This window comes from Hoylesella nanceiensis DSM 19126 = JCM 15639 (genome assembly GCF_000379965.1).
Classification (GTDB): domain Bacteria; phylum Bacteroidota; class Bacteroidia; order Bacteroidales; family Bacteroidaceae; genus Prevotella; species Prevotella nanceiensis.
Map to the genome: position 1 here is coordinate 1 of NZ_KB904334.1, position 166,902 is coordinate 166,902.

120 protein-coding genes, 2 tRNA genes and 1 rRNA gene are annotated in these 166,902 nt (G+C 38.6%); 59 read left to right on the forward strand and 64 right to left on the reverse strand.

Translation table 11 applies throughout. The features are described 5' to 3' along the window. The 4 genes from A3GM_RS11725 to A3GM_RS0109790 form a co-directional block, all read left to right on the forward strand. A partial coding sequence (locus A3GM_RS11725) for a hypothetical protein (RefSeq protein ID WP_044124966.1) occupies positions 1 to 248 on the forward strand: 248 nt, incomplete at its 5' end. Between the two features lie 312 nt (positions 249 to 560). Next, complete coding sequence (locus A3GM_RS0109780) at positions 561 to 3,785, forward strand: SusC/RagA family TonB-linked outer membrane protein (RefSeq protein WP_018363189.1); 3,225 nt, start codon at positions 561 to 563, stop codon at positions 3,783 to 3,785. Positions 3,786 to 3,813: 28 nt separating this feature from the next. After that, positions 3,814 to 5,274, forward strand: a complete 1,461-nt coding sequence (locus A3GM_RS0109785; RefSeq protein ID WP_018363190.1) for a RagB/SusD family nutrient uptake outer membrane protein — start codon at positions 3,814 to 3,816, stop codon at positions 5,272 to 5,274. 76 nt (positions 5,275 to 5,350) lie between these two features. Continuing rightward, complete coding sequence (locus tag A3GM_RS0109790; RefSeq protein WP_018363191.1) at positions 5,351 to 6,571, forward strand: hypothetical protein; 1,221 nt, start codon at positions 5,351 to 5,353, stop codon at positions 6,569 to 6,571. 182 nt (positions 6,572 to 6,753) lie between these two features. Here A3GM_RS0109790 and A3GM_RS0109795 read toward each other — a convergent pair whose 3' ends face one another. Together A3GM_RS0109795 and A3GM_RS0109800 are read right to left on the reverse strand one after the other, a co-directional pair. Continuing rightward, positions 6,754 to 8,298, reverse strand: coding sequence for a DUF438 domain-containing protein (locus A3GM_RS0109795; RefSeq protein WP_018363192.1), 1,545 nt, complete (start codon positions 8,296 to 8,298; stop codon positions 6,754 to 6,756). A gap of 363 nt (positions 8,299 to 8,661) precedes the next feature. Further along, positions 8,662 to 9,822 (reverse strand): sensor histidine kinase, encoded by a 1,161-nt coding sequence (locus tag A3GM_RS0109800; RefSeq protein ID WP_018363193.1) that lies wholly within the window; start codon positions 9,820 to 9,822, stop codon positions 8,662 to 8,664. Positions 9,823 to 10,010: 188 nt separating this feature from the next. Here A3GM_RS0109800 and A3GM_RS0109805 point away from each other — a divergent pair, with 188 nt between their 5' ends. Further along, positions 10,011 to 11,768: a GNAT family N-acetyltransferase gene (locus tag A3GM_RS0109805; protein ID WP_018363194.1), complete on the forward strand. Its 1,758-nt coding sequence runs from the start codon at positions 10,011 to 10,013 to the stop codon at positions 11,766 to 11,768. 197 nt (positions 11,769 to 11,965) lie between these two features. Here the strand turns inward: A3GM_RS0109805 and A3GM_RS0109810 are convergent, their stop codons facing one another. Both A3GM_RS0109810 and A3GM_RS11695 read right to left on the reverse strand, forming a co-directional pair. Next, positions 11,966 to 14,011 carry a hypothetical protein gene (locus A3GM_RS0109810; RefSeq protein WP_018363195.1) on the reverse strand — a complete coding sequence of 682 codons (2,046 nt, stop codon included), beginning with the start codon at positions 14,009 to 14,011 and terminating at the stop codon, positions 11,966 to 11,968. Positions 14,012 to 14,053: 42 nt separating this feature from the next. Then, positions 14,054 to 14,218 carry a hypothetical protein gene (locus A3GM_RS11695; protein WP_018363196.1) on the reverse strand — a complete coding sequence of 55 codons (165 nt, stop codon included), beginning with the start codon at positions 14,216 to 14,218 and terminating at the stop codon, positions 14,054 to 14,056. A gap of 360 nt (positions 14,219 to 14,578) precedes the next feature. Here A3GM_RS11695 and A3GM_RS0109820 point away from each other — a divergent pair, with 360 nt between their 5' ends. Continuing rightward, complete coding sequence (locus A3GM_RS0109820) at positions 14,579 to 14,827, forward strand: hypothetical protein (RefSeq protein WP_018363197.1); 249 nt, start codon at positions 14,579 to 14,581, stop codon at positions 14,825 to 14,827. Positions 14,828 to 15,045: 218 nt separating this feature from the next. Here A3GM_RS0109820 and A3GM_RS0109825 read toward each other — a convergent pair whose 3' ends face one another. Beyond that, on the reverse strand, positions 15,046 to 17,091 hold the full coding sequence (locus A3GM_RS0109825; protein WP_018363198.1) for a hypothetical protein: 2,046 nt from the start codon (positions 17,089 to 17,091) through the stop codon (positions 15,046 to 15,048). A 42-nt stretch (positions 17,092 to 17,133) separates the two neighbouring features. Further along, positions 17,134 to 17,298, reverse strand: a complete 165-nt coding sequence (locus tag A3GM_RS11700) for a hypothetical protein (protein ID WP_018363199.1) — start codon at positions 17,296 to 17,298, stop codon at positions 17,134 to 17,136. 647 nt (positions 17,299 to 17,945) lie between these two features. Here A3GM_RS11700 and A3GM_RS0109835 point away from each other — a divergent pair. Continuing rightward, positions 17,946 to 19,745, forward strand: a complete 1,800-nt coding sequence (locus A3GM_RS0109835) for a T9SS type A sorting domain-containing protein (RefSeq protein ID WP_018363200.1) — start codon at positions 17,946 to 17,948, stop codon at positions 19,743 to 19,745. Between the two features lie 564 nt (positions 19,746 to 20,309). Here the strand turns inward: A3GM_RS0109835 and bglX are convergent. The 9 genes from bglX to A3GM_RS0109880 form a co-directional block, all read right to left on the reverse strand. Next, positions 20,310 to 22,580, reverse strand: a complete 2,271-nt coding sequence (gene bglX, locus A3GM_RS0109840) for a beta-glucosidase BglX (protein WP_018363201.1) — start codon at positions 22,578 to 22,580, stop codon at positions 20,310 to 20,312. A 15-nt stretch (positions 22,581 to 22,595) separates the two neighbouring features. Continuing rightward, positions 22,596 to 24,665 (reverse strand): cadherin repeat domain-containing protein, encoded by a 2,070-nt coding sequence (locus A3GM_RS0109845; protein ID WP_018363202.1) that lies wholly within the window; start codon positions 24,663 to 24,665, stop codon positions 22,596 to 22,598. A gap of 22 nt (positions 24,666 to 24,687) precedes the next feature. Further along, positions 24,688 to 27,363, reverse strand: coding sequence for a RagB/SusD family nutrient uptake outer membrane protein (locus A3GM_RS11295; protein WP_018363203.1), 2,676 nt, complete (start codon positions 27,361 to 27,363; stop codon positions 24,688 to 24,690). A 22-nt stretch (positions 27,364 to 27,385) separates the two neighbouring features. Then, positions 27,386 to 30,202, reverse strand: a complete 2,817-nt coding sequence (locus A3GM_RS0109855; protein ID WP_018363204.1) for a SusC/RagA family TonB-linked outer membrane protein — start codon at positions 30,200 to 30,202, stop codon at positions 27,386 to 27,388. A 21-nt stretch (positions 30,203 to 30,223) separates the two neighbouring features. Further along, complete coding sequence (locus tag A3GM_RS0109860; protein ID WP_018363205.1) at positions 30,224 to 31,981, reverse strand: RagB/SusD family nutrient uptake outer membrane protein; 1,758 nt, start codon at positions 31,979 to 31,981, stop codon at positions 30,224 to 30,226. Between the two features lie 4 nt (positions 31,982 to 31,985). Further along, the gene (locus A3GM_RS0109865) at positions 31,986 to 35,426 is read right to left on the reverse strand and encodes a TonB-dependent receptor (RefSeq protein ID WP_018363206.1); all 3,441 of its coding nucleotides are present in this window, start codon (positions 35,424 to 35,426) and stop codon (positions 31,986 to 31,988) included. 78 nt (positions 35,427 to 35,504) lie between these two features. Next, positions 35,505 to 36,461, reverse strand: coding sequence for a FecR family protein (locus A3GM_RS0109870; protein WP_018363207.1), 957 nt, complete (start codon positions 36,459 to 36,461; stop codon positions 35,505 to 35,507). Positions 36,462 to 36,484: 23 nt separating this feature from the next. Further along, positions 36,485 to 37,066, reverse strand: a complete 582-nt coding sequence (locus tag A3GM_RS11230) for a sigma-70 family RNA polymerase sigma factor (RefSeq protein ID WP_018363208.1) — start codon at positions 37,064 to 37,066, stop codon at positions 36,485 to 36,487. Between the two features lie 57 nt (positions 37,067 to 37,123). Then, positions 37,124 to 38,281, reverse strand: a complete 1,158-nt coding sequence (locus A3GM_RS0109880) for a purple acid phosphatase family protein (RefSeq protein WP_025830092.1) — start codon at positions 38,279 to 38,281, stop codon at positions 37,124 to 37,126. A 333-nt stretch (positions 38,282 to 38,614) separates the two neighbouring features. Between A3GM_RS0109880 and A3GM_RS0109885 the strand changes: the two genes are divergently transcribed. The 19 genes from A3GM_RS0109885 (at position 38,615) to A3GM_RS11235 (ending at position 59,671) form a co-directional block, all read left to right on the forward strand. Next, entirely contained in the window at positions 38,615 to 39,445 is an 831-nt protein-coding gene (locus A3GM_RS0109885; RefSeq protein WP_025830091.1) for a hypothetical protein, read from the forward strand. 205 nt (positions 39,446 to 39,650) lie between these two features. Further along, a complete protein-coding gene (locus A3GM_RS0109890; RefSeq protein ID WP_018363211.1) occupies positions 39,651 to 40,064 on the forward strand; it encodes a PH domain-containing protein in 414 nt (137 codons plus the stop codon). Next, complete coding sequence (gene dacB, locus A3GM_RS0109895; protein WP_018363212.1) at positions 40,054 to 41,322, forward strand: D-alanyl-D-alanine carboxypeptidase/D-alanyl-D-alanine endopeptidase; 1,269 nt, start codon at positions 40,054 to 40,056, stop codon at positions 41,320 to 41,322. The genes A3GM_RS0109890 and dacB overlap by 11 nt, the downstream gene beginning before the upstream one ends. A gap of 48 nt (positions 41,323 to 41,370) precedes the next feature. Beyond that, positions 41,371 to 42,543 (forward strand): mechanosensitive ion channel family protein, encoded by a 1,173-nt coding sequence (locus tag A3GM_RS0109900; protein WP_018363213.1) that lies wholly within the window; start codon positions 41,371 to 41,373, stop codon positions 42,541 to 42,543. Positions 42,544 to 42,869: 326 nt separating this feature from the next. Beyond that, the gene (locus A3GM_RS0109905; RefSeq protein ID WP_026216188.1) at positions 42,870 to 43,709 is read left to right on the forward strand and encodes a MotA/TolQ/ExbB proton channel family protein; all 840 of its coding nucleotides are present in this window, start codon (positions 42,870 to 42,872) and stop codon (positions 43,707 to 43,709) included. Beyond that, on the forward strand, positions 43,696 to 44,199 hold the full coding sequence (locus A3GM_RS0109910) for a hypothetical protein (RefSeq protein WP_018363215.1): 504 nt from the start codon (positions 43,696 to 43,698) through the stop codon (positions 44,197 to 44,199). The genes A3GM_RS0109905 and A3GM_RS0109910 overlap by 14 nt, the downstream gene beginning before the upstream one ends. Then, positions 44,200 to 44,730, forward strand: a complete 531-nt coding sequence (locus A3GM_RS0109915; protein ID WP_018363216.1) for an ExbD/TolR family protein — start codon at positions 44,200 to 44,202, stop codon at positions 44,728 to 44,730. Beyond that, positions 44,727 to 45,194, forward strand: coding sequence for an ExbD/TolR family protein (locus A3GM_RS0109920; protein ID WP_018363217.1), 468 nt, complete (start codon positions 44,727 to 44,729; stop codon positions 45,192 to 45,194). The genes A3GM_RS0109915 and A3GM_RS0109920 overlap by 4 nt, the downstream gene beginning before the upstream one ends. 292 nt (positions 45,195 to 45,486) lie before the next feature. Further along, complete coding sequence (locus A3GM_RS0109925) at positions 45,487 to 45,984, forward strand: Lrp/AsnC family transcriptional regulator (RefSeq protein WP_018363218.1); 498 nt, start codon at positions 45,487 to 45,489, stop codon at positions 45,982 to 45,984. 515 nt (positions 45,985 to 46,499) lie between these two features. Then, the gene (gene gdhA, locus A3GM_RS0109930; protein WP_018363219.1) at positions 46,500 to 47,837 is read left to right on the forward strand and encodes an NADP-specific glutamate dehydrogenase; all 1,338 of its coding nucleotides are present in this window, start codon (positions 46,500 to 46,502) and stop codon (positions 47,835 to 47,837) included. A 53-nt stretch (positions 47,838 to 47,890) separates the two neighbouring features. Next, complete coding sequence (locus tag A3GM_RS0109935; protein ID WP_018363220.1) at positions 47,891 to 48,505, forward strand: septal ring lytic transglycosylase RlpA family protein; 615 nt, start codon at positions 47,891 to 47,893, stop codon at positions 48,503 to 48,505. A gap of 26 nt (positions 48,506 to 48,531) precedes the next feature. Further along, entirely contained in the window at positions 48,532 to 49,464 is a 933-nt protein-coding gene (locus tag A3GM_RS0109940) for an endonuclease/exonuclease/phosphatase family protein (protein WP_018363221.1), read from the forward strand. A gap of 264 nt (positions 49,465 to 49,728) precedes the next feature. Beyond that, positions 49,729 to 51,627, forward strand: coding sequence for a 1-deoxy-D-xylulose-5-phosphate synthase (gene dxs, locus A3GM_RS0109945; RefSeq protein WP_018363222.1), 1,899 nt, complete (start codon positions 49,729 to 49,731; stop codon positions 51,625 to 51,627). Between the two features lies 1 nt (position 51,628). Beyond that, a complete protein-coding gene (trkA, locus tag A3GM_RS0109950; RefSeq protein ID WP_018363223.1) occupies positions 51,629 to 52,969 on the forward strand; it encodes a Trk system potassium transporter TrkA in 1,341 nt (446 codons plus the stop codon). 7 nt (positions 52,970 to 52,976) lie between these two features. Further along, positions 52,977 to 54,434 (forward strand): TrkH family potassium uptake protein, encoded by a 1,458-nt coding sequence (locus A3GM_RS0109955; protein WP_018363224.1) that lies wholly within the window; start codon positions 52,977 to 52,979, stop codon positions 54,432 to 54,434. Positions 54,435 to 54,590: 156 nt separating this feature from the next. Next, positions 54,591 to 56,660, forward strand: coding sequence for a TonB-dependent receptor plug domain-containing protein (locus A3GM_RS0109960; protein WP_018363225.1), 2,070 nt, complete (start codon positions 54,591 to 54,593; stop codon positions 56,658 to 56,660). After that, the gene (locus A3GM_RS0109965) at positions 56,657 to 57,316 is read left to right on the forward strand and encodes a YiiX/YebB-like N1pC/P60 family cysteine hydrolase (protein WP_018363226.1); all 660 of its coding nucleotides are present in this window, start codon (positions 56,657 to 56,659) and stop codon (positions 57,314 to 57,316) included. The genes A3GM_RS0109960 and A3GM_RS0109965 overlap by 4 nt, the downstream gene beginning before the upstream one ends. A gap of 907 nt (positions 57,317 to 58,223) precedes the next feature. Beyond that, positions 58,224 to 58,817, forward strand: a complete 594-nt coding sequence (locus tag A3GM_RS0109970; protein ID WP_018363227.1) for a hypothetical protein — start codon at positions 58,224 to 58,226, stop codon at positions 58,815 to 58,817. A 2-nt stretch (positions 58,818 to 58,819) separates the two neighbouring features. Beyond that, a complete protein-coding gene (locus tag A3GM_RS11235) occupies positions 58,820 to 59,671 on the forward strand; it encodes a hypothetical protein (protein WP_018363228.1) in 852 nt (283 codons plus the stop codon). Between the two features lie 519 nt (positions 59,672 to 60,190). Here A3GM_RS11235 and der read toward each other — a convergent pair. The 5 genes from der to A3GM_RS0110000 form a co-directional block, all read right to left on the reverse strand. Then, entirely contained in the window at positions 60,191 to 61,504 is a 1,314-nt protein-coding gene (gene der / locus A3GM_RS0109980; RefSeq protein WP_018363229.1) for a ribosome biogenesis GTPase Der, read from the reverse strand. Positions 61,505 to 61,531: 27 nt separating this feature from the next. Then, positions 61,532 to 62,413 (reverse strand): GTPase Era, encoded by an 882-nt coding sequence (gene era / locus A3GM_RS0109985; RefSeq protein WP_009228927.1) that lies wholly within the window; start codon positions 62,411 to 62,413, stop codon positions 61,532 to 61,534. A 106-nt stretch (positions 62,414 to 62,519) separates the two neighbouring features. Beyond that, a complete protein-coding gene (locus tag A3GM_RS0109990) occupies positions 62,520 to 63,533 on the reverse strand; it encodes a beta-ketoacyl-ACP synthase III (RefSeq protein ID WP_018363230.1) in 1,014 nt (337 codons plus the stop codon). Beyond that, positions 63,533 to 63,718 (reverse strand): 50S ribosomal protein L32, encoded by a 186-nt coding sequence (gene rpmF, locus A3GM_RS0109995; protein ID WP_009228925.1) that lies wholly within the window; start codon positions 63,716 to 63,718, stop codon positions 63,533 to 63,535. Before rpmF ends, A3GM_RS0109990 begins: the two co-directional genes overlap by 1 nt. A gap of 18 nt (positions 63,719 to 63,736) precedes the next feature. After that, positions 63,737 to 64,261, reverse strand: a complete 525-nt coding sequence (locus tag A3GM_RS0110000; protein WP_018363231.1) for a YceD family protein — start codon at positions 64,259 to 64,261, stop codon at positions 63,737 to 63,739. A 327-nt stretch (positions 64,262 to 64,588) separates the two neighbouring features. Here A3GM_RS0110000 and A3GM_RS0110005 point away from each other — a divergent pair, with 327 nt between their 5' ends. After that, a complete protein-coding gene (locus A3GM_RS0110005; protein ID WP_018363232.1) occupies positions 64,589 to 65,551 on the forward strand; it encodes a type I phosphomannose isomerase catalytic subunit in 963 nt (320 codons plus the stop codon). 514 nt (positions 65,552 to 66,065) lie between these two features. Here A3GM_RS0110005 and A3GM_RS0110015 read toward each other — a convergent pair. The 5 genes from A3GM_RS0110015 to A3GM_RS0110035 form a co-directional block, all read right to left on the reverse strand. Beyond that, positions 66,066 to 68,144, reverse strand: a complete 2,079-nt coding sequence (locus A3GM_RS0110015; protein ID WP_018363234.1) for a glycoside hydrolase family 20 protein — start codon at positions 68,142 to 68,144, stop codon at positions 66,066 to 66,068. Between the two features lie 15 nt (positions 68,145 to 68,159). Then, positions 68,160 to 68,837 carry a leucyl/phenylalanyl-tRNA--protein transferase gene (aat, locus tag A3GM_RS0110020; protein ID WP_018363235.1) on the reverse strand — a complete coding sequence of 226 codons (678 nt, stop codon included), beginning with the start codon at positions 68,835 to 68,837 and terminating at the stop codon, positions 68,160 to 68,162. 16 nt (positions 68,838 to 68,853) lie between these two features. Then, on the reverse strand, positions 68,854 to 71,214 hold the full coding sequence (locus tag A3GM_RS0110025) for an AAA family ATPase (RefSeq protein ID WP_018363236.1): 2,361 nt from the start codon (positions 71,212 to 71,214) through the stop codon (positions 68,854 to 68,856). A 127-nt stretch (positions 71,215 to 71,341) separates the two neighbouring features. Next, positions 71,342 to 71,647: an ATP-dependent Clp protease adaptor ClpS gene (locus A3GM_RS0110030; protein WP_018363237.1), complete on the reverse strand. Its 306-nt coding sequence runs from the start codon at positions 71,645 to 71,647 to the stop codon at positions 71,342 to 71,344. 92 nt (positions 71,648 to 71,739) lie between these two features. Next, complete coding sequence (locus A3GM_RS0110035; RefSeq protein ID WP_018363238.1) at positions 71,740 to 72,057, reverse strand: DUF6722 family protein; 318 nt, start codon at positions 72,055 to 72,057, stop codon at positions 71,740 to 71,742. 642 nt (positions 72,058 to 72,699) lie between these two features. On the opposite strand from A3GM_RS0110035, the gene A3GM_RS0110040 reads away from it, so the two are divergent. From A3GM_RS0110040 to A3GM_RS0110060, 5 genes are all read left to right on the forward strand, one after another. Continuing rightward, positions 72,700 to 73,122, forward strand: coding sequence for a DUF805 domain-containing protein (locus tag A3GM_RS0110040; protein WP_018363240.1), 423 nt, complete (start codon positions 72,700 to 72,702; stop codon positions 73,120 to 73,122). Positions 73,123 to 73,314: 192 nt separating this feature from the next. Further along, on the forward strand, positions 73,315 to 73,737 hold the full coding sequence (locus A3GM_RS0110045; protein ID WP_018363241.1) for a DUF805 domain-containing protein: 423 nt from the start codon (positions 73,315 to 73,317) through the stop codon (positions 73,735 to 73,737). Positions 73,738 to 73,879: 142 nt separating this feature from the next. Then, positions 73,880 to 74,281 carry a BamJ family beta-barrel-assembly machinery protein gene (locus A3GM_RS0110050; RefSeq protein ID WP_018363242.1) on the forward strand — a complete coding sequence of 134 codons (402 nt, stop codon included), beginning with the start codon at positions 73,880 to 73,882 and terminating at the stop codon, positions 74,279 to 74,281. A gap of 95 nt (positions 74,282 to 74,376) precedes the next feature. Beyond that, positions 74,377 to 74,814, forward strand: coding sequence for an outer membrane protein (locus A3GM_RS0110055; protein ID WP_238299357.1), 438 nt, complete (start codon positions 74,377 to 74,379; stop codon positions 74,812 to 74,814). 506 nt (positions 74,815 to 75,320) lie between these two features. Then, positions 75,321 to 75,797, forward strand: a complete 477-nt coding sequence (locus tag A3GM_RS0110060; protein WP_018363244.1) for an outer membrane beta-barrel protein — start codon at positions 75,321 to 75,323, stop codon at positions 75,795 to 75,797. An 89-nt stretch (positions 75,798 to 75,886) separates the two neighbouring features. Here A3GM_RS0110060 and A3GM_RS0110065 read toward each other — a convergent pair whose 3' ends face one another. The 24 genes from A3GM_RS0110065 to A3GM_RS0110185 all read right to left on the reverse strand — a co-directional run bounded on the left by A3GM_RS0110065 (position 75,887) and on the right by A3GM_RS0110185 (position 114,533). Further along, the gene (locus A3GM_RS0110065; protein WP_018363245.1) at positions 75,887 to 76,879 is read right to left on the reverse strand and encodes a DUF4435 domain-containing protein; all 993 of its coding nucleotides are present in this window, start codon (positions 76,877 to 76,879) and stop codon (positions 75,887 to 75,889) included. An 11-nt stretch (positions 76,880 to 76,890) separates the two neighbouring features. Then, complete coding sequence (locus tag A3GM_RS0110070; RefSeq protein ID WP_422723608.1) at positions 76,891 to 77,706, reverse strand: AAA family ATPase; 816 nt, start codon at positions 77,704 to 77,706, stop codon at positions 76,891 to 76,893. Between the two features lie 170 nt (positions 77,707 to 77,876). After that, on the reverse strand, positions 77,877 to 85,445 hold the full coding sequence (gene sov / locus A3GM_RS0110075; RefSeq protein WP_018363247.1) for a T9SS outer membrane translocon Sov/SprA: 7,569 nt from the start codon (positions 85,443 to 85,445) through the stop codon (positions 77,877 to 77,879). Continuing rightward, positions 85,442 to 86,056 (reverse strand): Holliday junction branch migration protein RuvA, encoded by a 615-nt coding sequence (gene ruvA, locus A3GM_RS0110080; protein ID WP_018363248.1) that lies wholly within the window; start codon positions 86,054 to 86,056, stop codon positions 85,442 to 85,444. The genes sov and ruvA overlap by 4 nt, the downstream gene beginning before the upstream one ends. 313 nt (positions 86,057 to 86,369) lie before the next feature. Further along, positions 86,370 to 87,437 (reverse strand): chorismate mutase, encoded by a 1,068-nt coding sequence (locus A3GM_RS0110085; RefSeq protein WP_018363249.1) that lies wholly within the window; start codon positions 87,435 to 87,437, stop codon positions 86,370 to 86,372. A gap of 135 nt (positions 87,438 to 87,572) precedes the next feature. Next, on the reverse strand, positions 87,573 to 88,964 hold the full coding sequence (gene hemG, locus A3GM_RS0110090) for a protoporphyrinogen oxidase (RefSeq protein WP_018363250.1): 1,392 nt from the start codon (positions 88,962 to 88,964) through the stop codon (positions 87,573 to 87,575). Continuing rightward, a complete protein-coding gene (hemN, locus tag A3GM_RS0110095; RefSeq protein ID WP_018363251.1) occupies positions 88,965 to 90,335 on the reverse strand; it encodes an oxygen-independent coproporphyrinogen III oxidase in 1,371 nt (456 codons plus the stop codon). It lies immediately after the preceding gene. Continuing rightward, positions 90,316 to 91,563: an MFS transporter gene (locus tag A3GM_RS0110100; RefSeq protein WP_025830080.1), complete on the reverse strand. Its 1,248-nt coding sequence runs from the start codon at positions 91,561 to 91,563 to the stop codon at positions 90,316 to 90,318. Before A3GM_RS0110100 ends, hemN begins: the two co-directional genes overlap by 20 nt. Positions 91,564 to 91,570: 7 nt before the next feature. Then, positions 91,571 to 93,637, reverse strand: coding sequence for a TonB-dependent receptor (locus A3GM_RS0110105; protein WP_018363253.1), 2,067 nt, complete (start codon positions 93,635 to 93,637; stop codon positions 91,571 to 91,573). 147 nt (positions 93,638 to 93,784) lie between these two features. Continuing rightward, a complete protein-coding gene (locus tag A3GM_RS0110110; RefSeq protein ID WP_018363254.1) occupies positions 93,785 to 94,795 on the reverse strand; it encodes a beta-carotene 15,15'-monooxygenase in 1,011 nt (336 codons plus the stop codon). Then, the gene (locus tag A3GM_RS0110115) at positions 94,782 to 96,629 is read right to left on the reverse strand and encodes a peptidase U32 family protein (RefSeq protein ID WP_018363255.1); all 1,848 of its coding nucleotides are present in this window, start codon (positions 96,627 to 96,629) and stop codon (positions 94,782 to 94,784) included. Before A3GM_RS0110115 ends, A3GM_RS0110110 begins: the two co-directional genes overlap by 14 nt. Before the next feature lie 577 nt (positions 96,630 to 97,206). Continuing rightward, positions 97,207 to 99,246 carry a M13 family metallopeptidase gene (locus A3GM_RS0110125; protein WP_025830079.1) on the reverse strand — a complete coding sequence of 680 codons (2,040 nt, stop codon included), beginning with the start codon at positions 99,244 to 99,246 and terminating at the stop codon, positions 97,207 to 97,209. Positions 99,247 to 99,367: 121 nt separating this feature from the next. Then, entirely contained in the window at positions 99,368 to 101,302 is a 1,935-nt protein-coding gene (locus A3GM_RS0110130; RefSeq protein WP_018363257.1) for an ABC-F family ATP-binding cassette domain-containing protein, read from the reverse strand. Between the two features lie 566 nt (positions 101,303 to 101,868). Then, the gene (gene rplT / locus A3GM_RS0110135) at positions 101,869 to 102,213 is read right to left on the reverse strand and encodes a 50S ribosomal protein L20 (protein ID WP_009228897.1); all 345 of its coding nucleotides are present in this window, start codon (positions 102,211 to 102,213) and stop codon (positions 101,869 to 101,871) included. Between the two features lie 37 nt (positions 102,214 to 102,250). Beyond that, the gene (rpmI, locus tag A3GM_RS0110140; protein ID WP_009228896.1) at positions 102,251 to 102,448 is read right to left on the reverse strand and encodes a 50S ribosomal protein L35; all 198 of its coding nucleotides are present in this window, start codon (positions 102,446 to 102,448) and stop codon (positions 102,251 to 102,253) included. A gap of 80 nt (positions 102,449 to 102,528) precedes the next feature. Next, the gene (infC, locus tag A3GM_RS0110145) at positions 102,529 to 103,221 is read right to left on the reverse strand and encodes a translation initiation factor IF-3 (protein ID WP_018363258.1); all 693 of its coding nucleotides are present in this window, start codon (positions 103,219 to 103,221) and stop codon (positions 102,529 to 102,531) included. 174 nt (positions 103,222 to 103,395) lie between these two features. Further along, a complete protein-coding gene (thrS, locus tag A3GM_RS0110150; RefSeq protein WP_018363259.1) occupies positions 103,396 to 105,360 on the reverse strand; it encodes a threonine--tRNA ligase in 1,965 nt (654 codons plus the stop codon). Between the two features lie 397 nt (positions 105,361 to 105,757). Then, complete coding sequence (locus A3GM_RS0110155) at positions 105,758 to 106,615, reverse strand: enoyl-ACP reductase FabI (RefSeq protein ID WP_018363260.1); 858 nt, start codon at positions 106,613 to 106,615, stop codon at positions 105,758 to 105,760. 346 nt (positions 106,616 to 106,961) lie between these two features. Further along, positions 106,962 to 108,194 carry a hypothetical protein gene (locus A3GM_RS0110160; protein ID WP_018363261.1) on the reverse strand — a complete coding sequence of 411 codons (1,233 nt, stop codon included), beginning with the start codon at positions 108,192 to 108,194 and terminating at the stop codon, positions 106,962 to 106,964. Between the two features lie 100 nt (positions 108,195 to 108,294). Continuing rightward, on the reverse strand, positions 108,295 to 110,643 hold the full coding sequence (locus A3GM_RS0110165; RefSeq protein WP_018363262.1) for a TonB-dependent receptor: 2,349 nt from the start codon (positions 110,641 to 110,643) through the stop codon (positions 108,295 to 108,297). A gap of 263 nt (positions 110,644 to 110,906) precedes the next feature. Then, positions 110,907 to 112,886 (reverse strand): tetratricopeptide repeat protein, encoded by a 1,980-nt coding sequence (locus A3GM_RS0110170; RefSeq protein WP_018363263.1) that lies wholly within the window; start codon positions 112,884 to 112,886, stop codon positions 110,907 to 110,909. A gap of 11 nt (positions 112,887 to 112,897) precedes the next feature. Then, a complete protein-coding gene (gene def, locus A3GM_RS0110175; protein ID WP_018363264.1) occupies positions 112,898 to 113,461 on the reverse strand; it encodes a peptide deformylase in 564 nt (187 codons plus the stop codon). Between the two features lie 21 nt (positions 113,462 to 113,482). After that, a complete protein-coding gene (gene ruvX, locus A3GM_RS0110180) occupies positions 113,483 to 113,896 on the reverse strand; it encodes a Holliday junction resolvase RuvX (protein WP_018363265.1) in 414 nt (137 codons plus the stop codon). A 148-nt stretch (positions 113,897 to 114,044) separates the two neighbouring features. Further along, positions 114,045 to 114,533 carry an SPOR domain-containing protein gene (locus A3GM_RS0110185; protein WP_018363266.1) on the reverse strand — a complete coding sequence of 163 codons (489 nt, stop codon included), beginning with the start codon at positions 114,531 to 114,533 and terminating at the stop codon, positions 114,045 to 114,047. Between the two features lie 229 nt (positions 114,534 to 114,762). Between A3GM_RS0110185 and A3GM_RS0110190 the strand changes: the two genes are divergently transcribed. The 3 genes from A3GM_RS0110190 to A3GM_RS0110200 are packed head-to-tail and all read left to right on the forward strand — an operon-like array spanning position 114,763 to position 115,604. Beyond that, complete coding sequence (locus A3GM_RS0110190; RefSeq protein ID WP_018363267.1) at positions 114,763 to 114,984, forward strand: YtxH domain-containing protein; 222 nt, start codon at positions 114,763 to 114,765, stop codon at positions 114,982 to 114,984. A 7-nt stretch (positions 114,985 to 114,991) separates the two neighbouring features. Then, positions 114,992 to 115,342, forward strand: a complete 351-nt coding sequence (locus tag A3GM_RS0110195; protein WP_018363268.1) for a phage holin family protein — start codon at positions 114,992 to 114,994, stop codon at positions 115,340 to 115,342. Between the two features lie 19 nt (positions 115,343 to 115,361). Next, positions 115,362 to 115,604 (forward strand): hypothetical protein, encoded by a 243-nt coding sequence (locus A3GM_RS0110200; protein ID WP_018363269.1) that lies wholly within the window; start codon positions 115,362 to 115,364, stop codon positions 115,602 to 115,604. A gap of 443 nt (positions 115,605 to 116,047) precedes the next feature. Here the strand turns inward: A3GM_RS0110200 and A3GM_RS0110205 are convergent, their stop codons facing one another. The 8 genes from A3GM_RS0110205 to A3GM_RS0110245 form a co-directional block, all read right to left on the reverse strand. Beyond that, a complete protein-coding gene (locus A3GM_RS0110205; protein ID WP_018363270.1) occupies positions 116,048 to 116,308 on the reverse strand; it encodes a SemiSWEET family transporter in 261 nt (86 codons plus the stop codon). 273 nt (positions 116,309 to 116,581) lie between these two features. Further along, entirely contained in the window at positions 116,582 to 117,607 is a 1,026-nt protein-coding gene (locus A3GM_RS0110210) for a hypothetical protein (protein ID WP_018363271.1), read from the reverse strand. Further along, entirely contained in the window at positions 117,607 to 118,977 is a 1,371-nt protein-coding gene (locus A3GM_RS0110215) for an MBOAT family O-acyltransferase (RefSeq protein WP_018363272.1), read from the reverse strand. Before A3GM_RS0110215 ends, A3GM_RS0110210 begins: the two co-directional genes overlap by 1 nt. A gap of 244 nt (positions 118,978 to 119,221) precedes the next feature. After that, a complete protein-coding gene (locus A3GM_RS0110220; protein WP_009228871.1) occupies positions 119,222 to 119,464 on the reverse strand; it encodes an acyl carrier protein in 243 nt (80 codons plus the stop codon). Positions 119,465 to 119,533: 69 nt separating this feature from the next. Continuing rightward, positions 119,534 to 121,027, reverse strand: a complete 1,494-nt coding sequence (locus A3GM_RS0110230) for an amino acid adenylation domain-containing protein (protein ID WP_018363273.1) — start codon at positions 121,025 to 121,027, stop codon at positions 119,534 to 119,536. 206 nt (positions 121,028 to 121,233) lie between these two features. Continuing rightward, positions 121,234 to 122,259: a hypothetical protein gene (locus tag A3GM_RS0110235; RefSeq protein WP_018363274.1), complete on the reverse strand. Its 1,026-nt coding sequence runs from the start codon at positions 122,257 to 122,259 to the stop codon at positions 121,234 to 121,236. A gap of 138 nt (positions 122,260 to 122,397) precedes the next feature. Then, the gene (locus A3GM_RS0110240) at positions 122,398 to 123,783 is read right to left on the reverse strand and encodes an MATE family efflux transporter (RefSeq protein WP_018363275.1); all 1,386 of its coding nucleotides are present in this window, start codon (positions 123,781 to 123,783) and stop codon (positions 122,398 to 122,400) included. 1,194 nt (positions 123,784 to 124,977) lie between these two features. Further along, the gene (locus A3GM_RS0110245; protein ID WP_018363276.1) at positions 124,978 to 125,631 is read right to left on the reverse strand and encodes a BamJ family beta-barrel-assembly machinery protein; all 654 of its coding nucleotides are present in this window, start codon (positions 125,629 to 125,631) and stop codon (positions 124,978 to 124,980) included. Positions 125,632 to 126,003: 372 nt separating this feature from the next. Between A3GM_RS0110245 and A3GM_RS0110250 the strand changes: the two genes are divergently transcribed. Next, entirely contained in the window at positions 126,004 to 127,050 is a 1,047-nt protein-coding gene (locus tag A3GM_RS0110250; protein WP_018363277.1) for a YeiH family protein, read from the forward strand. Between the two features lie 311 nt (positions 127,051 to 127,361). On the opposite strand, the gene A3GM_RS0110255 is transcribed toward A3GM_RS0110250, so the two are convergent. Beyond that, the gene (locus A3GM_RS0110255) at positions 127,362 to 128,903 is read right to left on the reverse strand and encodes a glycine--tRNA ligase (RefSeq protein WP_018363278.1); all 1,542 of its coding nucleotides are present in this window, start codon (positions 128,901 to 128,903) and stop codon (positions 127,362 to 127,364) included. Between the two features lie 106 nt (positions 128,904 to 129,009). Between A3GM_RS0110255 and A3GM_RS0110260 the strand changes: the two genes are divergently transcribed. The 4 genes from A3GM_RS0110260 to A3GM_RS0110275 all read left to right on the forward strand — a co-directional run bounded on the left by A3GM_RS0110260 (position 129,010) and on the right by A3GM_RS0110275 (position 133,707). Next, positions 129,010 to 131,730 carry a DNA gyrase/topoisomerase IV subunit A gene (locus tag A3GM_RS0110260; RefSeq protein ID WP_018363279.1) on the forward strand — a complete coding sequence of 907 codons (2,721 nt, stop codon included), beginning with the start codon at positions 129,010 to 129,012 and terminating at the stop codon, positions 131,728 to 131,730. Further along, positions 131,708 to 132,553, forward strand: coding sequence for a DUF3316 domain-containing protein (locus tag A3GM_RS0110265; RefSeq protein ID WP_018363280.1), 846 nt, complete (start codon positions 131,708 to 131,710; stop codon positions 132,551 to 132,553). Before A3GM_RS0110260 ends, A3GM_RS0110265 begins: the two co-directional genes overlap by 23 nt. Then, the gene (locus tag A3GM_RS0110270) at positions 132,550 to 133,569 is read left to right on the forward strand and encodes a S41 family peptidase (RefSeq protein ID WP_018363281.1); all 1,020 of its coding nucleotides are present in this window, start codon (positions 132,550 to 132,552) and stop codon (positions 133,567 to 133,569) included. The genes A3GM_RS0110265 and A3GM_RS0110270 overlap by 4 nt, the downstream gene beginning before the upstream one ends. A gap of 56 nt (positions 133,570 to 133,625) precedes the next feature. Continuing rightward, positions 133,626 to 133,707 (forward strand) — tRNA-Leu (locus tag A3GM_RS0110275). A gap of 326 nt (positions 133,708 to 134,033) precedes the next feature. On the opposite strand, the gene A3GM_RS0110280 is transcribed toward A3GM_RS0110275, so the two are convergent. Further along, complete coding sequence (locus A3GM_RS0110280) at positions 134,034 to 134,693, reverse strand: NAD(P)-dependent oxidoreductase (protein WP_018363282.1); 660 nt, start codon at positions 134,691 to 134,693, stop codon at positions 134,034 to 134,036. Between the two features lie 235 nt (positions 134,694 to 134,928). On the opposite strand from A3GM_RS0110280, the gene A3GM_RS0110285 reads away from it, so the two are divergent. After that, entirely contained in the window at positions 134,929 to 135,300 is a 372-nt protein-coding gene (locus A3GM_RS0110285) for a winged helix-turn-helix transcriptional regulator (protein ID WP_018363283.1), read from the forward strand. Positions 135,301 to 136,010: 710 nt separating this feature from the next. Next, positions 136,011 to 137,006 carry a 2-hydroxyacid dehydrogenase gene (locus A3GM_RS0110290; protein ID WP_018363285.1) on the forward strand — a complete coding sequence of 332 codons (996 nt, stop codon included), beginning with the start codon at positions 136,011 to 136,013 and terminating at the stop codon, positions 137,004 to 137,006. Positions 137,007 to 137,612: 606 nt separating this feature from the next. On the opposite strand, the gene A3GM_RS0110300 is transcribed toward A3GM_RS0110290, so the two are convergent. Beyond that, a complete protein-coding gene (locus tag A3GM_RS0110300) occupies positions 137,613 to 138,620 on the reverse strand; it encodes an aspartate-semialdehyde dehydrogenase (RefSeq protein ID WP_018363287.1) in 1,008 nt (335 codons plus the stop codon). A gap of 120 nt (positions 138,621 to 138,740) precedes the next feature. Between A3GM_RS0110300 and A3GM_RS0110305 the strand changes: the two genes are divergently transcribed. The 5 genes from A3GM_RS0110305 to A3GM_RS0110325 all read left to right on the forward strand — a co-directional run bounded on the left by A3GM_RS0110305 (position 138,741) and on the right by A3GM_RS0110325 (position 145,048). Further along, the gene (locus A3GM_RS0110305; protein WP_018363288.1) at positions 138,741 to 140,876 is read left to right on the forward strand and encodes a cation:proton antiporter domain-containing protein; all 2,136 of its coding nucleotides are present in this window, start codon (positions 138,741 to 138,743) and stop codon (positions 140,874 to 140,876) included. Positions 140,877 to 140,892: 16 nt separating this feature from the next. After that, entirely contained in the window at positions 140,893 to 141,597 is a 705-nt protein-coding gene (locus A3GM_RS0110310) for an ABC transporter ATP-binding protein (protein ID WP_018363289.1), read from the forward strand. Beyond that, positions 141,584 to 142,420, forward strand: coding sequence for a CvfB family protein (locus A3GM_RS0110315; RefSeq protein ID WP_018363290.1), 837 nt, complete (start codon positions 141,584 to 141,586; stop codon positions 142,418 to 142,420). Before A3GM_RS0110310 ends, A3GM_RS0110315 begins: the two co-directional genes overlap by 14 nt. A gap of 2 nt (positions 142,421 to 142,422) precedes the next feature. Further along, positions 142,423 to 143,373, forward strand: coding sequence for a hypothetical protein (locus A3GM_RS0110320; protein ID WP_018363291.1), 951 nt, complete (start codon positions 142,423 to 142,425; stop codon positions 143,371 to 143,373). 262 nt (positions 143,374 to 143,635) lie between these two features. Continuing rightward, positions 143,636 to 145,048 (forward strand): aspartate ammonia-lyase, encoded by a 1,413-nt coding sequence (locus A3GM_RS0110325; protein ID WP_025830067.1) that lies wholly within the window; start codon positions 143,636 to 143,638, stop codon positions 145,046 to 145,048. Between the two features lie 287 nt (positions 145,049 to 145,335). On the opposite strand, the gene A3GM_RS0110330 is transcribed toward A3GM_RS0110325, so the two are convergent. After that, complete coding sequence (locus A3GM_RS0110330; RefSeq protein ID WP_018363293.1) at positions 145,336 to 146,562, reverse strand: uracil-xanthine permease family protein; 1,227 nt, start codon at positions 146,560 to 146,562, stop codon at positions 145,336 to 145,338. Between the two features lie 118 nt (positions 146,563 to 146,680). On the opposite strand from A3GM_RS0110330, the gene A3GM_RS11245 reads away from it, so the two are divergent. From A3GM_RS11245 to asnS, 9 genes are all read left to right on the forward strand, one after another. Beyond that, positions 146,681 to 147,838 (forward strand): lactonase family protein, encoded by a 1,158-nt coding sequence (locus A3GM_RS11245; RefSeq protein WP_018363294.1) that lies wholly within the window; start codon positions 146,681 to 146,683, stop codon positions 147,836 to 147,838. A gap of 67 nt (positions 147,839 to 147,905) precedes the next feature. After that, positions 147,906 to 148,679: a tRNA threonylcarbamoyladenosine dehydratase gene (locus A3GM_RS0110340; protein ID WP_018363295.1), complete on the forward strand. Its 774-nt coding sequence runs from the start codon at positions 147,906 to 147,908 to the stop codon at positions 148,677 to 148,679. 32 nt (positions 148,680 to 148,711) lie between these two features. Next, positions 148,712 to 149,929 (forward strand): L-serine ammonia-lyase, encoded by a 1,218-nt coding sequence (locus tag A3GM_RS0110345; protein WP_018363296.1) that lies wholly within the window; start codon positions 148,712 to 148,714, stop codon positions 149,927 to 149,929. Between the two features lie 440 nt (positions 149,930 to 150,369). Then, positions 150,370 to 150,444 (forward strand) — tRNA-Val (locus A3GM_RS0110350). A 333-nt stretch (positions 150,445 to 150,777) separates the two neighbouring features. After that, the gene (locus A3GM_RS0110355; RefSeq protein WP_018363297.1) at positions 150,778 to 154,047 is read left to right on the forward strand and encodes a SusC/RagA family TonB-linked outer membrane protein; all 3,270 of its coding nucleotides are present in this window, start codon (positions 150,778 to 150,780) and stop codon (positions 154,045 to 154,047) included. Between the two features lie 41 nt (positions 154,048 to 154,088). After that, positions 154,089 to 155,723 (forward strand): RagB/SusD family nutrient uptake outer membrane protein, encoded by a 1,635-nt coding sequence (locus tag A3GM_RS0110360; protein ID WP_018363298.1) that lies wholly within the window; start codon positions 154,089 to 154,091, stop codon positions 155,721 to 155,723. Between the two features lie 499 nt (positions 155,724 to 156,222). After that, positions 156,223 to 157,569, forward strand: a complete 1,347-nt coding sequence (purB, locus tag A3GM_RS0110365; RefSeq protein ID WP_018363299.1) for an adenylosuccinate lyase — start codon at positions 156,223 to 156,225, stop codon at positions 157,567 to 157,569. Positions 157,570 to 157,646: 77 nt separating this feature from the next. Further along, on the forward strand, positions 157,647 to 159,086 hold the full coding sequence (locus A3GM_RS0110370; RefSeq protein WP_018363300.1) for a pseudouridine synthase: 1,440 nt from the start codon (positions 157,647 to 157,649) through the stop codon (positions 159,084 to 159,086). Positions 159,087 to 159,297: 211 nt separating this feature from the next. Further along, on the forward strand, positions 159,298 to 160,701 hold the full coding sequence (asnS, locus tag A3GM_RS0110375; RefSeq protein WP_018363301.1) for an asparagine--tRNA ligase: 1,404 nt from the start codon (positions 159,298 to 159,300) through the stop codon (positions 160,699 to 160,701). A gap of 561 nt (positions 160,702 to 161,262) precedes the next feature. Here asnS and A3GM_RS0110380 read toward each other — a convergent pair. Next, positions 161,263 to 163,023, reverse strand: a complete 1,761-nt coding sequence (locus A3GM_RS0110380) for a hypothetical protein (protein WP_154648149.1) — start codon at positions 163,021 to 163,023, stop codon at positions 161,263 to 161,265. Between the two features lie 23 nt (positions 163,024 to 163,046). After that, entirely contained in the window at positions 163,047 to 163,223 is a 177-nt protein-coding gene (locus tag A3GM_RS11705; RefSeq protein ID WP_018363303.1) for a hypothetical protein, read from the reverse strand. A gap of 660 nt (positions 163,224 to 163,883) precedes the next feature. Between A3GM_RS11705 and A3GM_RS0110390 the strand changes: the two genes are divergently transcribed. The 3 genes from A3GM_RS0110390 (at position 163,884) to A3GM_RS0110400 (ending at position 165,597) form a co-directional block, all read left to right on the forward strand. Next, entirely contained in the window at positions 163,884 to 164,081 is a 198-nt protein-coding gene (locus A3GM_RS0110390) for a hypothetical protein (protein WP_018363304.1), read from the forward strand. 334 nt (positions 164,082 to 164,415) lie between these two features. Then, the gene (locus A3GM_RS0110395) at positions 164,416 to 164,895 is read left to right on the forward strand and encodes a hypothetical protein (RefSeq protein WP_018363305.1); all 480 of its coding nucleotides are present in this window, start codon (positions 164,416 to 164,418) and stop codon (positions 164,893 to 164,895) included. A 24-nt stretch (positions 164,896 to 164,919) separates the two neighbouring features. Then, on the forward strand, positions 164,920 to 165,597 hold the full coding sequence (locus tag A3GM_RS0110400) for a hypothetical protein (protein WP_018363306.1): 678 nt from the start codon (positions 164,920 to 164,922) through the stop codon (positions 165,595 to 165,597). 1,052 nt (positions 165,598 to 166,649) lie between these two features. Here the strand turns inward: A3GM_RS0110400 and rrf are convergent. Further along, positions 166,650 to 166,762, reverse strand: a 5S ribosomal RNA gene (gene rrf, locus A3GM_RS0110405). Positions 166,763 to 166,902: the final 140 nt, after the last annotated feature.

Here is a 166,902-nt window from a genome sequence, read left to right on the forward strand (position 1 = left end):
GAGATAACTCTCGAAAGCGGATGCAAAAGTACAACTTTTTAAAACACAATCCAAATAATTCAAAAAGAAAATTCAAAAAAAAACAACTTTTTTACTCCAAAAATGGGAAAATCAACCACAAGAACAATTTCACCTATTTATATTATATAGGGACAAAAGAAAAAGAACACCCACAACACAAGATTTATAAAAAAATACAAATTGCAAACCAACTCTTTCCTATTCCTCTCCATTCAGAAACCACCTAAACACCGACAGAGCTACCTTCACTCCGCAAAAGCTATGCAATTAGGAGGCAAAAGCAATCCTTTTACAACCCAAAAGCATTGCAATTACACTGCAAAAATAATGCTATTACCAAACACCTAAAAACAATCAATTTAAAAATAAAATAAGAAAATAGATTAAGAATTATTATTTTTATGTATATTTGCAAAATAAACACAAACAAAACCATTTACACAAATACAATGAAAACGTAGGCATTCGTGCTTCTTCTTTTCATTTTTTCAAAGAAACTTATAACAATACCTTATAAACAAAACAAACTATTCAATGTTATGAAGATGTATACTACACCATTTTCTTCATCTCTTCACCATCGAGTTGCACAGCTTTTTATTGCTTCGGCCATAATAAGTACTGCACCAATGCCCTTCTTAACACAGAAGACTTATGCGCAAACAACTGCACAAAGCGTGTCGGGATCAGTGATTGACAAGAATAATGAGACTCTTGTTGGAGCCATTATTAAAGTTCTCCCCAACGGAGATATGACCCAAACAGATGCTAAAGGCCGATTCGAATTAAAGAATTTGCCTGCCAATGCCAAGCTACAAGTGTCTTATTTGGGTATGAAGACAACCACAGTGAGCGTTGATGGAAAGAAAGAGCTAACCATTTTGCTCGAGAATTCAGACAACAATATTGGCGAAGTCGTTGTTACTGGTTATCAAGATGTTCGTCGTCCTCGCATGACGGGTTCTGTTTCGGTAATTAAAAGTAGTGATATTGCCAAAATGGACGTGCGCTCTATGGACCAAGTTCTAAGAGGAACGATGTCTGGAGTTGCGACAACTTACAATGGAAGACCAGGCTCTGACGCTTCAATACGTATTCGTGGAGCCAACTCTATCACTGGAAGTACAGAGCCAATATGGATTGTAGACGGCATGCCTCTTAATGGAATTGCACCAAGTGTCAGCAATAGTAACGACTTACAACGCTTAGTTACCCAAACAGGTATTGGCGATATTGCACCAAGTGACATTGAATCTATCACCGTTTTGAAAGACGCTGCAGCCACAGCTATATATGGAGCACGAGCTGCAAACGGCGTTATTGTGGTGAAAACCAAAAATGGTAGAGAAGGAAAGGCCACATATAATGCCTCATTATATTATGGTATAACAGAACGTCCCTACTCTAATATTCGCATGATGAATAGCGAAGAGAAGATCAGATTCGAAAGAGAAATGTTCTTAGATGGAGAATATGACTCGGTAGGACGTGTCGCTTATCTTCTTAATCTTGTGAAAAATGGAGCAATTACACAAGAAGAAGCCGACAAAGAAATTAGCTTATTACGCTCACGAAACACCAATTGGTTTAAAGAACTCTATCGCCCTGCTAACACTCAACAAGTGAATTTAAGCTTATCGGGTGGTTCAAAACGCACACAATACTATAATTCGTTCACCTTTTTAAATCAAAACGGAACCGAGCTAACCAATAATTATAAGCGTATAACCTTTAATAGTAAGCTATATCATCACTTTTCTGATAAGCTAACGCTACAAACTATTTTGGCAGCAACGTATCGCAACGACCGTAGCACCGCATCGGTTATATCACCCATGCGCTATGCTTACCAAGCCAACCCTTATGAAGATCCCAATGGTTACGATAAGAGTTACGACATAAGGGTTAGCCGTTTGCACCCAGGACTTCGTTGGGAAACGCTTAATATGAAACGTGAGATGTTAGAAAACCAAAATACTTCACGCTATTTAGGTCTTTCATTAAACGTTAAACTACAATGGATTACACCACTTGAAGGACTTATCTACACCTCTCAAGCATCGGTATCGGTGTCTAACACCTCGTCAAGAAGAGAAGAAGGCGAAGGCACTTACACCAATATGCGTAATAACTGGGAAGCAACTTATGTGCAAGGAAACGAAATTCCTGCAGCTAATGTCTTAGGTTCTCTACGTGAAGGACAATATAACACTGATGCCTATACCTGGAGAAACATGCTTTCTTATAACAAAACATTAGGCAATGACCACAGTTTAGAGGTGATGGCAGGACAAGAAATCACATCAAATGTGAATTATAGTTCTTACAATTATTCTCCTCAATACGATAAGGTGCACCGCATTGTGGGCTTCCCACAAGTGCCACAAGGCACCGATATGTCTCGTTTCCCCTTCTCTTGGTTAGGCGGAACAGGCAAATACGAGTCTAAAATGTCTTCGTTCTTTGCCAATGCCACTTATTCTTATGCTGATAAATATGTCTTAAATGCATCTGCACGCTACGATGGTTCAGACATTATTGGTAACCAAAACCAGTTTACTCCATTATGGAATGTGTCTGGACGTTGGAATATTTACAAAGAACCATTTATGAAATGGGACTTTATTAACTTTTTATCAGTGCGTGTAGGCTATGGTTACACTGGTAGTATAGACCATAATGCGCTTCCATTTGTCACTATGAAGCTAACAGAAACACGCCCCTATGCTGGCTTAGTGGTACCAACATCGTATAAAAATGCCAACCCTAACATTAAATGGCAAACGAAAAAGGATTTTAATATTGGTTTAGAATCAAGCTTATGGGATAATAGAATAACATTTAATGTGAACTATTATAATAATAAGGTGGTAGACTTGCTCGATAATAAGTCGCTTCCTTACTCTTCAGGTATTCACTCTATCAAACAAAATGTTGCCAACTTGGTGAACCGTGGTTGGGAGTTTGACTTAGGATTTACACCTATTAGAACCAAAGATTTTGAATGGGCGCTTCGTGGAAACGTGAGCTTTAATAAGAATATTATTACCAAAACATTCTATCAAGAGTTTAAACAGGTACCACAAAAGAGTTCTCTCTTATCTGAAAACGACAATGTGTACATTCAAGGTTATTCAGTTGGAGCATGGTTAGGATACGACTTTGCAGGCATAGATCCTAAAACTGGACACACATTGGCTTATGCTGAAGATGGAACAAAGGTAGACATGGATATGTTTAACAATAGAACTTTGGCGCTTAAACGTCCACCTATGCACTATTTAGGAGAAGGTAATCCTACCACAACGGGTGGTTTTGCTACTGAATTTAGATACAAGCAATGGGAACTAAATGCTCAGTTTGAATTCCAAACAGGACATCTTATACCAACAATCTCTAGCACAATGAATCACAATTACAACTATTCTGGCAACCGATACATCGCTGATCAATATCGTTGGAGAGCAGTTGGTGATGTGGCAGAGCGTCCTTATTTGGGTATAAACAACACCGCATACGACCAATATCGCTTTAATACTTCATTAGAAAAAGGCGACTATCTTCGTTGTACTTACACCAGTTTAGGCTATCGTTTAACAGAAGAGTTATGCAAAAAGCTATCTGTTCGCAGTGCTCGTATTGCCATTACAGCAAGTAATCTCTTTACCCTTACAAACTTTAAGGGTATCGACCCTGCATCAATGGGTACACTTAGCTACCCTTCTACCCGCACTTATAGCATCACACTGAATGTAGGTTTCTAATAAATGGTTTATTTAATATCCTAAAAATATGAAGAACAATATTTTAAAATATAAGCTACAAGCATGTGCATTACTTGTTTGTGTGCTCACATTCTTTGGCAGTTGTAAAGATTATCTCTATGTAGAACCAACCAATCAACTAACGTTGAACAGCTTTACTGATGTGAAACGTCTGTTAGGAGGTAGCTTAAGAAACTATCAAGAAGGCAATGATTATCTCTCAGGAGTGCCTAATGTGGTCACTTTCTACGATGAATATCTTATTACTTACTTCTATTCAGACGATTGTAATACAGATAAATATCTTGATACTTGGATGGGACAAAACAATAAAGGCGACTTTAATAAATCGCAAACTTGGAAACATCCTGATATTCATGAAAACATTTGGAGTACCTATTACAAAGCTATTGGATTCTATAACCTTATATTGGCTGAGCTTAAGAAGCACAATACAAGTAATAAAGCTGAGTCTGAATGCGTGGAAGGAGAAGCAAGAGTTACAAGAGCTTATTGTTTCTTCCACTTAGTTCAATTGTTTGCGCCTTACACAGACAACCAACTTGGCTTGCCATTAAATACCGAACCCGACAAAGTAGGCTCTTATGATAGTAGAAGACAAACGCAAAAAGAGAACTATGCGTTTATTATTTCAGAGTTAGAGACCGCTCTTAACTTCAATGCAACACCAGAACCAGATTACAATATCTTCTATAATAAAACATTTATAAAAGGTCTTTTAGCACAAGTTTATTTGTATAAAGCTGGTTCAGGAGCTAAAGAAGATAACGATTATGCTAAGGCTTCTCAATATGCAAAAGAGGTATTGGCAAGCGGAATTACCTTTAATGATATTAAAACAACCCCTGCAACATCAGACGAATTTGGCGTTTTAACATCTAAAAAGTTTGCTCCTTTAATGTTCTTATATAGCGATGGTCAGAAATTACAAGACATTGTAGGAAATAAGAACTATGAGTTAGCTCAATATCCAGCCGACGATTTGTATGCACTCTACACCGATAACGACCTTCGTAAAAAAGAGTTTTTTGCTGATGATAAAGGCATTATAAAGTTTGATTGCGATTTTCCATGGTCGTATATACGCTTTATTTTATGCTCAGGTGCTGAGATGAAGCTCATAGCAGCAGAGGCAGAAGCACGCCAAGGACATGATGATGCAGCCTTAAAAGAGCTAAAAGAGTTTGCTGCTACTCGTTATACAAACTATGTAGAGCCTGCTCGTGCTAATTTATTACAAAGCATTTTAGACGAAAGACGTAAGGAGTTCTGTTTTGAACCTTTTATTCGTTGGTGCGACATGCGTCGTATAGGAGTAGAAATGAGCAGAAAACCTCGCAACAAACAAGAAGAACCCGAGGCTTATAAGCTTACAAAAGACGACTTTAGATACACCATGCCCATCCCTAAAAAGGCTGAGTTAAAAGATAACGATATTGCTCAAAACCCTGGATGGAATAATTTTTAAACCTCACCTATCTTACATTTTTATGATAGAAAGACAACTAAAATAAAATGTAAATGGTTTTATAAAATATAGAAATATGACAAATAACACGTTTATTTCTGCGCTTTTGCGCTATAAACTTCAATGGCTAAGCGCCAGTTTGGTAGCTCTTGTTTCATTGTTTTCAAGCTGTAATAGAGAAGAAACTTTCCTTGAGCCAACAAGAATTGGTGAAGATAAGATTACACGCTTCGAAATTTATCCCAATGCATTAACCTTAAATGCCGATGGAACCAGTAAACTTAAATTCTTAGTAAAATGTTTTTATAAGGTAGACTCAACAGAAGTGCAAATGTTAGACGACCGAGTGCCTGTAGACAAGATAGTGATTACAAGCTCAGACGGTAAAAGTTTCAATATAAATGAGGCTTTTACAAGTACTGCTAAAACAGATTCTGTGAGCTTTACAGCTACTTGTAACAACTTAAAGTCACCCAAAGTGTCGGTAGCTCTACGCCAACCACAAAACTTAAACCTAACTCCTTTGCGAATTCCAGTGGTGTTTATATCGCTATATAACGAGAAAACCAAGCTTCAAATGGAGTCTGTCACACCTAATCTCTTAAAAAAGATGGTTGAACATGCTAACCAAGCATTCTCAGGAGTGAACAGTCAAGCACCCAATGGCTGTGATGCTAAAATGACATTCTACATGAAAGAATATAAAACCATCAAGCTATCAGACGAAGAGCATGAGGAGATTACAGCGTATATTCAAAAGAATTTACTTGCAGGAGCAGACAAAGTGATTTACGTTTGGTTAATGAATGCAGTGCCATATTGGAAGATGAACGAATCAAAAGTGCACCCAGAATACACATTTGGCGACCCTTCTGACATTAAAGGAATTGACTTTGAGAAGATAACATCATTGGAAGACATCACCAATTTAGAGCCTCAAGAAGTGGGAATACCTATGACTTTTGCAGATGTTTTTCAACAAGGTACAGGCTATGCAGTGAGAGATTTTGAACGTATGTTAGGTAGATTTTATGGATTATTGCCCACAGGTGTCAACCCAGATATATACAAAAGCCAAAAAGATGTTGACTATTGTCCTGATACTTACTCGTTCTTTAAAGATGATGGAAGCATAGAAAAGAAGTCTTTACCTTTATATAAGAACGGTCCAAGCTACTTCTTTAACTCATATAACATCATGGATCACCATTCAACAAACACTTCTGTGAGCGTAGATCAAGTGAAACGCATTCGACAAGTGATTAAAGATTGTCCATATCGTCAACAACACGACTAATAAATAGAAGGTTGAAGCCAGTCGAAAACATCGACTTGACCTTCCTATACAAAATAAAAGAAGTGATTGATACAATGTTATCAATCACTTCTTTTTTAGCTTTAGGCAAATGAGTGAGTGGCTATTTGCTTTATATATAAAAGATGTAGCCCTCGCCCATCATCATTTCACGAAAGAAATACTTACTTTTCTAATTCGCTTTTAATGATTTCTTTGATGCCTTGTATAAGTCTTTCTTGCGGAATACCACTCTTTTCGCTCATCATTTTCACGTCTGCACGAGCTGCAATAATCTTTCCTAAAGGACTATTTAACATGCGGAATTGTGATGAAATTTCAGTTAATCTCTTCTTTAAGAAAGGATATTGTTTTAAAAGCATTTTGAGTTTGGTATCTCCATCAATAGCTATTTCAGCACCATCAGCAACAGTTTGTTCCTCAGAGTCGTGTTCTTCTTCCTTAACCTCTTCTTTTGGAGCCTCGTTTGCCCATGTTAAAAGGGTTTGACTACCTTCCATTGCACGAATATGAGTGCAGTCTTGCATCATTTCCAACACACCTCTGAAACGTCCTTGCTCATCTCTTACAGCCACATAAACGATGTATAAGAACAAACCTGGCTTGTTAATCCAAAACTCTGCCTTACTTTGTTCACCGCTTCTAAGCTTGTCTATCACCTCACGAACAATGTGTGCGCTTTTCTTTGGGTGACAATTCATCACCTCACGGCCTATCACATTCTTGCTACGAGGGAAGATTCTGTGATCGGTATCACTATAAAAACAAACCAATTCGTTTTCGTCTACATACGAAATATCGATAGGAAGATGCTTGTATATCAAGTTGATTTGTTCAAGAGTCAACTTTCCTGTGGTTACATTTAGCTTCTCTTCGCCACCCACACTATATCCATATTTGTTCAACAAAGCCTGCAAGTCTTGTGCAAATCCGTCTACTTGCTGGTTCGAAGTAGTGTTGGTTTCTTGCTTAGGAGTGTGCTCTACGGTGAAGAAAGCAAAGCCAATCTCTTGATCACCCGATTTCATATCCTCAAATTCAGCCTCATTTATCAAAGCCATTGATGTGGGATATAAAATCACTTCCTCTTTATGCATCAAGTCACGACCATAGCTTAGCAATTCTTCTTGCTTAGCAATGAATGCTTCTTCCTTGCCTTCTTCGAGCAAATGTTCCGACTCTCTGATGATATCTCTCACAAAATCGTCGAAGGTCCACATCACCGTTGTAGGACGTGTAAAGCCCTTTTGCTCTAAAACAGGATACAACTGGTTTTGCTTGCGCTTAAAGTGTGTGGGATATTGACTAATCTTTTCGTATAGTTCTAACCATTGATTTTTAATCATTGGATATTGAACAAGGTCTTCAACAGCCAACAACAGCTTGCGCATCTCATCGTTTTCACGATAATATTGTGCTATTGGGTGGTCTGAAGGCAATTCAGGACGAGAGTAATCCATAAACTCATCGAGCAGTTCGAGGGTCTTTTTCATGTTCACTCTAATACATTCGTGGTCGTCTTCTTCCACCATTGTTTGTTCAATTAGGGCAATATGAAAAGGTTTAATCTTTCCAACTTGCTCTCTAAACATATCTTTTGCTTGTTCAAGAGTAAGCTTTCCTGTTTCGTATAATTCTTCTATTTCAAGAATTTTGTCGAGTTTGTCTTGCTCAATTTGTGGCAAGTTGGCTTTCATTTTATTTTCCATTTGTATCTTGTTTTATTCTATTTGTAACTGTTCTGGGCGACATTTGCAATGCCGTTTCATTCTTATTGTTTACAAATGTACGAATATCCTCTAAGTCATTCAGTAACAAATGTGACTTTTCAGGATTAAATAGTGTTAATAATCAATATTCTTTTGAATGAGAAAGAGCACACATTCAAAAAAGAGAGGAAAAGAATTTGGTTTGAAGATAGACTTGAATGGATGTTTAATTGCACTGCTTTTAGGGTGAAAAAGCAGGTATTTTAGGCTGTAAAAGCATTGACTTTGCAAATCAAAAGCATAGCTATTGCAATGCAAGTCGACACACCTCTCCTACCCTTCTCACTACCAATGGCTTACGATTTAACTCAAAAGCTCTATTCTAAAGGTTGTTCCTACCCCTTGTTCAGATTGTTTTACAAAGATATGTCCTTTGTGATATTGCTCTATAATGCGCTTTGCAAGCGACAAACCAAGTCCCCAACCACGCTTTTTAGTAGTGAAACCAGGTCGAAAAACATTGGCAATATCTGCCTTGCGAATACCCTTTCCCGTGTCAGAAACATCTACTACAACGCCGTGTTTCATATTCATCACCTCGATAGTGATGGCTCCTTTACTGCCAATTGCATCGATAGCGTTCTTACAAAGATTCTCTATCACCCACTCAATCAACAACATATTGATGCGTGCCACAGCGGGTTCGGCACTCAACTTCGTTTCTATTGCAATGCCACTCGATGCTCGTTTACCAATATAAGTCGCCACTTTCAACACAATATCGTTCATATTGCATGGCTCAAAAGTAGGTTGTGAGCCTATTTTCGAGAACCTATCGGCAATAAGTTGAAGGCGTTTCACATCTTCGCCCATATCTGTTATAAATGGATCGTCGGGATATTGCTCTTTAAGTATCTCGTTCCAAGCCATCAAACTCGATATAGGTGTGCCCAATTGGTGTGCTGTTTCTTTCGACAAACCAACCCACAAGCGGTTTTGTTCTGCCTTTTTGCTCCATAAAAGGGCTAAAAGTGCCAGTGTAATAAAGAGCACCACAACGGTAAGTTGTATGTAGGGATAAATGGTTAGACGCTTTATTAAGAGCGAATCGTCGTAACACACTTCTATAAAATCATGAGGATTATCGCTCATCTGCAACTTAATGGCACGCCCTTTGCGCTTCAATTGGTACGCAAGAGCAAGGGCTTGACTATTGACATCTGCCGACTTAGTGGCGGTGAAATTGATGTTTCGAATGGCTTGCACGCTGTCTTTGGCATCTATCACCACAACAGGTATGGTGTTATTGCCATTCACTACCTTCAAAACAAGAGCCAAATCGGTGTTCTCGTCGGCTGTGTTCAGCGAATGAATGGCCTCTGCCCACACTTCCATTTTGTTACGTTCTTCTTGCGAAAGTGCTTCGGTTATGGTATGAGAAACCCACAATGAGCCTATAGCAATGACGATTGCTATAACAAAAAACATAATTTTTATATAGTGAGTTCTACGTGTCCATTTCATTATATCATATAAACGCAAAAACAATAGTTTTTATTATAAATCTTACTCAACATTCAACAACTGAGCAATTATTTTGCCTTTATCTTAACATTCGACAACAATTGAAACACTCTTTTATGCTCTTTTCAACGCAAAGACAACAAAGAATGCTTATTTTTGTAGTTCATTCAACGATAAAACATAATTAAATGATTAAATTTCAAGATGTAACTATTGCAGATAAAGACACCATTCAATCGTTTACTTTGCATGGTGAACTGCAAAATTGCGACCTTTCTATCGCCAACATCATCAGCTGGCGCTTCCTATACAACACACAATGGGCAATAGTTAACAACTATTTGGTATTCCGATTCTACGTCAATCAACATCTAGCATATATGCTTCCTGTTCCTCGTCCCACTGAAAACGAAGACGGAAAACTATCTGTTAAGCCTTGCGATGCATGCTCTATCGAGGTGATTAAGGCTTTAAAAGAAGATGCAAATGCATTGGGTCACCCCTTTCTTATGCTGGGTGTGTGCAACTGTATGGTTGATGTTATAGAGCAGTTTATGCCTAACACGTTTGAAATGAAACCGAATAGAGACTATGCCGACTATATTTATACCCGTGAAAAGTTGGCTCTTTTGTCGGGAAAAAAGCTGCACGGAAAGCGCAACCACATCAATAAATTCAAGTTATTATACCCTCATTACGAATATAAGCCATTGACAAAAGACCTTATTCCTGAGTGTTTAAAGTTGGAAGAGAAATGGCGTGAGGCATCGATTAACGATGGTTCGAACTCCGAACTGCTTGCAAGTGAGTTGCGTTCGATGACTCGTGCGTTTGAATTTTGGGACGAACTGGGGTTAATTGGCGGTACACTTTGGGTGGATAATAACCTCATTGCCTTTACATACGGCTGTCCTATCAATCATACAACATTCGATGTGTGTGTTGAAAAGGCCGATGTGTCGTACGAAGGGGCGTTTACTATGATTAATAATGAGTTTGTTCGCCATCTTCCTGAGCAGTATTTCTATATCAATCGTGAAGAAGATATGGGCGAAGAAGGACTTAGAAACGCTAAACTTTCATACAAACCCGATATCATTCTCGAAAAGAATACGGTGATGGAGCATCATCCTTTTGTGGCAAAAGACGAGGAAGAGCACGTTAAAAACGAAACAAAAGAATTGTGGAAAGAGGTGTTTAACGACAAAGAAGCATTTGTTGAGATGTATTTCAACAGAGTGATTAGTCACGAAAACAACTACACCATTCAAATAAATAAAAAGGTGGTGGGTGCTTTGCAAGCTGTTCCTTATCAGCTAAAGTGGCACCATCAAACTGCCCAAACGGTGTATATAAGCGGTGTTAGTACATCACCTTCGATGCGAAACCTCAACATTGGCAACAACATCATGCACCAAGCGCATTTCAATAGCTATCATAAAGGAGCGGTGTTCGCTGTTCTTATCCCCGCAGAAGAGTGGTTATACACTTGGTATGCTAAGTGCGGATATGTTGAAAAGATTGATTGTGTGGCTTTGCCTTTCGACATTTTAAATGCAAGTGTCACCGAACTGAATGCTTGGCAACAGCAACAAAGCACCATATTGCTACACAACGATGAGCAATGGGACATCGCAAAAGAAGATGTTCGCATTGATGGTAGCGACTATTCGGCTAAAGATAAAGAGGCTAAGGGAATGATTAGGGTGATTAATGCACACGAGGCTTTAAAGCTATATGCAAGTATCTACCCTGAAGAAGAGAAGGTGTTGCATATCAAAGGCGATAGAGATATTCCTTCGAACAATGCTTATTACATTGTAAAAGACGGTAAGACTATTAAAACTGATGAGCCTTTTAGCAACGCAACAACCATCAAGATAGATGAGTTGGCTAACATTCTGTTCAGCAACGACAAGCCTATTATGACAATGATGCTTAACTAATGGTTTTCAACTACTTTGAAATGGCTTTTCAAAAGCAATGTTATTGCACTATAAAAGCATTGACTTTACACCGCAAAAGCATTGAGATTGGAGAGCAATAAGATTGAGTTGATTTTCCAATTGAATATACATTACGAAAAAAGAGGTAACCTATTACAAGTTACCTCTTTTATTTTTATGTCTAAACCAACTATCAATTAGTTCTTAACAACGTATGTTGCACCAACATTTGTGCCTGCATAATTTGCTTTTTCAGGATCTCTTGAGTCGGCAATTACTGGGTCTAAGACAGGCTGTTGAGCTGCTGAATAATAAACAGTCATGCTTTGTAAGATGCCAGGATTAGCCTTTTGACTTTGTTGTCCTGCATAAATTTTGGTTAAAGCTGTTAGCTTTGTGATATCCAAAGTGCTGAGACGACAGTGAGAAATGTCAAGATTTTTGAGCGAAGTGTTATCTCCTAATATCAATTCTTCAAGTGGACTTAATGATGTATCCAGTATAGCTAACTTTTTATTTGCGCTTATATCGACCTTAGTTACCTTTGTATGATATAAATTTAAGTTGATTAATTCTGGATTACCAGATATATCTAAGCTAGAAATTAATGTGTTAGATAACTGCAAATCTGTTAGGTTTGCACCCGAAGAAGCTAAACCTTTAAGTTCTTTTGTCTTTGCACTTGCAAGGCTAATTGCCTTCAACTTGGTTTGATTACTAAAGTCTAATGACTCTAATTGAGAACGAGAAGCAAGGAATTCTACAATTTCTTTATTCTCACTTAAGTTGGGGAATGACTTTAATGAATAATTTGAAGTAGCACTAACATAGAGCAATTTTGGCGAACCTTCAGTCTTAATGTATTCAACTTTACCACTATAGAAAGTCTCAATAGTTTTCAATTCGGGTAGATTACTTGCATCAAGTCCTTGCAACTTAGCATTGTGATGAACCGAAATCATTTCGAGTTTGCTATTACCTTTCACAGTAACTTCTGTCAAATTATCCATATATGTGGCTGCAAACAGAGTAAGTTTATCAAGTCCAGTCACGTCTACTGAAGTTACTTTAGGGCTTCTTTGTACAAGAATTCTATCAATTAATTGAGGATATTTAGAGAAGTCTAACTTGCCTTCAAGATTCTTATTATTAGCGAAATTTACGCCTGTTACATTGCGATAGTATTGTAACTCATCGATAGATGTTAACTTATCGATGTTATTTGCAACAAGAACTCCCTTGTAAGAAAGAATCTTTTCGAGGTTATCTGCAACATAAATATCAAGGTTTCCATCTGCCCCTCTCTCCAAACCAGTTACTCTTTGGCTAACAGCTTCAATCAAACCTTGATTCTTTAAGATAAAAGATTTAGCCTTACTTTCATTAATTGTAATCAAACCTAAGTCCTTTACTTCACCACGTTTGATAGCAACTGCAGAGCGAACTTTATATTGTACGGCCTTACCATTGTTTAAAACGAAAGCTAAAGTCAAGCCTTGTTCAAGTGTAGTAGCAGGTAATGCTACATAATAAGCAGTTTGTTCTGCAAATAAACCCGATTCAGGTTTGTATGTAACAACAGGAGATCCTGATACAACTTTATTCTTTAATGTTGATATTGCCTTGTTACTATCGAATGTAACTGTCGACTCAAAGCTTCCAGAAAGAGGCTCTTGATTAATTGAAAGCAATGTTACTTGCTTTACATTTGCAGATCCTTTGAATGTAAACTTAAGCAATCCACCTAAATTATAAGCCTTAAAGGTTTCTTCTGGCTTTGGAATTAGAGCCACAGATGGGTTGGCTTTGGGATCAAAGGTATTGGCAATAGCTGTTTGCTTGTTTGAAAGTGTATAGCTAAATACCGCTTGTGTTGTTGATCTATATGCGATTTTACCTGTTGCTTGATATGGATAAATTGCGTAATATGGTGTTGGTTTATCGGCAGCCTGACCATAAAAACGAGCTACATTACCGTTCATTGAGGTCTTGAATGGCTGTGTTGCGTCTTGATTAGAGCCATAATAACCAATACCAATAACGTCGTTTGCTGTCCAAACCACGCTACTCCCATCAGAAGAAAGCGCTGTTCTTGTTGCAGCTTCACCATTCTTGCTAAAGAACGACATATTAACTAATTTCTCATTGCTTGTGCTTTTCTCGATAGCCTCATCGTCTTTAGAACAAGAAGCCACACCGAACGCTACGCATCCGCATAATAAAAAAGGTATTATTTTTTTCATTTGTGTCTACTTTTTGTTTACTGTTTTAAAATAATTACTTAATTAAAATGGTGAATCATCATCTGTTCCATCATCTACAACCAATGAAGGATCAGTACTTGGAGTGAACCCTTCATGAGAATTTGCACCCACACTATTCACCATAAAACATGTTCCTGCTTCAATCTTTATTTCTAAAGTACAGGGTTTTACATAATTTTTCTTCATATTTTTTATTATTATCCTATATTAAAATAAAACGCAAATAATCATGCTCGCAGTTATTTATTTAATCTTTAAAAAGATTCTATTTATTCTAATTATAACATTTTGCAATTATTACAGTCTAAATACAACTTTGAAATTAGTTAATTATATCACGCTTAATATATTTCTTCTACCTATATCTTATTCCATATATTTCAAAGAATATTATAAATTTCTTTGCAAAGTTACAATATCAGAACTAAATAAATACAAAAAAAAATAAAAAACTCTATATTAATTATTTTTTATACATTTTCCCTTTATTAACAACTAACATTAACTTCTATTATTTAAAATATTTCTTATAAAGAGGCTAAGGGAATGATTAGGGTGATTAATGCACACGAGGCCTTGAAGCTATATGCAAGTATCTACCCTGAAGAAGAGAAGGTGTTGCACATCAAAGGCGATAGAGATATTCCTTCGAACAATGCTTATTACATCGTAAAAGACGGTAAGGCTATTAAAACTGATGAGCCTTTTAGCAACGCAACAACCATCAAAATAGACGAGTTGGCTAACATATTGTTCAGCAACGACAAGCCTATTATGACAATGATGCTTAACTAATGGTTTTCAACTACTTTGAAACGACTTTCCAAAAGCAATGATATTGCATTGTAAAAGCATTGAGTTTGCAAGGCAAAAGTATTGAGATTGCACACCAATAAGATTGAGTTTAGAAAGCAAAAGATTGAGTTGATTTTACAATCGAATATACATTACGAAAAAAGAGGTAACCTATTACAAGTTACCTCTTTTATTTTTATGTCTAAACCAACTATCAATTAGTTCTTAACAACGTATGTTGCGTCAGCATTTGTCTCTGCATAATTAACCTTACTTGGATCTTTTGAGCCTGCAATCACTGGATCTAAGACAGTCTTTTGAGCTGCTGTATAATAAACAGTCATGCTTTGTAAAATACCAGGATTAGCCTTTTGAGATTGTCTTCCAGCATAAACTTTCTTCAAACCTGTTAGCTTTGTGATATCTAAAGTACTCAATCTGTCGTGTGAGATATCAAGATATTCAAGTGCAGTGTTATCTCCTAATACCAATTCTTCAAGTGGATTGAAAGGAATTCTCAAACGCTTTAGCTTTTTATTTGCAGTTACATCAAGCTTAGTTATTTTCGAATTATACAATTCAAGCTCTAATAATTCTGTATTATTAGATACATCTAAACTAGATAATTGAGTGTTAGATAACTGCAAATTCTTTAGATTTGTACCTGAAGCAGCTAAGCCTTTAAGCTCTTTTATCTTTGCGCTTAAGAGGTTAACGCTACGCAAGTTTGGTTGATTACTAAAGTCTAACGACTCTAGAGGTGTGTAAGGAGCAACAAAATCAACAAGCTGTGTGTTCTCATTTAGTCCTGGTATAGACGACAAAGAACCGCTAGAAGTAGCATTAATTGATGTCAACTTGGGCGAACCTGCGGTTTTTATGGTTGTTACACTCTTACTATAATAGGTCTCAACAAGACGCAATTCAGGTAGATCTCGTACATCAACCGCTTGCAAAGCCTCATTATGATGAAGTGAAACATTTTGAAGTTTGCTATTACCTTTAATAGTAACATCGGTCATATTCTTCATATATGTTGCCGAGAAAGCAGTGATTTTATCAAGTCCAGTCACATCTATTGAGGTTACAAGAGGACTGTTTTGTACGATGATATTACCAACTAATTGAGGGTATTTAGAGAAATCTAACTTACCAGCAAGATTCTTATTCTTATCTAATGTGATTCCTGTTACATTGCGATAGTATTGTAACTCATCTATAGAAGTCAAGTTATCTTGATTTGATATACCTAGATGTCCTTTGTAAGAAAGAATCTTTTCGAGGTTGTCTGCGCTGTAAACATCAAGGTTTCCGTTTGCATCTCTCACCAAACCACTTACACTTTTAGCAACAGCATCAATCAAACCTTGGTTCTTTAAGATAAAGTCTTTAGCCTTACTTTCATTAATTGTAATCAAACCTAAGTCCTTTACTTCACCACGTTTGATATCAACTGCAGAGCGAACTTTATATTGTACGGCCTTACCATTGTTTAAAACGAAAGCTAAAGTCAAGCCTTGTTCAAGTGTAGTTGCAGGTAATGCTACATAATAAGCAGTTTGTTCTGCAAATAAACCCGATTCAGGTTTGTATGTAATAACAGGAGATCCTGATACAACTTTATTGCTTAATGTTGATATTGCCTTGTTATTATCGAATGTAACTGTCGACTCAAAGCTTCCAGAAAGAGGTTCTTGATTAATTGAAAGCAATGTAACTTGCTTCACATTTGCAGATCCTTTGAATGTAAACTTAAGCAATCCACCTAAATTATAAGCCTTAAAGGTGTCTTCAGCCTTTGGAATTAGAGCTACAGATGGGTTCGCTTTGGGATCAAATGTATTGGCAATAGCTGTTTGTTTGTTTGAAAGTGTATAGCTAAATACCGCTTGTGTTGTTGATTTATATTCAATCTTGCCTGTTGCTTGATATGGATATATAGCGTAATATGGTGTTGTTTTATCGGCAGCTTGACCATAAAAACGAGCAACATTACCATTCATTGATGTCTTGAAAGGCTGTGTTGTATTTCTAATAGAGCCTTGAAAGCCAATACCAATAACGTCATTTGCAGTCCAAACCACACTACTTCCATCAGAAGAAAGCGCTGTTCTGGTCACAGCTTCATCATTCTTGCTAAAGAACGACATATTAACTAATTTCTCATTGCTTGTGCTTTTCTCGATAGCTTCATCGTCTTTAGAACAAGAAGCTACACCGAACGCTACGCATCCGCATAATAAAAAGGGTATTATTTTTTTCATTTGTGTCTACTTTTTGTTTACTGTTTTAATATAATTATCCAATTAGAATGGCGAATCATCATCGGTTCCGTCATCTATAACCAATGAAGGATCAGTACTAGGTGTGAACCCTTCGTGAGAATTTGCACCCACACTATTCACCATAAAACATGTTCCTGCTTCAATCTTTACTTCTGAAGTACAGGGTTTTACATAGCTTTTCTTCATAATCTTTTGGTATTAATCTATTTTAAAATATAGCGTAAAGGATCAAGCCCAATCGCTTATTGCGCTTTAAAGGGCTGTGTTTTTATTTCAACTATGTTTTATTGAATTGTTTTTATCCTGAGTTCAATTCAAAAAAGCTTAGTGGTTTATGTTATTTTTAATCTGCTTCTCCTACTTATAGTTTATTCTTAAACTCTAATTACGCTTTTAAATCGACTGCAAAATTACAGCATTAGCACCCAATAAATGCAAAACTGAAAAAGATTTTACTATAAAGTAGTATATTTTTAACATATATCATTTTATTAATACATTTACAACTAACTTATATCATTTCAACTATTTACAGAGATTACACTATCAAATGAAAGATTATTGAATAAAAGATGCATATAAATTCAATAAAAGAAAGAGAACAAAAGAAATTGAAACAAATATCAAAATTTATGTTTAGAAATAGAGAAAAATAAATATATTTGCAAACAAATAGAAACTTTTATAACAAGAAGGGACGTCTTTAATATCGTTATTTATATGATAATAGTTGATGAACTTTGATGTAATAAAAAGCAAAGAGAGAGTGATTGATTCGCTATTGCATTTCTATTTCCAATTCATTTACTAACAAATACAAATTGTTTTTGCTTATGAAGAAAAGACTTTTACCCTTTTTGGTAGGTTCCCTACTAACATTTTCACCCGTTGTTGCAACGCCAACACAAAACCAAACATTGCCTCTTACAGAGCAAGACGCTAACGAAAAAGGCTCATTAGTGATCACTCACGACCCTATTAAGCGTGTAGAAGGATTCGTGCGAGCATCTACTTTGGTCACCACGCTACACATTAAGGCAACCAATATCACATCAGAAGTGACCTTAGAGCTTACTGGTGCAGATAAAACCAATTTCACATTAGGGAAGACAAAGCTAGATGCTGGCACTTGGGAACAAGACGTTAAGGTGAGTTACGACCCCATAAAGGTAAAAAGTCACAAAGCAACTATCATTGTAGATTGCCCTTCTTTGCCCGAAGCATCAACTACAATTGCTATTGAAGGCATTGCAGTTGATAAGAACAATCCCCCAACATTCGCTGTAACCCCACAGACTTTAGAAACATTTACATGCGAAGAGAAGAAGACTGTTACCCAAACTATCAATATAACATCGCAGAATTTGGCTGAAAACATACAGGTTTATCCAACCCAAAAGCATGTTTTCAAGGTGAGCAGTGCATCTGTTTACCGCAATCTTCCAGGCAGAGTGGTAGTTACTTTCGCTCCTCTTAAAGCAGGAGAGTACAAAGATACGCTTGTACTTCACACTTATGGCGGACAAGATGTACGCATTCCGCTTGTGGGAAGAGCCACTGCTGCATCGCAAGTTGTGGAGAAAGAGGGTACTGAATTGGTGTTAGACACTTCTAATCCACTTCGTGTTTTGAACGAAACATTTAGCAATCAACCTAAAAACAAGCCACTTACATTGACTGGTTGGGTGAACAATGCCACCAAAGGAACAAGAGCTTGGTGGGGATTTAAAACCCTAAGTTACGACAAAACACCTGATGAAGAGGTGGCAAAGGTAACTGGTTTCGACTCAAAAGTGGAATATGGATCAGAAACTCCTTGCGAAATGCTTCTTGTTACACCTGCTCTCGACTTTAAAAACGCCGCTTCTAAAATCTTTACTATCCGTTTAAGAGGCGACCTTTTACAAGATAATATGACCGACACACTAAGAGTTTATTATATAGAAAAAGACGGAGACAAGATCTATAAGTTACCTATTGAGGGCTTTAAGATACCTAATACAAAGGACGAATCGGGCGAATGGAAAGAATACCACATCGACTTTACCGACCAACCTCTTGCTGATGTGTTCTTCATTGGATTTGGTTTTGTAGGCACAAGAGGTGCAACCAGTTCTGCAACTTATTTCATCGACGACATATCTTTTGGTAGAACAGACCTTCCTGTCATAACTCCTTCGGCTCAAAAGCTCGAACTTACCACTCCATTAGGTGAGCAAAAGAACTTTACCGAGGTTCAAGTTACAACCAAAAACACTAAAGAACCCGTTAAACTAACATTGTCGGGACGCCATAAAAGCAAGTTCAAATTGTCTGAAAAAGAACTTCCAAAAGAAGGTGGTTCATTCTATGTGGCTTTCAAATCTAATGTAAATGGTGCGCATTTTGCAACTGTTAAACTCACATCTCGTGGTGCTGCCGACCAATATATCGAACTTGTTGCACTCAATGGCAATGTAACTGCTATTTCAGACGTGCCTACTCTCGATTCTGAGGCTGTGGTTTACGACCTCAATGGCAACGTGGTGACTACCACAAATACCAGCAACCTCGATGAATTAAAGGCACAACTTCAACGTGGAATTTATATTATAAAGACCAAAGACGCTACCTTTAAAGTAAGAGTCAACTAAACAATTCAAATTAAATAGAAGATTTTTTCTTCACATATCCGAATCTCTAAGGTACCAATAGGTGAAAGACTTTACGGCTTTTAAGCTGTAAAGTCTTTTTTCTTTGTCTGCCAGTCGCTCCTTTATTCAACGTTCTTACCATCCAATTTCGATGCTAAAGAAACCACATGCAATGAGGCTCCAACACAAGCGTAGAATCATCACGTTACAATGGCTATGCTTTTGCATTGAAAAAGCATAGCTTTTAGCTCCTAAAAGCTATGACATTGCGAGCTAAAAAGAATGCTTTTAAAAGAGAAAGAAAAAAGAGCCGCCGAGCATAAGCCCAACAACTCTTTCTTCCTATAATAGTTTCATGATACAGATTTCTTATTATTAATGAGAGACTACTATGCAAATTTAAGAATTAGCAGTTCTTTTGTCTTTCAAAGATCATGCACTTGTCATTCAATGCACGTCTTAATAAGAGCAAAAAAGCCCGATAAAAGATTGCAAAAGATGAACGATTTTGGGAACATTGTGCCACATTGCGTTCTTTTATCGGGAAAACAAAAAACCTAAAAATTATTCAATTGCTTTGTTTAATCGCACAGAGCAGGTTTGAAGATCTTCGCTGTTAGGACCTGTCATGATTGTAAATTCGCCTGGCTCTACCACATATTTCATGTCGTTGGTATAGAAACCAAGGTCTTTTGCATTCACGTCAAGTTCCACTTCAACGCTCTGTTTCTTTGCAATAAACACCTTTTTAAATGCCTTAAGCTCTTTCACAGGACGCACCATTGATGCTACTTTGTCGGCAACATATAGCTGAACGATCTCTTCTCCGTCAACATCTCCTGTGTTTGTAACACGCACTTTCACCTTAAGGTTACCTTTGCTGTCGAATGTAGGAGCACATTTTGGAGCGTCATACTTATAGGTTGTGTAGCTAAGTCCGAAGCCAAAGGGAAAGAGATTGGCATTCTTTAGGTCGATATGACGCACAGTTGAGCTATGTTCCATATCGCCTGGACGACCCGAACGCTTGTAATTATAGTAGTTAGGAATTTGTCCTTCGTGTTGAGGGAACGATGTTGTGAGCTTCGCAGAAGGGTTATAATCACCCGTTAAGACATCTGCAAGCGCATTACCTGTTTGTGTTCCAAGGAACCAACTTTCTATAATTGCATTCGAATACTTCATTACATTGGTAAGAACAAGTGGACGACCGTTCATCAATACCACCACAACAGGTTTTCCTGTTGCAGCCAAACGCTCGAGCAATTGCTCTTGAACTCCTGGCAAGTTAAGCTTCGCTCTACTGCGAGACTCACCACTCATAAGTGCCTTTTCGCCCATAACAGCAATGATCACATCGCTTTCTTGAGCCACTTTCACAGCCTCATCGAAGCCAGAAGTGTCTTCGCCTGCAAAGTCACAACCCTTAGCATAGTTTACAACCACTTTGTCGTTCCATTTATTTTTCAATCCTTGTTGAACCGAAACAACATCGTTGGGCAATCCAAAAGCTTTCCAAGAACCAAGTAGTTCTGCCTGATTAGCAGCCAAAGGACCTACAAGAGCCACTTTTTTTACGTTGCTCTTCAAAGGCAAGATGTTATCTTTATTTTGAAGAAGAACAATTGAACGCTGTGCAGCTTTGCGTGCTAATGCCATCACGTTGTCTGACATTATTTCTTTTTTCTCACGTGATTCGTCGCAGAAACGATAAGGGTCTGTAAACAAACCAAGTTTGTATTTCACTGCAAGAATGCGATAAACCGATTCGTTAATCACATCCATCGACATCTGTTTGTCTTTCACAGCTTCTTTTAAATATTTGTTATAGACACCATCTGTCATGTTCATATCCACACCAGCATTAAGTGCTAACACAGCAGCTCCTTTATCATTATCAACCACTCCTTGTGTAGTGAGCTGTTGAACTCCATTCCAGTCGCTCACAACAAAACCCTTAAAGTTCCATTGTTTGCGAAGGATATCGGTTAAAAGCCATTTGCTTCCATGAGCAGGAAGGCCGTTTACATCGTTAAAAGCCGCCATAAATGTTTGCACACCAGCATCTACACAGGCTTTGTAAGGAGGCAAATAAACCTCGGCAAGTGTAGAGTTCGACATATCAACGGGTGCATAATCACGTCCAGCTTGTGGTGCTCCGTAGGCTGCAAAGTGCTTAGCACAAGCCAAAACAGAATTGGGTTGCCACAAGTTCCATTGAAAACCCTTTACACGTTGTTGTGCTATTACGCAACCAAGATAGGTATCTTCGCCCGCACCTTCAACCACTCTACCCCATCGAGGGTCTCTTGCTATATCCACCATTGGCGCAAATGTCCAGTGAATACCAGAGGCAGAAGCTTCGATAGATGCAGCTTTTGCGGTTTCATACATCAAATCTAAGTCCCAAGAACATGCCTCAGCAAGAGGTGTTGGGAAGATGGTTCGATAGCCATGAATAACGTCGTATGCAAAAAGAATAGGTATTTTCAAACGAGAAACACTCATATTCTTCTCTTGAATCTTTTTGATTTTTTGCACACCACCAATATTCAAGATAGAGCCTACCGCTCCTTTTGATAGCAAAGAGTCTGACAATGCTTCGCTTTGTGGACCCGTTAAGAGGTCGTGTCCCACATATTGTGAGAGCTGACCAATCTTCTCTTCTAAAGTCATTCGACTCATCAAAGATTTGATAAAACGGTCCATTTCTTTTTTATTCGATGTCGTTTGCACAACAGATGAGCTGGGCACAGCGTATTGCTGCGCCATTGTTGTGCCCGAACTCATCAAAAAGAGAGGTAATATATAATAAAGATATTTCTTCTTAAACATTATCTTCAGTTCTTATTATTTTGTTGTTATTGTTGCTTTTAAAGTATCGAAATTGATATTGATTGTTGTGCCAGACTTCCAAGAGTAATCCTTATTTGGTTCAGGATCACCATGCTTACGATAGTAGATCTCTCCTGTTTCAGGATTAATAGCCATTTCGTGCTTCCAGAAAGAGAAGTCGGGTTTGCCCAAAGTGCTGAAGAATGGAATGACAGGGTTAAGTCTTAAACGACCATTTGCAGGTAGAGTACCAGTCATTGAGCGTTTGTCTGCACTCAAAGTAAATGCCCATTCTTTTTCTTCCCACTTGTTAACAGCAGCTCCAATAGCATATAATTCGAGTGGTTGTATGCACACTGTTCTTGTATTCAAATCAACATACACCATATATATACCATCATCTGGAATAATAGCCTTATTGTTCTTCACCTCAAAGCCAACTGCATGGTCTAATGAAACGAACTCACCACGACCAAATACTTTTTCTGTTGAGAAGCGAAGAGCTTCGCCCTTTTCAAAGTAATGGATATAATACCAGCGGTATTTCTCACTGAATGAACGTTGGAAACCTTGTACATTTTGAGAACCCCAGTTCATATTTCCTAAACGAGAAGATATCAAATAAACCGCAGATGGAGTGTTTGGCACATCTTTATCGTTAAGAGTTACATCTAAATGTCCTTTATTGTTTTCTACATCTACACTTACCTTGACGCCTTTTACCACAGGAACTGGCTCGAAGCCCTTATCGTTTAAGCCTTTGTAAACGATCTTATCATTATAGATATTGAAGGTCATTGAGTTCCAATCTCTATCGTTAAAACGTGAAGTTGCATAGAGTTGTAATGCGCCTTCGGCTGTTGTTGTGGTAGAGAATACATTACCCTTAGATGTAAGAGCAACCTCGCTTCCTCCAAAGCACTCGCCTATTCCACTGATAGAAGGTTGTTCTAATGCAATAACCTTTCTGTGTAAGTCTACGTAAAGGAGATAAGTTCCGCTCTTTTCTACAGTATAAACACCATTACCTGCAGAGGTTAAGCCTACAACATTATCGAGAGCTGCAAAAGTTTCTGTGCCTTGTTGGGTCTTAGTTAAAGAAATCTTTTGTTGAGCTTGTAGAGTTACAAAACGCCAGAAAGAGCCGTTTCCTAACGAACCAACAGGGGCAAGTTCTAATGAATGAGAAGAAGTAGCAGAGCCATTGCCACTCACTTGCGCAAACAATGTATGTGTGTAGTTGGTTGGTTCTGGTTCAATCAACTCTTCACCTTCAATCTTTCCTGAGAAACGTCCATCTAAAATGCTATATTGAACGCTCATAATATAATTACCTTTATGTGCTAAACGCAAGGCAATGTCTGAAGTTGAGGTCAACGATTGATATTCGTTTGTAAGTAGATTGGTTTTCAATGTTCCGCCCATACCAGTGAGTTGAGCATTGAGTTGATAGTTTTCTGTGTCTGACAAACGAATGGTTTGCAATGAATCGGCTACAATTGAGAACATATACTCTGTTGCTTGGAAAGCTTGTTTGTCGGTACTTGTGCTCCAAGTAACAACGTGTGTGAGTTTATCATACGACATATTATCGAATGACAACTCCTTTGCTCCGCTTTCGTTCAATGCAAAAGAGCTCTTAATTTGAAGCTGATAAGGAATGACGGTGATTTCATTTAGAGGCTTGTTATAAACCACTTTATAGAAACCATCACGACTAACGGTGATGTCTGCACCACCTTCTACAAGTTTAGAAGTTGCAGTTTTTCCATTAGCAGCAGCGAAATTGTCTTTCACTCCGTATTTCTTTGCCTTGCCATTTGCATCGACAACAGAAAGAGAGAAACCGCCTTCTTGAGTTAACCACGCATCGATTTGTAAAAGAGTGCTATCTTTTAACTCTTGAAGTTTTGCCTTAGGAACCTCATAAGTGAACTCAGTTGAAGAGCCTTTAATATAAAGTCCTTCCTTAATATTTGTCTCTTCGGCAAATCCAATATTGTTTTCTACACAACCTTGAACAAGGAATAACCCCATCATGAGGCAGAAGGTTGCACATATTTTATATAAACTATATTTTTTCATGTTGATGTTTTATCTATCAATATTACCAACCTGGGTTTTGTTTCCAGTCATTATATTTTAAGAATTCGCTATTAGGAATAGGATACCAATACATCTTTGGCATAAAGACACGATGTTCAATAACCTTTGGAGAGTAAACAAATGCAGCTCCAGGAACGGCTGGTGTCACCACTTTCTTCAATGGTTCGTTGGTTCGAGTGTACACTCTTACCCAGTCGATGTCCATCTTTAGCTCTCTTAAAGAAGGGTCTCTATCTTCAGGATAGCCCACTCCTATTCTATCAGGAGCACCTATTTGACCTGTGATTGCAAAGTCCCAAGCTTTCTTTTCTAATCCTTGTTTAAATGTTTCGATAACAAACTTGTTGTATCTATCACCATGATCACGAGTCTTAAACGTATTGGTTTCTTGTCCATCGAATAAGAATGTGATGATAGCATGCTTCTTTGGTTCTGCTGGATCTGGCTCTATTTGCACACCATAAGTGTGGAAGTCGTTGCCAGGGTTAAAGTTCAAAGAGTGATGTCTGCCGAAACCATTAGCGTTAACTACCAACGAATTGGTTTGATTATCGTGAATGTGAACTGTTTGACTCACCTTGTATTTTTGAGGATAGTTCTCGAATTCTTTCACAAAGAACTCTTGAATATCTAACTCACATACATCATATCCAAGATGATGTCTTAACCATGAGCTCATCCATACACCATAGTTCCAGGGGATTTTAGCACGGATTTCAATTCTACTATATAAAGGATAGTATTTAGCTTCATTGCCATACTTGCTAGTTTCACGGCTGATTAGACCACCAGACCACCATGGTTCTTTCTTAGAAGCATCTTTATGTGCGCTCTTTGGTGGGTTTCCGTTGCGTGTTGCAGTGATTCTTGCAAAGCTTAAACCATTCTCTTTAACCATAGACACTTGTTCTTCACGATAGGTTTGCACCATTCCTTGTTGCTGACCGTATTGTGCGTTCTTTGTACGAGAATCACCTAAGACACCCCAATAGTGGTGATCTATGCTTGAAGCATTGAACTCGTCGCCATCATAATAATACCAACCTGCTGGAATTTCACTTGCAGGAATAGTTTCAGTTGTTGTACTTCCTGTTGTAGATGAACTGCCACTGCCTCCTGTTTGGGTTGCAGTGATGTCTAAACCTTGTAGATCTGAGCCTAAAGTTTTAGAACCAATCTTCCATCTACGCACGTCCCATGCTCTGTGTTCTTCGAACGCAAGCTCTACTCTTCTTTCTCTTCTGATTGCCTCTCTCATTGCTTCTTGAGACAAACCAGCAGCTAAAGCAGGTTGATGAGCACGTTGACGAACAGCGTTTAGATAAGTAAGAATGTCTGCATGACCAGGATTATACTCGTTAAGAGCTTCGGCATAGTTTAGATACATCTCTGCTAATCTAAAGATTGGCCATGTGTGTCCCAATCCATTTGAAGCGGTTAAGACATTCACATCTTCGTTTAAATACTTGCGAAGGTAATATCCTGTCTTGGTTCCATTGGGCTTATTCACCCCGTCTTTACTATCTGTTGCGGTTTCAACCTTTGCGTTTTTCAAGTTAGAACCATTGTAGAAAAGAGTTGCATTCAATCGTTCGTCACGATCTTTGTATGGCTCTGCAGCCTGTTGAGCATTCGCCCAGCTAAACAATGAGCCGTCTTTCATCTCGTAAGCGTCAACAAGATTCTGTGAAGGATTAATGCCTCCTTGACCTCCGAAGCTTACAGGAAAGTTTCTTTTCTCTAGGTCTGCGCTGTTATTATAACGCTTAGCGAAAATCATTTCACTACTCTTGAAGTTGTTCTTAAATAGACTTGAGTAGCTTGGATGTAAGCTATATTGAGTGATGTCGATAACAGCTTTTGCAGCCTTTGCAGCCTTTTCCCACTTAGCAGGAGAGCTTGGAAGATTGCTTTCGTCTGTGTTTTGCCATTGAACATATAGCGGACTTGCTGCATATAACAACAAACGGCTCTTCAATGCCAATGCAGCTCCCTTGGTTGCGTGACCCAATGCGCTCTCATCTCTCCATGGAGTTAATTCCAAATCTTTAGCAGCTGCATCACACTCGTTAGCAATTGCGTTAACACAATCGTCCATACTTGGGCGTTTAACATCGCTATGATTAGCCTCTAAAGCCAATACTGACGAAACATAAGGAGTAGGACCAAAACGCTTTAGCAACTCAAAGTGGAAATAAGCACGCAAGAAACGAGCCTCAGCCTTCCACACTTTCAAATCCTTTAAGCGGTTTTCATACTCTGTTGTGTTATTTGGATCGAGCTTATACTTATCCAAATTCACTTTGTCTACATTGTCAATAAACTCAGAAGCAAGGCGAATTCCAGTGTAACATCTATTCCAAATGTCATCTGGATTATTGTTATCTGTCCATGAACCAATGTTGAACAACTGAATATTTGAACCATCAATGCGATGTTCTGCATCATCAGTTGCAGCGTCGAACATACCTCCTTCAGAGAATCTCATAAAGCCATCGGGAATGAGTTCATAAACACTCACTAAATTCTTTGCAGTTAGTTCGTATGAAGAGAAAGTCTTTTCCTTGCTTACATACGAGTCGGTTTCTCTATTTAAGAAGTCACTACATGACGAGAAAGCTAATCCTAATACAAGAACTTTAGATATAATAAAATAATTTCGATAGTGTTTTTTCATCATCTTTACCTTTCATTTAAGTTTATAATGATACTTTTAATCCTACGTTTACAGTCTTTGTAATAGGATAATTATTCATTGTATTCATCTCAGCATCAAACAAACCATTGAGCTTACTGATTGTAAACAAGTTGGTTGCATTGACGTATAGGTACATATTCTTTATCTTCATCTTATTGAGGAAAGGCGAAGTTAAAGTGTAACCTAATTGAACATGGCGCAATCTTAGATAAGCACCGCTACGTTGCCAATATGTAGATGAACGATAATTGTTCGAAAATATTGTTGACGATAGGCGTGGATAAGATGCGTTAGGATTGCTCTCTGTCCATGAATCCATTGCAAGAGTTGAAGCAGAAGAGTTGTCTTGGAACGAATAGATACCTGTTCCTGCAAGTGTCAATGTTCTGTTTGCCACTCCATAAGCCAATGCTTCGAAGTCGAAGTTATTCCACTTGAAACCAAAACGCAATGAATACATCCACTCAGGAACTGTTGAATAGCCTGCAGCTGTAATGTCTTTATCATCGATAACGTTGTCGTTATTGAGGTCTTTGTATCGAATATCACCGGGACGAACTTGACCAAACTGAGGAATTGCACTGCCAGTAGCAAGGTTTCCTGCGTTATCAAAGTCGTTAGTGCCATACAATCCTTGAGCGATAAGAGTGTAAGGAGTGTCTATTGCGTGTCCTTTTCTGTAAAGATAAGGATATGCTTTAGCCTCTTCGCCCATGTTTACGATCTCGTTTTTAGCATAACTCAACATACCATTCACAAAGTAATTCACCTTTTTATTGATGTTTCCATGGTATGAAAGGTTCAATTCAAAGCCGTGATTCTTCACCTCACCAACATTAATATAAGGTACTAAGCTACCGAATGATGCTCCAACAATTCCAGGAACAGAGCTATATGATTGAGTAAGAATACCGCTTTGACGTTCTGAGAACAAATCGAATGTGATGTCAAAGTTCTTCCACAAGGTTGCATCAACACCTAAGTTAAAGATATGTTTGTGCTCCCATGTAGCGTCTTTGTTTGCCAACATCAAGGCTCTAAAGCCTGAACTGTTGTTAGAGTTCACACCGAATAGGTAGCCACCATTGCTCTTATACACTGCATCGAACAAGTGTCTGCCTTGTGTTTGGTCGTTTCCAACCATACCATAAGATGCTCTTAGCTTCAAGAAGTCTACTGTGTTACATTGCTTTAGGAATGCTTCGTTAGACAAAATCCAACCTAAAGACAATGAAGGGAACAAGCCAAAACGTTTTGATTCATAGAAGTTATCACTTCCCATGTACGATGTTGAGAGTGTAGCAAAATAGGTTTTACGATAGCCATACTCTACATTTGCTCCATAGTTGATGTACTTTCTGTCGTAACGCACACCATATTCTTTATAAATATCAGATAAAGCGAAGAGCAAAGCCTTTACATCGTGCATGCCAAACGATTGCTTATAGTTTAATTGTCCACGTAAGTTGAAACGTGTAGCATCTGTTTTAAAGCCTTCTTCTGCTGTTAATGGCGAATCAACTCCAAAGGGAGTGTAAGCATAAACGGTCATATTGTTAGCATCAACTCCTGTTTGCGACAATGCATAACGTGCATAAGTGCGAGTTTTAGGCGATGTTTCTATAAGCGTATTGTAATATCCTGCAGCCACAGAAGCGTCTAAACCTGGGAGCAGTTTGTTTAAATCATACTTTAATTGAAGAATGATTTGCAAACGTCTACTGTTCTCTTTGTTGAGTCCTTGCTTCAATAAATCACCCACAGGGTTGGTAAATACGGCATTACCTCCCATTGTTCCATTGGGGTTATAGATAGGGAATGCAACCGAAGGAATGCGTCTTGTGAGTGCTAATAACGAATAAGCATCATACGAACCGCCTGGAGTTGTATGCTCACCGATATTTCCTCCAGCATATAAAGCAGCTGATAATTGCTTACTTATATTGATATCAATGTTTGTTCTGAAGTTAAATCGAGTGAGAGAAGTATTGGCATTTTCTTTACCTTTCCTATCAACTCCATTGTATAAACCTCCATTACTCAATAGACCAAGGGTGACATAATATCTCAAAACATCATTTCCACCTCTAAAAGTCATATCTCCTCTGGTTAAAGGAGCAGTGTTCTTTAGAACAGCTTTTTGCCAATTTACATTAGGATAAAGGTATGGATTGGTGCCCATCTTTATCTCGTTTAATTGGTCTTGAGAATATTTTGGTGCCAAACCATCATTCACCAAGGCTTGATTATACAAGTTAGCATAATCCACTCCGTCTAAAACTGGAGACAACTGAGTTGGAGTTTGAATACCTGTTTGTAAACGAATTTCAACCGAAGAGCCTGCAGTTCTACCCTTCTTTGTTTCGATTAGTATCACACCATTAGCCGCTCTACCTCCATAAAGAGCTAATGCTGCAGCGTCTTTCAACACAGTTACGGTCTCGATTTCATTCGCAGACACCATATCTAAAGAGCTTTCAAATCCGTCTACTATAACTAATGCTGTCTGTTGTTGTGCATAAGAGCTTCTTCCTCTTACATAAACATTAGATAAAGAGAAATCATTTCCTGGCTCTCCGCTATTTTGTTGTACCATTAATCCAGGTAATAATCCTTGAAGAACATTACCAACAGATGGAATACTGATATCATTTATCACCTCACCTTTGATGATTGACTTTGCAACGGTTGAGCTATTGACATGCAAAGAATCTCGATTTGTGATATAAGTCTTTATATCTTTGCTTGTAGACCCATACAAATAAGCATTTCCGCTATGAGCCATTAACAAGCTAAAAAGTATTACTTTATATTTCATAATCTAACTTATCTTTTCTAATTACCAACCTGGGTTCTGCTTTAAATACCCTTTATCAATTTCGATTTGCTTAATAGGATGTAGATAAGAGCGTCTACTCCAAGAACGACGTTCGAACACATAAGGTACATAATGCGCCTTATTAGGTTGTCCTACGATTGGACTTAGCTTCAAGCCATACATCTTTCCTTGCATCACTCCTTCGTTTTCAGCAATCATCCAACGACGGATATCCCAGAAACGGTGGTCTTCATAAGCAAGTTCTACAGCTCTTTCATTACGCAATTTTTGTCTGAATTCGTCCTTAGTTAAAGCATTATCAAAAGCAGGCATACCGCTTCTTGCACGAACAAGATTTACTGCTTGGAACGCTTCTGCAGGTGGATTATCGTAATATTCGTTAAGTGCTTCTGCATAATTCAAATACAACTCTGCCACTCTAAACACAATCCAGTCGATGTTTACTGTGTTTAATGGAGGTGTAACCTTTAGAGTTCGAGGCACCCATTTACGCACTAAGTGCTTTGTTTTATCGTTAGCTACACTGTGAGCACCGCCTGGGAAGAAGTTTAAAACACCCACTTCGTCATTCCAAAGTGCACCATGTGCTGCAATAGTTTGCTTGAATCGAGGGTCAAGAGATTCGTATATATCTAACAAGTCATCTCCTCCGTTATCTTTCCACGCTGCCTTTTGACCTGTCTTTGTTTCATAATACTTCACAAAGTTAAAGGTTGCGAATAGTCCACCATCAGACCAACTCTGGTTATTTGCCCAAGATGGCAAGTCAGCTGCTAATGGTTTCTCGCTCACTTTGAAGTTACGATACTTCTTATTAGCAAGAATGATCTCGCAGTTATCAGGCAAAGTCCACATCTGCTCATAGTTGGTTTCAGGGTTACCTTCATCATATAAAGCATAGAAACCACTTGCTTTCACTGCATCGATAGCATCTTTTGCTGCGTCTGCAGCCTTCTTCCATCTTTCTTTATCTTCAGAAGCGTATCCAATAAGATTGTTATCTGCACCTAAAGAGAGATATGGATGATTTGTATTAAACAAAGGACTTGCTGCATAAAGCAATACTCTTGCCTTTAAACTCAATGCTGCTACTCTATTAGCACGACCCTTTTTGGTTGCGTCTGTATAATAGTTTGGAAGCAACTTAGCCGCTCTATCGCAGTCTGCCACAATTGAATCTACACAATCAGCGAATGTGTTTCGAGGCAAAGTAGTAACATCGCTGGCATTTAAACGACGACGAACGATGGGCAATCCACCATATCTATACACGCCTTCCCAAAACACTAATGCTCTCATAAAATAAGCTTCACCAGTTGCTCGGGTATTAAATTCAGGGTCACCTTGGTCTAATGGCACCTCATGAAGACGCTCTAACAAGATGTTACACTTACGCAATGTCTCCCATCTCATAGTGTGATGTGGGTCTTCATCCCAGTCAATACTATTGTTATTGTGGTTATCTTTGTTCCAAGAGGAATTTCCTTTACCCCACTCTGCACCTTCTTCAGCCTCATCACATGCAGAAGCTAAGGTAGAAGAAGCAGCCAACTTACGGTCGGCATCACTACTATTCATAGAGAAACCCAAAGGCATACCTTCGGCATACACGCCAGTTAGGTAGCTTTCTGTTAGGGTTCTATCTGCAAAAACCTTGTTTTCATCAAGCTCTGCAGATGGTGGTGTCTCTAAATAATCACTACACGAGGTGAGTAGAGCACCACAAACAAGTATATAGATTAAATTCTTTCTTTTCATAAAATCAGAAATTCACGTTAATACCAAGGTTATAAACTCTTTGCAAAGGATAGGTATTGATTTCCACGTTTCCACCTTTTGAAGGTGCTTCAGGGTCGAGGTCAATCACCTTTGTCAATGTCAATAGGTTCGAACCGCTTATATATAGGCGAACACTTTCTAAGCCTAAGCTCTTCACAAATGCCTTTTTAAAGGTATAACCTACTTCAACATTCTTCAAACGAAGATACTTTGCATCTCTAATCCACAAGTCAGATTCACGATAGTTGTGGTCTGTTTCTCTGTTAGGATTAAGTGAAAGACGTGGGAAAGTGATCTTGTCGTTAGCTGCATAACGTTCTGGTGTCCAGCGTTCTTTAATCAACTCCTTAGCACTTTCTTCGCCTTTGATAAATGGCCACAATGAACGTCCAAAGTATTTAATAGACACATTGTCTGCACCTTGCCACAAAGCAGAGAAGTCCCAGTTGTTCCAATTGAATCCAAAAGAGAAACCATACACGATTTCTGGAATGGGTGAATAACCAATTGGCACCATATCATAGTTGTCAATCTCACCATCTTTGTTCACGTCTACATATTTAACGTCTCCTGGTTGAAGCTTGTTTCCGCTCCAAGCACTACGTGGACGGCTCAAAGAATTGATTTCTTCCCATGAGTTATAGAATCCATCTGTTAGCAAACCAAAGAACTGATCTTTGCGTCTTCCTGTTTCTAACTGATATTTGTAGCGTTTATTCACCTCGTCTCTATAAAGGATTTTGTTACGAGCAAACGAGTAGTTGAAACGCACCCAATAGTTAAATTTGTTGATTCTGTTGCGATAGTTAACATCTAATTCCCAACCTTTGTTCTCCATTTCTCCCAAGTTATAAGCAGGAAGGTTTGCACCTATAATCATAGGTTGTGTTGAACGGTTGGCAAGAATGTTGTTTCTCTTTTCTTTAAACACATCGAACGAAACAGTAAGATGGTTCTTTAAGAGGTTAGCTTCGAATCCGAAGTTCATTTTTCGTGCCTTTTCCCATGTTAGATTGGGGTTTCCTATCTTGTTCTCGATAATCATTCGAGAAGTAGAATACGACGAAGCGTCACCGAAGTGATATTTATAAAAATCTTTATCAGGCGCATATCCGTAAGAAGAAGGCATGTAAAGGAAACGTTCGCCACCAATTTGATCGTTACCAACTTCACCGTATGAACCTCTAAGTTTTAAGAAAACAACCCAATCATTCTTTGGAAAGAAGGGCTCTTCGCTCACTACCCAACCCATAGAAAAGGCAGGGAAGAAACCAAAGCGTTTTCCTTTTGCAAAGTTCTCAGTACCGTTATAACCCATATTGATTTCGGCTAAGTAACGTGAATCGTAAGCGTATGTAATACGGCTCACTAAACCTTGATAGGCATTAGGTACGTTAAACTTCAATGCAGGCGAATAATATTTACTTTGATTGTATAGCAACAATCCTGTAACATGGTGTTTGCCAAATTGTTGATCGTAGTTTAATGCAGCCTCAAAGTAAACCTTTTTGTTCTTATTCCAGCTGTGTCCAGTGTCCCAAACAGTCTCTTCTATTTGTGGAATCAACAAAACATTGTTAGGATCTTGTTGATCTCGGCGTGCAACATAGAAAGGATAGCTCTTATAGAACTTCTTTCTGCTATAGTAATAGCTGTCGTAAGCAATGCTTGCATGCACCTTTAAGCCTTTCAAAAGAATACGAGAAAGGTCGTAGGTGAGCTTAAAAGTAGAGTTCAAATTGTTTCTACTATCTTTAGAAAAACCATTACTTAGAAGTGATTGCCATGGGTTGGTAGCTCCTAATCCATCTTGAATCTTAACAATTTTGCCATCGATCATACCTGGAGAGCTAAGTGGATTGGCAAACGAAATCGCCTTCCAAATATCGCTATTACCAGTACCTGGAGTCACAACATCTTCTATTTGCACTGCTAATTGTGCCGATGCTGTAAAATCATCAGTGATAGTAAAGTCGAGATTTGAACGGAAGTTATAACGTGTGTTACGTGAGTTTACATCGTGGTCTTTATCGATTTTTGTATGTTTAAACATACCTTGTTGATCGAAGTAACCTGCAGAAATAAAGTACTTTACACGTTCTGTACCTCCACTAATATTAAAGTTGTGTTGTGTTCTAAAAGAAGTTTTCTTCAAAAAATCTGAAGTCCAATCCATATTAGGGTGCAACACAGGGTCGAATCCGTTTTTATACAATTCGATATCCTTATCTGTGAATCTTGGTTTGAAGGTTGCTCCAGAAGCATAAGCATCGTTCTTTTGCGCTTCGTTGTATAGAGTTGCATAGTCGGCACTATTCAAATAATGTGGAAGTGCTGTGGGTTGTTGCAACGATACGTTTGCCGAATAGCTTAAAGAAGGTTTGCTTTTGCTACCTTTACGAGTGGTAATAAGCACCACACCATTTGCTCCTCGCACACCATAGATGGCAGTTGCAGAAGCATCTTTCAAGATATTAACAGATTCTATTTCGTTAGGATCGATACCATTGAAGTTTGGTCGCTCCACACCATCAATCATAACAAGAGGCTCGGTGTTGTCTGTAAAGGTACTAACACCACGCACTAACAAGCTCGAAGCATCTTCACCAGGCGCTCCACTACGTTGAACTGCCACCAAACCAGGCATTCTTCCCACCAACATGTTACTGACATTGGCTTGTGGAGTTTGCACCAATTCTTTGGTAGACATGGTTGAAATAGCAGCAGTTACGCTCTCTTTCTTTTGCTTACCATATCCCACAACAACGATTTCGTCCAACTTTTGAGCGTTGTCTTCACGCAAAACAACATGAAGTTTTTGCTTTCCTTTTGAAGAAATTTCTTGAGGTTGATAACCAATATAAGATACTAAAAGAATATCTTCGGGCGCAACCTCGATATTAAAAGCACCGTCGATGTTGGTAACGGTACCTACATTGCGATTTTTTACATAAACGGTTGCACCAATAATGGGCTCGCCTTTTTCGTCGACCACACTACCAGTGATAGGCTGCATCACTCCTTTTTTATCGTCTTTTGTAAGACTTTTAGAAGCAGGTGTTTGCTTATCTTGCTTCTTTACGATTGATATCACCTTGCCATTTACACTGTGTGTTAATCCTAAAGGCTCTAAAACCTGTTGCAACACTTGTATCAATGCCTGTCCATTAGACGACACATTTACTTTTGTTGCTGGGTTTAATACCGAGTTTCTATACACAAAAGTGTAGTTTGTTTGACTCTCGATTTGTTTAAAGAACTCACTAAAGGTGTTGTTCTTTACACTTACATTCACCTTTTCTGTTTGTGCATTACCTACCATTGGGGCAAGAAAACCAAGCGCAACAAGATAGGTGCGTGGCTTTAACAAATAACACAAGTGCCTTTTATCAGGCAATAATCGTTTCTGTTTTTCTAACGTCATGAGGTTATTTTGAATTTAATTTTATTTTAAGAATTATTTAAATGGATATACTTCCAAATGTTGTTCGTTGTTGTTTTTCTATTTGATATATACTTGTTTTTCTTTGATTGAATAATTAAAGTTATATAATCGGCTCAAAGCATCTAACATTTCAGTGATGCCAGTCTGCTTAAATGTTCCTGTAATTTTATCGTTCATTGGTATATTTCGTTGGAAGTGGAACTCTACTCCATAAGCATTCGAAACATCTTCGAACACCTCTTTAAGTGGAGTGTCTTTGAAAACGAGGGTTCCATTGCGCCAACCTGCATCGCAAAGTAGGTCTGCCTCTTGCCAACTCAATTTGCTTTCCACCTTATTATATATAGTCTTCTGACCTGGAACTAAATGACATTCGTTCTTTAAGTGAGGCGAAGTGAGTTTTACGCTGCCACTGAAAAGTGCTGTTTCGATGGCTTTTTCAGACACTTTAAGGTTGAATTGTGTTCCTAATACCTCTACATCCATATCTTTCATCGATACAACAAAGGGACAAAGAGGATTTTTGGCTACATTGAAATACACCTCACCTGAATCGAGTTTGATGTGGCGTTCTACACCAGGAATAATCGAATAGCGAAACGCTGTACCACCATTGACTTCCAAGTGAGTACCATCTGGCAAAGTAAAAGCAGCCTTATTACCCTTCAATATGCGTACACTTGTGTAGTAATTGCTATGCTTTTGCAATCTATTTTCATAGCTTTTAAAAAGCGAAGCCAATCCAACAAAAAGACAAAGGAAACAAGCTGCAGACAAAATCCATGTTCTGCGCTTTCTCATTCTGATGGTTCTTTCAATCTGTTGATACAACAATTCACGCTCTTCGGCTGTCATCTTCTCAACAGAATGGGTGCTTTCGTTCTCTTCTAACACTTCCCATAGAACTTCGTCCGAGATGTTTTGCATCTCGTTTTTCAATCTCTTCAATTCCGAAGTGCTTAGTTTTCCTGCAAAATAGTTGCTAAATAGTTGTTTTAACTCTTCGTTTGTCATTGATATATGGCACCTTAAAGGGTTTAAAATTCATATAAGAAAGAAAGTAACCAGCAAATAAAACCACCTTTGGTGAGTTCTTTTCTCAACACTTTCAATACTGTTGTAAGATAGTTTTTCACTGTTTGTGGAGACAAACTGAGGTTTTGTGATATTTCTTTTATCGTCATTCCCTTGTCTCTACTCATTTTATATATCTCGCAAGCACGTGATGGTAGTTTGGTTTTACTGCTCTCTACATACTGCAATACATCTTTATATAGAATGTCGCTGTCGGCTGTTTTATTCTCGTTTATTGCTCCATAAAGAGAAACATATTGATCGATTGTGATTTCTTTGACCTCTTTTCTGAACATATCTATAATGAGATGATGGGCAATAGTGAAGAGATATGCCTGCAAATTAGCTTCTGGATTTAAGGCGTTTCGGTTATCCCAAAACTTCAAAAATGTGTCTTGTACAATGTCTTGAGCCAGCTCTGGGTTCTTAACTTTTTTCAAAACAAAGGCATATAACGAGTCAACTTGCTCGTTATACACCTCTTTAAACAAATCATACGAATTATTAAAAGGAACTACATTATTGTCTTGTTTTGCACGAAACATGGTATTATTTAAACCAATTAAAACTCCGCACAAACATAAGTTCAATGCCCATTATTTCTATTTCAACTTAAAGCTAAAATGTTTTATATTCTTTTTGTTGAGTTCTGAATACTCCACTTCCATTCTATCTTTCTTCACTTCGCATAACAAATAGCTCATATTGCTATTCACTAACACTGGGAAGTGAATGTCGTTGGTTGCTTCTTGGAACTCATATCGGTGTAAGTGACCCGACAACATCACCGAAGCTTGCATATTGTTAAGCGTTGGAACCATTGTTTCTTTAAGATGATAGTATCCATGCCAAGAGCCAAATGCTGGTGGGATGTGTGAGAACACGATCAAAGGATATTTCTTATGGCGTTCTTCTTTAGCCAAGTTCTTTAGCCAAAGAGCTTCTCTTTCTCTATATTCGTCGAATGCTGCGATGTCACTATACTCCATATCGGTGTCGGGTTTGTCTTCTCCTGAATCTAAAAACAAGAAGTCTATGCCCGCAATATGTTGCAAACGATAATATTCATTGGTCTTTGTTGGGAAGTAATCTATCACATGATCGGCAAAAGATCCACGTGTTTCGTGGTTTCCACGATTAAATAATATGGGGATTTTTGTAGCGAACATAGAAACACAAGTATCGATATAAGCTCGCAAAACATTGTTAGGATCGCCCACCATGTTCGACATATCGCCATTTAAAAGCACAAAGTCTAACTTCGAAAAGTCTACATCTTTGCACAAATCTTTCATAAAAGCAGCTCGCTCATGAATATCATTTAAAACCAAGAAGCGCACGTCTCTGCGTTCAACAGGATAGGTTTTAAACTTATAAGGCTCTTTTTTATACACGATAGAAGCAGCAGTTTCGCCGTATGTAACCCAGTCACTCCAAGTCCAAGTGCGCATCTCTTTTGTGAAGATACGATAGCGATAAGGAGTATTTGGACGAAGATTCATCACCTTAACGCAATGTAATGTGTCGCTAACATTCTTCCTTCCACGAACGGTATCGAATACTTTTCGACGTTCTTTTCCATAAAAATGCATGCCATCTTCTTCTGCAATTTCCACCCAAGACATACCTGGTTTATCTGTAACCCACATAATTGTGACTGAAACTGAGTCCATATCGCAAATGTATGGGCCATGAGTTATCTTTATTGCAAAAGCATTCTGCATGCAAAAAAGCATGAAAAGGAATAGTATTTTTCTCATTGGTATAATGTATTGTTTAGTTTGTTGATTCATAATCGTTTATTGCACAGAAGACAATAGGACACAAAGCCCGTTTTAATCTCCGTTTATAAATAATACGCAAAAGTACTAAATTAGTACTATAAAAAAGTTATTTTTTATGTTAATATCCCACTTTCCCCTCTAACACCCCCTCAAACGCTATCAACTTTTTTAGGGATTTCCCTATATTATTTAAGGATTTCCCACCTAACTTTTTACTTTTTATTGTATAACTTTGCGGCATTAAATCATTAAAACGATAGGAATAACAGCCCCTAAGGTTGTTTCTTAATATAGAAAGGAACAAGAATTATGAAAAGATTAGTTATGAGTGTTGCAACTGCAGCATTACTTTTAAGTAGTTGTGGCGGTGCTCAAGGCACAGGAATGTATATTGGTGCTAACATGGGAGGAATGTTAGGAAGTGCTGTTGGCGGACTATTTGGCGGCATGAATGGTAGCAACATCGGTACAATTATAGGCGTTGCAGGTGGCGCAGCCGCTGGAGGTGCAATCGCAAAGAATAAAGCTGATCGTGCACAACAACGTCCATTCGATTCTTCTTACGAAGGAGTTGATGGCCTATACTCTAACTTCAATGGTTCAGATGTAGCCCTTTCATCAGACAACTCACTATCTTCTAATCTTGTAAATGCTTCATATAGCAACAATGATGATAGAATATATCCATTCGGAAGCACACAAGTTGCACAACCACAAGATTACAATACCACTCAAACTGTAACTGTTGGACAACTCGAAAGAAAAGCTCAACCACAGAATGAGCGTACAAGAGACATCGTAGAATTGCGCAATCCTCGTTTCCAAGACGATAATAATGATAATATATTGGTGAGAAATGAGATGGCAAAAGTTACATTTGAGATATTCAATAACGGTACAGAACCTTTATATAATGTAGACCCAATTGTTGAAGAAACAACAGGAAACAAGCACGTTTACATTTCTCCTACTTTGTCGGTACAACGCATCGACCCAGGAAAAGGTATCCGTTACACAGCTCTTGTCACAACAGACAAGTGGTTAAAGAATGGCAACATCACTCTAAAAGTATATGCACGACAAGGCGCACGCACTATCACTGCAATACAAGAGTTCAACATTCCTACTCGAAAGAAATAAGGAATAATAGCATAGCAGGTTGTTTTTGAAATGTTATAACAGAATACTTTGTATTCAATAAGGAGTTGAGAGTAATCTATTCTCAACTCCTTTCTTTTTTAATAATAAGTTATAAATAGCATGCTTTCTATTTTTTTTGTAACTTTGCACCCATTGTTTTGTAGCTAATAACTATTTGTTGGCGACACAATAAAATAAATATCTCATGAACAGAACATTTCAACAACAATTTAATTGGCAAGCCAAAATAGCCATTTTTCTAACAAGTGGATTCGCTTTTTATATGTTTTGGCAACAGAAAGCCCTTGTAGGAACGTTGTTTGCACTATTCACTCTCTTTATAATAAACTACATTATCAATAGCAGTTATACATTTAAAGCAATTGATAATCAACAGTTCTTAGAGATCAACCACGGACGTTTCTATCGCAAGAAAACTGTTTCTCTTGCACAAATCAACAACATATCGACCCATAAGATATGCTTTGGGCTCATCACTTCGCTCATTATTGAAACAGAAAACAAACAATATATTGGAATACAACCACAACAACCAGAATTATTTATCAATGAGTTTTATAAACGAAAGAATGCAAACAATAAAAATGATGACGAATAATAGTCGCCTCTACTCTGTCATTTTTATTTTATTCTTACTACCTCTTCATATCTTTGCCCAGATTGATAACGAGGTAAAAGACCAAAATGTAGAGACTTCGGAGCTTGATTCTGTATCGGCATCTACCATCTTTGAGGATAGCACGGCATTGCCTTGGCCACTCAATAAGCAAGAACAATTGCAGACACTACTTAACAACAAGATGTTTAAAACATCGCAAGTGGGATTGATGGTATATGATATTACAGCCGACTCAACAATCTTTCAATTCAATGAAAAGCAACTTTTGCGTCCAGCTTCAACCATGAAGCTCATCACTGCCATTGCTGCTTTAGACAAACTTGGCGGTGGTCATCAGTTTAAAACTTCGTTATGGAAAACGGGAAACATCGAAGACAGGGTGCTAAAAGGCAATGTTTATTGTGTAGGAGGATTCGATCCGATGTTTAACAACGATGATATGCACGCCTTTGTCAATGGTCTTAAAGAGTTAGAAATTGACACTATTGCGGGCTATATCTTTACAGACACATCGATGAAAGATGGAGATAAATGGGGAGAAGGCTGGTGTTGGGACGATGATAATCCCACGCTTACACCTTTATTGATAAGTGGTAAAGACCGATTTATGGAGCGTTTGATGCACCTTTTGCAAGAAGCTGGCATCACAGTAACGATGGGTTGGACCTCAGGCACAAAGCCTTACGAAGCCGTTCAGATTGAAAGTAGATTCCACACCATCGACCAAGTACTCATGAAGATGATGAAAGATAGTAACAATCTCTATGCCGAAGCTATGTTTTATCAATTGGCAAGCAGTGCAGGAAGGCGTCCTTCGTCGGCAAAAGATGCACGAACAGTGATTAAACAGCTAATCACTAAGTTGCAAAAAGACCCCAATAAATACAAAATTGCCGATGGTTCAGGACTATCTTTATATAATTATGTAAGTGCTGAACTTGAGGTTGAGTTCTTAAAGTATGCTTATAACAACAAAAACATATTCAGACATCTCGACCCTTCGCTTCCTTCTGCTGGCGTAGATGGCACTTTAAAGAAGAGAATGCAAGGCCAATACACTCGAAGTAACGTGCATGCTAAAACAGGAACACTCACTGGAATTAGTTCACTTGCTGGCTATTGCACTGCCTCAAACGGCCATTTCTTGTGCTTTGCCATCATCAATCAGGGATTAATTCACAACTCAAATGGACGTGCTTTTCAAAATAAAGTGTGCGAAATTCTATGCGCTCCGTAAATAAATATATAGTAATTATTTTTTCAACTCAATAAAAACCAAAGCAATATGAACGAAATTAAAAACTTAGTAGAACAGCTCATTGAGCTAACAGGCATTCATGGTGCAAGTGTTGTACCCATTCGTTATGCCCTATTCTTTATCATTGCGATATTCTTATCGTGGTTTTCTGGCTGGGCAGGATGGTACATTATTCGCCCTATTATACAAAAGATAAGTTCTAAAACGCCTACAGAATGGGACACTCTATTATTTAATGACACTGTTCTTCGCACGTTTTGCAAGCTCATTCCTGCTGTTGTTATCTGGAAATTGTTGCCTTTGGTGGTATTTCAACACGCCACTTTAAAAGACATAGTGGCTCGACTAACAGCTGTATATATATGTGTAATGGTGGTAAAATTATTGCTTGCCATCATCAAATCGGTTGAAACAAAGAAGACAAAGAAAGGCTCTAAAATGCAACTTTATGCCAAATCGTTCTTGGGAGTCGTTCGTATTGTCATATTCTTCTTGGCTGGAATTGTTATCATTGCTACCTTATTTAATAAGAACCCCTTAACGCTTCTTGCAGGATTGGGTGCTACTTCTGCCGTATTGATGTTGGTATTTCAAGACACCATACAAGGTCTTGTGGCTGGAATTCGCCTCAACAGCAACGAAATGGTACGCATTGGCGATTGGATTACCGTTCCTGGTACACCCGCAGATGGTATTGTTGAGGACGTAACTTTAACCACAGTAAAGGTTAGAAACTTTGATAATACAACCGCAACTGTCACTCCTATGGCTTTAGTTAACGGCTCTTTCCAAAACTGGAGAAGTATGGCTGCAGGCTCAGGACGCCGTGTTACACGACAAGTTTATTTCGATTTTAAAAGCATTGGCTTTGTTTCTGACGAGCAAAAGCAAGCTCTTATCTCGAAAGAACTATTCACTGAAGACGAACTAAAAGGCAATCACATCAACATTGCACTCTATCGTCAATACATCGAACGTTATCTTTCAAGCAGAAAGGACATTATTCCTGAAATGGGTTTATTGGTAAGAGAAGTAGAAGCCACACAATCTGGTTTGCCTTTGTGCTTCGTTTTCTTCATAAAGAACGATCCTGCAGTGCACTACGAGCACACTTTGGCAGAGATAGTGGAATGGTGTTATGCTATGGCTAACGAGTTTAAGTTAACCATTTATCAACAATTCCCCAACCAAAACGCATAAAGGTTCAACCCCTCTATAACTTAATAAAGACGCAGGTTCAACGAGCTTGCGTCTTTATTTTTATCTCACCTCTTTATAATAGCTATGCTTTTACACTGCAATAGCAATGCTTTTAGAGTGCAAACTCAATGCTTTTACATGCCGAAAGCTATCAAATTGTTTTGCAAGAAATAGCTCAACGCACAACGAAAGAATTTTTCTTATATTTTGATGTTTGAAATAAAAACTCTAATTTTGCGTTTAATATTTGCATTGAAGTATAACATTTAAGTAAAAAGAAGCACCCGTCCTACATACAAGGGCAGTTGCTTTTTTACATAAGTAAGATGAAGAAATATTTATTACAACTATTGATGATGATGCAATTGCTGGTGATGTGCTCACTAAATGCAATGGCACAAAAAGGCGATTCGGCAGTCAACACCCCCCAACAACCTGCCCCAACAGCACAAGTGGTAGACACTACGTTGGTGAAAGGACTCGAATCGATGGAAGACGACGACGCTATCAGTCAACCACAAACAGGTTTTCACAACGCACTTAAAACAAAGTTCATTGAGGGAAACGCTGGGTTTATGTCGTTGGTGGCATTGGCTTTGGTCTTAGGACTTGCCTTTTGCATTGAAAGAATCATTTTCCTCACTTTGTCAGAAATCAATGCAAAGAAGTTTATGGAAGAGCTTTCGGAAAACATTAGCTCTAAAAATTTAGATAAAGCGTTGCAACAATGTGATGCAACAAGAGGTCCTGTGGCTGCTATTTGCAAGGAAGGCGTTATGCGAATAGATCAACCTATCGAAGAAATAGAACGTTCTATCGTTTCGTATGGATCCGTGCAAACGGCCTATTTTGAGCGTGGTTGCTCGTGGATTCGCTTGTTTATTGCTATGGCTCCATCGTTAGGTTTCCTCGGAACTGTTATCGGAATGGTACTTGCTTTCGACCAAATACAAACCGCAGGCGATATAAGTCCAACCATTGTTGCATCTGGAATGAAGGTAGCTCTTATCACAACCATCTTCGGAATCATTGTAGCTTTGATCCTACAGTTATTCTATAACTACATCATCTCAAAGATAGACCACCTCACTTCGCAAATGGAAGAGTCGGTAATGACCCTTCTCGACGCTATAATGCAATATAAAACAAAGCATGAAAAAGAATAAATTGAAGATAAAAGACAACAAGCGATTAGCCAATATCAGTCTAAGAGTACTTTGTTTACTCACTTTGGTGATATTCTCGCTATTCTTTTTAGTTGGATACGATATGCCATCGCTAACTAAAGAGGGAATGGTTGAGCCTCTACTCACCAACACTCTCCTTGTCTTTACTTATATCGTTCTTTTCTTATCCATTGCTATTGCGGTATGGTCGCTCATCAAAGAGTTTTTACTTGGGGCACAACTGCCCAGCATTCAGAATGGAATTAAGGTGAAACTCATTCGAAATACCACCTTCATCAGCGTCCCTACTCTACTTATTCTATTCTTCTTATTAGGTTCTTCATCACCTTTGAAAGTGAATGGAATAGCTTTTAACAACGCATTTTGGTTGAAAGCAAGTGACATGTTCATTTCTGTTTCTATTTTGTTGCTACTTATTGGCATTGTTTGTGCAACATGGGGAACAATTAAAAGCTATAGAAGAGCATAAATGTTATTTAGAAGAAAGAAACAAGAAGTACCCGAACTGAACACTGTTTCAACAGCAGACATCTCGTTTATGCTGTTGATATTCTTTCTTGTAACTACCTCGATGAACCTCGATAAGGGCTTAAAAGGCAGAATACCACCTAAAGAAAAGAAGGAAAAACAAGAGCAAACGGAGGTGAACAAAACCTCGTTTATGTCGATAGAGCTATTGCCCAACAACCAAATAACACTAGAAGGCAAACCCATTGGTCTTGATTCTATCTCGTCGGTAGCCTCTCGTTTCATCTTGAAACACGCCAAAAAGCACGTCATATATATCCATTCGCACCCCGAAAGCAACTATAATAGCTACTTTAAACTACAAAATGCACTTGCTTTGGCTTATCAAAAAGCTCGCAACGAATTGTGTTTAAAGCGTTATAATTGCGAGTATGAATTGGCAGATGCAGGCGAACGTGAAGCAATTGCGCACGACTTGCCTCAACGAATTGTTGAAAATGCGTATGAAAACGACAAAGGAGGTGAGCAATGAGCATGTTTAAAAAGAAACAACACGATGTGCCTCAATTGAACACAGCATCGCTTCCCGACCTCATTTTCTCTGTGTTATTCTTCTTTATGATTGTAACACACATGCGAACAGACAACTCTAAGGTGCGCTATTCGCTGCCCAAAGGAATGTCGTTGGCGAACTTACACGAGAAGAAAGCATTATGCTCTATTTCAATTGGTAAGCTTTTAACGCCCAATGTGCCCCCTAACGAACAGCCAACTGTTATTGAAGTGAATGGCAAACCCGTTGCAAAAGAGCAATTGACAGAGGCTATTAAGGAGGCAAGAAAGCTGTTGAAGCAAGGCGACAAAAATCTTTTCACCGTATTAATAAAGGCAGATGAGCGCACGCCTATGCACGAAATTATGTTCATTAAAAAGGCTCTTCAAGAGGCAAAGGTCGACAATGTGTTTTATGTTGGGCAGTCAATGCGCCGCCAATAACCATCAACTACGACACAAGTTCAACTAAACCAAGCGGAAAAGTTGATGTAAAGAATTAAAAATAAATAAATTATCAGAGAGATAAAAAGACTAAAAAATATCATTAAATACACTTTATTTACCATCAAAACATTTTAAATACGCAAGAGATAACATGTAAGTGAAATGTTACTTTTTGATAGATATATGTTGAAAAAAGAACAAAAAAGTGCGTAATTATAACAAGAAAGCATTAAAAAGTTGGCAGTTTCTTTCTTTTATGTTATCTTTGCATCATTAAAAACACATAAATATGGGACATCATAGTTTAGATCATTTAGATAAAAAGATTCTTCAAATGGTGGCAGAAGATGCACGCATACCTTTCTTAGAGGTTGCTCGTGAGTGCAATGTAAGTGGTGCAGCCATCCATCAACGCATACAAAAGCTTATTAACTTGGGCGTTATCAAGGGTTCACAATTCATTATTGACCCTGAAAAGATTGGTTATGAGACCTGTGCTTTCATTGGTCTTAACTTAAAAGATCCAAGCGATTTCCGTACCGTTGTTGAGGGGTTGAAGAAGATTCCTGAAGTGGTTGAATGCCACTTTACATCTGGTGAGTTCGATATGTTTATTAAAATCTACGCATTTAACAATAAACATATGATGGATATCATTCACAATAAGATTCAACCTCTTAACCTAAGAGGAACTCACTCACTTATTTCTTATCACGCAGAAATAAACAGACAGCTTCCAAAAGAAGATATTCAAATTCCTCAAGGAAAGAAAAGTACAATCGAATAATGAACAATACTGAATGCTGTAGTGAAACAAAAACACTACAGCATTTTTGTTTTTATACTGCAAAGGCAGTTCAATTTCGGTATAAAAGCAAAAGAACAAGTCGCCAAAAGCATTGATATTTCTATATAAAAACAATGCTATTCGCTCGCAAAATCACTCCTATTTCAATATAATAGCAGTGCTTTATTCTCTAAAATAGGCATTTCTTCTCCCCCAAAGCCCCCAACAGCTCTATAAAAGCATAGAGTTTTTCGCTTAAAACATCTTTTTTCCCTCGAAAGACTATCCTATCTATCTTTTCAAAGCACTACTTTCAAATTGTAAGCAGTCTATTTTGAACAAGAAATATCTATTTTTTCGGTCTCAAAATGACAAAAAATTACATTCTTTTTTGCTGTTTGCGGTAACAAAAAGCTAAAAAAAATAAGAGCAATAAAAATTATATTTTTATTTTGGTGGTTATATAAATAACTCTTATCTTTGTCATAATTGTTAACCTTAAAAATATTAAGCCTATGAATGTAGATGAAGTATTGAGTCGTTTGGAACAAAAATATCCAGGCGAAAAAGAGTATCTACAAGCAGTAAAAGAAGTACTTGTATCTATCGAAGAAGTGTATAACGCTCATCCAGAGTTCGAAAAAGCGAAACTTATTGAACGACTGGTAGAGCCTGAAAGAATTATTACTTTCAGAGTACCGTGGGTAGACGACAAAGGAGAAGTGCATGTTAACACAGGCTACAGAGTGCAATTTAACAGCGCAATTGGCCCCTATAAAGGCGGACTTCGCTTCCATGCATCTGTAACACCGTCTATTTTGAAGTTCTTAGGGTTTGAACAAACCTTCAAGAATGCATTAACAACACTCCCAATGGGAGGCGGAAAAGGTGGCTCAGACTTCTCTCCTCGAGGCAAGAGCGATGCCGAAATAATGCGTTTCTGCCATGCTTTTATGTCGGAACTATACCATTATATCGGAGTTGACGAAGATGTTCCAGCTGGCGATATCGGTGTAGGAACACGTGAAATAGGCTATCTCTTTGGTATGTATAAAAAGCTAAAACATCAATGGGGAGGCGTTTTAACTGGTAAAGGTATTGAATGGGGTGGCTCAAAGATACGCCCTGAAGCTACAGGTTATGGCGCATTATACTTCGTGAATGAGATGTTGCAAACCAAAGGAATTGATATTGCAGGTAAAATAATAACAACAAGCGGTTTTGGTAACGTTACATGGGGCGTGATTAAGAAAGCAACTGAACTGGGAGCAAAGGTCGTTACGATTAGTGGTCCTGATGGTTTTATCTACGATCCCAATGGTATCAGCGGCGAAAAGATAGATTATCTATTAGAACTACGTTCTTCGGGCAATGACATTTGCAGTCCTTATGCCGACGAATTCGAAGGAGCACAGTTCTTTAAAGGCGAGAAACCATGGCGTATCCCTTGCGACATTGCATTGACATGCGCTACCCAAAACGAGCTAAATGAACACGATGCAGAACTTCTTTTACAACACAAACCATTGTGTGTAGCCGAAGTTTCAAATATGGGATGCACAGCCGAAGCTGTTGATCTCTTCTTAAAAGCTAACCAATTGTTTGCACCTGGTAAGGCAGTTAATGCTGGAGGTGTGGCAACATCGGGCTTAGAAATAACCCAAAACAACCTTCGTTTGCCTTGGAGTGAAAAAGAAGTGGATGAAAAACTACATTACATCATGCACTCTATTCACGAACAATGCGTTAAATATGGCACTGAAGCAAATGGCTATATCAATTATGTGAAGGGTGCAAACGTTGCTGGATTTATGAAAGTTGCTAACGCCATGATGGCGCAAGGCATAGTGTAGAATGAAAAACAAGTATAGTGCAAATAAACAAAAGAAACGTAATCATAATATGTATGATAATGCTTTGCCACCTGTGTTACGCACAACAACAGCGTGGCAAAGCTACCTTTTACTCTAAAAGGGCTACAGGTGCTCGCACTGCCAGTGGTGAGTTACTTCATCACGACAGTTTAACTTGTGCGCACCGAACCTATCCTTTTGGGTCGAAATTGCGTGTCATTAACCCCGCAAATGGTAAAGAAGTGGTGGTTAGGGTTACAGATAGAGGACCATTTGCACGTGGACGTATCATAGACTTATCATGGGGTGCTGCCAATATGTTAGATATCCTTTCAAAAGGGGTAGCTACTGTTATTGTGGAGCCTATCGAAATTGGCAAAATTCCATATCGTCCTAAAGATAAAATCGATCTTCCTGAAATTGATTTCGATGTATCTGATGCTGGATATAGCTTCATTCAACAATGGAATACGGAAACACCTAAAAAGGTAGAGGCGGCTTCTAAGCAGACAACGAAGGAGAAAACAACTCCTACAAAAACTAAAACAACAAATAAAGAAGAACACAACTCTACCCCAACAACAGACAAAGGTAAAGAAGAGAACAACAAACCTAAGTCGAACAAGTGGAGCAATGTGTTTGAAAAACTTAAGTTTTGGGACAACTAATAAGAAAACGAAATAGAACAAGAACAATGAAAAATCTTACTAAAAAACTAGCCCTATGCCTACTTTTCATCTCCATAGGGACTATTACTTATGCACAATCGTTATTTGTTGGTAGCTATAACATAAGATACAAAAACAACCATGACGCTAAAGCGGGATTCGTTTGGCAAAAGAGATGCCAGGTTATTTGCGACCAATTGAAATTTGAAAATCCTGATATCTTTGGTGCTCAGGAGGTATTGGTAGAGCAATTGCACGATATGTTGGAACAACTTCCCACCTATAATTATATAGGCGTGGGTAGAGACGACGGCAAAGAGGCTGGCGAATACGCTGCTATTTTCTATAATAAAAACGAGATTGAGAAACTAAAAGATGGCCATTTCTGGCTCGCAGAGAATCCTAAAAAGCCTAAATTGGGTTGGGACGCTGCTTGTATTCGTATCTGCACATGGGGCAAATTCAAGCAAAAAGCAACGGGATTTACGTTCTATTTCTTTAATCTTCACACCGACCATGTTGGCGTTATCGCACGTCGTGAGGCCGCAAAGTTGGTAATTAAAAAGATAAAAGAAATCGCAGGAGCCAAGTCTCCCGTTATTCTTACGGGTGACTTTAATGTCGATCAAAAAGATGAGACATACGACTTATTTGTTAATTCGGGCTTATTGAACGACTCATACACCATCGCTCAAAACAGATTTGCAGAGAATGGAACATTCAATGACTTTGATTCTGATACCAAAACGGATAGTAGAATCGACCATATTTTCTTGACCAAATCCTTTGAAGTTCAACGTTATGGAGTGCTCACCAATAGCTATTGGACAGAAGATACGGAATCGGAAGCAAGAAAAGGAAAAGATGCTCCACAACAAATCAACCTAAAACGATTTACAAGAAGAAATCCTTCAGACCATTATCCTGTATTTGCAAAGATCAAATGGGTGAAGAAATAAAAAGATGAGGCGTTTCAATCGAGAATATATAAAAGTATTGAAACGCCTCAATAAATATATCTCTTATTGAAGATATACACCTAAAAACACTTCTTTTATTTTGCTTTCAAGTAAAATTAAATTACCTTTGCAGATGCTAGTGTTGGCTCTTTAAGTACAATGTACTACTGCATTGAAACATTATAATAAAGTATGTGCATTCCATAACCTTTATGAGCATAAAACAGTTAGCTAGTTTTTAGATGGCGTTTATACAACATTGTGATGATTGAGAACGAAAATTTAAGATTATTAGACAAGATAACATTTCCTAAAGATTTGAGACAATTAAGTATTGAACAATTGCCTCAAGTGTGTAAGGAATTACGAGAAACCATAATAAATGAGCTCTCTGTTAATCCAGGACATCTCGCTTCGTCGTTAGGAACGGTAGAACTTACGGTGGCTTTACATTATGTTTTTGCCACACCTACTGACAGATTAGTGTGGGATGTGGGTCATCAAGCCTATGGACATAAGATACTTACAGGTAGAAAAGAGATCTTTTCGACTAATCGTAAGCTTAACGGAGTGCGCCCATTCCCATCTCCTTCTGAAAGCGAATACGACACTTTTGCATGCGGACATGCTTCGAACTCGATCTCAGCAGCATTAGGAATGGCTGTTGCAGCTAAGCGTTTGAACAAGAAAAATCAACATACTGTGGCTATTATTGGCGACGGATCTATGAGTGGCGGATTGGCTTTTGAAGGCTTGAACAACGTGTCTTCTACTCCAAATGACATGTTAATCATCTTAAATGATAACAACATGAGCATTGATAGAAGTGTTGGTGGAATGGAAAAGTATTTATTACAGCTCGATACTAACGAGACTTATAATAAAATAAGGTTCAAAGCTTCGCAATGGTTACATTCAAAAGGCTATCTAACAGATAAGCGCCGACAAATGATTATACGACTAAATAATGCTATTAAATCGGCATTAAGTAGTCAACAAAATGTCTTTGAAGGCATGAATATACGCTATTTTGGTCCCTTTGAAGGTCACGATGTAATTGAACTTGTTCATATGTTACGTCGCTTAAAAGACATGAAAGGTCCCAAGATGCTACACCTTCACACCATAAAAGGTAAGGGATATGCTCCTGCAGAAGAGCAAGCTACGGTGTGGCATGCACCTGGTAAGTTCGATCCTGCAACGGGAACGAGAATCGTTAGCGATGAAAGCAACACCCCACCACGTTATCAAGATGTCTTTGGAGAAACTCTTTTGGAACTTGCAAAGATGAATGATAAGATCGTAGGAGTGACTCCTGCGATGCCAACTGGTTGCTCTATGAATATCATGATGGGTGAAATGCCCGACCGAACATTCGACGTTGGAATTGCAGAAGGACACGCTGTGACTTTCTCTGCGGGTATGGCTAAAGACGGATTGATACCTTTCTGTAACATATATAGCGCCTTTGCGCAACGTGCTTACGATAATATTATTCACGACACAGCCCTTTTAAGTCTTCCTGTTATATTCTGTTTCGACCGTGCAGGCTTAGTAGGTGAAGACGGACCAACGCATCATGGCGTGTTTGATCTTGCGGCTTTACAACCTGTACCCAATCTTATTATCTCTTCTCCAATGGACGAATGTGAGCTAAGAAGATTGATGTACACTGCTCAACTGCCTAATCATGGTCCATTTGTGATACGCTATCCTCGTGGAAAGGGAACGCTCGTTGATTGGCGTTGCGCCCTTGAAGCTGTAGAAATAGGTAAAGGACGTTGTTTAACTGAGGGCGAAGACGTTGCCGTTATCACCTTAGGTCCATTAGGAAACGACGTTCAACAGATTATAAAGGAATTGAGTTCTGAAGGCAATAACATTAGTGTTGCCCATTACGACCTACGCTTTTTAAAGCCACTCGATGAGCAATTGCTGCACGAAGTGGGTAAAAAGTTCAAGCGAATTATCACCATTGAAGACGCAGTTAAAGATGGTGGAATGGGCAGTAGCATCACTTGTTGGATGAAAGACCATAACTACCATCCTACAATTGTAAGAATGGGAGTGCCCGATAGTTTCATAGAACATGGAACAGTTGATGAATTACGCAAGATTGCAGGATATGATAAGGCTGCAATAAAACAAGAAATTTTAGGTTAATATGAAGATTATCATTGTTGGAGTTTATGCCATTGGTACCCACTTGGCAGAGTTATTATCTCGTAATAACGAAGAAGTCGTATTAATAGACAATAATCCAGACAACCTTGTTCGTCTAGATAGAGACTTCGATTTACTTACTATTTGTGCAGAACCAACCAGCATTAAGGCCCTAAAAGATGCGGGTGCAGAACATGCCGACTTGCTTATTGCGGTTACTCCACAAGAAACTGTCAATATAAATATATGCGTATTGGCAAAGAACTTGGGGACAAAACGAACCGTTGCAAAGATAGATAGTTTAGAATATCTTAACGAAGGCATGGATAAATTCTTCAAACAAGTGGGCGTCGACTCACTTATTTATCCTGAAATGCTTGCTGCAAAGGACATTATATCAGGCCTAAAGATGAGTTGGGTGCGTCAACGTTGGGACATTCACAATGGTGCTTTGGTGATGCTTAGTATCAAATTGCGAGAAGGTTGCACCATATTGAATCAACCACTCAAAAGCATTAGCGAGCATAAAGAGCCTTATCACATTGTAGCCATACGTCGTGGAGATGAGACTATCGTTCCTGGTGGAGACGATGAACTAAAACTTTATGACCTTGTTTACTTCATGACCACCAAAAATTATATTCCCTATATTCGCAAAGTTGTAGGTAAAGAAGACTACGACGATGTGAAAAACGTTATGATTATGGGCGGAGGTAACACCTCAGTGCGTGTTGCTTCGACCCTACCAAGCTATATGTCGGCTAAAATTATCGAGTTAGACGAAGCGAGATGCGAAGAACTTAACGAGCTACTCGATAGCGACACGATGGTAATTAATGGCGACGGAAGAGACATTGGCTTGTTAAAAGAAGAAGGAATACGCAACACTCAAGCCTTTGTTGCAGTAACTCCCAATGTCGAAACCAATATTCTTGCTTGCTTAACTGCTAAAAGACTCGGTGTAAGAAAGACCGTTGCGCTGGTGGATAACATTGATTATATCAGTATGGCAGAGAGCCTTGACATCGGAACAATTGTGAATAAGAAGACCATTGCGGCAAGTGAAATCTACCAAATGATGCTCGATCCCAATGCGAACAACATGAGATTCATCATGACTTCGAATGCAGACATCGCAGAATTCAAGGTTCAAGAAGGTTCAAAAATCACCAAAAAGAAAGTCTACGAGCTTGGTTTACCAACCGGATTAACCTTAGGTGGACTTGTAAGAAACGGCGAAGGTATGCTTATTAGCGGTGGAACTCAGATTGAAGCAGGCGACATTGTGATGGTATTCTGTCACGATTTACGAATAACAAAGATAGAAAGATACTTTAATTAAGATTGAGATGATTAATTGGAAGATTATATTTAAGATTCTAGGTTCATTATTATTTATCGAAACAGCCCTACTCCTTAGTAGCGTTGCCGTATCGCTTTTCTATCATGAATTCGATTCTTTAGCTTTTATTGTATCCTCATTAATTACTCTTTTCTTTGCTTTCTTTTTCCGTTCATTAGGAAATGAAGCAGAAAATAGCATGTCGAGACGTGACGCTTACTTAGTTGTTACACTCTCGTGGACCATCTTTAGTATCTTTGGTTCATTACCTTTTATGATAACAGGAGCCATACCTCATTTCACCGATGCTTTTTTTGAAACGATATCGGGCTTCACAACCACAGGAGCAACTATCATAGACGATGTTGAATCCTTACCTCATGGATTACTTTTTTGGCGTTCAATGACCCATTGGATAGGTGGATTAGGAATTGTATTCTTTACCATTGCCCTTCTTCCATCACTTGTTGGCGGTTCAGTTAAGATCTTCTCAGCTGAAGCAACGGGCCCTATTCAGTCAAAGTTACACCCCCGTTTAAGTACAAGTTCTAAATGGATTTGGAGCGTTTACCTCATTCTCACTATTGCATGTGTCCTTAGTTTCAAGCTATGTGGAATGGGATTATTCGACAGTATCAATTATTCTATGGCCATTGCAGCCACAGGAGGCTTCTCAACTCACAACAGTAGTATTCTTTATTTCCACTCTTCTACGATAGAATACCTTTCTATTTTCTTCTGTTTTGTGTCAGGAGTCAACTTCACTTTATTGTATATGGCAGTAGCGAAGCTACGTTTTAAGGCCTTATTCCGCAATGCAGAGTTCATATTCTATTGCTCAATTATCTTAGGCTTCACCGCTTTCATCATGTTCGAGCTAATTTATCGCAACGGATATGAGTTAGAAAAGGCATTCAGAAGTAGTCTTTTCCAAGTTGTTTCTTTCATCACCACCACAGGACTCTTTAGCGATGACGCAGGTAAATGGCCCCATGTCACTTGGGTAGTCTTAGCAATGTGTATGTTCTTCGGCTCTTGTTCAGGTAGTACAAGTGGAGGTTTAAAATGTGTTCGAGGCGTATTGATTCTCAAAATTATATCTAATCAGTTCAAACAGATCTTGCATCCCAATGCCGTTTTACCGCTAAAGATCGACGGAACAAATATCGAAGTTCGTAAACGTGTCACCCTATTGGCTTTCCTTGCCGTTTACTTGATATTGGCAGTGATAGCTGCTTTCGTGATGATTGCAGCGGGAGTAGACAACACCAACGCCATTACCATTGCATTAAGTTGTATGAGTAATGTTGGACCAACATTGGGTATCGAAATAGGTCCTACGATGTCGTGGAGCATTTTGCCCGACTTCGCCAAGTGGATTTGCTCTGCTTTGATGCTGATAGGACGTTTAGAGATATTTACCGTGCTTGTTATTCTTACTCCAGAGTTTTGGAAGAAGACCTAAAAGCAAGCCCTAACCATTTGTTTTAGCTACTTTTGTTCATCGCAGTTCTTATTTTTTGCCCGCAATTCTTCATTAACATTCGTTGGCAGATAGAATAAAAACAGCTAACTTTGCACTGCTTTTGCAATAGTGCAAGGCACAATTATAAAACAAAGTATGTATAAAACAATTTTCAACAAGCGCAATAGCATCTTGTTTAAGCGTTTCTCAAACAAGGGCTATTCTCTTTTTTCTGTGCTTAGAAAAGAGGTTCTTATCGGTACTTTAAGCGTTGCTACACTCACAAACGCTAAGGCTCAAAGCATTAGTGTGAATGAAGCAAAGACCGATTCTACTGTTCTTGGGAAGGAAAAAGAGGTTGATCTCAGTGAAGTTCTTATCACTGCGTCACGTGCTCCGCTGACAGTTGCTCAGCAATCGAGAATGGTTAAGGTGCTTGGTAGCGAAGAAATTCGTGCCATCGCAGCACAAAGTGTTAACGACTTATTGAAACATGTTATTGCAATTGATGTGCGACAACGTGGTGCAATAGGTGCTCAAACGGATATAAGTCTACGTGGTGGAACCTTCGAACAAGTGGCAATACTTGTGAATGGCATTAATATTGGCGACCCACAAACAGGACATAATGCTTTTGATATACCCGTTGACATGAGCCAAATAGAACGAATTGAGGTGTTAGAAGGCCCTGCAGGCAGAGTTTACGGAACCTCTTCGCTATTAGGAGCCATTAACATCATCACCAAACTAACCAAAGACAACAACGTAAGAGCATTTGCCAAAGCCGGCTCTTATGGTTTCTTTTCAGGCGGAGCAGCACTCAATCTTTCTCAATCTCACTTCACCAACGCACTATCGGCAAGTTACACCCGAAGCGATGGCTATTCGGTTAGCTCTAAAGGTCATCACAACATGGATTTTGAAGGAGGCAAAGCTTTTTATCAAGGCAGATATAACACCGATTTATTGCAATTGAACTGGCATGCAGGATTAAGTAGTAAAGGCTGGGGTTCGAATCTTTTTTATGGCGCATCAGACGATCAATACGAACACACCTTTAAAACATTCACCGCTTTGCAGGCTGACACTAAAAAGGGATTCATGAAACTTCATGGTGCAATATATTGGAATAGAAACGAAGATAGATATGAATGGCATCGTGGAAACGAAAACCCTGTGCCCTTTAACTATGCTCGTTCGAATGTTTATGGCACCAACATCAATACTTATTTCGACTGGACTGCAGGCAAAACTGCTATCGGCTTAGACCTCAGACAAGAAGACCTTGTGAGCACAACACTTGGCGAATTGATGGCGAAAGCAAAACACATTTCGGGCACCAACAGAGATTATACTAAGGAGTTTAATAGAACAAACGTTTCGATTTTCTTCGAACACAACTTAATTCTCGATAAGTTCAGTGCTTCATTGGGCATTATCAGCTCGTATAACTCGTGGATTAAAGGCGGAATGAGAGTATATCCTGGTATCGACATCGCCTACCAATTGCTCCCTACCCTAAAGGTCTACGCCTCTTATAACTCATCACTTCGCTTGCCAACAGCCACCGAATTGTTTTATAAATACAAGGGATTTGAGCCCAACAAATATCTAAAACCTGAAGAACTTTCGGCTTTTGAATTAGGAGTAAAGCACCAAACACCTGTATTAACAGCATCGGCAAAGGTGTATTTCAATCATCTTCGCAATCAAATAGACTGGATTGGCTCTACAGATGCAACAGGAAACTTTGTTTGGAAGAGTGTTAACTTTGGTAAGATCAATAGCGTTGGAACAGAATTAGCGCTCGATTTGCGCTTGCAACAGCTATGGCCTACCCAAAAGATAATGAAAAACTTCTCGATCGCTTATGCACATATTCATCAAAATTCGCACAAAGATGCAGGATTACAAAGTCGCTATGTGCTCGAATATCTTCGCAATAAGCTGTCGGCAAGTTTAGCTTTATCGCCTTTGAAAGATCTTAATACCACCATAATGTATCGTTATCTCGACCGCACAGGCAGCGTGGTAATCTCGCCAACTCAAACCGAAAAATATCGTCCTTATGGTGTTTTCGATTGCCGTGTGTCACTTGATAAACCTCGATATAGCTGCTTTGTTGAAGCCAACAACCTCTTCAACAAGAAGTATTACGACTATGGTAGAATTCCACAACCTGGCTTTTGGATTATGGCAGGAGCCTCTTTCAATATCAACTTATGATGAAGTATCTATTAGTGGCTCTCCTCTCGTGTTTCGTGTGCATTGCATGCGACAAGCAAGAGGAAGAAAGAATGACCGATGTTACTACAACATCTGCGTTGAAAGAGGGCGATCTTTTATTTTGCGTGCAACAAAATAAGAATGCCATTAGCGAGGTAACACAGGGTTTTAATGGTGAGAATATTCCTCACGTGGCTATCTTTCACAACGATTCTACGGGTAGTTTTGCACTCGAAGCCTCTTTTATGGGCGTGAAATTAACTCCTATCGATAAGTTTAAAAAGTGGCTTAAGTTGAACAAAGTGCCTTATGTTTTGGTAGGACGACTAAAGAATCGTGACAATATTGAGGCGTCGGTGCAAAACGCTATGAAGTATATCGGAAAGCGTTATGACTTTAAGTTCGATTCGACCGACGACGAGATTTACTGCAGTGAGCTTATTCAACTATGTTATAAGGACAAAGCTGACAACCTGATTTTTAAGCCTATCCCCATGAGTTTCCATGATAGTACGGGCGTTGTGACCGACTATTGGAAGAAATATTATGCTCGTTGGAAGATGGAAGTGCCCGAAGGAGCACCAGGAAGCAATCCTGGTAACTTGTCGATGAGCGACCAACTCAACATTGTTCATCGTTGGTTCTACGACAACTAACGCTTCGTTCTTCTGCAACGAAATACTGAAAATCAATTGATTTGAGCTTTTCGAGCAGAAAACCCCACAAGGTTTGGCGCAGATAATGCCACTGCACCAAACCTTTTTCTTCGCTCTTTCTCAACATCTCTCCCCTCTTTCTTACCGCAATACAACACCATCACTCCCTAAAAGCTATGACTTTGCCGTGCAAAAAGAATGCTTTTATCGTGCAATTGCACTACTATTATGGTGCAAAAACTATGCTTTTACCGAATAAGAATCTGCCACATAGTTATCGGCATATCATTACAAGAAAAAGAGAGTTGTTGTATGTATAAGCCATATATTTAGTAAACGAACAAGAGAGCATAGCTATCAAAAGATAACAGTAATGCACAAGCGCATAAACAACTAACACATTTAATATTATTACCTATCGCTATAGCCTCTAACAGGGGTACACTTTTATGAGCAATAGATATAACGAAAGTGCCAAAAGAAATAAACAAGGAGAAAGATTTCCATCACATAGGAGAGGAAAAAGAGTAAGGGAAAAGCAAAATTCACAAGAGAACAAATAAAATTGAAAAGAGGTTTTCTAAGTATTTTTATGATGATACTACCTATACAACATTATCATAGAATACTTAAAATTAAACCAAGTTAAACATTTAGCTTGATTTTTTATTCAGAAATGATTGTTTTTCAAAAGAAAATATTATCTTTACAAATAGAGGACAAACGTTTTTACTTGACTGAGTTTTTCACATACTACATATTCTGTTAATGATATTTCTAAACCTAGTGTACTGGGATATAATAGTATCTTTCAGAAATTCTAACAATTCGTATATTCAAACCTGTCTATATCTCGTTTTCCGAAGTACAAATACTTTGAAGAAATAGAAACTATAACATAATAAATATGCTACAAAACATCCCAAAGATATTATTCACATTAACTGTAACTGCTCCAACTTTTTTGTCTTTAGCGCTTACTGGTATCGTTAAAGATCATGAAAAATACTTTAGCGAATGGAAGGTATTATGGGGTAACCATATTTGCCCCAACAGTTTTGATTGGTGGGCAATCAATTTAAGCCTATTTTTTATGTTCCTATGCACAATATTACTTGCAGCTTATCTTAACAAAAAATATGAACGTTCAGAGGAAGGCCTAACAATAACAGTCACCTCTTATTCAAATCTGTCACAAAATAGCGGAGAACAGATTCTGTCATCAGCCATACCATGGCTTACTATATCTACAGATAACCTTGATTTTAAGATTTTGTTTTTTTGCATAATATTACAGTGTTGCTTTATAGCAATTAGTAGTTATAATAATAACAATTATAATATTATCTGTTCAATGTTGGGCTATCGCCACTATGAAGTCCATACAAAGGAAAATACATACATATTACTCTCTAAAAAATGTATTAAAAACAAGACGGAAATAACACGATATTCTGACATAACCGATTACATGGGATTAATTATTAAAAATAAAGAATAGATATGAGCCAATTTTACGCTTTAATGTCAGACAACACTGTGAAGTATATTTCACTCAATGAGGATGTGGTTAATGATATTAGAGATATTTTTATCAGTGGTGCAGCGAGTTTGAAAACTGCGGAAATGGAAGAAGATGAATTTAATGGAGATATAATGGCAAGAAAAGGAGAAAACATTACTTATGTAAATTTCTTCTTGCCAGACGACTTCAGTAGAATACCTGACAATCAAGCAGATATGTCTGAATATAATATAGAGGAAGATATTCCTAAAAGTATTTTCTGGTATGAAGAAGGGAGATACCTTTTTCAAGTATTTAACAAAAGAAACATATTAAAGCGTAAAACTGTCTTGAAAGTTGAATACGGGAATTCTTTTGCAAAAATGCAAGAAAGGGCGTTTGTAATTGAAGAAAAGGTTAATGCCATATATGAAAATGGTAAGCTTTATTTTGAGAGTTATACAAGTGCAAATCAGATTTTTCCTTTATTAGATTTTGTGAAGGAGGCTACTGATGGAGAAATTGAATCTTTCGGAAAAAACAAAAACTTAAAAGCTAATGCTGGCCGTATTAAAAAGATTGCAAATGTTAAGACCAGAAGACTAATCAAAGTATTATCATCTACAACAAATGTCTCAACATTTATAGGTAAATCCCTTCGGACAAAAAAAAATCTCTTAAAGAAATATGGTATAAAAGCCCAGATTAATAATGCGGGAAAACTTATCCTTCCTACTCATAATGTATCAGAACTTAATAGAACATTAGAATTTCTAAATGAAGACATTTTTAGAGGAGTAATAACAAATAGCTTATATCGCTCTAACTCTAAAAAGAAAGACACCAGATAAAATTATATAAGGAAAGCCTATGGCATTAGTAATCAGAAAGCAAATAAAGAATTAATTGAGTATATTCTAGCCTAGAGCCTTTATCTCTCCTTTTCAAAGAATTCGCTTTACAGAAAAATAAATGTATTTTGCTAAAAGAATATGGCGCAATCTACCTGGGTACTAATAAAAGACTCTCTTTATTTTTGACAAATTAGGCTATATAAAATTATCTTAAGGTGCAAAAATTATGCTTTTCATTCTCCTCTCCCACTCTCTTTATAATCCTTTACTTGTCAATCAATTACAAGAAGACGGCAAATCAAGTTTAAATATATGGGAATAAAAAAATGGACTTCATTTTATTGAAGTCCATTTCATATCTTTTCAAAGTTGATTCACATAAGAACTGAGAATCAATCTCTTTTCAAATCAAATTGTTCATCATTCGTTTTTATACGCTTTCCGCTCTACACTGCAACCAAAAGGCTGCGGTTATGGAGCGTGTTTGGCGTGAAATGATGCCGAAAAGAACGGCGATTACTTTTGACGAATGAATATGTTGATGGGCGAACCCGTCATTGTCCAATTGTCTCTTATCTTGTTTTCCAAGAATCGTTTGTATGGCTCTTTGATGTATTGAGGCAAGTTTGCATAGAAAACAAACGATGGAATTTGAGTGTTTGGCAATTGAGTGCAATACTTAATCTTGATGTATTTTCCCTTAACCGATGGTGGTGGGAATGCCTCTATCAATGGAAGCATTACCTCATTCAACTTCGATGTGCCCACATGAGCTTTTCTGTTGAGATAAACTTGCTTAGCTGTTTCGAGCACTTTGAAGATACGTTGCTTGGTGAGTGCAGACGCAAAGATAATGGGGAAGTCGGTGAATGGAGCCATTCTCTTGCGAATTGCGGTCTCGAATGTAGTGATCACCTTTTGGTCTTTATCGGGAACAAGGTCCCATTTGTTAACCACTACCACCAAAGACTTATTGTTTCGCTGAATTAACTGGAAGATATTCATGTCTTGAGTCTCAATACCTCTTGTTGCATCGAGCATCAAAATACAAACATCTGAGTTTTCTATGGCTCTGATACTACGCATAACAGAGTAGAATTCGAGGTCTTCTGTAACCTTATTCTTACGTCTAATTCCTGCAGTATCAACGAGATAGAAGTCGAAACCGAACTTATCAAAGCGTGTATAGATACTGTCTCGGGTTGTACCAGCAATCTCAGTAACGATGTTTCTGTCTTCTCCCATGAAGGCATTGATGATACTACTCTTACCAGCATTAGGTCTTCCTACCACTGCAAAGCGTGGAATTCCATCTTCAAGACTTTCATCTACTTCTGCTTTAAGGTTGTTAATCACCTCGTCGAGCAAGTCACCTGTACCGCTACCAGTTGATGAACTGATGCAGAAAGGCTCGCCTAAACCAAGTGAATAGAATTCTGCAGCATCGTATTGTTGCTCGTTCTTGTCCACTTTATTAACAACTAAGATGATGGGTACTTTCGACTTGCGAAGAATTTGCGCAACATCTTCGTCCCAATCGGTAAGTCCTGTTTGCACATCAACAACAAATAACACAAGATTTGCTTCCTCTGTAGCAATAAGAACTTGTCTTCTTATAGCGTCTTCGAATATATCTTCAGAGTTAACAACCCATCCACCAGTATCTACAATGGAGAACTCTTTACCATTCCAATCCACCTTTCCATACTGTCTATCACGTGTTGTTCCCGCTGTATCGCTAACAATAGCACTGCGAGTTTTGGTTAATCGGTTGAACAATGTAGACTTTCCTACATTTGGACGTCCAACAATTGCTACTAAATTTGCCATATTATAATGTTTTATTGTGGAGCTTTCTTACTCCGGGTTATAGCCAAAACTATCTAACTCTTTTTGAGAACTGCGCCAGTCTTTATCCACTTTAACGAATATCTCTAAGTATATCTTCTTTCCAAAGAAACGCTCTAATGACTTTCTTGCTTCGCTACTAACTTTCTTTAGCGCAACACCTTGGTGCCCAATGATAATCCCTTTCTGGCTATTTCGTTCTACATAGATTATAACTCTAATGCGAATGAGCTTAGAATCTTCTTTAAATTCTTCCACACGAACCTCTACTGAATAGGGAATTTCTTTGTCATAAAAAAGCAAAATCTTTTCTCTTATGATTTCACTAACAAAGAAACGGGCTGGTTTATCTGTTAATTGGTCTTTATCAAAGAATGGAGGTGAGTCGGGAAGTAAATCCTTTATTCTGTTTAATAGAATGTCTACACCAAACTTATTGAGTGCTGAAAGGGGCAAAATCTCTGCCTTTGGAAGTAGAGAATGCCATTTTTCAACCAACGAACCCAAGGTCTTTTGGTCGGACATGTCTATCTTATTAATAAGTAGAATGATGGGAATATCAAGATGTTGTACCTTTTCTAAGAACTCGATGTTCTTCTCTGGGTTCTCAATCACATCGGTTACATATAATAATATGTCAGCATCTGTGAGCGCAGACTCTGAAAATGCCAACATACTTTCTTGCAAACGATAGTTTGGTTTGAGTACTCCTGGGGTGTCAGAAAATACGATTTGCATATCTTCTGTATTGACAATACCCATAATTCTGTGACGAGTTGTCTGAGCTTTGAATGTTGCTATAGAGATCTTCTCGCCTACTAAGAGGTTCATTAAGGTACTCTTACCAACATTGGGATTGCCAACAATATTAACAAAACCTGCTTTATGCATTCTACTTTGATTTATATTTCAAGAATAAAGAAATTCGTATGAACAAAAAAACGCATACACTTTATTATAAAGGATGCGTTTCTTATTCTATTTATGATTATTAATATCACTTTGAAGCCACAGCATTTCCATCGTAAGCCCACTTAAAGTAAGATGCTCCATGAACGAATCCTGCACCGAATGCGGTGAAGATAATGTTGTCACCTTTCTTTAGTTTGCTTTCAAAATCCCATAAAGCTAATGGAATGGTTGCTGCACTTGTGTTACCATAGTGTTCTATGTTTACTGCAACTTTGTCGAGAGAAAGCTCTGCACGCTTAGCTACTGCTTCAATAATACGTAGGTTTGCCTCGTGAGGAACAACCCAATTGATATCATCAGTAGTGAGATTATTGCGTTTAAGCACTTCCATCACATCGTTACTCATGTCTGTTACAGCGCAACGGAACACGGGTCTACCGTCTTGGAACAAATAATGTAGACGGTGATCAACAGTGAATCTAGATGTGGGGCATACACTTCCGCCTGCCTTTAGATGAAGGAAAGGAAGACCTTTACCATCTGTTCTAAAGTAGAAGTCTTGCATACCATAGTCTTCTTCAGATGCTTCTACAAGCACACCAGCAGCTCCATCACCAAAAAGAACGCATGTTTGACGATCTGTATAGTCTACGATTGAAGACATTTTATCTGCGCCAATCACGATAACTTTTTTGCATCTACCACTTTCAACCATAGTACATGCTTGGCTAAGAGCATACATAAAGCCACAACAAGCAGCTTCAAGGTCGTATGCAAACGCATTAGTTAAGCCGAGCTTTCCTAATACAATAGATGCAGTTGATGGAAACTTATAGTCAGGAGTTGTTGTTGCAACGATAAGAGCGTCAATTTCTTGAGGATCAGTTCCTGTCTTTTGAAGAATTTGTTTAGCTGCTTTACGAGCCAAATAACTTGTTCCCAAGCCTTCTTCTTTTAGAATTCGGCGTTCTTTTATGCCCACACGAGCCATAATCCACTCATCACTTGTGTCGACCATTCTTGACAACTCCTCGTTAGTAAGGATATAGTCAGGAACGTAACCGCCAACACCTGTGATGACAGCATTAATTTTTCCCATTATTCAGCGGTTTCCTTAACGATAGCAATCTTACCTCTATAGGTTCCACATGATGGACAAACTGTGTGGTAAACATAGTAAGAACCACAAGTTGAGCATACTGCAAGTGTTGGTGCTACTGCACCATCATGAGTTCTTCTTTTACGTGTACGAGTCTTAGACTGTCTTCTTTTAGGATGTGCCATTTTGTTTTAATGTTTAATTTATTTGTTTTTTAATTCGTTCAATTTACTCCAACGTGGGTCAATAGCAGCTTCTTCATCCCGTCCACTACTTCGGGTGGTGGAGTGTTCTTGCAACATCTTGATCATAGCAGGATTACATTTACCAGGTGCGTGCACATGCTTGATTGGAATGTTTAGCTGTATAAACTCATAAATGAACCACGAAAGATCGAGAAAAGGATCATCTTCTGCAACGATAACGAGTTCATCTTCTTCGGAGTATTCATGTCCAAAGCGGACTAATAGCTTTGCTTCTGTATCGATAGGTTGTGACATATCGTCTAAGCATTTATCGCAAGACACCACCACTTCTCCTTTGATTTTGAAGCTGAGTTCAAAGTAACTAGATGTACGATGTATTGTAACTTCGGCATCTAGGTTGCCTCCTTTCACATCAAGAGTATCGAGAGTTTCAAAGAAACCATCGTTGATTGTGTAGCTACGAACGGTGTTTCCGTCACTAAGAGCTTTGAGGTCGATATTAAACTCTTTTAAACTAATCATTTGGCTGCAAAGGTACAAATATTTTCTGATATGAAAATCATTTAGCAAAAAAAATATCATCGTTAGTCCTTTACTGAATGTTAAAGTTACAATTATTTACTACTTTAGGTGCATTTTTCATGTTTTTACGGAATTCCGGCGCCTTTCTATTTATAAATATGTTACATTCAAAGACCTAAAACAAGCTAAAGCACTGCCCAACATCTAATTAATTATATTTTCTTTGTCAGTCTCATAAAAATGTAGTACTTTTGATTTCAGTATTTAAAGATAACGAAATATAACTCTATAAAATAACAATAAAACAAATTTAAACATATACATTTTATGCAACCAATAAAATTTAATCCCCTACTTGTTCAAACCTTATGGGGTGGAGAAAAGATTATTCCATTTAAACACCTCAACAGCGACCTCACACAAGTGGGCGAAAGCTGGGAAATTTCGGGTGTAAAAGGAAACGAAACCATTGTTTCTGAGGGAGAATTCAAAGGCAAAAAGCTAAATGAACTCGTAGACGAATTAAAGGGAAAACTTGTAGGAGAAGCTAACTATAAGCGTTTTGGTAACGACTTCCCACTACTCATTAAGTTCATCGATGCACGTCAAGAACTTTCTATTCAAGTGCACCCAACAGACGAATTAGCACAAAAGCGTGGCAAACTTCGTGGTAAGACTGAAATGTGGTACATCATGGATAGCGACGAAAATGCTAAGCTTCGTGCAGGAATGAAAGAAAAAATCACTCCTGAACAATACAAACAAATGGTGGAAAACGACACCATCACTGAAGCTATTGCAGAATACAAGGTGAAAGAAGGCGATTGTTTCTTCTTGCCAGCAGGCCGTATTCACAGCATTGGAACAGGCTGTTTCTTGGCAGAAATTCAACAAACTTCAGACGTAACCTACCGCATCTACGACTTCAAGCGTAAGGATAAAGATGGCAACTATCGTGAGTTACACACCGAAGAAGCTGCAGAATGTATCGATTACAATGTAGAACCAAACTACAGAACCGAGTATACTCCAGTGAAAAACGAAGGCGTTGCACTTGTAGAATGTCCTTATTTCACAACTGCCGTATATGATCTTAACGAGCCAATGACTTTAGATTATTCTGAACTCGACAGCTTCGTTATCCTCATTGGTTTGAAAGGTAGCGGCGAAATAACCGACAACGAGGGTAACACCACTACTCTTTGCGAGGGCGAAACTATTCTTATCCCTGCAACAACAAGCGAAGTTAAGGTAACAGGAAATATTAAGTTCCTCGAAACATACGTATAAATCAAACCATACGAACCTAATAATACAAAGCCACTTTTAAATCTTTTTTAAGAGTGTGCTTTGTATCTTACTTTTAAAACAAATAAGGATAACCCCATAATATAATTAGGTGTAATTATTTTTAGGACAATTATTTTTGAACGCTTACAAACTACTTTACATACATTTTCTCACTAAATTAAATATGAAAAGAAAAAACTCAACCTACATTCAACCACTTTGCGAAGTGTACCAACTACTCAACGAGGTGGATTTACTTACGCAATCCCCCAACAGAAACAAACCCAAACCCAAAAGCCTCCAACACTTCGTATAGATGAGAGTAAAGAGATTACAGACGAAAGCAAAATTTTCTAAGCTCTCACTTTATTCGTAAACGGAATTTCAAAGATGGTATTTTAGATTTTAAAACGCCATTTTCATATACCCAAAGTACATAAAAGAAAGACTCTCCATTTGCCACAATGCAAACGAAGAGTCTTTCTTTTTCTTATAATAGTATGCCTTTAAAGACCTACTTTTTATTGATTACAATTTCATCTGTAAACACCCAGCAGTCTTGTTTTGCCACTTTTGCTACATATTTAATATATCTTGCCTTAGCATTTCCAGTCCATTCATAATTCTTAATGAAATACTTTTCATTACTTGGAGCAATGGCCTCATCACTCAATAGCTGATAGTTCACATTGTCGTTCGAAGTATAAATGGTGATATTTGAAGGCATGTGCACCCATGGTTCCAAGAATTGCATAAACTCTGCACTGATGTTTCTAATCACAGTTTCTTTACCCATGTCGATAATCACCTCCATTCTTCCTTCGCTACTAAAGCCTTGCCAGCAGCCGTCGGTATAGCTCCAAGTACCTCGTTTGCCATCAACTAAGGTCGATTCTCCCACTCCATTATACTTACTTGCGGGCTTTGTTACATAAATCACCTTCTTTCCAATAGCCTCATGTTGAATAGGTTCAACCGACTCGATACGTGGTTTGTCTGCTTGCTCTACGTTATAAGGATTAAAGTTCTTGCTCTTCATATAATGAGTAGAAGAAATCACTCTGTTTTTAAAGTTGTCAAACGATGGTTTATTGCGTGTCCAACCCGTTTCAGCGATAGCAAGTAGACGAGGATAAGTCATATATTCTAAGTGAGAAGGCTCGCTCACGAACTCTGTCCACAAGTTACCTTGAATACCATCGATAAACTCTTCGGTCTTAGTTCCTTTGATACTATCGGGCACTGGGTCGTATTCATACACCTTATTTAATGGCACATAGCCTCCCATTGCTTGAGGTTCAGTGGTAGGATTGTCTTGATAATAATCCAAATAGCAATAGTTTACAGGAGTCATCACCACATGATGACCCGATTTTGCAGCTCTTAATCCTGCCTCATAGCCACGCCACGACATCACAGAAGCATTGGCGGCAAGACCGCCTTCCATAATTTCGTCCCAGCCGATAAAGGCTCTTCCCTTGCTATTAAGATATTTCCCCATGCGTGATATCATATAGCTTTGCAACTCATGGGTAGTCTTCAACCCTTCGTCCTTCATTCTCTTTTGACATTTAGGACATGTTTTCCACTGCTCTTGCACCGCTTCGTCGCCACCAATATGAATGTAGTGAGATGGGAATATCTCTAAAATCTCGTCTAACACCTTTGTTAAGAAAGTAAAGGTAGCCTCGTTTCCAACACAAAGATCAGCACAAGTATAAGGTTTACCTGTGCAACCTAATTCAGGATAAGCATAAGTCACCTCTTCACTATGGCCTGGCATCTCTATTTCGGGCAACACAACGATGTGCTTTTTCGCTGCATAAGCCACAATATCTCTTAGCTCTTGCTTAGTGTAAAAGCCTCCATAAGCACCAGGAGCATTACTTTCGCAGAAAGTTCTCTCACCACCTATCCACCATTTGTTCCAGTCTGACGATGTGCGATAAGCTGTTTTTTGAGTCAATAGTGGGTAGCTATCCACCTGAATACGCCAACCTGCACCATCAACCATGTGCAAATGAAGACGGTTGAGCTTGAAATGTGCCATCATATCGATTTGCTTTTTGATAAAAGCAGGAGTCCAATAGTGACGTGAGCAGTCGATCATATAACCACGCCAGTTAAATCTTGGCTCGTCAACCACCTTGCAACCTTGTAGCGTGTTAGGAGCTTTTTGAAGTCCAACAAGTGTTTGAAGCGCATAAAAAGCACCTGCTTCAGTAGGCGAAACGATAAAAACTCCGTCTTTATTTACATTTAATTGATATGATTGGAATGTTTTGTTAGAAGCAATTTGCTCCACATCACGCTCTGTGCCTGTAACCTTGATGTTAATAACATTGCGTTTCTTACCTGCACTTCCTTGTTTTTTCACTTGTGGAAACAATTCTTTCACAGCGTCAGCAATGCGTGTTCGTGCCTCACCTTTAAGGTTTGTAGCAACAACAGTGTTGCCATTCAACACAAACTGCTCGTTATTGGTTTGCAACGATTGTGGTTGTGGCAACACGTTATGTGCCTTAATAGGCTGTGCGAACATTAAAAATGCCCCTAAAAAGAGGTGTAATAAAGATCTAAAGTTTACTTTCATATCATCTATTTTTATTTATTCTAAGGATTCGTTGTCATCGATATGCGGAACAGAAACACCCAACAATTCTGTATATTCGTCATAATCTATATAGCGTCCGCCCATCGATTTGAGGTGAGGAGTTTCGAATTGGCAATCTATTATGCTTCCTCCCATCTGCTTAACAAACTTCGCAAGCGCAATAAGAGCCAACTTACTGGCATTGGGAACGAGCGAAAACATACTCTCTCCAAATACATCTCCATCGAGAACCACGCCATATAAGCCCCCTACCAACTTCTCTCCGTCCCACACTTCAACGCTCATTGCAAAACCTTCTTTGTGCAGTTCAGTATAAGCTTTAATAATATCAGGACCCAACCATGCTCCCTTTTCGTGAATTCTCAATTCACTACAATGTCGAATAACATCTTCGAAAGCTGTGTTTAAGGTTATTTTATAGCGGTTGTCTCTAATCACTTTGCGCATAGAATGAGAAATATGTATCTCATCAGGAAATATAACAAAGCGCTTTAAGGGGCAATACCACATTATTTCAGGACGCTCTCTAAACCCATACCACGGAAAAATTCCATAGCTATAAGCCAATATTAGTCGATCGATAGATAGGTCACCGCCCACCGCAAACAATCCATCTGGCTCACCATAGCGTGGATTTGGAAATTCTATCTCTTCGTTTAAACGGAATATCATCGCAACTCAAAGCTGTTTATTTAGAGGTTTTTACGCCTTTTGTAGAAGACTTTTTTACAACAATAGCCAACTCGTTGTTTTCTAATGTCACTGTTGCCAAACCGCCTTTTTGTAGCTTTCCAAACAATATCTCACGGGTTAATAAAGGCTTTAGTGCACGAGTAATCACTCTATCGAACTCTCTTGCGCCATATTTCTTGGTCATTCCCTTCTTCAAAAGCCATTCTTGAGCCTCTGAATCGAGTTGAAGATCTATTTTCTTTGCCTTTAGTTTCAAAGCCAAAGCTGCCACTTTCTTATGTAAGATGCGTTCTGCCATAGGCTTATCCATATCATTAAACACCACAATAGACGACAACCGATTGATAAACTCGGGCTTAAACGCTTTCTTCACCTGTGTTAACATGGCTTGACCCGAAGTAACATTGCCCGCAAATCCCACGTTGGCTTGGTGGGCATATTGCGCTCCAATATTACTGGTTAATATCAAAACAACGTTACGGAAGTCGGCTTTATTGCCTTTATTGTCGGTTAATCGTGCATAATCCATCACCTGCAAGAGAATGTTATAGATGTCGCTATGCGCCTTTTCTACCTCGTCTAACAACAAAACACAATTGGGAGTCTTGCGAATAGCGTCTGTTAATAGACCGCCATCTTCATACCCTACATATCCAGAAGGGGCACCAATGAGTTTCGCAACGGAATGTTTTTCGGCATATTCGCTCATATCAAAGCGCACCAACTCAACGCCCATCTCATGCGCAAGCACCCTTGCCACCTCTGTTTTTCCCACTCCTGTAGGTCCAACAAACAGCAAACTTGCCAATGGTTTGTCGTCATCTATCAAGCCTGCCTTGGCAGTATGCACTGCTTCTACCACCTTTTCAACAGCCTCATCTTGCCCATAAACCATACTTAGTATGCGTTCTTTCAGGTCAATAAGACTATCGTTATTGTTGTCTTTCAATGCTTTGGCGTCTATCTTACACACCTTTGCCATAATTTCGTCTATCAATGGCTTAGTAACGGCAAGGGCCTTATCGTCTTTTGACATTCCTTTTGCCAATTTTGCACCCGCCTCATCAAGCAAATCGATGGCTTTATCGGGTAAGAATCTGTTAGAGATGTGTTTGTGAGAATTCTCTACTATATATCTAATGATGTCTTTACTATACGACACATTGTGGTAGTTGGCATAGCCTTTCTTGATTCCTTCGAGAATATCCACAGCCTCTTCAACAGTGGGTTCTTTGATATCTATCTGTTGAAAGCGACGCACCAAACTCTTGTTCTTTGCCAAATAGCGGTTAAACTCTTCGTAAGTTGTGGCACCAACAATGCGTATTGAGCCTTCAGCAAGATAGGGTTTAAGTATGTTTGAGGCATCTAACGAGCTGTCATCTATCGCTCCTGTGCCCACAATTGTATGTATTTCGTCTATATAAAGAATACTATTTTCGTTTTTAGCAATACCCGAAAGCACCTTTTTAAAACGCTCTTCAAACTCGCCTCTATAATGAGTTCCAGCAATCATATCTGCCATATCAATTTGATATACCTTGCTGTTTAAAAGGCGAAGAGGCACCTTCTTCTCTTCAATTCTACGCACCAACCCCATGATAAGGGCTGTTTTTCCAACACCAGGTTCACCTATATGCAGTGCATTGTTCTTGTCTTTACGACACAACACCTCTATTGTTCGCTCTAATTCTTCAGTTCTTCCAACTAAAGGATTGCGTTTCTTTACCATATCATTGAGGCACACTACATAGTTTTCCCATTTGTCGTTGGCCTCTTGTTCACGCTCTGCAAAGGGGTTATCCATATCCTCTTCGAAGCTACCTGAGGCGTAAGCGTCATTCTCGTCCCAATCTATTGGGTCGCTATCATCGTCGTTTTCTTCAAATTGAAGAAAGTGTTGGTGTTTCAGTTTACTATAAAAATCTTGAAGAGAGATATTTAACGATTGGTCGAAAAAGTACAAAGCATAAGAGTCTTTCAGCGACATGAAGTTGCGAAAGAGAACAAGATAAAAATCTATTACATTGCCATTTTCCACCAATTCTTCTGCCGTTCCAATCAACCACGTCTTTGTTTGCATTGAAATAGCAAGGTGTTCGAGGTCGATTTTCTTTATTTTTTCGAGCGAATTTAAATATTCTTTGGTTTGTGTTTTTAGGCTTTTTAGGTCGACATATTCTCTTAGTTCGGGATAAATCAACAGCAAATGCTCTACAAACTCCACCACTAAATGCTCTGGAAGCACATATTCGTGTTTCAAGGCCACCGCCTTTTCGGCTCCAATAGCAGCGAGTTTCGATACCCCGAGGTCTACATTTCCTGTAAATAAAACATTCTCTTGTTCAGTTGCCATACTCTTATTAGCTTGTTTTTAACACCCACATTCTTTTTAACATCACATCAAACAAAAGGCAATTCACAGTGTTTTATGTTTCAACAGCTGTTCTTTGCCACTTTGTTTTGCAGGCTTTTGCCTTTGTTTACTTGTCTATTAGGCATTTAATGACCAACGGGAAGCCCGAATACGCAATCATTTCTTTTGCCTGTTGCATTTTTGTTTGAGCCACATCATAGCTATAAACGCCCACAAGGGCACTGCCTTTTTGGTGAATAGTCATCATCAGCTCATAGGCAACGGCTTTGCTTTTATTAAAAACATGCATCAATAAATGAACCACAAAATCCATTGTTGTAACCTCGTCGTTATACATCAGGATTTTATATTTACGTGGTTCGGATATCTTTTGGTTGACTTTATCTTTTACCTTTTCGTTTACTTTTGCCATAATAGCGTTTTTCTCTTTATTCGATCAACATGCCCAAAGCATAGAAGGCTTCACCTTTCGATCACCAACAGCGGTGACCTTTGTATTGAATACTAATCTACTGTTATTTCGTTGGGCACATGCTCGGTGTAGGTAGCACGTTTTTTGTTGCGTTGTTGGTTGGGTTTGTTACCCTCAGGCTTGTTCTTTTTCTCTCTGTTGTTATTTCTCTTTTGCTGATTGTCGAATCGTTTTGGGCGATTATCTTTTTGCAAAGAGCAGCCAATAACAAACATAACGATGCTTAGTAAGCATAAAACCACCAAGCAAACTACTGATGTATTGCTAAATCCTGCACATGCTATTATTAATGAACCTGCTGCAACTAACTTTGCAACATCTATCAACCATTTTCCAAATTCTTTTTTCATTGTTCTATGTTTATCTGTTTTTACTATCTTGCCAATATCCTAAAAGAACATATTGGCTTATCTATTTCATTTCTCGACTATTATCTTATGAGTTGTTTTTCATCATTTTCTCTTTGCCGACACATCGAATAAAGGATAATAGTCGTATTGTTTTGCAAATATACATTATTTATTTTATATAATAGTAGTTCGTTTACAATAAAACACTTTTTCTGCGATTGTTTGGCATTGCTAACTTGTTTATTTTTAGAAAGATAGCCAACTGCAAAGCGAAAGTTATGACTTTACCTGCCAAAAGCATTGTTTTTAGATGTCAATTGCATTGCTTTTGCTCAGTAATATCAATGCTTTTAAAGCGAAAAGAAAAGGACTTGATTTTCTGTTATAATACTATCCCTTTTCAACTGCAATTGAACTGTTTGAAAAAGCATTATATTTATTTTAAAGGAGAATTGAAAAAAGAATATAAAAAAAATAAGGTTATCGATTGAATTGTTTTACTTTTTTTGTTACCTTTGTGCGACAAATAATCTTTTTTACAACGATGTGCAGAAGCTTTAACCTGCCTTTGTGAACGATTTGTAATGAGATTGAACCTTTAGAACTTTAAACACAATTATTAATTAATAAAAAATTACTATTATGACATTTACAGAATCAATTCAAACTTGTTTTAAAAAGTGGCGCACAGTAAAAGGAACTGCATCAAGAAGTGAATACTGGTTTTTCAATTTATTTATTGCTTTAATTGCAATTCCATTGTTTATTCTTTTCTTTGTAACTGCAGGAAACACAGGAGATCATAGCAGTGGAACAGCAGGTTTACTAGTTCTTGGAGTATTAATCGTATTCTATATTTGCATATTACCAGCTTCTATATGTGCAACAGTACGCCGATTACACGACATTGGCAAGCCAGGTACTTACTATTTCGTGAGCTTTATCCCTTATGTTGGTAGCGCAATTCTACTTTATTTCTTAGTTCAACCAACAAAAGAAGACAGCCCTTACAGAGAAGACAAAGTGAACTTACTTGACGAATGGAACAAGGAAGCTGAACTATAATATAACAACCACCTTTTATTTACCACAAAATAAAAGGTGGTTTTGCTTTATATCACTATCGAACTGCAATAAAGAACAAATTCCAACAAATAGACTTTCAAAACAAAAGACAATGATTGAGCAAATCACTTGCTATGAGGTAGAGGTTCTGTATCTTTGTTTTTCGCTATAAACATATCAAAAAATAAGATAATGACATTCTTCGAATCTATTCAAACTTGTTTCAAAAAGTCGTTCATTACAACAGGAACAGCATCGAGAAGTGAATACTTCTACTTCGCCGCATTTGTCTATTTAATGACCAATTCATTATTGCTTCTTTTCCTATTAACTATTATTGCCAACTTAGATGCCCTTCTTGAAAAGGAAGGAATATTGCTTTTAAGTCTATTAGTCTTGTTTTCTATCAGCGTATTGCCTGCTTCTATCAGTGTAACCATACGTCGATTGCACGACATGGGCAAGTCGGGTGCTAACTTTTTCATTGGCTTTATCCCTTTAATAGGGCCATTTATTCTGCTCTATTACTTAGTTCAACCAACCAAAGAAGACAGTTTTTACAGAGAAGAAAGAGCCAACCTACTTGATAATTGGCACAGAGAAGCAGAACAATAACAGAGTAACTACCTTTTATTTAACGATGAACAAGAGGTGTTTTTGCATTATACAGCTATCGAACTGCAATAAAACCACAAGAATGTGCGTTATTAATGAAAACGAAATAAGCTTGATTTGAGCAGCGAAAACAATTATAACAATGGCAAATAAAAAAGAATATGCAGCTAAAAACCTTGCTTGGTTAGAAGAAAAAAGCAAGGAAGAGGGTGTTAAACCACTTGCAAAAGGCATTTATTATAAGGTTATTAAGAGCGCAGAAAAAAGCGATAAGCACCCCACTCCACGCAACATTATCACCGCACATTATTCGGGTTACACCATTAATGGAAAGAAATTCGACAGCAGTAGAGGCGGTGCTCCATTGGCAATGCGCCTTAGTGACTTGATCGAAGGCTGGATAATTGCTCTTGGACACATGTCGGTTGGCGACCGATGGGAGATCTATTTGCCTGCCAACTGTGGTTATGGACGTTTCTCTCAGCCTGGTATTCCTGCCCATTCTACCCTTATTTTCGACATTGAACTATTGGGAATTATGTAGAAAGACATTGTTTCTTTCACTCAACACCCTATAAAACACCTCCTATTGAGGTGAAAACAAAGGAGATATAACTTAAAGATTTAAATATAACAATTATGAGAAAATTTCTTTTAATGGCGCTTTTCGCCATCACAAGTAGTCTTGCTTTTGGACAAGAGTTGGGCGTTCAGGCTGTGTATGGCACCGACTTAGATCAGTTTGGATTAGGTATTAAAGGCAGAACAATGCTCGATAAACGAGTAAGAGGAGCGGCTTCGTTCGACTATCTCTTTGCTAACGACGACCATTGGGCATGGAACATCAATGCAGATGTGCACTACTTGTTTCCACAACGCAGTAAGTTTACCCTCTATCCTCTTGCTGGTTTAACCTTTTATCATGCACGTGGATACAGCAAATTGGGCCTTAACTTAGGCGGAGGAGTTGATTATTCGCTCAACAATAAAGTGAAATTGAATTTTGAACCCAAGTTCCAATTACTCGGACATTATAACCAAGTGGTTCTAAGTTTTGGTGTATTGTTTAAGATTTAACATCAAATCAAAATATAAAGACAATATCATTCAAATCTAAAAGCAGTGCTATTGATTTATAAAAGCACTGAGTTTACCTGCTAAAAGCATTGCTATTGCACCCCAAAAGCAATGCTTTTTTATATCCCCTTGTTGCTATTGATTTTAAAAGGGCAAAGACTTCACCTGAAAGAACACCTCACTTTGCTCCCTTTTTCGCTTATATATAATAAGATATAAATTGCAAATACGATGCATCAACATAATAAACCTAAAGCTTTATACATATATTAACAATGTGAATATTCTTTATAAAAAGTATTTATTTATACAAAATATAGTGGTAAAACATTGCATGTAAAACATAAAGATGTATCTTTGTGACGAATTTAGGCGAAATATTGAAGAAGACGAACTATGCAATGACATATTTTTTATTCAATATTAGCAATAGGATAATACAAAAAAATCAACTTTAAGAAACTATATTTTATATATAAATTCTTTTAACCCTAAAAAAAAAAACAATGAAGAAAATTATTTTCATGGCGTTTTTCGCATTAGTTAGCACTTTTGCAAGCGCACAAGAACTTGGAGTTCACGGTTTATTTAGAACAGATTCTGGTAACTTTGGTGTTGGTGTTCAAGGCCGTTACAACTTCACTAAAGAAATTAGAGGAGCTGCTTCTTTCAACTATTACTTCAAAAGTAACAACGTTTCTGCATGGGATATCAACGCAAATGCACAATATCTATTCCCATTAAAGAAAGGTTTCACTATTTATCCATTTGCAGGTTTAAGCTACCTTCACTCTTCATACAGCTATGATTTAGAGTATGTTGGTATTAAGAGCCAAGGTGCTGGCAAGCTAGGTCTTAACCTTGGTGGTGGTCTTGACTATCAATTAAACGACAAAGTTAAGCTTAATGTTGAACCAAGATTCCAACTTATAAGCGGTTTCAACGAACTAGTTCTTAACGTAGGTGTTGTTTATAACCTATAATTAAGTAGACTACATACAATAAGTAGATATAAAAAATCCTTAGAACAACATGAGTTCTAAGGATTTTTCTTTTTATATTACACCTTGATTTATATCTTTAATATTCGCCTAACATCATCGTTTATCTTTTGATAAATATCGCTTTGCATAAAGCCCGTATGCCTTTTTAAAAGCAATTGTACGTCTTCTACACTGTGTTTGTAGCCCGACAGCTCATTATTGTATTGCACATCGTGCACAGCTCGACGCATAATCTCTCGTTCTCGCTCTGTTCTTAGTTTGGCACACACCTGCTTTAACAATGGCAACACGATATTATCTAAAAGGAAATGACCTTGTATATATAAATAGGTGTTATGGCTTTGCACTCCAATTTGTCGCAATTCTTGTTTCAACTCCTCATATTCTTTTAGCGCATAGGGCAGATGTCGTTGCAAACGTTCTACCTTTTTATTCACTCTAAGCTCTAATTGTTCGAGGCTCTTCGACACGTTTCGCAAGTCGATGGAACCCAAATCAATGATAGAAAGCAGGTCGCTCATCGAAAAGTCTTTATACTTTAGCTTTCTATAATGCCATATATTCCAAACAAACAGAGGATAAATAATTTTTGAATAGCTTTCTAAAAATTGCTCAAATTGAAACGAATTTCGGTCGTTTAGGGTAGCCATTACGCACAAACGATGCAACGATGGGGCATAACATTGTAGGTTTTCGATGGCATAAGCATAGGTGTGCAACACAAAAGCATTGTTTACCACTGTTTTAGACGTTGGAGTTGCACCTTGAAGAAGATAGTCGTAGTCGGCATCTACACAGGCAATCATGTGCTCACCCATATTCTCTTGCAACAAATTAGCCAACACTCGCTTCTTACCTTTGGTTAAATTCTGATGCGAAGGCAACATCACTTCAAAATAACGCTTATCGTTTTCATAAGCATCAAGAATGTTTCTCCAAAACGAAACATCATCATAACTCTCTACATAAGCCACAATTCGTTGCCTATGCGTTTTGCCTTTCAAAGCATTTAGCGCATTGAAATAGTTGCTATTGACATTATTTAAAAGGGTTCTTGCCATGCTTCGAAGAGTTATTTCACGATGTCGTTCACCTCAGTTACACAATCAATCCAACCATTCATGATAACTGCTGGTGAGTGAGTGGTGAGGATAATCTGCACATTGGGATTGAGTTGCAAAATAAGTTGAATGAGTTGTTGTTGCCAATCTACATGTAAGCTGGCCTCAGGTTCGTCCATTAAAAGCACAAAAGGCTCATTATTCTCTACCAAAACGGTAAGTAGAATAATCAAAATCTGCTTTTCTCCACTCGATAAACAATGCACATCTAACTGACGATTGCCCATCTTAAAGAGTACTTCATTTGCCGTTCTGATGATGGTTTTACCTGTGTCTGCAAACAAGTTGTCGATGATGTTTTGGAAAAGTGTTTTGGGTTGTGCCAGCTGTTGCGCCTCTTCTGCGGCTGTTGCAGAGCCACTTTGCAACACTTCTATCATCTTATTGCCTATGTTTACCTGATAGTTGAGGTATTGTCTTTGTAGCTCATAGAGCTGTTTATCAAGCTCACTCACCCACAATCCTGTGTTACGCAATAGCTCATCTGCATGCGGAAGGGGTTTATCGAACGACCTTATCACTCCAAAACGAATGTTATTTGCATCGTTTGGAACTACCTTTAGACTTACACCTTGATGCTGTAGAGAACCTGTTTTATTGAAGTTTGAAATGCACTTAATAAGCTTATTAAGAATGGTTGTTTTGCCAACACCATTTATTCCACTTAATATATTCACATGTTCATTAAGGTTCCACACAATATGTTTATTGTTGTCCCACAACGAATCGATTTCTATTTGAGTGATATAGTTTACTGGTGTCATAATTGTTTTATGTTTAGAAGGTTAAAACTATATAGCTGTCGTGTTACAAATATAACAAGAAATAAATAAAGAATGCCTTTTTGTGGCATTCTTTTTCTATCGAATTACATTTTATTGGGGGGATTTCTGCTTTCTAAAAAAGCCTCATCGTCTGCCAATTACAGCACAAGCGATTAGCGAGTGAGCGAGAACTTCATGCTCAAACCAAAGTCTTGCGTTGTAGTTGGATAGCTATTGTTCGACAAGAGTGGAACATTGGTTTGTCGATCGTAGTAGAAACTCATCGTAATGAGGCGTGAGAAGGTGTAATCTGCCATGAAACTGAGTTTGAAAGCGGTGTTACCCATGCTCGCATTACTTGTCTTTGACATGATATCTCTACTGATTGCGGCTTGCTTTCGATAACTAACATCTAATCGAAGATTGAGGTTATTGTTTACGCCCGATGTGGTTTTAGAACCCGAACTATTTGCATTAGCAGTGTTTTTGCTCTTCGATTTGGTTCTTTTTCGTGTGGGTGCGCCCCAGCCAAAGGGCTTAAAATCATTGATACGATAACCCATTCCCAATACCCAGTCGTTGCTTGTTGCCTCGTTAATCTGCACACTTGTGGTGCTTAAGCTAAGCACTCGGGTGGTACGATACTCTAAACGGGTGGTTAAGTTGTTGTTAAATGTAACATCAACTCCTAACAATGGCGAGAACGACTCATTGATACTCACCATCGATACATTATATCTACTACTTGGAACAGGCGCATTTGTGGTGGCATCTGTAATGAAACCAAGTCCATTCATGTACTCTTGATAAGTGCTAAACGAGCTGTATGAGCCTATAGCAAACAAGCTCTTATAGCTGTGATTGATGTTAACACTCTTGAAAACATCTCTAAACCAAGGCAATTGAGATAAGCCACTGTAACGCAATGTCCAGTTGGGTAGCAACTGAGAAAGCGTTGGGAAGATCTTTAAAGAGCCTCTTCCGCTACTTGTATAGCTTGAAAGAAAGGCTGGAATAAGCACATCTGCGCTGTATTTGTTTACACTTCCATTGGTAGGATTAAAGGCTTGACCTGCATATATTGTTCCTGTTGGATAGATACTACCTACATATTGCGCCTCTACTCTATCACGGAAGGCATCTAACGAGTTGCAGAATCGATCGAAAGAAGCACTATAATAGCCATTTGAAGCATTTCCACTGCCATCGAATGCCGACTTAATAGCGAGCGTTGTCATGGTGAATGAGCCGCTTTCGGTTGTGGGTCTGCCTGCATACATATATTGAATGCTCTTCGTTTTGTTGGTCAATCGAGTTGCATGCAAATCTATCTTTAAATTCTTTATAGGCTCTAATGTGGCTCTAATTTGTAGATCTTCGGTGCTATTAGTGGTGGCAGGCGTTGCTATAGAGTCGTTCACTACCAACCAATTGTTGCGCAATGCCTTATCAATATACGAGTCGTCGATGGTTCCAAAGGCGAAATCAAGACCTGGAGACATCACTCCTATATTGCGAGTTTGACCAAATGCGGCTCCAATAGTAGGTCGGAAGCCTGGCAATGCCATTCCATATTGACTGCGATAGCTTATTCCAACGTTGCGAACCATCATCAACAAACGAGCCAAACTTTGTGTTGTTTTATACCAACCCTTATTGTCTAAAGGCTCTTTAGGGGTGATGGTGATCTTTAACTTCTGTGCACTATCTACCTTATTGGTGATCTTTAAGCCATTAGAGCCAATCTTTCTATATTTCAACTTAAATAGCTTTCCATTCTCTGTGCGTGCTACTACCATTAAACGTTTGGTGTTTTTGCTGTGCATCACCTGTATGGTTGTGTCGGGAAGCAATGTTATTTCTTGCTCAAAACTATGTTGATTTTTAGGAAGATTGCGTTTTTGTTCCTCAATCTTCGCATCTTTTTTATCTTTAACCAGCTTCTTATCGTCGACCTTCTTCTTTCGTTCTACAGGGCGATTCGCCATCTTATTGAATCTATCATTTGCCTTTTTCAAGAACGGAATGTTGTTATATAGACGCTCCATGTTAAAGGTTCCATTGATATTTAGCACCCTTGTGTTGACAATTGTGTTACCAAGAAAAGCCCCATTTGTGGTCTCACTGCCCCTAGTCCAATTGTAAGTGGCGTTGTAAGTGATATCACTATTCACCCAATTAAATGCAGGTATGAGCTGAAGAGGAAGCTGATAAGACAGAGTAAACGACTGATTGTAACTCAAAGGCTTTCCAAATTTCTTGATACTTGTCCACACTGAGTCCTTCCAAGCATGATAACGATCGGGATAAAGGTCCTTATTCACAGGCGTGTAGGGCTCTTCTATCTCCGAGTTAGTGGCACTTTGGAAGTTCATATGAATGTTTTGGGTAAGATCCCAGCGCACTGCAAAGTCTCTATTCCATAGGAATTGGCGGTTAAAAGTGAGCGGAAGGCCTGTAGTTGATAAGGTTTCCATGTCTCTTTCCTGCAGTTCATAGTAGTTTCTAACCATCTCTGAGCCGAAAGAAACGCTTTGTGGTAACCAATTAAGGCCAAATCTGCGGAGCAAGTCGAGCCATTTTGAACGATTCTTCATATTCTTGAATGGTTCAAAAGGCGTATAAACGGGAGTCCAATTATAGTTCATTGCGCCTCGCCAGTTATCTTCTTTCTCGTAAACAGTGGTGTGTCCTGTTGTATATCGATGTGAATGACTATACGAAAAGGTGAAGTTTGCAGGGTCATAAGGCATTGGATGTCTCTTATTTTGAATGCCCACACGCACATTAGACAATGAGAAATTGGTGTTAACTGTCTTCGTTACAGCTATACTTTCAATCGAATCACGCTCTACTTTATTCTTAGTAGCTTCTAAACTCTCATTTAATAGAAGATCAGTGTCGAGCGGATTGTACTTAGGACGGGTCTCTTCATGGGTAACTGAGTAATAAAGAGGAGCCGATACCTTTGCTTTTTCAGGGAAGAACTTACCTAACTCAACGCTAGTTGTAATGCTATAGTTCTTGTAATTGTCCTTTGCTCGCTGGTTAACTCCCTCTTCTAAGCCACCAAATCCTTCAGAAACGTAACGACCTTGCATATTCACTGTTCCCAAATCAGATAGCTGTAGGTTCAAATTTCCTTGCGCAGCCCAACCTCCATTGTTGTTATAATCACGCAAACGGAGCTCATTTACCCACACTTCTCCACTCTTAACGGCCCCCGCTTTGTTGCGAACTCCGATAATAAGGGTCTTCACTTCGCCTAAAGAAGGATTGCCCATAATAGTGAGTTTGTTATTAGGTCTATCGCTATCGTATGTTGAATAGGCTTGATTATACGACGCTCTGCCCTCTGATTTGGCGATATTGCGCTCTTTTTTCAAGTTCGTTAAAGCAGATAACGATATATCTAACATGTTTTCTTCAGGCCAAACGATACGTGAATCGTTGGTTGAATTACTGCTATATTTGCCCTTTGGAGTGAGTTTCAAAGGTATTTCGTATTCATAGTAGTTACTTTTATAATCGCTTCCTAAGCGTACAAACAATGCAAGTTGATTGTCTTCGAGCGAAGTTACATTGTTTTCGAATGCATTAGCATGTGCAAATAGCTGCAAACGCTTATATTGTCGAATGTCTACAAACACGTTCTTATAAACCGCTTTCGATTCATTTGGACTCAAGTTGTTCACCACAATATCCAAAGCTTGCTCGTTATTCTCTACCAATTGTGGCTGAGTTGGGTCGTTTCCACGACGTATTCCAGGTGGAAGAATATAGTTTACAGGCTCTTTATCGTTGTTTTCTTCGATGCTAACAGCACTTACATTCATTCTACCAGAGCCCGCAACATTATCCAAGTTCTGCTCATATACACGCCAATCTCCACGCACAAGGTTGAGATTTCCCATGCGAATAACGATAGGTTTCTTGAAATTGGTGAGGAACATACGCATAAATCGAATACTTGTGAAATCGTTTATTGCGCCAACTCGACGTTCAAACTCACGCACTGGAATACGGAATTGATACCAAGTAACATGCTCTTCTTGTCCATTTTGGAGCTTTGGTGATGCTTCTCGCTTGTCTACGATGAAGTTTCGACCCACAATCATATCCGAAGGACGCAAAGATATGCGGTATTGGTAATACTTTTCATACTCATTCAAGGTGTAGTCTTGATTGATATCCTCAACATCTGGAGTCGTTTTGTATGAAGTATCATAGCTTTCATTGCGTGAATCAGAGTCTGGAGAGTTTCCTTGTGGGTTGTTAATGCGCTTATATCGATACAAAATAGGAGCCTGAATACGGTCAAAGTCCGATCCTCTAAAATAGTGATAGTTATCGTTTGCGGGGTCATTTTGTATCGAATCGTACACCTCTGGTGTGACAATAGAACGCACCCCGTTAAGGAATGATTGGTAAGAAGAGAATGATTGCTCCTCTTTATCAGTCAAACCATTGTATCCAACGTCTTGAAGTGCTCTCGAACCACTGCTTGTTGCGAATGCATAAGTTGTAGTTGCTTGGTTCGGAATCTTTCCCCATTGAGTCGTAGTAAAGCTATTTGAGCCATCAACAGGCATACCACTTTCATAGAATTTCTTACCATCTCGTAAGATATCTTCGCTTATTTCACCGAGGTTGATATAGAAGTCGCCACCATAGTCTGATGCGTTTGCTTGCTTATTGCTATACAAGAAGGGGTCAAGCATCCAAAATTCAACATACTCAATGTTTGCAGTTTCAAAGTCACTGGTATCCAATCGACGCATCATACCAGCCCAACGGCGTTCGGGTTGCTTTAGAGTTCCGTCGCTATTAAGGTCGGTAGTAAAGTTATAAGGACCACGTTCGTTGGGATAATAAGCAATGTTTAGAATCGGTAAGGTAGACAAAGAGCCGCTATAACTATTCTGATTGCGATTAGGGAACAACTCTCTTGCATATACCTCACGCACATAGTGGTTTGAAAGTTGATTCAAGTCGCCTTTAATATGTGCAGGAGTTAGCGAACTACTACGACGAGTAAAGAGCGGATCGATGTTATACCATGCCATTAAAGAGCGGTTATAACCACTTGCAAGAGTTGTTCTATCTGCCTGTTCGGGTAGAGTTGAGGGAACAGAAGATATGACCCAAGACGATGGAGAGCTAATATCTATAGTGCTTTTAGTATTTTCAAAGTCATCAAGATACGAAGCATTGTCTTGCGTATTGTGGCTTTGTCCTGCTATTAACTGGGCAAATTCGCCTTTAAAAGAGATATAAGAAGGTTGTGTAAGACGCACAAATGGTAACTTATCGAGCATATTTGTAAGCCATTGACTTTCCTTTTTCCAAGTGATATTCACGCCCCATAAAGTGTTATTTAAAGGCTCTGAGCCCATATTCACTTTGGTTGTGAGTGCTTGTTCCGATAGATGTTGCAGCGTTCCGCTTAGTTGAAAGTCTTTAGAGAAGTTGTATTCCCAATTCAAACCAAACATAGTTTTGCGCTGTTGAGCAAAGTCTGTGTTGCTTTCTAACGACACATTCACCGCTGTTCCCGCATCTAATATACTCTGATTCAATATCGTTACCTCTCCAGAATTATAGTCAACGCTATAATCAGTGCCTTCTCTTAGGGTAATACCGCCTGCAGTTACCACCACAGAACCTTGTGGAACGTTGAATGCTCCCAAGCTAATTACGTTAGCATTGGTGCCTCGATATTGTCCCATAAGCATAAACTTATCTTTCTCGGCTATTTGTTTTGCCACCGTTTTTGTAGAATCATACAACTCAGTAAAGGCGTATTTCTGAGCCTTTGCCGTACTAACTCCCTTTGCAACAAGATACTTATACAAATAATCTCCAAAGGGTTCGGCAACGGGGAAGAACACTCTTCCGTTGCTAACTGTGAATCCTTCTACAAAATCGAAGTAGCCATTGGGGTGCGGACGATTGTTATTATCCAAGCGATCTGCACCTAAGAGGCGAATAAGAGGAGTGCTTTTCACCTGCTGTTCAGGGATATATGTAAGATAAACACCAGTGGTGTCGCTTTGATATTTCACGTCTAATTTAAACTTATCACGCTCGATGCTCGATGCAATAGCATAGACGTTTTTCATCATCAAACGCCAGTTTCCTTGCGAAGGGTTATTGTCTGTGTTCTTCAAAGACTTCACAAACAAAGCCTTACTCGTATCAGTTGTAACGTCACTTGCAAACTCTCCCACCTGATAAGTAACGCCTCCGTAGGTGTACTCGTATGCAACTGCCAACACTTGGTCGGTAGTTAGATTGGTTTTCAATGAGATATAGCCCAGAGCAGTATTAACTTCATACTCGCTCGAGTTCAATAATCGTGCGCTTTCGAGCTTTTCATAGTCGTTACCTGCAATGAAATTAGGAATACCTTCCAACACAGTTGTGGTTTGATTGATGTCTCTTGCCGCTGAATAAGTAGACACCATGGCTCCATATTCGGTGTTAGCGTTGTTCGAAGGCACCGCCATTGCAGTGGTGGTCCATATACTATTGCTCACACTTTGGTTCTCTCCAAGGTCGGTAAGGGCAATAATATCACGGGTGTTGTTGGTGTTTCCTTGTCTGTTTGTTACCCAAACCTCTACTCTATTGATTTTTATTCCAGTTAAAAGGTTAGGCAACGAGCGCATACCCTCATCGTACTTGTCGTGGAAATACTTTGAAAGGAAGAAGTGTTTGTTCTCTTCATAGTTGGCAGCATCTATCTCAAAGGGAGTTAATTGCACTCCTCCTCTCGATGAAACGCTTTTAGTTGTCGACTTCTTTTGCGACGCAACCATCTGAAGTTTAAGCTTTCCGAATTGCATGTCGGTACGAATACCAAACAATGAGCTGGCTCCTTTAATCAAAGAAGAATTGGCTGGGAACGACACATTACCTGCTTCTACCAACTTAATGATTTCATCTTCCTTACCATCATACTTGAGTTTGAGGTTTTGAGCGTCGAAATCAAAGGTCGCATCGGTATTGTAATTGAGGTTAAGATTGACTTTATCGCCCACCTTACCATTGACATTTAGATTGATTTTCTCTTCAAAATCGAACTTAGTTGTTTTTCTATTACGAATGGGAAGAGATGGGTTTTCGATGTTTTTAAAGGTTGCTCCAAACTTCACTTCAGTCGAACCTTGAGTCTTTATCACCACTCCTCCAGGACCAAAGATCTTCTCTGCGGGTCCAAGATCAAAGTGCATGTTGGTGAAATCGAACTTTTCCTTACCCTTTTGTTGGTAAATTTCGTCGTTTTTCTTACGGAAAAAGTCCGCCATTACCTTCTTTTCGCTCCATTTCATATATTCGTCACCGCTCATCATGATAGGAGCTGTGATATAAGATCCACCCATCTTAGAACCAATGACATAGCGATCGATCGTGTCGTTGTATGTAATAGTGGGTTTAACGTTGGCAGGTGCGTTCAAGTCCATAGCGTTTTTAGATAAGTCTTGTTCGCTTAATGGAGTTGTTTTCTGTATTTTCCAACGAGAATGAAGTAGAGAATCGGGTATGGTATCATCGTTTGCAATAATGGGTTGCGCCTTTATTGCATTGGGTTTCGACTGCTTTGGTGTGCTTGTTTCAGTCTTTTTCTGTGGTTTTTGTGTGCGAGGTCGTTGAGCTAAAGGCATAGATACAGCATAAGCAGCTATACTCAAAACGAGCATAGCCACAACTGTTATCGAAGAATACCTTAGTTTTCTCATTTAATTTGTTTAAGAGCTAGCTTAACAACTTGCTCTACTGGCAATGTAGGTTCGTTCTTTAATATCTCTGAAACCACTTTAGCTGAGGGCGCAGGAGAGAATCCTAACATCGTTAAAGCACCCACAGCTTCGTCTTTCACGGCTGAATCTATGGTCGTATTCGAGTCGTTTCCGACCTTAAACTCGGTGGCAATACCACTCGATAGTATTTTATCTTTCAGGTCAACAATAATGCGTTGGGCTGTTTTTAAGCCAATTCCCTTCACGCTTTTCAACATTCTTTCGTCGCCACTGGCTATCACGTTACACAATTCGGCAGGTGAGATAGACGACAAAATCATGCGAGCAGTGTTGGCACCAACGCCAGAAACAGTGATAAGAAGACGATAAAGCTCTCGTTCTTGCTTTGTAGCAAAGCCATAAAGGGTGTAAGAATCGTCTCTACCCCCTGTAACTAAAGCTTCGTGAACATAAAGTTTCACCTCCTCTTTACCTTGTATTGCGCTATATGTTGTTAACGAAATATTTAAAGCATAGCCCACACCTGCGGTCTCAATAACGGCTAAAGCGGGTGTGATTTCTGCTAAATCTCCTTTGATATATTCAATCATAAAACTCAGAAAAAATGTATATACACTATCTATAACGGGCTTTTTCGGGCTTTATTGCATATAAATATGGTGTAAAACGAAGTTTTATGCCTTCTTTTTACAATTTTCTTTCCCGATAAGAAATTTGTAATTATAGAAATATTAACAAGAGAATAGCTTTTAATTGTTAATATATTTCAAAATAAAAGCATTGCTTTTTACTTGTAAAAGGAATGCTTTTAATAAGCAAAAGCATCACTATTGGAGTGCAATAGCAATGCTTTTACAAGGCAACTCGATAATGTGCCTAAAATAAAGGGATTGAGAATGATTTTTATAACATCTGCTGTTCGATACTTTCTTCGTGCACAGCTTCGAATATTTTGGTAACAAATTCGTCGTTAAGTCCCATTGCTTTGCCCTGAGCACATCTGTTATCGAGCAGTTCTTTATATCTAAGTGTCTGCAAAACAGTCATCTTCTTCTCTTTCTTATACTTACCAATCTGCCTCGAAATGCCCATTCGCTCTGCCAACAAGTGCAACAACTGCTTATCTAACTCGTCTATTTGGGTGCGCAACAAATGAATATCTTCAGTGATGTCGAAATTGTTTCGCAACACCAAACCATTGATAATATCTTGCAATTGACAGGGAGTCACCTGCTGAGCAGCATCACTCCATGCCTCAGTTGGGTTGCAATGGCTTTCAATCATCAATCCATCGAAACCTAAATCGAGGGCTTGTTGCGAAAGAGGGGCTATGAGATTGCGCTTGCCACCTATGTGACTTGGGTCGCAAATAATGGGCAATTGGGGTATTCTTCTACGCAACTCAATAGGAATTTGCCACATAGGCAGGTTGCGATAGGTTTGACTTTGATAGCTCGAAAAGCCTCTGTGAACAGCCGCTAAGTGCTTTATTCCTGCACGATTAAAACGCTCTAAGGCTCCAATCCATAGCTCTATGTCGGGGTTAATGGGGTTTTTCACCAATAAACAAATGTCTTTATTGCCTTCGAGTGCATCGGCTATCGCTTGCACTGCAAATGGGTTCGTGGTGGTTCTTGCTCCAATCCACAATATATCGACCTCGTATTTCAAAGCCTGTTCCACATGTTCTGGGGTGGCAACTTCTACTGCTGTGAGCATACCTGTTTGCCTTTTAGCCTCTAATATCCAAGGAAGTGCTTTGCAACCATTGCCCTCAAAGCCTCCAGGTTTGGTGCGGGGTTTCCACACTCCTGCACGAAACACACGGCAACCCATTTGCTTTAGCTCGTAAGCTGTGTGCAAAACTTGTTCTAAAGTCTCTGCACTACATGGCCCAGCAATAAGAGTTGGAAGCTCTGTTTCGCTTAAAAAAGGTAATGGAAGTATATCTAATTCGGTGTTTTTACTCATTCTTCTATATAAATCTGTCTTTCTTTTGCAAAAGTATTACTTTTCAATTATCTATCCAAACGAATGAATGCTTTTTTAAAAGCAATGCTATTGCAAGAGAAGGACGAAAAAAGGTGAACTTGAAAGAGTTCAAATTCACCCTAAAATACTTTGTGCTACCAGTGTACCTTGTTTGATTCTGTCGGCTATTCCGATGCCATCTCGAAGGTTTCCAGCCACAATTAAGCCTTTATATCGTTGTTCAACGGCTTGCACAGCCTTTATTCTTTCTTCTGTATTTGCCCAATATTGAGGTATAGCTCGTTGATGTTTCGAAATCTTTATCGCTTCTATTTCTACATCGTTGGGCACTTTTAGCATACGATGCAAAGCGTCTTTCACAAGCGAAACGATCTCTTCATCGCTCTTATTCACCATGTCTTGGTCTTTCATTCCACCTAAGAAAAACGACAAAGTGGTGCTATTTTGGGGCGCACGGTTATCGAAACATGCCGAAGTGAACAACACTCCGAGTAGCTTTTGTTGCTCTATTGTGGGCACTAAGCCTCCAAATGCATTCAAAGTGTGGGTGTTTACATATTTAATTCCAACGCCTACCTGAACCACTGGGGCATAAGTTAAGTTGCTAAGTGCCTGCTTCTCTGCCTCTGTTACAAAGGGAAGGACTTGCGGAAGGGCATAAGCTCCACAGGTTGTAATGACCTTATTGGCTCTCACTACGCACTCATTGCCTTGCAAATTGGTATAAGTCACTGAATAAGAGCCATCTTCTTGGGGCGAGACACTAAGGTTATTGGCTCCAAGAACAATATTTTTCTCATCAATATTCTTGGCTAAAGCCTTGATAATTTGCTCCATTCCGTGGTTGGGAGAGAACACATCTTTAGTGGCAAGACGCTCTCTTTCGGTCTTTTTCTCTTTGGATTTCTTGATCGCTCCACGTATAAAACTGCCATAGTTTTGCTCTAATTGATAGAGTTTTGGCAAGGCATAGCGAGTGATTAGCTTTGTAGGATCACCTGCATAGATGCCTGCAATAAATGGATCTACAGCGTAGTTGTAATACGAATTGCCCAGTCTTCGCTTCACCATGTCGGCTACTGACTCGTTAGGATCACTACCTTTTGCTCTGAAAGGTTCGCCTAAGATACGCAACTTGTCGTAAGTTGTAAACAAAGGCGTTGTTATTGCAGTTAAAAGAGAGGTGGGAAGGGCTGTAAAACTGTCTTTTTTCCAAACCAATCGACGTTTTGCCGAACTGCGAGCAATATCCACTTGGCAATCGGCTACAATGCTATTGAACAGCTCTACCGCCTCTGGAGAAGACAAAACACCTGTATTTGGTCCGCTTTCAAACAAGTAACCATTAACGTTAAAGGTACGAATTTGACCGCCAAAACGCTCTTCTTTCTCAAGAACTTCAACGTCTTTTCCCCCTTTCTTCAGCCAATAAGCAGTGGTTAAGCCTGTTATTCCAGCCCCAATCACAACAATATCTTTCGTATATTCTTTTCGTTCTGTATTCATTTAAATAGGCTTTGAATATTGTTTATTGTTGTTTTTCATCAACGGATCGAGCAAAGCTACAACGTTTCTAACGAATGGTGAGCCACTTGTTGTCATGCTTATACCCTGCTCTGTCATGGTTATTAAGCCATCGTTCGCCATCTCTTGCAATTTGGCTACATCGTAGTTGAGAGTGGCTTGTNTGCTTTCTACCGACAAATTCAATTCTTTTGAAAGCTTGTTCCACTCTATCTCATTGTTACACATCATGGTTTCGATCACTTCTCTCACCACTTGTTCTTGCGAAGAGAGGATATATCCTCGTTCAATATCTAATTTGTTGTCGTTCAATATCGAATCGATATACTTTGTAATATTGCGTCCATTTTGCGCATAAGCATTGCCAAGCTGACTGATTCCCGTTACTCCAAAGGCGTAAACCTGTCCTGTTGTGCGCAAAGTGCAATAACCTTGGAAGTTACGATGTAGCTGTTTAGAATCTAAAGCCACGCTTAGTTCGTCGTTAGGTCTTACAAAATGGTCCATACCTATACTTCTATAACCTGCCGAATGCAATACGTTAATGGCACGAGTCATCATCTCTTGCTTTACATCTGCAGTGGGTAAGCCAATCTTTTCGAGTATCAATTGACGCGTATGTACCCATGGAACGTGCCCATAACTAAAGGTTACGAGGCGGTCGGGCTGCATTTCTACTGCCTTTTGTATTGTTTTTTCGAAGCTTTCAGGGGTTTGTAAGGGCAAACCAAACAAGAAATCCATATTGATTGTGGCTTGATGTGCTCTTAAAATAGAAAGTATTTCGGGTACAGGAATAAGCGAAGGAAGTCGGTTTACGGCTTTTAATACATCGTTATTGAAGTCTTGTATGCCCAAACTATAACGTGTAAAACCACATTCGCACAATGCATTCCAATCGCTTTCAGTGAGATATCCTGGGTGACATTCAATGGCAATCTCGGGCTTTTCGATAGTGGGCATCAGCGATAACATGTGCTCATTCAACTCTTTGATATAGTGAATGGGCAGTGATGTAGGACTTCCTCCACCATAATGAATCTGAGATATGCGTCTATTGGCTTTGTCGATGTGAGCCGCAACGATATCTATTTCACGATGTAAAGCCTCAACATACTTATCAACTTGCTGTTCTTTGGCCATCGCATACGAGTTACATCCACAATAATGGCATAGATGATTGCAATAAGGAATGTGCAAATAAAAAGACACATGGTTTCTACTTGCATCGTTAGAAGCATCTACTGCCGAGAGATACTCAGTGTCGTTGAGTTCTTTAAAGTAGTTAGCTGGCGGATAACTCGTATATCTTGGTACGGGAATATTATATTTATTAATTACTTGTTCGTTCATTGTTGGTCTCCTTTTGTTTGAAAACTGAGAGAATATAAACAAGAGATGCTAACGCAATAGCAATCTCTATAGCAAAGAAAAGACGGTAACCATAGTGCTGAGCAATGGCTCCTGAGACTACAGCCATCATCATTCCGCTAAGGTGTGTGATAACAGTTTGAATGGTAAAGTCGGTTCCTTCTCTGCCAGGTCGAACCCTTTCCATCGACGAAACATACACCACTATGGTGCACATGCCGTAAGTTGCCCACAAAAGAGCAACGCCAATGCAAACCCGAAGCGTTGTGATAGCGTCGGAAAGCATTAAGAAAAAGTAGAGAGTGGTGATGAGAATAACGCTCGCAAAGGCGATTCTGGCTTTGAATACGCCATATTTTCGCACGAAAAAGCCTGCTCCCCACGATGCAAAAAAGGCTACTCCAGTTCCTAATATGCCACTAATCAAGCCTATTTCCTTCATGTTATAGCCGTGATCTACAAGGAATGAGCGCAAAAGAGATAAGGTTCCGAAGATTCCTGCATAGTATATTACAAGGAAAATGATTTGCTTCCAAATGCCTTTCTGAGTGAAAAACCAAATGAAATCGGCTTTCTTAGCCTTTGTTTCTTTGGGCTTTTCGTTGATAGTAAGATGCTTATTAAACAGCAAGGGCAATAATGCAATGAGCACAAAGATGGCTAAAAAGGGTAAAACTGTTTGCCAACCATAACGATGTAGCGCCATTAATAGCACCCCACCGCCTAGCAATGCACCTCCAAAACTACCCATAGATTGCATGCTATTCACCATACTTTTATCGCTTTTCTTAAATGTTAGCACCGCTAAAGCATCGGTCGCAACGTCTTGAGTGCCTGATGTCACCAATGAAAGAACCACTAAAAAGATGATAAAATAAATGTCGGTTGAAACGTGTAAGAATCCTATTGTAAGCAAAAGAGCTGCATATACCAATTCAGAAACAATGATGGTGCGTTTATAATCGTTTACAGTTACACAGCGTCTGTCAACCATTGGCGCCCAAAGAAACTTGATAATCCAAGGCAATTTCACTAATTGCAAGAGCCCAATAGTGGTTAATGAGAAGTTATTCTCACGCATTAAGACTTGCAAAGCCGTTGAAAGAAAGCTCGAAGGAACGGCTTGTGCGATGTACAAACAAAAGAAAGTACAAAGCGTAAAGACGCTCCCTTTATGTCGATTGATATATTCTGGTTGGATTGAATTCATCTATTCATTAGAATTTCACAAGCAAAGAAGTCCCGAAATAAGCTGGTTTTCCAATCTGAGCATAGTCTGCAGACGACTTAAAACAATAGGTATTATAATGCGTATCGGTGATGTTTTTACCCCAACACTCCCATGTAAAGATTCCACTTGTTATGCTTATCTTAGCGTTAAGCAATGCATAAAAGTTCTGAGCAACCTCATTATCCTCTGCCCAATATATCTTTCCGAGTCCTGTTAAGCCTGCAGTTAGCACTATTTTGTCGATAAATGAGGCGCAAGAAGGATATAAAGTGTAACTTGCCGAGCATGATAATGTGTTGCGAGGAACCATTGGAAGCATGTTACCCGAATAGCTTAATGTTGCCGATTTTTGATATTCTATGAACTTTGCATAGGTATATCCATACGAAAGAGCAATGCTTAAGTTCTTCAAAGGCGAGCTATTCAAAGCCAATTCAAATCCTTTACTGCTCGAATGGCCTGCATTATGAATAACATTTCCAACGCCTGGAACTGTTTGATTCACTTGTTGTTGACGCCAATCGATATAATATAGCGCAGCTTCGGCATAGAGCTTATCTTTCAAGAGATGCACCTTCCCGCCTAATTCGTAATTCCAATTGTATTCAGGACCAAAGCTTGTTTCTTCTTCTTTTTGGAAAGTTTGATTGAAACCACCAGCCTTATAGCCTCGAGTTACAGAGAAATAGTACGAATTATTATTGCGTTCGTCTTGATATTGCAAGGCAAATTTAGGCGTTATCTGATTGAAATGCAATGAACTATTAACGTTCTTCACCTCTGTGCGTGCCCCATCTGTACTCAATTGATAGGTCTCTCGCAAGTATTTAAGGGTCGAATTTTCATAATCCCAACGCAATCCTGCAATGAAACTAAAGCCTGAAAACAACTTAATGGTTGATTGATGATAGATCGCAAGTGCATTAACAGGAATGCGATAGTGCGTTGGAAAGGCATTATCCTTGGTGATATATTGCGTTTCTACCGTGTTATTGATGTGCTGGGTCATTGCAAAAGCACCCCAAAGCCATTGATATCGTGAGCTATTATTCGACTTTAACATGAATTCTTGGCTTAACATTGTTTGCTTTAGTCGGTTCTTTACAAAGTAAGTGTCGTTTGAAGTAAAGTCTTGGTCTATGCCTTGTCGATCTCGTATATATTGGAATGCAGTCTGACTACTAAAACTTACGTTCTCACCTGCATAGCTAATGTTGAGTCCAGAGGTTGAAAGTAGACGACGATAGCTGCTATATCGATTGTAATTAACAGGTTCTGTTTCACCAGTTAGGCGGTTGTATTTACCATAAGGATATCCTCCTTGATTCGAATAGTCGAGCATTGAGTTGACACGAAGAAACCACTTATTATCCAATAGCCACACCAAAGCAACACGACCATAAGCGTCTTTCAATTGATCGGCATATTCATTGGTGAACATATTGCGATGAAAGCCATCGTTATAGTGATATCCTCCTGCCACAGAATAGCCCACTTTAGCGCCTAACTTGTTATAGTGTGAGAATTGAAATAGGGCATCATTGTGACTACCATAACCCAATTTAAATTGTGTTCCCTGATATGTTAGGGGCGAAACAGTAGTTACGTTGATAATACCTCCAATGGCATTGCGACCATAAAGGGTGCCTTGTGGACCACGAAACACCGTTACTGAGGCGATATTCGACATGTCTACATCAAATGAAGAATTCTCAAAATGAGGTATTCCATCAACATAAAAGCCTACAGCAGAGCCCTTTGTCTTCGCTCCAACACCACGAATATAAACAGGAGTGTTTTGCTTTGAGCCATATTCGGGCATGTAAAAGTTAGGCACTACGGCTGTTAATTCAGTGATACTTTGTAGCTCGTGGCGATTGATAAAGCCACTATCCACTACTGAAACAGAGTTGGTTGCAAGATTTTCTTTACTCTTTTTAAATTCAACAACAGTGACTTCACTAAGTCCTACAGTCTTAAAAACAGTTGAATCCGCATCATTGGGCACAGCTGTTCCTAAGAAACTTGTTAATAATAAAATGGAGTTAAGCATATAAATGTATTCTATTTCGTATAATATGGGCACAAAGTTACGAAAATATCACACTTTATGAAATCCTATTTTATGAGGATATTACTGATAACAAGTGATTTAAATGAAAAATAAATGTTATAAAATGAAGAGTTTTTGTATCCTGATTTACTCCTCATTTAAGGCTCCACAATGCTTACAACGTCTGCTTTTTTCGAGTGGCATACCGCAGTTTCCACACACAAACTTTATTCTTGGCATCTTAATATATCGTTTTATTGCCCAATAAACATATACAATAAGAAGTGGATAACCTATGTAATATAAGGTAGAAACGCTGAAAATGATGTAGTTAACAGCACATACTGCTGCCAAACCGCATAAATACAACACCGCATCTCCTAAGGGTAGAAGATGGCGAACATCGTCTATTGCAGCCAAACCAATTAATAATATGGCCCAAACCGATAGCAAAAAGAGGTTTAAAGGCAATGGTACTGAAAATGGATTGAGCGTTGGATGGAAGTAGAAATGATGCCAAACCTGAGGCGCAAAGAGCTGAATTGAGGCGTAAAAGGTGGCCGATGTAGCTACTAAAAGCACCAATAAGGTGGGATAAATCGAGTTAATATCTCGAAGATGCACAATAGGCAAACTCGCACTCAACAGTTTTCGCATGATGTAATACACCGAAATGAGCACAATGATCACTAAGAACACCAAGAGATGTATATCTGAAAAGGTAGATATAAATAGTGAAATAGGGTCGTCGGGCACTACATTTGGAAGTAGTTTACTCTCGTGTATCCAGCCAAAAGTCTGCTGGTCTCGAGCCACTTGCACCCATACAGAATCGATACTATCGGCAGACATAATGCGAATGTCAGCCACAACCAAATGGTCGTTCTTATAAACTACCAGCGAATCTTCTTGCAAATGCGATAGAGTTTCTTCGGGTTGCTGCTTAGAAAGTACCAAAGAGTCGGCTTTCACCACAAAGTTATAGTTCGAACTATAATGATGTGTGGCTTTGAAATGAGAGCTATCGTTTTGACCTACACTATCTAATAGGTTCTCATTGATATTCTTTGTGTTCTGATGATAGCACGAACTACAAAGCAACACCAATAAAAACAATAGCAAAGACGCCTTATTTGATATGTTTCTAAGTACTTGCATAGATGTTCATTTGACATTGTGAGCAATCGAATTGCAGTCTAAATTTACGTCCGTCGGATAGCTTTAAATACAAAGGTTCTTTCCATTTAGGAGCCACTCCACCATGAATTACACAGTGACCCAATGAATATCGAATACAATGTTTGCACTGCATCAACAACGATTGGGGTACATTTTTGTCGCCTTTCACCTCAAATGCCTCTTCAGGATCTTGCAACCCCTGTTCTTTATAGAAGGCTTTTGCCAAGCTGTTGGCAATATTATAGGTATAAGGAAAGGCCTTATATTCTTTTTGCCATTGCAGATTTACACCGCAACCACTTGCTTCTGCTTTTTCTCTTAATCGTCTATTGTCGTGTGGTTGGAATTGTTCGAGAGCCTCACGACGCATATCTGCGAGCAAACTCGAAGGAACAAAGAGGCTTTGCGCTTCGTGTTCGATATCGATTTTACCTGCTTCGAAGATGGTGTTACCCAATTTCGATAATTGCTTTACAATATTGTCGTATTGATTTTGGCGTGCCGCTTCGTGCTGAAAGTCACGCTCCACTCTTGCAGTGTCATAGCCTTCTGCCTGCAAGGTGAGTGCAAAGCCACTTGGAGTGGTGGCAAACTGCATGGTAAGAGCAATCTTTCGCACTGCTGTGGGCTTCGACAATACCTTTTCAAAGGCCTCATCGTTGTTTCTAAAAAGATAGACACCCGCTTTTAAGTCACGTGGCATTTTAAATGGAAAGAGCTTATTTCCTTCTACTCTATTCACTCTAAAGCCCTCTAACTTGTTGTCGTCGTTCATAAAACACAAACCATCTCCATTGGCAAACGATGCTACTCCTGCCACTACAAAATAGTTGTTGCGCACGTCTTTCACCTTTCCCACGGGTTCACCAATGGCTTTTGGAGTGTCGAACGAAGCGATTTTGTTTTCTCGTTGATGCAAGAAATAGGTGGTAAAACCTCGATTAAAGGTTTTATTGAGATTGGGGTCGAAGCTGTGTTTCACTGCTCCCAACGATGCACGGCAATATTTTTCAGGGTGAGCCGCAATCACTTTATCTAACTTTTTGCGATAAGCCGAAACAACATTCTTAACGTATGACACGTCTTTTAGTCGTCCTTCTATTTTGAACGATGTTGCTCCTGCATCGGCAAGTTGTTCTAATTCGTTAATACGACACATGTCTTTAAGCGACAAAAGGTGTCGTTGATGTTCTATTTCTCTATCGTCTGAGTCGACAAGATCGAAGCTCATACGGCAGAATTGAGCACATTCACCTCTGTTTGCACTACGTCCAAAGCTGTGTTGAGATACATAACACACTCCAGAATAGCTCACACAAAGTGCTCCATGCACAAATACTTCTAACTCAACATCGGGCTCTTCTTTGTGAATGGCTTTGATAGCGTCGAGCGAAAGCTCACGAGCCAACACCACACGAGCAAAACCTAAGGACTTAAGCCACGACACTTTGTCGGCCGTTCTATTGTCGGTTTGGGTAGAAGCATGTAGCTCAATGGGCGGAATATCCATCTTTAACACGCCCATATCTTGCACAATTAGAGCGTCTACACCTGCTTCATAGAGCTGGGTGATGAGCTTTTGACAATAATCTATCTCGTGTTCATACACAATAACATTAAGTGTTACATACACTTTCACGTCGAACTGCTTAGCATATTGGCACAATTGGGCAATGTCTTCAATTGAGTTTCCTGCTGCCGAACGTGCTCCTAACTGCTCTGCACCTATGTAAATGGCATCTGCCCCATGCTCAATGGCGGCAATACCTGTTTCTAAATTCTTTGCAGGGGCAAGCAATTCTAATGGTCGCATATCAATGTTTTTGTCTTAATTTGTTATTTGTTTTGTGTTGAAAGAAAACGAGTTGGATTGTACCAATACGTTTGTGTTATCAAGAAAAGACATCTTTTCTTTGTTTTTTACCTCAAGATGGTGATTTTCTAATATGCAAACTTACGAAAAAAAACTGACATTTCTCGATTTGCAACGCTAATCTTATTTAACAGCAACATTTCACCTCGTTTCTAAAAGCTATGCTTTTCACTTGTAATTACATTGACTTTTATGCATAATTGCAATGCTTTTAAAGGGCAATAGCATTGCTTTTCCGAGCTAACCGCAAAGTACTTACCTTTCGATTCGATTTCATTTGATTGTAAAAAGAATTAAGATACGAAAGCAGATGGGCGATGTCGGGTGGAAAGAAGTGGGTAAATGGTTCTCATTTATAAGGAGAATAGAGAAAAGGCGATGGGCTTTTGGTATCTAATTAGGTTGTCGGTCGCTCTTTTCTAAGCAGAGATGATAGCATAAAAAAGCAGAAGTTCTTCGCCAGCCACATAGCCAGTGAAGAACTTCTTGTATGATTTGAGTTGAAATTAGGGGCGATTTACCACAATTTTAAACGTTTGTTTTCAGGCAAGAAAAGCGCATCTCCTTCTTTAACTCCAAAGGCTTTATACCAAGCATTGATGTGAGGAAGAGCACCATTAACACGCCATTGACCAAGAGAATGAGGGTCGCTCTTTGTTCTACTGCGTATTTCTTTCTCTGTAATGTTACCTGCCCACACACCAGAATAAGCGATAAAGAAACGTTGTTCGGGTGTTAAGCCATCGATAATAGGTAGCTTTTCTTTCTTATTTACATTTTCGAAAGCAGCGAAAGCCACTTCAAGACCACCGTGATCGGCAAGGTTTTCGCCAAGAGTGAAGCGTCCGTTAGCATTCAAGTCGGGCAACACTTTGATGTTAGAGAAGAAGTTTGCATACTCAGTTGCACGTGCATCGAAGTTCTTTGCATCGTCTGCAGTCCACCAATCGCTCATGTTTCCGTTCTTATCATAGTGTCTTCCTTGATCATCAAAGCCGTGAGTCATCTCGTGACCAATCACTACTCCGATCGCACCATAGTTGAAAGCGTCGTCTGCTTTGGGGTCAAAGAAAGGTCTTTGAAGGATACCTGCAGGGAAACATATCTCGTTTGTGGTTGGATTATAGTATGCATTTACAGTTTGAGGAGTCATCAACCACTCGTCTTTATCAACAGGTTTGCCAGCCTTTTCTTCTATTGTTTTGTTGTTCCAGTAGAGCACACATTGCATTACATTATCGTAATATGACTCTGATGGCTTAATGCTTAGACCCGACATGTCTTTCCATTTGTTAGGATAACCAATCTTAACATAGAACGAATTCAATTTATCTAAAGCCGCTTCTTTAGTCTTTGCGGTCATCCAATCTTGATCTTTAATGCGTTCAGCCAATGCAATTTGGAGGTTCTTCACCAACTCTTCCATACGAGTTTTAGATGAAGCGGGGAAGAAACGCTCGCAATATATACGTCCAAGAGCCTCTCCCATTACCGATTCTACTTGTGAAGTAGCACGCTTCCACAATGGGAAATTTTCTTTTTTACCACGCATTGTCTTGCCAAAGAAGTCGAAGTGTTCTGCTTCTACTGCGCTACTCAAATAACCTGTCGAGCTATTGATAACACTCCACTGCATATATGCTTTGCGATCTGCAAGGTTCCATGTTGTAACCAATTTGTTCAAGCCAGCGAAGAAGGCTGGTTGTCCGACAACAAGAGTTTGGAAATAAGCTGATTTTATACCTTCTGCATTGAGCAAAGCCTCAACAGGTAGGTTTGGATATTTAGCCTTAAACTGAGCAAAAGTCATCTTATTGTAGTTAGCTTCTACATCTCTTAGCTCGGTACTACTCTTTGAAAACTTAGCAAGAGCGGTTTCGAAACGAAGCACAGCCTCGCCTTTTGCCTTTGCTTGAGCAGCATTAAAGCCAAAAAGTTGGAACATTTTAATAAGATGTTTCTTGTAAGCTTCACGAATATCTACTGTTGCTTTGTCGGTATCAAGATAGTATTCCTTTTGTCCAAGGGTAAGTCCTCCTTGATAAAGATAAAGTATATTCATCGAAGCATTGCGCTCATCGGCATTAAAACTTGCACCAAAAGGCACGCCAAAAGAGAACGCTGCATATTGCATTTGTAGCTTTATGAAGTCGGGAACGCTCTTCAATGCATCAATTTTCTTTAACAATGGAGTTACAGGAGCAACACCTTCTTTATCTCTGCGTGTTGAGTCCATTGCCAATTTGTAGAAGTCGCTCAACTTTCTTTCAATGCTTCCTTCGGGATAAGTATTCTTAAGTAGGTCGCTCAAGATGCCATTGATACGCTTATTGTTATCTTCTTGAAGCTGATCGAAGCTACCATAACGAGAATAAGCAGCAGGCAATGGATTCTTTTTTTGCCATCCACCAGTTGCATATTGATAAAAATCGGTTGCAGGATTTGCAGTTAAATCCATGTTAGTTAGGTCGATCCCAGATTCTAACTGCGTTTGTGCCATACCGACAACAGATGATGAAGCGATCATCATAGCTGCAATTAATCTTTTTGTTTTCATACTTTTCTAATTTAATGAACCTGCCTTTGTGGGGCAATGTCGTATTGTTTTGTTTTTATTTTTCGGTATATTGAATAAGGAGTAAGCATATTTCTGCGAATGAGATACCCACTCTTTCTGTCTAATCGATATTGATTTGCTCTTTTTCTTCAGACAACTCGAGCCATTTTTCGTTGGCTTTTTCGAGCTGAGCCGTGATGTTTGTATATTCGTTTATCAAGCCCATGTCTGACGCATGTTCGGGTTTTAAAAGTATTTCTTCGAGCTCTTTCACCCGTGTTTCGTATTTTTCTATATCTTTTTCGGTTTCTTTTATTGCCTTTTCGATTCGGTTTAACTGCTTTTGCAGCTCCTTTCTTTCTGCATAATTCAGTTTGTTTTCGGTCTTTTCAACAGGCTCGGGCTCGGGTGATGACACATTTTTACTGAGTTCGAGCATTGTTAGTGAATCGATTTTCTTCGATTGTAAGAAGTCGTAAATACCGCCTAAATGCTCTCTCACCTTTCCTTCTCCAAACTCATAAACCTTCTCTACCAACCCATCGAGAAACTCTCTATCGTGCGAAACGATGATGGCTGTGCCGTCGAAGGCCTTTATTGCCTCTTTAAGAACTTCTTTTGAGACGAGGTCGAGGTGGTTAGTTGGCTCATCGAGTATCAGCAAATTCACTGGTTCGAGCAAAAGTTTAATCATTGCCAAACGTGTTCTTTCTCCTCCACTAAGCACCTTTACTTTCTTATCAGACGCCTCACCGCCAAACATAAAGGCACCAAGAATGTCGTTAATGCGCAAGCGAATGTCGCCTTTTGCCACGTTGTCGATGGCTTCGAACACCGATAGCGATTCGTCTAAGAGCTGTGCTTGGTTCTGAGCAAAATAGCCTATTTGAACGTTATGACCCACTTTCAGCTCGCCATCGAATGGTATTTCGTTCATAATACACTTCACCAATGTAGATTTTCCCTCTCCATTCTTACCCACGAAAGCTACTTTTTCGCCTCGTTTGATGGTGAGATTGACGTTACTAAAGACGGTATGTGCGCCATAATTCTTTTGCACTTCGTTGCAAATAACGGGATAGTCGCCACTGCGAAGGCATGGGGGGAACTTTAAACGAAGGGCAGATGTGTCTACCTCATCTATCTCAATGGGTACGATCTTTTCGAGTTGTTTGATGCGACTCTGTACCTGTACGGCCTTAGTTGCTTTGTAGCGGAACTTCTCGATGAAGTCTTTTATGTCGGCAATCTCTTTCTGTTGGTTCTCATAAGCTCGCAACTGCTGCTCTCTTCGCTCTGCTCTTAACACGAGATATTCGTCGTATTTCACCTTATAGTCTACTGTTCTTCCACACGAAATCTCGAGGGTTCGATTGGTAACGTTATTGATAAACGCTCTATCGTGGCTCACTAATACAAGTGCTTTGGCTGATTGCACGAGGAATTGTTCGAGCCATTGGATACTTTCTATATCGAGGTGGTTGGTGGGTTCGTCGAGTAATAAGACGTCGGGGCGTTGCAATAAGATCTTTGCAAGCTCGATACGCATACGCCAACCACCACTAAATTCGGACGTGGGACGTTCGAAATCGGTCTTATTAAAGCCCAATCCAAGAAGTGTTCTTTCTAATTCTGCCTCGTAATTGTCTGCTCCGAGCAACATAAAACGATCGTGTTCGTGAGAGAATTTCTCTACTAATTCCATGTAACTCTCACTCTCGTAGTCGGTTCTTTCTGCCAACTCACGCTCCATTTTGGTTACACGCTCTTTCTGTTTCAACACATCTGCAAAGGCCTTGCGGGTTTCTTCACGAAGAGTTGTGTCGTCGGTAAGATGCATCACCTGTGGAAGATAGCCAATGGTTGTGTCGTTTGGCACGGCAACAACACCTGCGTCGGGTTTCTGAATACCGCAAAGTATCTTCAACATTGTTGACTTTCCTGCTCCATTCTTTCCCACTAATGCAATTCGGTCTTTGTCATTCACAACGAAACTCACATCTTGAAACAATGGCTTTGCGCTAAACTCAACCTTTAATCCTTCTACAGATATCATTCTTTTATTTACTATTTACGTATTATTGAAACTGCATACAAAGTTAGAAAGAAACATTCTAATCACAAAACAATAAGGCAAATAGATTACAATAAGTAAGACTTCGGGGATTATATATTTATTTTTTTAAGATTTGAAGATGAACTTTGTTTTCATAGGGTGATGCGTGGGCGGTGCAAATGCTATGTTTTTGCTGGGTAAAAGCTATAGAATTGGAGGGTAAAAGCAATGCGATTGTAAGCTAAAAGCAGTGCTTTTTCTGTTAGGGGAATAAGGGATTGAAAGAAAAGGGCAATTTACTTGTAATGACAAGGCTATGCGCCTGCCATGAAAGAGATTCTTTGTAGCTTTGTTATTATACTGAAAGTGTTTCGTAAAAGAGGTAAGGGTGGTTGTTGAGCAAGTAAAGTTTGCTATTTATAGATAGAAAAAGGTTAGGCAATACCAATTAAAACATGCGGAAAGGCACATCGCTTTGGAGGGCATAAACAAAAAAGACACCTCATAAAATGAAGTGTCTTTTATTATTTTCTCGCTAACAATGTAACTTGAAAGCGTTAGTGTCTTTACTTAACTTTATCAACAATTGCTTTGAAAGCCTCTGGATTGTTAACCGCTAAGTCAGCAAGAACTTTACGATTAATTTCGATTCCAGCTTTGTGTAAAGCACCCATTAGAGTTGAATAAGTCATATTCTCTAGACGAGCAGCAGCGTTGATACGTTGTATCCACAATGAACGGAAGTTACGTTTCTTGTTTCTACGGTCACGATAAGCATAAGTTAAACCTTTTTCCCAGGTGTTCTTTGCTACTGTCCAAACATTCTTTCTTGCACCAAAATAACCTTTAGTAAGCTTTAAGATTCTAGTTCTTCTTGCTTTAGATGCAACATGATTTACTGATCTTGGCATAGTTTTCTTTCTTTAAATGTGATTACTAAAAAGTTAATTAACGAAGACGTAACAAGTCTTTAACTTGCTTTATGTCTGAACTATCTACTACTGTTTGATGTGTAAGATTTCTCTTTTGCTTCTTAGTCTTCTTTGTTAAGATGTGACGATGATAAGCACGACGTCTTTTAATCTTACCTGTTCCGGTGAACTTAAATCTCTTTTTAGCTCCCGAGTTAGTTTTAACTTTTGGCATTTTTTTATTATTTAATGAATTAATATATTACAGTGGCAACGCATATACCGGGCGTTACGCACCTAGTTGTTTAATTTCTCTTATTCAGATTCTTCGCTTGCAAGTTTCTTTAGAGCGCTGTCTCCGCCTTTTGCGTTAGCGAATAAACCTCCATTTGTAGCGATTTCGTTTTCTTTTTGCTCTTTAGCTGCAGCATTTGCTTCAGCTTCTCGACGTTCACGATCCATCTTTTGTTGGCTCTTTTTCACTACTCCTGCTTTCTTAGGAGTGAGATATAAGAACATCTTTTTACCGTCTAACTTTGGTAGTTGTTCTACTTTTGCATACTCTTCTAGGTCGTTTGCAAAGCGAAGTAACAACACTTCTCCTTGTTCTTTAAATAAGATTGAACGTCCACGGAAGAACACATAAGCACGAACTTTATTGCCTCCGTTAAGGAATTCCTTAGCATGTTTAAGCTTAAATTGATAATCGTGCTCGTCGGTTTGAGGTCCAAAGCGAATTTCTTTGATATCAACTTTAGCTTGTTTTTGCTTCATTTCCTTTTGATGTTTCTTCTGTTGATAAAGAAACTTTGAATAGTCTATGATGCGACAAACTGGCGGTTGGGCATTAGGAGATATCTCAACAAGATCTACTCCCTGCTGTCTTGCAAGTTCTAACGCTTGACGTGTGGGCATAACTTCAGCGCCACCGTCGCTTACAATACGTACTTCCCTAGCGCGAATTTGCTCATTCACGCGGTACTGATTGGTCATTTTGTCATTCTTCATTCAACTATTTTATAATGAGCGAGTGCAAAGTTAACTCTTTTATTCTTATTGTCCAAATTTTTATATGGATATTATCATAAGAAACATAGATATCTCTTTGAGAATGAGTTCTTAGTAACTCTCCCCTTCTTTTATTATAATAAGGTAGAGATATGTATGTTTCTTTACTTATTTTTAGTCTTGTGGGTGGATATTTGTTGCCTCTAACATTTCTGCAACCTCAGCATTTACTCTGTCAACAAATTCTTGTTGAGTCATAGTCGCTTGTTCTCCACCACCTTGTTTACGCATAGAAACAAGACCTTCTGCAGATTCTTTTTCTCCAACAATCACCATGTAAGGAACTCGTTTCAACTCGTTATCACGAATCTTTCTACCGATTTTCTCATTTCTATCGTCGATTGTTGCACGCACTCCGTTATTATCAAAGAACCTAGCTACCTCACGAGCATAGTCGTTATACTTCTCAGATATAGGCAAGATAGCCACTTGATCTGGTGTTAACCATAGCGGGAAGTGACCTGCAGTGTGCTCAATTAATACCGCAGTGAAACGTTCTAATGAACCAAAAGGAGCACGGTGAATCATCACAGGAGTCTTCTTTTGATTATCTTCGTCGGTATATTCGAGCTTGAAGCGTTGTGGAAGGTTGTAATCTACTTGGATTGTACCCAACTGCCAACGACGTCCAATAGCATCTTTAATCATAAAGTCTAGCTTAGGACCATAGAAAGCAGCCTCTCCTAGTTCAGTTTTAGCTGTCAAACCCTTTTCTTTACAAGCGTCGATAATAGCTTGTTCTGCTTCGTGCCATGCCTCATCGCTTCCAATATACTTTTCTTTATTATTTGGATCACGTAGAGAAATCTGTGCTTCAAAGTTCTTAAAGTCGAATATTTTAAGCACTGCTTGAATGATATCCATTACTCTTAAGAACTCATTCTTCACCTGATCAGGACGACAGAAGATGTGAGCATCGTCTTGAGTAAACGCTCTTACACGTGTTAAACCATGCAACTCACCACTCTTTTCGTAACGATATACGTTTCCAAACTCAGAAATTCTCAAAGGAAGATCTTTGTAAGAACGTGGTTTCCATGCGAATACTTCACAGTGATGAGGGCAGTTCATTGGTTTAAGCATGTATTCTTCGCCTTCTTCTGGAGTTGTGATTGGGCGGAAAGCATCTTTACTATAGTGTGCATAGTGACCAGATGTTACATATAAGTTCTTTCCTCCTAATACAGGACACATCACCTCTTGATATCCAAAACGTTTTTGGATCTTACGCAACATATCTTGAAGTCTCAAACGAAGTTCAGTTCCTTTAGGCAACCAAATAGGCATACCCTTACCCACTCTGTCTGAGAACATAAAGAGTTCCATCTCTTTTCCAATCTTCCTATGGTCTCTTTTCTTAGCCTCTTCGATCATTAAAAGATATTCATCGAGCATCTTTTTCTTTGGAAAAGTGATACCATAGATACGTGTCATTTGGTCTTTCTCTGCATCACCACGCCAGAAAGCACCTGCAACACTTGTTAGTTTGATGGCTTTAATAGCTCCTGTAGACATAAGGTGTGGACCTCTACACAAGTCGGTAAACGCACCTTGAGTGTATGTAGAGATTGTTCCGTCCTCTAAGTCTAAGTCGATATGTTCGCATTTATATTCTTGTCCGTCAGCTGCAAATTCTTTTAAAGCATCAGCCTTAGATATGTCTTTACGCACGATTGGCTCGTTTTTCTTAGCCAATTCACGCATTTTATCTTCGATTTTTGGTAAGTCATTTTCGCTAATAGAAACGCCATCTTTTGTCATTACGTCATAGAAGAAACCGTTTTCAATAGCTGGACCGAATCCGAATTGAATACCAGGATAAAGCTCTTGCAATGCTTCTGCCAACAAGTGAGCCGATGAGTGCCAGAATGTTTTCTTGCCTTCAGGGTCATCGAACTTATAAAGCGCAATAGTAGCATCGCTGTTTATAGGCATATTTAACTCGGTTGTTTCGCCGTTAACCCCGCAAGATACAACGTCACGAGCGAGAGCTGGCGATATGCTCTCTGCGATTTGAAGACCAGTTACGCCTGCTTCGTATTCACGAACTGAGCCGTCTGGGAATGTAATTTTAACCATAACAAATTAGTTTTTATATTTTATTGAATGCAAAAGTAGTATATTCTTTTGATAAATCGTCATGTTTTTACACATTAATATATCGATTTTTTCTATCAACCCACTCCCTTTTTCCGCACATTCTTCACTTTCCTACAAATTAAACCTAAAGGTACTACCCCCAAATGACCTATATAACTATATGAAAAAACAAAAAGAGAAACCCAAAACATAGGCATACCAAAGCCAAGAACGAAAACCTCACATTCTCTATTCTCCTTCTCTTAAACAAAGAAATCACGCTTATATGTTTCACTTTTCTACATTTACAAAAAATAAACTCCACTACAGAATAACCATAGTGGAGTTTATTTTATGCTATTGATACCATTCAATAGACTTAAAAAAGAAGAGGTGATTATCCATAAATCACTTTTCCGTTTTCGTCTTCGAATGGAGTTAAGTCTTTACTATATTGATTCATAGCACGCAAGCTCATACCCATGTTAGAGAAACCACCATCATGGAAGAGTGTTTGCATAGTAACTTTGCGAGTTAGGTCGCTGAATAGAGTTACACAATAGTCTGCACAATCATCAGCAGATGCGTTTCCTAATGGTGACATCTTATCTGCGAAGTCCATCATGTCGTCGATATCCTTAATACCTTTACCAGCTGTTGTTGGAGTTGGTGATTGAGAAATGGTATTAATACGAACATTTTTCTCACGACCATATATATAACCAAAGCTTCTTCCAATGCTTTCTAACAAGCTTTTAGCATCTGCCATGTCGTTATAACCAAAGAATGTACGATGAGAAGCTACATAAGTTAATGCAACAACCGAACCATATTCTGCAATTGCATCAAGCTTTTTAGCTGCTTGTAGCATCTTATGAAATGATATAGCAGAGATATCAAGTGTTTTGTTGAGCCAATTATAATCTAAATCGTCATAAGTTCTACGTTTACGAACGTTAGGACTCATACCGATTGAGTGCAAAACGAAGTCTATTTTACCACCCAATAATTCTTGTGCTTTGGTAAAAACATTTTCTAGATCTTCAAAGTTTGTTGCATCTGCAGCAATTACTGGAGCGTTAAGTTTCTTAGCAAGCTCGTCTACTTCACCCATTCTAAGTGCCATTTCTGTATTACTTAGTGCTATGGTTGCTCCTTCTTCTACGCATCTTTCTGCTACTTTCCATGCTATTGACATATCGTTCAATGCACCGAAAATAATTCCACGTTTACCTTTTAATAAATTGTATGCCATATTTTTGTATGATAAATAATGATGCAAAAGTACTACTTTTATTGCTCACTCGCAAGAAAAATGTGCTAAAACGATATAACTCAGCCTCATTACCACTATCATTCCGATTGCATATCTCACTCATTATCAAGGCTAAAAGATTTTAATTTTAAGCATTATAGAGCTTAGTTTTACAAAATAGTAAACTCTTTTACATTAAACAAAGTGAGTTCAACAAATTATGGTTATTCCCTAAAAGCATGTAAGTCAATTTGCACTTACTACCCTTTTCAATTGCACTAACAAAAAAGTTCTGCCCCAAAGTTTTCACTTTAAGAGCAGAACCCATTCTGATTATTTTTTAAGATTAATCTTTCGTAAAGAAGATAGAGCTTGGATTGCCCACAGTTTTAATAACTGGTCCCCATGCTTTGCGTGTTGTTGTATTGAAATAGTAGAAGCCTGTAGAGGTAGCATTACCACAACCATACACAACAAGGTCTTTATATTTACCAATTGCGATACTATGTGGATTTGAAATGGGCAAGTCTTTGATAAGTGTTAGCGTGCGATTATATAGATCAACTTCAACAGGACAAGCGATAATTGCGCTATAAGGATTTGCTAAAGCTTTTGGATCTAGAGCGCTAACACTGATGTATGTATAAGCTTTTCCATTGCCTGCATATTGCATTGCAGCAACATAATCACCTTTTTTATCTAGTCCTGCAATATTAGTTTCATCTAAACGAATTTTATAAGTCGCATCTATTTCGGTCTCACCTTTCTTAATTCTACCGAAACCTGCATGGAATTCTGGAATAAATCCAAATGAACCTAGACAAGAGAAATAGATGTCTCCTTTCTCATCTACAAATAGTGTTCCGTTTGTAATGGGGCGAGTTGGGAACGACATTCCAATAGTTTCGTTCTTAATAAGCTTCTCTGCCTTGTGTGTTTTAGCATCAATCAGTGCAAATTCTACGCTATTTTTATGAGGCATCCAATTGGCATCAAACTGCGAAAGCGCCACAAACACTTTGCCATCTCGTTGTACCATGCACGAAGGACCAACACGAAGGCCATCTTGTGCATAGCTATTGAGGTCTATTTCGCCACGCATTTGCATCTTATTGAAATTAAATACGAGCAATTTTCCTAAGTTTTGGCAAGACAAATACGCAATACTATCGTTCACCTCAAGCACTTGTGAGGTGGCTGAATTTGCGGGTAGAGCAAGTGTTCCCTGCTTAACAAACTGATGATTTTTATCGAGTTGATAACGAGTTAGCTCTGCTTTAGATGTTCCCATGTAGTCGGGAAAGATGTAAATATTCTTTCCTTGCACGGTGAAAGGATTACCAAAGCCACCAGGAATGGCTCTACTGTTGTCTATCGTCATTGCAGTTGTGTCGTTAATAGCCTGCACATAACACTTTCCTGATGTGCCATCGGGGTTTACAACTGTTGTAGATATTAACATCGTTGCATCGAAAGCACCTTTTTGAGGGGTGGGATTAGGAGTTGGATTGTCGTTATTGTCGCACGAACTCACACAAAAAGCTAGTGCCAAAGCACCAAATAACAATTGTTTTTTCATTGTTTTTATGTTTTAAAGTATTTGTATTGAATTTGATTTCTGTTAGTCTTTCATGAGATCATTAAAAGCATTTTATGATTCAAAAAACAGCATTTATCTTTTAACGAAGAAGATAACGCACTTTAAACGCTATTGAACGACCTGGCAAAGGGCGATTCAATTCGGTTACTGTCTCACGATTAAACACGTTCTTTACCTTTAAAGTGAAGGTCAATTTCCTATTCATTATACTATGTTCGAGCCCTGCATCGAATGTAAAAGATGTGGGAATCTTTCGATCTTGATATATACTCATCTCAAAATCATAGAAATATTGATGAATATAAGAGGCATCAACAAGTAGTCGAGTGTTATTTCCTTTGCCTCCAAAGAGGTTTTCTTTGTGCATTTCAAAACCAGCATTAGCCAACAAATAGGGTACATTTGGAATTCGTTTTTTATAAGTAGGATTAGCCATTTGAGAGCCTTTAACCACCTTTCGACTATCTCTTAAATCTTGATACGAGGCATTTCCATACACATACAACCACGAAAAGGCATCTAATTTCAATTCTCCTTCAATTCCATAGGTTGTTGTTTCACCAAAATTGACATACTTTGCCATGGTTGGAATCATGGTTGGCATGTATCGAACCATTTCTTTTAGCTTGTTATAAAATAGATTCACTTCTGCTTCTACATAGCCTTCGTTTCGTTGTTTCTTACGATATAAAGCTCCAATATTTACCCCTTGCACTCGTTCGGGAGCCAAATCGGGTGAAGGAAGAATAGAATATCCATTGCCAAGCAACTCTTCTGTGGTTGGAATTCGCACTTCATTGCTATACGATGCCTTTATCATTAGACTGGGGGTGATGCGATATCGCATTGATTCATTCCAACCAATATAGTTCTTTTTCAAATAAATTGTTTCGGGAGTAGACACATAAAACGATGGAAGTTGCTGTGTCTTTGAATTGAAAAGGAAATAGCGTAGAGTAAAAGCATTTTGGAATTTGTTATTGAAGAGCATCAAGTCGTATGACAATCCAGCTGTTAAGCTGTTCATTCTACTATTAAACTGTGTTCTAAAACCAAACGACTTATCCATCAAACTGTCACAAGGAAGCAGTCGAGTGTGCGCCTCATGAATATTAAGGTTGATAGAATTGTGTTGGTCGAGGGTGTAGTTTAAATTGAGCTTTGCCATAATATTATGACTAACATTATGCCCGTCGTAAGGGTGAATGCCTGTTTCTCCGCCATAAGGTGATTGAGAAGGGCGCACGTTTCCATCCCAGTCGTACACCTGAAGAGCTTTATCTACTAAACCATATTTGCCATAACTATAAGCAATATCAAAGTCGAAAGCCAATCCGTCGATAAAAAACTGCTCTTTCTTTGCACTCAATTCGCCAAGAACAGAATTCGATTTATTGAACGCTTCACGCACATCTAAATCAATTCCCTGTATTTCTTGATGTGTATTAGTATAACTACATTCTAGCTTTAGTTCGTCGAACCACCACTTAGTGGCCTTTAGCGATCCTCCCAAAATATACTTCTTAAAAGTGTCGTGATTACGTTTCACACGGCGGTCGTTAAGGTTGTGCAATGTCATTACATAGTTATTATCCGAATAAGTCAAAAAACCGCCTATTCCAAACTGCAATCCTGAAGGCTTATGGGTGCGCTTTAGCACCGTACTTAGTCTGTGTGTATTGAACGAAGCGATTTCGTATGAGGCATCAAAGTATATCGGTGGATACTCTTTTGTCACCACATTAACGGCTCCACCCAATGCACTTCCACCGAATTTATAGGGCACAATACCTTTATACACTTCAATTCTTTCGATCATATCGGTAGGAATATCATTCAAAGAAACAAAGTTACTCATTTGTCCTATAGCTATTTCATCTATAAAAAGACCAAGGCGTTTGCCCTCAAGTCCACGTACCGACATGCGTGAAGCACTGCCCACACCACCCGTATTGCGTATAGTTACACCCGCTGTGCGTGCTAACACTTCGTTAATAGACGATGCTGTGCCCTCTAATTCTTTTGAGGTCATCACCGAAACGGGCATCGAACTCTCTCGCAATTGGCGTGCTTCGTTTCGTGCTGTCACTGTCACCTCATCTAAATGAATAGCTGTTGGCACCAAAACAACGTTGCGTTGCAATGGCAATGTATCGTTAATTGCCACACGGCTCACTTGCGTTTGATATCCTATAGATTGGTATTTCAACTGGTATTTGCCTTTTTCTAGCTCTAAAACATAGGTTCCTAACGAGTCGGTTAAGGCTGTTTGGGCATTATTTTCTACTGAAACAATTACATTGGGAATTGCTTCTTTGCTAGACTTGTCGATTATTTTTCCTGTCACTCGTACTTTTTGAGCATAGTTGACCTGTGGTAGTAGGACAAAAACACCAATAAGCCACGCTGTGCTTCTTTTGATATTCATCTTAAAATTAAGTTTGTTTTCGGTGCAAAAGTAAAATAACGCAAGCAACTACACAATACCTTAAAGTAGGTAAACACAACAAGTGCAAGTTACTAAAACACTGAACGATACCTAATTATTGTGATACTGCAATATAAAAGCATTGTTATTGCTCTTCAAAAGCAATGCAATTAGATACTAAAAGCAATGAGTCTGCAAGGCAAAAGGATTGCTTTTGAAAACAGAAAGAAAAGTGACGAGAAGAAAAAAGAAAGAGAAGAAATTTACTTTTTCTTCTCTTTCGAATGTTTTAATACGCTATATGCTTTGTAAAGTCCTAACTCTCCTGCTTTACTTAAGCTTGTTGTGGCTTCTTGAATGTTGCCCTCTTGCAAGTAAAGTAGACCTCTATTATAATAGGCTTCGGCAAGAGATGGCTCTAACTTAATGGCTTTTGTATAATCGTCTATCGCCTTTTTGTTCTCCTTTAGCACCACATATAGGTTGGCTCTGTCGTATAACAAGAACGCATTTTTAGGGTGAATAGCCACCGCTTTATCGAAGAATGATAGCGCTTTTGCGGCTTGTAAGCGTGTGTCGACACCCTTTGTGGCATTAAACCCGTTGAGGTTGGTTTGGCAAATAGCCAACTGCCAATAAGCTAACCAATTTAAACTATCGGCCTGAACGATGGTTGTTAGGTCGTTAATGGCTGCTTCGGGATTTTGAAGAACGCTGTTAGCAATAGCTCTTTGGAACAACTTTGGCAACAAACTACGTTCGTCTCGGGTGCTATCTATTTGTAAAGACAAGTTATCTACCAATGCGAAATAAGTCTTTGAGCTCTTCTCTGTCAACGGCATAGCATTGCAGGTGAGCTGCATTCGTTGCTCGTTTTGATGAGGAGTGTTGAGCTGTTCTAACTCAATAACAAAAGGAGTGAACGCCTTTACACCATTATTATAAGGTAGATAAGATATCTCGAACATCGGCATAAACGCCAAGTCGGTCTTCTTGTTTTGCACCTTTCCACGATATTCGCTATCGTATTCTCGTTCAACAGTATTCTCATCTTCTACAACAAGTTGATTATACTTGTCTAAGTCGATTTCATTTCGCTTACGAGTAGCCTTTAGTTTCGCTGCACTCCAACGTTGTTGAATGCCTAAATGCTTGTTCATCTGAGCCTTGAAGATCTTAAATTCGTCGAGTTCAGCAAGATTTGTCATTCCAAGTCGACGATAACAGCGAGCACGATAGGCAAGACCTGTCCAGAAATTGGGGAACTGATTGATTACAGTGGTATAGTCTTTAATAGCCTTTCGCAAATCTCCTGTCTTGTCTAAGAGCACTGCTCTGTTGAAAATTGCAAGGATATTGTTGGGCTCTATCTTGATAACATAATCGAAATCGAGTATCGCTCGGTTGTCATCTCCTAACTGCATACGAAGCAATCCTCGGTTGTAATGCGCCAAGAAGTTATCGGGTTGCAACTCAATTGCTTTGTCGTAATCGTCCATTGCACCACGAAGATTGTTGATATTGATGCGTGCAAGTGCTCGATTGACATACAATGTGGCATTCTGAGGCTTGAGATGTATCGACTTAGAAAGGGCTTTATCGGCATCTTTCCACTGCCTTCTGGATAACGAGATATAGGCTTTTGTGAGCCAACTAGAAGCATCAAAGGCGTCGAGTTCAATACTCTTGTCGAGCCATTGCTCAGCTTTTAGGGTATCTTTCTTATTGAGATAGATCTCAGCTTTTAACGAATAAGTGGTTGCTATCTTTGGCCATCGCTTTGCAATTGAATCGGTTTGCAACAGAGCTTCATCGTATTGTTTATCGTTTACAAGGCATATTGCACGATTCATCCAATAGTTTTTGTTTCTATTGTCTATCGAAATGGCTTTGTTATAGTCGGCAATTGCCTCTTTATACTTGGCTTGTCGAATTCGAGTTATCGCTCTTAAGTCGTACATTCCATCAATATATGGATTCAATTTGATGGCTTCTGTGATGTCACTTTCTGCCCCCACATTGTCATCTAGATAGTATTTTGCGATGGCTCTATCATACCATGGAACGTAAAGATGAGGCTTAAGAGCTATAACTCTGTTGAAATATTGAATGGCAGGCACATAGTCTTCGTAGTGAAGAGCTATCTCTCCACTTGTTATTAGGCGATTGATATTGAATTGTGCATAGGTTTTTAAGGTTGTAACACACAATAAAATAAGGAAAAAGACTTTGCGTATTGCCATTGAATAGCTATTTATCGTTGTGCTGCTTTGGTGCGATATGCGGCACGATATTTACCTTTACTCATTGCTGTTAGTTTGTTTTTTACAAGTTGTTTGCGTAAAGGTGATATTCTATCTGTAAACAAAACCCCATCAAGATGGTCGAACTCGTGTTGCATTACACGTGCAAGATAGCCTTCAATCCATTCGTCGTGCTCGTTAAAATCTTCGTCCATCCACTTCACATGTATTCTTGTTCGGCGGTCAACGTTCTCGTGTATGCCTGGAATAGATAAGCATCCTTCTTCTGAAGTCAACATTTCGCTCTCCTCATCTACCTCTAAAATGTGTGGATTGATAAAGGCTTTGCGGAATCCTTTGTATTCAGGATAGTGCTCACTAAGCACATCTAAGTCGATAACTGATAAACGAATGCTACGTCCAATCTGTGGAGCTGCAAGGCCAATGCCATCTGCATTATCCATAGTTTCAAACATATTTTGTATCAATTCTTTTAACTCTGGATAGTCAGGAGTGATGTCTTGGGCAACTTTTCTTAGCACAGGTTGTCCATAAACATATATGGGTAATATCATATTCTATTTGTTTTAATTTGTTTATCGGCGGTGTTCAAGATAGTCTTGCAATATAATGGTTGCGCTAATCTTATCTACAAGAGCTTTATCTTGCCTTGCTTTTTTCTTTAAACCGCCATCAATCATTGCACGATGAGCCAATACTGAGGTGAAACGTTCATCATAATACTCGATAGGAACATTGGGTTGGTTTTTCTTCCAACGTGCAACAAAGGGCTCGATGCGCTTCATGTTCTCACTGGGAAGACCGTTTGTTTGTCGAGGAAGACCTATTATTATTCGTTCAACAGGCTCTTTTTCGATATAAGCACATAAAAACTCATACAGCGTATGCGTGGGAATGGTGTCTAATCCATTAGCAATAAGCTGCAAAGAGTCGGTGACTGCCAAGCCAGTTCGTTTCTGACCATAGTCTATTGCGAGTATTCGTGACAATGTATTTCTTTTTAATTATGCGGGTGTATGTCGTAATTTAAAATGAAAGCGTTAAAGAACTTCGACATAATAAGTAAAATAGAGCGGTTCGACACATTACAAAGCAACACGCCAAACCGCCATATATATTCTTTAAACTACTTATTTCTTAGTGCTTAAACAACAACCATGCATCTGGATAAGTTGCACGGAATTGGTCTCTTGAACGCACTGCATCTGCCTTGTTATCGAATGTTGAAGAGATAACACGATACATATTGCGATCTTGGTTGAAGCCTAATTGAGCATCATAACCTGAAGAACGAAGTCTACTTAACAAGCCTTCTGCATTAGCCTTCAATGAGAATGAACCAACAACAACGCTAAAGCTCTTTATTCCTGCACCATTAACAATAGTTACACGCTCTGATCTTACAGGCACATTGTCGGTATTATCCACTACAGTTGTTTGTGTAGCAGGTTGATCTACCACTGGAGTTACTACTGGAGTGTCGTTGTTATATGAGCTATTATTTTGTGCTTGTTCTTGCGCTTTTGCCTTTTCGTAAGCCTTTTTATATGCGCTCTCGCTTGATTTACAACTCGAGAAAGCTAAAACAGCGCATAACCCAGCGCAAAAGAGGATGTTCTTCTTCATAATCTTTTTATCTCGTTTAAATTAATAATGTCGTTTTTACTCTCTTGCGAAAGTACAAAATATATAATAAAACACTGAATAGTAGCTGCATAAAGTTTGTTAAACAACAATAAATCAGTATGTTTTTAACAAAAAAACTTACATTTTCAGACCAATGAACCACTTTATTTTTGTATCTTTGCGTTATCGGAATAACAAGAAAAGTTCAAAATTTAAACAGAAAAAGAATATGAAGACATTAGGTTATTTATGTGCTTTCCTTGGCGGAGCCATTGCAGGTACAGCGTTAGGTTTGTTAGTTGCACCTGAAAAAGGAGCTGATACTCGTTCTAAACTTACAGGAGCTGTAGAAGATTTTTTAGACAAACACAACATTAAACTTACAAAAAGCCAAGTAGAAGACTTAGTTGACGACATCAAAGATGCCGCTCCAAAAGATCTTTTAGGATAATTAAAGCATGTTTTCTAACGACCAAAACATAGAAACAATAGCACAACTTGTTGAGGTGCTAAAGCGATATCTCACCACAAAAAGTGATTTATTGCGCATTGACATCACCGAAAAAGTGGTGAAACTATTCACTGCTATGGCGATGATCTTTATCCTTTCATTTGTCTTAGTGCTTGTTCTTATCTATCTTTCATTCACTGTTGCTTATGCACTTTCAACACTTATGGGGCTAAGTTTTGCCTTCTTAACTGTTACTGGAGTATATATCTTAATATTCCTATTGTGCATTTTTAATAGAAGAAGGTGGATAGAGCGTCCCTTAGTGAGGTTTTTAGCTGATTTATTAATTGATAAATAATATCTAAAACACAACGGAAATGGACATAGAAATAAAACAATATAACTCATTAAGAGATTTAAAAGAGTATAAAGATGCGCTCAACAAGCAACTAAAAGTTGACGAGAATGAAATTAAACGCTTGTGGGGTGACCTCTTTAGACCTGTAAAATCGGGTCCAAAAACACCTACACAGCGCATTCATAGCGCACTATCGTTAGGAACAGGCGTAATAGATGGCCTTATTCTTGGTTGGAAATTATACCGAAAATTCAAGAAATAAAGGTGCTATTGAATAAGTATTAACAACTTATTGCATCGCTTTTAAAAGACAACGACCAGTATTTGCACAGCAAAACTGGTCGTTTTTTATTGTTCCCCCCTCTCTTTCTATTTCTTTTAGCGTATAAACTATAACAAATAGCAATGCTTTTAAATTGAAAAAGCTATGTTATTGCAAGGTAAAAGCACCACTATTTAAATGCAAATACATTGCTTTTGCATCTCACTTCATTAGGAAGAGCTTTTATAAACATAAGTACCCGCCAACATACCTTGATGAGTTTTATAAATGTTTCTCCCCCTCACTTCAATCTCATTCGATTTTTTTTCATCTAAAAGGGAAGGTCTTTTTCCTATTTGAGCAACCTGATTTTAGGCATAAAAAAGACCACCCGAGCAACAACTCGAATGGTCTTATATCATTATATACTATCAATCCTTGATTTATAGGGATGTAAACGCTGCCAAAAATCCAAAGATTAGGCCTGGACTATTAGCAATTACAATAGGCCAGTCACGATCTTTTTTAAACAAACCGTATCCAAGCCAAAGTGTACAGTTAATGCCTGCCATGAATGGTTGAATAAAACTTCCTTTGTTTCCTGCTAGGTTTTGTTGTATTTGTGGGAAGTAAAACACATACATAAGTACTGATGTTACCATACCAACCCAACCTAATAATCCGAAAAACTTTTCTTTTGTCATCTTCTTAAATGTTTTCTTTGTTAATACTTTTATTATCCTTTTTCTCTTAATACAACGGCTTTCTCTTCTATTTTTACATATATCAAAAGCTAAAATCTAAATTAATCCGCCGTTATTGCAGTTGCGAAGTTACAACACTCAAATAAAATACGCAAGAGTTTGCTTATCATTTATTACTTTAAGCGCCAAAAATATAACAAACAATAATCTATATCAACCAAAAAGGACGCACAGTTAGCTTCAAATTCTAACCATGCGTCCCTTTATTTCTTATTAATTTGCATATAAGTCTCTCAGGATTTTATTCGCTATAGGAAGCCTATAATGAATCCAATCATAAAAGTTATACTTCGTTTCTAAATGCTTATATTCCTTTTTATTATAGATTACAACATTCTTCTTACCAAAAATGTCATATAAAATTTGCTCGTCTTTAGAATTAATATACCCTCCATCCAATTGTGGTCCCATTGCTATTTTAAGACTAATATGGCAACTATCTATTCTATTTTTTAAGTTTTTCATTATTCCAATGTGGACATTTGAGAACACAGGTGCGCCTTCTTCCTGGTGTTTATTAGGTAAATTCACAAAGTTATCCTTACATTTCTCATAGAATTTTTCTAACCCCAAAGCCTTAATTTCTTTCTCTTTATCACGCACTCTAATATCATCATTGGTATATTTATCCCATAATAAGAAGCCTCCATTAATTCTTTGGTCCTCATATTTCTTGCACTTATTTGTCACAATATACGTCAAATATGGCTTCAAAAACTCTGGAGTAAAATAGCCTTTTATGAACTCTTTATTGATTTCAAACATACTCTTTCCTGATAATTCCTGTGGATAAATATGCATTAAACCACTTTCCGGAGTAGAAACAGCAAGCAAAGTTTTATCTGTAACCAATAAAATGTTCTTTATTTTTGAACCCTTTTCATCTATAAGTTTATTGATTTTAGCCGCTGTCTCATACAGGTTTTCATTGCTACCAAGCAATCTAAACGGAGTACCTTTTATATATTTCCTCCATTCATAACTTTGAAATGCAGCAGAGCAAGAAGCACCAATTATGAACGAATCATAATGTTTGATAGGGTCATAGTTCTTATATTTCATCCAAGTCATATAACCAAAGTGAGGATATCTCACCTCAGGATGATCGTAATCATCATACTCTCTTAATATCATAAAAGGATCTTTTACGATATAAAGACCAATAAGTGCAATGAAAGGGAGTGCCAAAAACAGGCTTTTAATTAAGAGAGTATACTTAAAATCTTCTTTCTTTTTCATTAGAATTGTACGTAAATGAAGTTTTCAACGCCAAAAGAACCGAATCTAAAGATGGCGATTATAATTGCAAAATATATGACCCAACGCCATATTGGAGATGTGTTTCGCAGCGAAGTAATAAGGTCTTTCTTTGCATTAAAATGATCGAGAAGGAACATTATCACGACAGCGATAGCAAAAACAAGCCACTCTTGGTCGGCAAGTCCAAGCTTTAAATCTTTGATATTCGCATTAGTAAGATTGAAAGCGTGGGTATAAACATACATCACTTTATCTACATCTACAATGCGGAAGAACAGTAATGAAAGCGCAAATAAGAAGTAGGTGCGCACCACCATCACCGTTTTAAAGAGAGCACTTGGCACCTTTTTCTGGATAGCAGCACGAGGTTTCTCTGTAAAACGCTCCCACATAATGAGTAAACCTTGTATCAATCCATAGATAGCAAAAGCCCAACCAGCTCCATGCCACACACCAATTACCACGAAAGTAACGAGCAATGAGATGTAAACACCCCACTCTTTTAGTCGTCTTAGTGATGCCGAAAGAGTCATAAATACATAGTCTCTCACCCAAAAAGATAGAGATTGGTGCCATCTTCTCCACAATTCACCTGTTGTAAGCGATGAGAAAGGACGATCGAAGTTAGGAGATAGTTTGAAACCAAACATCCTTCCGAATCCTAAAGCCATGAGAGTGTAACCCGCAAAGTCTGCATATAGCTGAATAGGATATAGCAATGTGCCCACAAACAGCTGTACATTAGTAGCCGCATGCACATCATTCATAACACTATCCACCGAAGGTGAGATCTTATCAGCAATCATTAGCTTCAAGAAAGCACCCCAAGCCACTGTCAACATGCCTCGAACTATGTTTTCATAATCAAACTTTCGGGCTTGTTTCACCTGTGGTAAGAAGTCATATCCACGCTCAATAGGTCCTGAAAGGAATTTCATAAAGAGCAACATATACACACTAAAGTCGAAAATGTCGTCTTCAGGTTCTTCCTCCCAATATGTCTCTATAAGGTAAGAGATGGCTTGAAAGGTATAAAAAGAAATGCCAAGAGGAAATAAGTCGATACAATAACGAGTGTAAAGCCATATTCCTACAAGCATAGAAATACCCAAAGTAAGTAGATAAGGAGCCTTTTTTGTTCCTAAACTCTTATGAATCCACTTACCCATATAGAAGGTTAGAATTGTTATTCCGATTGCAGACACAAGGTATTGCCAATGGTAAAAGCCCACGAAGACAACACTAGTTGCAAGCAAAACAAATCGTTGCCAGTCTTTATTTTCTTTTATATAATAAAGAATGAAGGCAAGAATAAGGGTACAAGAGAATGGTATGGATAAAAATTCCATTGTATTTTATGATGTTATTGAATATTTATTTGTGATAAGAGGCCAGGTTAATATTGGGAGGTTTCATTGTTTGCAGACAGCACATTTCAATCTTTCACAAACCACCCTTTTTGCTTTTTAAAAAGAATAGCTTTAAAAGTGAGTAATAAAAGGACTGCTTTTACCCTGCAATAACAATGCAATTAGATAGAAAAAGGAATGCTTCTAGCATACAATTTCTATCTAATTACTAAGGGTTATAATATTAACCGATTTTCTCTAATACTTTATTGCAAAGATCACCAACGTTCTTCATCTTAATGATGTCACGTAGTTTAAAGCTCACACCGAATTGTTTTTCGATCTCATCTATAATCATTACGTTTGTAACAGAATCCCAACCATCTACATCATTAGCTGTTGTTTCTGCTGTTAATGTGATTGAATCGTTCTTTAATACAGTTCTAAAAATAGAATGCAAGGCATCCATTATCTCATTTTGTGTCATTTCTTTAATATTATTTGTTTGATATTTTTTTCAATTAATGCTATATTTTGAAATAAGAAAGAAGAGGTATTACTTCTCATTCTTAATTCTTTCGAGCAATTGCTTGCGATCTATTTTATTGCTAATGTTTAGAGGGAACTTCGCAACAGCATGTACTTTTGCTGGTATCATGTAGTGAGGAAGAAGCTTTTTGAAGTGATTCATCAATCCTTCTTCATCGTTAAGTGTTGCAGTTTCTACCACAATATGAATAAAACAGTTGTTATCTCCATCGTAAAGAGGCAGTGCCACCACTGCAAACTCTTCATTATAGAAGCTACGAGCAACGTGTTCGATTTCTCCAAGCTCTATTCTAAAGCCCTGAATCTTTATCTGTGAATCCTTTCTTCCATAGTAACCGATGTCGCCTTCATCATCAATTGCGCATACATCTCCTGTTCTATAGAATCGTTTTCCATCATGTTCAAAGAACGCTTGCTTGTTCTTTTCCTCATCTTTCCAATATCCTTTGGTCAAACAAGGACCTGCTAAGCACATTTCTCCTTTGGTATTGTTTGGCAATAGCTTTGTATCATCGTCCACAAAGATCACCTCTGTGCCCTTCATTGCAAAGCCAATACTAAGTGTTCCGTTTGTTTCTTTATTCTGTTCATCACGTTTATAGAGATAAGCAGTGCAGTATATGGTGTTTTCTGTTGGTCCATAAAGGTTCCATATCTGCGCATTTGGGATACATTTGCTCCACTCTCGGGTGTCATCAGTAGGCAAAGCCTCACCTGCAAAGAAGCAATAACGCATCTCAGGCTGGTCTATTTCATCCATATAAGGGCGTAAATAGTGGATAACAGAAGGCACTAACGATGCCATTGTTAATCTATGATCATCTAAAAGCTCAAATACTGCTTGGTATTTAATACGCTCATACGAAACAGTGTAGGTGCAAGCGCCACCTAAGATGGGTATTAAATAAGATTGAACAGACATGTCGAAGGTTAAATCAAACATCTGTAAGCATCGATCTTCGGGTGTTGCTATAAAGCCTAAGCTATGGAAAGCATCTACGAAAGCAGCGACATTGCTTCTCATAATCTGCACTCCTTTAGGGCGACCAGTACTTCCTGAGGTAAAAAGAATGTAGGCTAAATCGCTCTCTTCGGCTACTTTTGGAGCCTCAAGAACATAGTCTTTAGATGCTTCTAACGAAGTATTCACCACAGGAATATCGTTATAACGAGTGTTTTTGCTTGAATCTAACACCACAGTCATACCCACTTGTTGAATAATATCCAAGCATCTTTCGAGCGGTTGACCTGGATGTAAGGGTACATAAGCTTTACCTTCGAGCCACAATGCATAAATAGATGCATAGGTATAGATATCGTCGTTAGCAACAAGTCCTACGTTTTTATCGCTTACATGGGCAAGTTGTGTTCTTATTTTCGCTACCTCTTGTGCTAAACGCTCATAGGTAAAAAACTCTTCTTTAATGCAATATGCATTGCAATGATGCCTTTGCGTCAAAGAAAAAAGCAATGGTTCTAAAACCAAATTATTGAAGTTCATATCTTTTATCCTAGGTTATTAGAAGTTTATTTTATATTAGTTCTTAATATTTTAACACGTTGCAAATTTATAAACAAAAACACAAATAAAGATAATTATACAGTAAATATAAATTTTATTAACACTAACTCTTCTTTAAGCAGTGTAATATTCGTAAATGAATTACATTTTTTATCATTTGCATTTTTATTCCCATTACAACCTACTCAGTTGGCTTTATCATTACGATACAAATCATATAATATCTTTGAACCTACCTTTGTGTTATAGTGAGCGGGGTCATAAAAATACGAATAATTGCTGTATTCTTTATAAGCAGGATCGTTATAGTTCACCACATTGTTTGCTCCAAAGATCTGCTTCAACAGCTTTATATCTGCAGGATTAACATAATCGCCATTCAACTCGGGACCTATTGCTATCTTCACATTGGTATTGTGCTTTTTACAAATACGCTGAATTTGCAGCAAGCACTCTTTTTGAGGCTCTTTAATAATAGGATTTCGCACCGTAGGCTGTTTGACTTGAGCACGTATTTTCTTCCAATCTTCGGTCTCATAGAATCGTTCTCCAAGCGAATCAATCTTGTGTTGAATGTGCAAGATCTCATCATTTGTATAACGAGTGCGATTTTGTCCCACATTATTAATAATGCGATTCATACTACTATCATATTCCTTTTTAAAGAGATAAGTCATGTATGCGCTAAAAAATTCTTTGCGAAAAAATCCCTGTAAAAATGTAGTTTGATAATAAGCAACACTTTTTCCACTCACTTCGGGAGGCATAATGTGCATCACTCCACGTTGTTCTACAGTGAGATTCAGCATCACTGGCTCTGTAATGATTAAGAGATTCTTTATGGGTTGATTGGGTTGACGATCTAACGCCTCTAACTTAATGAGCATATCACCCAATCCTTCGCTATTACTAAACAAGCGAAAAGGACTTCCTTTGATATATTTTTTCCATTCAGAACTTTGGAATGCCATTGTACACGACGAGCCCATGATAAACGAGTCGTAGTGCATTCTATCTCGATAGTTCTTGTATTTATACCAACCAATAGGCCCTTCACTCTGTATCATCACCACTGGGTGATCGTAATCATCATAGTGTTTAATCACCATAAAAGGGTCATTATAAATATAAACGCCCAAACATACGATGAAAGGAAACGCAAGTAGTAATACCTTTACATATAAAGAAGAAAGTGTTTTCTTAAAACTCATCTCGTAATAATATAATTAGTCATCTACGTCTTCAGCCTACAAAGGAACAATTTTTAACGTAATAAACCAAACAAACAGATTCTCTTTTGAGATAATTTAATAGTTATGAAATGAAAGCAGAAGTGCATAAAGAATACATTACACCCCTTCTGGAGCCAGTTTCATCCACCTTCCTTTGCTCAAACGCAACAAGAACAACGATCCTCTAACCGTCAACTCGATAGACATTGCAATCCAAACGCCCTTCAAACCATAGATAGGAGCCAAGCAAGCAGCCAATGTTAAGCGAAGACCCCACATACTTAAAAGGTTCATTATGGCAGGTTTCAAAGTGTCACCAACACCTACACACACGCTATTTCCAACGATAGAAGCAGCAAACATCACTTCGGCAACAGATGCAATACGAAGAGATTGCACTCCAAGTTCACGAATTTCAGGAACAGGCGACATGAAACCAATCATCTCGGGAGCGAAAATGAACATAATTAAGCCCATAAACGCCATCACGATCATACCCAATGAAACGGTAATTCGTGCGAAACTTCTACACAATTTATATTGTCCTGCGCCATAACTCTGACCCACTAAGGTAGTAGCCGCCTCGCCAATACCAATTCCGGGCATATAACATAGACTCTCTGCAGCTATCGCAAAGGTGTGACCTGCAATGGCAAAGTTTCCTAAAGGCGCCACAATCATTGTACTAACGATCTGTGCAGAGGTCATAAGAATGTATTGAATAGCCATTGGACTACCTATTTTCAAGGCTTGTTTAATATACAACCAACGCCAAACAAAACGTTCCTTACTGTGCTTTGCTGCGAGTATTGAAGAGCGAAAGAACGCAAACCATGTCTCACTACTTGCTGCAACGGCAATAGCAAGCAAGGTTCCGAGAGCTGCACCCGCTACTCCCATATTGAAAATAAAAATGAATATGTAGTTAAAAACGACGTCGAGCACGCACATCATCACGCTAATTACGCTCGGAACAACCATATTTCCCGTACTTTTCAACAAGTTAGTAGAAAGAACTCCTAACTGCAGGAAGGGCAAAGCCAAAGTATAGATAGTGAAATAAGTACTTGCATCGGCTGCAATATCACTGCCTCCACGCAACCAAAAGGGCAAAGAGGGCGATATACCCACCCCAATAAGGGTGACAACGATGCTCAATAAAAAGGCAGCAACAATGCCATGTCGTGCCACTTGGCGTGCTTTTTCAAAATCACCAGAGCCTACAAAGTGCGCAACTTGCACTGAAAAGCCCAACGCAGTGGCTGTTGTTATTCCACTATAAAGCCATGTTGGAGCTTGAACAAGACCCACTGCTGCCGATTCTTTAGCTCCTAATGCTCCCACCATTGCAGTGTCGATATAGAACATTAGTACGTTTGTTATCTGTGCAAGTATGCTGGGCACACTCAAACTGATAACCAAATTGATTTTATCGGCTTGCGAAAGCGTTTTGCCTTCACGTATAGAAGCAAGTAGAGCGTCGTTCTTTCCTCTATTAAACATAACTTTATGTTGTTATAATTTTATTGTTGCTTTGTTTGATATAATTACCAAAGCAGATCTAAACAATATTGAATGATTACCTGCTAAGGCCGTATATAAATTAAAACGAGATAGCTATACAAGAAAAAACGATACCCATTTTTATGGATATCGCATCTCTCAACTATTTCTAAAATACCCTTTCAAGGTTGTTACGACATTTATTTTTGTCTCTAGAACATTGAAATGTCTTTCGTTATAAGTTCTATTTTAACACCTCATCGGTATTCTTTATTTTCAATCGAACACTGCTTTTACACAGTGAGAAGGTTAAACCCTTCTTTTAATATTATCCTTTTCCTTTTTATCTCTTCATCCTAACAGTAACAATCTATTGATATGTTCACTGCAAGCTTCTACCTTTTTGGTTTCTGTTTTTCTTTTTTCGTTTCTTTCTCTCTAATCAATGTTGTTATATCCGTTGAAAAGCAATCTATTTTACTTATTGAAACCTAACCTAAATTAATCTACCTAAACAATCTTAAAACTTTAAACCTAATTACTAAATGAAACTATTTTATGTATCATTGTCATACCTCACGGCATGTTGTTAATCTCTAAATACAAGTCTTTCTTACCAGACTTAACATCTATTGGTTTACATTACTAACCTTTTGATGATGCAAAGTTAGAAATGTTTGCGCACACAACAAAAACTATTTCCACTTTTTTTTCGATTAAACACGTTATTTTGACGTACATCAAAGTCCACAAAGTCTCACGAATCCACCTTGAGATACGAAAACAGAAAAATAGAGAAAAGATTGAGGTTTGTAAGTTGTTAAAATAGAGTTATTTAGAAATATCGTTTCAAAAGGAGTGATCTTATATCGCAAAAACATTGCTTTTTCATGGCAAAAGCAACGTTTTTACACCATTAAAGCTATGTTTTTGAAAGAGAAGAAAAATATTGTTGTCTTCTGTTTTCCTTCATTTCTAATGGTAAAAGATAATAAAAGTACCACAGAAGCGAGCGAGAACGGCTCCTCACATCGCCCTTTCTATCTCCCCTCAGCTTTGCTCCATCTGTGCACTCTCCCACTCTTTTGCACTCGAAAGCAGAACCATTCGATCTAAAGAAAATAAAAGAGAGCCTCTTTGCACCTTGTTTTGTTGTGCGAAGAGACTCTCTTTCTACATTATTATATTATAGTATTATCGAATACTTTTCTTTGGATTGATTTCTAACAGCGTGATATCGTATATAATTGTGCTGTGTTCTGGAATTCCAATTGATGCAATTGCAGAAGAAGCAAAGCCCAAGTTAGCAGGCACATACACTTCCCATCTGTCGCCAACAACCATTTGTTGAATGGCAGTTGAGTATCCTTCAGGCAAAGCTACACGTGTATTGCTATTCGCTACGATGCTACCTACAACTGGAAGGATAACTGCTCCGTTGGTTGTTGAATTGTATCCGCCAATGTAAGTCTGCATAAATGCCAAGCCATTGGGGTAAGTTGTTGAAGGAAGAAGACGTGCTCTATAAGTAACCAACACGCTATCGGTAGATAAAGGATGTTGTGTTGCGGTTCCACTTTTTAGTACCTTCACCACCACTTGCTCGTCATCTGCCACTTTATAGTTGGTATCTGAACCAGGAAGTGTCCAACTTCTAAATACCTTCCATGTGTTATCTCCACTTGCAATGCTTGTCTTTGCTTGAGAAAGTGTCTTACTAAAGAAAGCTTCGTTGGTTGCTTTCCAATTGGGATATTCTTCCTTATCTACAATATCATTAGAACAACTGGCAACAAACAAACATGCCATGAAAAATAACAGACTATATAATAAGGTGTACTTCTTCATTTATTGTATTCTTTTTAATGAGCAAATAATACTCGTTTTATAGTTATTTTATAACGAAGTTTCTACAATGTCTACCCGTTTTATGCCATAATATCTCTAAAACGCAATAGAACATTACTAAAAACTTTAACGAATTATATTTCGAAGCAAAGTTAAGTATAAAGAATTAAAAAACGAACTTTTATCACCTTTTTATCTACACGAAAGGCATTTTTATGCTCTTTTAAGCCATTCGAAGCGCATTAAAAGAGAAATATCTTGCATTTTTACAACACTTCTACGCCCTTTATTCGTGCTATTATAAAAGCACTTTCTAAAAAAAAAGCTACCTTTGCACCCACGAAACATACATCGGTATAAATTCAAAAACAAATGGAAAAACTTACCAAAACCCCTTATATGGGGTTGCTTATTGTGGCCTTACTCGCCTTAGGCATTACTTTCTTGGCACAATTACCTTTCTTTGAGAGCATAAAACTGAGCGCAATTGCCCTCGGTGTGGTGGTGGGTATGTTGTTAGCCAATAGCGTTCGCCCCCTATTTCCAAAGGAATGGGACGGCGGTTTGGCTTTAGCAAGTAAGCATTTCTTACGCACAGGCATTGTTCTATATGGCTTTAAGCTAACTCTCAATGCCTTATTTGTGATGGGACCCAAAGCTGTTGCGATCGATTGCATTATTGTTTGTGGCACATTGCTGTTGGGTAATGCTCTTGGACGCTGGTTAAAACTTGACAAAGACGAGCGTTTGCTGATTTCATCGGGTAGCGCTATTTGTGGAGCTGCAGCGGTTTTGGCTACCGAACCCGTGCTACAAGCTCCCAAACACAAAACGGTTGTTGCCATTGCCACTGTGGTTTTGTTTGGAACTTTATCTATGTTCCTCTACCCTTTGTTGTATAGAATGGGCTTATTCCATAGTTTTTCTGCCGAAGCCATTGGTGTTTACACGGGCTCTACCATTCATGAAGTGGCGCATGTGTTAGGTGCTGGCACGGCAATGACGCCCGAAATTACGGCAACTGCAACGATAACAAAGATGATTAGGGTGATGATGTTGGCGCCTGTGCTGTTGTGTTTGAGCGTAATAGTACGCTCGGGCGGTTCAACTGCAAAGGGAAATGATTTGAAAAACATCACCATTCCTTGGTTTGCCTTTTACTTTATGGGCGTAATTCTACTCAACTCGGCTTTAATGTCGCTTTCTACTTCAGGCGGTTGGAATGACATCTACACAGAATTTACGAAGATCATCAATATTATTGGTACTTTTGCGCTGACAATGGCTATGACTTCTATTGGTTTAGACGCTACCTTTGCTAAGTTTAAGCAATCGGGCTTACGTCCTTTCCTCTTGGCTTTCTTCCTTTATATCTGGCTTGTTTTAGGTGGAAACTTTTTAATTCGATTGTTCTATTAAATCATATTCAATCGAGATAAATATCAAAGGGGGAATGAAAGCTATTCCCCTTTAAATGAGATAGCAATAAAAAAGCTAAACTCTTACATTATGATAAGACCTGAGAAGGATTCATTCCTATTTCTTTGTTCTTATCTTTCTATGTAAAAGTTTAGCTTTTATTCTTTATAAGGGCAATGCCCAAAGGGATCTATCTCTTTAATTATAGGTTCCTTTCAACTTGCCTTTGATTTTGAAGGCGATTGCTATCCGCCTAAAAAAGGCAAAAAAAAATAAACCAAAGCCATAAAGGCAATGGTTTATCTTTTTATTTATTGTAATTTCTTTAGCAAGCTAACGATGCTCACTTTGTCTTCAATTATATTGCGAAGTTCTGAAATATCAACTCGTTCTTGCTCCATTGTATCTCTGAAACGCAAAGTAACTTTGTTGTCTTTCAATGTGTCGTGGTCTACAGTTACACAATAAGGAGTACCTATTGCATCGTGACGACGATAGCGTTTTCCGATTGAATCTTTTTCTTCATAATGACAATTGAAGTGGAATTTCAAGCTATCCACAATCTCACGAGCCTTCTCTGGTAAGCCATCTTTCTTCACTAGAGGCATCACACACAATTTAACTGGAGCCAAAGCAGCAGGAAGTTTCAACACTACACGTGTTTCTCCGTTTTCTAATGTCTCTTCTGTATAAGCGTGACACATGATTGAAAGGAACATACGGTCAACGCCAATAGATGTCTCTATCACGTAAGGTACATAGCTTTCGTTGGTTTGTGGGTCGAAATATTTAATTGATTTTCCACTGAATTTCTCGTGTTGTGAAAGGTCGAAGTTGGTTCTTGAGTGAACACCTTCAACTTCTTTGAAACCGAATGGCATCTTGAATTCAACGTCAGTAGCGGCATTTGCATAGTGAGCAAGCTTCTCATGATCGTGGAAACGATAGTTTTCTGCACCGAAACCAAGTGCTTGGTGCCACTTCATTCGTAGTTCTTTCCACTTATTAAAGTGCTCTAATTCAGTGCCAGGACTAACGAAATACTGCATTTCCATTTGTTCAAACTCACGCATTCTGAAGATGAATTGACGTGCAACGATCTCGTTTCGGAATGCTTTACCTATTTGAGCGATACCGAATGGCAATTTCATTCTACCTGTCTTTTGTACATTTAGGTAGTTAACAAAGATACCTTGAGCTGTCTCTGGACGCAAATATATCTTGTTTGCAGCATCAGATATTGAACCCATCTCAGTAGAGAACATTAGGTTAAACTGACGAACATCAGTCCAGTTCTTTGTTCCACTAATTGGATCTACAATCTCTTCGTCTACGATAATCTGCTTAAGTTCTTCTAAGTTAGATGCCTGCATTGCCTCAGCATAGCGTGTATGAAGAGCGTTTTTCTTCTCATTCAATTCCAATACACGTGCATTGGTTTCTAAGAACTTCTCTTTATCGAAGCTTTCTCCAAAGCGTTTAGCCGCCTTAGCCACTTCTTTATCAATCTTTTCTTCGTACTTTGCGATTTGATCTTCAATCAAAACGTCAGCACGATAGCGTTTCTTTGAGTCTTTATTGTCAATCAATGGGTCGTTGAATGCATCGACGTGTCCAGATGCTTTCCATATAGTTGGGTGCATAAAGATAGCCGAGTCGATTCCAACAATATTCTCATGAAGGAGCACCATGCTCTTCCACCAATACTCTTTGATATTGTTTTTAAGTTCAACTCCATTCTGTCCGTAATCGTATACGGCTGCTAAACCATCGTAAATGTCACTACTTGGGAAAACAAATCCGTATTCTTTACAGTGCGAAATAATCTTCTTAAAAATATCTTCTTGTGCCATTGTAACTCTAAAATTTAAATTATTGGGCAAAGTTAAGCCTTTTTTTCGGATATTCTTTGTATTTTTGCGTTAAATTAGAGTTAACTAGTAGCTTTTCATTTTTAGCATGAGTAATAATAAAGACGATATCAACAATAGCGAGAATCAAGAAGAACTAATAAATAACGAGAGTCATTCCGACTATACACCAGCGAGCCGTTTCGATGCATCTGCAGTGCATCACCTCAGCGGAATGTATCAAGGTTGGTTCTTAGCTTATGCTTCTTACGTTATATTAGAACGTGCTGTACCACACATTGAAGATGGTCTTAAGCCCGTTCAACGCCGTATTTTGCACTCAATGAAGCGCATGGACGATGGAAGATATAACAAAGTGGCTAACATTGTTGGTCATACTATGCAGTTTCACCCACATGGTGACGCCTCAATTGGCGACGCTTTGGTGCAAATGGGACAGAAAAACCTGCTCATTGACATGCAAGGTAACTGGGGAAACATACTCACTGGCGACCGAGCTGCGGCTCCTCGTTACATTGAAGCACGTCTTTCTCAATTCGCTTTAGATGTTGTTTTTAACCCTAAAACAACTAATTGGCAGCTAAGTTACGACGGAAGAAACCAAGAACCCATCACTCTTCCAGCTAAGTTCCCACTTCTTTTGGCTCAAGGAGCTGAGGGAATTGCTGTGGGTTTATCCTCAAAAATACTCCCCCACAACCCTAATGAGATATGCGAAGCAGCTATTTCATACCTAAAAGGAGAGGAATTTCAACTTTATCCCGACTTTCCTACAGGCGGATCAATAGACATTAGCAAGTATAATGATGGTCTTCGAGGTGGTAGTATCAAAGTTCGTGCGAAGATAGAAAAGCTAGATAACAAGACACTTGTAATACGAGAAATACCTTTCAGCAAAACAACTACATCACTTATCGATTCTATTTTGAAGGCAATCGATAAGGGAAAGATCAAAGCTAAGAAGGTGGATGACAACACTGCGGCTGAAGTTGAAATCCAAATTCACCTTGCAAGCGGTGTATCTTCTGACAAAACAATTGACGCTTTATATGCATTTAGCGACTGCGAGGTGAACATTTCGCCCAATTGTTGCGTGATAGAAGATCAAAAACCACGCTTTATGACAGTGAGCGAGGTGCTCCGTCACAGTGTAGACTCAACGATGGGACTTCTTAGAAAGGAGCTACAAATACGCAAAGACGAACTCCTTTCGCAACTATTCTTCGCATCGTTAGAAAGCATCTTCATTGAAGAAAGAATCTATAAAGATAAGAAATTTGAGCAAGCAGCTAACGTTGATGCTGCCGTTAAGCACATAGATGAACGATTAGAGCCATTCAAGAAGGACTTTATTCGTGAGATAACCCGTGACGATATCTTGCGTCTTTTAGAAATAAAGATGCAAAGAATCTTGAAGTTCAATAAGGAAAAGGCCGAAGAACTCATTGCTAAGATGAAGCAAGAGATCAAAGATATCGATTATAAATTGGCTCACATGGTGGCTGTTACCATTGAATGGTTCACCTTCTTAAAAGAGAAATACGGCAAAGAACACCAACGTTTAACTGAAATAAGAAACTTTGATACCATCGAAGCAACGAAGGTTGTGGAGGCAAACGAAAAGCTTTACATCAACAGACAAGAAGGTTTTATAGGCACATCGCTAAAGAAAGACGAGTTTGTTTGTAACTGTTCAGACATCGACGACATCATTATTTTCTATAAAGATGGCTTATATAAGATCATAAAGGTGGCTGAAAAGATCTTCGTTGGCAAGAATGTGCTACACGTTCAAGTATTTAAAAAGAACGATAAGCGCACCATCTACAACGCAGTTTATCGTGATGGAAAGAAGGGTCCTTATTATATTAAACGCTTTAATGTAACCACTATGACCCGTGAACGTGACTATAACCTCACCAATGGCACACCTAATTCTAAGGTAGTCTACTTCACTGCGAATCCAAATGGAGAGGCAGAGGTCATCAAAGTCACTCTTGATCCAGCTTCAAAGAAAGGCAATATCTTTATAGAAAAAGACTTCTCAGATATCTTAATCAAAGGAAGAGCAGCCAAAGGAAACCTCTTAACCAAGTTCAACATTCAACGAATTGGTTTAAAGAGCCATGGACATAGTACATTAGGAGGTAGAAAAGTGTGGTTCGATCCAGACGTAAACCGACTCAATTACGATGAACACGGAAAGCTATTGGGCGAATTTAACGAAGGAGATTCAATACTTATCGTACTTGATAATGGCGAGTTCTACATCACTAACTTTGATGCTAACAACCATTATGAAGACAATATCCTTATAATAGAGAAGTGGGACGAGCACAAAGTGTGGTCGCTTGTACTCATTGATGCAGATAACAACAATTATCATTACATCAAACGCTTCAACATGGAAGCAACAAAACGACACCAAAACTTCGTTGGAGAGAATCCAAACAGCAAGTTAATTATTCTCACCGATCAAAAGAATCCACGTGTAAAGGTTACTTATGGCGGGGAAGATGCATTTAGAGGAGACCAAGAAATTGATGTAAATGAGTTCATTTCAGTAAAGGGATTCAAGGCAAAAGGAAAGCGCATTGCTACTTGGGAAATTGATTCTGTTGAGCTACTCGAGCCTATTGTCAATGAAGAAGAGCAGGAAGAAGAAGCTCAAAGCAATGAAGAGATGAACGAAAAAGATAACTCTTCTGAGAATTTAGACCCCGATAAAGGAAAGAGTCAACAAGATGTTATCGACGAAATAACAGGCCAACTCAATCTGTTTAACGATGAAGAAAATTCTGAAAGTTAGTATATTCTTGTGCTTTTGTATGCTTTTTTCTCATGCAAAAGCACAAGAAACACTCTTTAATCTCAACGATTCCACCCCCTCAAAGCAACAAAAGCTCATCACCAATGCACGCTCGTTAGCCATTGGAAACATTGAGTTACTCGATACCTACCTATCCAATCAAAAGTATAGAGGAACCGAGTTGCGTTTTATTTCACACACCACTCGAGAACGAAGCCATTGCAATTGGAGCACCAACATTATGCACCAAGCAGCCATAGCACGCACTCAAAACAAGCAAAACACAGGCACAGAGCTTTATGCCATATATAATTTTGAGTGGGGAAAGCTACATAAATGGACTTTTTTAGATAACAACCTTATTATAAGAGGTGGTGGATTGGTTGACACTTCACTTGGAGTGATCTACAACACCCGCAACAGCAACAACCCAGCCCAAGCCCTTGTAGACCTCAATATAGGTCCTATTGTGGCCTGCACCTATCGCTTTCGTTTTCTACACAAACACCCAATGGCAGTGAATTATCAAGCCTTTGCCCCATTAGTAGGCATTATGTTCAGTCCAAACTACAGTCAATCCTACTACGAAGCGTTCACACAGGGCAACTACGATCACAATATTGTGTTCACACAACCTATCAACAAGCCATCACTCCGACAAATGTTATCACTCGATTTCATGCTTCTTAAAACCCAAGTACGCATTGGTTACGTGGGCAACTATCTGCAATGGAACGTCAATAACATCAAGTCGCATACCTATAGTCATGCTATCTCAATTGGAATAGTAAAACACTTCAAGTTTATTTCATTGCAACCATGATTTCAAAAATAACATCTCGCATCTGCATCTTGTTGCTTTCGTGCTTTTGTTTCGCCTCTTGCATCGACAACAACGAGCCCCCTAACACCACAAAAGGAAACTTCGAGGCGTTGTGGAACATCATTAACGAGCATTATTGTTTTTTTGATGAGAAGCAAAAAGAATATGGACTCGATTGGAACGAGGTGTATAAGCGATATGCCCCCACTGCATCTATGTCGCTAACAAAGGCACAAGAGTTCGAACTTCTTAGCAATATGCTTTCCGAATTGCGTGATGGGCACGTCAATTTATATAGTACTTTTGATGTAGGAAGATATTGGGCGTGGCGTGAAAACTATCCTTCGAACTTCTCTCAAGAGCTCATCGACGAGTATTTAGGCACCAACTATAAAATTGCGGCAGGCTTTTACTATCGCATTCTCATCGACAACACGGGCTATATACGCTGTGCTTCGTTTGCAAGTACCAAGGGAGAAGGCAATTTAGATAATGTATTTTACTATTTATTGGCATGTAAAGGACTCATCATTGACCTTCGAGACAACAGCGGTGGCTTAGTAACAGCAGCCGAACAATTGGCTGCTCGCTTCACCAACAAAAAAGTATTGGTGGGCTATATTCAGCACAAAACGGGCAAGGGACATCGTGATTTTTCTCCACTCCAAGCACAATATCTCACTCCAAGCAATGGACTTAGATGGCAAAAGCCCGTTGTTGTTATCACCAATCGTGGTGTTTACAGCGCAGCCAACGAGTTTGTGAAATATATGAAGAACCTTCCTAACGTTACAATTATAGGAGATAAAACTGGCGGTGGAGCGGGAATGCCTTTCTCTAGCGAGCTTCCTAACGGCTGGTCAGTACGCTTTTCGGCCATTCCTTCATACGATTCTGAGAAGAAAACCACAGAATTTGGAATAGACCCTCACCACAATGTGAGCCTAAATATAGAGGATTTGCAACGTAAAAAAGATACTTTAATTGAATTTGCACGTAAAATTATAGCAAAATAATTTGGTAGTTTAATTTTAATGCATTACCTTTGCAAACGCAATTAGGGTACTACCTTGCGCTTGTGGCGAAATTGGTAGACGCGCTAGACTTAGGATCTAGTGTTTTGCGACGTGTAGGTTCGAGTCCTATCAAGCGCACAAAAGGTGGTTTTTAACCACCTTTTATTTTTTATATATAGTTCTATTCTATCGCAATTGCTATTGAATCGAACTGCAACCCATCACCAACTCATTTTTATTTGATCTGTCCTTAATTGTAAATGTATCTAACTTTTCATTGCAAGAAAAAACATTTGCAAGCTATTTGCTATACCCTCATCACAACAAAAGGCTAAAATACATTCCATTTGCCTTACACCTATTATATAATAGGGAAACAACACACGCATAAACACAAAAGAATAGGAAACAACCTAAGTCGTTTCCTATTCTCATTTTTATAATGTTTCTTTTAACTCTATCGATTAATAAGCTGCAGTAAACAAAGCCTTGTGATGTGCTTCTTGCTCTAATTCGTCGATCATAGCTACGGCATAGTCTTCAACAGAAATGAAGCTATCACCCTTTTCGTCAACAAGTAGAGTATCAGTACCCAAACGATACTTACCAGTCCTTATGCCTTTACCCATATTTCCGAGATTTGCAGGAGGAGCAAAGTAAACCCAATCGATGTCATTTTCTTTGCTTAAGACATTGAGGAACAACTCTCCTTCCCCATTAACAGCAGGCATCAACTCGGCAGGAAGTGTACCCGAGTCCATCAATCTCATTCCTGGTTGAACATAAAGCACACCTGCTCCACCAACAACCAACAAGCGTTGAACACCCGCTTTCTTTACACCTTCAATGATTTTAGGGTAGTTTTCCAATATTTCTTCATACAGACGAGGATTTCCCCAACCTGGGTTATATGCGCTAATCACAGCATCTTTGCCTGCAGCAACCTTGCTCAAAGCCTCAACATCTGTCGCATCTACTGCCAAAACAGTTAGATTTTCGTTCTTCACTTGTATCTTCTCTGGATTTCTAACCAAAGCTGTTACTTTATGACCACGGTTCAAAGCCTCTTCAAGAATTGCAGAACCAACAAATCCACTCGCACCAATTAAAATAAAATCTTTCATAATTCTTATTGTTTTTATGTTTTACTAATTTTGATGTTGCAAAGTTACTGCCTCGCAATGGCTCTCACAAGAAGGCACAAAAGAGTTAGACAGGAACCTTAAGGTAACTATTGTTGATTTTCAAGAAGTTACAAACAGCAAGCTTAACTTTCTTTATTTATTTTATAACAGAGCTATTGCACAGCTCGAGAAAGTTAGTTACTTTTGTATACTAATATTGATAATCAGTTGAATTATGATAACAACAAAAAAGGAAGAACTATTGTTCCCCACCTGCCCTGTGCGACAAATATTAAGTAAGATTGGCGACAAATGGTCGATGTTGGTAATCTTTATTCTCGAGAACAATGGCACAATGCGCTTCAACTCATTGCAAAAAGCCATTCCCGACATATCTCAAAAGGTGCTTACCTCAACCCTTCGCAACCTTGAAAACGATGGTTATATTATCAGAACCATCTATCCAGAGGTGCCACCTCGTGTAGAATACAGCTTAACCGAACGTGCCCTTACACTCCTTCCACATCTTAATGGCTTGATAGATTGGGCCAACAACAATCTTGCAGCCATTTTAAACGATCGCAAAGAACATTCGGCAGCAATGTAAATGTAAATAAAGGGTGTTTTAATTTTAACATATAAAAACGATTAAAACAGCGCATTTTACACAATAAAACATGTACATTTGCGTTTACAATATATCTCTACAGAAAAGTTTCTTTTTGAAACAACGTTTGATAAGCAACCTATCATACTAAATTCTAATTAGTTAGAAGAAGAGAAAGCAGGTGTTCTTGAGAAAAGAGCGTCTGCTTTCTTTCTAACATAAATAAACATTCTTGTTATAAAAAGTTTTCTCTTTTCATTTCTATAACACCCTCATTTTCCCCCTTTTACACGCTTTTTGCACCCAACATTATCTCCTTTTCACACTAAACAAGCGTGAGCCGCTCCGCTTTTCACCTCTTCAACATCCTCACCTTGCTCCAATCCACTTGTAAACTCATAGCTTTTAGCAGGCAAAAGCAATGCAATTGTATCCCAAAAGCAACCCTTTTACAACATAAAAGCATTGACATTATTTTCAAGAAGAAATGGCATTGAAAAACAAAGAGATAACATCTTTAACTCAAGATAAGGCTTGACACAAATAAATAAAACCCCACGAAAGCACCGCAAAAGCCCAAATAATTTGCACAAACCCACAAAAAGCAGTAACTTCGCATTGGTTATAGAACCTAAGCAATAAAATATTGCTATCCAACCAAAGCAGATTTAATTTATATATATACATCAACTTAATAGTAAGGAATAACAATGAAAGTAGCATTTTTCGATTCAAAATCATACGATGAAGAGTCTTTTAATCAAATAAATAGCAACTATGGCTTCGACATTCGCTATTACCAAGAACACTTAAACATTAAAACTGCTCCACTTGCAAAGGGTGCAGACGTTGTATGTATCTTCGTAAACGCAGAATGTAACGCTGAAGTTATCGACGAGTTGGTAAAGAATGGCGTTAAACTTATTGCGCTTCGCTGTGCAGGTTTCAATAATGTTGATTTGAAAGCAGCAAAAGGTCGCATTTCAGTAGTGCGTGTTCCTGCTTATTCTCCACATGCTGTTGCAGAGTATGCTGTGTCGCTTATGCTTGCATTGAACCGCAAAATCTATCGTGCAGTGAACAGAACTCGTGAAGGAAACTTCTCGCTTAAAGGCTTGTTAGGATTCGACATGTATCAAAAAACCGCTGGTGTTATTGGTATGGGACGCATCGCTAAGGAATTAATTAAGATTCTTCACGGCTTCGGAATGAACATTCTTGCATACGATTTGTATCCAGATACAGAGTTTGCAAAGCAATATGGCGTTAAAGTTGTCACTCTTGATGAGTTGTATGCGCAAAGTGATATCATTTCATTGCACTGCCCATTAACTCCAGAAACTAAGTTCTTGATTAACAAGGAAAGTATTGCTAAGATGAAGAAGGGCGTTATGATCATCAATACAGGACGTGGAAAGCTTATCCATACCGAAGACTTGATTGAGGGAATTATCGCTAAAAAGATTGGAAGTGCAGGTCTTGACGTGTACGAAGAGGAAAAGAAATACTTCTATGAAGACCGTAGTGACAAGATTATTTCAGACGACGTGTTAGCTCGTTTGCTTACTCTTCCTAACGTAGTACTTACTTCTCACCAAGCATTCTTCACAGCAGAAGCTCTTCACAACATCGCTCTTACAACATTAGAGAGCATTAAGGAGCTTGCAGAAGGCAAGGAACTTACAAATGAAGTGAAAGAACAATAATTCTAAAAACAATTCTTTGTCATTGTGCAAACAGTGCAATGGCAGGTTTTTAGTGGATTATGCACCAATAAATAAGAGCACAGTAGCAATGAAGTACTGTGCTCTTTTCTGGTTAAATACATAACCTTTTAGAGAAATAAAAAACGAAAAAAGATTGCTTTCATTCATCATCAATACACCAAAGTAGAACATTATTTCTTCGTCGTGTATATCAAAAGAAACTTTGTTGCATGGTTGTTGGCAACTATGGGTGGTAACTTTCTTCAACAGAACGCCACCACCTTATTTCTATCAATAATACATTTCTCTTATTTTCCTTTTCTTTTCCTTCCTAAAAACAAGTCTTTCTACATTAAGGACGAATACAATTTGTCAATAATGGAGCTGTGATTAGATTGAACAAGAACCATACCAAAGGGAGTTTTTGCCATTAATAAAAGCTCAAATATTGTCAAATAGGTTTAAAAGGACTCTTTTCTTGGGTTGAAAACGGAAATGAACAGAGGATAAGAGCAATGGGGATAAAAGAAGCAGTCCTTTACTTCGAAAAGCAAAGGACTGCATTTGATACATAATATCTAAATTCTATAGTTGAGAGTTCAATGATTACAAGCCATTGTTAGCAATCAAATATTCTGCAATTTGCACTGCATTGAGGGCTGCTCCCTTACGAATTTGGTCGCTAGAAAGCCATAATGTCAATCCGTTTTCATCTGAAATATCCTTACGAATACGTCCAATAAACACGTTATCTTCGCCTGCTGTCTCTAAAGGCATTGGATAAACGCCATTGAAAACATCGTCTTTCAATGTGCAACCAGGTGCTTTTTCAATAGCAGCTCTTACCTCTTCAACAGTTAAAGGCTTTTCTGTTTCTACCCAAACACTTTCTGAATGCGAACGTAAAGAGCTGACACGCACACATGTTGCCGAGCATTTTACATCGCTATGCATAATCTTTTGGGTTTCGTAGAACATCTTCATTTCTTCTTTCGTATATCCATTTTCTGTGAAAACGTCTACTTGTGGGATAACATTATAGGCTAACTGGTGTGGAAATTTCTCGATGGTTAGGAGCTTATTATTCACCAAATCGCTGTATTGTTGTTGCAATTCTGCCATCGCAGCGGCTCCTGCTCCACTCGCACTTTGATAACTTGACACCTTAATTCGTTTGATGTGCGAAAGCTCTTCGATTGGTTGTAGAGCCACAACCATCATAATTGTGGTGCAATTAGGATTGGCAATAATTCCCTTTGGACGTGTAAGTGCGTCCTTTGCATTGCACTCGGGCACCACTAAAGGCACGTCTTGATCCATTCTAAAGGCACTAGAATTGTCGATCATAACGGCTCCATGCTTTGTAATGGTTTCGGCATATTCTAACGAAGTGCCTCCTCCTGCAGATACAAAGGCAATGTCTATATCTTTAAAGTCATCGTTATGTTGTAACAACTTCACTTCATACTCTTTGTTTCTAAAGGTATATTTAGATCCAGCTGAGCGTGAAGAACCAAATAAAACGAGATTATCTATGGGGAAATTGCGTTGGTCTAAGATTCTAAGAAACTCTTGTCCAACAGCTCCACTCACACCTACTATTGCTATATTCATAACTATTTACAAATTATTCTGTTTGTTATTGTTAGCTACAAAATTACATCTTTTATATTGATTAGTAGGCAAATGTGATATTTTTTTTGCAACTTTGCAACACATTATATAAGTAACGCAATGCCAATTACATTCAATATAAGCAATTATTTCCCTATTACAGACCCTACATGGGCATTCTTCGTGGTATTAATGATTATCCTTTGTGCCCCTATTATTATGGGAAAACTGCGCATTCCACACATCGTTGGAATGGTATTAGCAGGCGTTGCAATTGGTAAATATGGCTTACATATTTTGGAAAGAGACACCTCTTTTGAGCTATTTGGAAAGGTTGGACTCTATTATATCTTGTTCCTTGCAGCCTTAGAGATGGATATTGAGGGCTTAAAGAAAAACAAATTTAGGTTTGTTATCTTTGGTTTCGTCACCTTCCTCCTGCCCTTTTTCCTCACGTTTTATAGCTCGTTATACCTTTTAAACCTATCTCCTACCACCTCATTGCTGATGGCTTGTATCATGTCTTCGCACACATTGATTGGCTATCCCATTGTAAGTAGATTCGGCTTACAACGCAAAACGCCTGTAATGCTGGCTGTTGGCTCTACAATGATATCGCTTTTAATGGCGTTATTGGTGCTTGCTGCCATCGTTGCGTCGAGCAATGGCACCTCAGGCCCAATGTTTTGGGTAGTATTTTTACTCAAGTTCGCACTCTTTTGTTGCTTCCTTACGCTCGCAATTCCACGCCTATGTCGATGGTTCTTGCGTCGTTATAGCGACTCAGTGATGCAGTTTATCTTTGTATTGGCTATCATGTTCTTGAGTGCAGCCTTATCTCAAATGATTGGATTAGAAGGCATTTTCGGTGCATTCCTTGCAGGATTGATTCTCAATAGATATATCCCTTCGGTGTCACCTCTTATGAATCGCCTCGAATTTATCGGTAATGCGCTGTTCATTCCCTATTTCCTTATCAGCGTAGGAATGCTCATCGACATCACAGTTCTATATAAAACGCCTTTCGTTATCGTTATCACTACATCGTTAGTGTTCTTCGGAACGATAGGAAAAGCAGCCGCTGCATACCTCATTGCCAAAGTGTTTAAATTGCAAAAGCACGCTGGACAGATGATGTTTGGATTGACTGCGGCTCATGCTGCGGGCTCTATTGCGATGCTATTAGTAGGTTTAGAGATTGCAAAGAGTGGCGGTTCGGAGCAAATAGTGACCAATGATGTTTTGAATGGCGTTGTGGTGATGATTCTAATAACATGCGTTTTGGCTTCATTCGTCACTCAATCGGCTTCGCAAAAGATGGTTGTTGCAGACAATATGATTAGCAATGAGCCTTCGAACAACATCGATGACGAACGTATCCTCATTCCTGTTAAATATCCAGAGTGCGCTGATAGTCTACTAGGTTTGGCCCTATTGATTCGCAATCCCAAACTTAAAAGGGAGCTTATTGCGCTCAATGTGGTGTATGATGATACCGATGTAGCCACCAATCAGGCGAAAGGTAAACGCTTATTAGAGAAGTTATCACGTGATGCAGCAGCGTCAGAAGTACCCGTTACCACGCAAGTTAGAGTGGCAGTGAATATCGCAAACGGCATAAAACACGCCTTCCAAGAATTCAATGCCAGTGAGATTATCATTGGAATGCACACCCATCAAGAGGTATCTACGAAGTTTTGGGGTGAATTTCATCAGAGTTTGTTCAACGGAATCAACTGTCAAATCATCATGGCACGCATCACTGAGCCTCTAAATACAATTAGAAGAATACAAGTTGCAGTGCCTTCAAGAGCGCAATTCGAGCCTGGTTTCCATCGATGGGTAGAGCGTTTAGCCCGCATTTCGGCTTTATTAGAATGTAAAATACAATTCCATGGTCGCCAAGACACGCTCGATTTGATACAAGAATACCTCGTAAACAAACATCCTGACGTACGAGTTGAATACACAGAGATGGAGCATTGGAACATGCTTCCACAGCTTGCGGCATCTATTAACGAAGATCATATGTTCGTAATTGTCACTGCTCGCACAGGAACAGTATCGTATAAGAATGCTCAAGAGCGTCTTCCTGAAGAGATTAAGCAATTCTTCAGCGGTAAAAATCTAATGATTATCTTCCCCGACCAATATGGTTATGGAATGGATCAGATGACCTTTGCACAGCCAAAGCATATTGAAGAACAAAGTGCTTACGAAGCTGTTGGCAAATGGATTAAGAACAAATTAAAGTAAGAAGTAATTATTTATCATGATTGAAATAAAGAATATTCACAAGAGTTTCGGACAACTTGAAGTGCTAAAGGGCATCGACCTAAGTATAAAGAAAGGTGAAATTGTGAGCATTGTAGGCCCAAGTGGAGCGGGAAAGACTACCCTTCTACAGATAATAGGCACGCTCGATAAGCCCAATGAGGGTGAAGTGATGATCAACGACACCAACATTAGTAAGCTTTCGAACAACAAATTGAGTGACTTTAGAAATCAACATATCGGCTTTGTGTTTCAGTTTCATCAGCTATTACCAGAGTTTACAGCTCTCGAAAATATTATGATTCCTGCCTTTATTGGAGGAGTTTCGAAGAGTGTAGCAAAGCAAAAGGCTGAAGAACTGCTAGAGTTTATGCAGTTAAAGGATAGAGCTCACCACAAGCCCAACGAGCTTTCGGGAGGCGAAAAGCAACGAGTTGCGGTGGCAAGAGCATTGATTAACAACCCTGAAGTGATCCTTGCAGACGAGCCTAGCGGTAGTTTGGACTCTAAAAACAAACGAGAATTGCACCAATTGTTTTTCGACTTGAGAGACAAATATGGTCAAACGTTTGTTATTGTCACTCATGATGAAGAGCTTGCAAGCATCACTGACCGCACAATTCACTTGAAAGACGGACTCATTGAACAAGAAACCACATCAAATAACGATAGTAAAGAGGAGGTAAAAGATGAAGACAATTAAACTAGGAGAATACAATTTACTTACTGTTACCAAGTTAGTTGACTTTGGATTATACTTAGATGGAGGCGATGCAGAAGAGATATTGCTTCCTGCAAGATATGTTCCTGAGGGCACAAAGGTAGGAGATGAACTCAATGTTTTTATCTATCTCGACCAAGAAGAACGCCCTGTTGCCACCACAGAGAAACCCTTTGTGAAAGTAGGAGAATTCGCTTTACTCGAAGTTGCGTGGGTAAATGAGTATGGAGCGTTCTTAAAATGGGGACTAATGAAAGACCTTTTCTGTCCTTTTAGAGAGCAAAAAAGACACATGCAGATAGGCGAAAAGCACATGGTTTACGTGTATATCGACGAGGAAAGCTATCGCATTGTGGCCTCTGCAAAGATAGAAAAGCACCTCAACAGCGACACTTCGCACCTTCAACCCGCACAAGAAGTGGACCTACTACTATGGCAACGCACCGATTTGGGCTATAAAGTGATTGTCAATAACGACTATCAAGGACTCATTTTCCTTAACCAAGTGTTCCAAAGAGTGTATCTCGGAGAACACATTAAGGGATATATTGCGAACATAAGACAAGACGGAAAATTAGACATTTCTTTACAATTGCAAGGCAGACAACAAACTCTTGACTTTGCAGACGAGCTTCTTCAATATCTAAAAGACCACAATGGACATTGCGATTTGTGGGATAAAAGCGATGCAGAAGATATTTATCAGTGCTTTAGTGTAAGCAAAAAAGTATTTAAAAAGGCTGTTGGCGATTTGTATAAAAAGCGACTCATTAGCATTTCTCCACAAGGTTTAGACCTCAATTAATTATGAAACAACATTCAACAACATCTTTCTTGGCATACATCCTCTATGCCATCACCTTTGTTGTGTGCCTTTCTAGCTGCAAATCTTATAAGCTGATAACTTACGAAAGCGACTATTGTGAGCCGCCTATTTATGCTAATATAGTTGAAAAGCCTATCGAATTCAATTCGGATAGCATTCTTGTGCCCGACCATAAGTGGAAAACTCAGTTCACAAAGCAAAATGTTCTATTAGCACATGCTTTGAACTTGGATAAAGAGTTAGAACAACTTACAGAGCTAAGAGACGAACATTCAAATATAAAAGACAGCGTTTTGTATCTTGCTGCACAGCAAAAGATTGAACAGAAGGTACGAGATGCATTAGTAGAGATCGACGCTTTGGTGGGAGAACTTGACTGCGAAGGCGAGAGATGCGACCAATTAAAGGAGTTGTTAGAGGGCATGAATAGCAAAAGGGATAACAAACTAACTGTGGCCTCTATTGTTATTGGAGCCTTATCTGCCGTTGCTGACGCTTGTATTAGTAACGATGGTTGGAACAAAGGCGTAGCAATTGGAGCCGGAGTAATTGGTGCTGGACTTGGTTGGGCAACGCTTAGCCCTAAAGGAAAGCGACTTATTCTAAAGCACAAGCGCAACCATTTGCGGGCAATATGGGAAGAAAAGAACTCAAATGGGTTCCCTCCTATCGTTTGGTACATGCTCAACGAAACCAAATTCACCAACACCCAGCAATCAACCATGCTCAGAAACATTCGAAAGAGATGGCTAACTTTCACTTTCGAAGACGACATTAAAGAAGCCAACAAATCGGTTTTGTTTAAAAGTGAAGGTGTTTATACAGAAGATTTGTTAGAAACTCGCTCGCAAATTGTGGGTCAATTAAAAGCCACAACACAAACTCTTAATCAAAACTTTTCTTCTCTTTTAAAGGAGATAAAACAACTATAAAATTGCTATTGTAGCACAACTTCAGCGTAAAAGAAGCACACCAAATAGGTAAGAGCAATGCTATTATACCTGTTTGGTGTGTTAAGTTATGGTAAAATCATACATCTTATTAAAGCTATTGTTGTGCTATAACTGTCTTTTTTTATAAATTTGTTGTACTTAAAACATCAATAATTAGGAGCCTTTCGACATCAAAAAACATCTTGATACCATAAAGATGTCCTCACAAGCAGATGATAAAAAGACTTTAAAATCAATAGATATGAAAGAAGAACAATTTAGAATTGAATCCGATCTTCTAGGAGAACTTCAGGTTCCAAGCGACGCATTGTATGGCGTTCAAACACAAAGAGGCATTAACAACTATCACATTTCTCGCAAAAAAATGCGTGACTATCCCGATTATGTCATTGCCATCGCTTACGTAAAACTAGCCGCAATTGAAGCAAATCACACACTCGGAGTTATTGAAGACAATATTTCTGGAGCCATTGCACAAGCTTGTCGAGAGATAATTGAAGGCAAATGGCACGACAATTTCCCCATCGATATGATGCAAGGAGGTGCAGGAACATCTGTCAACATGAATGCAAACGAGGTGATTGCCAATAGAGCTTTAGAGATATTAGGACACGAAAAGGGCGAATATCAATATGTTTCTCCCAACGACCACGTTAACTGTGGACAATCAACCAACGACGTTTACCCCACCACTATTCGATTAACTTTCATTCGAATGAATAAGAAACTCATTGAAAGCGTTATGAAGATGATTAAGGCTTTGCGTGAGAAAGGTGCAGAATATGCCGATACTTTAAAAATGGGACGTACACAGTTGCAAGATGCAGTGCCTATGACTTTCGGTCAAGAGTTCAACGCTTATGCTAATAATATAGAGGAAGAGATTCTTAATCTAAATAGAAACGTCAAGCTATTGCACGAGATCAACATGGGTGGAACAGCCATTGGAACAGGCTTAAACGCTGTTCCTGGGTTTGCAAAGCTATGCACAGAGAACCTTGCAAAGCTCACTGGAGAACCTTTTGTGCTTGCTCCCGACTTGGTAGAAGCCACTCCTGACACAGGAGCTTACGTGAGTTATTCGTCTGCTTTGAAGCGTTTAGCAGTCAAAGTGTCAAAGATGTGCAACGACTTCCGCTTGCTTTCATCAGGCCCTCGTTGTGGATTAAACGAAATAAATCTACCTCCAAAGGCTCCAGGTTCATCAATTATGCCAGGTAAGGTGAACCCCGTTATTCCCGAAGTAACCAACCAAGTGTGCTTTAAAGTGATTGGAAACGACACCACAATATCGTTTGCTGCCGAAGCAGGACAACTTCAATTGAACGTAATGGAACCTGTTATTACAGAAGCTTTGATTGAAAGTTTAACCTGGATGACCAATGCTATCGACACACTTACAGAGGAATGTATTACAGGAATCACTGTAAATGTAGACAGATGTATGAACATGGTGCTCAATAGTATTGGTATTGTTACTGCTCTTAACCCCTATATTGGCTACAAAAACAGCACAAAAGTGGCTAAAGAAGCACTCGAAACCAATCGCTCTGTTTACGACATTGTGATTGAAAAGGGCTTGATGACCAAAGAAAAACTCGACGAAGCACTCGATCCAAAGCAAATGCTTAACTCTCACGAGTTTATTCATTAAAATACAATTCATTTGCTATTGAAAATCAATAACATAGCAAACACAAAACAAAAACAGTGTTTTTACAGTCTAAACACAGTGCTATTGCATGGAAAAAGCAATCCTTTTGAAGTGTAATAGCACTCTTTTTATTTAACAACGGTTGTGAGTTCAAATATCAAGAGAGCATAAGACCAACGAATAATCGATTGAAACAAGATCGAAATAGCACAAAGAAAAAGGCAATGAACCTATTTGCATGCATCGCAAAAGTTCATTGCCTTATTTATATTGATTGAGCAATTAGTTTATGCTTCTTTCTCTTCTTCGGTCTTTTCTACCTCTGTTTGGGGTAGAATGAGGTTAAGAATAACTCCTACAAGAGCCGACAAACCAATTCCACTGATGGTGAAATTGCCCCAAGTTAGTACGGCACCACCAATTCCAACGGTTAAAGTTATAGAGATAATGATGACGTTTCGGGTTTGATTGAGGTCGACTTTATGCTGAATAAGGTTCTGAACTCCAACGCTTGCAATGGTTCCAAAGAGTAGAAGCATAATGCCTCCAAGTACTGCTTGTGGAATAGATTGAAGCAAAGCACTTAGTTTTCCCATTACAGAGAACACGATAGCGGTGAGCGCAGAGATACGAATTACGGCAGGACTGGTTATCTTTGTGATAGACATTGCACCCGTTACTTCTGAATAAGTGGTTACAGGAGGACCGCCAAAGATAGACGCAAACAAGCAAGCAAGACCGTCGCCAAGAAGTGTTCTGTGCAAACCTGGCTCTTTAACAAAGTCTTTTTGCGCCACAGCTCCAACGACATACACGTCGCCAATGTGTTCAATTACAGGTGCAATAGCCACTGGAATCATGAAAAGAACAGCCTGCCATTTGAACTCTGGCAATTGAAAATGAGCCAAAGAAGGGGGCAATGCCAGCCAAGATGCTTCTTTAACAGCATCAAAGTTCACTTCGTTTAGGCAAATTGCAACGATATATCCCACAATAATTCCACATACAACGGGCACCAATTTAATGAGTCCTTTACCGAAAGTAAGCACAATAATGGCTGTTGCTAACGATATAGCAGCAAGCAACCAGTTTGTTTTTGCCATGTTAACACCTGCACTAGAAAGTGTCAAACCAATGAGAATAATCACAGGTCCAATGACTACAGGAGGGAAAAGACGGTTAAGTAGATGCTTTCCTTGCCACTTCACCAATGCACTCATAACGAAATAAACAAGCGAAACACCTATAGTTCCCGCCAAAGCACCAGACAATCCCCACTCTTTTGTTGCGGCAATTATTGGCGCAATGAATGCAAAACTACTGCCTAAAAATATAGGCACCTTACCTTTCGTAACCAAATGAAAGATAAAAGTGCCTATACCTGCTGTAAATAACGCTGTTGCTGGGTCGAGACCAACAAGCAATGGAACCAAAACAGTAGCTCCAAATGCTACAAAGAGGAATTGTACTCCTACAACAACTCTTCGTGTTAAGTTTAAGTTATCTGTGTTCATATTGTCTGCAAATTTACTAATTATTAATGAATAGTGTTATAAAAAACATACAAATAATTGCGTAAACATCTGTTTTTGATTACCTTTGAAGAATTATAAGACAGACAAATTAACAATTATGACATACAAATCATTTCTTGCAAGTGCTATTCTTGCATGCTCGTCATTATCTTTAATGGCTCAGGATAATATCAAATTATTGGTGGGAACCTACACAAATGGTTCTTCAAAGGGTATCTATTCATTCGAATTGAACCAACGCACAGGCGATGTTACGGCTTTAGATACACTCGAAATAACCAATCCTTCTTATTTAACTTTATCGCTTGACGGAAGTATGATCTATGCTGTTAATGAAACAAACGATAAGAATGCGGCTCTATCTGCTATCTCGTTCGATTCTGAAAACGGCAAGATGCGCTTTGTGAACAGTGCTCTTACAAAAGGAGAAGACCCTTGTTTTGTAGACACTAACGGCAATATGGCTGTCACTGCCAATTATTCTGGCGGCTCAATGAGTGTATTTCCACTTAGCGGAGCAGGTCAATTAGACAATATGACACAGCTATTTAGCGGTGCACAACAAGGCTTTGACAAGGAAAGACAAGAGAAAGGACACTTTCATTGCGTTCGTTTTACACCTGAAGGAAATGGTGTTTTAGCTGTAGATTTCACAGGAGATGCTCTGCTTCGCTATGACTTTGTAACCCCAACTAAATTGAAATATGTTGGCGTTGCGGCTCAATTGCCTAAGGGTTCGGGTGCTCGTCACTTCACATTCAGCGACGATAGCAAGTATCTTTACGTGATGAGCGAACTAAGTGGTGCTGTAACTGTATTCAATTATAATAAAGGTAATCTTACAAAGAAGCAGACTATAGCTGCAGATAAGCACAATGCAAGAGGCGGAGCAGATATACATCTCACTCCAAATGGAAAGTTCTTGTATGTAAGTAACCGCCTTAAGAACGATGGAATTACGATCTTTAAGGTGAACAAAACAACAGGAATGCTCACCGAAGTGGGCTTCCAACCAACCGATAAGCACCCTCGTCAATTCAATATAACACCCAACGGAGAGCTATTACTTTGTGCTTCGAGAGACAATAACACTATCCAAGTGTTCAAAATCAATCAAAACACAGGCGCATTAACCAATCTAAATAAAGATATTAAGGTTGATAAAGCCGTTTGTGTGCAGTTCTATCCAGCTATAATGGTGCCCGACACAGGTGTTGGAGGCTTCCAAGTTATTGAGCGAACTGTTGTGAAATAAGTGGCAAAAAGATTTCTATTTGCTTTTACCTTATTATATATTGACGATAAAAAAGAAACGATAAAGAATGCAAGATCAGTTCTCTAGAACCCGAATGATATTTAAACGTTCGGGAATAGAAAAGCTACAGCAATCTAAAGTGGCTGTATTTGGACTCGGAGGAGTTGGTGGTTACGTTGTAGAAGTGCTCGCTCGAAGTGGCGTTGGACATCTTTCTATCTTCGATGATGATGTGGTTTGTCTCACAAATCTTAACCGACAAATATTCGCTTTACATTCAACTTTGGGCAAAAACAAGGTTGATATTGCCGTAGAACGCATTAAAGATATTAATCCTAACTGTGAAGTTGATGCCCGACAGATGTTCTATCTGCCTGAAAATGCAGACGAAATAGATTTAACTTCGTTTGATTATGTGGTGGATTGCATCGACACTATGGCGGCAAAAATGGAGTTAATTAAACGCTGTACAGCCCTAAATGTGCCTTTATTGTCATGCATGGGCGCAGCAAATAAAGTAGATCCTACTGCCTTTTGTGTATGTGATATCACCAAAACAAAGATGGATCCACTTGCAAAGATTATCCGCAAGAAACTTCGCAAGATAGGAATTAAGCATTTAAAGGTGGTTGCAAGCGACGAAAAGCCTATGGAACCATTCTTTGATGAAGCTGAAGTTGAAACCCAATCGACCGACAATGCCGACACAATTGTGAGTAATCATCACGACAAAAAGGTGACACCAGCAAGCAATGCCTTTGTTCCTGCAGTGGCAGGTATCATTGCTGGGGGTGAAGTTGTTAAAGACTTGCTTCGCATTGGCGTTGAAGAAACAGAATAAAACCTTTCGACTTAAAATAAAATTAAACAGGAATGAAATCACTAAAAGAACTCTTTAGAATAGGAAAAGGCCCCTCAAGCAGTCACACAATGGGTCCTCAAAAGGCGGCACAGATGTTCATTGAGAAGTATCCTAACGCCAAATCGTTCGAAGTTACCTTATATGGTAGCCTCGCAGCGACAGGAAAAGGGCACATGACCGACGTGGCAATTGAAGACGTTCTCAACACTGTTGCGCCCGTAACTATTGTTTGGAAGCCCAGTGTTTTCTTGCCTTTTCACCCCAATGGCATGAGTTTCGTGGCAATAGACGAAAGTGGAAACCGTTCAGAAGAATGGGTTGTGTATAGTGTTGGCGGTGGTGCTTTGTCTGAAGGAAAGGCCAATGAAGACGCATTTAACACCAAAGACCCCTACTCTTTGAATTCTTTACAAGACATAATGCGTTGGTGTTACGACAATGGCAAGGGCTATTGGGAGTATGCAGAGCTGTGCGAAGACCCCGATTTGTGGGACTTTTTAAGCGAAGTGTGGAAAGTTATGCAACAAGCGGTCGAAGAAGGACTCAACGCTGAGGGCGTTCTTCCTGGTCCATTGCGCCTTGCTCGCAAAGCAGCTATCTATCATGTAAAGGCCAAAGGCTTTAAACCTTCGCTTCAATCTCGTGGTTTAGTGTATGCTTATGCATTGGCAGTGAGCGAGCAAAACGCTGCTGGTGGAACCGTAGTAACAGCTCCTACCTGTGGAGCTTGCGGTGTATTGCCCGCTGTTTTATATCATATGTCACGCGCACATCATTTCAGCGACACCCGAATTATTCACGCCATAGCCACTGCAGGTATCTTTGGTAACATCGTAAAGCATAACGCTTCGATCTCAGGAGCAGACGTTGGCTGTCAAGGAGAGGTGGGAGTTGCATGCGCAATGGCTGCAGCTGCAGCGTGTCAGCTATTTGGTGGCAGTCCAGCTCAAATCGAATATGCAGCCGAAATGGGCTTAGAACATCACTTAGGAATGACCTGTGACCCTGTATGTGGATTGGTTCAGATTCCTTGTATCGAGCGAAATGCATTCGCAGCAGCACGTGCTTTGGACTCAAACTTGTACTCTGCGTTCTCAGATGGGCAACATCAAGTGTCGTTTGACAGAGTTGTTGAGGTGATGAAGCAAACTGGACACGACATTCCTTCATTGTATAAAGAGACTGGTGAAGGTGGTTTAGCAAAAGGATTTAATTTGAATATGTGCTAAAAGAAATAGGAATCATGGTATAAGTGCAACGCTTGTACCGTGATTTTGTTTTATAGCTGTGGCATAAAGTCAAAGGAAGTGAAACTGCACAGTTATCCTTTCCATTTGAAAAAGCATTGATTTTACAAGATAATTGCATTGATTTTAGACCGCAAAAGCATTGTTATTAGAGCGTAAAGTCGATGCTTTTAAAATGAAAACAGAAAACATTTGAGCATCAGAGTGATAGAAGATGTGTTTTCATCTCGTTCTCAATCAGAAAAAATCTCAGTACATTTTCATCATAAAAGCCTCAGCAAAACAAGTCTTTTATACCCTTTCAGGTCGCAATTTGCCCCTAATTCGTAAAAATTTAGGGCGTATTGATAAAAAAGTTCGCAAATAATTTGGTAGTTAAAAATAATCATCTTACCTTTGCACACGCTTTTAAAGAGCAACAAGGGCGTTTAGCTCAGCTGGTTTAGAGCATCTGCCTTACAAGCAGAGGGTCGGCGGTTCGAATCCGTCAACGCCCACATTAAGACCTCACATCATTGATGCGAGGTCTTTTTTTATATCTCCTTTTATCCCAAAAGTGAGAAAACCACAATTAATTAGTTTAACCTACTATTTAATTACTACTGCTTTTTATCCCACTAATACCATTTCTTTAACTTTAATTAAGTATTCAATACTTTTAAATATGAGCAATTAAACCTATATTTGTGCATCTATTTATACAACTTTAAACAAAAACAAGAAACTAAAGGCGCCTCAATTGGGGGCGAATGTATCAATTCGGACAAGGAAAAATCTCCTAAAATTTTGAAATATACAATTAATTTAAACTCTAAACAATTCACAGCCGTATGAAGAAATTATTCTTATTAATCCTTTGTATGTCTATAACCACGTTGTTAAAGGCGCAAGGTATTAGTGTTAGTGGTATCGTTTCGGATATCGATTCAAATGAACCCTTAGTGGGAGCAACGATTGTTGAGGTTGGAACTCACAACGGAACAGTGACCGATATGGATGGAAAATATCACTTAAAAGTTAGTAAAGAAGGTGCAACATTGCGTTTCTCTTACTTGGGTTACACCGACAAAATCCTCAAAGCAACCAACAGCTCTACTTTAAATGTTGGACTAAAATCATCTGCACACGAACTAGATGAAACCGTTGTGATAGGTTATAGCGGAACAATTGTTCGCTCAAAACTAACCAACTCTATCGCAAAAGTAAAAGACAAAGCACTTACTACTGGTATGTTCTCTAACCCTGCACAAGCATTGAGCGGTACAGTTGCAGGTCTAAGAGTAATCCAAAACTCTGGTAACCCTAACTCTTCGCCAACAATTGTATTGCGTGGAGGTACCGACTACAATGGTTCTGGTACACCACTTATCGTTGTTGACGGTATGATTCGTGGTTCTATGAACGACATCAACCCTAATGATATCGAGTCAATGGAGGTGATGAAGGATGCAGGAGCAACTGCTATCTATGGTTCAAGAGCAAACAATGGAGTTATTTTAATTACAACTAAGAAGGGAAAAAGAGGAGATGGACAAATCAATTTCAACACTAAATTGTCTTGGAACTTCTTTAATAACCCTTATAAATTTAGCAATGCACGAGACTATTTGCACTATGAACGTATGGGTTATGTGCACGCTAAGGAAAAAGGTACAGCTAACTTAAACTCATTAAGCGGTAACCAACCTTATGGAACTGGTAACGACTACAATGCAGACGGTAACAAATCGTCTATGGGTTTGTGGGGTGTTTACTTGAAAGACAACCTTTCTACCGACGTATATAACGAGCTTATGAGCAAGGGTTGGGAAACAATGATCGACCCAGTAACAGGCAAAGAGATTGTATTTGTGAACAACAGAATGGAAGATTTCAATATCAAATCTCCAAGTTTCTCACAAGATTACAACCTAAACTATAGCGGTGGTAATGATAAAGGCCACTATTATGCAGGTCTTGGATATAACAAGAGCGAAGGAAATGCTATCGGAAACTACAACCGCCGCTTATCTTTCTTGCTCAATGTAGACTACAAAATCAAATCATGGTTAACCACAATATCTAAGTTTAACTTCTCAACTACAAAGTATAAGGGTATCTCTCCATTCACAGGAGAAGAGAACTATTTCTCAAGAAACTTCTCTTATCCTCCTACATTCCGTGCTTATAACAACAATGGCGAAATGATTTTGGGTAAGAACTCGGGTGATGGTAACCAACAATTCCTTGCTGATGCTTGGGATAATGATGAGAACAGACAGAAGTTTATGTTCTCTCAAGACTTCAAGATTAAGCCTTTCGAAGACCTAACTATTAACTTCAAAGGCGACTGGTTCTATGAGTTCTACAACTTTGAACGCTTCTATCGCACTTATCAAACAGCGCCAGGACAATTCAATCGTTCACATAATTCAAGCGCACAAACTCAAAGAAACCTTACACAAACATACAATATCTTGTTTAACTACAACAAGACATTTGGCGATCACAGTCTAAGTGCATTGCTTGGTTGGGAATATTTCCACTCAAAATATGGAATGTTGAGCGGCAGTGGTTATAACCCTAACAACAATTACTTTAGAGATTTGCAATATACTATCACCGAAGAAGGTGCAAGACAACTTGACTCTGGTCACTCTAAGTTCATCACTGAATCTTATTTCATGCGCTTAAACTACGACTATCAAGCTAAATATATCGCAAGTTTCACTGTTCGTCGTGATGGAATCTCAAAACTTGGAAAAGACAATAGATGGGGTGTTTTCCCTGGATTGTCACTCGGTTGGGTCTTTACTAAAGAAGACTTCATGAAGAAATATCCTTGGTTGAGCTTCGGTAAGCTACGTACTTCATTCGGACGTAATGGTAATGTGAACGAAAACTGGGTAGGAAACTACACCATTCAAGGTGCTTTCGCACAAAGCTTATACAATGGTTCTCAAGCATTTACTTTGAGTTCTATTCCTAACTACTTCTTAACTTGGGAAACATCTCGCACATTTGAGGTGGGTGTTGACTTAGGTTTCTTGAGCAATAAGCTTCAAATGGGCTTGACATGGTACGACAGAAGAACTTCAAACAAATATGCAAACATCACTATTCCTGCTTCTTCTGGTTGGACAAGTTACATCTCTAACAACGGAACTCTACAAAATAGAGGTATCGAACTCGAGTTAGATTGGCACGCAGTGAGCAACAAAGACTGGAAAGTTGACGTTGGTTTGAACCTTGCAAGCAACATGAATAAGGTTGTGAAGCTACCTGAAAACGGTAATGCTCGTCACAGACAAGGAGGCTTTGAAGTGTATACTGGCACTGGAAATGACAAGAAATGGGTTGGAGGATATGCAGAAGGAGAACGCCCAGGCGACCTTTATGTATTCCAAGCTGAAGGACTTTACAGATCAGCAGATGAGATTCCAGGTAATCTAATCGACAAGACTACATCTAACAATGGTGGTACTAACAAGGTATTATATGGTCCAACAGCATACGCTGCAACAGGAAAAGCAGCTGGAGGATTGCCTATTTCTCCTGGAGATGTTAAGTGGAAAGATGTGAATGGTGATGGCGTTATCGACAACTACGACTTAGTTAAGGTTGGAAACGTTAACCCTAAGTGGACAGGAGGTTTCAACTTGTCTGCGACATGGAAAGGTCTTACACTTGCAGCACGTTTTGATTTTGCTTTAGCATTTAAGGTTTACGACGTTAGAACCACATGGATTATGGGTAACATGCAAGGTACATACAACACACTTGCAAACGTAAAAGACACTTGGTCGGCTGATAATCCAAATGCAAAATACCCAACTTATATTTGGGCAGACCAGCTAAACGCTCGTAACTACGACCGTAGAAGCAGCATGTTTACATACAATGGTGATTATCTTTCATTCAGAGAGCTCACTCTTTCATACGACTTACCAAAGAGTTTGTTAGCTCCTCTTAAGCTACAAGCAGTGAGAGTGTCTGTAACAGGCCAAAACTTAGGTTACCTTTGTGAAGCTCCTTACTTCTTCTCACCTGAAGTTTCAACCAACAACGGAGGTTATCCACTACCACGTATGCTTGTTCTTGGACTCAATGTTACATTCTAAACAAAGCCATCTGAAATCATTTACAATTTAAAAGAATGAATATGAAAACAACAATAAATAAAATATATGCTTTCATTGCAATGTGTTTGGCATGCATTCCGATGTTATTCACAAGCTGCGAATCATTAGATCAATACCCAGAAGACTACTTTACAGGAAAAAGTTTCTGGAAAGACAACACTCAAGTTGATGGATATATGAAAGGTCTACATTCGTATTTACGTGGAACTTATAGTTCTTTGTTTAATATGGGTGAGCTTCGTTCGGGTCTATTAGGCGACGGTGACGATGGAACAGGTACATCAGTGTTTGGTGAATCGCTTGCTGCTCAAACCGTAATCAAACAAGATTTGCGTGAAGACAATGCTTATTTAAGTCTTTGGAACGGTCTTTATAGCGAGATTGTACGTGTTAACTTGGCTATAAAAGAAATTCCAAACTGCTCATTTTTAAGCGAAAGCCAAAAGAATATCTATCTTGGTCAGGCTTATGGTATGCGTGCATACTATTATTATCTATTGTACACCACATGGGGAGGCGTTCCATTAGTGACAGGAACAGATATTCTTGACAAGAAGATTTCTGCCAAAGAGCTATCTAAAGGACGTGCAAAACCATCTGAGATCATGGCTCTTTTGAAAGATGATATCACCAAATCGGAAGACGCTTACACTGCTGCTGGCGTTGATGGATTTAGCAATAAGTACACATGGAGCAAGTATGCTACCCTTATGTTAAAGGCTAATATCTATGTATTTGCAGCGAAAGTTACTACTGGTGATCAAGTAGCTACAGGCCAACAAGACCTTCAAACTGCTAAAACAGCACTTCAAGGCATCATCAGTGCTAACAAGTTCTCATTGCAACCAGAGTTCTATCAAGCATTTAGAAGCGACTATAAGAACAACAATAAAGAAGTGATCTTCTGCGTTCCATTTAACAAAGTAGACAACGTTTATATGCCAACAGTTAACAACTGCTTAGCACAAAGCAACTTCTTTACTGCTGCTTACGACTTAAACAACACAAAGTTGTCGTTAGCAGATAAGTCAAGCTATAGCAATAACACCCTTATCAACGGATTATTGCGTTTCCAATACAAAGAAACATTCTGGTTATCGTTCGATGATAGCGACAAACGTAGAGACCAAACATTCCTTGCTGTGAAGAACTCTCCAACCCAACCAGCAACAGGAAGCAACTTTGGTGTAGTGTTAAAGAAGTTCTCTGGAACTTATTACACAGACGAAGGTGTTCACCGTTTAGATGCTGATGGACCTGTTTATCGCTATGCTGAGACTCTATTGTTAATGGCTGAGATTGAGAATGACTTAGGAAACGACCCTTCAACATACATCAATCAAATTAGAGAACGTGCTTATGGAACAGGCTATCCTGTATATACCAACCAAAGCAAGTACGACAACACACTTGCAATTCTTCACGAACTCGACAAAGAATTTGTGTTCGAAGGCAAGCGTTGGTTCGCTCTTCTTCGCATGACAGACAACAATAACAAGTCGTTGGTATTCGATTCTGCAGCTAACTACCCATTCATTAAGGGTGGAGCAGCACAAGGAATACTTTCTGAAAGCGAAGCATATAAGATGCTATGGCCTATCTCTGTTAGCACAAAAACAAATGATGGTGCTATAGAACAGACTCCTGGTTACTAAAAGAAATCCTTTTCTTTACCAAGAATACATAATAAACTACCAATCAATGGTGTCTCTCTTTCTTAGAGAGGCACCATTTTTATTATTCTTATAATATTCACATTATCAGCAAATTGCGCTTACCTAAAAACAAATAAAAGTCGAAATAATAACACATCTCACTCCCCTTTTAAAACAAGTAAGTTTCATTCAGAAATCAACCACAAACAACCTGTAAAACAAGAACTTTCAATATCGTTTTTAAAAGCATTGATTTTGCATAAAAAAAGCATTGAAATTACCCCTCAAAAGCAGTCCTTTTGCAGTCTAAAAACATCGCTTTTTCAAAAGAATATTTCTGCCATTTTATTCAAGCGGTCAACTCACTCATTCTCAACTTTATGTCAAGAAAAAAGATATATGTCATGTTTTATGATTATAAAATCATTTTTTTGCGAACAAAATGCTCATAAACCCGAGAAAAGTTGTATTTTTGTAGTCTAATAAATAACATGTATTGATGGATTTAAACTTATTGACTGCAATATCACCAGTTGATGGTAGATATCGTGAAAAAACAAAAGTATTTGCGGATTATTTTTCAGAATATGCACTAATTCGCTACAGGATAAGAGTAGAAATTGAATATTTCATTGCACTTTGCGAACTTCCTTTACCACAATTAAAGAACATTGACAAAGAAGTTTATGGCAAGTTGAGAGGCATTTATCGCTATTTCGACGAGCAAGCAGCATTGCGTGTAAAAGAAATTGAGAAGGTAACCAATCACGATGTTAAAGCAGTTGAATATTACATCAAAGAACAAATCGATGCAATAGGCGGATTGGACGAATACAAAGAGTTCATTCATTTCGGCTTAACATCACAAGATATTAATAATACCAGCATTCCTTTGTCGATAAAAGAAGCGTTAGAAAACGTTTATTATCCAGCAATTGAAGAGCTAATTCACCAAATTTCACACTATGCAGACGAGTGGTGTAGCGTGCCAATGTTGGCAAAAACACACGGACAACCAGCCTCTCCTACTCGTTTAGGCAAAGAGTTTAAGGTTTACGAATATCGTTTAAAAGAACAACTCGAAAGCTTAAAGCAAGTGAAGTTGTCGGCTAAATTCGGCGGAGCAACAGGAAACTACAATGCACATCACGTGGCTTATCCAGACTATAAATGGCAAACTTTCGGCGATGTGTTTGTAAATGACATCCTAGGACTACAAAGAGAGCAGTTTACAACACAAATAAGTAACTACGATAACATGGGTGCTTTGTTCGATGCAATGCGCAGAATCAACACCATTCTTATCGACTTCAACCGTGATATATGGATGTATATCTCGATGGAATATTTCAAACAAAAGATTAAAGCAGGCGAAGTGGGCTCAAGTGCGATGCCTCACAAGGTGAATCCTATCGACTTTGAAAACAGTGAAGGTAACCTTGGCATTGCCAATGCATTGCTACAATTCTTAGGCAGAAAGCTACCTGTGAGCCGTTTACAACGTGACTTGACCGACTCTACAGTACTTCGCAATGTTGGTATGCCTTTTGCTCATGGCTTAATAGCTATTCAAAGCACATTGAAAGGACTCCGCAAGCTTATCTTAAACGAAGCTGCAATAGCACAAGACCTTGATAACACTTGGGCTGTAGTTGCCGAAGCAATTCAAACAGTATTGAGAAGAGAGGGCTATCCACATCCTTACGAAGCCCTTAAACAACTCACTAGAACTAATGTCGGAATAACACAAGAAACAATTAGCGAATTTATTGACACACTTAACGTGAGTGATAAAGTTAAAGCAGAATTGAAATTAATCACCCCAAGCAATTATACAGGTTTATAAATAACAATTTAATAAAGCAATAAATAAATTTAATAACAAAGTAATTAACAAGCCGTGAGGCTAAAAGAGAGATGACTATGAATACAGAATTAGAAAAAAATCAATCTGAACAAAACACAGATCAACAGATGAACAGCCGTGAAGGCTATGGTAGACCACAAGGAAACTACCAAAGAGAGTATAACAGTGGTAATGGAGTTTCACAACGTCCACGAATTGGTTCACGCCCTGCTTATAGCAGTCAGCAAACAAACAACGATAATGAAGGCTTCCGTCCAGAAGGCTTTGGAGCAAATCTTCAAGGAGGAAATGGACGTCAACAGTATCAAAGACCTTATCGTCCACGTGTTAACCAAGGCGGTTATCAGCCACGTCAACAACAAGGTTATCAGTCACATTATGGTGACAATGGCGACAATCGCTCTGCTTATTCACAAAATCAAGGCGGTTATCAACCTCGTCAACAAGGCTATCAACCACGCCATCAAGGCGGTTATCAGCCACGTCAACAAGGTGGTTACCAACCAAGACAACAAGGCGGATACCAACAAAGACCTAATTATGGCAACCAAAGTTATCAACAACAAGGTTATCGTCCACACTATAACCAAGGCGACAACCATGGAGGTTACCAACAACAAGGCGGTTATCAAGGTCATGGCGGATATCAACCACGCCAAGGATACAACCAAGGTTATAGACAACAAAATCAACGTCAACGCACTCCAGGATACGATCCAAATGCGAAATACAGTCTTAAAAAGCGCATTGAGTATCGTGAAGACCATATAGATCCAACACTTCCAGTACGTCTTAACAAGTTCCTTGCTAACGCAGGAGTATGCTCTCGCCGTGAAGCAGATGAGTACATACAAGCAGGAAGTGTAACCGTTAACGGACAAGTAGTTACCGAATTGGGAACAAAGGTGATGAGAACAGACGAAGTGAAGTTTGGAGATAACCTCGTTTCACTAGAAAAGAAGGTGTATGTTCTTATCAATAAACCAAAAGACTACGTTACAACAAGCGACGATCCACAACAACGTAAGACCGTTATGGACCTCGTTAAGAATGTTTGTCCTGAACGTATTTACCCAGTAGGACGCTTAGACCGCAACACAACAGGTGTGCTATTGCTCACCAACGATGGCGACCTTGCAAGTAAACTTACACATCCTAAGTTCTTAAAGAAAAAGGTATATCACGTATTCCTTGATAAACCTGTAGCTCAAGAAGACCTTCAAAAGATTGCAGAAGGCATTGAACTTGAAGACGGAGAGATACATGCAGACGAGGTTGCCTATGCAAATGAAGAGGACAAGAAGCAAGTTGGCATCGAAATTCACAGCGGAAAGAACCGTATTGTACGTAGAATTTTCGAACACTTAGGCTACAGAGTAATCAAACTTGACCGTGTTCAGTTTGCTGGTTTAACTAAGAAAAACCTAAGAAGAGGCGACTGGCGTTTCTTAACTGAGAAGGAAGTTGACATGCTTCGCATGGGTGCTTTCGAATAAATCAAAAGCAAATACAACCTCAATAATAATTATTTAAATTATCTATTGTGACAGAAAGATAGATGTTTGACATCATACTATAACGTGAAAGCCTTTCAACACCGAAAGAAACACCAATTGTATTAAAGGCAAACATCTATCTTTTTATATCCTCGCCACAGTCATATGGCTTTAAACAGCTATGGCTTTAAAGGCATAAGTTATATAAAAGATGGAAAAAATTAAAAGAACAAAGGTTGCAGAAGCGCTCAAAAGAACCGACTTTGGCGCAACTGTTAATGTAAAAGGTTGGGTTAGAACACACCGAAGCAGTAAGGCAGTAGACTTTATTGCCTTGTATGATGGTTCAACAATCAACAGCATTCAAATCGTAATCGATCCCACAGCGTTCGACGAATCACTATTAAAACAAATCACAACAGGTTCTTGCATCAGCGTAGTTGGTGAGCTTGTAGAGAGTCAAGGTAGTGGACAAAACGTCGAAATTCTTGGTAAGAGCATTGAAATATATGGTCTTTGTGGAAGCGATTACCCAATGCAAAAGAAAGGACAAACATTCGAATACATGCGTCAACACGCACACTTACGTCTTCGTACCAATTCTTTCGGAGCAATAATGCGTATTCGTCACAACATGGCAATTGCCATTCACCAATATTTCCACGAGCATGGTTTCTACTATTTCCACACTCCTATCATCACAGCAAGCGATGCAGAAGGAGCTGGAGAGATGTTCCAAGTAACCACAAAGAACCTCTACGACTTGAAGAAAGACGAAGAAGGACATATCACTTATAATGATGATTTCTTCGGAAAGATGACTTCTTTAACCGTATCAGGACAGCTTGAAGGTGAATTAGGCGCAACTGCTTTAGGCCAAATCTATACCTTTGGTCCTACATTCCGTGCAGAAAATTCAAACACTCCACGTCACCTTGCAGAGTTTTGGATGATTGAACCTGAAGTGGCTTTCATCGACTTAAACGAGTTAATGGACCTTGAAGAGGACTTTATTAAGCACTGCGTGCGTTGGGCTTTAGAGCATTGTAAGGAAGACTTAGAGTTCTTGAACAAGATGGTTGACAAGACATTGCTTGAACGTCTCGAAGGAGTTGTGAAAGAAGACTTTGTTCGTTTAACTTATACTGAAGGTATCGAGCTACTCGAAAAGGCTGTGAAAGAAGGACATAAGTTCGAATTCCCAGTGTCATGGGGTATGGACCTTGCCAGCGAACACGAGCGTTATCTCGTTGAACATCACTTTAAAAAGCCTGTTATTATGTGCGACTATCCAAAGGACATCAAGGCTTTCTATATGAAGATCAACGAAGATGGCAAAACAGTTCAAGGTACAGACGTGCTATTCCCACAAATTGGTGAGATCATTGGAGGTAGTGTTCGTGAAGAAAGCTACGACAAGTTGGTGAACGAAATCGAAACAAGAGGAATCCCAATGAAGGATATGTGGTGGTATCTTGATACACGCAAATACGGAAGTTGTCCTCATGGTGGATTCGGACTGGGCTTCGAACGTCTTATTCTTTTCGTAACAGGAATGCAGAATATCCGTGACGTTATTCCTTTCCCACGTACTCCAAAGAGCGCAGAATTCTAACAAACGGCTCTTATATGCGTAGCCATTGCTACACAGCATCATTGATTGTGAAGCACTGGAGCGCAGACAAACAGACCGAAAAGAGGTGCAAACAATCAATGCACTGAACACAAATAAAAGGAGATGCTATAACATTTAAATAGCATCTCCTTCTTCTTTTATAGGCAACTGCTAACCATTCACATTTCACATCGCCTTTTCTTTTTATCCAAGCAGATTGTTCTTTCATCTTTAAAAGCCTATATATCAGCGTCTAATAAAAATGTAAAGATTCCACAACCACCTAAGCATCAAGAAAGAGAGAGGTTGATTAGTGGAGCAAAATCTATCAACAACGATAATATTTCTCAACATTTTAAGACAAATAAATAGGCCCTAAACCATAAAATAAAAATAAGCTAGTGAAAATTTCGCTAGCTTATTTTATTTACAAGGGTAGAAAAAGAACTATCCACTTACGAAAACACCCTCTAAAATGAATATTCATACCCCAACGATATATCATAAAAACTTTTTAAAAAAGTCGTTATTCATATCAAAACTTTATCATAATTATCCACTTTAGAAATATATAAATGGACGAACACGATAGCCATCATAATTCCTCTCGATAGTGTTTGCCAACACCTGATACGTGTGTGTCTTCCAATCATCTGCAAGTCTTACAGTATAATGATAAAGCGCTCCATCAGAATCACTACTTGTCCAAATATCACTATATAGTAAATTATCAAAAAGTACATCTCCTCCCACCTTAGTGAAAACGTTCTTTGAGAAAGTCAAGTCCTTTGCTCGAGTTTCCCAATAAAAATGATCTATTCCTTCAGGACCAAAATCGCTTAATTGCACATCTGCTATTTTTAATTTTCTCAATGCTAATATCATCTCAGCCGCCGTTGGTAAAAACCATTTACTAAGGGCACTCCCTGTTTGTATAACCCCTGAATTATAATGCCCTGCTGCCCAAAAGGCATGAGTTTCTGTTGGATAAAGAGGGATTTCTGCCTGTGGAGTATTAGGGTACGTTGTCTTAAAGTGTTCTGATAGAGCCTCTGGATTCCAAGTATAATAATAGCCACGAAACTCATTATATATGAACTTTGAAGCATTAATATTATCTCCATACATCTCAGCATTTACATTATTAGACAAATCCCAGTAATCCTTGTCACGCATTATAAAATATTTATATGTAGTCCCCTCACTATCCGTATAGGAAGCATCTTTCAAAGCCATCGCCATTCCTGCTCCTTCCTCTTCAGGACCTGCATTCTCCTTTGTTTTTTCGGTAATCATCACTCCGATAGGAGTCCTTGTTCCTCGCTCTTCATAAATAGCAATTGTTCCATCTTGATAGAGGTAGAGAGGATTAGTCATAAGCTTTATGCGCACTGTGTAAGACCCATTGCCAACAAGTTGACCAAGATTATGCAATACAAATTCCTTACCTGCCAAATTCTTTTGATAAATTGTACCTCCAGAGAAACTAAGTTTAAGATCTGCACCATTTGTACCTGCCATACAATAAGCATAAGAGGTAAAGAAATCATGGGCAAGAATATTCTTTATTGAAGATGTTGCAGGAAAGTCAATTGCTTTATCAATAGCAGCCGAAGTTACTGCTTGAGGATTGCTTATTACATCTGTATAGCTAATCGATGTTGGCTGATCTGCCGTTGAAACAAGTTTAGCTTCAACATCTGGAGCCACTTCAGTGTAGGCTGTAATCTTGAAACGTACACGTGCAACTTGTCGTTTCATTGCAAAAGCAACCTCTTGGCGGGCAGGCGAAGCAGTAATTCTTTGTGTTGTTGTTCCCACACGTGCACGCTCATCATCTGTGATAGTGATTTTATTACCATCATCATGTACGTATTGATTATAGCACACAAAGGTGTATTCTCCTGGAGAAAGGCGAAGACGGATATTCTTATCTGCTTTGAAAACACCCGCAGTTACCTGACCTTTAAGCAAAGAATTTGCACCTTTAATACGCCTTCCATCACTACCTACAGCATATATAAAATATGTTCCATCACTCAAAGGAGTGGTAGCACGTGTCACTAATTCTTGGTTCTTATCTCTTTCCACACTAATTTCAGCAGTAAGGTCATCTCCAAAGTTCACTGTTTGCTTTACAGGAGCCTCAATTGCACGTGTTAATTGCTTATCTTCACCAAATGTTGCTTCTGTCAATATGAAGTTTAGATTTTCCACATCAACCATATCATGCTTACCGCCTTCATACTCTGCTGTACTACAACTATTAAAAACAATTCCAGCCGCTATAAAAGCAAGGCAAATAAAAATTTTAAATTTCATCTTAATCATCGTTAGTTTCATGTTTATAACTCTAGTTCTCCGCCATCAACATCTTGATTAGCATCCCATCCGCCTTCTGTAGACGAAGGATTATCTAAACCTATTGACACACACAAAAAACGTTCATCTTCAATTCTAATCAAATTAGAAATAGGATAAACATACTCCTTTCGTTTCTTTTCAGACACTTTTTCTTTCATTTATTTTTACGTTAATATAATGTGATTATCTTGCATATCAATATATGCAATAAATATAGAGAGCTTAATAAAATCTTATCGGCAATCGTGTGTAAAAAGAAATTAATCTTTTACTCATTTCACCTACTCATATAAACTAATGATTTGTAATAGTAGCTCTTGCATTTCGGGTGCAAATATAAACATTTTTTTTATCTAAATATTTTTTTTCACTATAAAATTAAAATTACTTCAAAATAGAAGATGCAAAACAGCAAGATAAAGGCGAAATGTAAAGGGTTTTTATGGTAAAATAAAACATAAATAAAAATCTAAAAGGAAAAGTAATCAGATTACTATCTATATACATATATATTTAAAAATCAATACTTTTACACAGCAAACTCAATGCTTTTACCATGCAACAGCACTGCTTTTACAAGATAAAAGGACTGCTATTAAATTCCCAAAAGAAAGATATTTAAGTCTTACATCTATTTTGTATAAAATATGTGAAATATAAACAGTTAGCGAATAGCCCATATCCTGCAAAAAAAAAGAGGGAATATTAATATAAGATAACCCACAAAAATATCATTTAAACGAGCTTATTTACTCTGTTTCTCAATAAATTTCCGTATCTTTACATATCAATAAAATAACGTACTAACACAGACAATTATGCTCTACAACCAATTACTTGAATATTGTTATTTTTTTAAAGGTGAAGTGATGTGCCCACTAGAGTACGATAGGAAAAATGAGGGAAAGCTATGGTTTGCCGAAAAAATGATTTGCGAAGACCTCTCCGAGCTTGTTGATGATGCAAATCCTCGTGTCAGTTTTGCACAAGCTGTAGCATCTTATGTGGGTAAATGAGATCCTTATTTTTTGTATGAAGTGATGGAAACTTATTTTGAAAAGTGTCCTGAACTACGTTTTAAGTTCATATAACCGCACTTATGCCAACGTATATCATCTGAGAAAGATAAGTATTTTCAGTATACAAGCAATGAAAATACCCCTCTATTCTCCTATATGTCAGTCTTTGTCTTCCTCTAATAAAGTGCTCATTAACAACATACTAACACAAATTGAGTTAAAAAAGACAAAAACATAAATCTAAAATACGACAATTGCAGAGTTAATCGCATTATTCTTTTATATTTGTACTAATAAAATTAAGTTTCATATTTTAATACACAAAGAACAAATGAAAAAGAATACACAATTTTTGGGTTATGCTTTGGTGCTAACACTTCTTTTCCTTTTAATGCCAAGTAAGAGTGAAGCAAGAGCTAGAATACCTATAGGTACTCGTGAAATTGTAGACGTTGTTTATCGAACTCCTGAAAAAGACAGCATCTATCAAGATGGTGTAAAATTGGATATCGCACGTTACTACAAACTATTCCACATTGCTTATATCCTTCCTCTTTACGTTGATCAGGAACCTAAACTTGTTTTTTATAATAAAGCAAGTGATATGATTTACGAGCCAACAACAACAGAACAAGAACAGTTCTTGGACGAATATCTTAAAGAAAAAGGTCTTAACAAAGAAGAATTGACAAAAATTGGCTGGTATCAACGCTGGGGCGGCAAGGCTGTATTTATCCTAATACTCGCACTTGGCTTAGGAAGTTCTCTCCGTAAGAAAAAAGATGAAATAAAAGAACCAACAAAATTATAAACTTAAAATAAAATATCTATTATTATGCCAACAACTCAAATCATCATCATTGCTGTCTTTATTGTAGTAGCATTCTCTTTTAGTTTTCTCTACAGCAAGTTCTTTAGTGCTAAAGGTTATACTAAAGAAGACTTAGATAACCGCATTAAGAACACAAGCGAACAAGAGATTAGAGAGTTCTATACTGCAGAAATGGGAGACTACATAAAGCATTTAAATGGCAAAAAGCCTATTGCTGCAAGTTGTTTATTTCACGCTCCTGACACAAAAGAGCACATGAAGAATGGTGCAAAAAACTATCTATATGGCTTACTTACATTGGGTATGGTAAAATTTAGAACTGTTTATGTTGCAACTCCTTTGTTTTTAGCTGAAGACGGCTTACACGTTATTGAGCTTGACAAAGATGATGAGGTAAAAAATCACTATCTTTTTGACAATGACCGCCTAGCTAACGCTAAGATCTTCCCTAAAGATGATCAAGCTGCAAGCAAACAATTGGGCGAAAATGCAGCTTTCTTTACACTCTCTATTCCAAGCGAATCGGGAACTAGAGAATTGGAGCTATGCACTGAGTTCTATCCAACTCAAGAAAGATATTCGCTCTATCCTTTCAATAAGAAGCTTATGGCAGCAGCTACAGGCCGTCATTTCTTAAAGAAACTAGGCGAATGTTTCAGTAATCTTCAAGTGAGATTCTAAGAAACGCAAAGCCTTTCTTTATCAAAGATACAACGTAACTAGGGATAGCCTACAATGGTTATTCCTAGTTTTATTTTTGCCTCTTGCTTTTATCTACATTGGTATTTTAGTTGCTTACAGCCCTTTTGATTTTCTTTTTACATATATCTATATCCTATCAACACATCATTTATATCGCTTCTGTCTCATTTTATTTCTTTTCTAAGAAGGTTATGCTATATGAATAAGGATTAACATAGAAATAAAAAGAGGAGGCTTTAGAAGCGAATAAAATCAGTTTAATAAATAAATTTAGGAAATCTGATTTCTATAAACATCTTCAATAAAAGGAATGTTTCTTCTTTCTTCATTTATATATCGCAACATAGATGCACTTTCAAGGATACCTTGAGAAGATTTGGTAAATCATTAGGTTTGTTTATAATCGTTATTTAAAGCCAACTCTATAAATATTGATACAAGTATTTTGTGGGTTAAATGAAGATCTCTGTAAGCGATTTAGGTTCTTATCCTTTTATTTGTAGTCTTGAAGTCCTCAGTATAAATGAACTGGTGCTTTCTTTATATTTGTTTTGATAGGTATTTTTTTATCTCCTTAGCTATTTATTTAACCTTTAAGGCATTCTTTTCTATTTAAGAAGTATTTCCTTAGTGGTCGCTAAGATAAGCCTTATATTGCGTCATAAGTTGTTCTTGTTAGTTTATAAAAGATTCTCTGCATAAGTCATCTATTGGTTCTTTGGCCTGAAGTGATTTCTATAAATGCATAGAAAAGGCCTTCTTCTGCTTTTGGGGAACAAATACTCATTATCTATAAGTCATTATTTCCTAACCAACTAATATCTCCTCTCTGGCCTTTAAAAATATTCTTTATTGTCTTCTTTAATCCCTTCAAGGTCCTCTTTTGATACAAGTAAAATATGGGAACGTAGATATTTAGTGTTCAATAAGTGTTTTTGATGTTCCTTTTTAATGCCTTCAAGCTCCTCTTTTGACACAAACACAAAAAAAAGAGAGCTTAACTGATTACTCAATTAAACTCTCTCTAACAAAAAAGGCAGCTACCTACTCTCCCGCATTGCATTGCAGTACCATCGGCGCAAGTGGGCTTAACTTCTCTGTTCGGAATGGGAAGAGGTGGAACACCACCGCTATAACCGCCTGATATACCTTTATAATATCAATAACATATCTACAAGCAAAATGTATGATTAAATAAATCACAACGGATGAAAATAATCTTAGTCTGAAAGCTTTGGGCAATTAGTAGTGCTCGGCTTTGACATCACTGTCTTTACACCTACA

What these genes read in the sequence shown, in the direction of transcription:
- era (WP_009228927.1), bottom strand. Translation starts at nt 62,413, where the DNA reads ATGCATAAAGCAGGTTTTGTTAATATTGTTGGCAATCCCAATGTTGGT.
- A3GM_RS0110230 (WP_018363273.1), bottom strand. Translation starts at nt 121,027, where the DNA reads ATGAACTTCAATAATTTGGTTTTAGAACCATTGCTTTTTTCTTTGACG.
- A3GM_RS0110220 (WP_009228871.1), bottom strand. Translation starts at nt 119,464, where the DNA reads ATGACACAAAATGAGATAATGGATGCCTTGCATTCTATTTTTAGAACT.
- A3GM_RS11700 (WP_018363199.1), bottom strand. Translation starts at nt 17,298, where the DNA reads ATGAAGAAAAGCTATGTAAAACCCTGTACTTCAGAAGTAAAGATTGAA.
- A3GM_RS0110110 (WP_018363254.1), bottom strand. Translation starts at nt 94,795, where the DNA reads ATGCAAGTACTTAGAAACATATCAAATAAGGCGTCTTTGCTATTGTTT.
- A3GM_RS0109780 (WP_018363189.1), top strand. Translation starts at nt 561, where the DNA reads ATGAAGATGTATACTACACCATTTTCTTCATCTCTTCACCATCGAGTT.
- bglX (WP_018363201.1), bottom strand. Translation starts at nt 22,580, where the DNA reads ATGTTTAAGAAGAAATATCTTTATTATATATTACCTCTCTTTTTGATG.
- A3GM_RS0110330 (WP_018363293.1), bottom strand. Translation starts at nt 146,562, where the DNA reads ATGAACACAGATAACTTAAACTTAACACGAAGAGTTGTTGTAGGAGTA.
- A3GM_RS11695 (WP_018363196.1), bottom strand. Translation starts at nt 14,218, where the DNA reads ATGAAGAAAAATTATGTAAAACCCTGTACTTTAGAAATAAAGATTGAA.
- A3GM_RS0109990 (WP_018363230.1), bottom strand. Translation starts at nt 63,533, where the DNA reads ATGGGAAAAATTAATGCTGTCATCACAGGTGTTGGCGGTTACGTTCCT.
- A3GM_RS0109900 (WP_018363213.1), top strand. Translation starts at nt 41,371, where the DNA reads ATGAACGAAATTAAAAACTTAGTAGAACAGCTCATTGAGCTAACAGGC.
- A3GM_RS0109820 (WP_018363197.1), top strand. Translation starts at nt 14,579, where the DNA reads ATGATTAGGGTGATTAATGCACACGAGGCCTTGAAGCTATATGCAAGT.
- A3GM_RS0109885 (WP_025830091.1), top strand. Translation starts at nt 38,615, where the DNA reads ATGAAAAGATTAGTTATGAGTGTTGCAACTGCAGCATTACTTTTAAGT.
- A3GM_RS0110370 (WP_018363300.1), top strand. Translation starts at nt 157,647, where the DNA reads ATGAATACAGAATTAGAAAAAAATCAATCTGAACAAAACACAGATCAA.
- A3GM_RS0109940 (WP_018363221.1), top strand. Translation starts at nt 48,532, where the DNA reads ATGAAAAATCTTACTAAAAAACTAGCCCTATGCCTACTTTTCATCTCC.
- A3GM_RS0110005 (WP_018363232.1), top strand. Translation starts at nt 64,589, where the DNA reads ATGCAACCAATAAAATTTAATCCCCTACTTGTTCAAACCTTATGGGGT.
- A3GM_RS0109925 (WP_018363218.1), top strand. Translation starts at nt 45,487, where the DNA reads ATGGGACATCATAGTTTAGATCATTTAGATAAAAAGATTCTTCAAATG.
- A3GM_RS0110030 (WP_018363237.1), bottom strand. Translation starts at nt 71,647, where the DNA reads ATGGCAAAAGTAAACGAAAAGGTAAAAGATAAAGTCAACCAAAAGATA.
- A3GM_RS0110305 (WP_018363288.1), top strand. Translation starts at nt 138,741, where the DNA reads ATGCCAATTACATTCAATATAAGCAATTATTTCCCTATTACAGACCCT.
- A3GM_RS0109970 (WP_018363227.1), top strand. Translation starts at nt 58,224, where the DNA reads ATGCTACAAAACATCCCAAAGATATTATTCACATTAACTGTAACTGCT.
- A3GM_RS11245 (WP_018363294.1), top strand. Translation starts at nt 146,681, where the DNA reads ATGACATACAAATCATTTCTTGCAAGTGCTATTCTTGCATGCTCGTCA.
- A3GM_RS0109915 (WP_018363216.1), top strand. Translation starts at nt 44,200, where the DNA reads ATGTTATTTAGAAGAAAGAAACAAGAAGTACCCGAACTGAACACTGTT.
- A3GM_RS0110300 (WP_018363287.1), bottom strand. Translation starts at nt 138,620, where the DNA reads ATGAATATAGCAATAGTAGGTGTGAGTGGAGCTGTTGGACAAGAGTTT.
- A3GM_RS0109920 (WP_018363217.1), top strand. Translation starts at nt 44,727, where the DNA reads ATGAGCATGTTTAAAAAGAAACAACACGATGTGCCTCAATTGAACACA.
- A3GM_RS0109825 (WP_018363198.1), bottom strand. Translation starts at nt 17,091, where the DNA reads ATGAAAAAAATAATACCCTTTTTATTATGCGGATGCGTAGCGTTCGGT.
- A3GM_RS0109795 (WP_018363192.1), bottom strand. Translation starts at nt 8,298, where the DNA reads ATGGAAAATAAAATGAAAGCCAACTTGCCACAAATTGAGCAAGACAAA.
- A3GM_RS0110130 (WP_018363257.1), bottom strand. Translation starts at nt 101,302, where the DNA reads ATGATATCTGTAGAAGGATTAAAGGTTGAGTTTAGCGCAAAGCCATTG.
- A3GM_RS0110060 (WP_018363244.1), top strand. Translation starts at nt 75,321, where the DNA reads ATGAAGAAAATTATTTTCATGGCGTTTTTCGCATTAGTTAGCACTTTT.
- A3GM_RS0110105 (WP_018363253.1), bottom strand. Translation starts at nt 93,637, where the DNA reads ATGCTTAACTCCATTTTATTATTAACAAGTTTCTTAGGAACAGCTGTG.
- A3GM_RS0110125 (WP_025830079.1), bottom strand. Translation starts at nt 99,246, where the DNA reads ATGAAAACAAAAAGATTAATTGCAGCTATGATGATCGCTTCATCATCT.
- A3GM_RS0109785 (WP_018363190.1), top strand. Translation starts at nt 3,814, where the DNA reads ATGAAGAACAATATTTTAAAATATAAGCTACAAGCATGTGCATTACTT.
- A3GM_RS0110310 (WP_018363289.1), top strand. Translation starts at nt 140,893, where the DNA reads ATGATTGAAATAAAGAATATTCACAAGAGTTTCGGACAACTTGAAGTG.
- A3GM_RS0110040 (WP_018363240.1), top strand. Translation starts at nt 72,700, where the DNA reads ATGACATTTACAGAATCAATTCAAACTTGTTTTAAAAAGTGGCGCACA.
- A3GM_RS0110315 (WP_018363290.1), top strand. Translation starts at nt 141,584, where the DNA reads ATGAAGACAATTAAACTAGGAGAATACAATTTACTTACTGTTACCAAG.
- A3GM_RS0110115 (WP_018363255.1), bottom strand. Translation starts at nt 96,629, where the DNA reads ATGCGACCATTAGAATTGCTTGCCCCTGCAAAGAATTTAGAAACAGGT.
- A3GM_RS0110280 (WP_018363282.1), bottom strand. Translation starts at nt 134,693, where the DNA reads ATGAAAGATTTTATTTTAATTGGTGCGAGTGGATTTGTTGGTTCTGCA.
- A3GM_RS0110290 (WP_018363285.1), top strand. Translation starts at nt 136,011, where the DNA reads ATGAAAGTAGCATTTTTCGATTCAAAATCATACGATGAAGAGTCTTTT.
- A3GM_RS0109960 (WP_018363225.1), top strand. Translation starts at nt 54,591, where the DNA reads ATGTATAAAACAATTTTCAACAAGCGCAATAGCATCTTGTTTAAGCGT.
- A3GM_RS0109800 (WP_018363193.1), bottom strand. Translation starts at nt 9,822, where the DNA reads ATGAAATGGACACGTAGAACTCACTATATAAAAATTATGTTTTTTGTT.
- A3GM_RS0110270 (WP_018363281.1), top strand. Translation starts at nt 132,550, where the DNA reads ATGATTTCAAAAATAACATCTCGCATCTGCATCTTGTTGCTTTCGTGC.
- A3GM_RS0110240 (WP_018363275.1), bottom strand. Translation starts at nt 123,783, where the DNA reads ATGTTTAATAGAGGAAAGAACGACGCTCTACTTGCTTCTATACGTGAA.
- A3GM_RS0110235 (WP_018363274.1), bottom strand. Translation starts at nt 122,259, where the DNA reads ATGAGTTTTAAGAAAACACTTTCTTCTTTATATGTAAAGGTATTACTA.
- A3GM_RS0110395 (WP_018363305.1), top strand. Translation starts at nt 164,416, where the DNA reads ATGAAAAAGAATACACAATTTTTGGGTTATGCTTTGGTGCTAACACTT.
- A3GM_RS0110185 (WP_018363266.1), bottom strand. Translation starts at nt 114,533, where the DNA reads ATGAAGAAGAACATCCTCTTTTGCGCTGGGTTATGCGCTGTTTTAGCT.
- A3GM_RS0110160 (WP_018363261.1), bottom strand. Translation starts at nt 108,194, where the DNA reads ATGAAAAAACAATTGTTATTTGGTGCTTTGGCACTAGCTTTTTGTGTG.
- A3GM_RS0109965 (WP_018363226.1), top strand. Translation starts at nt 56,657, where the DNA reads ATGATGAAGTATCTATTAGTGGCTCTCCTCTCGTGTTTCGTGTGCATT.
- A3GM_RS0110205 (WP_018363270.1), bottom strand. Translation starts at nt 116,308, where the DNA reads ATGACAAAAGAAAAGTTTTTCGGATTATTAGGTTGGGTTGGTATGGTA.
- A3GM_RS0110320 (WP_018363291.1), top strand. Translation starts at nt 142,423, where the DNA reads ATGAAACAACATTCAACAACATCTTTCTTGGCATACATCCTCTATGCC.
- A3GM_RS0110045 (WP_018363241.1), top strand. Translation starts at nt 73,315, where the DNA reads ATGACATTCTTCGAATCTATTCAAACTTGTTTCAAAAAGTCGTTCATT.
- purB (WP_018363299.1), top strand. Translation starts at nt 156,223, where the DNA reads ATGGATTTAAACTTATTGACTGCAATATCACCAGTTGATGGTAGATAT.
- A3GM_RS0110345 (WP_018363296.1), top strand. Translation starts at nt 148,712, where the DNA reads ATGAAATCACTAAAAGAACTCTTTAGAATAGGAAAAGGCCCCTCAAGC.
- A3GM_RS0110215 (WP_018363272.1), bottom strand. Translation starts at nt 118,977, where the DNA reads ATGGAATTTTTATCCATACCATTCTCTTGTACCCTTATTCTTGCCTTC.
- A3GM_RS0110055 (WP_238299357.1), top strand. Translation starts at nt 74,377, where the DNA reads ATGAGAAAATTTCTTTTAATGGCGCTTTTCGCCATCACAAGTAGTCTT.
- A3GM_RS0110210 (WP_018363271.1), bottom strand. Translation starts at nt 117,607, where the DNA reads ATGAAAAAGAAAGAAGATTTTAAGTATACTCTCTTAATTAAAAGCCTG.
- A3GM_RS0109845 (WP_018363202.1), bottom strand. Translation starts at nt 24,665, where the DNA reads ATGAAAAAATATAGTTTATATAAAATATGTGCAACCTTCTGCCTCATG.
- A3GM_RS0109805 (WP_018363194.1), top strand. Translation starts at nt 10,011, where the DNA reads ATGATTAAATTTCAAGATGTAACTATTGCAGATAAAGACACCATTCAA.
- def (WP_018363264.1), bottom strand. Translation starts at nt 113,461, where the DNA reads ATGATATTACCCATATATGTTTATGGACAACCTGTGCTAAGAAAAGTT.
- A3GM_RS0110025 (WP_018363236.1), bottom strand. Translation starts at nt 71,214, where the DNA reads ATGGCAACTGAACAAGAGAATGTTTTATTTACAGGAAATGTAGACCTC.
- A3GM_RS0109910 (WP_018363215.1), top strand. Translation starts at nt 43,696, where the DNA reads ATGAAAAAGAATAAATTGAAGATAAAAGACAACAAGCGATTAGCCAAT.
- A3GM_RS0110015 (WP_018363234.1), bottom strand. Translation starts at nt 68,144, where the DNA reads ATGAAAGTAAACTTTAGATCTTTATTACACCTCTTTTTAGGGGCATTT.
- A3GM_RS0110085 (WP_018363249.1), bottom strand. Translation starts at nt 87,437, where the DNA reads ATGAGTAAAAACACCGAATTAGATATACTTCCATTACCTTTTTTAAGC.
- A3GM_RS0109955 (WP_018363224.1), top strand. Translation starts at nt 52,977, where the DNA reads ATGATTAATTGGAAGATTATATTTAAGATTCTAGGTTCATTATTATTT.
- A3GM_RS11295 (WP_018363203.1), bottom strand. Translation starts at nt 27,363, where the DNA reads ATGAAAAAACACTATCGAAATTATTTTATTATATCTAAAGTTCTTGTA.
- der (WP_018363229.1), bottom strand. Translation starts at nt 61,504, where the DNA reads ATGGCAAATTTAGTAGCAATTGTTGGACGTCCAAATGTAGGAAAGTCT.
- A3GM_RS0110100 (WP_025830080.1), bottom strand. Translation starts at nt 91,563, where the DNA reads ATGAATTCAATCCAACCAGAATATATCAATCGACATAAAGGGAGCGTC.
- dacB (WP_018363212.1), top strand. Translation starts at nt 40,054, where the DNA reads ATGACGAATAATAGTCGCCTCTACTCTGTCATTTTTATTTTATTCTTA.
- A3GM_RS11230 (WP_018363208.1), bottom strand. Translation starts at nt 37,066, where the DNA reads ATGTTTCGTGCAAAACAAGACAATAATGTAGTTCCTTTTAATAATTCG.
- A3GM_RS0109880 (WP_025830092.1), bottom strand. Translation starts at nt 38,281, where the DNA reads ATGAGAAAAATACTATTCCTTTTCATGCTTTTTTGCATGCAGAATGCT.
- A3GM_RS0110355 (WP_018363297.1), top strand. Translation starts at nt 150,778, where the DNA reads ATGAAGAAATTATTCTTATTAATCCTTTGTATGTCTATAACCACGTTG.
- infC (WP_018363258.1), bottom strand. Translation starts at nt 103,221, where the DNA reads ATGAAGAATGACAAAATGACCAATCAGTACCGCGTGAATGAGCAAATT.
- A3GM_RS0109810 (WP_018363195.1), bottom strand. Translation starts at nt 14,011, where the DNA reads ATGAAAAAAATAATACCTTTTTTATTATGCGGATGCGTAGCGTTCGGT.
- A3GM_RS0110380 (WP_154648149.1), bottom strand. Translation starts at nt 163,023, where the DNA reads ATGAAATTTAAAATTTTTATTTGCCTTGCTTTTATAGCGGCTGGAATT.
- A3GM_RS0110000 (WP_018363231.1), bottom strand. Translation starts at nt 64,261, where the DNA reads ATGATTAGTTTAAAAGAGTTTAATATCGACCTCAAAGCTCTTAGTGAC.
- A3GM_RS0110155 (WP_018363260.1), bottom strand. Translation starts at nt 106,615, where the DNA reads ATGGCATACAATTTATTAAAAGGTAAACGTGGAATTATTTTCGGTGCA.
- A3GM_RS0110170 (WP_018363263.1), bottom strand. Translation starts at nt 112,886, where the DNA reads ATGGCAATACGCAAAGTCTTTTTCCTTATTTTATTGTGTGTTACAACC.
- A3GM_RS0110245 (WP_018363276.1), bottom strand. Translation starts at nt 125,631, where the DNA reads ATGAAGAAGTACACCTTATTATATAGTCTGTTATTTTTCATGGCATGT.
- A3GM_RS0110200 (WP_018363269.1), top strand. Translation starts at nt 115,362, where the DNA reads ATGGACATAGAAATAAAACAATATAACTCATTAAGAGATTTAAAAGAG.
- A3GM_RS0109865 (WP_018363206.1), bottom strand. Translation starts at nt 35,426, where the DNA reads ATGACGTTAGAAAAACAGAAACGATTATTGCCTGATAAAAGGCACTTG.
- A3GM_RS0110260 (WP_018363279.1), top strand. Translation starts at nt 129,010, where the DNA reads ATGAGTAATAATAAAGACGATATCAACAATAGCGAGAATCAAGAAGAA.
- A3GM_RS0109935 (WP_018363220.1), top strand. Translation starts at nt 47,891, where the DNA reads ATGATAATGCTTTGCCACCTGTGTTACGCACAACAACAGCGTGGCAAA.
- A3GM_RS0110255 (WP_018363278.1), bottom strand. Translation starts at nt 128,903, where the DNA reads ATGGCACAAGAAGATATTTTTAAGAAGATTATTTCGCACTGTAAAGAA.
- A3GM_RS0110285 (WP_018363283.1), top strand. Translation starts at nt 134,929, where the DNA reads ATGATAACAACAAAAAAGGAAGAACTATTGTTCCCCACCTGCCCTGTG.
- A3GM_RS0109835 (WP_018363200.1), top strand. Translation starts at nt 17,946, where the DNA reads ATGAAGAAAAGACTTTTACCCTTTTTGGTAGGTTCCCTACTAACATTT.
- A3GM_RS0109890 (WP_018363211.1), top strand. Translation starts at nt 39,651, where the DNA reads ATGAACAGAACATTTCAACAACAATTTAATTGGCAAGCCAAAATAGCC.
- A3GM_RS0109855 (WP_018363204.1), bottom strand. Translation starts at nt 30,202, where the DNA reads ATGAAATATAAAGTAATACTTTTTAGCTTGTTAATGGCTCATAGCGGA.
- A3GM_RS0110065 (WP_018363245.1), bottom strand. Translation starts at nt 76,879, where the DNA reads ATGGCAAGAACCCTTTTAAATAATGTCAATAGCAACTATTTCAATGCG.
- rpmI (WP_009228896.1), bottom strand. Translation starts at nt 102,448, where the DNA reads ATGCCAAAAGTTAAAACTAACTCGGGAGCTAAAAAGAGATTTAAGTTC.
- A3GM_RS0110250 (WP_018363277.1), top strand. Translation starts at nt 126,004, where the DNA reads ATGGAAAAACTTACCAAAACCCCTTATATGGGGTTGCTTATTGTGGCC.
- thrS (WP_018363259.1), bottom strand. Translation starts at nt 105,360, where the DNA reads ATGGTTAAAATTACATTCCCAGACGGCTCAGTTCGTGAATACGAAGCA.
- dxs (WP_018363222.1), top strand. Translation starts at nt 49,729, where the DNA reads ATGATTGAGAACGAAAATTTAAGATTATTAGACAAGATAACATTTCCT.
- A3GM_RS0110390 (WP_018363304.1), top strand. Translation starts at nt 163,884, where the DNA reads ATGCTCTACAACCAATTACTTGAATATTGTTATTTTTTTAAAGGTGAA.
- A3GM_RS0109870 (WP_018363207.1), bottom strand. Translation starts at nt 36,461, where the DNA reads ATGACAAACGAAGAGTTAAAACAACTATTTAGCAACTATTTTGCAGGA.
- aat (WP_018363235.1), bottom strand. Translation starts at nt 68,837, where the DNA reads ATGATATTCCGTTTAAACGAAGAGATAGAATTTCCAAATCCACGCTAT.
- A3GM_RS0110035 (WP_018363238.1), bottom strand. Translation starts at nt 72,057, where the DNA reads ATGAAAAAAGAATTTGGAAAATGGTTGATAGATGTTGCAAAGTTAGTT.
- A3GM_RS0110195 (WP_018363268.1), top strand. Translation starts at nt 114,992, where the DNA reads ATGTTTTCTAACGACCAAAACATAGAAACAATAGCACAACTTGTTGAG.
- A3GM_RS0109790 (WP_018363191.1), top strand. Translation starts at nt 5,351, where the DNA reads ATGACAAATAACACGTTTATTTCTGCGCTTTTGCGCTATAAACTTCAA.
- A3GM_RS0109905 (WP_026216188.1), top strand. Translation starts at nt 42,870, where the DNA reads ATGAAGAAATATTTATTACAACTATTGATGATGATGCAATTGCTGGTG.
- hemG (WP_018363250.1), bottom strand. Translation starts at nt 88,964, where the DNA reads ATGAATACAGAACGAAAAGAATATACGAAAGATATTGTTGTGATTGGG.
- rplT (WP_009228897.1), bottom strand. Translation starts at nt 102,213, where the DNA reads ATGCCAAGATCAGTAAATCATGTTGCATCTAAAGCAAGAAGAACTAGA.
- A3GM_RS0110190 (WP_018363267.1), top strand. Translation starts at nt 114,763, where the DNA reads ATGAAGACATTAGGTTATTTATGTGCTTTCCTTGGCGGAGCCATTGCA.
- A3GM_RS0110360 (WP_018363298.1), top strand. Translation starts at nt 154,089, where the DNA reads ATGAAAACAACAATAAATAAAATATATGCTTTCATTGCAATGTGTTTG.
- asnS (WP_018363301.1), top strand. Translation starts at nt 159,298, where the DNA reads ATGGAAAAAATTAAAAGAACAAAGGTTGCAGAAGCGCTCAAAAGAACC.
- A3GM_RS0110050 (WP_018363242.1), top strand. Translation starts at nt 73,880, where the DNA reads ATGGCAAATAAAAAAGAATATGCAGCTAAAAACCTTGCTTGGTTAGAA.
- sov (WP_018363247.1), bottom strand. Translation starts at nt 85,445, where the DNA reads ATGAGAAAACTAAGGTATTCTTCGATAACAGTTGTGGCTATGCTCGTT.
- A3GM_RS11705 (WP_018363303.1), bottom strand. Translation starts at nt 163,223, where the DNA reads ATGAAAGAAAAAGTGTCTGAAAAGAAACGAAAGGAGTATGTTTATCCT.
- gdhA (WP_018363219.1), top strand. Translation starts at nt 46,500, where the DNA reads ATGAATGTAGATGAAGTATTGAGTCGTTTGGAACAAAAATATCCAGGC.
- A3GM_RS0110340 (WP_018363295.1), top strand. Translation starts at nt 147,906, where the DNA reads ATGCAAGATCAGTTCTCTAGAACCCGAATGATATTTAAACGTTCGGGA.
- A3GM_RS0110325 (WP_025830067.1), top strand. Translation starts at nt 143,636, where the DNA reads ATGAAAGAAGAACAATTTAGAATTGAATCCGATCTTCTAGGAGAACTT.
- A3GM_RS0110265 (WP_018363280.1), top strand. Translation starts at nt 131,708, where the DNA reads ATGAAGAAAATTCTGAAAGTTAGTATATTCTTGTGCTTTTGTATGCTT.
- A3GM_RS0110400 (WP_018363306.1), top strand. Translation starts at nt 164,920, where the DNA reads ATGCCAACAACTCAAATCATCATCATTGCTGTCTTTATTGTAGTAGCA.
- A3GM_RS0110165 (WP_018363262.1), bottom strand. Translation starts at nt 110,643, where the DNA reads ATGAATATCAAAAGAAGCACAGCGTGGCTTATTGGTGTTTTTGTCCTA.
- A3GM_RS0109860 (WP_018363205.1), bottom strand. Translation starts at nt 31,981, where the DNA reads ATGAAAAGAAAGAATTTAATCTATATACTTGTTTGTGGTGCTCTACTC.
- trkA (WP_018363223.1), top strand. Translation starts at nt 51,629, where the DNA reads ATGAAGATTATCATTGTTGGAGTTTATGCCATTGGTACCCACTTGGCA.
- ruvA (WP_018363248.1), bottom strand. Translation starts at nt 86,056, where the DNA reads ATGATTGAATATATCAAAGGAGATTTAGCAGAAATCACACCCGCTTTA.
- rpmF (WP_009228925.1), bottom strand. Translation starts at nt 63,718, where the DNA reads ATGGCACATCCTAAAAGAAGACAGTCTAAGACTCGTACACGTAAAAGA.
- A3GM_RS11235 (WP_018363228.1), top strand. Translation starts at nt 58,820, where the DNA reads ATGAGCCAATTTTACGCTTTAATGTCAGACAACACTGTGAAGTATATT.